A 180,409-nucleotide genomic window follows, 5' to 3' on the forward strand; every position below is an offset into this window, starting at 1 on the left:
AATCGGGTTCCATCTTGAATATCAGTAACGACGAACCAAAACCCGTTTTGGATATTCTACACAGCCTATTTCAACAAAGCTCAAGTCACCAAGGAAGCAATACCAGCGTCAACATAAAAGGGCTTCCGTATTCATGGCTTTTACCTATTTTAACCGCTAATGAGTGGATAAGAACAAAGTTGCCTAGTAGACCAGAGCCAAAAATAACGCGTTATTCTGCTGGGTTATTCCACTACCACCAAACCTTGGATATTAGCCGAGCGAAAGAATTGCTTGGCTACAAACCACAGGTATCAATAGAAGAAGGGATTCAGCGTTATGTCATCTGGTCTAAAAATCAAACTGTTTGAAGGTGGGCACTGCGTTCACCCAGGTTTTGTAGTTAAGCCCGGTAGTGGCATAAAACCCAGAGCCTTTCCTGCTGCGGTTGCCGCTATCCATCACCCTACGCAGGGCTACATGCTCTTTGATACGGGTTACCACGAGGCGTTTTTTCAACGAACTCGCCCATTCCCAGAACGTTTTTACGCGTGGACGACACCTTGTCATTTTCATCACGGTGACGGTATTTTAGAGCAACTACACAAGGAAGGCATAAGTAAGACTGACATCAAGCATGTGGTGTTGTCGCATTTTCATGCCGACCACATTGCTGCAATTTGCGAGTTCGACGACGCCGAGATTCATTGCCACCCCGATGGTTTAAACGCACTGACTCAGTCAAGCCGAGTGGGCGGTGTCCGTAAAGGCTATTTAAAAAAGCTTCTTCCTGACTCGGTAAGAAGTAACATTCGTACCCATTCAAACATCACCCAGCCAATAGGCGATGTATTACCTGAAGCAAACGAGATTGATCTTCAATGCCAAGATTTATTTGGCGATGGGTTGCTGTTCTTAGTTTATCTTCCAGGGCATGCTGCTGGGCAAGTAGGGTTATTGGCAAAACTCAGTAATAACTGGGTTTTCTTGTTGGCTGATGCTTGCTGGCTTATTGAGAGTTTGTCTGAGAACGTCAATCAACACTGGTTAGCCAATATGCTGTGTGACGATGTTGGCGCGTATAAACGAACACTGAACGAGCTCCGTAAGTGTTACCAACAACTAAATCACATAGTTGAATTTGTGCCTTCACATTGCTCCAACACTATTGACCGATTAAAAGAAAAAGGGTGGATGTCATGATCACCCTATTGAATCATTTTATCAAAGCGCGCTATTCACGCTTTCATTCTCGCGAGCAAGTAAATGCGTGGCAACAGCAGCAAATTCAGACGCACTTAGACTGGGTATGTGAGCATTCCCCATTATACCGTGGGCTTAAAGGGCTCCCATTGGAAGCGTTTCCCATTATCAATAAATCCTTCATGATGGAGAATCTTTCACGAATCAATACGCGAGGGTTGGATGGTGAGGAATTGATGGAGCGAGCGCTCACTTGTGAATCGACACGCCAATTTAGTGAATCTCGTGTTGGAGATGTAACGGTTGGCCTGTCTTCTGGCACTTCAGGGCAACGCGGGCTCTTTCTTGCTGACAGCAAAGAAAGACAAATGTGGGCAGGCAATATCCTTGGCAAGCTGTTACCCAATGTTTGGCAAAAACACCGAGTCGCCTTAGCGCTGCGAGCAAATAGCCCACTTTATACCACCGTTAACCGGGGACCTATCCAGTTCTTTTTTGCAGACCTGATGAAGCCCACTCACAAGTGGATAAAAGCATTGGATGATTTCCAGCCCACATTGCTCATTGGAAGTGCACAAGCCTTGCAGCTTTGTGCCGAATTCAGCGGCAGTTTTGGATCCCCAGCCATCTCACCTCAACGCATTATTTCAGGCGCAGAGGTGTTAACCCCAGCTGATAAATATTTCATTCAAGAGAGATTCAAAGGTGAGCTTCATGAAGTGTATCAGTGCACAGAAGGGTTTCTGGCTTGCACCGATAACCATGAACAAATGCGCTGGAACCAAGACATTGTTCATATCGAAAAGCATTGGCTCAACCAAGAAAGAACCCACTATAGCCCTATCATTACCGATTTTAGGCGACGAACTCAGCCTGTTATTCGCTACCAACTGGACGATATTATTGAAGCAAAAGATGATGATGGCGTATTCGAGCCTATTGGATCGATAGCAGGGCGGTGCGGGGATAAACTTTTGCTTACTCGAAACCAATTTCCGGCACATGTCCTGCCAGATCTTATCTATCGGGCCATCACATTAACCATCGCAGATCGGGTCGACTACCGAATTGTTCAAACCGATCTCAATGAGTTAACAGTCGAAGCACTGCCTCAATGGCATCACAAAATAAAAGCGGCATTAATGGGTCTATTTAAATCACTGCAGTTAGATGACGTAACCATTGAATTTGGTCACGCACCAGAGTGGACCCCTTCTAACAAGCAAAGACGTGTGATCAATCTGTATGCAAAATAATCCAATGCGTTTTCTTGTAACAGGGGCACGTGCACCTGTCGCCTTTGAGTGGGCTCAAACGTTACTCAAACAAGGGCATCAAGTTTACCTTACGGATTGCACACGATTTCCGCTAGCTCGATACACCAAAGGCGTATCCGGTTACATTAAAACCCCCGCTCCAAAAACCGATTTTAGTGGGTATCGCGCGGCTATTTTGGAAGCCATTGACCACTTTGATATTCAAGTGGTGATCCCAACTTGTGAAGAAGTGTTTTACTTGGCCAAATTCATCAATGAGCGACCAAATGTGAATGGCTTTATGCCTCCGCCCGACTTACTTTATGCACTGCACAACAAGAAAGACGTTTTGGGTTTGCTGGAAAACCTGCCTAGTGTAAAGCTCCCTACTACCCAATTGATCACCGACAAAAAGCAAATCGATATCGATTCCAATTCAATTCTTAAACCGATTTATTCGCGCTTTGGAACAGACATCATCCGTGATATTAGCATTGAAGCGATCTCTTCGATTGAGGTATCCAAGCAATATCCTTGGGTACAGCAGCAAAAACTGTCGGGAGCACCTCTATGTCTTTACGCGGTTTTTGAGCATGGAAAACTTATCGAACATCAATGTTACTTACCCAAATATTGCTTAAATCATTCCGCTGCGACCTATTTCGAGCCCACGGAAGATGCCATAGTTTCTCGGTTTATCGAAACGTTTGGCATCCAGCACAACTACCATGGACAAGTCTCGTTTGATTTCATGGAACATAACGGTGATATCTATGCGATTGAGTGCAACCCGAGAGCAACCAGCGGTTTACACCTTATTGGGGATCTTCTTTTGTGGAACAAAGATGAATTCACCTCAAAGAGAACATCAGCGTTGAATTGCCCAAAAGTGAGTGCAAAACATTTAGGTGGGGTAATGTTGATTTGTGATGGGTTGAAATCATTGTTCAACAAAAAAAGCTGGAGTGATTTTCTAAACACCCCCTCAGCCATTCCTGTTTCTCAAGTGCCCATCACTGTGTATGGCACAGCACTTGGATTCATGGAGCTTCTCTACAACGCAAAAAAGCAGGATCTAAGCCTATCAGCAGCGACAACCTTCGACATAGAGTGGAATGGCGAATCTGAATGAATAGCTCGAATGACTGGCACAGAAAGTTCTCAAACCTGCTCCCCAATGAAGCGCCAATAGACAAGTGTTGGGCTGAGTTCGCACGTTTAGAAATAGACGGCGTTGTCATTCCGAGCACAGTTAGCCAACCTATAGCGAATAACTGCTATGCGGTCTCTCCTTTGTCGCTTATTTCTGGTTATGCGGAAGATGAGCTTCCAAAAGTAAAAAACGCGTTTGCTCAAATACTATGTCGGTTCATGATCAAAGCCGTAGTTACCCCCTTAAAGCTTGCCAAGTTAGATGACGTTCAAACGCTAAACAACCAGTGCTTATCGACCAATATGTACAGTTCATCTTGGCGCACCATATCGCTTCAAAAAATTCGCGATGCTGCGTTAAAGCTTGCGCCGAGACAAGCCCTTTTACTGCGATCACTCAATCCATTTCAACATCTCAGTATTATTGAGAATGCAATGAACGACGGTTGGGTACCAATCGCCACTAGGCAAGTTTATTTGCACTGCGATTGGGATAATTTCAAACTTACACCCGACATAAAAAGAGACAAAAAGTTACTTATAGAGGCTGGTTGGGAATTTAGAGCACTTGAATCTAAGCAAGAATGTGAACGGGCTAAAACCCTTTATGATGCCTTATATTTAGATAAGTACAGCGAGCACAATATCCAATTTACTGCCCAATATCTGTACCGAATGAGTCAAGAAGATCTCATTCAGCTACGCGGGCTTTTTTACCAAGGAAGAATAGTTGCAGCGCTTGGGATGGTTATTATTGATGGAGACATGACCTGCCCTATTTTTGGGTACGACACATCGCTTTCCCCTAAATTAGCCTTGTATCGCCGTTTGTCCATTTTCACCATAGAATACGCCAAGGCACATGGCCTCAACTTCAATATGAGTTCTGGCGCCCCGCGCTTCAAAACACATAGAGGTGCAAAGCCAGAAATTGAATACAGCTACGTCTACACTAAACACCTAACATGGTTTCAACGCTGTATTTGGCGATTGCTATCCGTTTTAACGCAAACCTTCTACAAACCTCTGTTACAAAAATATCGCTTGTAGCTGACGTAACCGGCATTAAAAAGACAACGCCATTTATCCAACTTGTGAGTTAACCCCCTATTCACTTTTAACCCTTCCGATTTATATTGGTGAATGCACTAAATTCGTCAGTTCAGTTGTGCATTGATCTCTTTATAGGAGTCACCATGTTCAAACCAGCCACACCCATCGTGCTCACTATCGCCGGTTCAGACAGCAGTGGTGGTGCCGGAATTCAAGCCGACATCAAAACCATCTCGGTAACTGGGAGCTACGCATGTTCCGTTGTTACGGCGCTGACAGCGCAAAATACGCACGGTGTTTCTAGTGTGCATTCTGTACCTGCTGAATTTGTTGCGCAGCAGTTAGATGCTGTTTTTTCCGACCTAAACGTCGTTGCGGTAAAAGTAGGCATGCTCAGTAACAAAGACATCATTTATGCCGTTGCTGACCAACTTAGAGCGTACAAACCTAAATTTCTTGTCGTCGATCCTGTTATGGTCGCCACCAGCGGCGACACATTATTGGAAAGCAAAGCGGTTGATGCACTAAAGAAAGAACTGTTTCCATTAGCTACCTTGATTACACCAAACCTTCCAGAAGCCGTGTTTCTAACGAAGACTGAATTCCCTTCAAATGAAGACGAAATGTTGGCCTTAGCCGATGCTTTAAAACTCTCTGGCGCACGTAATACGCTATTGAAAGGAGGCCACTTAAAAGAAGATGAAAGCAGCACAGATCTATTGATAACCCCCGAAAGAGTATTTCGATACAGCGCAAAACGTCATTCAACTAGCAATACGCACGGCACAGGCTGCACATTATCCTCGGCCATCGCATCTTATCTAGCACAAGGGCATGCCTTGGAAAGAGCCGTTAGTATGGCAAAACATTACATTACAAAAGCCATCGCTCATTCCGATGAATTAGAAGTAGGCACGGGCTCAGGACCTGTTCATCACTTCTATACTGATTAAGTTGATATGTGAAGATCTTGCATTGAAAATACTGAGCAAAAAAAGCCCGCTAGGACAGCGGGCAATTACGGACTTAGAAAAGGTTACGGGTAATTAGAAACCGTAAGAGGCACCAAATACGAATGCGTTGTTAGCATTATCGCCTTGGTTGCGGAACTCAAAGTAAGGTTGTACACCTTTACGAGTCCATGTCGCACGAAGCTCGTGATCCATTGAGTTGTCTGAACCTTCTGCAGAGTTAACCACGTATACGTTGTTGTAAGACAATGCAACATCTTCATTCAACGTGTAACCAATACGGTTGTCGAAACGTGTTTGATTGTCGCCATCTTTTACTGAGTGGTAACGAGTACGGTTGCTCAAAGAAAGACCGTTATCGAAGTTGTAGCCAATTTTAACTAATGGACGGTACTGAACCGTTTCACCATTGTTGAGCAAGTGATGGTAACCCGCAGCAACCCAAAGGTTATCGTTGATGCTAAACATTTGCTCTGCACCAAGTGTGATGTAAGGTGTTGGAGCAGCATCACCCGTTAACTTACCTACTGGGATACCATCGTACTCAACCAAAAGCGTGGTACCAGAATCGAACGTGTGACCTGCTTCTAGAGTAGAAGTCGCTTTTGAACCATGGATATCATCGCTGTGGAATTGAGCGTTACCCGTTACGTAAGAAGAATCTGCGAAAGCGCTGGTAGACATGACCGCTGCTAGAGCCGAAAGAGTGAATACTTTTTTCATTTTAATTACCTATCTTTGTTAATCTGCACTGAATCCGTTTTGGTCGAAGAATACGCAATCCAGTTGAATTCTTTTTAGTGCCTCCCTGGCTCGATTCAAATCATTACAGATATTTTTCGGAGCGCAAAACAAAACCAATTAAATAGTGATCACCATCAAAATCAAAGGTTATAAAAACCTAAAAAACATTATTATTCAGCATGTTAAACACTAAAAATAAAAAGTTATCAAGCTCATTTATAACATGCATTTTGTATCACATCACATTCCATGCGGCATAGTAGTGATCAACACTGACCTTGATCACATAAGCAGTAGGAGTGCATCAACAGAATCAGGTATTTTTAGGTAATAAAGAAGATCCAGATCACACAAAATAACTCACTAATGGAAGCGAAAATTTAAGTTACGTAGAGAAAAAGAATGGAAAGCAACACAGGTGAATTGGTATTTTTACTACTTTTTAAAATTTGGTTCTATGAACAAGCTTAAGGATAAAGCTTCGTTGTCGCCTATTGATCTCTATCTACTGTAGATTCACTTGATTGACTCAGCTTAATTAAACGTTCATCACTAAACTTCAAACACCTGAGGCAAATAGAAGATTCCATTCAACTAAATAAAAAACACCGTTCGTTTAACAAGTTCATTAGCAGAATATACCTACCGAAATTAAGCTTACTCGCGTCTAAAAATACACAAGTTACAAAACATAAGAGTGACTGAGGAAAACTATGAAAAAGATTGCGATTTCTATCCTGCTATCGGCGGTTTCAGCGACAGCGTTCGCGGAAGGCAGCTTTTATTTTGGCGCCGATGTGGTTAACAGCAACTACAACAACATTTCTAGCTTCAAAGCGAAAAGTAAAGGCATGGGTTTCGCTGTGCAAGGTGGATATGAAGCTCGTACTAGCGACCTGTTCGCATTGGGTGCAGAGGTTGAGTACTTTAAGCAAGGTGGAGTGGAATACAATGCAAACTTCTCTGGGATTAAAGCATCCTCTGAGATTAATGTTTCAGCAATCAACTTCAACCTTAAGCCAAAGCTATACCTAGGTAACCTCTATCTGGCAACACCAGTGGGTGCAGCGTATGTAAGTGCAAATGGTACCGTAGAAGCATCGACAAAAATTCTAGGCAAAACCTATAAAGTGTCGCAAAAGCCATTTACTGATGGCTTTGGTCTTACCTTCGGAGCAGAAATTGGTTACGACATCATGGAGCAGTTTACGATTAAAGCTGGTGCTAAAAAAGTTGTTGCTGAATCCACTTCTCTGTATGCGGGTATCGGCTACAAATTCTAAGTAATCCCTAATTTAGTGACAGCGCTTCTGTCATTTCTCTCCCCATTGGAATACGATATCCGGTGGGGTTTTACTATGGGGTACAACAAAACTTCATAAGATACATACTCATAGTAAAGACGAGCATTTATCGAAACATGCCATACCCCACTTTCTGTATATATCGATAATCAACGTCAGGAACTTTCTATGTCTTTGTCTTCTGCCTTGCGTATTGCATTGGCTTTGCTTCTTGTTTTCCCGTTAACTTCAATAGCTCAAGAGCCGCTTTACTGGAAAGCACAAAAAGGCGAGCAAACTCTTTTAATACTGGGTTCTATCCATGTTGGCGATAAAAGTATGTATCCGCTGCCTAAGATGGTGAATCGCTTTTTGAGTGACAGTAAAGCTTTGATTGTTGAAATTGATTTAAGCCACCCGCCAGAATCACTCAGTTTCCCGACGTCTGAACTTTCGACCAGCGACATTCTGAGCAAAGAACAATCGTCAAAACTCACTGCTATCGCCAAAGAACTTGGCTTACCCGATTCTCGATTGCAGAATTCCCCACCTTGGCTGGCCGCTTTAACCCTTCAAATGGCTAATTTCCAACGCTTAGGTTATGCCGCAAATGATGGCGTTGATCATGTTCTGACCAACCAAGCGTTAGAATACAATGTTCCTGTTAAAGCATTAGAAACAGCAAATCAGCAACTTGGTTTTCTCAATGCACTCCCTAATAACGGATCACAGTTGCTCGTAGAAACATTACTGCATTGGGATAAGTATAACGACGAATTCCATTGTCAAATCTCAGCTTGGAAATCGGGGGATAAAAGTAAGCTCCTTCAACTGCTCGAAGAAGGGGATTTTGAAGAAGAGGCACTGGAAACCTTGCTGTATCAACGCAACCGAAACTGGGTAGAGAGATTTAATAATCCAGAATGGTTACAAGCGACAGGTAATTATACGGTGGTGGTGGGTACGTTACATTTACTTGGGAAACACAATGTACTTGAGCTCCTTGAGCAGAAAGGGTGGAAAGTGCATCAGCTTTCCGATTCATCAAAGGTAAAGTGCTAGAGAAACGGAATAAACCTATTAGAAATCAATGATAAAACGTTTAGCGCATAAACAAACAAAGGAAGACAGTGTCTTCCTTTGTTGTATCAGAATCTGAATCGTTAACCCTAACTCATTCTAAATTCAGGTTAACTTAGCCCAGAGTTTTTCCACTCGGTTTTCTGACTTTAAATGGACGGCTTTTACCACCAGCGTTGGATTCTGGTCTTCGGTTCTTCTGACCATGGTTGCCGCTATTACTGCCACCTTTATTATTCCCGCTCTGACTACCAGTACCGTCGTTATTCCTAGCAGTGTTTCCTTCTCCACCTTTACTTGGTCGGCGATTAAAATCGGTACCTTTGCCTTTAAAGGTCTTGAACTTTTTAGGCTCTGCTTGTTCTTTTTGGCGATGATCGAACAACTTCGCATCCGTCGCTTTCTCAATCTTTTTACCGCTACTGTCTGCGCGAGATGCTTCTTCTGTTCCAACCGATGATTCACACAAACGATGAATGTCTGCTACTTCTTCGTCGGTTAAGTAACGCCACTTACCATTAGGGATGCCATCAAGCGAAATGTTCATAATTCGAACACGGCGCAGTTTAAATACTTCAAAGCCCAACGCTTCACACATACGTCGAATTTGGCGGTTAAGCCCTTGAGTTAGAACAATTCTAAAGGAGAATTTTGTTTCCTTAGAGATTTTGCAAGGAAGCGTAACTGTATCTAAAATTTCGACGCCACTGCCCATTTTGTCGAGAAACTCTTGAGTGATCGGTTTATCCACTCGTACAACGTATTCTTTCTCGTGGGAATTTCCTGCACGTAAGATCTTATTAACAATATCGCCATCGTTGGTCAGGAAGATCAGTCCATCGGAAGGTTTGTCTAAACGACCAATTGGGAATATGCGTTTTCTATGACCAACAAAGTCAACAATGTTGCCTTCAACGTGACGTTCTGTTGTGCAGGTGATCCCCGTGGGTTTGTTAAGCGCAATGTAGATTGGCTTTTCTTTTTGCCTTAAAGGATTTCCGTCGATCAGCACGTCGTCTGTTGGCAATACCTTCACACCCATTTCAGGCAGTTCACCATTAATGGTCACTCTACCCTGCTCGATTAATTTGTCGGCTTCACGGCGCGAGCAATACCCAGTTTCACTAATGAATTTGTTTAGCCTTTTGGCTTCAGATGTCTGAGACATATAGATATTTTCTCTTTTGTTAACGTTTCACAACGGATGACAATCGGTGTGAACCAGCGGGATTTCCGCCTTAAAAATTAGCTCATTCGTTTCTGATGACGCTCTCGATTTTCGAGCTTTTTTTCTGCACTTTTTTTCAACATGACATACACCGCACCTGTTCCGCCATGGAATCGTTGCGCGCTATGAAAACACATTACTTCTTGGATTTGGGATAACCAACTCACCACATAGCTTTTCATCAATGCCGGAGGATTAGATCGCTCACCTTTACCATGAACAATCACAAGTGTTCTAATATCCAATCGCTGACACTGTTTAAGAAACTTAACCACTTCATCTCGCGCATCTTTCAGCGATTTCTTGTGCAAGTCTAGTCGCGCTTGAATCGGGTATTTCCCAAGCCTTAACTTTCGATAAACTCCATCCTGAACACCCGGTTTTTGGTATTCGACCATGTCATCTGGCTTTAGCATAGGCGCATGATCTAAAGACAAATATTCGGGGTCATCCTCTGATAGAGACATCGCAGCTTCACGCTTTGCAAGTTGCGCATCGGTCACTTGGTGTTTTTTCTCGTGAATGGCCGTGTCGTTTTTGATAGGAGTGACATCACTCATCATTTGCTGAAAGAGATCCAGCTCATCATCTTGAGACATAAGTTCATCTCGAATGCATCATCAACAGATGAACGGATTATATACTCAAGTGATGGGAATATGGAGTGTTAGAAAAAGAAAAACCGAAGAAAGCAGTCCACTCCCTTCGGTGCAATTTAGTTAATTGCTAAGCGATCTAGTGAGGAGATTTGTCATTCAATACTTTATAGACGAAGTAGGTGCCGAAAAACAGCATCAGTCCAATTGCGCCGAATATAACTATCATTGAAGACAGCCCTATAGCATTACCAAATAGGAGATCTAGCCAAAAGTCCATATTTCCTCCGTCAGTGCTGAAAGACAAGGTTAACGTTAATACTCGATGGATTACTCAGTACTGATCTAGATCAACAGTAATACCGACGTGACGATTTTGTTTCTTTTGGTGTGTTTTTAATCACACTTAACTTATAATCGCTCACCATCTAACCACACAGTCAATAAGTTAAAATTTATTGATAAAAGTGCTTGCGTCTGTCGTCAGAAACCGTATTATACGCATCCGTCTTGAGGCAAAGCCTTGAGATATAAAGAATCGGTGAATAGCGCAGCTTGGTAGCGCATCTGGTTTGGGACCAGAGGGTCGGGGGTTCGAATCCCTCTTCACCGACCACATTTTAAAACCTCGTCTTCGGACGAGGTTTTTTCGTTTTAGCGACCTATATATCTGCGTCACATGTGGGTCGAGGTCTGGAAGCCCAGCCGCGTCGAATCCTCTTTCACCAAACACATTTTAAAGCGTCGTCTTCGAACGAGGTTTATCTTTTGGGTGATCTATTTATCTGCGTCGAACACCGAAAGAATCGTGTTTACATGCAAAGGTCGACGAATTGAGCGCGTGTTAGTTTGGCTAGATCTTCAGGCGTGAGCTCTATTTCCAACCCACGCTTTCCTGCACTCACGCACATCAGCTCTAAAGCGAGTGCAGAGGAATGAATAAAGGTTGGTAGTGCCTTCTTTTGTCCGATTGGGCTAATGCCTCCCACAATGTAACCAGTAGTCTTCTGAGCAATGCTTGGATCCGCCATATCCGCTTTTTTACTCTTCGCCGCTTTGGCTGCGAGTTTTAGATTCAATTTACTTGCAACAGGTATAACGGCAACCGCCAAGTTTTTATCTTGTCCATCGAGGCTAAACAATAACGTTTTGAAAACACACTCCGGGTTCTGCCCCAAAGCCTCAACGGCTTCAAGCCCATAGTTCTGGTTACTTGGGTCGTGTTTGTACTGATGGACCTTATGAGGGACGTTTTTCTTTTTCGCTAAGTTGATGGCTGGTGTCATACGTTCGATTTCCATAAAAAAGGCGAAGCATTCGCTTCGCCTTTATCAAATCGTAATTTCCACTATGGGTCAATTACTTGTATACCATTTCGCCTTTTGGCTCATACGCATTCACGTTGATTGGGCTGTTGCTTTCTAGGTAGTCCTTCAGAACTTCCGCATCAACAAAACCTGTGTTTACGTGGCCAGGGTGACCAGACAGCTTAGGATAGCCGTCGCCGCCTGCTGCGTTGTAGCTAGGAACGGTAAAGCGGTAAGTTTTCGCTTTGTCTAGAGCTTTCCCACCCACTTTTACATTGCTTACTTTGCCGTTAGCAACGGTCATAGAAATGCCAGCGAACTGTGCATAAGCACCAGAATCAACAGGCTTAGTTGCTACAACGTTTAGGTAATCCAATACTTCAGCACCAGACATGTCGGTGTAAGTTAGAATGTTGGCAAATGGCTGAACAGTAAGTACGTCTTTGTACGTGACCTCACCTTGCTCAATTGAATCACGAACACCACCAGAGTTCATTACCGCAAAGTCCGCTTTAGCACGCTGCATGTGTGCTGTCGCAATCAAACGACCAAGGTTAGTCTGATTGAAGCGTACAACGTTACGGTCACCTTCCAGCTTGCCGTTGGTTTCTGCAATCTTAACGTTTAGTTCTGCCTGACCTTTTTCTTGGTATGGCTTAAGGAATGCGAGTACTGCAGGATCTTGTGCGATTTCATCTTCAATTAGGACACGCTTCTTCTTGCCGTCAACTTTGATTTTCTTCTTCAAGTTAACAGGAATCAAATCGTAGCTGACCATTTGAAGTTCACCATTTGTGAATTCAAAATCAGCGCGACCTACGTATTTACCCCACTCGTGAGCTTGAACAATCCATGTGCCGTTTTGCTGATCTGGCTTACATTCGTCAGAAGGTTTGAACTTCTTCTTCGCAACGTTTGGACCTTCCATACAAACAGGCTCTTGAGAGTGACCACCTACGATCATGTCCAAAGAACCTTCATCTAAGTAACGAGCCAACGCAACATCACCAGGAGCGTTAATGCCACGCTTACCGTCTTCATAGTGACCCATGTGTGTAACCGCGAAGATAAGATCAGGCTTTTCAGACTTCTCTAGTTCAGCAATTAGCTTTTTCGCTTCTACTTTTGGATCACGGAAATCTAGGCTGCTGATGAACTCAGGGTTACCAATTTTCGCCGTATCTTCTGTCGTTAGACCGATAACCGCAATCTTGATGCCTTGCTTCTCAAAAATATGATAAGCCTGATATTTACGCTCGCCCGTTACTTTGTCGTAAATATTGGCAGAAAGCATAGGGAACCCGCCCCATTTGATCTGCTTTTCTAATACATCAAGTGAATTATCGAATTCGTGGTTACCCAATGCCATTGCATCGTAACCAAGCATTTTCATGCCTTTGAAATCTGGTTCAGCATCTTGAAGGTCAGATTCAGGAACACCAGTGTTGATGTCACCGCCAGAAAGTAGCAGTACGCTTCCACCTTCAGCGCGAATCTCAGTGCGCAGCTCGTCGATCAGCGTCTTACGAGCAGCCATACCGTACTCACCGTATTTGTTCTGCCAAAAACGACCGTGATGGTCATTGGTATGCAAAACTGTAAGCTTGTACGTTGTATCTTCTTCCCAAGCTGGTGCTGTCGCACAACCAGTTAGAGTCGCAAGTAACGCTGCACCTATCGCAGCTTTCAAACTTAGGCGTTCCTTCATTATTACAACCTTAATCTAATTTAGTAGGGTTCCACCGGCATCAGAATCTGATGCAAAATCAAGCAATATTACTGCAAGATCTTCTAAAAACATGAACAAGTTTAAATTAACCTAAGTAAACCACCACATTCATTTCATGTTTATGACGATTCGATCACCTTAATTGAAATTCAAAAGTGTAACAAAGCACCGTGCTTACACGTCATTACTTATCAAGATCACAAGCAAACGATTACCTGTGAGATAATCAATTAGCGTGTATATATATCCTTTCTAGTCTTGTATTCACAAGGCAATCAGGTTACTTTCCGCACGAAATACTATAAATACACCTCATATTCCTACTAGGCAGTTATGATTACTTCAGCAAAAAATTTATCCCTTAAAGTTAAAATTACGCTATCCGTACTGGTTTGCATTGCAATAATCACCTCCATTTTAACGTGGCGTGCTTCATCTATTCTTTTTGAGCAAACTCGCCATGGTGTTTATAGCCGTGCGATTAGCTTATCGAATACCGCTGTCGAATCTCTGGAGTATTGGTTGGTGTCTCACAAGGATGTAGTAGATGCCGCCGCTACCGTTAATTCGCTAGAAGAAGCCATTGTGGCATTACCTCAGGCGAAAAAAGCAGGCAGATTCGATGAAGTATTTTTCGCGCAAATGAACGGCGACGTTTATCTTGCTGGCACATCCACCCCCTACCCTGAGTTTGATGCTCGTGGTCGCGACTGGTTTAAGCAAGCTTCTAACCAACGTAAAACCGTAGTATCGAAACCGTATGTTGGTGCTCAACAAGGCCATACCATGTTAACGATATCGACCCCGGTGTACGCTAACGGCCAAATGATTGGTATCTTAGGTGCGGACCTTAAGCTGAGGTCGATTCAAAAAAACCTCAACAGCTACCAAGTGGGCGACAATGCGTTCGCTATGATGCTTAACAAAGAGGGAACAATCTTATCTCACCCTCAAGAGTCGTTACTGATGACGCCTTTTAACCGCTACGCTCCAAAGCTCTCTAACACTGCGATTCGTTCTGCATCGGATGAGAATCGAATTGAGATATCGATTCGCGGCGGTAAAGAGAAGCTTCTTTACTTTGCTTCAGTGCCGAACAGTGATTGGATTTTTGCATTGGAAATGGACCGTGCAACGGAAGAAGCCAACCACGACGCTCTTCTTAAACAATTGATTTTTACTGGTATCATAGTCGCGTTGATCGTGCTTTTCGTTATCTGGTGGATGGTCTCATTCCAGTTGAAAGGGCTTACTCAAGTCAGTAAAGCACTGGAAGAAATATCGGAAGGTGATGGCGACCTAACGCAACGAATTACCATTCAATCGAATGACGAAGTTGGCCAGCTTGCTGCGAACTTCAATCGATTTACAGAAAAAATGCATTTGCTCGTATCGAACATTCACAACTACTCCACTCAGTTATCGAGCCAAGCTGATATCACTTCTCGACACGCCGATGAGAATGCCCACCGCATTGACCACCAGCAACAAGAAATCAATATGGTAGCGACGGCAGTAACCGAGATGTCGAGCGCCACACAAGAAATTGCCAGCAATGCAGAAAACACAGCTAGAGAAGGGGCTGCAACTGTTGAGATCTCTAATCAAGGTGAACGAGAGGTACTCAACAGCCAAGAATCGATTCTTTCTCTTGCTTCAGACATCAGCGATGCGACTTCTGTTATCCAAGAGCTTGAAATGCATGCGCAGGAAATTAGTGGCATTTTGTCGACGATTCAGGAAATCGCAGAGCAAACGAACCTATTGGCATTGAATGCTGCTATCGAAGCAGCGCGTGCTGGTGAACAAGGCCGCGGTTTTGCGGTAGTTGCAGACGAAGTTCGAGTGTTAAGCCAGCGAACTCACGATGCGACCGGCGAAATCAACCGCAACATTGATACGCTTCAAAGTACGACGCAGCGTGCAGTATCCTCTATGCAAACCAGCCAGAATAATGCAGAGAAAGCCGTCACTGATGCTCGTATTGCATCGGAAAGCCTTCAACGTATTACTCAATCCGCCAATATGATCAACGACATGGCAAGCCAAATTGCGGCAGCAGCAGAAGAGCAATCTTTGGTGACTGAAGAAATTACTCGTAACACCAACGAAGTAAAAGACGTTTCTCAGGCTCTTGCTGAGCAAGCGCAAGATGCAAGTGCACAAGCTTCAGAACTGAACAGTATTTCTGGTGAACTCTACCAAGAAGTGTCTCGATTCAAGCTTTAGATCTGTAAAAGCACAAGGACAGTAAATACAAAAACGGGCGTTGAAAGCCCGTTTTTTTTATGTTTCATCGTTTGAGGATTACTGCGCTGTTACTTTCTCCCAAAGCATGCCATGTACAAACAAGGTACAACAAACAAAACAACAGGAAGGGAAAACAGTAAACCATACCCCAATGTTAACGACATTGGTCCCATATAAACGTCTGTTCCGCCGAGCCCGTATGCAAGCGGGATAAGACCAGCAACCGTCGTAATTGATGTAAGCAATATCGGTCTTAGTCGGCTACTCGCGCCTTCAAGTACCGCGTCTTGACTTGAATACCCTTGGTTACGCAGCACGTTGATCTGATTTATCAGAACTAAGGTGTTGTTCACTACAACCCCCATCATTCCCAATGCCCCTATTAACGCAAAAAGCGAGATATCTTGAAAATGAACCAGCAACGCCATAAGAGACGCAACCAATGCAAACGGTATAACCGACATAACTAACAATGGTTGGAGCATCGAACCAAACATGATAACCAAGACAAAATAAATGCCTAAGAGCGCCGCTGGAAACGCAATCAAGATCCCATCAAAAGTTTCACCGGTAGATTCCGCTTCTCCTCCAATATCTAACTTTATTGATGCCCCAACTTTTTCCGACAACGCTTCAGAAATACTGGAGGAAATCGCATCAGGCGTTAAGTTTTCGTCGATGATTTGTGCCGTAACCACGACTTGCCTGTCGCCATTATAATGAAGGATCTCTCTTGGCGCTTGTACCTGAACAACACTGGCTAAACGGCTTAATGGCACTTGTTCACCAGCCGAAGTATAAATTTTTGTTGTGCTGAGTTTTTCCAGATTTCGATACTCTTTCACCAAAATCACTCGAAGGTTTACTTCCTCATCGCCTAACCAAGTCGATGTGACTTGCTCACCATCAAAAGCAATTCGTAACGCCCTCGCCAAATCAGCGACTGTTAGATTGTATCTTGCTAGCCACTCGTGTTGAGGTACTATCTTTAATTGGATGTCTTTCAAACCTTCACTGTTTACGACACTTCCCAATCCTTGATGCTGATCCATCCAACCTTGGACCAGCTTAACTGCGCGATCTCTTTCTTCATGGTTATTACCTATGATTCGAATTTCAACAGGCTCCCCGGGAGGCGGTCCGCCCGCATCAACTTTGAATTTAACAAATCTCAGACGGCTGTCGTTGGAAACGGCAAGTTGAAGCGCATCACTGATTTCATTCGCGGTTCTCTCTCTGTTTTCAAAGTCAGTCAAATTAATCTGACCTGAGCTCACAGGTGATCCAAAGGTAAGTTGATAGCTTTTCAGTTCCGTTGCAGGCAAGTTTTGAATGGCTTTCTCTAGCGCTAGATGACTTTCACGCACCTTATCGCTAGGCGTTCCTGGGGCAACTTCTGTATAGACCTCAATGTATTTTGCGGCTTGAGAAGGAAAGAAATCCAACTTCATCGTTGTCACCAAGAAACTCCCGCCAGCTAACGCAATCAGCGCTAAACCTAGGACCACTTTTTTATGAGAAAGGCTATATATCAACGCTTGTTGGTACTTAGATATAACCGCATTAAATGTGTCTTTCTCGTTTTTGTTGAAATCATTTTTATCTAAAGCAGACGACAAATGTGCAGGCAAAGTAAAGGTACACTCAGCCAATGAAAATATAAGCGCAGTTATGACTGTAATAGGGATAACAACAACCGCTTTACCCAGAGTCCCCGGAATAAAGAACATGGGGATAAAAACCAGTGCCGTTGTGGTTAAACTCGCAATAATGGGCTTAATGACTTTCTGAGTGCCCGATACAGCGGCTTTAAACCCACTTTTTCCTTTCTGCTTTTCGCTGTATATGCTCTCAGCAACAATGACTGAATCGTCGACTATGATACCAATCACCAACAACATTGCAGCTAACGTAATGCTGTCTAAATTCATACCAAATGCAGGCAACATGATAACAACCCCAAGTACGCAAAATGGTATGGAAACAGACACCCAAAATGCTACCTGACGCCTTAACAACAGGCTTAGTACTATAAGCACCAGCACCAGTCCGATGCCACCATTAACAGATACGATAGAAAACTTAGTGGCCATATCGTCAGCCAAGTTTAGCGCGACTGGGAACTGAAACGCTCCATCAGTTCGGATTTGTTCTTTCTCTAAATGTGATAAGACATTGGATATCGTCGAACGGATATCGGCATGCGCACTCTTGGTTACGGCAAACAAAATACCTTCTTGACCATTGATCACGCTGGTTTGCGTGCTTCTTTCAAAATCATCTTTAACGTTGGCGACATCTTTTACTCGAACAATCTCGCCAGCGGGTAATGTAGCCACAATAGTCTGCTCCAACTCCTGTACAGATTGAATTTGCGTAAGCGTTACGATGCGCTGCTCACTGTTCCAAGACTCCACGACCCCACCAGACCGAGATAAATTCCGATTTTTCACCGCGGCAATCACTTGTTCAAAGCTCAGTTTGTACCTGTCGGCTCTTATCGGATCTATCTCAATCCAAAATTCACGTTCTCTAAAGCTGGTCATACTAATGGAGCCAATACCCGGAAGCGTACGAAGATGTTTTTCTAAACTTCTGACATAAGGCTGTAACTCGTGATATGGCCTATCTGTTACTACGCCGAATCGAAGTACTTCAAAAGAGGAAGTGCTGTCTTGCTCCACCAGAGGCGGATTGGAAATGTCTTTAGGCAACCCGCTGGTGCGATCCACCGCTTGTTGGATATCGTTCACAACCTTACTCAAATCCTTACCACTGTCATCGAGTTCTAGAGTGATAAGCGATGTCCCTTCAACGGATGAAGAAGTAAATTTTCGAACGCCTTGCACCGTTCTCAACTCTTTCTCGATTCGATTAGTGATGTTCAACTCAACATCTTGTGCAGACGCCCCTGGGTAGTGTGTTGTTATACTTACCTCAGCAAAAGCTACATCAGGTAACTCCTGAAGCTTAACAATACTGGCGGAGCCAATACCCACCAACAAAACCATAATGGTTAACACTCTCGCGACCATTGGTCGAGAAGCAAAATAGCTAATAATAGAATTCATGACTGACCTTATTATTCTGGTTTCTTGAATAATTCTGAAGACTCAAGGCGCTCAGTAGAGCCATACACTGTCATACCTGGCTTATAGACATGTGCGGTGTTCTTGATCGTCACAAAAACGGGATAAGTCTGAGTATTCTCATCTGGCTGCACACCAATGCGCGTAATCTGAGCATTGATTTTTTGATTCACCGCCCTTTCAGTCCAAAGTGTTATAGGCATACCGACAGAGAGCGATTGCAGGTCGTATTGGCTTGCAAAAAATCGTACGTTTATCTGATCAATGTTGACGATTTGGTACAGCAACTCACCTCTTTCGACCCATGCACCTTTATTGACCTTACGCTGAGTAATAATCCCTCGTATTTCAGATTGGACCTGCGTTTCGTTGAGGTTTCTCTTTGCTTCATCAAGGTTTAAATTTGCCAAATCTAGGCTTGCCTTAGAGGCATCAAAATCGGCTTTGGCAACATCTAATTCATTTTGAGATAAACTGTTCTTTCGTTTCAGCGCGCGGTATCGCTCATATAATGACTGCTTAATGGTTAAATCCGATTTCGCCAATTCAAGGTTTGCCATTTGTTGACGCACCGCCAATTCGTAGTCGAATGTTTGGATAGCAGCGAGTTTCATTCCTTTGGATACCGCCTCCCCGACATCCCCTTCAACTTGATCTAGAACACCACTGACTTCAGCCACAACATTGATAGGCTCAATAACCTGTGCCTGTCCTAAAAGTTGAACCGCTTGAGTATAAAAAGGGAGTGCCCCTAAAAGAGCGATAACAGAAAATGATCTATGAATATTCATAACGTGCCTCTTCGAGTTAATAACATTAGTTTGCAGATAGTCATGTCGAAGTTTTGTGAAAATGGAGGCGGATAATTCGACAAAAATTCGACAAAAATTCGACAGCAAGCTGCTAAACTAAATGCCTTGAAAAGAGGGTGAGACAGTATGTTGAAAAGCAAGAAATTATTGGTAGTTGAAGACAACATTGAACTGCAAGGCATACTGGCAGATTTTCTTGAAATGAAAGGCGCTGAGGTTGATTTCGCTAGCGATGGAGAAGAAGGTCTTGCGCTTATTCACCAATACGATTTCGATGCGGTAATTTTGGATGTAATGATGCCTAAGAAAGATGGCATTCAAGTGATGAATCAGCTGCGACGTAATGGTAAGACATTACCCGTGTTAATGCTTACCGCCTTAAATAGCAAAGAAGATTTATTGCGTGGTTATCAAAGTGGCGTAGACGATTTTATTACCAAGCCTTTTGATTTTGATGAACTCGAAGTCAGGCTAAGTGCTTTAATAAAACGTTATCGTGGTGACGTTGCCAAAAGTAGATTGGAATATGGAGACATCGTCATTGAGCAGTCTTCTCATCAAGCTTACCGTGCAGGAACCCTGCTCTCTCTCACTCCCGTTATGTACCAAATTTTGGTCAAACTCGTCAAAGCCGCCCCAGATATAGTCACACGTGAAAGCCTAATCCATGAGATTTGGGGGGAAGATATTCCCGACAACGACGTACTCAGAAGCCACCTATACCTTCTAAGGAACATCGTGGATAAGCCGTTTGAACACCCAATACTCATTACCGTGCCTAAAATTGGTCTTCGGTTAGAAAAGTAGAGACTAGAGAATGAAAAGCCGTTCAATCAACGATGTAAAACGGGACTTACTGCGATTTTATAGCTTGATAGCATTCAGTTTAGCTGCGCTAATTTATCTTTCGTTTGCCCTGTACCTAGTCATCAACGAAGATCGAAATACCGCGATCCACCTTCAATCGTTCAAAAATATTGCGATAGAGCGTTACCTGAATTCAGGCTTACCTTATGAGAAAGTTAGCCCATTTATTACCGCGTATTACGATGCAGATGCGCTTCCAGACAACGTTAAAAAACTGAGCCCTTTCCCTATCAATGAAGTCAGCAATAAGCGTAACTTCTTTAATGAAGGCTATTTTGTTTTCTATACAAGATTTCTTGATATCAATGGCAAAGATACTGCTTTGTATCTGACCATTGATGCCAGCGCAAAAGATTTTGGTGATGAGTCCTGGGATTTCATCATTTTGATTTCAATGGCATTTACCGGCTGCCTTATCTTAGTGCTTCGATTCTCACTGAAACGGGTATTCAGTATGATCATGAACCCGATATCCCAACTAAGCACGCAACTGACATTAGAAGGCAGTCATAAATTTCAAGTCGAAGACGATACCATTGTTGAACTGCAACACTTAACAGAAAAGCTTAACCAGTTTTCTGACATGAAAGAAAGAATAGCCAAGCAAGAGATGATGTTTGCGAAGTACGCCAGCCATGAACTTAAAACCCCCATTGCCATCATCCTTGGTGCTGCCAATTTACAAGGCATGAAACAAGAACCAAATTTTCATGAGAAGCAGCGAGTACGCATTGTCAGTGCCGCAAAAAAAATGCAAGCAACGGTGGAAGTACTGCTCAATATCGTCAAGCAAGAAAATGTAGGTAACGTAGCTCAACTCTATTCAATTCAATTAGATGCCATTGATATTGTCAGTTACCAACGGGCTCACCCTGACATTCAATTTGATCTGGATTTAGACCCAAATACGCAAACTAACCTTCCCCCTACAGTGCTATCGATGATTTTGAAAAACCTGCTGGACAATTCCATCAGGCACACAGGTGAAGGCAAGATTGATGTTTTAATTCAAGCTGAGACAATTCGAGTCCGAGATACAGGCAGTGGATTAGAAGGTAAAACCATATCAGAACATGGCTTAGGGCTTTTGATTGTGCGTCGCCTTTGTGAAAGCTATCAGTGGTCATTTTCTATTGCCAACCATCCACAAGGCGGCTGTGTTGCGGAATTGAAGCGGCACACTGAATAACTTAAGTCATAAAAAAACGGGCTCTACAAGCCCGTTTTTTACTTCAAGTAGCTAGTACTACTATGCTGATATTTATCTGAAACCAGCCAGCCTAGTTAATCTCAATAGGTTCGAAGCTTTTAATCAAATCATCCAAAGATTTCATCTGAGCTAGGAAAGGTTCCAACTTATCAAGAGGCAACGCAGATGGACCATCACACAGTGCTTTATCTGGATTAGGGTGCGCTTCAATAAACAAACCTGCAATGCCCGTCGCTAGACCCGCTTTCGCAAGTTCAACAGTCTGCTCACGGCGTCCACCAGATGCAGCACCCGATGGGTCACGCATTTGTAGCGCGTGGGTCACATCAAAGATGATAGGGCTACCATTAGAAGCCTTTTTCATCACGCCAAAACCAAGCATGTCTACCACAAGGTTATCGTAACCGTGGCAAGCACCACGCTCACATAAAATGATTTGTTCGTTGCCACATTCCGCGAACTTATCAACGATGTTCCCCACCTGAGCTGGGCTCATAAATTGAGGTTTTTTCACGTTAATAACAGCACCCGTCTTGGCCATCGCTTCAACCAAATCGGTTTGACGAGCCAAGAAAGCAGGAAGTTGGATAACATCCACGACGTCAGAAACGGGTTGTGCCTGCGCTTCTGTGTGGATATCAGTAATAATTTTGACGCCAAAAGTCTCTTTCAACTCTTGGAAAATTTTTAATCCTTCCTCCATACCAGGACCACGGTATGAATTGATTGAGGAGCGGTTTGCTTTATCAAAAGACGCTTTGAATACATAAGGGATACCCAGCTTCTCTGTCACCTTTACGTAATGTTCACAGATCTGCATAGCAAGATCGCGTGATTCAAGGACATTCATGCCCGCAAAAAGTGTAAATGGCTTGTCGTTAGCGACATCCAGTTCGCCAATTTTGACGGTTTTCTGTTCCATATGAAGGTCTCGCCTAATGAATAGTAATTTGAGTTTCGCTCATGGTACTCACCTGAGCTTTAAGGAGTTCTGCACCAGGATCGTCAGGGCATTGATCAATAAAAAATTGATAATCCGTTGCTGCAATTTGGTGGCAATCGAGTTGCTGATATATAAACCCACGATCGCGGATTTCATAAGGGTCATCAGGAACAAACGTCAATGCTAAATCCGTGCAATTCAGCGCTAAAGTGTATCGCTCTTCACGCAACATCGCAGATTTAATTAACGCTAGCCAACGCCCAATAACAGTCGGATTGTCCGCTGAAGCCAAATGCTCTGGCTTCAATTTAGCCAATGGTCCATCATGACCAATTAGCCATGCACGCAGTGTTTGCGCACTAACGTATTCCCCATTGAATGGGTTGATGTATACCGCTGTTTCATCAGGCCACATCACCTTGACAAGAAACTGAGTTGGAAAGGTCACCCCTTCTACAGGAAAGCCCAACTTTTGGCCAAAGTAGAGCAAAAGCGAACCCAAGCTAACAGGGATACCTTTGCGTCGCTCAAGCACTTTGTCCATAAAAGCGTTTTCACTTGCAAAATAAGCTTCACTGTCGCCTTCAAATTGCCACTGACAATAAAAAAGACGCAAGAAAGCCTCAAACCTTGCTTGCTCATTCACTTCGTGGCTCAATTCTAGCTCGGCTTCTTTTAACAGACGCTCAAGCTCTGCATTCGCCCAATGTACATTCGTATCAGGATCAATCGCCTCATTTAGCGCTAAAGCCCCTTCAACCAATGTCATGTCGTCTAAGTCTTCGTCGAACAGATCAAACATGATTTAACCTAAAAATACCGGTACTTTCGTAACAGCAAGTTTCCCTGCCATAGCCAACCATCCTAGCGCACCAAAAAAGGCAAACGCTCTTAACAATTGGTTCTTACCTAATTTTAATGCAAAAAATCCAAGGGCAATGTAAGCCAGCACACAAGTTATCTTTTCAGTTAACCAAAGCCCTGCTGGTGTAAACGGTACAAAGCCCGTGATTGCAACCAATCCCACACCAGACAACAGCAAAAGTGTGTCGTTAATGTGAGGTGATATTTTGAGAAATTTATTTTCTAATACTGGCGATTTAGCCACCATCAATGCATACCGAAGAACAAACAGTAATACACTGATTGCAATCGTAAGCATGTGGAAATGTTTTAGCGCTATATACATAATAATTATCTTTTTTATATGTACTCAGTACATTGCTCATCAATAAGGACGATATCGCCCTTTATCAAGATCGAAAGCAACCCAATGTAACTCTGTCGTTTCCGGTGTAATCTTGTTCTGTCACTACATCGACATACCCTAGTGACGTTAAAACATCTCGTACTAGCAAGCCTTGCTCAAAGCCGTGCTCCATTAAAAGCCAACCGTCTTCAGAAAGATAAGAACGTGCGTTATCAGCTATGTAGCTCAGATCCGCCATTCCTTTCTCTTCTGCAACAAGCGCACTCATCGGCTCAAATCGAACATCACCTTTCTCAAGGTGTGGGTCGCAAGCGTCAATATAGGGTGGATTACTTACGATACAAGCAAATTTCGTTCCCTCAGTAATAGGGGAAAACCAACTTCCTTGTAAAAATGAAGCATTTCGGATAGTTAAACGCGTTGCGTTCTCTGTCGCCAGTTTTTGGGCTTCAACACGAATGTCGACTCCCGTGACCTGTATCGAGGGCAATTCACTGGCTATCGCCAATGCAATGGCACCCGTCCCGGTCCCCAAATCAAGCACTTCTCCCGTGACACCAGACATCTTATCCAACGCCAGTTCAACGAGGCGCTCAGTGTCGGGGCGAGGGATCAATGTTGATGGCGACACCTTTAACGGCAACGACCAGAATTCTCTTTCGCCTACAATGTAGGCGACGGGTTCTCCGGTCAAACGTCTTTCTAATAAAGAGAGAAACATTGTGTCCTGTTCGCTCGTCAATGCTCGCTCGGGCCAAGTCAGTAGGTAGCTTCTCGGTTTATCCAGTGCGTGGCAAAGCAATACAGCCGCGTCCAGCGACGGCGAATCGCTGCCGCTGGCTATCAATTGTTCTGTTGCCGCTTTTAAAGTGACTTCAATACTTGCAGGCATACCTTGCTCACTGGTCATTAGCGTTCAACATGCTGTTAGTTTTGATCTGCTAATGCCGCTAGTTGATCAGCTTGATGCTCTTGAATCACAGGATCAACCAAGCTTTGTAGGTCGCCTTCCATCACCTCGTTCAAACGGTACACCGTTAGATTGATACGATGATCAGAAACACGACCTTGAGGGTAATTGTAGGTACGAATTCGGTCACTTCTGTCGCCAGAACCTAATAGGTTGCGTCGAGTTGTTGACACTTCTTCCGCTCGCTTAGCTTCTTCAGCTTGGGTAATTCGCGCAGCCAGAACCGACATCGCTTTCGCTTTGTTCTTGTGCTGTGAACGCTCATCTTGACACTCAACCACCGTACCCGTAGGCAAGTGAGTAATTCGGATGGCTGAGTCAGTGGTGTTAACGTGCTGACCACCCGCGCCCGACGCTCGGAAGGTGTCGATTTTCAGATCCGATGCTTTGATTTCTGGAATTTCCGCTTCTGGGATCTCCGCCATAATGGCAACAGTACAAGCTGAAGTGTGTACGCGACCTTGAGATTCTGTTTCTGGTACGCGCTGAACACGGTGACCACCAGATTCAAATTTCAATACGCCATAAACCCCTTCACCGACCACTTTCGCGATCATCTCTTTGTAACCGCCGTGTTCCGATTCATTGGAGTTCACAACTTCAACTCGCCAACCACGTTTCTCGGCATATTTGCTGTACATGCGGAACAAATCACCCGCAAAAATTCCTGCTTCATCGCCACCTGCACCCGCTCGGATTTCTAGGAAGCAGTTACGGTCATCATTAGGATCTTTAGGCAGTAAAAGAATCTGAAGCTCATCCGCTAGGTTTTCAATGGACGCTTTTGCTTCTTTGATTTCTTCTTGAGCCATTTCACGCATTTCGGCATCGTCTTCTTTCGCCATCTCTTCTGCAGCTTCAAGATCCTCTTGCGCTTGCTGATAAGATTGGAAGCATTTCGTGACTTCTTCCAACTGAGAGTATTCTTTCGAAAGGGCGCGGAACTTGTTTTGGTCGCCAATGATGTCTGGATCGCCAAGCAAATGCTGGACTTCTTCATAACGCTCTACCAGCGTTTGAAGCTTGGTCAAAATAGAAGGTTTCATAATGTTCTTAAAATCAGTTTAGGAGTCTTCGAGTCCGAGACTCTGGCGTATAACAGTTAATTTGGCGGGTTCACCCTGCTCTGCTGCACTTTGCAGCGCACGCGTGGGAGCGTGAATCAACTTGTTGGTTAACTTATTGCTAAGCTCGATAAGAATTTTTTCCGGATCACCGCCCGAAGACAGCGATTGCAAACTTCTAGAAAGCAGCTCTTCACGGATACCATTCGCAGATTCGCGGTAGTCTCTAATACTATCTACCGCTTGCAGAGAACGAAGCCAAGTCATAAACCCAGCACTTTCTTCTGCCACAATGGCTTCCGCTTGTATGGCTTCGACTTTTCTTTGCTCTATATTCTTATCAACAATAGATTGAAGATCATCCACTGTATATAAATAGGCATCGTCCAGTTCAGAAACTTGTGCTTCTACATCTCTAGGCACCGCAATATCAACAATTAATATCGGTTGATGTCTACGGGCTTTTAAAGCCGTTTCTACCATTCCTTTCCCTATGATCGGCAACGGACTTGCTGTGGAACTGATAACAATATCAGCTTTTGGCAAATGTTCAGGTATTTCCGGCAAACTAATCACTGACGCACCAAAATCTTCCGCCAGTGTTTGTGCTCTTTCACGAGTACGGTTCGCGACAATCATTTTTTTACAACCATGACCATCAAGGTGTTTGGCAACCAACTCTATGGTTTCACCTGCACCGACCAACAATACTGTTGTCTCTTCAATCGATTCAAAAATGTGTTTCGCTAGTGTGCATGCAGCGTAAGCTACAGACACTGCATTACCACCAATCTCGGTTTCAGTTCGAACACGCTTAGCAACAGAAAACGCTTTCTGAAAAAGCTTCTCCATTGTAGCGTCAACGGCCTTACTATCACGAGCATCCGAAAACGACTGCTTAACCTGACCTAAAATTTGGGGCTCACCCAATACCAAGGAATCTAACCCACAAGCCACTCTCATCAAGTGTTTGATGGCAGATTGTTCTTCATGGATATACAGGCTGGGCATTAAATCGGTTGAATGAATACCGTGAAAATCAGTTAACCAATCGATTATCTGACCTTTTCCTGCATTTTTGACGTCACAATATATTTCTGTGCGATTGCAGGTTGAAAGGATCACTCCACCGTTAATACTTGAATTATTGGCAATATCAGATAGTGCTTGGGTCAGCTTGTCTGGAGAAAATGCGATTTTTTCTCGCAATTCGACCGACGCCGTATTGTGATTGATACCAATGACAAGCAAAGACATGTAGTGAGAGATCTCTGTCCGAAAATACTGTAAGAGCTTGAATTTTACTTTATGGAAGCACCTATTTAAAGGGGGGATTTAAACACGATGTCATTTAAGTGATATAGTGAGCGCCGAATTAGCGTTATGTGGAGCAAAGATTGACTATTCTACTCATTTCACCTACCACCCAGTTTATTCGTGCCTTGAGAAGCTCTTCTGCATTATTTGTCGCTTCAGTAGCACTTTTACTTTCTGCCTGTACCACTCTTCCAGAGGCGCCCAATCAACCTGTCGACTGGGTTTCACATCAAAAACAACTGGAATCACTCCAGGAATACGCCCTGACAGGAAAAATGGCTTACATCAGTGAAAGTAAGCGCCAGAGCTTGAGTTTCTACTGGAAAAAAACTCATAACTCAGAAGAACTTCGTCTAACTACCTTGCTTGGTCAGACCGCGTTATTGCTTAACATTGATGAAAATGGTGCAACCGTCGTCACCCATGAAGGGGATACCTATCAGCACGTTAGTGGCAATATTCTGATTAAGCGTCTTACCGGTCTCAGTATCCCGATTGATCAGTTAAGTGAATGGATAAAAGGTTTACCTATCGATGCTGACTACTACCAACTTAACGAAGAGAATACGTTAAGTGACTTAACAAAGCAGATAGATGGTCAGGCTTGGGAATTAAACTTTAATAAATACACCCAACAAAATGAATTCGTATTACCGTCGAGCCTGACGTTAGTACAGGACAAAACAAAGTTAAAAATTGCCGTTTCAAAATGGATAGTCTCTCAATGATTCCAACCCATACCACTTGGCCTTCGCCAGCAAAACTCAACCTATTTTTGTACATAACAGGTCAAAGAGCCAATGGCTACCACGAGCTCCAAACGCTATTCCAGTTCATCGATTACGGCGACGAACTGGGTATAAAAGCCAATACAACTGGTAACGTGACGCTGTCGCCAGAAATCAAAGGGGTTGCCCTAGAAGATAACTTAATTTGGAAGGCCGCCCGAGCACTGCAACAAAAAACCGGATGCCGTTTAGGTGCACACATTGAGTTAGAAAAGATTCTTCCAATGGGTGGGGGAATAGGCGGTGGCTCTTCAAACGCCGCGACAACGTTAGTTGCGTTGAATTATTTGTGGCAAACCAAGCTGTCCGACAATGAGCTGGCGGAAATAGGCTTAGCTTTGGGTGCCGATGTACCTGTTTTTGTTCGAGGTCACGCCGCGTTTGCTGAAGGTGTTGGTGAAGAAATTTACCCGGCAGAGCCGGAAGAAAAAGTCTATCTCGTTGTTCGCCCTAATGTCAGCATCGCGACAGCCGACATTTTTTCTCATTCTCAATTGACAAGAAACACACCAAAACGAGATCTGGCAACACTTCTTGACACTGAGTACGAAAACGATTGCGAAAAAATCGTCCGAATACTCTATCCTGAGGTTGATAAGCAACTTTCATGGCTGCTACAATACGCGCCGTCAAGATTGACGGGTACTGGATCTTGCATTTTTGGCGAATTTTCGAGCAAAAGTGAAGCAAATTCAGTGCTCTCTCAGCTTTCAGATGATGTACATGCATTTGTAGCTGCAGGCGTAAATCTTTCGCCTCTAAAAGAAAGATTGGCCGAGTACGAATCGGCCGACTCACAATCTATCTAAAAACTGGACGCAACCCCGAGGTTTCTACCGTGCCTGATATGAAGCTATTTGCTGGTAACGCTACACCTGAACTAGCCCAACGTATTGCTGATCGTCTATACATCTCCCTAGGTGACGCTACTGTTTCCCGTTTCTCTGACGGCGAAGTCGCTGTTCAAATCAACGAGAACGTGCGTGGTAGTGATGTATTCATCATCCAATCTACTTGTGCACCAACCAACGACAACCTAATGGAGTTGGTGGTAATGATTGATGCAATGCGCCGTGCTTCAGCTGGCCGTATTACAGCAGTAATCCCTTACTTCGGATACGCTCGTCAAGATCGTCGTGTACGTTCAGCTCGTGTGCCAATCACTGCTAAAGTGGTTGCCGATTTCCTTTCTAACGTTGGTGTTGACCGCGTTCTTACTATCGACCTTCACGCAGAACAAATTCAGGGCTTCTTCGATGTTCCTGTAGATAATATCTTCGGTACTCCAGTACTGCTTGAAGATATGCGTGCTCGTGGTCTAGAAGATCCGGTTGTTGTATCTCCTGACCTTGGCGGTGTTGTACGTGCTCGTGCGACTGCAAAGGCTCTCGACGATACTGATATCGCTATCGTAGACAAGCGTCGCCCACGTGCTAACGTTTCAGAAGTGATGAACCTTATTGGTGATGTTGAAGGTCGCGATTGCGTGATCGTTGATGACATGATCGATACAGGTGGCACGCTTTGTAAAGCAGCAGAAGCACTTAAACAACGTGGCGCAAAGCGTGTATTCGCTTACGCGACTCACGCTGTGTTCTCTGGTAACGCTGCTGAAAACATTGCTAACTCGGTACTTGACCAAGTCATTATCACTGACTCAATCGAGCTACCTCAAGAGATGGCAGCAACAGGCAAAGTAACTCAGCTTACTCTGTCTAGCATGTTGGCTGAAGCGATTCGTCGTATCAGCAATGAAGAGTCTATCTCTGCAATGTTCAACTAAGACTTAAGTTCAAAGCCCAACTAAGATTTAGGCTGGGCTAAGAATTACCCTAATTTAAAAGGTGCCTCGCAATACGGGGTATTTTTTTATCCGTAGAATGCCCGTAGACATCCTGTCGATTAATAAGTTTGAAGTGTGCTATCATATCGCGCTTTTTGATTACGCAGAGAGACCATAACCTTGAGTCAGACCATTAAACTTCTGGTTGGATTGGCAAATCCTGGACCAGAATACGCAAGAACCCGCCACAATGCAGGGGCTTGGGCAGTTGAAGAGTTAGCGAGGGTTCATAATGTAACCTTAAAAAATGAAGCTAAATTTTTCGGGTTAACGGGTCGTATCATGGTCGATGGTCAGGATTTGCGTTTACTGATTCCAACCACCTATATGAATCTGTCTGGCAAGGCGGTTGCAGCACTTGCAAAGTTCTATCAGATTACCCCAGAAGAAATAATGGTGGCACATGATGAACTCGACATGCCTCCAGGTATAGCCAAATTCAAAAAAGGCGGTGGTCATGGTGGGCATAACGGTCTAAAAGACATCATCAGTAAACATGGCAATAACAAAGATTTCTATCGCCTTAGGATTGGCATTGGTCATCCAGGGCATAAAGACAAAGTGGCGGGCTATGTATTGGGCAAAGCACCAGCCAAAGAGCAAGAATGCATTGATGCTGCAGTAGATGAATCTGTACGCAGCCTCGACATCTTGTTAAAAGACGGACTTACGAAAGCGCAAAACCGCTTACACACGTTCAAAGCTGAATAAGGTTACTATCATGGGTTTTAAATGTGGCATCGTTGGTTTGCCAAATGTTGGTAAATCAACTCTGTTTAACGCACTGACTAAAGCAGGCATCGAGGCAGCAAACTTTCCTTTCTGTACTATCGAGCCAAACACAGGCGTAGTACCTGTTCCAGATTTGCGTTTAGACGCATTAGCGAAAATTGTTAATCCGAAAAAAATCTTGCCAACAACAATGGAATTTGTCGACATCGCAGGTTTGGTTGCGGGCGCATCCAAAGGTGAAGGGCTCGGTAACAAATTCCTTGCAAACATTCGTGAAACAGACGCGATTGGTCATGTTGTTCGTTGTTTCGAGAACGAAAACATTGTTCACGTCGCGGGTAAAGTTTCTCCAATTGAAGATATCGAAGTCATCAATCTAGAGCTTGCATTGGCTGATTTGGATTCTTGTGAGCGCGCTATTCACCGCAATACTAAGAAAGCCAAAGGCGGCGACAAAGACGCGAAGTTTGAACTGACTGTTCTTGAAAAACTGCTTCCTGTTCTAACAGAAGGTGGAATGGCTCGTACGGTTGATCTTGCAAAAGAAGAACTGGCAGCCGTAGGCTACTTGAACTTCCTAACACTTAAGCCAACCATGTACATTGCCAATGTGAATGAAGATGGCTTTGAAAACAACCCGTACCTAGATGCAGTACGTGAGTATGCCGAGAATGAAAACAACGTTGTTGTCGCTGTTTGTGCATCTATCGAATCAGAACTGTCTGAACTAGACGATGAAGACCGCGAAGAATTCCTTGCCGATATGGGCATTGAAGAACCAGGTTTGAACCGTGTAATTCGTTCTGGCTACGAGTTGTTAACGCTGCAAACTTACTTCACCGCAGGTGTAAAAGAAGTGCGTGCATGGACAATTCCAGTTGGTGCAACAGCCCCTCAGTCTGCTGGTAAAATCCACACTGATTTTGAGAAAGGTTTTATCCGTGCAGAAGTCGTTGGATATGATGATTTCATCCAATTCAACGGAGAAAGCGGTGCAAAAGAAGCCGGTAAATGGCGTCTAGAAGGTAAAGACTACATTGTGAAAGATGGTGACGTCGTTCACTTCCGCTTCAACGTTTAAACATTACTCTTCACGTTTTCACTTAAAACCGTTCAAAAAGCCAACAAATTTGTTGGCTTTTTTTATTTAACGATACTCATAATTCCGATTTGAATGCCACTCTAGGCTATGTCCGTGTTGCAATCACAACACTTTTAGATCAGAAACACGTCTCTTTGCTTAAAAAAAGGGCGAACAATTCTAAAATCGCAATTTATTAAAAAAAACTGTTGACGGTTTTGGGTCATATCCGCATAATGCGCTCCGTTCTCGACAATAAGGCGACTTATAAAAGAGATCGAAAGTTTGAAAATGGCTACGTAGCTCAGTTGGTTAGAGCACATCACTCATAATGATGGGGTCACAGGTTCGAATCCCGTCGTAGCCACCATTTCCTAAGCGCTTTTTTGAAAGCTTTTAGGAAATAATGCGGAAGTGGCGGAATTGGTAGACGCACCAGATTTAGGTTCTGGCGCCGCAAGGTGTGAGAGTTCAAGTCTCTCCTTCCGCACCATTATTTAGAGTGTGATAACACACTCGCTGTTGGGCTATCGCCAAGCGGTAAGGCAGCGGCTTTTGATGCCGCCATTCCCTGGTTCGAATCCAGGTAGCCCAGCCATATTGTTTTCTAGCGAAAAGTTTTTACATTTTCGGTAGAACTAGAGTAGAGATTGTATTATATTGTTTCGCTCTAAAAAGATGGCTACGTAGCTCAGTTGGTTAGAGCACATCACTCATAATGATGGGGTCACAGGTTCGAATCCCGTCGTAGCCACCATACAATTGTTATTGGCTTTTACCAATTAGCAAATAACAAGATAGAAATTTGAGACGCGGAAGTGGCGGAATTGGTAGACGCACCAGATTTAGGTTCTGGCGCCGCAAGGTGTGAGAGTTCAAGTCTCTCCTTCCGCACCATGAATTGTTCTCTTTAGAAATAAAGAGCGTGAGATTGACACGCTAAACAATCAGTTGGGCTATCGCCAAGCGGTAAGGCAGCGGCTTTTGATGCCGCCATTCCCTGGTTCGAATCCAGGTAGCCCAGCCATTATTCAACGTTATTGAGACTTTACCAATTGTCTTGATAACTACAGATTAAGTTGCGGAAGTGGCGGAATTGGTAGACGCACCAGATTTAGGTTCTGGCGCCGCAAGGTGTGAGAGTTCAAGTCTCTCCTTCCGCACCATTATTTAGAGTGTGATTATACACGCTCGCTGTTGGGCTATCGCCAAGCGGTAAGGCAGCGGCTTTTGATGCCGCCATTCCCTGGTTCGAATCCAGGTAGCCCAGCCATTACAACGTCTGATTGACTCACCAATTGTCAGTCGAGACTACAAATTTGTTGCGGAAGTGGCGGAATTGGTAGACGCACCAGATTTAGGTTCTGGCGCCGCAAGGTGTGAGAGTTCAAGTCTCTCCTTCCGCACCATTATTTAGAGTGTGATCATACACACTCGCTGTTGGGCTATCGCCAAGCGGTAAGGCAGCGGCTTTTGATGCCGCCATTCCCTGGTTCGAATCCAGGTAGCCCAGCCATTACAACGTCTGATTGACTCACCAATTGTCAGTCGAGACTACAAATTTGTTGCGGAAGTGGCGGAATTGGTAGACGCACCAGATTTAGGTTCTGGCGCCGCAAGGTGTGAGAGTTCAAGTCTCTCCTTCCGCACCATTTTTCATAAAGTGGCTACGTAGCTCAGTTGGTTAGAGCACATCACTCATAATGATGGGGTCACAGGTTCGAATCCCGTCGTAGCCACCATTTACAACGTCTGAATGATTCACCAATCATCATTCAAGACTACAGATTTGTTGCGGAAGTGGCGGAATTGGTAGACGCACCAGATTTAGGTTCTGGCGCCGCAAGGTGTGAGAGTTCAAGTCTCTCCTTCCGCACCATTATTTAGAAACCCACCTTTTGGTGGGTTTTCTATTTTCTGCATGATCATTTCTGATTCACGTCATCAAATCTTTGTTCTGATTCTCATTCTTTCTCTATGAATTCCGCTTTCAGTTGCGTTTTGTCCCCAATCATACTGATCATGGCTTGCATAAATTAAAGCAGCGAAGGCAACTCAGAATGGCAAATCATCAAAAGATTCTTATCGGTAGCTACACACAATCCATTGGAGCCATGACGGGGGAAGGAAAAGGTATTTCCTCTGTCCACATGAATTTAGAAACAGGCGCTTTCGACAAACTTGCGCTGATATCTGATGAGCAAAATCCCGCTTATTTGACCTCTCAGGATGGGCGAGTTTTCGCAATTAATGAGTTTGCCAATGGAAAAGGGGCTGGCTTGTCAGTGCACAATATAAAAAACCACCAGCTGAGCCTACTCGATAGTAATCCGGTTGATGGTGATTACCCTTGCCACGTTGCAGTAAACTCAGATCAAACATTGGCGGTGACGTCTAATTATGGCACTGGCGATTTCAGTGTATTCTCGCTCAGCAGTGATCGGCTAGAACACATACACACCATCCAACATGCTGGGAATGGTCCAAATACAGATAGGCAGGAAGGACCTCACGCTCACTTTGCATGTTTTTTAAAACAAACCAATGAATTAGTCACGGTAGACCTCGGTACCGACCGAGTGAGCTTTTATCCTATATCCAATACCCTCATCAACGAATCTGAAGTTCAGCACGTTCAAACACCACCAGGTAGTGGTCCTCGCCACTTGGTTTTCTCACAAGATGAGCTCAAAGCTTATGTGCTTTGCGAGTTGTCTGAAGAAGTTTTGGTTCTTAAAAAGAATGAAAACGACATTTGGGAAATAGCATCAACCATTTCCCCATTTGTAAAACACAATGAAGGTGGTGCTGCTGCAGCGATCCGTTTATCTCCCGATGAAAAGTTTGTCTATGTTTCAGGCAGACAGCAATCTTCTATCGCCTGTTTAAAGGTGGAAGTCTCCGGTGATTTGACCGTTGTTCAAACCATATCATCAGGTGGGTTAAACCCTCGGGATTTTAACCTGATGCCAAACGGAAAATGGTTAGTTGTCGCGAATCAAGATACGAATAATTTGGTGTCTTATCGCCGCAATGAAGAAAGCGGGGAATTACAAGAAACGGGGTACAGCATCTCCACTGGTAACCCCGTATGTGTGCAGTTCTTTTAGCCTACGTTTAAGCGTGTGAACATTGCGCTATAAACCGAGCGCATAGCGCAGAACTTGTTGCTTAATAGGACCGGAGTGCTCTGCGAGTTTCAATGCCGCGTTTCGTGCAAATGCGATGGGAGGGAATGTGTCTTTAAAGACTTTGTAAAATACATCCATCCCAGTTTGCATTAGGAGGTTGTCGCGCTTACGAATCGATTGGTATTGCTCCAAAGCTTGTTTCGTCAAACCCAGCGAATCACTTTGTTCTAACAGCGCTTTTACATCTTTGAATCCCAAATTAACGCCCTGCCCCGCTAAAGGATTAATAGTGTGGGCAGCATCTCCTACTAACACACAGCCTTTTTGATGATAGCACTGTGCATGACGTCTCGTGAGCGGAAAAGCACCGGCTTGCTCTACCGTTATTTTGCCGAGTTCAGCTGGGAATTCATCCATAATAGTCGTTGCCAGCTGAGTATGATTCATCGCCAGTAGAGAACGTATTTTTTGTGGTGAGTCATACCAAACAACCGAGCCCTGATGCCCCGGTAGAGGCAAGAATGAACGAGGTCCAGACGGGGTAAATTGCTGCCAAGTAATATCTTGCTGAGGCTTATCTGTTGCCACATTAACCAACATGCAATGCTGGCGGTAGTCCCAAGCGGTAACACCTATCTGAGCAATGTCTCTCACCTTCGAATTCGCTCCATCAGCTCCAATCACCCATGTCGCTTGATATTCTTCCCCGCTAGCCAAACGAAGCAGCCTAGAATCCAAATTATCTTCTATCGCCTCTAACGTATCTGGATACTTTAACGTTATGTTACTTAGCCTAGCCATCACATCCCATAACCCCAACTGCACCATGCGGTTCTCTACAATGAAGCCCAGTTGCTCTAGGTTGAGTTCGTCGGAGTGAAATCGTGTGCGGCATTCAGGCATATCCCACGTTTCAAGACGTTTGTATGGGCATACACGAGTGCTTTCGATAGCATTCCAAGCACCAAGTTCTTCGAGAAAGTTCACTGAGGATTGAGAAATTGCAGATACGCGCAAATCCATTGGCTGGTTAGAGTCGTAAGCTTCAGGCTGATGATGCTCAACAACCAACACTTCTTTCCCTTGTTTGGCAAACCCCACCGCCACAGCAGCACCAACCATTCCCCCACCAATCACGGCAATATCAAACTTTTTCATACCTTTCCCAAATAGCCACTTTGTGCCAGAAGCGCTTAGTTTACTGCTCTATTGGACAAGCCGTCCACGATAAGAACAAGTATCAGGTCACTCTTTAAGATCAATAAAGAACACAAATGATCATTTGTGATAATTTTGTAATTTATAGGTGAATAATTTGATCATTTGGATTGATTTATACAGATAATGGTGAATATTGTTAATCCAGTGGATCACTCATTATGAACCAAAGGCTCCGTGAACAAGCCATATTGAACGTGCTAGAGAACCGTAGAAACGTCTCTATTGCGCAGCTTGCTCAGGAGTTTCCACAAGTAGCCAACGTCACTATTCGAAGAGACGTCGCACGGCTGGCAAAAAGTGGAAAACTGGAACGCTCTCATGGCGCTGTTCATGCCGTTAAAAACGTAACGCCTCCTCCATTACCCCAAGAAAATATCGGGCTTGATGAAGTCGATGCGCTGATCCTTCCTCCTATCCATGAACCATGGGGCGATTTACTCAAGCAACGTGCATTAGCAAACGGGCTTCCTGTCTTGTCTGAATCGGCTCCCGATTCGCAGTGCACTTATATTGGTCCGGATAATTTAGAAGCCGGTTATCAACTAGGAAAATTTGCCGCTAGTCAGCTCAATCGTGATGAGGTGAAGTGCGCAAATGTTCTACTCATTAACCATGCACAACTCTCTAACGCACAACAAAGAACAAAAGGGTTTTTACGGGGTTTTAACCAATTTTACTTAGGTGAACTCCAGATGCTATCGATTGATGGGTTTGGGCATTACAGAACCGCACTGCGACAAATACAAGATGCGCTCACAACGCATCCGGATATCAATGTTTTGTTCGGCGTGAATGACCACTCGATTCTTGCAGGGTTAGAAGCTACAAAAGGTCGGCATGACATTTACGCCTATTCGATCGGATTAGAAGGCGATGATTTACTGGACGAACTCACTTACGGCAACCGACTTCACGCATGTGTCGCTTTATATCCAGAATTGGTTGGCTACATGGCGGCACACACGGTTGCCAAGTTGGTTAGCGGCGTTGTTCCCCAGCCAGTATTGACCCCTTTTGATATTTTGACAGGGCAAGATGTGCATACTCGGTTTACTCGGCAAAATGATCACTGGGTTTTAAAACAAAACCTATCCGAGTTAGCAGGTCGTGAGTTTCCTGTAGACAAAAACCGCTTAACCTCAGCAAGAATCATGTTTGTGCCGCATTTTATCGATCACAACTGGTACCGAAAGCTGGCGAAAAGCTTGGAATCAGAATGCCAATATTTAGGGCTACAATGTGAGATCCAACCGCCTGAAATCCAATTTCACAAAGAAGTAAATCATGCGCGAGAACGCATTGCCCAAATGGCAGTGAAGGTACTCAAGCGTGAAAGCAAAATATTCATTAATCACGGCGTTTTCGCCATGCCTTTGGCTTCCGCATTGATTGAGGCAGCTGGCAAACACACCATTGTGACTAACTCTCTGGATGCCTTTGAATTTTTCCAACAATACAAACACGATTTTCGAATCATCTTAACAGGTGGAGAGCTTTTGTCTGGTCAGCGCGCACTGACAGGCTCAGCTTGCTTTTCAACGTTAGAACAAATTCGAGTCGACAAAACCTTTCTTTCCGTGGATGGCATTTCATCCAAATTTGGCATCAGTATGAACGACGAAGCATGCTCAGTCGTAGCCAAAACCGCCATTGCCCGCTCGCATCAAACGCTGGTTTTAGGCGAAGCCAGCCAGATGGGCGCGGAAGAAAATTACCTGATTGCTCCATTGCATGACATTACTGATGTCATGACAGATTTAGGCACCATTCCCGCACAGCGGCTAGAGCTGTCGGCAAATGGTATACGCGTTCACCTTGCCGAAGACTATTTGAAGTCTGAAGACAAGACACAAGCAGTGATGCACCAAAATAAACAAGGAGATAGTTTATGAAGCGTCTCAGTACATGTTTGCGCCATTTATGCGCCTCTATCAGCTTAGTGCTGATGGTGTCTGCACCCACAGTTCAAGCAGAAGACATAACCATCCGCTTTTGGGATAACCAACAGACTGAATCTGGTTTGAGTGACTACCAAAAAGCGTCTGTTGCTCTATTTGAAAAAGAAAACCCAGGGATCAAAGTGGATGTGACAACCGTGCCCTACCCTGAATATCAACAAAGGCTTCTGACAGCAGTAAGAAGCGGTAATGCCCCCGACATTTCAACGGTCGACCAGATCTGGCTAGCAGCTTTTGCAGAAGCGGGAGCGATTATACCACTCGATAAGAAAATGAATGCGGCTTCAATGAATGCAGGACAATTCTTTCCCGGCGCTTGGTCTTCAGTTCGATACAAAGACAAAACTTGGGGTGTCCCGTTCAATGTAGACGTGTGGCAATTCAGTTACGTCAACAACGCTTTATTCAAAAAGGCAGGTATCAAGTATGACTCAATCGTCACTTGGAGTGGGCTAAAATCCGCTGCAAAAGCACTAACAGACACTTCCAAAGGACAATATGGCGTTGGTTTGTTTGGTCATAAAGGCGAAGACACCGTCGTGGTCGTCAACTCCTTTATCTTCTCCAATGGCGGTCAAGTCTTAGATAGCAGTGGGCAATGTAAGTTAAACGAAAAACCGGCGGTTGAAGCTTTAGCGTATCTTCAAGATCTCGCGCAATACGCTCCTAAAGGCATTCTAAATGCTTCCAGTGGAGACATGCGAGAGCTGTTCCTTAATGGTTCATTAGCCATTGAATTTTGGCCCGCTTTAGAACAACCCACATTGAAGAAATCCAGCATTGATTGGGACTTTGTAAACGGTCACGCCCCTGCTGGTAAAACCCCCGTTGGTACTTACGGCGGCTGGAATTTAGTCGTGTACAAAGGTTCCAAACACCAAGAAGCGGCGTGGAAATTTGCCCAATTCCTCACAAGACAAGACATCAATGGAAAAGTCGTCGACCTTCTTCCAGCAAACGTCAACGCAGCGCAAAAGTTTGTTGATGCTAATCGCCACAAGCCAGATGCAATCATTGAGCACTTGAATAACGCATCACCTCGACCACTGTCTTCGCGGTATTTGGAAATTGCCGATATTCAAATGGCAATGATTCAAGATCTCTTTGATGGCACGGATGCACAAAAAGCAGCGGACTCGGCTTGCATCAAGATCAATCAGTTGTAATTGGAAGTGCTGGTAGCCACATCAGGCTATCAGCGCGAACTAAGCATGGGTGTGGCAATGAAGTACCGAAATAATTTTGGATTTCCTCTAATAATGATCGCGCCTGCCGTCGCGCTTATCGGATTGTTGATGTATTACCCAATGTTTGGCACGTTCATCGAAAGTTTATACGCCACATCATTCATCAACCCCGAGCCAGAATTTGTGGGATTTAAGCTATACAGCAAATTGTTATCACAGGAGCAGTTCTGGCAAATCATTCAAAACTCTGTTGCATGGACGTTTGGTGTGATCATTTTGCAAAACCTGTTTGGTTTTTTAACGGCACTTTTATTGAATGAGAAAATACCCGGACAAGGGTTAATGCGCTCTCTAGTACTGCTTCCTTGGGTGCTACCGGGAATAGTGGCAGCCATAGTATGGCGCTTCATGTATGACCCTCAATTAGGGCTCATCAATTCTATGTTCCTGTCTGGCTCTTTGATTGACGAAGCCATTGCATGGTTGGCCACTCCCGACACCGCTATGTTTGCAGTTGTGATAGCCGCCGTTTGGAAAGGCTTTCCATTTTCAACAGTTGTGTATCTCGCGGCATTACAAAGTGTCGATAAAGAGCAAATAGAGGCAGCCATCGTGGATGGGGCTGGACCATTTCGTCGCCTGATAGAAATCATCATTCCAGCCGTTCGGCACGTGGTGGCGATCAACTTACTGCTTACTGCCATTCTAACCTTCAACTACTTCGACATGGTTTGGGTACTTACCCGTGGTGGTCCTAAAGACAGCACTCATATTTTCCCCACAAAGATCTTTGAGCTGGGTTTCGGACAGTTTCGATTCGGAGAAGCGGCAACTTACGGCGTGATGTCGATTCTTATCTTAGTGGTTTTACTCTCGGTTTACTTCTGGTTACAAAAAAGGGAGAGTCGATGAGCCCTAATATGAAAATCAAGCTCAACATGAAGCAGTTAGCGCTACTGACAGGTCAATTACTGCTGGCGTTGATCATTTTGCTGCCAATTTTTTGGATGGTGTCAGTTTCTCTAAAACCGTCCACCGAAGCTTTCGCCATTCCGGCAAAGCTGTGGCCGGACAGCCCAACCTTTGAAAACTACAGTAACGCCTTCCGCCCTGAATTTAGGCAGTATTTCTTCAACAGCGTCGTCGTTTCTTTAAGCACTTTGGTGATTTCCACTAGCCTCGCTTTAATGGCTGCTTATGCCTTTACACGATTTCAGATAAAAATCATGGCGATTTTCCTTGGCTTAATTCTGGTGTCACAAATGTTTCCTTCCAGTGCCATCATCATTCCCATATACAAAATGATGGACGACGCCGGTTTACTCAATACCAAGCTGTCTCTCATTATTGCTTACATCACCATAACCCTTCCTGTCGCAACTTGGATGCTGAAAGGGTTTATGGAAAATATCCCCGCTGTGCTCGACGAAGCAGCAGCGATGGATGGCGCCAAGCCAATGCGGATTTTTTTCGAAATTGTGCTGCCGCTCTGCCGCCCGGGTGTCATCGCCACCAGCGTGTACATTTTAATTGTCACATGGCAGGAGTTCCTATTTGCTCTGTCGTTTACTACCACTCAAGAGATGCGAACGTTGCCTGTCGGGATGAATGACTTCATTGGTCAGTATGGCATTCGATACGGCGAACTCATGGCGAGCTCCGTCATGATCTCTTTGCCTATTGTGGTGGTCTTTTTCTTCCTACAAAAACACTTTGTTGCAGGTCTCACTGCTGGCTCTGTAAAAGGATGATTCCATGAAACATGATCACTTTACCTTTATCCAACTGACCTACCCAACCAAACACGTTGCGCTGATCACCTTTAACCGACCGGAAAAGCTCAACGCACTCTCTGAAGACATGCAAAACGAGTTGATTCTGGCTCTAGACAATGTCAATCAAGACGACGATGTTCGAGTTGTAATGTTTACCGGTAGCGGCGACAAAGCCTTTGTCGCGGGGGCAGACATTAATGAGTACCGCGGTTTGCAAATCAAAAAGTTCAACGATTATCAGCTCCAAGGAAGAAAAGCATTCGAAACTATAGAGCAGTTGCCCAAACCGACCATAGCACTGGTTAACGGCTATGCGATGGGCGGCGGATTCGAGATAGCCCTAGCCTGCGATTTGATGATAGTAGCGAGCAACGCCCAGATGGGGTTACCCGAAGGTTTATTGGGATTGTGCCCCGGAGGTGGAGGCACGCAACGGCTATTAAGAGCGGTAGGAAAAGCCGTCACTCTTGATGTCCTCCTATCGGCTAAACGAATTAAAGCTGATGAAGCGTTGCGTCTTGGTCTCGCATCTCATATTTGCTCTCAAGACAATCTCATGCCTGAAGGGTTGAAAAAAGCCAGTTACTTGCTGAAAGTCAGCCCTACGGCTCAAGCCGCGATGAAAAAGCTGGTTCGAAATGGGTTCGATACGCCGCTGGAATCAGGGTTAAGTTGGGAACAAGCCGAACTTTTACAACTCTATTGTTCCGCTGATGGTCAAGAAGGGGTCTCCGCCTTTTTAGATAAACGAACAGCTTCTTTTGATATGAGCTCTGAAATCATCGCCTCTACAGGAGCTAACAATGAATAAAAACGAGCACATTAGGGGAAATCAGCTGGTGAACCAAGTTGCCGTGGTGACAGGCGGAGCAGAAGGTATTGGATTAGCGTGCGTTGAAGTTTTAGCGACGCATGGCGCAACGGTCATTATTGCCGATATCAATCAGACCCAAGGAGAAGAGATAGCCAATCAGCTTAAATTGGATGGGTTGGATGTCCACTATTATTTTACCGATGTTTCCTCCCCTGATTCGGTAAACCAGTTGTTCCAGTGGGTACACCAACAAAATTGGCTGGTCAGTATCATGATCAACAACGCTGCGGTGGCGTTATCCGGTGACGCTGTTGAGATATCAGAAGAACGGTGGAATCAGGTAATAAACACCAACTTATCTGGTGTATGGCGTGGCATAAAACATTCCGTACCGGACATGAAAAAGCTGGGGAAAGGAGCGATAGTCAATATCAGTTCAGCGCAGGCCTTTGCTGGGTTTCACGGCTGGAGCGCTTATGCTGCCGCAAAGGGGGGAATTAACGCTCTCACTCGCCAGAGCGCTATTGAGTTTGCACCCGATGGCATCCGAGTCAACGCTGTCGCGCCCGGCACCATAATGACCCCAATGAACGAGAAGATTTTTGATGAAGTCGATAACCCAGAAGAACTTCGCCAACGGTGGAATGACAACCACCCCATAGGTCGATTTGGTCAGCCAAACGAAGTGGCGCAGGCGGTGCTCTTTCTCGCCACAGAACAGTCGAGCTTCATCACTGGGCAAATACTCATCACCGATGGCGGTATGCTGGTGAAAGGAGATTAAAATGGCAGTGTCACTTCGCAATGGAAATGTGGAATGCGAATTCAAGACCAAAGGTGGGCACTTAGATCACATTCGATTCACCGATGGTAATGATCAGTTTTCGCCAATGCATCGCGCGCCTTGGGTCGATGAATACCACCCAGATTACCCTGTTATTTTGCAGCAATTGTCGGGGGATTTCTTCTGTGCGCCATTCGGAGAAAGTGACATAGAACCCGCCCCACCTCATGGATGGAGCAGCAACGGAAACTGGCTGGTATTAGAGAGTGAAGAAAATCAGCTGGTTGCAGAATTAGATCGCCATATTTATGGAGCAAAACTCACCAAAACAATCACATTACAAAGTGGCTCACCCTTTATCTATCACCTGCATGAATTCTCTGGAGGTAATGGGGCGATTCCGATCAGCTACCATGCGATGCTCAAATGCCAATCTCAAGTTCGGTTATCCTTTTCGCATAAAGCGTTTGGTTACACCATTAATGAAGCATTAGAGCCAGACCCGACACGTGGGCGCTCGCTTCTTGCCTACCCTCAACAGTTCACAACTATCCAATCAGTCAGGCTTGCAAACGGACACCACGCGGATCTTTCTGTTTACCCATGGAACGAACACCATGAAGATATACTTCACCTCGTTTCTCCTACGCAACAAGAATGGGGCTGGACTGCCGCCCTGTGCAAAGAAGAAGGCTGGGTCTACCTTGCCATAAAACCTGAAAAGGTATTGCCACTCACAACGCTTTGGCAAAGCCATGGCGGTCGAGACTACGCCCCATTTAATGGTTCACACACGCATGTGCTTGGGCTGGAAGAAGGTTGCGCGTATTCCCATTTAGGCCATAAAGCATCAACTTCCTGTAACCCAATCAATCAACAAGGGTATCCCACCGCCTTAGACCTGAATACCAATGGAAAAACGCAAGTGGGGTATGCCTTTGCTGTATTTCATGCGCAGCCAAATTGGCAAAACATTCAACATGTGGAGGTTGAACGGCACAGCATCCGCGTGACGGGAGACGATGGCACACATCGTGATATTGCCTTTGACTCCTCTCTTCTCAATTTCTCTGCTTCGAGTAATGTATAAGGACGGTTTATGGCCTCTGTTGAACTCAAACAACTCTCCAAATCTTGGTCGACAGTGACCAGCGTTGATAACTTAAACTTGAATATTCGAGACCGAGAATTTCTGGTGTTGCTAGGCCCCTCTGGCTGTGGAAAAAGTACCACTATGAGAATGATTGCCGGCTTAGAAAAACCCTCACAAGGCGATATCTTGATCGATGGAAAGCGTGTGAACGAATTGCCCCCAAATGAGCGAGATTTGGCGATGGTGTTTCAGAGCTATGCGCTTTATCCGCATAAGACCGTGCGCAACAACATCGACTTTCCGCTGAAAGTGCAAGGGCTAAGTAAGTCCCGACGCAATGAAATGATCGACGAGGTCGCGAAACGTGTTGAGCTCGACAGCTTACTTGATCGTAAACCAGCGCAGTTGTCCGGTGGACAAAGGCAGCGCGTCGCCTTAGCCCGTGCCATTGTAAGACAACCCAAGTTATTTCTTCTCGATGAACCCCTATCAAACTTAGACGCCAAGCTACGATCCAGCATGCGCGCGGAGTTGAAGAAACTGCAACATGAATTGGCAGTTACCACCATTTACGTCACCCATGATCAGGTCGAAGCGATGACCCTTGCTGATCGTATCGTAGTGATCAATCAAGGAAAAATTCAGCAAGTCGGCACACCGGAAGAAATCTACGACAAACCTCAAAACACCTTCGTCGCGACGTTTCTAGGCAATCCGCCTATGAATATCATCCCCTGCGACCACATCAATCTTTGCCGTTCACTCGCCGTGCCCGAGGGAGCGGTCACACTTGGAATACGACCGGAAAATATCCAGCTGGTAAACGATCCCAACGCCATCATCCAAGCCACTGTGACCTTAACGGAGCTATTAGGTGACAGCTACTTGTATACCTTATCGCTAAAAAACAGGGTATTGATGGTGAAAACATCGCGGCAAATGCAAGTTAATACTGGCGAAACCATTGGTTTAGGGTTTTCCTCCGAGCACACTCACTGGTTTGATAGTGCTGGAGAGCGCATAGAACCCATATCTATGCGGTTACAATAAGCAGAGGTTGTAATGAATTTGAAAGGGCTAACGTGGGATCACCCAAGAGGCTACCAAGCGCTACAAACCAGCTTAAAGTGGGAACATTGCCCCATAGAGAAATGGGATGTTCAGCCTTTATCTGGATTTGAGGAAACACCGCTTCATGAACTCGCCAGTCATTATGACTTACTCGTTATAGACCATCCTCATTTAGGGCAAGCTATTGCCTCCGATTGTTTACAACCCCTTGACGCGCTTCTTTCGCCCATGTGGCTGGAAGAGTTGAAAAACCATTGTATTGGTCAAGCCGCTCACAGTTATTGGCTCGACAACCACTGCTGGGCACTGCCTTTGGATGCGTCTTCTCAAATCATGGCGTATCGCTCAGAGCAAAGAGACACCGCTCTAGCCATTAATGGTTGGCTCGACCTTTTACGAACTCGATGTCGCTTTCAGCTTTGTTTAGCGGGTCCTCACTCCACATTGCAGCTTTTGGCTCTTTCTTTTGCAGTAGGCTCAAGCGGTCCTAATAACCATCAATTTATGAGCACTCATGATGGCGTTGAAGCCGTCGATTTAATGAAATCTTTATTCTTAGCGAGTGTTGCACCGTCCACCTTTCTTAACCCTATTGAGATATTAGATACGCTGAATGACTCAAGTAAGTTTGACCTGTGCCCGTTTGTCTATGGGTACGTTAACTACAGTCAAGCACCCTCAAGGATTGAAGTATGTGCCCCACCAAGCAACATATCAATATTAGGTGGAACAGGCATAGCCATTACGAAAAAATGCCATGTCACCAATGAGTTACTGCTTTATCTTAAAAAACTGCTCAGTTCTGATGTTCAGAACACCTTCATTCCTGAATACAACGGGCAGCCGAGTTTCAAATCTGCATGGAAAAACACCGATGTAAATCAACGTGTGAATCATTTTTATCACCACGCATATCCCACCGTAGATAACGCTTATTTACGCCCTAGAAATGCAGGTTACATAGATTTTCAAGATGCAGCCGCACAGCTCATTCGAGAGGGGCTCACCAACCGAACCTCCTCAAAACAACTGGTGAAAGAAATAAATCTTTTGTATTCAAGAACAAGGAGAAATGAGCATGGAACACGCTCTAAGTGATGTCACAATATTGGATTTTTCACAGCTTCTACAAGGACCTTTTGCTACTCAGTTGCTAGGCGACATGGGGGCCAATGTCATCAAGGTGGAAAGACCCGGTGCTGGGGACCTATTCCGTTCTCTCACCTTTAAAAATCAGTGGGTCGGCGGAAAAGAGAGCCCCAACTTCCTTGCGTGGAACCGAAACAAGCGCTCCATTGCTGCCAACCTGAAATCAGAAGAAGCCAAAGCCATTCTCTATCGCTTGGTCGAAAGCGCTGATATCGTCATCGAAAATTTTCGACCTGGCGTCATGGATAGACTGGGTTATGGTTACGACGACCTCAAAGCTATCAACCCAAGAATCATTTACTGCTCTGGAACGGGCTACGGAGAATCGGGACCCTACGTTTCTCGCCCCGGTCAAGATATGTTGGTTCAAGGGCTAACAGGATTAATGGCCGCGACAGGGCAAGCCGACCACCCACCGACACCTGCGGGTTCTGGCTTTTCAGATCAAGTGGGTGCGATGAATATTGTCTACTCTGTCCTTTCTGCACTTTATTGGCGAGAGCGCTCGGGCAAGGGGCAAAAGATCGTCGTGAACTTACTGGCTGGTATGCTTGCACATCAGGGTCAAGAAATGCTGATGGCGATGAATTTCAATCAGGATTTCCAACGACCAAACTCCGGTATTGGTCATCCCGGGATGGATGCGCCCTTTGGTACTTATCCGAGCTCTGATGGCTGGGTCACCATTGCCATGAGCCCATTTAAGACTCTGGTAAAAGTACTTGGGGATGAAAGCCTTTTGCAATTTGACGACCCCGCTATTTTGTTTGATGAACGAGATATGGTTTGGAATGAAATCGCCAAACGAACACAAGCCTTTGATACAAAAACTTTAATGCAAATGATGCTCGAAGAAGATCTTTGGTGTGGTGAAGTTAAAACGCACTTAGAAGCTGCTGCTGATCCACAAGTTGAGCACCTTGGGTTAATCCAAAACTACGAACACCCACTCGCTGGGAATGTGAAATGTGTCGGACCTGCTGTCACCATGTCTGAAACACCGCCAAATATTCACAGACCGGCTCCGTTGGTGGGTCAGCACACTCGCGAAGTTTTGCTGGAATTTGGCTTTACCGATGAAGAAATATCCGCCGCGATAGATTCTGGGCAAATAGCTTAAAGCTCAAGTGCTAAACGATCTCTGGTCAGTTGGTTTTTAAAGCAGTACAATACGCCGCTCACTACAACAGTAGTGGCTATAATTTGAACAAATACGAACAAAATGACGAGCGTGAGTGCAATGAGTAAGAAACTGCTAATTAAAACTTGGGGCTGCCAGATGAACGAATATGATTCGTCAAAAATGGCCGACCTGCTTAATGCCGCCAACGGATACGAGCTAACAGAGGAACCTGAAGAAGCAGACGTTCTATTACTTAACACCTGTTCAATCCGAGAAAAAGCGCAAGAGAAAGTCTTTCACCAGCTTGGTCGCTGGAAAACACTGAAAGACAAAAAACCTGGCGTAGTTATCGGTGTTGGTGGCTGTGTCGCCACGCAAGAAGGCGACCATATTCGACAACGTGCCCCGTTTGTTGACGTGATTTTTGGTCCACAAACCCTTCACCGTCTACCGGAGATGATCAAATCGTCTCACGACAATTCAGCGCCTGTTATGGATATCTCTTTCCCAGAAATAGAGAAATTCGATAACTTACCTGAGCCTCGAGCAGAGGGAGCAACCGCTTTTGTTTCAATTATGGAAGGGTGCTCTAAATACTGTACTTTTTGTGTAGTACCGTATACCCGTGGCGAAGAAGTCAGCCGCCCAATGGACGATGTGTTATTTGAAATCGCCCAGTTAGCCGAGCAAGGAGTGCGTGAAGTTAACTTGCTAGGTCAAAACGTAAATGCCTACCGCGGTGCGACGTTTGATGATGACATCTGTAGCTTCGCAGAATTATTGCGCCTTGTTGCGTCTATCGATGGGATTGACCGCATTCGATTTACGACTAGCCACCCGCTTGAATTTACTGACGACATCATTGCCGTGTATGAAGATACGCCAGAGTTGGTGAGCTTCCTTCACCTGCCTGTACAAAGTGGTTCCGATCGCATTTTGACGATGATGAAGCGTCCGCATACCGCTATCGAGTACAAATCCATTATTCGTAAGCTGAGAAAAGCGCGTCCAGAAATTCAAATCAGCTCCGATTTTATCGTGGCGTTTCCTGGAGAATCGGATAAAGATTTCCAAGACACAATGAAGCTGATTAAGCAGGTCGACTTCGACATGAGCTTTAGCTTCATATACTCAGCTCGACCGGGAACACCAGCGGCAGACTATCCGTGTGACGTAAGCGAGCAAACTAAAAAAGAACGCCTTTACGAATTGCAACAACAAATCAATACTCAAGCAATGCGATACTCCCGTTTGATGATGGGCACTGAACAGCGTATTCTTGTTGAAGGTGTATCCAAGAAAAACATGATGGAACTTCGTGGCCGTACGGAGAACAACCGAGTGGTTAACTTCGAAGGCCCTGCAGAACTCATCGGTCAGTTTGTCGACGTCAACATCGTTGATGTATTCGCGAATTCACTTCGCGGCGAACTGATACGAACTGAAAAAGAAATGAACCTTCGCGTGGTGACCTCTCCATCGGCAATGATGGAAAAAACCCGCAAGGAAGATGAGCTAGGTGTAGCAACCTTTACACCATAAGCTTACAGATTAAATAACCATGTAGAGCCCGGTCGAAGTCGGGCTTTATTGTCATGGTTTAATGTGAGGCAGCATTGAGTAATAAAATCGTCACTCTAGAAATCGATCTAGAACCTTCAGACAACCGTCGCTTGTCCAGCCTTTGTGGTCCTTTCGACGACAATATCAAACATTTAGAACGCCGACTTGGTGTAGAAATAAACCATCGTAGCAACTTCTTTTCCGTTGTGGGTAAACCCCATACCGCCTCGGCTGCGCTGGATATCATCAAATCTTTGTACGTCGAAACCGCTCCGGTTAAAGGCCAAGTTACCGACATCGAACCTGAATTGATTCACCTTGCCATCAAAGAGTCGGGCGTATTGGAGCAATCCACAGAATCCGCTATCGAGCATGGTAAAGAAGTCTTTATCAAAACCAAAAAAGGCGTGATCAAGCCGCGTACACCCAACCAAGGGCAGTACTTGGTTAATATGGTGACTCACGACATCAGCTTTGGCATCGGGCCTGCAGGTACAGGTAAAACCTATCTGGCCGTTGCAGCGGCTGTTGATGCTTTGGAGCGACAAGAGATTCGACGAATCCTTCTTACTCGCCCTGCAGTAGAAGCTGGTGAAAAGTTAGGCTTTTTGCCCGGTGATTTGAGCCAAAAAGTCGACCCTTACTTACGCCCTCTATACGATGCTTTGTTTGAAATGCTTGGTTTTGAACGCGTTGAAAAACTCATAGAGCGTAACGTTATTGAAGTCGCCCCACTTGCCTATATGCGTGGTCGCACACTCAATGATGCCTTTATCATTCTCGATGAAAGCCAAAACACGACTGTTGAGCAGATGAAAATGTTCCTGACACGTATCGGCTTTAACTCACGAGCGGTGATTACCGGTGACGTAACCCAAATTGATTTGCCTCGTGGTGCAAAGTCTGGTCTTCGTCATGCTATCGAAGTATTAAGTGAAGTCGATGAAATAAGCTTCAACTTCTTCCTGTCTGATGATGTAGTGCGACACCCAGTTGTTGCTCGTATTGTTAACGCATATGAGAAGTGGGAAGCCAAAGATCAAAAAGAACGAAAAGAATACGAAAAGCGCAAGCGTGAAGAGCGGGAAGCAAAACTACTTGAAACCCAAAGCGCCGAGCTTTTGCCACAATCGATTAGCGCAGCACAATCGGTAAGCAAATAATGACCATCGAACTTGATCTTCAACTCGCGGTCGAAAATGAAGGTGGACTTCCTTCTCAAGAAGACTTTCAAATGTGGCTAGATAAGACCATCCCTCTTTTCCAGCCTCAAGCCGAGGTGACCATTCGCATTGTGGATGTCGAAGAAAGCCAACAGCTTAACCACGAATACCGAGGCAAAGATAAACCTACAAACGTACTTTCATTTCCATTTGAAGTCCCTCCGGGTATCGAGATGGATTTGCTTGGCGACTTGATAATATGCCGACAAGTGGTTGAACTGGAAGCAAAAGAACAAAATAAAAACGCCACCTCGCACTGGGCGCATATGGTTGTACATGGTAGCTTGCATCTGTTAGGTTATGATCATATCGAAGACGAGGAAGCGGAAGAAATGGAAGCACTCGAAACCGAAATTATGCAATCTATGGGCTTCGAAGACCCATATTTAGCAGAAAAGCAGTAGCCTTCAAACTGAACGACGAATAAGGCTGCTTTAAGTGTGCTATCACACATCTGATAGCGTTAACGATTGAGAAATCATGAACGAAGACAATTCGACCTCTTCTACGGAAGGGAAGAAAGAAAAAACTGAAGGTCCGAGTAGAAAGTCCTTCTTTGAACGCCTTGGTCAGCTATTTCAAGGTGAACCGAAAGATCGTCAGGAGCTAGTTGATGTCATTCGGGACTCTGAAATAAACGAACTGATTGACCATGACACACGAGATATGCTCGAAGGTGTTATGGAAATCGCCGAAACGCGAGTAAGGGACATCATGCTCCCACGTTCGCAAATGGTCACTGTCGAGCGCACTCATGTACTCGATGATTTAGTCGCTCTGATCACTGATGCACAGCACTCCCGCTACCCAGTTATCAGTGAAGACAAAGACCATGTGGAAGGTATTCTGTTAGCGAAGGACTTATTAAAATACTTAGGTTCTGACAGTGCTCCATTCGATATAGAGCAGGTAATACGCCCTGCTGTCGTCGTTCCAGAAAGTAAACGCGTCGATCGACTGCTAAAAGAGTTCCGAGAGGAACGTTATCACATGGCAATTGTCGTAGATGAGTTCGGTGGGGTTTCTGGGCTGGTAACCATTGAAGATATCTTGGAAGAGATCGTTGGCGAAATCGAAGATGAATTCGATGACGAAGAAGAAACCGATATCAAAAAATTGAGTAAACACACCTACGCCGTTAAAGCTTTGACCACCATCGAAGACTTTAATGAAACGTTCGGCACCACCTTCAGCGATGAAGAAGTGGATACGGTCGGCGGCATGGTGATGACCAGCTTCGGACACCTACCTACACGCGGAGAAGTGGTCGAAATTGAGCATTATTTGTTTAAGGTTACCGCTGCAGACAACCGCCGTGTTGTTCAACTTCAGGTTACTGTCCCTGATGAGGAGCCTCTTCCTGCTGAAGAGGATTTAAGTAGCTAACCTGAGTTTAGGTTAACCAAGTAGCCAAATGCTACAACGATAATAAGACGAAGATGATAACAATACTAAATCATCGCCTCGTGCGGCCGCTTGCGGCCGCTTTTGTTGGGGCACTGACTACGCTTGCTTTTGCACCTTACCAACTCTGGCCCGTGGCTATTCTCAGCCCGATCCTACTTCTTCTGCTTTTAGAAAAACAAACGACCAAACAAGCGTTAGCTATCGGATTTAGCTGGGGAGTTGGGCAGTTTGCCATAGGCATTAGCTGGGTTCACATCAGTATCGATACATTTGGTGGGTTACCCAAATTCGCCAGTTTAGCGTTGATGTTTTTGCTGGTCAGTTATCTCTCGATTTACCCTGCTCTCTTTGCTGCCGTACTCAACCGGTGGTTTCCAAACGCTAACCTCGCCCGCTTTTTACTCGCGGCTCCATCTCTATGGCTCATTAATGAATGGCTAAGAGGTTGGGTTATGACTGGTTTTCCGTGGCTATGGCTTGGGTACAGCCAAGTAGACTCCCCACTCAGTGTCTTTGCCCCTATAGGTGGTGTAGACAGCATAAGCTATATAATTTGGCTAATAGCAGGAGCTATCACTCTCGCGCTCACACAGAAGCATTGGCATTTCTTAGCCCTTCCAGTCGGAATCTTTGCGCTTGCAGGTGCTCTTAACCTGGTTCATTGGGTGGAAGAAGACAAAGACAACACGACTAAGTTCGCGTTGATACAAGGGAACATTTCTCAGGAACTCAAATGGCTACCCAGTCAGCGCTGGCCCACCATTATGAAATACATGGATCTGACTCGTGAAAACTGGGATGCAGATGTCGTCATTTGGCCTGAAGCCGCTATACCCGCATTTGAAAATGAATTGCCTTCTTTCCTTAGCAATTTAGACAGTGCAGGGCGCTTAAACCAAAGTGGCATCATCACGGGTATCGTAACCTCAACCAGCCGAGAAAATTTCTATAATAGCGTGATAGCTATTGGGCAGAATGAGCAAGAACAATACAACCCTAAATCTCAGCCAAAATACCACAAACATCACCTACTTCCTTTTGGTGAGTTTGTACCTTTTGGTGACATTCTTCGCCCTATTGCGCCATTTTTTAATTTACCAATGTCGTCATTCAGCCGAGGTAATTTCGTACAGGAAAACATCGAAGCCAATGGTCGTCACTTCGCGCCGGCGCTCTGTTATGAGATCATTTTCAACGAACAAGTTCGCCAGAACATCACGGAAGAGACCGACTACATACTCACTCTTTCAAACGACGCCTGGTTTGGTGATTCTATTGGACCTCACCAACATATGGAAATCGCTCAGATGCGAGCACTCGAACTAGGCCGACCTGTCGTCAGGGCGACTAACAACGGCGTAACAGCGATTACCGACTACAAAGGCAAGATCATTCACCAAGTGCCGCAATTTAAAACACAAGTGTTAACGGCGGAAGTGAGTTCAGCAACCGGCATGACTCCGTATAGGATATTGGGCATTTGGCCACTGTATTTAATAGTGTTGCTTTCTTTGTCAATATCACATCTTTATGTGAAGCGAGCCGAAAAATCCATGTAATCTCTTGATGATAAATTTATTTTTAGGATTATGAGCAGACAAAAAAGTAAAACAGGATTTTATAGTGAATAAACTCACTTCTTGTGCAGCCCTAGTATCGTCCATTTTATTAGTTTCAGGCTGTCAAACAACAAAGCTCGCAGATCCAGTTGGCAATGGCGCAGCATTGGTTCCCGTTATTGTCTACATGAGTAATACAGTCAAGTATCCATGTCATGCCATCTCATTTGCATTTGGCGACGACAGCAAACGCTTCTATACCAATTTGGAGGAACTAAAAGAGTTAGAAGACGAAGATTACTCTCAATACGGTGGTTATGGTTTACTTACTGATATCCCCCCTGGTGACTACTCCATCAAAGAAGCTCGATGTCATATGCAGCCTGGGTACTTAATTAACGGTACTTCGACTTATATGGCGTTTCCAATTACATTAGATGTCACGATTACTCCAAATACTGTTCAATTGGTAAATGGGGGAATATTGGGACACGGGGCTACTGATACAACATCGAGATTTGACGTCAAGTGGTATGATTGGGGAGATGAAGGCGGTCAGTTTGCTCTAAACATGTTCCTACAACAAGCGGACCTTCCAGACGGCTGGACAATAGCGAAATAAAACAGCCAATTTTATGGCTTCAACGCTTGTCGTGTGAAGCCTGTATTACCGCACTTCTTACAAGGTGGAATTAATGTGGCGTGATTAAAATACGATTTATCACCGCATTCATCGCAAACAAGATACCCAAGCCCGATCACTTCACCTGTTTGATATAACCCTCTGTGGTCCAAATCTAAAAACAACTCTTGCCACTCCACTTTGGTTCTATCGGTAATGTCTAACAGCCCCTCCCAAACGGAATCGGCAATTAATCGGTAAAAAGGGCTTTCGGGGAAGGTTTCTCTACTTTGTTGATAATTTTGAGCAAATTCACTGAGATCCGAACGGACATAAGCGGTGACAAGAGAAAGTTCATCTTTAGTCATATCGCTAGCAGCAGCAACGACCTGAGACGATGTTTCCAAGACACGTTCCAACTCCTCAGGGCTATGTTTTAACGTATCAGTAACCTCTTCTAGGAACGCTTCATAACGGGCTTTACGCTCAGGCATAAACAACCTCCGTGCATTGACTATTGTTGACTGTCTTTCCTTTATGTATTCTATGCTGATCTATCACCGTCTGATCTAACCGATCTCACAAATTCCAAGATAACCGGATATCATCGATGCAAGAGCAATATAACCCGCAAGATATTGAACAGAAAGTTCAAAAGCACTGGGACGACAACAAAACGTTTGTTGTGAGCGAAGACCCGAATAAAGAAAAGTTTTACTGTCTCTCCATGTTCCCATACCCAAGTGGTCGTCTCCACATGGGTCACGTGCGTAACTACACCATCGGTGATGTGGTTTCTCGTTTTCAGCGCCTCCAAGGTAAAAACGTTATGCAACCAATCGGTTGGGATGCGTTTGGACTACCTGCTGAAAACGCTGCGGTTAAGAACAACACGGCTCCGGCTCCGTGGACATACGAAAACATCGAGTACATGAAAAACCAGCTTAAGCTATTGGGCTTTGGCTACGATTGGAATCGTGAATTCGCAACATGTACTCCTGAATACTACCGTTGGGAACAAGAGTTCTTCACTAAGCTTTACGAAAAAGGGCTGGTTTACAAAAAGACCTCTTCTGTTAACTGGTGCCCTAACGACCAAACCGTACTTGCCAACGAGCAGGTTGAAGATGGCTGTTGCTGGCGTTGCGACACACCTGTTGAGCAAAAAGAAATTCCTCAGTGGTTCATTAAGATCACTGAATACGCACAAGAGCTTCTCGACGACCTAGATAATTTAGACGGTTGGCCTGAAATGGTGAAGACCATGCAGCGTAACTGGATTGGTCGCTCTGAAGGCGTTGAGCTACGCTTCTCGCTCAAAGACAACGAAGATTTGGAAGTATACACAACACGTCCAGATACGTTGATGGGTGTGACATACGTTGGCATTGCCGCTGGTCACCCTCTTGCCGCGAAAGCAGCAGAGAGCAACGCTGAACTCGCGGCATTCATCGAAGAATGTAAAAACAACAAAGTTGCCGAAGCTGAAATGGCAACGATGGAAAAGAAAGGCATGGCGACAGGTCTCACCGCCATCCACCCATTAAACGGTCGTGAAGTGCCCATTTACGTCGCTAACTTCGTATTAATGGATTACGGTACAGGCGCCGTCATGGCGGTTCCAGCTCACGACCAACGTGATTATGAGTTCGCAACAAAATACGGTTTGGATATTGTTCCAGTCATTAAGCCCGCTGATGGCAGTGAACTCGACATCTCTGAAGAAGCCTACACAGAGAAAGGCGTGCTGTTCGATTCAGGTGAATTTGACGGTCTCGAATTCCAAGCAGCATTCGATGCAATCGCTGCGAAGCTAGAATCGGAAGGCAAAGGCAACAAAACCGTTAATTTCCGTTTGCGTGACTGGGGTGTATCTCGTCAACGTTACTGGGGAGCACCAATCCCGATGGTCACCACTGAAGACGGTGAAGTTCACCCAGTACCCGCTGACCAACTGCCCGTGATCCTTCCAGAAGATGTGGTCATGGACGGCGTTACTAGCCCAATCAAAGCAGATAAAGAGTGGGCAAAAACCACGTTTAACGGCGAACCCGCTCTACGCGAGACAGATACATTCGATACGTTCATGGAATCTTCTTGGTACTACGCACGTTACTGTTCTCCACAAGCTGACGATATCCTCGATCCAGAAAAAGCAAACTACTGGTTGCCTGTGGATCAATACGTCGGTGGTATTGAGCATGCGTGTATGCACCTTCTTTACTCTCGCTTCTTCCACAAGTTGCTTCGTGATGCTGGTTATGTCACATCAGATGAACCATTCAAGAAGCTTCTTTGTCAGGGTATGGTACTAGCGGATGCGTTCTACCATACGAATGAGAAAGGCACGAAAGAATGGATTGCGCCGACGGAAGTGAAAGTTGAGCGTGACGGTAAAGGTCGAATCGACTCTGCAACCGATAGCCAAGGTCGTAACGTTGAGCACTCAGGCATGATCAAGATGTCTAAGTCTAAGAACAACGGTATCGACCCACAAGAAATGGTGGATAAATACGGCGCGGACACCGTTCGCTTGTTCATGATGTTCGCCTCTCCAGCCGACATGACTCTCGAATGGCAAGAGTCTGGTGTTGAAGGTGCAAACCGCTTCTTGAAGCGTGTTTGGAAGCTAGTAAACGAGCATACATCAAAAGGCGCTGCTGAAGCCGTTGATGTAAGTGCGTTCAACGCCGATCAAAAAGCACTTCGCCGTGATGTACATAAAGCGATTCAAAAAGTGACTGATGACGTATCTCGTCGCCAGACATTCAACACTGCAATCGCTGCAATCATGGAACTGATGAACAAGCTTGCGAAGGCCCCACAAGAGTCCGCGCAAGATCGTGCTATTCTGGATGAAGCGTTGAAAGCAGTCGTTACAATGCTATACCCAATCACTCCACACATCAGCTATGAAATGTGGGAAGCGCTAGGGGAATCTGACGTTGATAGTGCGACTTGGCCGACTTTCGATGAAAAAGCACTGGTTGAAGACGAGAAACTTATCGTTGTTCAAGTTAACGGTAAACTGCGTGCAAAAATGACGGTCGCAGCTGACGCGTCGAAAGAGCAAGTGGAAGAGCTGGGTTTGAACGATGAGAACGTTACTAAGTTCACAGAAGGAAAAACGATCCGTAAAGTCATTTACGTACCGGGTAAACTTCTGAACATTGTGGCAAACTGATTGTCATAAAACCCAACCCATAAAAATACGTAAACAGGGTGAATCATCACCCTGTTTGTTTTTATCGGCGTATTTTGATGAGTACATTGTGCGCATACGCAAACAGTGTTGTCATCAAAGTTAATCCGAATACTAGGAAACGATTTGTGAAGCGTGTTTCTTTTTCTCGCACCTTGCGTGCCTCTATTGTTCTTGTCTTGACAACGGTGTTGTCTGCTTGTGGTTTTCATTTCCGAGATACGTACTTTCTTCCAGAAGAACTTTCTGAAATATCATTTACCAGCTTCGATTCTTATGGCTCATTAACGCGGTACGTCCGTGCTGAGTTGGATTTGAATGGCGTAGATGCCGTTGCCCCAAGAGAAGACATCCCAAACCTGCATTTAACCAGTGAATCGAATGGTGAACGCACTCTCTCTTTGTATCAGAACAGCCGTGCAGCAGAATATGAACTTACTTACGCGGCTTCGTACCGAGTAACAGTTCCAGGTGTTGGTAGCCAATCATTTACAACAACAGTCAACCGCAGTTTCTTGGATAACCCATTAACAGCCCTCGCTAAATCGACTGAAAAAGAAATGATCATTGATGAAATGCGTAAACAAGCCGCGAGGCAAATCCTTCGTCAAATGGCGCGATTAAAAGCGCAGCTTGATAAAAGCCAAAACGACATCAATAGCGAAAACCAAGAAGAAAGTGTGACGTTAGATCTCGGAGTGACCCAGACAACGACTACAGAAAAAGTCTCGGCTGAGAACCAGTAATGCGTATTTTTGCTGACAAACTTGCCGATCACTTACCTCGTTCTCAGCATGGTATTTTTTTGGTCTTTGGCAATGAACCATTATTATTGCAAGAAAGCCGAGAAGCGATACAGCGACACGCGCATAGCCTAGGATTTGAAGAGCGCCACCGTTTTGCGGTCGATGCTCAACTCGATTGGAACTTGGTGTACGACTGTTGTCAGGCATTGAGCCTATTCTCAGCTCGTCAGATCATTGAATTAGAAATTCCTGAAACAGGTGTAAATGCAGCAACAGGGAAAGAGCTTATTGGCTTAGCTGATAGGCTTCACCCTGATATTATGCTGGTACTCATTGGGCACAAGCTGACCAAGCAACAAGAAAATGCTAAATGGTTTAAAGCACTTTCTGCCAATGGTTGTGTTGTGACCTGTTTAACTCCGGACACCCAACGACTACCTCAATTTGTGCAACAACGCTGTCGTAAACTGAACCTTGTCCCTGATAACCAAGCAATACAAATGTTGGCACAGTGGCACGAAGGCAACCTCTTGGCCCTTTCACAAAGTTTGGAAAAGTTAGCACTTCTCTATCCTGATGGTCAGTTAACGTTGCTGAGAGTCGAAGAAGCATTAAGTCGGCATAATCACTTTACCCCATTCCAATGGAGTGATGCATTGCTTGCCGGTCAGAGTAAGCGAGCGCAAAGGATATTAAGGCAACTTGAAGCCGAAGGTACTGAAGCCATCATTTTACTTCGTACTCTTCAGAAAGAATTGCTACTGATATTGGAAATGCATAAAGAATCCGCCTCTCTACCATTGGGGAAAGTCTTCGATGCCCGTAGAATTTGGCAAACTAAGCGTCCAATGTATTCCGCTGCACTGCAAAGGCTAGCGCCAACTGATATTCAAAAATTGTTATCGTTGACAGCTCAAGCCGAAATAAATGCAAAAACGCGCTATGACCGCCCAGTTTGGCTACTTCTGGCTCAAATTTCACTTCAATTTTGTGAGCCAAAGGCTACATTCAATATAGCGCTTTAACAGCTCAATACCCTGGTTCCACAACACCAAGAACTATTTCATTCAGATGCGAGCATCTTGGAATAACTTGAGTATAATAACGGTTAAATTTTTTTTAAGGTAAAAGACATTGCAAGTACAAGATCTACGTGATTTTTTAGCGGATAAAGCAGACGATATGAAAGCAGAAGACATCGTGACCATTGATGTTCAAGGCAAATCCAGTGTTACAGACTTTATGGTTATCTGCACAGGAAACTCTAAGCGTCACGTAGCCTCGATAGCCGATCACGTTGCCAGTGAAGCGAAAAAAGCTGGGCTAGAACCGCTAGGTGTAGACGGCGAACAAGAAGGCGAATGGGTCGTTGTCGATATGGGCTCTACCATGGTTCACGTAATGCAAGAAGACCAGCGAGAGCTGTACCAGCTTGAGAAACTCTGGAGCTAATCGTTGAAGATTCAACTTATTGCCGTTGGCACGAAAATGCCAAAGTGGGTGGAAGAAGGGTTTAAAGAATATAAACGCAGATTCCCCCACGACATGCCTTTGGAATTGATTGAAATCCCAGCAGGTAAGCGTGGAAAAAATGCTGATATTGCAAGAATTCTGCAAAAAGAAGGCGAAGCGATGTTGGCGGCAGTGCCAAAAGGTAATCGAATTGTTACTCTGGATATTCCGGGTAAGCGCTGGGATACAGAGCAACTTGCAGGACAATTGGAAGCTTGGAAACTTGATGCACGAGATGTATCAATTCTAATCGGTGGCCCTGAAGGTTTGGCACCAGCTTGCAAAGCGGCAGCCGAACAAAGCTGGTCTTTGTCACCTCTTACACTGCCTCATCCATTGGTTCGAGTTGTTATGGCAGAAAGCCTATACCGAGCTTGGAGCATTACCGCTAACCACCCCTATCATCGAGAATAACGCTAGATGAGACGTCAGCGCACCCAAATCCGAGATTACACCGCCGAGTCCGCCCTATTCTCGCGACGCGCCTTAGTCGCCTTTATGGGCATTGTGGCGCTTATGGGTGTGCTTCTCGTCAACTTATACAACATTCAAGTCAACCAGTTTCAAGACTACAAAACCCGCTCTAATGACAACCGTATAAAAGTGGTGCCTATCGCCCCTAACCGCGGATTGATCTACGATCGCAATGGTATTCTACTCGCTGAAAACCGCCCCATCTTTAGCCTTGAACTTACGCCTGAAAAAATCAAAGACATTGATGAAACCATTATTCAGTTACGTACTTTTCTTGAGATCTCTGACGAGCGTGTTACTCGCTTCCACAAAGAACGTAAGCGTACCAGGCGCTTTAAATCCGTCCCACTGTTAAACCAGTTAACGGAAGAACAAGTCGCTCTATTTTCTGTGAATCAGCATCGCTTCCCCGGTGTAGAAGTGAACGCTACGCTAAAACGCTATTATCCGTACGGAAAGGTACTGACTCATGTATTGGGCTATGTATCTCGAATTAATGACCGAGATTTACAACGCTTAGAGCGCGAAGATAAAGTCGCCAATTATCAAGCAACCCGAGATATTGGTAAGCTTGGTATTGAACGTTTTTATGAAGATTTACTTCACGGTACAGCTGGTTATCAAGAAGTTGAAGTGAACAACCGTGGTCGTATTATTCGCACTTTAAAATACGTGCCACCTGTTCCTGGGCAAGATATCGTCCTCAACCTAGACATTAAATTACAACAGTATTTATATGGTTTGCTGGATGGTCGAAGAGGTTCGGCAATTTTGCTCGACCCAACCGATAACGGGGTTTTAGCGATGCTTTCTAGCCCAAGCTACGATCCAAATTCTTTCGTACATGGGATTTCCGGCAAAGACTATCGCGCCTTGTTAGAAGACAAAGACAGACCTTTAGTTAACCGCGCAACCCTTGGAATCTATCCGCCAGCATCTACGGTGAAGCCATTTATCGCAGTGGCAGCACTTCAAGAAAAAGTCATTACGACAAAAACCACACGTAATGATCCAGGGTACTGGCGTATTCCTAACTCGAAAACTCGACCATTTCGAGACTGGTTACGTTGGGGACACGGTCGTGTCGACATACTGAAATCTATCGAGGAGTCAGTTGATACCTTTTATTATCAAATTGCCTACGACATGGGGATTGATCGCATCTCCACTTGGATGATGTTGTTTGGATTTGGTGACTTTACGGGTATCGATATTCATGAAGAAAGTAAAGCCAACATGCCAACCCGAGAATGGAAAATGGCGCGTCATCGCCAACCTTGGTACCAAGGTGATACGATCCCTGTAGGCATCGGACAAGGCTACTGGACAGCAACCCCAATGCAAATAGCAAAAGCCACTTCCGTATTGGTGAACAAAGGTGAAGTCATCGCTCCTCACCTGCTTAGAGCAACCATTGATAAAACTCAAGAACCTCATGTCACTACGGCCGCACCTATTGAATCCTACCCGCCCGTTGAAGGCGTATCTCAACGCTATTGGACTGTTGCCTTAGAAGGAATGCGCTTAGCAAACCACGGTAAAAAAGGAACGGCCCGACGAGCTTTCGCGAAAGCAGAATACATGACGGGAGGTAAATCGGGCACTGCGCAGGTGTTTGGGCTCAAAGAGGACGAAGAATACAACGCCGACGAACTGGCTGAACACTTGAGAGACCACGCTTTGTACACAGGATTTGCTCCATTTGATAATCCAGAAGTAATAGTAACGGTTGTATTAGAAAACGCAGGGGGCGGCTCTTCAAACGGTGCGCCTGTTGCGCGAGAGATCTTCGACCACGTTTTAATTGACAGCAAAGATGGGAATAAATAATGCGGTTTGACCCTTCTACCGGAAGAAATCGTTCCTTTTTCGATAAACTCCATATCGACTTGCCCATGTTACTTGGGTTATTGCTGCTTATGTGCTTTGGGTTGGTGGTTATGTACAGTGCCAGTGGACAAAGCCTCGCGATGATGGACAGACAAGCCATGAGAATGGGGCTGTCTCTTGTCGTGATGTTGTTGCTCGCACAGATCCCACCACGCACTTATGAAACCGCCGCACCATTGCTGTTTTTTGTTGGGATATTACTTTTGTTAGGGGTTTTATTTTTCGGTGAAGCATCCAAGGGAGCCCAGCGATGGTTAAACCTTGGTTTTGTGCGTTTCCAACCTTCTGAGCTATTGAAACTCGCCGTACCACTCATGGTGGCGAGGTACATTGGTAAGCGTTCACTCCCCCCTACATTTAAAACACTGATCGCCTCACTATTGATGGTTTTCATTCCAACAATACTCATTGCCAAGCAACCCGACTTAGGGACCTCTATCCTCATCGCTGCGTCAGGGATTTTTGTTATTTTCCTTGCAGGAATAAGCTGGAAGATCATCACGGCTGCTGCCGTTGCACTCGGTGCGTTCATCCCAATTCTTTGGTTCTTCTTGATGAGAGAGTATCAAAAGGTTCGCGTAAGAACCTTGTTTGATCCTGAATCTGATCCATTGGGCGCAGGCTATCACATCATTCAAAGTAAAATTGCCATTGGTTCTGGCGGTTTATCCGGAAAAGGCTGGTTGCAAGGCACTCAGTCGCAACTTGAATTCTTACCAGAGCGTCATACTGACTTCATCTTTGCCGTCGTTGCCGAAGAATGGGGCATGATTGGTGTGGTCGCATTACTTTGCATCTACCTGTTTATTATTGGTCGTGGCCTGTTTTTAGCCAGTAAAGCGCAAACCGCTTTTGGTCGAATGATGGCGGGCAGTGTTGTTCTCAGCTTTTTTGTTTACGTTTTTGTAAACATAGGTATGGTGAGTGGCATTCTTCCCGTTGTTGGCGTACCACTGCCTTTAATTAGCTATGGAGGTACATCCATGGTAACGCTAATGGCCGGGTTTGGCATTCTGATGTCGATTCACACTCACCGTAAAATGCTCTCTAAGGCGAACTGATGGCTTTTAGAATTTATTCACTTATCGTGATTTTAATACTGGCTTTAACTGGCTGTACAAGCCCAGACAAAGGCAGGTACACCATAGATGATGATGTCGCCCCTGAAGTGCCTCTTTCTGTTGAACATATTGAAGATGCTCATCCGGTTTATGAACCCATCAGCTTAGGCGGTAACAAAGACTACAGCTTACTGGGTGGCTCATACAAAATTGTTAAAGAGCCAGAAGGATTTATTCAAGAAGGTAAAGCATCTTGGTATGGTAAAAAGTTTCATGGTCACCTAACGTCTAACGGTGAAATATACGACATGTACTCTATGTCGGCAGCGCATAAAACTTTACCTCTTCCTAGTTACGTCAAGGTACTGAACAAAGACAACGGAAAAACGGCAATTGTCCGCATTAACGACCGAGGTCCATTTCATGAAGGGCGTATTATTGATTTAAGCTACGCAGCGGCATACAAATTGGGCGTCGTTCAGACGGGTACTGCAAATGTAAAAATTGAGTACATATCTGTAAGCCGTGAAAACACATCGCTCGTTGCGCAGAAGAAATTGCCAAGGTTTGTTATTCAAGTTGCCGCATCAAAAGATGAAGACAAAGCCCGAACTTTAGCGAAATCTTTGGGTCAAAGCCTATCAGTACGCAGTTATACAGAAGGGTCAAAAAAGATACATCGTATTTTTTTAGGTCCATTTAATGACCAAGAATTAACGCAAAAAACGTTAGCTCAAGTACACTCACAAGGCTATCCCACCGCGTTCATTAAACAAGTGAAACAGAATCCTTAGGGACAAACGGGTTAATTTGTGCAACAGTAAGCTTCTGACTTATCAGAATGATTCTGCTAAGATACGAACGTTCAGCATTAAACATTCAGACTAACAACTAATACCAATGAAAAAATCTGTGAAATCTATTAAATCTTTGTTTGCCACTTCAGCAATCGTGTCAGCAACTTTCGCTTCTCCAGCATTCTCGGCTCCTATTGTTGTCCCAGATGCACCTGAAATCGCCGCTAAAGGTTTCGTGCTCATGGACTATCATTCCGGTAAAGTTCTGGCAGAAAAAGAGGCGAACACGCGTTTGTCCCCTGCAAGTCTTACCAAGATGATGACCAGCTATGTCATTGGTCAAGAGCTTGAACGCGGTAATATCTCGCTGTCTGACAAAGTAGTCATTAGCAAGAATGCGTGGGCGAAAAACTTCCCTGATTCTTCAAAAATGTTCATTGAGGTAGGCACTACGGTAACTGTTGATGACCTAAACCGAGGCATCATCATTCAATCAGGTAACGACGCCTGTGTCGCCATGGCAGAGCATGTGGCAGGGTCTGAAGACGCGTTTGTAGACCTTATGAATGCGTGGGCGAAGTCGATTGGTATGGAGAATACCAACTTTGCCAATGTACATGGTTTGGATAACCCAGACCTTTTCTCAACGCCTTACGATATGGCGCTGCTTGGTCAGGCTCTTATTCGTGATGTGCCAGATGAATACCGCATCTACGCCGAAAAGCAATTTACTTACAATGGTATAACCCAATACAACCGTAACGGTTTGCTTTGGGATAAAAGCATGAACGTTGACGGCATCAAAACTGGGCACACAAGTAAAGCTGGCTACAGTTTGGTGAGTTCTGCAACTGAAGGCAAAATGCGCTTAGTCGCTGTTGTAATGGGAGCAAAAAATGCTAACGCTCGTAAGGCGGAAAGCAAGAAACTGCTCAACTACGGATTCCGCTTTTTTGAAACGGTTTCCCCACACAAATCAGGGGAAACTTTCGTTAGCGAAAAAATCTGGATGGGTGACAAAGATTCAGTTGCTCTAGGTGTTGCCGAAGATACCTACGTTACCCTTCCTCGTGGTCAGGCGAAAAACATGACCGCCAACTTCGTATTAGAAAAAGAACTTCAGGCCCCGATTCGCAAAGGCGACGTGGTTGGACGTTTGTTCTATCAAGTTGAAGACGACGACATCGCTGAATACCCACTTCTAGCGCTAGAAGATGTAGAAGAAGGCAGCCTATTTAGCCGCTTAATTGATTACATTGTCTTGCTGTTCAAAAGCTGGTTTAGCTAAATCTAGCGCATCTAATACTTAATTATTGAAAGCCGCGTTAGCGGCTTTTTTGCATCATAATGTGAGGGTACACTGATGTAACTTGAGATCCGTTACATTTGGCAGTACTATTTCGCACCGCAATATCGAATACTAAATCGGAGTTCTCGCAATGTTGAATATCAACTCAGACGCAAAACTAAAAGACCTGCTTGAGTTCCCTTGTCAGTTTACTTACAAGGTAATGGGCTATGCAAAACCAGAACTGCCAGAGCTTGTGTTAGAAGTCATTCAACGTCACGCTCCTGGCGACTACAGCCCTACCGTTAAGCCAAGTGGAAAAGGGACATACAACTCCGTCTCTATTACCATCACAGCGACTTCTATCGAGCAAGTAGAGTCACTCTACAAAGAGTTAGGCGATATCGACATCGTACGTATGGTACTTTAGCCTCTAACTATTTAGCTCGAATTGAAACAGCGACTTATTAGTCGCTGTTTTTCTAGGGTTTATTGCCCTATCCATAGTACCAACTCTCTAATTTCCAGCATGGAATTCTAGCTTAGATGTAAAATCCATGTCGCTTATGTGTAGTTAGATTGGTTAAAGAAGTTTATAATCCGTTTACTTTTATCGTTCTTATTTCAAAGGATCTTTTAGTTTGCTTGAAGTCAAAGACCAGTTAGTCGTTAAAAAGCTAGGTCGACAAGATTACCTACCCGTTTGGCAAGCCATGCATGACTTTACTGATACTCGTGATGAAGAAACGGGCGACCAAGTTTGGCTTGTAGAACACAACCCAGTTTTTACTCAAGGTCAAGCAGGCAAAACAGAGCATCTAATTGATACTGGCGATATCCCAGTGGTACAGAGCGATCGTGGTGGTCAAGTTACCTACCATGGTCCTGGTCAGGTTGTGGCTTATTTCCTATTAAACCTGCGCCGGCGCTCATTGGGAGTAAGAGACTTAGTCACTCATATCGAAAATCTGGTTATTAATACACTGAAGCAATATGATATAGAGTCCGAAGCAAAACCAAATGCTCCGGGCGTTTATGTGAGTGATAAAAAGATTTGTTCGCTGGGGCTACGCATTCGAAAAGGTTGTTCTTTTCACGGACTCGCCTTAAATGTAAATATGGATCTCTCGCCATTTCTGCGTATTAACCCATGTGGCTATCAGGGAATGGAAATGGTCCAAATCAGCGATTTTAACAGTGATACTGAAGTGAGCAGCGTTGAAACAACGCTGATTGAAGAGCTTGTTGCACTGCTGGGCTACAAGCAAGTCGAAATTATTACAGAAAGCAAATCATCATGAGCAAACCTATCCAGATGGAAAAAGGCGTTAAATACCGCGACGCTGACAAAATGGCACTGATTCCAGTTAAGAACATGCCAATTGAACAGAAAGAAGTGTTACGCAAACCTGATTGGATGAAAATCAAGTTACCTTCTGATAGCAAACGTATCCAAGAAATCAAATCCGCTATGCGTAAGAATAATCTTCACTCTGTATGTGAAGAAGCCTCTTGCCCTAACTTAGCGGAATGCTTTAACCACGGTACGGCTACATTTATGATTTTAGGTGCTATCTGCACCCGTCGCTGTCCTTTCTGTGATGTTGCCCATGGTCGTCCAATCACACCGGACAGCAACGAGCCGCAGCATCTTGCTCAAACCATTAAAGACATGAAGCTCAAGTATGTCGTTATTACTTCTGTTGACCGAGATGATTTACGCGACGGTGGGGCACAGCACTTTGCCGACTGTAACCGTGAAATTCGTGCCATGAACCCAAGCATCCGTATTGAAACATTGGTTCCTGATTTCCGTGGTCGTATGGATACAGCGTTGGAGCTGTTAAAAGATAACCCGCCAGATGTGTTCAACCATAACCTAGAAACAGCACCTCGCCTCTACCGTAAGGTTAGACCAGGTGCGAACTACAAGTGGTCACTTGATTTGCTTCGCAAGTTTAAAGAACAACACCCGGATGTTCCAACCAAGTCTGGTGTGATGATGGGCTTAGGCGAAACAAAAGAAGAAATTGTAGAAGTTCTGAAAGATTTACGTGCTCACGGTGTAACAATGCTAACGCTTGGTCAGTACTTAGCACCAAGTCGTCACCACTTAGCGGTTGAACGCTATGTGCCACCTTCAGAGTTTGATGAGCTAAAAGAGATCGCGCTAGAACTGGGGTTCACTCACGCAGCATGTGGTCCATTTGTACGTTCTTCTTACCATGCTGATCTTCAAGCTAAAGGGGTTGAGATTAAGTAGAACTAACTCTTAACCTTCTATTACTATTAAGTTTTTTATAATTCGCCCCGATTTCGAGAAATCGGGGCGTTTTTTATACCGGAATTTTACTCACATCTGGCTTTACGCTAAGATGCTTAAATATTTTTACTTTAAAATCTGTTGTATAGCAGCTAAGCGATTAAATGGCGACGAGCCCAAACACTTCAGCTTGTTATTCAGCATAAAATTAACATCAACCAGTTGGAAACTTCAGATGAAATTATTTGCAGTAGCAGGTCTAATGGCTTTGACGCTGGTAGGTTGTAGCTCTACACCTACCCAACAAGATAACTACATGGACGCATCGTTCGAGCTTTGTAATACCGAAGTAAAAGTATACTCCGTCAGCGATGATGGTCGTGTTCGCATTGTATGTGCAGATGGCTCCAAGTTTGCACTTCGCTCTGAAGTGACACTAGAGACAATGCGCAACATTAACGCGGACTACTGCAGCGGCGAAGGATTGTCTAAATTTAACGAAAGCCAGCGTTACTACCAGTTCCGTTGTAAGTCTGGTGAAACCATCAGCATCAACAAGTAATCATTCACTTGTTTCAGTTATAAAAAAACGACAGCACTGGCTGTCGTTTTTTATGTCTCTATTTTACGTTGTTAGCTTGTTAGATCATCAAAGAACTTCTTAACACCATTAAAGAAGCCTTCTGACTTAGGGCTATGCTTATTCGCCGCATCTCCGCCACACGTTTCTTCGAAATCACGCAGCAGTTCTTTTTGACGGGAACTCAATTTAACAGGTGTTTCAACAACCAATTTCACGATTAAATCGCCAACACCGCCACCGCGAACACCTTTCACACCTTTGCCACGCATACGGAACATACGACCCGTTTGTGTTTCTTCTGGCACTTTCAGGTTTACACGACCGTCAAGAGTTGGAACTTCAACTTCACCACCCAGCGCAGCCATTGCAAAGCTTACCGGTACTTCACAGTACAAGTTGTTTCCGTCACGCTCGAAGATATTGTGTTCACGAACATGTACTTGCACATACAAATCGCCAGCAGGTGCGCCCATTTCTCCAGCTTCACCTTCACCAGAAAGACGAATGCGATCGCCCGTATCTACGCCAGCAGGGATCTTAACATTCAGTGTTTTCGTTTTCTGCTTACGCCCCTGACCATGACAAGAATTACATGGGTCTTTAATGATTTTGCCTTTACCGTGACAGGTAGGACATGTTTGCTGAACAGCAAAGAAGCCTTGGCGCATTTGAACTTGACCATGACCATGACATGTTCCACATGTTTGGGCGCCAGAACCTTTCTTAGCACCACTGCCATCACAGACATCACACTCAACTAGAGTGGGAACTTCAATTTCTTTTTCAACACCGCGAACAGCCTCTTCTAGAGAAAGCTCCATGTTGTAGCGAAGGTCTGCACCGCGTTGGGCACGTGACTGACCACCGCCGCCACGGCGACCGCCGCCAAAGATGTCGCCAAAAACGTCACCAAAGATATCGCCAAAGTCAGCACTGCCTCCACCGAAGCCACCGCCGCCTCCCATTCCACCTTGTTCAAAGGCTGCGTGACCGTATTGGTCATACGCGGCTTTCTTCTGTGGGTTTAAAAGAATTTCGTACGCTTCTTTTACTTCTTTAAACTTTTCCGCAGCCGATTCGTCACCCTGATTACGGTCTGGGTGAAATTTCATAGCAAGGCGCTTATACGCCTTTTTTACATCGCGCTCTGATGCATCACGGCCAACGCCTAATACTTCGTAAAAATCACGTTTTGACATGTTCTTCGTCACCAATTATTTACTGCAAACGGATGGTTCCGCTTGGTGGTTTGTATCAATCTAGATAAGGAGACTGATCCTAAGGTTATGAGAAAAGCATATGTATGAATAGCAACACTAGCCAGTGTGCTAAGCACCTTACTATCACAAACTCTTTATCTGGATTGATTCCTTATTTACAAACTTGCGGGCGTAAGAGATAACTCGAACGCCCGCAGCATAGAAGATTTAGACGCTATATCACCCGAAACATTGATATTTCGAGTGATAATAGCTTAGAGATTATTTCTTCTCGTCTTTCACTTCTTCAAACTCAGCATCAACAACGTCGTCGTCTTGCTTAGGTTGTTCGCCAGCTTCCGCGCCCGCAGCTTGTTCAGCTTGAGCTTTCTGCTGTGCGATTTCCATTAGCTTTTGAGATGCCGCCATTAGCGCTTGAACTTTCGCGTCGATAGCTTCTTTATCTTCGCCTTTCTTCGCTTCTTCTAGCTCAGTAATTGCTGCTTCGATCTTCTCTTTGTCTTCAGCAGGAAGCGCATCACCCGCTTCTTCAACTTGCTTCTGAGTTCCGTGGATCATTTGGTCAGCTTGGTTACGAGCAGAGGCCAATTCTTCGAACTTCTTGTCCGCTTCTTTGTTTGCTTCTGCTTCTTGTACCATTTTCTCGATTTCGTCGTCGCTTAGACCACCAGATGCCTGGATTGTGATCTTTTGCTCTTTACCTGTCGACTTGTCTTTCGCAGATACGTGCAAGATACCGTCCGCATCAAGGTCGAAAGTTACTTCGATTTGAGGCATACCACGAGGTGCAGGCTGAATACCTTCTAGGTTAAATTGACCTAGAGATTTGTTATGCATCGCTTGCTTACGCTCACCCTGAAGAACGTGGATAGTTACCGCGTTTTGGTTGTCTTCAGCTGTAGAGAATACTTGGTTTGCTTTCGTCGGTACTGTTGTGTTTTTCTCAACTAGAGCTGTCATTACGCCGCCCATAGTTTCGATACCTAGAGAAAGAGGCGTTACATCTAGAAGTAGTACGTCTTTCACTTCACCAGCAAGTACACCACCTTGAACTGCAGCACCCATTGCTACTGCTTCATCAGGGTTCACGTCTTTACGAGCTTCTTTACCGAAGAACTCAGCAACTTTTGACTGAACCATAGGCATACGCGTTTGACCACCAACAAGAATTACGTCTGTAATTTCGCTTACTGATAGATCAGAATCTGCTAGAGCAACTTTTAGTGGCTCAAGAGAACGTTGAACAAGGTCTTCAACTAGCGCTTCTAGTTTCGCACGAGTCACTTTAACGTTCATGTGCTTAGGACCAGTTGCATCAGCGGTAACGTAAGGTAGGTTCACGTCAGTTTGCTGTGCAGAAGACAGTTCAATTTTCGCTTTTTCTGCTGCTTCTTTAACACGCTGCATTGCTAGAGGATCAACTTTAAGGTCGATGCCTTGCTCTTTCTTAAACTCGTCTACTAAGTAGTTGATTAGACGGTTATCGAAATCTTCACCACCAAGGTGCGTGTCACCGTTAGTTGCTAGTACTTCGAAAGTTTGCTCGCCATCAACGTTGTCGATTTCGATGATAGAGATATCGAACGTACCACCACCAAGGTCGTATACCGCAATTGTGCGATCGCCTTCTTGCTTGTCTAGGCCGTAGGCTAGCGCAGCAGCTGTTGGTTCGTTGATAATACGCTTAACATCAAGACCAGCGATACGACCGGCATCTTTAGTTGCTTGACGCTGAGCATCGTTGAAGTATGCAGGAACAGTCACTACAGCGCCTGTTACTTCTTCACCTAGGAAGTCTTCTGCCGTTTTCTTCATTTTCTTTAGAACTTCAGCAGAAACCTGAGGAGCAGCCATTTTCTGACCTTTCGCTTCTACCCACGCATCGCCGTTGTCAGCCTTAACAATTTTGTAAGGCATGATTTCGATGTCGCGTTGAACTTCATCATCTTCGAAACGACGACCGATCAAACGCTTGATTGCAAATAGCGTGTTTTCCGGGTTTGTAACTGCTTGACGTTTCGCAGGTTGACCTACCAGCGTTTCACCGTCTGTATAAGCAATAACAGATGCAGTTGTGCGCTCACCCTCAGCGTTCTCGATTACGCGTGGTGCATCGCCGTCCAACACAGCAACACAAGAGTTAGTAGTACCTAAGTCAATACCAATGATTTTACCCATCAGGCTATCTCCGATTAAATCAATTATCTTTTTGCTATATCCCCATAAGTGGGGATGAGGAATGGGGATTCAACCCCTACTCACAAAATATGTGTGCAAACTACTTTGCTTTGTCTATGCCCAATAGATAAGGGCATGGAATACCTTTTCAAGGGGATTCATTAAAAAAAGTAACGTTTTTTTTCTTTTTTCTCTGAACCCTTGTCGTTACAACAAAAAACGGAGCCAAAAGGCTCCGCTTATATAAGCCAATTTTCGTCGTAATTAGCTCACTTGAACAGGTTCTGATTTCTCTTCAACGCCTATTTCGTTTTCAGATTTAGCTACGATGGTGTTCACCGCAGTATCACCTACTACGTTTGAAGACGTACAGAACATATCATTGATACGGTCTACTGCTGCAATAATAGCCAAACCTTCAGGTGGAAGACCCAATTGGTGCAGCAATACACCAACCATAACCACACCGCCACCAGGAACACCACCTGCACCGATAGATAGAAGCAGAATCGTTAGACCAAGAGTAAAGATATCAGCAGAGTTGATTGGCTGACCAAACGCATTGGCGACAAAGATTGTCGCAAGGGCAATGTAGATGGATACGCCAGACATGTTCATTGTCGCACCAAGTGGCACACCAAAACCTGCAACAGATCGAGAGACGTTTAACTTCTCGGTAAGTGTACGCATGGTAACAGGGATAGTTGCGTTAGAACTTGCTGTCGAAAGTGAGAACAGAACTTGCTCACGCGTTGCACGCATAAACTGCTTTGGAGAAATACCTGTTGCCAACCCTACGACGGTTGGATAGAAGAAGAAAATCCAGAACACCAACATAGCGACAACAAGGGCGACATATCCAGCCACTGACGCCAGTGTATTTCCATCTAAAGTAGCGCCTAGTTGAATCATCAACGCGAATACACCGTATGGTGCAAGGCTCATGACCAAACCCACCAACTTCATCATGATCTCGTTGGCCATTTTGAAGGTGCGAATTGCAGGACCACCACGTGAATCCAGAGCCTGAATAGCAAGACCTGTTAGGATTGCCATAAAGATGATTTGTAGCATGTCACCATTTGCAAACGCCTGTACAGGGTTGCTTGGCACGATGTTCACAACCAGAGAGAAGATGTCTGGTGTTTCTGTTGTCGTTAGTTTCACGGCTTCAGAAACCGTACCAGCCAAATTAGCGTCAGCACCCGGCTGAACAATCATTCCGATAGTCAGTGCCGCAGTAATCGCAATGATGGTATTGAAAATGTACAAGGCAAAAGTTTTACCACCAAGACGTCCAAAAGAAGTAATGTCTTTTAACTCAACAATACCGCAGACGATCGACACATAGACCAGTGGCACAACCAAAAGCTTGATAAGTGATACGAACATTCCACCAGCGCCCTCAGCCGCTCCCAAAACATAAGTATCCATAATGGTGATGCCATTGAATAAGTACTGAATGGCGGTACCTATCATTAGGCCGGCAAATAGACCTATAAAAATTTTTGTTGAAAGCGATTTATTCATCGTTTCACTCCAGTTGTTTATGCTTGCATATAGTATTTTGATAGTTATTTACTGCACTAATAAATGCAGAGGGCAGGAATAATACACACTGAATTCACAAATAAAAGGCACTATTAACAAAAATATCACAATGAACTTCACAAAATTTAATCTGATATTTTCCTTAAAAACCGAAACAAAAAACTAAACACAAATTAGGTCAGTAGGTTAACCCTATTCTCGCTCAAGAAACAAACAACCTATTTTTTGATGAAAATAAAGTCATTTAACCTTACAATGGAAGGGTCTTTTGCATCTTTTCAGGATGAAATACCGAATCATAACTAAAGCCAATCAGAATAATTCACAGCAGAATATAAAGTTCGAAAAGATAGATAACTGGTGAGAGTTAAGTTGTTCAAGCATGCTTTGATTTCAAAAAAAAAGCGCAGCCTAATGGCTGCGCTTTTCTATTTATATGCCTATCGATTAGAAACACACTATGGATATATCTCTGAAAACCAATAGAACGAATTAAAAGATACTATGCGTAAACAGGAAGACGCTTACAAATCTCAAGTACCTTCGCTTTAGTCGCTTCAATTACAGCTTCATCACCCATGTTGTCTAAGATGTCACACATCCAGCCAGCTAGGTTTTTCGCGTCTTCTTCAGTAAAGCCACGACGAGTAATTGAAGGCGTACCTACACGAACACCAGATGTCACGAACGGGCTACGTGGATCGTTTGGTACTGAGTTTTTATTTACTGTAATGTTTGCCGCGCCAAGTGCTGCATCGGCATCTTTACCCGTGATGTCTTTGTTGATGAGATCAACTAGGAACAAATGGTTTTCTGTTGAACCCGAAACGATGTCGTAACCACGCTCTAGGAATTCTGCCACCATTGCTTTTGCATTCGCAACAACGCGTGCTTGGTACTCTTTGAACTCTGGCTCTAGTGCTTCTTTGAACGCTACAGCTTTACCCGCGATAACGTGCATTAGAGGACCGCCTTGACCGCCAGGGAATACTGCTGAGTTCAGCTTCTTGTAGAAATCTTCACCTTCATTAGAAAGGATAAGACCGCCACGTGGACCAGCCAATGTTTTGTGCGTTGTTGTAGTAACAACGTGAGCGTGTGGCACTGGGTTAGGATAAACACCCGCGGCAATTAGACCAGCAACGTGAGCCATATCAACAAAGAAGTAAGCACCTACTTTGTCTGCGATTTCACGCATGCGCGCCCAATCACAAACTTGGGAATAAGCAGAGAAGCCACCGATGATCATTTTCGGTTTGTGCTCTACTGCCAATGCTTCCATTTCGTCGTAGTTTATCTGGCCAGCTTCATCGATACCGTAAGGGATAACGTTGTAGTGTTTACCTGAGAAGTTAACTGGAGAACCGTGAGTTAGGTGACCACCGTGCGCCAGGCTCATACCTAGAACCGTATCACCCGGGTTAAGAAGCGCCATGTACACAGCACTGTTTGCTTGAGAACCTGAGTGAGGCTGTACATTTGCGTAATCCGCACCAAATAGTTCACATGCGCGATCAATAGCCAATGCTTCAACTTTGTCTACGAACTCACAACCACCGTAGTAACGCTTGCCTGGGTAGCCTTCAGCGTACTTGTTTGTTAGCTGAGAACCTTGCGCTTCCATTACACGTGGGCTGGTGTAGTTTTCTGAAGCGATAAGCTCGATGTGCTCTTCCTGGCGAAGAGTCTCTTCTTGGATTGCTGTAAATAGGTCCGCATCGTAATCAGCGATGTTCATATCACGCTTAAGCATCTGTATCTCCTGACTCAGATTTACTGAAAGTTTCAAAAAAACCACACAACGACCAAAAGCAAACGTTTTCGTCACCGTATTTGATGGGGTGCATTCTACATAATTTGATCTGCGTCATAAAGTGACTTTTGCAACTTTCTTTATGTAGATATTTCATGTTCCGTTTGAGTGTTCATCATAGTGGTGGTCTATATCGTTTCCCTAAACTATATCACTGTCAACTTAAAGGTTTACACTCTGTAAAGTCAAAGATACATAAGTTAGAGGTAGAATTACCATTCAAGCTATCGAAAGTAGCAGTTTTTCACTAGTATTCCGCTCAATTTCGGTAAGTTAACATGTAATTTGATGGAAAAACACACAAGAAAAGAAGATTGGATCGCAATACTGACAGGCACATTTTTAGTCGCGCAGGGCGTATTCTTCTTACAGAATGCAACTTTACTGACGGGTGGAACCACAGGGTTAGCGCTTTTAATTAGCCAATTTGTGCCTTTTAGTTTCGGCGTTCTCTATTTCGCATCAAATATCCCATTCTATATTTTAGGCTGGAAACGCTTTGGCAAAAGATTCGCGCTGACCAGTTTAATTTCTGGTGCGCTTGTTTCTATATTCGCAGATAACCTGCACTGGCTGATTCAGATTGATAGCATTAACCCACTTTACTGCGCGATATCGGGCGGATTATTGATGGGACTAGGCATGCTGATCTTATTCCGACATCACACCAGCCTTGGTGGCTTTAATGTGCTTTGCTTGATTATTCAAGATAAGACTGGGTTCTCAGTTGGCAAAAGCCAGATGATCATTGATTGTGCGATTCTAATTGCTTCATTCTTTTTCGTTTCGCTTGAAGTCATCGGCTTGTCTATTTTAGGGGCAATCGCGCTGAACTTAGTATTGGCGATGAACCATAAACCAACACGATACAGTGTAAGTAAGCGCTCAGTTCAACACTAATACAAAAAACAACGTCAGCAACAAAAAAACCGGGCAATCCAATTGCCCGGCTTTTTTATGCATTTATTTTAGCGCTAAATACTCTCAATAATAAAAACACGGCTTTCATAGGGTTCAAGAGATTGATTCGTACTCTGAACCAAACTCAACTGCTCAACGGTTTTATAGTTTCCAAGAACACCATTTGCTTGCGTCATGTCGTAATGGCTCGGCAGAGTGATTTCGACCCGTTCTTCGTAGAAGTTATTAATACAAATCAACGTCTGAGAACCGTTGCTACGAGCGTAGGCAAAAACAGACGGATGATCCGGCATTAAATCTTGATAGTCTCCATCCGTTATCACGGGGAGTTCTTGGCGTAGATGAATGAGTGACTGATAAAAATAGAAGACTGAGCCTTTATCTTCGAACGCTGCCATTGCATTCACATCACGGTAATTTCTTGCAACATCAATCCATGGTGTCCCTTGGGTAAACCCTGCATTTTCAGAATCATCCCACTGCATAGGCGTTCTTGAGTTATCACGTGACTTGCTCGCTAAAATACGAAGCATGTCGTCGGAACTCCCCCCCTTCTGATTCACCATGATGTCATACATATTCGTGCTTTCAACATCTCGGTATTGGTCTATTGAATCAAAATGAGGGTTTGTCATACCGATTTCTTCACCTTGATAGATATATGGTGTGCCTTGCATGAAGTGTACGGAAGCGGCGAGCATTTTGGCTGACTCGACTCGGTATTGATCATCATTACCCAACCGACTCACGATGCGGGGTTGATCGTGATTACACCAAAATAGAGCGCCCCACCCCTTTCCGTTTAGGCCTTGCTGCCAGTGGTTAAAGATGGATTTCAATTGTAGAAAATCAAACGGAGCAAGCCCCCACTTCTCACCGTTCGGATAATCCACTTTAAGATGATGAAAGTTAAACACCATGGATAGTTCTTTACCATCCATCGAAGAATATTTCTGGCAATGCTCTAGCGTAGTTGAAGACATTTCCCCTACGGTGACGCTGCCATATTTTTGAAATAGCGTCTGGCTGATTTCTTGTAGATATTCATGTACGCGAGGTCCGTCAGTGTAAAATCGACGGCCATCCCCCACATCATCAGATGGGAAATCTTGCTGTTTAGAAATAAGATTAATGACATCCAAACGGAACCCATCAACGCCTTTTTCTGCCCAATACTCTATTACCGCTTTGACTTCTTCACGAACTTGCGGGTTTTCCCAATTCAGATCAGCCTGCTCTTTAGCAAATAAGTGCAGGTAATATTGGTTAGTGGAGTCATCAAGCTCCCACGCTGAACCACCAAATTTAGATTCCCAGTTATTAGGGACATCACCATTGAGTGGGTCTCGCCAAATATAGTAGTCGCGGTATGGGCTATTCTTATCACCCAAAGCTGATTGGAACCAAGCATGCTCTGTCGACGTATGGTTAACGACGATATCCATGATTATACGAATCCCTTGGCTATGTGCCGCGGCAATCAATTCATCAAAATCCGCCATAGTGCCGAAATCAGGGTTAATGGCAAAGTAATCCGAAATGTCATAACCATTGTCGACCATCGGAGAACAGTAAACAGGGGTTAACCAGATAGCGTCAATGCCCAGAGCTTTCAAATACTCTAACTTTGAAATGATCCCCTGAATGTCTCCAGTGCCAGAACTTCCGCTGTCACAAAAACTTTTTGGATAGATTTGGTAAATAGACGCTTTGCGCCACCAGTCGTTATGAATAGTCATTGTTTCGTTCTCAGAGTAAAGCGCAGGCAGCCAACAAGGGGGAAGAGAGCAGGCTGCCTGCTGTATGTTATGCGGCTGCTGTTTCTAAATTGCCTTTATGTTGAGCGCGCTTATAGAAGAAGAGAGTCAACATCGCAGGTACAAAAATCGCAACTAGCATGGCGATGCTGAATATAGTCCAGTATTGAGGCTGTATAGAGAGAATACCTGGCAGACCACCGACACCAATGCCGTTTGCCATCACACCCGCACTACCACATATTGCCGCCGCAATAGCGGAACCGCCCATGGCACTTAGCATTGGGAATTTGTATTTGAGGTTGATACCGTACATCGCAGGCTCCGTTACACCAAGATAGGCGGAAATGGCAGCAGGAACAGAGATATCTCGCTCACCTTCTTTACGGCTGATAATGATGATACCGACGACGGCAGAAGCCTGTGCAATATTAGACAATGCGATTAGTGGCCAAATTGGCGTACCACCCAACTCTTGCATTAACTGTAAATCAACAGCATTGGTTGTGTGGTGAACACCGGTGATCACTAACGGTGCGTAAAGGAATCCAAACACGGTGGCACCAATAATGGCAAAGTCACCCGTCATTGCCGCTTTAGCAGCAAACGCAACACCATCGCCCAGTAAACGCCCGAAAGGACCGATCAACGAGTGAGCAAGGATCACAGACAACAAAATAGACACAAATGGCACCACAACAAGGTACAGGTATCCCGGTACAATTCGCTTGAGGTTTGTCTCTATAAACGCCAGCGCTACACCCGCCAGCATTGCAGGTATTACTTGTGCCTGATAGCCCACTTTTTCAATCACAAACAATCCAAAGTCCCATACTTCGGGCACTTCTTTACCGATTAAATAAGCGTTCATAAGTTGAGGTGAAACCAACGTTACACCTAGTGTAATACCCAGTATTGGTGTACCACCCAGCTTCTTCACCGTAGCCCAACATACACCGACGGGTAGGAAGAAGAAAATCGCTTCACCAATTAGCCATAGAAACGAATGGACGGTCGCCCAAAACTGACTGATTTGCGTCAGTGTTTGACCATCAAACATCTTGATATCGCCTATAACGTTGCGAAAACCAAGAATCAAACCACCCGTAATGATCGCCGGTAGAAGGGGAACAAAAATTTCGGCTAGGTGGGAGATGCTGCGCTCTAAGATATTCATGTTCTGACGAGCAGCTAGCTTGGACTCGTCTTTGCTAGCGCTGCTTTTCCCTGACAGTTCAAGTAAAAGCTTATAGACGTCGTCCACTTCATTGCCAATCACGACTTGAAATTGACCAGCATTTGTAAAACAACCGCGAACGATAGAAATGCTCTCTAGCCCTTTCACATCCGCTGCATCGGTATCATTTAGTACAAAGCGCAATCGAGTTAGACAATGGCTTACACTCGCAATGTTATCGCTTCCCCCTACAAGTTCGAGGATTTTGGCGACATCTTTCTTCGCTACCTTACTCATAACTGTTCACCCTATTTGAATTCACGTTCTATTTTATTTTTTTGGGATCGTTCCCAATTGTTATTATTCATATTGACATCACTAATAATAAATCAAAATGGGAACAGTCCCATTAATTGAACATGATCACATTAAAAATGTAGTGATAAATAGAAAAAGAAGTACTGAATTTTTATTCTTATTAAATTACAACGAGTTGAAAAATTGTACGCTAACTGGGAAGAGAAGGGGTTAGAGTGACGTGAGTCACCTCCGATTGATTCTGCAGTTGGTCGACCAGCAGGTTAGCGGCTTTTCTTCCAGCTTCCGCATACCCTGGGTCAATACTCTGTGTGTTTGGGAACAAAAACGAAAGTAAAGCGTTCCCACCAACACCAAATACAGTTACGTCGGTTTTACCGAGCTCTTGAAGCCTTTTATTGACGCCTAATGCAATTGAATCACTGGCGCACACAATGGCATCGGTTTTTGTACCCAATACCTTATCGACTAAGTGATAGCCGCTTTCATGACTCAGTGCACCCGTCGTGTAATTAGGCGTTAACGCATGGCTTTCACACCACCGAATGTAAGCTTGCGTGCGCAATCGTCCCGTTGTCACATCCGTATCATCCACACCAATAAAGGCAATGTGTGTTTTGTTCTGTTGGCTAAGTTGATTCAAGGCCATCTCGATGACGGATTGATTGTTGTAATTCACGGAAGATATTTCAGAAGAATCCGACGCAATGACTACCGCTCTATGCCCCCAAGATTCCAGTTCGTACATATCGCAATCTGAAAAACCAAACACAATTACACCATCAACATTTCGACGCTTTAAAACAGCGAGGTGCTCATTGGTCTTTTCGCAGTCGAATTGGCTTTCCATGATCACGACATCGTACCCAGCGGCATACAACGTTTTTAAAAGCGGGCTGACGACAAGGTTCTCTGAGGGAGAATCCAAACGAGAAATAATCACTCCGATGACTTTCTGACTGCCTCCTCTCATTGATTGAGCGGACTTAGACGGAACATAACCAGATTCAGAAATGATTTGCTCTACCTTTTTACGGGTATCTGGTTTTACTTTTGGATCGTTCGTTAAAACACGAGAAACCGTCGATTTACCGACCCCTGCTAATCGAGCGATATCCAAAATAGTGAGCTTCTTACTCATAGGATTTCAAATTTACTTGTCGTAGTGATAAAGGAATATTGCCGAAGTTTGGCATCGAATTGCAATATTCCCTCATAGAAAGAGTGAGATAAATACTTAAAACAAGGTATTTTTAGACGATAGCGATGTCTTTTTAGGCGTAATTTGATTGCACATTTGCATCGGAACATTAGGCAAAGACAGACTGGCTTGGGTCCCTTTCATCCAGAAAACATACCCCATACGACGATTCTCAAATTTCTCACCAGAAGCACTCGGCACGCGTTCCATGAGAAAGCGCTCATTGTTTATTTCCAATTGCAGCTCATACTCATTAATGGGGTGTGTCCATATTTCTAAGTCTTCGCCACATATATATGCGTTATTAACCGAAGTACTTGAACTGGAACTGCAGCCAGTGACCACCAACCCCGTGCTCACCAACAGTGCACTCACTCTTATAAATATTTTCAACATGGAACGGGCTAGCTCTTAAGGTAGGCAGGGACATCTTTGATGCTGTCTAAAACTACTGACGCCAAAGACTCTCCTTTCTCGGTAACAGGTTTCCCAGTGCGGACAAGAACTCGTGTTCCAACACCTGCCGATTGAGCGGCCATCATATCTTCCGCTTTGTCACCCACCATAACGGAGTTTTCCATGTCTATTTTTAAGAAATCACGGGCAGAAATAAACATACCAGGCTTGGGTTTTCGGCATTCACAATCTTGCTTGTAATCCCCGATACCATGTTCAGAGTGATGCGGACAATAATAAAAGCCATCAAAATCAACACCATTGTCAACGAAATTCCAATCCATCCACTGAGTAAGAGAAAGAAAGCGATCTTCGCTAAACATCCCGCGCGCTATTCCAGATTGATTCGTAACAAGTACCAGTAGATACCCCATGTCTTGAAGTTGCTTTGTTGCTTCAAATACACCGTCTATGTATTCAAAACTATGTTCATCATGCACGTAACCGTGGTCTACGTTGATCACACCATCACGGTCAAGAAAAACGGCAGGTTTAGCCAAAATCGAATCCTCAATGCACTCTTAATCAGAACAAATTATTACATGCTTTATAGCACTTCGCACTATGCAATTACTTTTTAGCCTCGATGGGGGAATAAGCGGCAAAAATGCTCGCGAGCGTATGCATATCCTTGCTTTAAGCAAAAATCACTCGTTATTTGCAAAGCTATATAGACGTCTAGACGTAAAAATATCTATTGACTTAAAAAACAGAAAGCCATAGCATCGACTGAAAATTTAGAGCAAGTTCAAAATATTATTCTGTTCACTCTATTCGCTTTTCAGTTTATTCCGCACGGTTGTTTATATGATTGAAATTAATCAAGTAAATAAGGTTTTCTATCAAGGCAGCAAGGAGATCAACGCCTTAATAGACATCAACCTATCTATTCCCCAAGGCGCAATCTTTGGCGTCATTGGATCTTCCGGTGCAGGGAAAAGCACACTGATTCGTTGCGTTAACATGTTAGAAGCACCAACGTCTGGCGAAGTTATCGTAGATGGTGTCGACTTAACAAAGCTTTCTAAGTCTGAGCTTGGAAAAGCGCGTCGAAATATCGGAATGATATTTCAGCACTTTAATCTACTATCTTCCCGTACGGTATTTGAAAATGTCGCTCTTCCTCTAGAACTTGCGAGCGCAGACAAATCAAAAATCGAAAGTAAAGTCACCGAACTTTTGGCACTGGTTGGGCTAAGCGACAAACGTGACACCTATCCAGCGAACCTAAGCGGTGGACAAAAGCAGCGTGTTGCGATTGCTCGTGCATTGGCATCGGACCCAAAAGTTTTATTGTGTGATGAAGCGACCAGCGCACTGGACCCAGCGACAACTCAGTCGATTCTTGAGCTACTGAAAAAAATCAACCGACAGCTCAATATCACCATTCTGCTGATTACGCATGAAATGGATGTGGTTAAAAGCATCTGTCATGAAGTTGCCATTATTGGTGATGGAAAACTGGTTGAGAAAGGCACCGTTGGCGAAATATTTGCTCACCCTAAAACTGAATTAGCACACAATTTCATTCGCTCCACTTTGGATCTTTCCATTCCTGAAGATTACCAAGTTCGGTTGAAGTCAGAACGTGTCGAAGGTAGCTACCCGTTGGTTCGCTTAGAGTTTACGGGCGCGAGCACCGACGCACCACTGATGACGCAAATCGCTCGAAACTACGGTATTGATGTGAGCATTTTAAGCTCCGACTTGGATTACGCTGGCGGCGTGAAATTCGGAATGATGGTCGCGGAGCTCTTTGGCGACGAAGAAAGCAAAAAAGCAGCGCTCGATTTTATCCGCGAACACAAAGTAAAAGTAGAGGTACTTGGTTATGTCCTTTAAGTCAGTAACAGAGTGGCTAAGCCTAAATGGCGATCTTTTGCTGGGTGCAACGTGGGAAACCCTATACATGGTCGCGGTTGCGGGCATCGTTGGGTTCGCAGTGGGTATCCCATTAGGTGTTATTTTACACACCACTAAGAAAGGTGGCCTACTGGAAAATATCGCTTTAAATAATGTTCTAGGTGCGATTGTGAACATCGGTCGCTCTGTACCATTTTTGGTTCTGATGGTTGCCATTATCCCTGTCACCAAATTACTTGTTGGTACATTTATCGGCACCACGGCAGCAATTGTACCGTTAACCATTGGTGCTATCCCATTTGTTGCTCGCCTGATTGAAGGTGCACTACTCGAAGTACCAAGTGGGCTTGTTGAAGCCGCGCAATCTATGGGAGCAACACCAACCCAAATTATTACAAAGGTACTGCTTCCAGAAGCTCTACCTACCATCGTGAACTCCGTAACCATCACCATGGTTACATTAGTGAGCTATTCGGCAATGGCTGGCACCGTGGGCGGCGGCGGTTTAGGGGATGTCGCGATTCGTTACGGCTTCCACCGATACGATGTTGTGATTATGGCCGTAACCGTCGTGATGCTTATCGTACTGGTACAAATCATTCAATCAATCGGTGACGCGCTGGTACGCCGCGTTGACCACAGATAACTCAACTTTTAACTTTATTAGTTAATAAATAAAGAATTTTTGGATTTAGAATTAAGGAGAATACAATGAAATATAACCTTAAAAGCCTTTTGGCAATCGCAGCAGCCGCGTCTGCATTAGTACTGACAGGCTGTGGCGAGAAAGAAGTCGACACAAGCAAAATCAAAGTTGGCGTAATGGCAGGTGCAGAAGCACAAGTTGCTGAAGTGGCTGCAAAAGTAGCGAAAGAGAAATACAACCTAGATGTAGAGTTAGTGACGTTTACCGATTACGTAACACCAAACGCAGCTCTCGATGACCAGTCTATCGACATCAATGCATTCCAGCACAAGCCATACCTTGATCAGCAAGTAACGGATCGTGGTTACAAACTGACTATCGCTGGTAACACGTTTGTTTACCCTATCGCAGGTTACTCTAAGCAAGTGACGTCGGTTGATCAGATTCAAGAAGGCGCTCGTATTGCAGTTCCTAATGACCCAACAAACCTTGGTCGCTCTCTACTTCTTCTAGAGCAACAAGGTCTTCTTACTCTACGTGAAGGTGTTGGTCTACTAGCAACTGTACGCGATATCGTTGCTAACCCGAAAAACATCACTATCGTTGAACTGGATGCCGCTCAACTTCCACGCTCTTTGGACGACGTAGCGCTGTCTATCATCAACACGACTTACGCTAGCAGCATCGACCTAACGCCTGAGAAAGACGGTGTATTCGTTGAAGACAAAGACTCTCCATACGTAAACCTGATTGTTGCGCGCGAAGAAAACCTAGCTGCAGAAAACGTACAAAACTTTGTTAAGGCATACCAAACAGACGAAGTTTACAACGCGGCAATGGACATCTTCAAAGGCGGTGTAGTGAAAGGCTGGTAATTATACCGTTTCACACATTTCTTTAGATTTATCTCGTTCATTAAAAAGGCTAACTTCGGTTAGCCTTTTTTATTTTCTGATTTTCAAAATATCCAGTTCTTAACTTTAGACACTTTCAGACCATAAGAGAGCCGGACTATAAGAGACATCAGATCATCAAAGGCATCACCACCTCGGCGGTATCAACCACTGACTCCGCGTATTCTGGGTATTGTTCCAGCAAGGTGTTAACCAAAACATCAACCAACAATAACGCCCCTACTTTAGAAGCAAAGGCTCCCCCCGTTAGCGGCCCTTCTGGTCTTGCTGCAATAAGCGATTCTGTCGATATCGATGACAGCGCACTGTGCGTAATGTTGGTAAGAGAAATAACGGGAGTATCGCGTTGATGTGCTTGCCTAACCGCATGAACAACTTCTTTGGTTGATCCTGAACTCGAAATCGCAAACCAGAGATCGCCTTTAGTGCTTCGAACGGCGTTCATTGCCGCTAAATGCGTATCTTCGAACATGGTGACTTTCTTGCCGATTCGCAATAATCTGAATGCCAAGTAACGCCCCACAATGCTTGATGCCCCAACCCCAACGCAACTGATGTATTGAGATTCATGAACCAGATTACACACTCTTTTCAGCGCTTTTCGGTCAATAATTTGGGCGGTATCTTGCAAGCTTGCCACTGCGCTTTGGGCTGAGATATGGCAAATATCACCTTCCATCTCGACCTGTTTTTCTCGAGGATTCTGGCTAAGGTCCACCGCCAACGCCATCCTAAAGTCTGAATAGCCTTTGTAACCCATATCACGACAAAGCCTCACCACTGTCGCTTCACTGGTTTGAGAATTGCGCGCTAAGTCTGTGATGGTTTGAAACTGGACATCATGAGCATTATCCAAGACATAATCCGCCACTAAACGTAGTTTCTTACTCAATGGTTCAGTGTTCGCTCGAAGACGAACGAGTAAATTTTTGGGTAGGCTCACAATGCTCTCTTTTTCGTTGGTGACGGCGTGGACAAAGGTATCAGACTCATCTCGTCAAATACAGTAATAGCAAGTCTATACTCGAACAACCTCAATACGAACGCGCCAAACATTCCATAACTCGCGTTTTATGTGATTTCGATAGAGGCAAAAATGGTTCTCGACACTGACCATAATCGATCCCTAACTCTCCCATGGCAAACTTGACGCTCTGATATAACCCTGCCTCTAACAGCACTTCAGTAACCCGATTGACTTGATGCTGTAAATCCATGGCTTTTTCCGTGTCTCCTTGCTTCATCGCTTCAAAAATCGCCACATACTTCGCGGCCATCAAATTATACGTCGTTCCTATGCCACCACTTGCTCCCATTTGTAGACCATTAACCAACATAGAGTCTTCACCATGAAAGATAAGGCTATTCGGCTGAAGTTGCCTTAGCCTTTCGATGAAAAACATATCGTGCGTGGTGTGCTTTATGCCAATCACGTTATCCATGGCAGATAAATTCAAAAGCGTCTGATGGGTAAATGTTACACCTGTGGTTCCCGGTATGTTGTACAGCAATAACGGGACATCTGTGTAATCGAGAATAGACTGATAGTAATAGGTCACTTCTTGGGGCGTGAAGCCGTAATAAAAAGGCGGTGTTGCAGAGATCACTTGATACCCTTCATTTTGCGCGGTATCGATCAGTAAACGTACATCGGTTAACGCAATTGCCCCAACATGAGCAATCAGCGACACTCGATTATTGACAATATGTGCTACCGTTTTTAATACTCTTTGTCGTTCTAAAATACTCATCATAAAACACTCAGAAGAGCTGCCACCAATGTAAAAACCGTGTACCCCCTGCGAGATATGATGCTCAACCATGCCTTCAAGCTTGTCGTATTCCAACTCCCCTATTGGACTAAAGGGTGTCATGAGTGGAATAAAGATGCCTTCATTACGTTTGTCCTTCGTCATCTGTTCGCCCTCATTCATACCGCATCCAAAAAGCCAGCATGGCGTAGCTTGAATAGCACATCCTGCTTCTGTGCTTCCGTTAGCGCTCTGATCGGCGAGCGCGGGTTCCCAACATCAATCCCGTGCAGTTGCATGGCAACTTTTCCTGCCGCTACGCCCCCGTATTCCACCAGAACACGAATAACCGCAATCACAGCATCCATTAACCGAGCCACCTCTTTGTGATCGCCTTTGTGGAAAGCCTCAATGATCTTCAGGTATAACGGCGCCGCATAGTTGTAGGTGCTGCCGACCGCTCCGACCGCTCCGACAGCCAACCCCGCCGGTAAAAATTCATCGACGCCAAAAGGCACATCAAACTTCCCATCCGCAACGCGAATGCATCGCTGGTAGTCATAGAGATCAGAATGATTGAATTTTGCACCGGATAGATTGGGGATTCGCTTGTTTCCTTCAATGAGAAACTGCTCTAAGTCGACATTCACGCCGGACATTCCCGAGTGGTAATAATAAAACCCTTTTGACGGCGCAGCGCTCGCCACTTGAGCGCAGTAATCAACCAATTCATCAACGTTGGCTGGCTTGAAAAAACACGGGCCAATTGCAGAAGTGGCGAGCACATCTAACGTGTCGGCATGACGAGTTAGATCTAATGTATCGACGATACTCAGCGCACCGGTGTGAACAATAATATCCAATTTGCCGCGGCAAGCCTCAACCCAGCGCTCAGCAATTAGCTTGCGTTCTTCGACTGAACAATGAACCCCTTCTCCTGTTGTGCCGCAGATATATGCCCCAGACACACCCTGCTCTATCAGCAGTTCAGCAATTTGATCGATAACCTCTAGGTTCACCTGATTGTTTAGGTCGAAAGGTGTATGGGGTGCAGCAATCAACCCTGTTAATTTTTTCATTTTGAATGTGTCCTAATTATTGTCCGTAGTTGAGAAACAGTTCTGGAAGGAACAGAGTGATTTGAGGAAAGACCGCCACGAGAATCAGCACAATAAAGAGCGGTACCAGCAAGGGAATAACCCCTCGGGTTAAGGTGTGGAATGGGATATCACCCACTCGAGATACAACATAAAGCGCCATTCCCATTGGGGGCGTTAATATCCCTATCATCAAATTGAGGATCGCCATTACGCCAAAATGAACGGGATCAATTCCTACCGCACTGGCCACAGGCACCAAAAACGGAACCAGCAACAGAAGAAGGGCTAACGATTCAATAAACGTACCGAGGAAAAGCAGGAGCAGATTAATCAGAAGCAGTAGAACCAAAGGATTTTCGCTGATGGTAAGGAAATATTCAGCCAGCATTTGAGGCAATTGCTCCCGCGCCACAATCCAACCAAATACCGTTACCCCCATCACCATCAAGGCAACCACCGCCGTTGTGTTTATGGTGTCTTTTAGTACATCAATAAACCCACTAATGGTGAGCTGCTTGTAGACAACCGTACCCAAAAAAAGAGCGTATAAAGACGAAACAACAGCTGCTTCTGTTGGCGTGAACTTACCGGAAAAAATGCCCCCAATGATGATCACTGGCGTAAGCAAAGACAAAAATGCTTCTTTGAATGAGGTGAGCTGAGCTTTGCGCGAGGCTTTAGGTAACGTCATGTAACCGCGCTTTTTACAGATAAAGTAGCTCATCACCATCAGCGCGATACAACACAGAAGACCTGGAATGGCACCCGCCAAAAACAGCGCACCAATTGACGTGTTAGAGACGACACCGTAAATCACCAATGGAATCGAAGGAGGAACTAAAGGACCAATAATGCACGAAGCCGCCGTTAACCCACCAGCAAAGTCATCATCATACTTGGCGTCTCGCATTGACTTTATCTCGAGCTGACCAAGCCCTCCGGCATCCGCAAGCGCAGAACCCGACATGCCTGAGAACAACAAACTCGCCATAATATTCACATGCCCAAGGCTACCCGTCACATGCCCGACCATGGATTTTGCAAAGTTAAAAATGCGTTCGGTAATGCCTGCACTGTTCATTAAATGCCCTGTTAGAACAAAAAAAGGCACCGCTAAAAGTGTGAAATTGTTAATGCCACCCAGCATTTGCTGCGCCGCAAAATTGATACCTGGGCTACTGGTGACAACCAGAAAAACCAAAGCAACAAAAATGAGTGAAAAACCCACTGGCATCCCTGCAAATAACAGCGCTAACCAGCCAAAAATTGAAGTTGCCATGCTATCCCCTTATTTGCTTTCAGCGTTTACTGAACGTTGAGTGTGGCGAAAATCAGTCACTAGACCGACCATCTTTTGCAGTTGGCGAACGACCATAAACAGTCCCCCTAAAGGCAAGCTGTAATTCATCCATTTGCTTGAGATCTCCAGCGTGATCAATTCAAAAAACGCCGTTCGCTGAACGTGTTGATAACCAAGGTAGATAATGGCAAAAATGGAAAGGAGTACTGCCAACTCAAGAGAAAGCACCAAAATCAGGCGGACCTTCTCGGGCAGTTTGTCTGAAAAGAACGTAATGTTAACGTGAGTGCTGCTTTTAATGGCGATAGCGCAACCAATCAGCGCCATGTACATAAACAGCACTCTCGCCAGTTCTTCGCTCCACAAAGAAGGATCATCTAATAACCAACGCGTCCCGATTTGCCAAGTGAGCACAACCAGTAAAACGAGCATCAGTGGTACCGTGATGATTTCTTCAATATTTCTTGTGATCTTTTGTAGCATTTGAGGCTCCATGGCTGGCAGATACGACGTGCCAGCCAGACTGTCTAAAAACACTTACATCGCAGCAAGTTGCTTCACAATAGGTTGACCTACTTTCTCTTCAAACTCGGCGTACAAAGGTTGCATCGCCTCGCGGAACGGTGAAAGCTCTGGGTAAGTCACGTTCACACCTTTTGATTCAAAGAAAGAAACCAATTCAGACTCTTGCTTTTTCACGGAAGCGGTATGCGCTTCTCCTGCTTTAGCAACGGCATCCGAAACGATTTTTTGCTGATCGCTAGACAGCTTCTGCCACGTATTTTCAGAAATGATGACCATTTGGTCGTTCACGATATGGTTGGTGAGGGCTAAATTTTCTTGTACCTCATAAAACTTCATCGTCTTGATGGTTGGTAACGGGTTTTCTTGCCCGTCTACTGCGTTGGTTTGCAACGCAAGGTACACTTCGGAAAACGCCATTGGTGTAGGTGAAGCTCCAGACAACTTAGCGTAATTCAAGTTTGGCTTGGCATTCGGCACACGCAGCTTTAACCCTTTGAAATCGCTGATTGATTTTAATGGTCGATTAGAGGTTGTTTGTCGAGTGCCGTTGTACCATGTATCCAGCGCTCGCCATTGGAACTTCGTCAGCATTTCTTGTCGAATTCCCTGACCAAACTCCGAATCAAACATACGACGAAGGTGCTCATAATCTTTAGCTACGTACGGGAGTGTTACTGCTTCCGCTCTTGGTATCCAAAGCCCCATGCGGCCAAATTCTGCATAGGTGATGTCAAGATCACCGAGTGACAATTGCTGTAACATCGCGCGGTCGTCGCCAAGTTGTGCACTCGGGTACAACGTAATCTTCAATTCGCCTTTACTCATTTCTTCGACTGTATCGGCTAAAAACTTGGCCGATGTGTATTCAACAGACCCAACAGATGCCTGCATTCCCATTTTCAATGTAGTCGCCGCTTGGGCTGATAGAGCACATCCAAGTGCCAGCATTGCCAATGTCAATTTATTGATGGCTTTCATCGCTTTTCCCTTTTGTTTGTGCCGCTGCATTTTCATGCTCACGACATTTTGAAAAAAATCTCTTTTTTAGTTGAAAAAAATATTCACCAAGAATTATTATAACAATGAAGATTATTTTCAAAGTGTCATTTATCAAAATGTGAGAGCGAGCAAAATTTCACCAAGTCTGCTCGTTTTTAATCAAGCTGAATGAATAAGCAACAAGTCACGTTTGAATATCGCTTCTAAGTTCCAGAGCGGCTTTTAACTTGATTTCATGGCAAATTTTATTGAGGTTATTGTGAAGAACATTGAAAAAGGCAATCGCATTCGAGCGTTACTGCAAGGGCAAACCGTCGTCTCTATACAACCTGTGGTGGGAAGCCCTATGGACAATCCCCACATCATTTCCACTATGGCTTTGTCTGTACAACAAGCAGGAGCTAAAGCGCTTCGCATCGAAGGGATAGAGAACGTTACCGCCGTATCCGAGGTTGTGAGTATTCCTATAATTGGAATAGTGAAAAGAGATTTAACGGATAGCCAAGTGCGTATTACACCATTTTTGTCAGACGTAGAATCATTAGCGAAAGCAGGCGCTACCGTCATTGCATTCGATGCGACAAACCGACCTCGCCCCGAAAGCCGAGAAAAGATCTTCGAAGCCATAAAAAATACCGGCTGTGTTGCCATGGCAGATTGCTCTTGCTTTGATGATGGTCTTTGGGCACACAACCACCATGTTGATATCGTAGGAACCACCTTATCGGGATACGTAGAAGGAGAAGTGCCTAATGAGCCAGATTTGCAACTCGTCAAACAGTTTTCGAAAGCGGGATTCTTTACGATGGCAGAAGGGCGCTATAACACTCCGGAGCTCGCAGCAAAGGCTATAGAACATGGCGCTGTCGCCGTAACGGTGGGGTCAGCTTTAACCCGGTTAGAGGTCGTGACGGGCTGGTTTAATTCCGCCACTCAAGCAGTAGGAGCACAATCATGAAAGTACTGGCCATCGATATTGGAGGAACAAAGATAGCGCTCGGATTGGTCGACCTTTCTACGTCATGCCTGATTGAACGGACACAGATTCCAACGCCAGAAGCACAATCAGCAGAACAGTTTGCCCAACATATTCTTCAGCACTGTCAGGGTTGGCTTCCTCAAGTAAATAAAATAGGCATTTCAACAACGGGGTGGGTAAGCCATGCGGGGATAACCTCAATCAATCCAGATACCCTCTCCTTCCCTGCTCCATTTCCCTTGCATCGCGCCCTTGAGGCTTTGTGTAACAAGCCCGTATCCATGCTTAACGATGCTCAGGCAGCAGCATGGTACGAGTACTTACAGTTAGATACTCCCATTAAGAATATTGCTTACGTGACCGTTTCAACAGGGGTGGGCGGAGGCTTGGTCTTGAATGGTAAGCTCCATAAAGGTGCCAACAACTTTGCAGGACACATTGGTCACACCGTGGTCGATATCAATGGTGAACCATGCGGGTGTGGTCAAACTGGGTGTGTCGAAGCCATCGCCTCTGGAAAAGCGATTCAGCGCCAAGTCAAAAAAAGCATTCAGCCAGAGCTGGGGAAAGACGTCAGTAACGTTGAACTCTTTAAAATCGCACCGCGGAACCCACATGCGCAGGCCATCATCGATAAAAGTGCAAAAGCGATTGCAACACTTTGTCTTAACCTAAAAGCCAGCTTAGATCTGGATGCCATTGTAATTGGAGGCGGTATTGGGCTCGCGAGTGGTTATCTCGCTGCAGTCGCAAAATATGTTCAACAATCCCCTCCTCCATTTCACGTTTCCCTTTATAGCGCCAAGGGTGATTACGATGCTTGTTTACTGGGCGCTGCGTTTCAATTTATGGAGTAAGGATACTTTATGACTCTACAAGCCATTTCAGCAAAAAGGATTTTTGATGGTGAGCGCTTCCATTTGAACTCAGCTATCCTTTGGCAAGATAATGAAATATTGGGTGTTATCCCCCAAGAATCCATTCCAAAAGATGCTCAAATCCATGACTATCACAATTGTACACTCGCCCCAGGTTTTGTAGATATACAAGTCAATGGTGGGGGTGGTGTCATGTTCAACCAAGATACCGATATAGAAGGCATACAAACTATTTGCCGTGCACACCGAAAACACGGTACAGCCTACCTCCTCCCTACTTTGATCAGTGATAGCAAGGAGAAAATGGAACACGCTCTTATTGCAGCCGAAGCCGCGATTCGCGACAAAATTGCAGGCGTTCTGGGTGTTCACTTAGAAGGACCTTGGCTCAACCCAGAAAAAAAAGGCGCACACGACGACAAACACTTTTACGCTCCTTCGATCTCGGAACTTGAAGCCATGCCTTGGCTCAGCTCTGGTGCTACCTTGGTTACGCTCGCCCCTGAGATGGTGACCACTGAAGTATTAAGTTGGCTCTCTGAAAAGAAAGTTATCGTTTCTTGTGGTCATAGCAATGCTATTCAAGCCCAGCTACATAGTGAAAAAATTCGCTACGTAAATGGATTTACGCATTTGTACAACGCCATGTCTCCATTGGAAGGCAGAGAGCCTGGTGTTGTTGGAACGGCACTTCTTAATGACAACACCTGGTGCTCCATAATTACAGACGGTATTCATGTTTCAGAAAACAGCACACTATTAGCTCACCGTAGTAAACCAGCCGGAAAACTCTTCATCGTTACCGATGCCATGGCAACAGTAGGCAGCCAAAAGGACACCTTTGTTCTAAATGATGAAACAGTACGAGTCGTCGATGGAAAACTGGTGAATGCTCAAGGCAGTTTAGCGGGCGCACACATTGGTATGGATCAGTCGGTCGCCAATGTCATCCAATGGGGAGTTCCGGAAGAAGAAGCACTAAAAATGGCATCGACATACCCAGCCAAAGCGATGCAGCAAGATACACTTGGATATCTTGCAAAAGGGTTTCGTGCAGCCATCACTATTTTGGATGATGAGTATGCGAGCCAAGGGGTCGTCGTGGACGGAAAACTGTATCCGCAGTAAACCTTGTACTCCATTACTCCCCATCTTTTCCGAAAACTCTCAAAGGCGCGAATATTGTACTTTTCGCGCCTTTTATATTCGAAATCACGCCATATCGCTACTTAGTGATTACCTTCTTTATAAAAAAGCGATACTATTCTCCTGCGTTGAAACACAAAGACGCATCCCCAAGTAATCTCCAGATTCGACTATCTGTGAGGATACTAGGGTGTAACAACATTATTCTCAGGGCGGGGCGAAATTCCCCACCGGCGGTATACCAGACATTCTGGTGAGCCCGCGAGCGCTTGCAGTCGCTTGGTTGCAAGGTCAGCAGATCTGGTGAAAACCCAGAGCCGACGGTCATAGTCCGGATGGGAGAGGATGATAAAAACACAGTGAAACCACTTCCTATTGGAGCTGGTGAATACTCTGTGGGTTTTACTTTGGCTTGCATTTAGAACATGGGTAGCTTTTTGCCTACCATGATCCACAAGCCCCCTTCATATATGCCCTGATTCTGGTAAATTTTTTACGGAGTACTACCATGAATCAGAACCAAACTTCATTGCTAGAACAATTTGGCACACCCATTGAGCGTGTAGAAAACGCCCTTGAAGCATTGCGACAAGGACGCGGCATTCTGTTGCTTGATGACGAAGATCGTGAAAACGAAGGCGATCTCATCTATTCAACCGATCATTTAACAAATGAACAAATGGCGCTCATGATTCGCGAATGCAGCGGAATCGTTTGTTTGTGTGTGTCAGATGAACATGCCAATCAATTAGAGCTGCCTCCGATGGTGGAAGCTAACGACAGCAAAAACCAAACAGCCTTTACGGTTTCTATCGAAGCAAAAGAAGGCGTAACCACTGGCGTCTCTGCTGCCGACCGTGTCACCACCATAAAAACCGCCGCTCGTTTAGATGCAAAAGCCAGCGATCTCGCAAGACCTGGGCATGTTTTTCCATTACGTGCACGTCAAGGTGGGGTTATGACTCGTCGCGGTCATACAGAAGGTACGATCGATCTGATGCAAATGGCGGGGCTTTCCCCTTTTGGAATTTTGTGTGAAGTCGCAAACCCTGATGGTTCAATGGCAAAAACACCTGAAATCGTGGCGTTTGGTAAATTGCACAATATGCCTGTTCTGACTATTGAAGATATGGTCAGCTATCGCATTATGATGGAAGAAAAATCCGCATAAGAGATTTTTTATAAAAACCACAATCACAAAAGCTTTAGTTATAAAGCCCACAGTCACAAGAACTGTAGTCATAAACCTATGATCTTAAAAAAGGAGCCGAGGCTCCTTTTTCATTTGATCGATGATTAATTTAACCTTCAGCCGATTGCTGCGTTTTCATCTCATTCAGCTGTTTTTCAAGCTCAATAATACGTAATTCTGCTTCCAGCTCTGCCGCCCTTCTTTCTGCGTCAGAACGTGTGTCTTGCGATACACCGTCTGCCATTACTTGGTTGCGATCAGCACTGCGTGAATCTTCTAAATCTTTCATTGAACCACTCACACCACCCGCAACGCCACCCGCAATCGCTCCTTTTGCCGCTAACTCAGGCGATCCAAGAAGTAAACCCGCCGTTGCACCAAGTAGCGCACCGCCAACGGTACCGCGATTACGTGCTGCATTTTCATCGTCGGCACTAAATTCTGGTGACGCACATCCTGTAAGACCAACCAATGTTATTCCGATCAACACAGTTTTTAACGCTTTGATAGATTTCAGTGATGTTTTCATAGGTAATGCTCTGTAATAACTAAGTCTGGAGCCATCATACCTTCACGTTATATTTATGATCTAATACAAGGTTCTTATTTTGTTTATAAGCAATAGTTATCATCTCAATTGTTTACAAATTGAACAAGATCACAAATTAAGCGATTGAAGAAAATTACAAATCAATCACTAATTATTTGATTTTATTTATCTAAATGTAAATCCCCTCGTTTCTCGTCTTATCCATGTTTCTTTTTTGTTAATTTTAATCTTGTCAATTACTGGTCTAGTGGTAATGTTTCCGTACCAGTAGACCAAGAATCATACAGAACATAACCGTAAGGAAACTTTATGCCTAGCTCTTTACCCACTGTTGCTATTTCTTTAGGCGATCCCTCTGGCATTGGTGCTGAACTGATTGCCAAATTATTCAGCCAAAGTGGTGTTACATCACAAGCCAATATCGTACTCATTGGCGATCAATGGCTTTGGGATCATGGACAAGAGATCGCTCAAACCGATATAGAGCTAAAAACAATTAAGTCTCTATCGGACGCGCGTCAGTACAGTGGATCGGGTGAGATTCTTTTCGTTCCGGTGCATTCCGTCAGTCAACAGGAAGTGAAGATAGGGTTTGCAAGTGCCGCAGGAGGTAGTTCGGTATTAAACATATTAGATCAGTGCCTAGAAGCGGTGGTCGCCCACCATATTGATGCCATCTGTTTTGCGCCTCTGAATAAACAAGCGATGATTCTCTCTGGAATGCCTTTTGAGGATGAACTCCACTACTTTGCTGACAAGCTAGGTGTCGATTCCTTTTTCTGCGAATTTAATACGCTTGGCAATCTGTGGACTTCAAGAATCTCATCTCATGTGCCACTGAAAGATGTGGTCAGCATCCTGAGTGAAGAACGAATCATTGAAGCCAGTAAGCTCATCTATAAGGCATTAAAAGCCGCAGATATTGAATCCCCCAGAGTCGCGGTTGCAGCACTTAACCCACATGCTGGTGATGGTGGTGTTTGCGGTAAAGAAGAAATCGACATCATTGAGCCGGCCGTAAACAAACTCAACAGCTTAGGTTACCCCGTTTTAGGTCCTTACCCTGCCGACACCATTTTTCTCAAAGCTCGAGACGGCGATCTCGATGCCATTGTCACTATGTATCACGACCAAGGGCAGATCGCCATTAAGCTTCTCGGGTTTGAAAAGGGCGTAACGGTTCAAGGAGGTTTACCTGTCCCGATTACCACCCCAGCTCATGGCACTGCTTATGACATTGCAGGAACTAACCAAGCCAATGTGAGCGCCACAATTCAAGCCTTCAATATTGCTTGCCGTATGGGCACCAACTATCGCAAACAAGCTCAATAACAGGAGACGTTTCAATGAAAATAACCAAAGTTCAAGCCCGTGTATTTGAGTGGAATGGACACACCGTAGAGCCCCAAAACAACTTTTGCTCCAATGCAATGGGTGAGTTATGGGATCGCGGCGATTCGATGGGGACATTCCGCTTTCACGGTTGGACTGTCGTTGAAGTGTTTACCGACGACGGATTGGTGGGTATTGGAAACGTTGCGTTAGCACCAAGAATTGCCAAGCAAATCATCGACCAATATTTAGCGCCACTCGTGATAGGGCAAGACCCATTTGATTATGAATATCTCTGGCAAAGAATGTATCGCTCGACACTGGCATGGGGACGTAAAGGCATTGGCATGGCGGCGATTTCAGCCATTGATATCGCGCTTTGGGATTTGATGGGAAAAGCCACAAACAAGCCTGTATTCAAACTGCTTGGTGGGCGCACAAAAGAAACGATCCCTTGTTATGCCTCTAAGCTTTATCGCACGGATCTGGATGAAATGCAGCGCGAAGCGCAATCCTATCTAGACCAAGGATTTTCAGCCATGAAAATGCGATTTGGTTATGGTCCTAAGGATGGACCACAGGGCGTAAGAAAAAACCTCGACAGTGTAGCGGCAATTAGAGAAGTCATCGGTGAAGACATAGACTTAATGCTGGAATGCTACATGGGTTGGAACTTGGAATACGCCAAGCGTATTTTACCTAAATTGGAACAGTACCAGCCACGTTGGCTAGAAGAACCGGTAATCGCCGACGATATTGATGGCTATGCTGAACTCAATCAACTCACCAGTATTCCTATCTCCGGTGGCGAGCACGAATTTACCAGTTACGGCTTTCGTCAATTACTCGAAAAACGCGCGGTGTCAGTCATTCAATACGATACCAACCGAGTGGGTGGCATCACCGCGGCTCATAAAATCAACGCAATAGCCGAGTCTTTTGGTGTTCCAGTGATCCCTCATGCTGGGCAAATGCATAACTACCACCTCACGATGTCGACCCTTGCCTCTCCAATGTCGGAGTATTTCCCCGTCCATGACGTAGAGATAGGCAACGAGTTGTTTTACTACATCTTTGAAGGGGACCCGTCACCCGTTAATGGCCATATCGATCTTGATGAAAGCACACCGGGGTTAGGGCTGAGTATCAGCGAAAAACACCTCAAACAATTCAACGTGATTGAGTGAGGACGCCATGAGAATCATACAGTTTGTACAAAATAGCCAGCTCAAAGTGGCACTCGTCGAATCCTACGATCAGGTTCGTGTGTTAAATGCCTCTGGCGGCACCTACCAACTAGCGATGGAAGCGATTGATACTGAGAAATCTTTAGCTCAGGTTATCGGTGAAAAGTACACCAACGAAAGACTGGATTACCAAACCATCATTGATAACCAAATGCTGCTTCCTCCGATTACCCACGATGATCCTTCTCGTTGGTTAGTCACAGGAACAGGGTTAACCCATCTCGGCAGTGCAGATGCCAGAGCGGAAATGCACGCCAAACTCGCGGGTGACGAAGAGCTCTCAGATTCAATGAAAATGTTTCAACTGGGCGTAGAAGGCGGAAAACCAAACATTGGTGAAGTTGGTGCGCAGCCGGAATGGTTTTATAAAGGCGACGGTCAATGTGTCGTTGCCCCTGAACAACCTATCACTATGCCGAATTTTGCTGAAGATGGCGGTGAAGAGCCTGAGCTCACGGCGTTATATGTCATAGGCAGCGATGGCACCCCCTATCGCGTGGGTTTTGCTATTGGTAACGAGTTTTCTGACCACGTAACCGAGCACTTCAATTATTTATGGCTGGCGCATTCCAAATTGCGTTCGTGCAGTTATGGACCAGAGCTTCTGATAGGCGACTTACCTGAGCACTTAGAAGGCACGAGCGCTATTCAACGTGAAGACAAATTACTGTGGAGTAAGTCCTTCTTAACGGGCGAAGCCAACATGGCACATACCATCAGTAACTTAGAGCACCATCACTTCAAATATGACCAATTCAGGCGTCCTGGAGATTTGCACGTGCACTACATGGGCACAGCCACACTCAGTTTTGCGGATAAGGTGAAAACACAAGTAGGCGATCGATTTGACATAACGATCCCCGCCTTTGGTCGCTCCTTGCGAAATACGTTGGTTCAAGCGTCTCCAGAATCGGTTCAAGTTAAAGCGCTATAGGAATAAAAATCATGATATTGACGGGTAAAATGACCATTGGGAGTAAAAAGATCATGGGTGACCAAAAAGTCATTCATGGCATCAACCCAAACACGAACGAAGTGTTAGATCCGCCTTATTTAGGCGCGAATGAAACCCAACTGTCTCAAGCGTGTGAACTCGCAAAACATGCATTTGCTATTTATCGAAAAACCAGTGCCGAGCGTAAAGCGGATTTTCTTCAAACCATTGGTGAAGAAGTCATGGCGCTGGAACACAGTTTGATTGAACGCGCAATGAAAGAAACGGGGCTACCTCAAGCAAGAATTGAAGGGGAAAGAGGAAGAACAGTCGGCCAATTAAATTTGTTTGCTGACAACCTCAGAAAGGGGCTCACTTTCGTACCGAAATTTGACTCCGCTATCCCAGACCGAGCCCCGCTGCCTCGCTCAGATATGCGATTGACGTATTTACCATTGGGTCCTGTCGCGGTATTTGGTGCCAGCAATTTCCCGCTCGCATTTTCGGTGGTAGGTGGCGATACAGCCTCTGCGTTAGCGGCAGGCTGTCCAGTGATAGTCAAAGCGCATTCGGCTCATCCCGGTACATCCGAGTTGGTCGCCAGTGCAGTGACTCGCGCAGCCAAACGCTGTGATATGCCTGAAGGTGTGTTCTCTATGCTATTCGGATCCGGTCATTTAATTGGTCAGGGATTAGTATCTCACCCAGCCATCAAAGCCGTGGGATTTACTGGCTCGAGAACAGGGGGAATGGCGTTAATGGCTACGGCTCAACAGCGCCCAGAGCCGATTCCCGTGTACGCTGAAATGAGCAGCATTAACCCTGTAATTATGATGCCAAGTGCACTTCAAAATAGTAGCGATACACTCGCTCAAGGCTTTTGCGCCTCTTTGCAAATGGGCGCTGGTCAGTTTTGTACCAACCCTGGTTTAGTCCTTGCGATTGATGGCCCTGAACTGGATCAATTTATCGCCAAAAGTGCTGAAATCATCAATAACGCCATCAGCCAAACCATGCTGACTTCTGGAATTCACGCAGCGTATCAAAACGGGGTGGGAACGCTGGTTGAAAACGCAACCATCACTATGGTGAGTGAAGGAGATGTGTCGGGTAATCACAATCAATGCGTTCCTTACTTATTCAGTACGCGTGCAGAAGCCTTTCTTCAGCAAGAACAAGCACGAGACGAAGTCTTTGGCAGCAGTTCATTGGTTGTTCGCTGCAAAAGCCTTGATCAACTCCTTGCGGTCATTGATGCACTTGAAGGTCAGCTAACTGGCACCATTCACACGGGTTCCAACGATTCAAACCAAGACCTTCAAGAGGTATTGGATCATCTAGAGCTCAAAGTGGGTCGAGTACTTTTCAATGGATTTCCAACGGGGGTTGAAGTCTCTCATGCCATGGTGCATGGCGGTCCTTTCCCCGCAACTTCAGATTCAAGAAGCACGTCGGTGGGTTCCAACGCTATTGAGCGATTCCTTCGTCCTGTTTGCTATCAAAATGTGCCGGAGCCTTTGCTGCCTGAGCCCATTAATGGAGATTGCGCTGGATTAGCGCTAGTCGACGGGCATTACCAAAGCAATTGAATGGAATATCGATAAGTTAACTGGAATACCAATAAGTTAACTGGAACGTCGTTAAATAAACATGGCTCGATGAGGGAATATCATGGCAGCGAATGTATTTGCGTTTGAAAAGCAGCTAAAAAATCAAACTAAGAAAGACATCCTTGCAAGCAAGTTACTGGAAATGATTTTTTCCGGCTTGCTAAGAGATGGGGATACGCTGCCGAGCGAGCGAGAGCTGTGTGCCATGTTTGGTGTAAGCCGAGAAACCGTTAGGGGCGCAATAGGGATGATCGCCGCTTATGGACTTATTAGTGTTTCACACGGTGCAAAAAGCCGAGTCAATCGTAATGATGAGTTGTTAAAGCGTTGCATCGAGCTTCTTCCTCAGCTCTCTAATCTCACCATCAACAATTACGACATTGAAGCCGTTTTTCAAAGCAGAAAAGTGGTCGAAGCCGCTATTGCACACGGCGTTGCTATTCACATTGACCAACAAGGCTTGAGTGAACTCAAGGCATTATTAGAGCAACAAGAATCGCTTTTTGAAAAGCCAGCTCATTTCCAGATATCGGATCAACGCTTTCACAAGCTGATTTCTGACTACAGCGACAACGCGATTCTGGCAGGCTATGCCGACGAACTCTACGCCTATGGGCTTAACTTTCGACGCAGTGTTTTGGAACAAGAGGGTGCCATTCAAAAAAGTTTCATTGAGCACTACGAAATATACAAAGCACTGGAACAAGGCAATCCAAAATTAGCAGAAAAAACCATGCTGGATCACCTCAACAGCGTGTACTACACCACGATCTCTGCCATGAGGAATTAGCCAATTAATCAAATAACCATACACGTGCAAACCACAGATTGGTGGGCATGAATTTAGGACACCAACGGTCATTGACGACCATTGAAATTAACGGAGAAACGCAGAAATGAACATCACGACCATGCGCAAAATGTTAATTAGTACCACTGTAGCATCACTGGCATTTGCCGCTCCACACACCTTAGCGAAAGAGCTGATATTTGCCATTGGTGCCGCACAGGGATCGTTACAGTACAAAACCGCGGAAAAGTTTGCGAACAATGCAAATAGCGCGTTGAAATCTGCTGGTTCCGACTATTCGATAAGCCTTTTTGGTGATGGACAGTTGGGCAAAGATAAGGAATTGATGCAAAAGCTAAAGCTTGGAACGGTTCATCTTAGCCAACCCTCTTCCATCATGGCGAAAGTCACACCACAATTTGCTCTCTTTGATATGCCGTTTTTGGTGAAAGACCGAGCGCACCTAGCAAAAATTGAATCTGAAGTTTTCTGGCCAAGCATAGCACCAACAGCCGATAAGAAAGGCTACAAGGTACTCAGCATGTGGGAAAACGGGTTCCGCCATATCACAAACAACGTCAAACCCATCAATACACCTGCTGATTTGAAAGGCATTAAATTGCGAACGCCGAATAGCACGTGGCGTGTGAGTATGTTCCGTAACTGGGGAGGTAATCCAACACCGATGTCTTTCTCTGAAGTGTTTGTTGCGTTGCAAACAGGCGTCATCGATGGACAGGAAAACCCGCTCACCAATATCTATGCGGCGAAGTTCAATGAAGTGCAGAAATACTTGTCTCTAACCAATCACGTTTACAGCCCTTCCTACCTTGTTGCTGGCAAACGAACTTGGGACAAAATTCCTGCTGATGTTCAAACGATCATCAAAGATTCTGCCAACGCAATCAAACCTTGGATGTATGAATTGTCAGACAGCCAAGAACAAGAACTGCTAGGGAAATTAAAAGAAGGCGGAATGCAGGTGAACAAAGCCAGCTATCAAGATTTTGTCGATGCCAGTAAGCCAATTTACGAACAGTTTGCTAAGAAAGTAGATGGCGGTAAAGACATGCTGGATAAAGTGTTGTCACTCGCGAACTAACCAACACTGGATATCAATGAGGGCTTTCATGCCCTCTCTCAGGAGGAATCATGATTGCAAGATTGGCATATAGATTAGAGAAAGTACTCGAAGGAATGTCTGTATTTCTCGTGCTGTCGATGACGTTTGTAATTGTGTTTGGCGTCATTATGCGTAAAACCGGTTCGTCTCTAATCTGGTATGACGAAGTCGCCTCTTTGCTGCTGGTATGGATAACCTATTACGGTGCCGCGACCGCAGCAATCAAACGAAGTCACTTAGGGTTTAGTGGCTTGTTATACAGTGCAAAAGGCGCGCTTCAATCCGCCCTGTTTTGGGTATCCGAAGTCATCGTGATTGGGTTCTTTGCCCTCGTTGCTTTTTATGGCTGGACGGTACTTGAGTATTTTGAAGGTGAGACTCTAATCAGCCTACCTTGGGTTCCTGTCCCGTTCGTGCAGTCCGTTATCCCTATTGGCGCCATTTTGTTTATTTTTGCTGAGCTTCTTTCTATTCCACAAGCATTACAAGACATGCGTGAAGGTCGAGATCACGACCGTGCCGAGCTCGAAGAGTACGCAGAGGAATGTGGCATCGATACAGAAGATCTGTTCCCCAGCGGTGAGAAAACACATGCACACAAAAAGATGGAGGCTAAATCATGATCTACCTGCTGTTATTTGGTGGTTTAATTGCATTGGTAATGATCAATGTGCCTATCGCCGTTTCCATTGGCGTGGTTGCCATTAGTGGTATGTTGCTTACCTCTGGTTCTGACGCCATGCTCAATGTGCCACTTACCTTGTATGAAGGTGCGACCAAATTCCCACTACTTGCCATTCCTTTGTTCGTTCTGGCAGGCGAGTTGATGAATACCTCAAGTATCTCTCGTCGTTTGATTGATCTTGTGTCCGCCATGATTGGCTTTGTGCGTGGTGGCTTAGCGATGGTCAATATTGGGGTTTCCATGTTCTTTGCTGAGATATCAGGATCGGCGGTGGCGGATGTTGCTGCGACCGGAAGCGTGTTGATGCCAGCAATGAAAAAGCGCGGCTACAAACCAACTTTTGTTGCCGCCATCACTTCGTCGTCCGCCTCTTTAGCCATCATCATTCCTCCCTCTATTTCGATGATCCTATACGGCGCTATTGCGGATACCTCCATCGTAAAGTTGTTCTTAGCCGGTGTTGTACCCGGTGTACTTGGCGGAGCATTAATGATGGCGCTCTCGTATTACTTTGCTATCCGCTACAACCTTCCGCGTGAAGATGCGTTTAGCTGGAAAAACCTAAAGCAGAAGTTTAAAGAAGCGATTTGGGCTTTGTTTCTTCCCGTCATTATCTTAGGAGGTATTTTTGGTGGTGTGGTTACCGCTACCGAAGGTGCAGGGCTTGCCGTTATCGCAGCGCTTGTCATCGGTTTTATCATCTATCGTGAGCTAACCCTAACCCACTTATACAAATGTATGATTCGAGCAAGCGTTCAAACGGCAGCAGTCATGCTCTTGGTGGCGACGTCGGCTTTACTTGGCTTGTTTTTAACTGAAGTTCGACTTCCTCAAGAAATGGCGCAAGCGATTCTGGATTTCACAGAAAGCAAGATCGTGGTGCTCATGCTACTGAACATCTTGTTCTTTATTTTAGGTATGTTTTTGCATGGTGCCGCGGCCATAATTTTAGTCGTCCCGATGGTTTTACCTTTGGTGCTTCAGTTTGGCATAGACCCTATTCACTTCGGGCTGATTGTGACCCTTAACCTCGCTATAGGGCAACAAACCCCACCTGTCGCCAGTGTACTCGCGACCGCTTGTTCCATAGCTAAAGTGGATATTTGGTCCACAACCCGTGCAAACTTGCCCTTTATTGGTGTGTTGATTGCACTTCTTCTCCTTGTGACTTACGTACCATTTATCACACTCGGTTTGGTCGATTTGGTGTATGGAAAGTAACCCCGTTTAGGGAAGTAGAAAGATGAGCCTCCACAATACGACTGACAAGCCTTCCCTCTATCAGCCAAGGCTGAACAAGGGCATGTCAGCCATTTGATTCACATAACGTGTCTGTAAAGTTCCACGCCGGCACGTTGCTTATGTGAATCCGTCCTTCTGCTTCCCGTTTTTCTTACGCTTGCTCTTAAACCGTACCATCCCCATAATTGTGAAAGAATTGTACACAATGGTATTTCCTTATGACTCGCTCAGCTTTTGCCTTCGAGCAAACCCTGAAAAACAAAACCAAAAAAGACATTCTGGCGGAAAAGATTCTGGAAATGATCGTAACGGGCTTATTACGCGATGGGGATGAGTTACCTAGCGAGCGAGAACTCAGCAGTATGTTTGGGGTGAGCAGAGAAACCGTACGTGGCGCGTTAGGCATTATTCAAGCGTATGGCATGATCCATGTTTCGCATGGTTCCAAAACACGCGTTAATCGAGATGAGCAATTGCTCAAACGCAATGACTGGTTACCGGAGTCTTCCAGCTTACAAATCAACAACCATTCTGTAGATACTGTTTTTGAAAGCCGAAAAGTGATCGAAGCAGCCATCGCTCGTCAAGCTGCGAAAAACATTACTCAATCGCAACTCAACGAGTTAAAAGCGTTGCTGAAACAGCAATCCAAAATGTTCTCAGATCCTGTCCGGTTTCAACTGTCCGATCACCAGTTTCATTTGAGCATTGCTGAAATTGCAGCAAACCCAATTTTCATCAATTATTCTGACGAACTCTATTCCTTTGGTTTGAAATTTCGACGCCAAGTCATGAGTAAAAAAGGTTCCATAGAACAAAGCTATTTAGAGCACATGGCTATTTACGAGGCGTTGAGCCAACACGACGCAGATGCCGCTGAACAAGCCATGCTCAATCACCTCACCAGCGTACATCAAACAACCGTTGAAGAAATGGAAGACGCTTGAATTCGAGAAATCATTTCAGTCGTTTGTTTAGACAGCTTTTCGGATATGCCTTCATCAAACTTTCCTTCTTGCAGTGACAAGTCCAACGATAACGCCATATCCTGTAACTCTGTCGCCCCTATCGCCCCTGCCGTTCCCGCAAAATCATGATAAATACGTTGGAGGTCGCGTGTGTTGTCAGGCGAAACTTCTGATACATCGTGCAAAAATGACGTGGCCATATCGAAGAAAATCGTCAGCCTATTTTTCACTTTTAGATCGCAATGAGCGCATTGATTCAATAAAAATGACATATCAATGCCTTCAATCAACAGTGTCGGTTCTTCAGATGGCCAACGTATCTCGCCCTTGGTGTTGCGTTTTTTGTCGCCAGAAATATCAAGGCAATAAGGAGAGAGTAGCTCCAGTAACTGATCGGCCAGAATCGGTTTTGCAATGCAATCATCGAACACCTCAACACGATAAGACGCTGCTCCAGGGCTGGCACTGGTGCAAATGATGGTTAAATCCGATAACTTCGGGTTCTTTCGAATTTCCATTGCGCATTCAATGCCGTCTACTTCTGGCATGTGCAGGTCTAGCAACAACACGTGATAATGAAATTTCGACAACGCATCCAGCGCTTGCTGGCCATTTTCAACCACATCAACATCCGCGCCAAACATGGCCAGCATGTCGCTGATGAATTCCTGATTTAATTTGTTGTCGTCAGCCACCAGCACCTTTAGCCCACTGAGTGCGTAATCTGTGTCGGAGAGAATGCTTTGCTCATCCACCTCTTTCCCATTCATTTTCCCCACAAGTTGAAGAACATCCGACACGCGAATAGGTTTGCTCAATCGGCAGACATTGCCCTCTACCTCATCCACTTCGTCGATGTTACAAAGCATCGCAACTGGAATTTCAGAAAGGTCGGTGGTTTGAAGAATATCGATGAAAGTTTCTCCAGATATGCCTTCCAATGCTTGGTCCACAAGAATAAGGTCGTAATTACACGTCATCTCTAACGCTTGTGAAGCCGACACCAGATCGCACTCCATGCCTAACCACTTTAACGTAAGCTCAGTGTTTTCTCCGAACAAGGTATTTTCACAGACCAACAAAACATGTGCAGATTCGGATGGTCGTTCGGGTGTGTTAATTAATGGGAAAGACAATTCAAAAGAAAAGAGAGAACCTCGCCCCACTTGACTAAAGCATTCTATTTGCCCGCCCATCAGATGGACGATTTTTTGGCTAATCGATAAGCCAAGCCCCGTGCCTTTGTGGTGTTCGTCCAACTGTGAGTATGGTTTGAAAAGGCGTTCGCGAGATTGCTGGGATATCCCTTGCCCAGAATCTGAGATATTAAAGGCTAGTACCACTTCATGACCGGCTTTCCGCACAACCGATATTCCCACTCCAACGTAACCGTGGTCCGTGTGTTTAATCGCGTTGTTGGTCAGGTTGATAATGACTTGTTCTAACCGAACACTGTCACCCATTAAATGAGCAGGAACATCAGGTGCGACTTGAATGTGCATTTGTACTTGCTTTCCTGCCAAAGCGGGAGTGGATACGGAAGTGACGTGATCAACCACGTCGACCAAACTGAAAGGCTCACATTTCAAGCTCAGTTTTTTCTGTTCAAGCTTAGAAAAATCGAGGCTATCGTTTATGATTTTCACCAAATTTGATGACGCCTGCTCAATTTTCTCTAAATAGTCTTGCGTACTCAGCTGCCCTTTTCCCTGCTTGGCCAAATACACAAACCCCAGAACCGCATTCATCGGCGTCCGGAGTTCATGACTAATGATCGCTAACGTATTGGCTTTATCTTGAGCAATTTGTCTTTCAATGGACATTCGGGTTTCCGCATCCTGCTTATCTTGCTTCAGCAATTTAATGCGGTTTGCCAACGCTACCGAGAATAAGCAAACCTCAACGACGCCCCCTAAATGCATCAGATAATTGGTGAGAACACTGTCGTGTATTAGCCCAATATTCGCCATAGAATTCATGCTGACTCCGACAAACAGGAGTGACCACGCCACCAAATATAGCCCAGAACCTTCAATTCTTTTGTAGAGCGCTGCAACCCCTACCAGCATGCCGATAACACCAGAACCAATGGCAACAGCAAAGCTTAATTGCCCCACGGTAGAGTAAGACACGATATAGGTCATCACTATCAGCAAGACAGAAACCGCCTTAGTGAGCTCTACAATGATGTTCACCCACGGCATATTCTTGCGAATTTGCAGTAATTCTTGGCTGAACAGCAACGTACAAAACGTGAGTAGTCCTGTTGTTATAGGTATCGAACGGCTTGCCCAATCTGGTGCGTTTGGCCACAAATAGTGAAAAGCCAAACCATCCCAACATGCCGCACTTAATGCGGCACTCATAACAAAGAATAAGTAGTAGGCGTATACCTTGTCTCGCAGACGAAAAAATACAAAAGCGTTGTATACAGCGATTAAAAGCAACCCACCATAAAAGAGCCCCAGGAAGAAGTTTTCCTGCCCCAAAGTCTGAGCAAATTCGATGTCAGTGTGGTACTCCAGTGGAATCTGAAGAATACTTTCGCTCTGTATTCTTAGATAAAAAACCGTAGGTTCATTGGAGGAAAAGTCAACGCGAAACGTATTATGCCTGTCGTGGAAGGGGCGAACATCAAACGCATAACGATCCCCAGACTGCTGGTGCACAAGGCGCGTACCGTCTATCACTTGGTAAAAATCTAGGTAGTCCAACGGCGTGTAAGAAACCGTCAAGATACAACAATCTTCTTGCGGTTTCATGAAGATCACTTTTAACCAAAAAGCCGATTTGCTGTAGCCAAAGTTATTCACTTCATTTGTAGAGATAGCTTCCCAATCCGATTGATCCAAAGCCAATACATCATTAATTCTCATGTTCGCACTTACATCTTCAAATTTGCTCATACTGGCAATCGGGATAGACGTTTTCTTTACATGAGCTGAGCTTTCAAAACTCAACATTGAGCTGAGAATGAATAGAATGGCTACAAAGCTATATTTCATAAATGAGACATTAAAGTGCGACATGGAACATTACAATTGATAGTTTTTAAATTGAGCGAAATATTATAAACTATTTCAATATTTGATGGGTTGTTTCATTTTTTTAGCTGATACTCGTTGTAAATAATTAACAAACAATTTCCAAAACTGCATACCAATCTAGGGTCAGATTAGCTCTCATGCCTCATCGTCGTATTTTAGTAGTTGAAGATCACGCTCCTACACGTGAATCACTCGTAAAAGCATTACAGTCTCAAGGTTATGATGTCCTCATCAACATTACTGGTGAAGGCGTCTTTCAGCAGGTTGCTAACAGCCACCCCCCGATAGACCTAGTGCTTTGTGATGTCGTGCTGCCTCATGCTGATGGCACCGAGATTGCACATTGCCTTTCTAAAGAAAAATTATGTAAAGTCATATTGGTATCCAGCCGAAAATCCGATGAAGATCGTATCAAGGGGCTGGCTCGTGGTGCTGATGATTATGTTGTGAAGCCACTGAATATGGTAGAAGTGTTACTTAGAATTCAAGCCGTGTTACGCCGCAATGACGTACCCTCGCATGAACACGATCAAGAATCTATCTACATTCATGTCTACCCTGGTATTCGCCTGCATAAAGAAAATAAGTTACTCCTTCATAAAGACGGGACCGAGTTTCGCTTAACCGATGCGGAAAATGAAGCGCTGCTCTTCCTTATTGGTAACGCCGGAAAGGTATGCACCCGCCCTCAATTAGTGAAGATAACAAAAAGCCAGAATTGGTCGCCTACCGACCGATCTATTGACATGCTAATCAGCCGCTTACGAAAGAAGCTCGAAGCGAATAGCTCACATGCCGAGTTGCTGGTGACGATTCGTGGCAAAGGTTACATGCTTGCTACTCAGTAATAGTAATACTGTCACTTTTTGAACAATACAATTTCGGTTCTGAGCTTGGTTATTTCCACATTATTGGGGTTATCGACATAGCGTTCGATTCCCATTGGCTTTCGAGTTACTTTTACTTTGTTGTGTCTGGCTGCCATCATGGCCATAGACCATGCGTTGCCAAGAAATTGGTATGCACCAGTGTGTTCAACTACATACGTTTCACTTGCTTTTAGGTAACCACAAATAAACGGTTCAGGGACATTCACAGGCTCGGATATCGGATAACATGTGCGAAAATCAAAGTGCATGGTTGCCATATCCATCCTGTCATACAAGGCAAACATTTCCCCTGATGACTCAATATTTTGTTCCGCTAAAAATTCATCCAGTTTAACAATATCCCCTTGCATGGTCGGTCCCATGTCTTGAATGCCTGCACCATTCTCTAGTGCAATATAATGGGTTGCTGGCAACATGCTATTTCCAACCAATGTTAACTCCGAATGCACTTCTCCCGTTTCAACCAAGCTTTTGAGCATGAGCAAACCACGGTCATAATCCATCCCGATCATCGACTTGAACATGCCTTTAAGAAAAAACAAAAACCACGGGACGCGGCTTTCCATTACCCAGCTCAACCGAGTTCCCGAAGCGGTAGGCTCCGCCTTGAATTTAACGATAGCAGTGGACTTAAACGGGCGTAAAAATGTTAGCGACATGTCCAACTGAGTATCCGATTTGCTCGTTAGCACCATACTTCCCGCTCCGACCAAATTTCCGCTCCACTCATATCCTGACTGAATATTTCCTAGATCACCGTTGTAGGTCAAAGTGCAATTTCTTTCCATAATTAACCACGGAGACCAATCTGGCCAATTTTTAAAATTGCTAATAAATTCAGTTATAAATTCTGGTGTCTTTTCAATTTCAATGTCTCGGCATACTTGATAACTCAGCATGTTCACCTCGCGTCCTTTCTAGCCTTTATTTATATTGGACAATTCACAGTCGCACTTCAACGCCATTTCTTACCATCTACAGGTTTGTGTTAAACCTAATACCCCTATACTCAAGCTACCTCAAGGTGCAGGGCTCAGAGCTCTATCTTCTGTTTCGGTTCAATTCTCTCAATTCATAAAGAACTAACGCAGTCGAATGATGAGCCCTTTCCAAGTTCTTTGACTATGAAGTGGGACAGAAGATAAGCTCCCAAGGGCGAGTTTGCTTGACTTCCATGCTGCGTTACCGATTCTTGATTTAGAATAACTAGATCTTCAAATCGATGCCTTGCCTGAAATCCAAGCAACTCTCGCTGAGCCTAGCACTTTGAAGTAGCTTGAGCATAAATCACAAGCTTAAGAGAATAATCAATTAGCTTGATATCTCCGCTCCTTCTACTAGTTTTTTAATATATGGGTCAAAAAAGTTTCCAATTATTCATTGGCGCACACAAAAATACAGATAAGCCGGTGATGAAAAAGGTACGTTGGTTATAGGTATAGGTAGGCATGAAACATAAACAAATCGTCGTCATTGACGACTCGCAAGCTATTCTAATGGTCATGAAAACCATGTTGCTCGAGCTCGGCTATACCAACGTGGTAGCCTCTTCTAACCCTAAAAAAGCTCTGGAATCCATTCGTAACCAACCTCATAAATACAGTGCGGTTTTTACCGATCTCAACATGCCTGAAATTGATGGTATGGAGGTCATTAAGCAGTTAGGCGCAATGCAGTTTGAAGGCGGGGTCTGTATTATCTCCGATATGGAAAGGCGAATCATAGAACTAGCCGCAGACATCGCTAGGCAACATCAAGTTTGCTTACTTGGGAATATTTCCAAACCCATCGATCTAAATAGCCTGAAAAGAGCACTCGATAAACTCAAGCAGATGGAAGAGCGTAACTTTGTACATTACGAGAAAATGTCAAAAGAAGAGCTCATTGAGTGCATCAAAAAACGCTACATTACCCCCTATTACCAACCCAAAGTCGGTGTGCAATCTCATAAGGTTAACGGTGTAGAGGTACTTGCTAGGATTTGTAAGCCTGGTATACCTGAAGCGATTCTTCCTGGTCAGTTTATTCCTACCGCAATGCGTTACGAATTGCTTAATGACATTACTCAGCAGATATTAGAAAAATCTCTCGATGATCTACCGACGCTTTGCAAAGAGTTTGGTCAAGAATTAAAAGTTAGCGTCAACCTTTCACCCAGCCAATTGGTTGACCCGACATATCCTGATGTCTTGAATGAAATTGTCACATCTAAGGGAGTCAATAAATCACAAGTTATCTTAGAAATCACCGAAGAATTTGCCTTAAAAAGTACTGAACAATTGGAGTCCTTAAATCGATTTCGTATCCGTGGCTTTGGGTTGTCACTGGATGACTTTGGGACTGGGTTTACCAACCTACAGCAGCTTCGTAGCCTGCCGTTTACCGAGGTAAAAATTGACCGTAGCTTAATCACAGACATTCACTGCGATCAATTTAACCAAGTTGTCGTGAATTCTCTCGCCGACATATCTTCAAGGTTGAATGTCACGCTGATTGCTGAAGGCATGGAGACAATTGAAGACTTAAGCTACCTCGAAAGTAATTACAAAAGAATGCACATTCAAGGCTTTTTAATTTGTACTCCAAGACCCATCGATAATTTATTTCGCTGGTACCATAGCTGGATAAAAGCCCCAAATTAATGGGTTACAAAAACAATACCTAGGGAGTGTGAAATACGTTAGATCGCATTCCTCTCATATCGCATCCATCTTCCATATAAGCAGGCGTAAATACTTCAAAACCTTGCTTTTGATAATAGGGAACAAGATACGACTGAGCTGAGATAAATACTGGTGCCGAAAATTCATGACGCTGCATCGCCGCTATGGAAACTCTAAGCAATTCGTCACCAAGACCTCTCCCACGATATGCTGAATGCACAACAACTCGCCCTATCGCGGTATCGCTTTTATTCTCACCTAAGTAAGGCTTAACTTCTTCAGGGTACCCCATACCTTGTGGTAACAATCGTGAATATGCCACAACCTCATCACCATCGAACCCAAGAACATGCATAACACCTTCTGCACAATCTTTCCCATCCAAGTCGGAATAGGGCGCATTTTGTTCAACAACAAAAATGTCCACTCTAAGCTTAAGCAATTGATAAAGTTCAATTTGTGTCAATTGTTCGAATGTACAAATTTTCCAGCGCATAGCTCCTCCTTTAAAAACAGAGGAAATATAAGCCCTACTACGCTTTGGAGCATTAACAAAGGTTAATTAGGGTCTGTTGATCTTTCGAGATGATTTTTGCAGCAATTTGTGGGTGATTTATACAAGGCAGAGCTTATTCGGTGTAGTCGCTCTACATCAATGAGCGATAACGCAGTAGAAATAAGCCACAAATGCTGCCCAAAGGGTTCGACTAGGCGTCCCCGTTCTATGCCTTTTACTCATTGTTGCAAGGTATTTGCTTAGAATGCCTAGGCTACATACCTTGCGCCGCGATTAAAAGGCATAGAATTCGAACAAAATTTAACCACGAAAGATCAACAGACCCTAGAGATAACAAACACATGTTGGCATTGCTAACGAGTCATTTTCTTAACGAAAACAACAACAAACAAAGCCATAGTAAAACTCCCCAAGAAGGCTTCAAAAGCAGCAATAAACCGCGCCAACCCAATAGGCGATATATCTCCATACCCGAGTGTAGTGAAGGTAACAACGCTAAAATAAAGTGCATTCAGGAACTCTAAAAAGACCGCCATAGAACCATGCATATCGGGGTAAATAGGATTGGATGCCGTTGTTCCAAGAAAAAAGTAGGCAAGTGCACACATCATGATCAAACACACTGAGAACATCACCACTCGGATTGGCGATTCTCCGTATCCACAGAACAAATCAACACCTTTTGAGATGATGCGTTTGGAACTAAAGCGAGGCATTTGATAACGCCTAAAAACCATCTCCTTTTTAAAAAAATGACCGGCAATTTCAAAAAGCCCTTCTTTCTCACACTGCTTTCGAATGCAACGGGCGACTTCTTCAGCCTCTTGGCATAGTTCAACGGATTTTTTTGTTTCTCCTTGTCGAATGGCGTCCATTGCTTTTCTTTCTTGTTGGAGCTCTTCCCCCCATTCAACGTTCTCCAGACGAGCTCTACTCAAGTCCGCACCAAGCAGATTGCAATTTTCAAGATGGGCACAATGCAGGTTTGACCCAGCCAACGTGCTTTTCATTAAAGACGAACCTCTTAGATCGAGACCAAAGAAATGCGCGTTACGCAAATCGGCTCGATAGAAATCCGCATCACGGCACTTGTACCCTTCTCTGCTTCCTCTATTCACGAGGTTAATGTCTTCAAGTTTGGCTCGAGAAAGCTGGAACCCGTCCAGTGGCTTTCCATCTTTTGCCCATTGTTCTACTTTGGCTTTTACATCATCGTTACTCTTATCCACTTTAGGATCATGCCAATAGCACAATCCCGATTCACCAGCTGATTCATTGCACTGCCAACCATCGGGATTGCAATATTTACATGTTTTGTTTGCTGTCATAAACACTCGCCCTAAAAAGCTCAAAAAAGGCATCAAGCCAATGGCGCCAGATGCAAAATACTTTTTAAGTGTAGGTTGGGATTAAAGCAGTCACAAAACGAGACGTTGATATTTATTCGTTTCCTACTTCTTGTCTTAACCAGTGAACAAATTTATCGATATTCTCACTCTTTTGATGCTGAATAAAAAAATACCCGGCTTCAACAGGTGTTGCCAAAAATGGGCTACATAGCCTTTGTGTTTTTATGTCTTCTTCCAGCAAAGATAACCTTCCCATCGCAACACCAACCCCCGCCTCTGCCGCCGCCATGGCCATATCCGCTCGGTTAAAGAAATGCCCTTTTAACTCACTGGGAAAAATATTATTGAGCTTCATCCACATCTGCCATTCCACATCCTTTGAAGCGTGTCGCCAAGGCATTCCATCGTGCAGCAAAAGGACTTTCTCCCATACGCTGGGATCGTTTTTCCAATCGTGCTGCGCCATCACGGAAGGCGACATGACAGGAAGAAGAGATTCTTTAAAAAGCAAACTGGCGCGAGAATCCCGGTATGGAACCACACCGTAATCAATCACCAAATCAAAATCACCACTGTACGCATCTACTATTGCAGCTTCGGCGTAGCTCTGGATTTGGATATCAGGATAAAGGCTATAGAAATTCTGCAACCTAGGTATCAACCACTTATAGGCAAACGATGGGGTGAGCTTAAGGCGAATTTCTTGTTCAGTGTTCGCAGCACTACGTATACCTTCGATGGCATTATGTATAACCGTTAGCCCTTGCTGGGTCGACTCAAACAGAATCCTACCGTTTTCATTAAGCTGAACACCACGAGAATGTCTTTCAAATAAAGGGAAGCCAAGTTGTTTCTCAAGCAGTGATATTTGCTGACTGATTGCCCCCGTTGTTTTGTGAAGAATACGAGAGGCGCCTGTAAAACTGCCTACCCGCGCAGCGACTTCGAATGTCGATAGGTGGCTAACAATGCTGCTTTTCACAATTTCCATTCTCTCACTCAATCTTTGTGTTTAATTTTTCTAAAGGCTAGATGCAATTTTTATCGATTGTTAAACATTTGTAAACACCAGACACTACAAACAGATTAGCGCTATCGAAATAGACGAATTAAAACGGACAAGTAAAAAATGAAAGCCTTAGTGATTGGAAGTGGTGTTATTGGTTTAACCAGCGCGTGGTATTTAAGACAAGCAGGATTTGATGTCGATGTTATCGATAGGCAAGAATGCAGTGCATTGGAGACCAGCTTTGCCAATGCCGGGCAACTTTCTTATGGCTACTCTGCTCCATGGGCCGCGCCTGGAGTTCCATTAAAAGCCATGAAATGGCTATCTCAAACACATGCGCCACTTAAAATATCTCCACCGTTAGATTCAAACATGATGGGGTGGAGCCTAAAAATGCTGGCAAATTGCACTGAGGAAAAATACCAACAAAACAAATCGAGAATGCTTCGATTGGCGAATTACAGCAAATTGAGCATGGCTGAATTACGGCGATCTCTCAAACTAGAATTTGAAGGAAAAGAGCTCGGTACATTGCAGATATTTCGCAGTGCAGCACAAATAGACGCTGTCGGAAAAGACATGTATCTATTAGAAAAAAGTGGTATTCAACATCATCTACTTAATGTCGAACAATGTATTGAAAAAGAACCAGGGTTAGCAGCAGTAAAGCATAAACTCACAGGGGGGCTGTATCTGCCCAATGATGAAACTGGCGACTGCTTTTTATTTTGCCAGCAGTTGGAACAGCACTGTAAGAATGCTGGCGTTCAATTTCACTACAATCAAGAAGTGAAAGCGATTCAGCATAACCAAAAAGTGATCACCGGAATCACAACCACTCAACAAGAATTTCAAGCCGATAAATATATCGTAGCCATGGGCAGTCACTCTGCGCAATGGCTCAAACCTTTAGGGGTAAATTTACCGGTTTACCCTGTTAAGGGGTATTCCTTAACGGTTCCAGTAGAAAACATAGAGTGCGCACCAAACTCAACCATCATGGATGAAACCTATAAAGTTGCCATTACTCGATTTAAGAACCGGATTCGAGTGGCAGGCACCGCGGAACTGGCTGGATTCAACCAAACCCTTCCGGGCAAGCGCACTCAAACAATCAATAAGGTGCTCACAGACCTTTTCCCCAAGGCAAGCAGATTGTCGGATGCCGAATACTGGACTGGGCTACGCCCTATGACTCCAGACGGAACACCGATCATCGGGCAAACACCATTATCGAATATGTACACCAATACTGGTCACGGCACACTGGGGTGGACACTCGCTTGCGGATCCGGGCGATTATTGGCCGATATTGTTGCCAATCAAACACCGGATATTGAGCACGAGGACTTATCCTACTCTCGCTATACACGTAAATAGCTAAAAAATACGTAACGACATCCCAAAATGTAGCGCTTAGCTGATTTCGCTATTCAAGGCATCAGACGACCTCATCAACAGGGGTAATGAAATTTAATTCCAAATAAGTGATTTTTTACAGAATGAAAAGTACAACCAAATGAAAAGATATACAGAATCATAGTCGATATCTTTATTCTTTTTGAAAAATAATAATTATACAAACCATCATTTCGCACAATTTATAGCCACTATATTGCAAAATATTAGCGATACGTGCTCTAACTCACGATAGCAGCAACAGTTAGATAAAAATATTAACAACTCAGTCACATTCAAGATTAATATATCGTTCGATTTTCACACAAACACAACATCAATATAGGGAAAGAGTCATGCAGTCACTCGTCGACTTTCTTAATGGAATAATATGGAGCCCAGTACTTATTTACTTATGTCTGGGCGCTGGCTTGTTCTATTCCATTACTACTCGCTTTGTTCAGGTTCGTCATTTTTCAGAAATGTGGCGTTTGCTTTTATCAGGCAAAAGCTCCTCTAAAGGCATATCTTCATTTCAGGCTCTCGCGGTTTCGCTTTCAGGACGCGTAGGTACGGGTAACATTGCTGGTGTCGCTGCGGCAATCGGATTCGGTGGTCCTGGTGCGGTATTCTGGATGTGGGTAGTGGCTTTCTTAGGCGCTGCAACAGCCTACGCTGAATCCACATTAGCGCAAATTTACAAAGAAGAAGATGAAGGTCAGTTCCGTGGTGGTCCTGCTTATTACATTGAAAAAGCGATGGGTCAAAAATGGTATGCATGGATTTTTGCTATAGCCACTATCTTCGCGTGTGGTGTTCTTCTTCCGGGCGTTCAATCAAACAGTATCGGTAATGCCGTTGAAGCCGCATTTGGCACGGGCATGATGATAGATACAGGTCTAGGTACTTACAGTTTTGCTAAAATCTTTACTGGCACCTTTATTTCCATCATTTTGGCTTTCATCATTTTTGGTGGTGTTAAGCGTATTGCTAACTTCACGCAATTCGTTGTGCCTTTCATGGCTTTAGCCTACATCGTCATTGCGTTTGTCATTATCCTTCTTAATATTGGTGAAGTTCCACGTATCTTCTCAATGATTGTTGGTGATGCCTTCACTCCAATGGCAGGCTTTGGTGCAGCCATCGGTTGGGGCGTTAAACGTGGTGTTTACTCCAACGAAGCAGGTCAAGGTACTGGTCCTCACGCTGCTGCTGCTGCAAGCGTCGACCACCCTGCGCAACAAGGGTTAGTTCAGTCTTTCTCAATCTACATTGATACGCTACTCGTTTGTTCCGCTACAGCATTTATGATTCTTATCACTGGCGCTTATAACGTACATGGTGGTGCTGAAGGACAATTCCTAATTCAAAATCTACCTGCAACAATCGGTGCTAATGGCCCAGTCTTCACCCAAATGGCGATAGAAAGTACGTTGCCGGGGGTTGGGAAACTGTTCATTGCATTTGCTTTGTTCTTCTTCTCATTCACCACTATTTTGGCTTACTACTACATTGCTGAAACCAACATCGCTTACATTCGACGTACGTTCAAATTGAGTGGAATGATGTTTGCGCTAAAACTGGTCATTCTGTCTGCGGTATTCTACGGAACAGTAAAAACAGCAAATCTGGCTTGGGCAATGGGTGACGTGGGCGTAGGCTTAATGGCTTGGCTCAATATTGTGGGTATTCTGATCATCTTCTTTATGGCAAAGCCTGCACTTAAAGCCTTAAAAGATTATGAACAACAGCAGAAAGAAGGCGTAACCGAATATACGTTTAACCCAATAAAGCTTGGTATTAAAGGAGCAACTTACTGGGAAGAAAAATACAAACGTAAAACCGGTAAATCACCGTCAGCCGAAGAGTCGGCAGATGGCGTAGAACAACCTTCGGTGTAAGCGTTCGTTTTATTCTGACAATACCCAATAGGTAAACAACATAAGGGATAGCGCTTGCTATCCCTTTTTTATTACCAATCCGACTTTCGTAACTTTGCGACCATTTTTAAGCAGCAATTTGTTCGGTATTGATTTTTGGTGAAGGCTTTTTCTCACCAATTGGCAAAATGGTTCTGCCATATTCGTTGTTGAGTACCTGAGCCATCGCAAAATAGATGGCACTCGCTCCGCAGAATATCCCCTCAAAACCAGCAATCGTGCCGATAAACTCACTTCCAGTGAAATCTCGAATTGCCAGTAACGCAAAAAGAATGGTTAGCGAACCAAACACTACTTGCTTTGCGATTGGGTAACACAGTGAACCGATAAACATAAACGCCGTAAAGGTTCCCCATAACGTGAGATACCAACCCATAAAGTGATCAGGACTTTTTGGTAGCCCAAGATAAGGTAGAACGATACAACCGACTAACGTTAACCAAAACAAGCCATAGGATGTAAACGCAGTAGTACCAAACGTATCCCCGCGCTTAAAGCACATCATGCCGACAATCACCTGGCTTAACCCACCATAGAAAATCCCCATAGCTAGAATCATAGAATCAATTGGGAAAAAACCTGCATTGTGGATATTCAGCAAAATAGTGGTCATTCCAAATCCCATTAATCCCAAGGGGGCAGGGTTGGCTAGCTTAGTCGACATATCTCATAACCTTCAAATTTATTAATAAAAAATACAGGAAAATTTTATAAGGTTTTGAAGCTTATTGTGACAATAGCTTGTGCAAACTAAGTTTGTGCCAATGATCAGATAAAACTTGGAGAGTTAGAAGCTTGGTGAGCAGAGGTATGGGTGAATAAAGGTTTGCGTGAGCAGAGATTTGAATGAATAAAAGCTAAAAAAAATGCCAGCGCAAAGGCTGGCATTGATATCTAGTGAGAGGAAATTATTCCCACTCAATTGTCGCTGGTGGCTTACCAGAAATATCGTAAACCACACGGGAGATGCCATCGACTTCGTTGATGATACGGTTAGAAACCTTACCAAGGAAATCGTATGGTAGATGCGCCCAGTGAGCGGTCATGAAGTCGATGGTTTCTACTGCACGCAGTGAAACAACCCAATCGTACTTACGACCATCGCCCATTACACCAACAGAACGTACTGGTAAGAATACCGTAAACGCCTGAGAAACTTTATGGTACAAATCGGCAGCATGCAGTTCTTCAATAAAGATAGCGTCAGCGCGGCGTAGCAAGTCACAATATTCTTTCTTGATTTCACCAAGAACGCGAACACCTAAACCCGGACCTGGGAATGGGTGGCGGTAAAGCATGTTGTATGGAAGACCCAGTTCAAGACCAATCTTGCGAACTTCATCTTTGAATAGTTCACGCAATGGCTCAACTAAGCCCATCTCCATATCATCCGGTAATCCGCCAACATTGTGGTGAGATTTGATAACGTGTGCTTTACCCGTTTTAGATGCAGCAGACTCGATAACATCTGGGTAGATAGTCCCCTGAGCAAGCCACTTCGCATTTTTCAGTTTCTTAGATTCTTCATCGAAAATATCTACAAACACGTGACCGATGATCTTACGCTTCGCTTCTGGATCAGCTTCGCCTTCCAGCGCATTTAAGAAACGGTCTTCAGCATTCACATGGATGATGTTAAGACCAAACTTGTTGCCGAACATATCCATAACTTGCTCAGCTTCGTTCAAACGCAATAAACCGTTATCAACGAATACACAAGTCAACTTGTCGCCAATTGCGCGGTGAGCAAGCATTGCCACAACCGAAGAGTCAACACCACCCGACAGACCTAGGATAACTTCATCGTCACCTACTTGCTCTTTAATTCGAGCAACGGCATCTTCAATAATGGATTCAGACGTCCATAAACGCTCACAGCCACATACGTTCAACACGAAATTTTCAAGCATTGCCATGCCGTTTTTCGTGTGCGTTACTTCTGGGTGGAACTGAACACCGTAATACTTCTTCTCTTCGTTTGCCATTGCCGCGTATGGGCAAGTGTCAGTTTGAGCGATCTTAGTGAAATCTGCTGGGATTTCTACAACCTTGTCACCGTGGCTCATCCATACATCTTGAGTTTCTTCAAGAGAGGCAAATAAAGCAGAATCGCCTGTTACTTGAACGGCTGCATAGCCAAATTCACGCTCATCGGAACCTGCAACTTTACCGCCTAACTGCTCTGCCATGGTTTGCATGCCGTAGCAAATACCAAAAACTGGTACGCCAGAGTCGAATACGTATTGCGGAGCACGCGGAGAGTTGTTTTCCGTTACGCTTTCAGGGCCACCAGAAAGAATAATGCCATCTGGGTTGAAATCGCGAATATCCGCTTCTTCAACATCCCAGCTCCATAGCTCACAATAAACACCAATTTCACGGATGCGTCGAGCAACAAGCTGAGTGTATTGAGAACCAAAATCGAGGATCAAAATACGTTGGTCATGAATGTTCTTAGTCATTTTCGTCTCTTAAGATCAAATAGGTTAAGCGATGAAGATGCGCATTAGAACGCATCTTCAAGGTTAATTCTTTAGGGGTAATTACTGGCCAGTACGGTAGTTAGGCGCTTCTTTCGTCATCTGCACATCGTGGACGTGAGATTCTTTCATACCAGCACCAGAAATACGTACGAATTCAGCTTTAGTGCGCATATCGTTGATTGTTGCGCTGCCAGTTAGGCCCATGCTTGAACGCAAACCGCCCATTTGCTGATGAACAATTTCTTTCAAGCGACCTTTATAAGCGATGCGACCTTCGATGCCTTCAGGAACAAGCTTGTCGGCAGCGTTATCAGATTGGAAATAGCGGTCAGAAGAACCTTTAGACATCGCGCCAAGAGAACCCATACCACGGTATGACTTGTATGCACGACCTTGGTAAAGCTCGACTTCGCCAGGTGCCTCTTCAGTGCCTGCGAACATAGAACCAACCATGACACACGAAGCACCCGCTGCAATGGCTTTACAGATATCGCCAGAGTAACGAATACCGCCATCAGCAATAACAGGAATGCCGTACTCTGCCGCTGCGTCTGCTGCGTCCGAAATAGCAGTGATCTGTGGTACACCAACACCTGTAACAATACGAGTTGTACAGATTGAACCAGGACCGATACCCACTTTAACTGCACTAACGCCTGCTTCGATTAAGGCTTTCGCACCCGTTGCCGTTGCAACGTTACCGCCAATGATATCGAGGTCAGGGAACGCAGCGCGAGTTTCGCGGATACGGTTCAATACCCCTTCAGAGTGACCGTGAGACGAATCGATAAGTAAAATGTCTACACCTGCATCAACAAGTGCTTTCACGCGCTCTTCATTACCTGCACCAGCGCCTACTGCGGCACCAACACGTAAACGACCTTGTGCATCTTTACATGCGTTAGGCTTACGTTCTGCTTTGTGGAAATCTTTTGCGGTGATCATGCCTTTTAGCTGGAACTCTTCGTTCACTACCAAGACTTTCTCTACACGGTGCTCTTGCATCAGCTTTTGTACTTCTTCACGAGAAGCACCTTCTTTTACTGTTGCTAGACGTGCTTTTGGTGTCATGACATCTTCAACTTTCTTGGTCAGGTCAGTAACAAAACGTACATCGCGACCAGTGATGATGCCCACTAATTCATTGTTATCTGCAACAACAGGGTAACCAGCAAAACCGTTTTCTTCAGTTAACGCTTTTACATCTTCAATCGTTGCTGTTGGCTCAACAGTCACAGGAGCAGTAACCACACCTGCTTCGAAGATCTTAACAAGATGCACTTGATGAGCTTGTTGCTCAATCGACATGTTTTTGTGGATAAAGCCAATACCACCTTCTTGCGCCAGCGCAATGGCTAGGCGAGCTTCCGTTACGGTATCCATAGATGCAGAGATCATTGGAATATTCAAAGTGATGTTTTTAGTCAGCTGAGTGCGAAGATCAGCAGTGTTCGGAAGAACAGTGGAGTGTGCCGGGACGAGTAAAACGTCGTCAAAAGTTAAAGCTTCTTTTGCGATTCGTAGCATTTGCAATATCTCACAACAAGGTGTTAATAGGAATAAACCCAAGCTTTATCGTTTCGCATAATAAAGTGATTTGGATTTGATATTGCAGACGGATTATACGCACAGGGCAATCGCTTGACCACACATTTTTTTATTTTTTATTTGCAATCACCCCCTTGATATGTATTATATTGCCGCTAATTTCCATATTCACGCCTTAGAGATTAGTTGTGTCTTCTCTGACCAATAATAATATTTTCACTGTATCTCGCTTAAACTCTGAAGTCCGTCTTCTGCTCGAAAATGAAATGGGCATTGTATGGCTCGTGGGTGAAATTTCTAATTTCTCTGCCCCCGTTTCTGGTCACTGGTACTTCACATTAAAAGACTCCCGTGCCCAAGTGAAATGTGCGATGTTTCGAGGCAACAACCGCCGAGTAACATTCAAACCACAAAATGGAAATCAAGTTTTAGTTAAAGCCCGCTTGTCTATCTATGAACCAAGGGGTGACTACCAACTTATCATTGAAAATATGCAGCCCGAAGGCGACGGACGACTTCAGCAAGAGTTTGATGAGCTGAAAATGAAACTTGCCGCTGAAGGTCTGTTTGCTCAAAGTTCAAAGCAACCTTTACCTGAAAACCCAACTCGTGTTGGTGTTATCACATCCAAGACGGGTGCAGCTCTGCACGATATTCTAGATGTATTAAAACGCCGAGATCCTACACTGCCTATCGTTATCTACCCTTCTATCGTTCAAGGAGATACTGCTGCTATCTCAATTGCTCAAGCGATTGGTAGAGCGAACGAACGCAAAGAGTGTGACGTTCTTATTGTTGGACGGGGCGGAGGTTCGTTAGAAGATTTATGGTGTTTTAACAATGAAATCTTGGCACGTACAATTGCCGCAAGCCAGATCCCTATTGTTTCTGCTGTAGGGCATGAGGTAGATATCACCATTGCTGATTTTGTGGCAGACATGAGAGCACCAACACCTTCAGCAGCAGCAGAGTTAGTCAGTCGAGACAATAATCACAAAGTATTGTCACTGAAACAAAAGCGACAACACTTACGTCAGGCAATGTTGCAGTATCTTACCGACCACAAATCTTCGCTCAATATGCTGGAAAGAAAGTTGGAAAGAAAGCACCCAAGCTACCAACTTCAACAGCAAAGCCAGAGACTGGATGAATTAGAACAGCGGTTGCGCGTTGCAATGAACCAAAGGTTATCGGGTAATAGCCGAACAATGGTGAATTTGGATCACCGTCTCGCATTGCACAATCCTCAGCGAAAACTCAATCAGCTTCAGAGCCAGCTTTCTAGCAGTAAAGCAAAACTCTTCGATGCCATGGATAGGCAGTTGTTACTGTCTCGACATCAATTGGCTCTAGCCGCCGAGAAACTGGACACCGTAAGCCCACTAGCCACATTAAAACGTGGTTATAGTATTACACAGCTAGAGAATGGCGATGTAGTCACTGATGCTAACAAAATTAAAACGGGTGACGTACTTATCACCCGCCTTGCTGATGGGAATATTCGCTCAACCGTTTCTGACTAGTGCGAGTGCACTTCTAACTACTCGTAATTTCTGAACACTAACAAGGTTAGACCTTCAGTTTTCGTTTACTTACGACTTAGGTTTTCGTTTACATACAGCTTAGTTTTCTTAAACAAAGAAGCTTTTAAGCCACATTCGATTGTTTTTTATAGATAAAAGTAGCTCGAGACTTGGATTTCAGTTCATTGCAGCTTGGGCAAAAATAACTCGCGGATCCGCATGCTTGAAGCTTTTCTAGAGATTGTTCGCAGTCTGGGCAGAACGCAAGCTTCTGATAATCTTCGGAGCAGAAATCGCAGTGATATAACCCACCATTCCATCTCAACTCGCTGTCACAGTGTTTGCATACATTATCATTCATATCTTTACCCTCTTTACCACGAAGTACATCCTGATAATGAAGTCATAACTTAATGAGTGCTTTGATCTGTATCAGATGTTAATCCGAACAGGGCTTTGGGAACATTTGATCTTTCACGATTAAATTTTATTTGAGATATATACGTTCTAATCACATTGTAAGGTACGTATTCATGTTATTTTTCAATCATCAAACCGCGATAAGGTGGCGTCAAGTTACGAATGCAGATCTTTTCCGATCTTCCGCACTAGGACATCTGATCAGCGATCAGCATCAAAAAGAACATTTATATAACCACACCCCGAAAGCATAAGTTACATATGCTGTATTTGAATTTTAAATAGATTTAAAAACTAAAAAGAAAACCAAAAACAACACTTTTCAGAATTTAATATTCGATCAAAATTCAATTGTCATTCGAATGTAAGTGAACATTACAACGTTTGAAATTACAGATAACACATTGTTTTTAAATGAATATATCTTACTGGGTATCTATTTATTGGCAGATCCATCAGATAAAAATACTGTAATTGCCTTCGAATACAAAAAAGCGCCTTTCGGCGCTTTTTAGTTATTTGTTTCGATTTTTCATCATCGACATAAGTCGTTTGCGTTTTCGCTCTTGCGACAACGTAAGTTTATTGGACTTACCTTCAAATGGGTTGTCACTGCTCTGGAATTGAATTCGGATAGGTGTACCCATAATTTCCAAAGAACGACGGTAGTAGTTCATTAAGTAACGCTTATAGGAGTCTGGCAATTCATGTACTTGGTTGCCGTGAACAACAATGATTGGAGGGTTGTATCCACCAGCGTGCGCGTATTTCAATTTCACTCGGCGACCACGCACCATTGGTGGTTGGTGATCATCTTGCGCCATTTTCATGATTCGAGTTAGAACAGATGTACCAACACGAGTCGTTGCAGATTTATACGCTTCTTGAACCGATTCAAACAAGTGCCCTACACCAGTACCGTGCAACGCTGAGATAAAGTGAATTCGTGCAAAATCGACAAAACCTAGGCGGCGATCAAGCTCTTTCTTCACATGCTCTTTTACATCAGTATCTAGACCATCCCACTTATTCACCGCAATCACAATGGAGCGACCAGAATTCAGCGCAAAACCTAATAGACTTAAATCTTGATCAGATATGTTTTCTCGAGCATCAATAACTAGCAACACTACGTTAGCGTCTTCGACAGCTTTCAAAGTCTTAACAACTGAAAACTTTTCTACCGTCTCATTGATACGTGTACGGCGACGTACACCTGCTGTATCAATCAGGACATATTCACGTTCATCACGCTGCATTGGAATATAAATAGAGTCGCGAGTAGTGCCTGGGGCATCAAATACTACGACTCGCTCTTCACCAAGAATACGGTTTGTAAGCGTCGATTTCCCTACATTAGGACGACCAATAATAGCCAGCTTGATTGGTTGATCTTGTAAGCGTTTGAATTCAGCTTCCGCTTCTTCTTCGGTGTAATCCAGTTTTTCTTCTGGGTCTTCAAAGTCCGTGAGGTCTTCTAACTCACCTTCAGCATTTGCAATGAGTTCTTCTGCAAATGGATTAAGTGCGCGGTCAATCAACGCTGCTACACCGCGACCATGAGATGCCGCAATTTGATACATGTTTTCGACACCAAGCTTCCAGAAATCGGCGCTCGCTGCATCGGCATCAATACCGTCTACTTTGTTCACCACCAGCATAGCTGGCTTCTCTATTTTCCTAAGGTGCATCGCAATGGCTTCATCCGCTGGTGTTAAACCAGCACGACCATCAACCATAAAGAGAACGACATCAGCTTCATCAATCGCTGCCAGCGACTGCTGTGCCATCTTTGTTTCTACGCCCTCTTCCGTTCCATCAATACCACCAGTATCGATGACGATGAAATCATGTTCACCCAGTTTTGCCTGACCGTATTTACGATCCCGAGTTAATCCAGGGAAGTCGGCCACTAACGCATCACGCGTTCTAGTCAGACGGTTAAAAAGCGTCGACTTACCAACATTAGGACGCCCTACAAGAGCAACTACAGGAATCATATGTACCTCTACAATCTCATTTCTTAATGTAGCTATAGGTAAATCATTATTACTAAAGCTTAGACTTACCTATAACCACACTTGTTTAATTATCAATAAAACGGCTCTTGACTGAGAACAGCCAAGAGCCGATTGTGAATTATATCACGTTATTTACTGGATCTGCAGTTTCTTTACAGCACCAGAACGTGTTACTACAACGTAACCTTCGTCAACAACAATAGGTCCTACAGCAAAGCCACTGTCGTCTATAAGTTGCTGAGCCACAAACTTGCCAGAGTCCTTCTCCAGCCAATGTAGATAGCCTTCAGTATCGCCAACGACTAACTTACCGTCGATAATTGAAGGAGCCGTTAATAAACGGTGCTCTAACTGTTTGTTGCTCCAGATTTCTGTACCACTACGCGCATCAACCGCGACGAGATGATCTTTATCTGTAACTAAGTAGAGGTTACTGCCATCCGTCACCATATCGGTTGCAGATGAATAAGTACGCTTCCAAGATGGCGCCCCAGAACGTAAGTCAATCGCCACAAGCTGACCGTTTACACCGACAATGTATAACGTGCTACCAATAATGATAGGCGACGCATCGGCATCGACTAGGCGATCAATTTCAGTGGAACCTTTAGGCGTCCCCACTGGCTGTTGCCAAATTAGTTGCCCACGAGCCACTATCGCGGCCGCAATTCGACCATTCGCTGTCCCCCAGAACACACCACCAGAAATGGTGACAGGAGAACTGTCTCCACGAAGCGTTAAGCTGGGAACTTCTGAACTCACTGTCCACTCTTGAGAGCCGTCTTCTTGGTTTAGGGCAACCAATATGCCGCGAGAGGTATGGACCATCACAAGGTTAGCGTCGGTAGCAGGTGCTGCAAGTACCTCACCCTCTACTGAAGAACGCCAAAGTAGCTCACCGTTTTCTGCAGAAAGCGCTATCAATTCGCCATTTTCGCTACCGATAAACAACTTACCAAACGCCGCAGCAATTCCACCCGAAAGGCGAGCCGTGTTTTCTGACTCAACAGTGGTAGACCAGTTTGCTTTACCCGTATTAGGATCCAGCGCTTTTACTTGTCCATCTCGACTGGCAACAAATACGTTGTCGTACGCATAGACAGGTTTCAGTTTGGAAAAATAATGCCCAACACCATCACCAACCGAAGTAGACCAGTTACTTGCTGGTGTAAATTGGCTTTCAACAATAGGCAAAGGTGCCATTACGATGGTATCTTCTTCGCCCGCGCATCCAGCTAAGCCGGCTACAGCCAAGGCGCACATCACAGCTCGGTTGAGCATTTTCTTCATTCGATACAACCCTTACTTCGCCAGATCGTCCAGCTTCATTTGCAGAGCTTGGCTCGCATCTGACTGCTGTTGTGCTTCTGAGTAGGCAGCATACGCACCTTCAGAGTTACCCTGACGAAGCAAGATGTCGCCTTTAAGCTCAGCAACACGACCAGCCCAACCCGCTTCTTTAATCGAATCAAGCTGAGTAAGCGCTTCATCGTACTTTTCTTGCTCTGCAAGCACGCGAGAAGTACGTACTGTTAACAAAGAAACGATAGCCGTATCTTTTGTGTTTGCTTTAGCCCAGTTTAACTGCTCTAGAGCCTTATCCAGCTCTCCCGCTTCAACAAATGCTTTTGCTAGTTGCAGCGCAGCTAATACTGAATATTGAGATTCTTTATTCGCTTCGATAAACGCCAGTGCATCAGATGATGACTCTGCACCAGAGTTCTGTATTTGAGTCAGTACTTTATCGTACGCTTGAGAAGCTGCACCTTGCGCTTCTGCTTGCGAGTCCTGATAAAAACGCCAGCCAAAGATACCGCCTAAGCCAACCACCGCACCTACGATGACCGCTTTACCATTCTCTTTCCACCATTCTTTAATGGCTTCTACCTGTTGTTCTTCAGTATCGTAGAGTTCCATTACGATCTAGTCTCTTGTTTGAAAAAATTAAAATTCAGAACTGCTTTAAGCTCACTTAATGTAAGTTCGTATTGTTGCTCTGAATTTGATGATGCTACCTTGTCTTTCAGGGATACATATTTAGATAATTTGTATTCCTTTTTGTTCAGATACTCAATTAATTCAAAGCGCAACTGCTTGCTTAATATTTTGACAACGACAGTCCCATTCTTGATTTCATGCTCACCTGTGATCAGAGCAACGACCGCACCGACTTTGTCAGCACGCTTAAATTGTTTCTTGAAGTTACCGCCACCGAAGTGCGTCATCACGCGTAATCCCGGCAATGATTCTCGAAGTTGTTCCGCCAGCTTCATGCTCGCCATTTGCGTGCCTTCACCTGCGCTTACCATGTACACATCGACTGTGCGACGCGTGTCAGCTAGGTCCAGTTCTTCTAACATAAGAACTAAGCGCTCTAGCCCCATAGCAAAACCTACTGCTGGGGTAGACTTACCACCCAACTGCTCGACAAGCCCATCATAACGACCGCCACCACACACTGTGCCTTGAGCACCTAAGCTTTCAGTAATCCATTCAAAAACGGTACGGTTGTAATAATCCAGACCACGCACAAGACGCTGGTTCACTTGATATTCGATACCAGCAGCGTCAAGAAGTTCACACAATCCAGCAAAATGTGCTTTAGATTCTTCGTCAAGGTAATCGGACAACTGAGGAGCATCAACTAGAATCGCTTGAATATCTGCATTTTTGGTATCCAGAACACGTAGCGGGTTCGTATGCATACGACGTTTACAGTCTTCATCGAGAATATCGACGTGCTGCTCAAGGAATTCAATCAATGCCGTGCGATAGTTAGCACGAGCTTCTAATGAACCAATTGAGTTTAACTCTAGACGCACATGTTTTTCGATACCGAGTTCTCGCCACAGACGAGCTGTAAGCATGATCAGTTCAGCGTCGACATCGGGACCATTCAAACCGAATACTTCCACACCACACTGGTGGAATTGACGATAACGACCTTTTTGAGGACGCTCGTGACGGAACATTGGTCCCATGTACCATAGACGTTGCTCTTGATTATACAGCAAACCATTTTCAATACCTGAACGAACGCAACCAGCCGTCCCTTCTGGGCGCAAAGTCAGGCTATCGCCATTGCGGTCTTCAAAGGTGTACATCTCTTTTTCAACAACGTCGGTCACTTCACCGATGGCACGGCTAAATAGATGAGTCATCTCAACGATCGGCATGCGAACTTCACTGTATCCGTACGCACTGATTACATGTTTAACCGCGCTCTCCACTTTTTGCCAAAGAGGAGATTGTGTAGGGAGGCAGTCATTCATGCCTCTGATTGCTTGTATCGTTTTTGCCACAGTTATTACCGTCGAGATTATTGTTTATCGATTAAATTGATGTCGATGCGATTGCTTTCATCAAGCACCGACGCTTTTGCACGAATTTTGGCTTCGAGCTTGCTAACCAAATCTTCATTATCAAAGCGCTCTTTTTGACGTTTACCGTCTTCATAAAAAGCGCTTTTCTTGTGACTTCCAGCTAACCCTAAATGAGAAACTTCTGCTTCACCTGGACCATTTACTACACAGCCAATGATAGAAACATCCATCGGCGTAATAATGTCTTCTAAACGTTCTTCCAAAGCATTAACAGTATTGATCACATCGAACTCTTGACGAGAACAGCTTGGACAAGCGATAAAATTAATACCACGGGAACGAATTCGAAGGGACTTTAGAATATCGAAACCAACTTTAATTTCTTCTACAGGATCAGCTGCCAAAGAGATTCGAAGCGTATCTCCGATGCCTTCATTCAGCAGCATGCCAAGGCCCACTGCGGATTTAACCGATCCAGCACGCGCGCCGCCTGCTTCGGTGATACCGAGGTGAAGAGGTTGGTCAATCTCTTTCGCCAGAAGACGATAAGAGTCAACAGCTAAAAAGACATCAGATGCTTTTACACTGACTTTAAATTGGTCGAAATTCAAACGATCGAGGTAATCAACATGGCGCATTGCTGATTCTACCAGCGCTTCAGGTGTAGGTTCACCGTACTTCACTTGCAGATCTTTTTCCAAAGAACCGCCATTAACACCGATTCGAATTGGGATATTTTTATCACGAGCACAATCGACAACCGATTTTACTCGTGCTTCATTACCAATATTCCCGGGGTTTATTCTTAAACAGTCAACACCGTACTCCGCTACTTTCAAAGCGATTCGATAGTCGAAGTGAATATCGGCAACCAAAGGAACATTGACTTGCTGCTTTATCAGTTTAAAGGCTTCTGCTGCTTCCATAGTAGGAACAGAAACGCGAACAATATCAGCGCCAACGGTTTCCAGTGACTTAATTTGAGCCACTGTTGCTTCAACATCCGTTGTTCTGGTGTTGGTCATGGACTGTACCGCGATAGGGGCACCGTCACCGATCGGCACATCACCCACATATATGCGGGTCGATGCACGACGTTTAATAGGGGATTCGTGTTGCATAATGGCTTTTAGACTTACTCAGCTTCTAGGGTAATTTGAATCTTGCTACTTTGCCTGCAGTATACCCAGAAAGGTCTACAGCTTCACCAGCAAATGTCATTGAAACACCTTCAGGTGCACCTAATATTACGCTGTATGGAGCCTTGCCACTTAAAGAAAGTTGGTGACCCGCTTTTTTTACACCCGTAGCAAGTACTTTACCTTCTGCGTCTTTTACCTGAATCCAGCAATCAGCCGAAAACGACATTGAAACTGGGTTAGCAGATGCTGAAGAATCTGAAAGAGCGACGTTAGTACTCTCAGGCGACTCAGCATTAGAATTAGATGACTCGTTTGATAAAGAAGACGACACGTCACTTGTTGCTGTGTCAGTAACTGAGCTATCAGTGTCTGAAGATTCGGTATTTGAAGAGTTGTTAACTTCTTCGTTGGCAGATGTCGTGTCTTCTGTTGAAACAGCTGCATTGGCAGTTGGCTCAACCTCTTCATTCTGTTGAACGGGTTGAACTGAAGCGACATTGAGCTCTCTTTGGGCTTCAAGTACCGCCAAATCAGCTTCTGATTCTTGAGAAAGGGAGTCTGATGAAGAAGTCAGCTCTGAAACTGATAGTGTGTCTAGGCTCTGATTTTGCCACCACCACACAGAAGAAATACCAACCAACACCGCCAGTACACCCCATGTAATTAACATGATTCGACTGTCGTGTTTTTCTCGATTGGTTTTTCTGGAAAAGCTCTGCATGGACTGTTCTTTATGGTTCACCTTTTCTTCCAAAAGAGGCAAAACATCGTCATCGCTCAGCCCAACAGCCTTGGCGTAAGATCGCAAATAGCCACGGGTAAAAGTGGCTACTTGATCTGACTTGAAGTTGTTATCTTCAATGTTTTGTATCACCGCCAAGCGGAGACGAAGACGGTCAGCAATGTCTTTTTGCGTTAACCCCAGCTTCTCTCGCTGTTGGCGCAGTACATCACCAGGAAGTGGCAATGTAGAAATAGTCATATTTTCTGCAGTTTGTTCAATACTCATTCGCTACGTACTTCTGATATTGAATCGAGTCTGGGTATTTGTCTTTTAATACGCTCGCGTACTTATTTGCAAGAGTGTTATTGCCTGCTTGTTTTTCTAATTCAATTAGCAAACCCAAACTCGAAGCTTTATACCCATATCTATTATGAAATTTTAAAAGTCTAACCCTAGCTTCCCGATACTTTGCTTTTTGAATTTCTATTTGTGTTAGCTGAAGTATAGAAACAACACGGTTTGGGTCATGATCCAAGGAACGGGCAAAATAATACTCAGCTCTATCCTGTTCGCCGCTTTTAAGCGCACACATTGCCGCATTTTGATAGCTGGCTGCAATCAGGTAGTAATATGGCTGTTCAATAGCACGGTTAAAGAATGCATCGGCTTCATCGTATCGACCGATTTTACAAAGAAACGTACCGTAGTTATTGAGTACATCACCGTTCTTAGGCGACTCCCTAAGTGCCTTTTTATAGGCTTGCTCTGCCTGATCGGTCTCGCCAACTTCTTGATAAAAGTGAGCCATTGCGATCAGTGAACGATAATAATCTGGTGCGTAGCTTACTGCGGTTTCAAGATTTTCTCTTGCCCGAATCATATCTTTGGACTCAAGATAACTTAAACCTAAGCTTATACGCGCTTCTGCCGCCTTTATCTTATCAAACTGATTATTAGCGGATTGTTCAGTAACTGTAACACAACCTACTAACAAACTAACCAGAAATATGTTCGCAATTCTCACTAACATCACACTCCCTTACTATCTGGGGAGTCTTTCTGGTCAATTATCAACTCAGATTGACTTCACCTCGATTGGTTCCCCGTGCTGTTTAAGTTTTGTCCGTTTTGTTCGATCGATCACATCTCCAACTAGCTGACCACAAGCTGCATCAATGTCATCACCACGAGTTTTACGAACAGTTACCGTGTAATCGTATTTCATCAACGTCTTCATAAAACGGTCAATGCGTGAGTTACTCGGCTTGCGGTATGGTGAACCAGGATAAGGGTTAAAAGGAATCAAATTTATCTTCGACGGAGTATCTTTTAACAATTCTGCGAGTTGTCTTGCATGTTCCATATCATCATTCACATGATCAAGCAGAACATACTCAATCGTAACTTTGCCACGGTTGGCATTAGAGGAGGCAATATAGCGCCTAACGGAATTGAGGAAGTCCTCGATGTCCCAGCGATCATTAATAGGCATGATCTCACTTCGAAGTTCATCATTTGGTGCGTGTAAAGAAATGGCCAGTGCAACATCGATGTTCCCTGTCATTTGATCGAGGCCAGAAACCACCCCTGAAGTTGAAACCGTCACGCGTCGCTTTGATAAACCAAAACCTAAGTCATCAAGCATGATCTCCAAAGACGGGATCAAGTTTTTCATGTTCAGCAAAGGCTCGCCCATTCCCATCATCACGACATTGGTAATCGGGCGACGACCGGTTTCTTTCTGCAAGCCAATTTCTCGTGCTGCACGCCAAACTTGGCCAATGATTTCCGACACTTTTAAGTTGCGGTTGAATCCTTGCTGAGCGGTAGAGCAAAATTTGCACTCAAGAGCACAACCTACTTGGGAGGACACGCAAAGTGTCGCTCTATCTGCATCAGGGATGTATACCGTTTCGACATCTTGATCACCAACACGCATTGCCCATTTGATGGTTCCATCAGAGGAGTGCTGAGCCTCAGAAACATAAGGAGCACGAATTTCTGAAACACGCATGAGCTTCTCTCGAAGCTTCTTATTGAGATTGGTCATGTTCTCAAAATCGTCGACACCAAAATGGTAGATCCACTTCATGACCTGATCAGCACGAAATGCTTTCTCACCTAATTCATCGGCGAAGTATTTTCGTAGCCCTTTACGGTCAAAATCCAGTAGATTTACTTTTTCGGTGCTCATGTTGTCTCTCGCAGGTGTAACTGTATTTAAGGGCGCGAATTGTACAGCCTTTACCCAGTGACAACAAGGGGTCGAAAGTAAGGTTATTTATAAAGGATTAATTTCAAATTGATTAATTTTTAAACAGAATAAAAATAACGAGTATGAGATGTTATATTGCGCGGGAACGGGAAAGGATTTTAGAAGCATTGCACCTATGAATAGGCATAAGTGCAATGATGAATTCACACTCTAGAAAAGATTAATCTTCTCGAGGGCAAATTTCAGACGCAGGGAAGAAAAACTCAATTTCTCGCGCTGCTGATTCAGGGCTATCACTTCCGTGAACGGAGTTGTAACGCATGCTTACCGCGTAATCAGCACGAATAGTTCCACATGCTGCTTCTTCAGGGTTCGTTTTACCCATTAACTCACGGTATCGAGCAATTGCATTTTCACCTTCAAGCACTTGAACCATAATCGGTCCAGATGTCATGAACTCTTTCAAACCTTCAAAGAAAGGCTTGCCTTCATGCTCAGCATAAAATCCACTTGCTTGGTCATCCGATAGATGAACCATTTTAGCAGCGATAATTCTTAAACCTGCTTTTTCAAATCGATGGTAGATTTCACCTACAAGATTTCTTTTTACAGCATCGGGCTTAATGATGGAAAACGTTCTTTCTAGAGCCATAGGATGTCCTTCGTTCTTTCGTTATAGTATCCGAGGGTTACAATTGATTTGCTTCCCTCGAATTTTTTAAGTTGAATTCAGTTTATTTCGCTTGTTCTGTCAAAATTCGAGCGAGTGTGCGTACACCCATACCCGTTGCGCCAGCCGACCATTTGTCACTCGCACTCTTACGATACGTGCCAGCACAGTCGAAATGCAACCAACCTTTCTTGTAGTCATTCACAAAATACGACAAAAAGGCTGCTGCAGTGCTCGCGCCTGGAGAGTAATGACCACTACTGATGTTTGACAAATCAGCAAAGTTTGAAGGCAACATTGAACGGTGAAAATCCGCCAGTGGCAGAGGCCATAGCCCCTCACGCTCTTCAGCAGCATAGCCTACAGCCTTAGATGACAGTTGCTGGTCAAATGACAACAGTGCATGGTAATCGTTACCCAAAGCATTCTTTGCTGCGCCAGTTAGAGTCGCGCAGTCGATTATCAGTTCTGGGTTTTGCTCGCTCGCGTACAGAAGACCATCCGCAAGAACCAAACGCCCTTCGGCATCAGTATTCATGATTTCGACAGTTTTGCCGTTTTTATAGGTGATGATGTCACCCAGCTTGAAAGCTCGACCTGAAATCATGTTCTCAGCACAACAAAGGATTAATTTCACACGCTTGTTAAGACCGCGAAGGATAGCCAAACCAAGACCACCTGTAATCGTACCTGCCCCCCCCATGTCAGCTTTCATGGCATCCATGAATCCAGAAGGCTTAATGCTGTAGCCGCCCGAATCAAAGGTAATACCCTTACCGACTAAACAAGCAAAAACAGGTGCATTTTCATCACCCGTTGGGTTGAAGTCCAATTGAAGCATTGCCGATGTACGTTCAGAACCACGACCAACCGCGTAAATGCCTTCCCAACCTTCTGTTAGCAAGTCTTTGTCTTTGACGATTCGGTAAGTCACGTGCTCTGGCGCTAGAGATTTAATAAACTCACCAGCCATAGTCGCAAGTTGACGAGGGGCAACTTCTTCAGCACTTTTGTTGATGATATCTCGAACCCAATTTCCTGCCTTGATGCGAGAATCTAATTCGTGTTGAGCACTCTCTTCAAGATCAACCCACTCAACGGAATTGGTATTTTTAGGTCCACGGTAGCCTTGATAGAACGCCCAAATGCTCTCTATATCCCAACCTTCGCCCTGCAAAAATACGGATTTGATTCCTTGACCATCCAGCTTGCGCCCTGCGCGCTGAATCACATCGACTAACTCACCATCGGTGTGGTGAATGGTTGTACCTTGTTCTGTAAAAGATAAAATTGCGTTTTCGCCCCATTGAGGGAGTGCCGCTTGTGAGGAAATGAATACCGGCATTTGTGTAGACATGATTTCTCCTTGTCTTGTCATCGTAATCTTCGCTGATTTCTATTACGACTTTGTTTCTTTTTACGAGTTGAGGAATGTTAGCATTATGTTCGTAGAAAATGTCATTTGCATAAAAAAAACGGGCTAGATAGCCCGCTTTTTTCAGTAAATAATGTCAAGTCAAGTAAACAACCCAACATATAACACAAGTTCTTAGATGACTTAGAGATCTGTGTGGACCTAACTAAATACATCTTCGGTTGAATCAATCCGCTTCATCCATCCAGCAGAGGATAATCGCTTCTAGAATTTTTTCATTTGATCGGCTTGGATCATCTTCAAACTCTTCTAACTCACAAATCCAGCGATGCAAATCCGTAAAACGCACAGTTTTAGGATCGGTGTCAGGAAACAGATCGCATAACTCAATTGCGATATCTCTCGAGTCTGTCCATTTTAAGCTCATTTCACTTCCTTATTAATGATCTTCAGCTGCATGATTCAGCGTGTACTTCGGAATTTCAACGACCAAGTCTTCGTCGGTGATCACCGCTTGGCAACCTAAGCGAGACTCAGGCTCTAAACCCCATGCTTTATCTAGCATGTCATCTTCAAGCTCTTCGCTCTCATCTAATGAATCGAACCCTTCGCGTACAACGATATGACAAGTAGTACAGGCACAGGATTTTTCACAAGCATGCTCGATTCCGATGCCATTTTTCAACGCAACATCAAGAACAGTCTGACCAGTTTGTCCTTCTAATACCGCGCCTTCTGGGCAAAGGTCTTCATGGGGTAAAACAATAATCTTTGGCATTTTAAATTCTCAAACTTATAACTGTTATATGTCATCAACTGATTGACCAGATAACGCTGATCGAATCGATTTGTCCATGCGACGAGACGCAAAATCTTGACTGGCTTTGTCCGTCTCTTTGATGCCTTGCTCAATCGCATCGGCATTGTCTTGGTTACGTAAAGCAATCAGAGCTTCTATCGATTTCAGCAACACCTGCCTTTCTTCCTCAGAAAGCAACTCATCACCATCAATTTGCAATGCTGAAACAAGACCTTCGATAACACGATCTGCTTCAACCCTTTGCTCAGCAAGTGCTCTAGCGTGCATGTCTACTTTTGCGTAGGTCATGGAGTCTTTCAGCATGTTAGCGACTTCATCATCACTCAAGCCATACGATGGCTTCACTTGGATTTCAGCCTGTACGCCAGTGCTCTTTTCCATGGCTGTTACTGACAGCAAACCATCCGCATCAACCTGATAAGTCACACGTATGTGCGCCGCACCAGCCGCCATTGGTGGTATACCTTTTAGTGAGAATTTGGCTAATGAGCGACAATCGTCAATCATTTCACGCTCACCTTGCGCAACATGAACGAGCATGCCCGTCTGCCCGTCTTTAAACGTAGTAAATTCTTGAGCTTTAGCGACTGGAATTGTGGTGTTTCTTGGGATGATTTTTTCAACCAAGCCACCCATGGTTTCAATCCCCAATGATAAAGGGATCACGTCAAGCAGTAGCATCTCGGAATCAGGCTTATTACCCGCTAATATATCCGCTTGAATGGCAGCGCCAATAGCAACAACCTCATCCGGATTGATGCTCGTGAGCGGTGTTTGTCCAAAGAATTCACCAACCATGTCACGAACATGTAGCGTGCGCGTTGAACCACCAACCATCACAACTTCTTGTATTTCATCTGTTGAAACCCCTGCATCTTTTAGCGCACGGCGGCAAGAAAGCAGTGTTTTCTTAACAAGTGGTTGAATGAGTTCATTGAACCTTTCACGAGACAACGAACCAGACCAAGATCCAAATACTACGTCTGTAGATTCAGAGTTTGATAGCTCGATTTTCGCTTGAGTTGCAACGTCCAGTAATACACGTTGCTGTTCATTGGAAAGCGTACCTAAAGTATTTGACTGCTCTTTAATGTAGTCCGCCACTATGTGGTCAAAATCATCACCACCTAGGGCAGAATCGCCACCAGTGGCAAGGACTTCAAAAACACCTTTGGATAAGCGAAGAATGGAAATATCAAACGTTCCTCCACCCAAATCGTAAACGGCGATCACACCTTCCTGAGTGGAATCGAGCCCATAAGCGATGGCTGCTGCTGTTGGCTCGTTCAACAATCGAAGAACATTCAACCCCGCAAGTGTTGCGGCATCTTTCGTACCTGCGCGCTGCGCATCGTCAAAATATGCAGGAACCGTAATCACTACGCCGGTCAACTCTCCACCGAGCGCTTCTTCCACACGTTTACCCAATGTTTGCAAAATTTCAGAAGAAACCTGGATTGGATTAACGTTGCCTTTTGATGTCTCAATTAATGGCAGACCATTTTCACTTTCAATAAAAGTATAAGGAAGAGAAGGGTAGCGTGTTTGAATATCACCTAAAGAACGACCAATAAGCCGTTTAGCGGAAATAATCGTTTGCTTGGGATCGGACTGAGCGTGCTCACGCGCTTTTTCTCCGACTAATGTAGTTTCAGAACCATAATAGACAACCGATGGCAAAATGCTTTCATTCTGCTCATCGACTAGTGGTTTTGCTGTTCCGCTAAGAACAGATGCCACCAGTGAGTTCGTCGTCCCCAAGTCAATGCCAGCCGCCAAACGATGCTCGTGTGGTGCTGAACTTTGACCCGGTTCTGCAATTTGAAGTAATGCCATTGAATGTCCTTTATTATCCGAGCAGTTTGTCTTCTAACTGCTCTATTTCATTTTGTAATTTGGCAATAAATTTTAGCTTACGAATACCATTCGCAGCGTTTTCCAGTGTGTTATCAGTTAATGCCTGAACCATCTCGCTCAAAAGCGATTGATACAGTTTACTGACCTTTTTCTCAAAATCGAATAATTCAGACTCAGGATCTGATGATGACTCAATATCCTCTAACGCTTCCCTTAGCTCCATCTGTTCCATTAAAAACATAGGATCTTGCATCGTGTTTTGCTCATTCCGAATGTCTACCCCTTTAAGGGAAAGAAGGTATTCAGCACGAGAAATCGGTTGTTTTAGTACTTGGAAAGCATCATTGATTTGCGCCGCTTTTTGCACGGCAAGAAGGCGATCTCGCTCGGATGCAGTAGCGAATTTATCTGGATGGAATTGGCGTTGAAGCTCTCTGAACTGAGTGGATAACGCAGCAACATCGAGATCAAACTGGCGAGAAATGCCAAACAATTCAAAATGATCCATTTTCTGACTCTCAGTGAAATCTGGGCAAAAAATAAAGATAAGTGGAAAGCACAAAACGCAGCGTTCACTGCGTTTTAAATCGATGTATTTGTTGAGCTTATTTATCAGACATTAAAGCTTTCGCCACAACCACACTCGCCTTTGACGTTGGGATTGTTAAACTGAAAACCTTCATTCAAGCCTTCTTTTACGAAGTCCAACTCAGTCCCGTCTAGGTAAACTAAGCTTTTAGGATCAATGATTATTTTCACATTGTCCTGCTCAAAGATTTCATCTTCTTCATTAAGAACATCAACAAATTCGAGAACATAAGCCATTCCGGAGCAACCTGTGGTTTTCACCCCAAGTCTTAAACCGATGCCTTTGCCTCGATTATCTAGAAATGATCTGACACGGCTTGTCGCCGCTTCTGTCATGGTAATGGCCATACTGCAACCTGCTAATCTTTAGTGAAATTAAAATGGAAGAAGCGCAAACTCCTTCCATTTACAATTATGACTCGTGTTTCTTTTTATAATCAGAAACAGCAGCTTTAATTGCATCCTCAGCAAGGATAGAACAGTGAACTTTTACCGGTGGTAATTCAAGTTCTTCGGCAATTTCTGCATTTTTGATAGCCGCTGCTTCGTCAATACTCTTACCTTTCACCCACTCGGTGATTAGAGAGCTAGAAGCAATGGCACTACCGCAGCCATAAGTTTTAAATTTCGCGTCTTCAATGATGCCTTCAGAAGACACTTTGATTTGCAGTTTCATAACGTCGCCACATGCTGGCGCGCCAACCATGCCACTACCAATGGATGGGTCTTCTTTATCGAATGAACCAACGTTGCGTGGGTTTTCGTAATGGTCTATAACTTTTTCGCTGTATGCCATAATTTTTTACCTCGAATCCTCTATATCCTTGAGATTAGTGGTGAGCCCATTCAACTGTGCTCAAATCTACACCTTCTTTATACATATCCCATAGAGGAGACATGTCGCGCAGTTTATCCACTGCAACACGAATCTTTTCAACGGCGTAATCAATGTCTTCTTCTGTCGTTAAACGACCAAAAGAAAAACGGATGGAGCTATGCGCTAGCTCGTCATCCAACCCTAGAGCACGTAGAACATACGAAGGCTCAAGGCTTGCTGATGTACATGCAGAGCCAGAAGAAACAGCTAGGTCTTTCAGTGCCATAAGCAGAGATTCACCCTCTACAAATGCAAAACTGATATTGAGATTGTGAGGAACGCGTTGCTCTAGATCACCATTGATCGTCAATGCTTCCATTCCCTCAAGACCTTTCAACATACGATCACGCAATGACTTTGCATGGTCGAAATCTTTTTGCATTTCTTCTTTTGCAATACGGAAGGCTTCACCCATACCAACAATTTGGTGAGTCGCCAAAGTACCAGAACGGAAACCACGCTCGTGACCGCCACCATGAATTTGCGCTTCTAGGCGAATACGTGGTTTGCGACGAACGTACAATGCACCAATACCTTTAGGACCGTATGCTTTATGCGCAGACATAGAAATAAGATCGACTTTCATTTCCTGAACATCTAGTGGCACTTTGCCAGCAGACTGTGCAGCATCAACATGAAAGATAATCTTGCGCTCACGGCAAAGTTCGCCGATAGCAGAAATGTCCTGAATGACACCGATTTCGTTGTTAACATGCATGATAGATACTAAAACAGTATCCTCTCGCATTGCTGCTTGAAGTTTATTCAGATCAATAATGCCATTGGATTCTGGCTCAATGTATGTCACTTCATAACCTTCACGCTCTAGCTGGCGGCACGGATCAAGAACCGCTTTATGTTCGGTTTTACACGTAATAACGTGCTTGCCTTTTTTGCCGTAAAAGTGCGCCGCACCTTTAATTGCTAGGTTGTCAGATTCTGTTGCGCCCGAGGTGAAAATAATTTCTCTTGGGTCAGCGTTTAATAGTTCAGCGATTTGCTCACGAGCAGTGTCTACTGCTTCTTCTGCCTGCCAGCCATAACGATGAGAACGAGATGCAGGGTTACCAAACGTCCCATCCATCGTCATGTACTGAACCATTTTTTCAGCAACGCGCGCATCAACCGGGCATGTTGCTGAGTAATCAAAATAAATGGGCAGTTTCATTTGTTACTCCAATGTAATATTGTCCGCTTAAGCGGTTATATAGACGCTATCTATGAGCGTACATTTACACCGATGGGAGCGGTGCTTGTATTTTTTTGTCCAAACCCATGATTGATCACCAAGTCGATATCCTGACGATCAGATATTTCTAATACTTCATTGTCCAACATCAACTCACCGAGAGTGATATTGTTTAAGAACTCACTAATTCTAGCACTCAGGTCGCGCCAAAGTGTGTGAGTTAGGCAGCGGGAGCCACCTTGGCAATCTGCTTTGCCATTACATTTAGTTGCATCGACAGATTCATCTACGGCAGCAATCACCATACCGACAGCAATATCATTCGCATCAGTACCAAGGCGGTAGCCACCACCAGGTCCGCGTACACTTGCAACTAATCCAGCTTTACGTAACTTAGAAAACAATTGTTCTAAGTAAGATAAAGAAATCCCCTGACGCTCTGAAATATCAGCCAGCGGCACTGGGCTTTCTTGTGAATGCAGAGCAACATCTAACATTGCTGTTACTGCATACCGTCCTTTAGATGTAAGTCTCATATCACACCGTATCCACAGTAAGTTTGTGGATAGAATTTTTCCATACCCGACTAAATTGGTCAAGTATTTATTTGACTGTTTTAGTCAGGTATTTAACCACACACTATTAATGGTTACTTTTCATTCGGAAGATTCTTTTGTACGGACGTTAAAATCCCCCTAAGAATATTGATTTCTTGGGCTTCAGGGCGTGCTCTAGAAAATAAACGTCGTAATTTATTCATCACCTGACCTGGGTTTCTATCATCTAGAAACTGGGTTTGAGTGATGACTTTTTCAAGGTGCTCATAGAACATTTCAAGCTCTTTGTGCCTAGGATAATCGCTTTCTTGCGGTGCTGGGTGTTCACTTGCGACGTCATTGAGGTGGGCTACTCGCACCTCATATGCCAAGGTCTGAACGGCCATCGCAAGATTCAAAGAACTGTATTCTGGGTTAGCGGGGATACAAACATGAAAATGGCAGCGTTGTAATTCGTCATTGGTTAATCCCGTTCTTTCTCGCCCAAACACAAGGGCAACAGGGTGGTTTTTACCTTCCAAAGCGAATAGCTCTCCGCACTCTCGGGGCTCTAACATTGGCCATTCTAATGTTCTAGAACGTGCACTAGAACCAACAACAAGACCACAGTCTTCAACGGCTTCTTCTAGCGTATTCACTACTTTCGCATTGAGAGCAATTTCACTGGCACCGGCTGCTAACGCTACAGATTGAGAGTCGACTTCACATTGAGGATCAACCAAGACCATGTTGGACAACCCCATCACTTTCATTGCACGCGCTGCGCTACCAATATTTCCTGAGTGTGACGTACCAACGAGGACAACTTTTACTTGGTCTAACATAGTGTAATTTACCGACTATTTAAAAACCGCGAAATAGTATCACAACACTTTAAAAAAGGTTATCCCTCTCCCTCAGACAGCAGTAGTTTCCTTCACATTGCTGAAAAGTGACAGCCAAGTTAATCGTTCAAAACAAGTTTTAAGCTCAAAAAATAACCACTTCCTTTTTACCGATACTCTGATATACTCCCCGCCGCTTTATCGTTCTTTAACATCCGTTGGGAAAAACTGTATGCATCCAATGCTTAACATTGCTATTCGCGCTGCGCGAAAAGCAGGCAATCATATTGCTAAATCACTAGAAAACGCTGACAAAATTGAATCTACTCAAAAAGGCAGCAATGACTTTGTTACTAACGTAGACAAAGAAGCAGAAGCTCTGATCATCGATACCATTAAAGCCTCTTACCCAGAGCACTGTATCGTTGCTGAAGAAAACGGTCTTATCGAAGGTAAAGATAAGGACGTACAATGGATCATCGACCCACTGGATGGCACGACAAACTTCTTAAAAGGTCTTCCTCACTTCTCTGTATCCATTGCTGTTCGAATGAAGGGCAAAACAGAAGTAGCTTGTGTATATGACCCAATGCAAAATGAGCTTTTCACTGCTCAGCGCGGCTCTGGCGCTCAACTTAACAATGCTCGTATTCGAGTAACACCACTTAAAGATCTTCAAGGTACTGTTTTAGCGACAGGCTTCCCGTTCAAGCAAAAGCAGCACTCAGAATCTTACATGAAGATTGTTTCTGGTCTGTTCACTGAATGTGCCGATTTCCGACGCACAGGCAGCGCAGCACTTGATTTGTGTTACCTAGCGGCAGGTCGTGTAGACGGTTTCTTTGAGCTAGGCTTAAAACCTTGGGATATGGCTGCTGGTGAACTTATTGCTCGTGAAGCAGGTGCTATCCTAACTGACTTTGCAGGCGGCACAAACTACATGCAATCTGGTAACATTGTCGGTTCTAGCCCACGCGGTGTAAAAGCAATTCTAAAACACATCCGCGAAAACGGTAACGAAGCTATCCTGAAGTAATTCTTCACTGTCACAAGCTGAATTTCTAAAACACCCAGTAACTAAACGCTCTCAAGCAGCAAAGTTACTGGGTGTTTTTTATTGTCACTTGCAAAGTGTCTAGGGTCTGTTGACCTTTCGAGATGATTTTTGCAGCAATTTGTGGGTGATTTATACAAGGCAACGCTCATTCGGTGTAGTTGCTCTACATCAATGAGCGATAACGCAGTAGAAATAAGCCACAAATGCTGCCCGAAGGGTTCGACTAGGCGTCCCCGCTCTATACCTTTTACTCTTTGTTGCAAGGTATTTACTTAGAATGTTAAACGACACACCTTGCGCCGCGATTAAAAGGCATAGAACTCGAACAAAATTTAACCACGAAAGGTCAACAGACCCTAACCTACTATCAGCCCACAACTCCAGAATACAAAAAAGCCACCTGAGTTAGGTGGCTTTAAGATAAGACTTAGTTGTCTGTAGACTAAGGTAACTCTTCGAGTTCTTCGCCTTCTTTCTCGATCTGAGGAGGCATAAGGTGCTCGCGCGTAATACCAAGCTTAAGTGCTAATGCAGAAGCTACGTAAATAGAAGAATACGTACCCACTGTAATACCAAGAAGTAGCGCAGTCGCGAAACCATGAATCATCGCTCCACCTTGGGTAAACAACGCGATAACCACAAACAAAGTAGTACCGGATGTAATCAAGGTACGGCTTAGGGTTTGGGTTACAGAACTATTCATTACCTCGGCAGATTCACCTTTACGCATCTTACGGAAGTTTTCTCGGATACGGTCAAATACAACGATGGTATCGTTGAGTGAGTACCCGACAACCGTTAGCAAGGCGGCTACGATGGTTAAATCCACCTCGATTTGCAGTAAAGAGAACACCCCTAAAGTGATGATAACGTCATGCGCCAATGCCAATACGGCACCCGCCGCTAAACGCCACTCAAAGCGAATCGATACATAAATCAAAATACAGATAAGTGCTGTCAGAATCGCCAGACCACCTGCTTCTGTTAGCTCATCGCCCACGTTAGGACCAACAAACTCAATACGACGCATTTCTAGGTTTTCGCCAGTGCCCTCTTTTATTGCATCAAGAATTTGATTACCAAGAGTTTCACCTTTTACTCCATCACGTGGACGAAGACGAACCATTACATCGCGAGATGAACCGAAATTCTGAACGGTCGCGTCACCAAAGCCTTTCGCTTCAAGTGCCGCACGTACATCTTCCAAGTTTGCTGGTTGCTCAAAACCGACTTCAATCAGCGTACCACCAGTGAAGTCCAGCCCCCAGTTCAACCCCTTACCAACGAGTGTGCCGATTGCACCCACGATAAGTAAGACAGAAAGAACAAAGGCACCTTTCGACCAACGCATGAAGTCGATCATTTTGTCTGTTTTCAATATCTGAAACATGATAATTCCTTAGATCGACAACTTGTTGATGCGCTTACCGCCATAAAGCAGGTTCACGACACAACGTGTACCAATAATGGCAGTAAACATGGAGGTCAAAATACCGATAGACAGTGTGACAGCGAAGCCTTTAATCGCACCCGTACCTACTGCAAATAGAATGATTGCAGTGATCAGAGTGGTGATGTTGGCATCGGCAATGGTACTGAATGCATTCGCATAACCTTGATGAATCGCTTGCTGAGGGTTTCGACCATCACGAAGCTCCTCTCGGATACGCTCAAAGATAAGGACATTCGCATCTACGGCCATACCAACGGTTAGTACGATACCTGCAATACCTGGAAGCGTCATTGTCGCACCCGGAATCATCGACATCACACCAATAATCAAGATGATGTTAGCGATTAGCGCTAGGTTGGCAAAAATACCAAACTTACGGTAGTAAACCAGACAGAACAACATCACAGCAACCAAACCAAAGATACACGCTTGAATACCCATATCGATGTTTTGCTGTCCCATAGAAGGACCGATTGTACGCTCTTCAACAATGGAGATTGGCGCGATCAGTGCACCAGCACGAAGTAGCAACGCAAGGTTGTGAGCTTCTGCGGCAGAATCAATACCAGTAATTCGGAAGCTTCGACCAAGTGCCGTTTGAATGGTCGCTTGGTTAATGACTTCTTCATGCTTGTTGAGAATCACTTTGCCTTCAGGTGTACGGCGACCACTGTCTTTGTATTCAGCAAACACGGTAGCCATCAACTTGCCAACATTCTTCTTAGAGAAGCTGGACATCTTACTGCCACCTTCACTGTCTAAGTTAATGTTAACTTGCGGACGACCGTATTCATCGGCACTCGAACTTGCATCAGTGATGCTTGAGCCGCCAAGAATAATGCGCTTTTTCAGAACAACAGGGCGACCATCACGATCAAACTTGATTTCACTGCCTGCAGGAGCACGACCACGCGCCGCCGCTGCCAAGTCAGCTTTATCATCCACTTCACGGAATTCAAGTGTAGCGGTTGCACCTAAGATTTCTTTCGCACGAGCTGTATCTTGAACACCAGGAAGCTCAACAACGATTCGGCTAGCACCTTGACGTTGAACTAATGGTTCAGCAACACCAAGCTCGTTCACACGATTACGCAAAATAGTAATATTTTGCTCAACCGCATAGTTACGAATTTCTTGTAAGCGCTGCTCAGTGAATGTCGCTCTAAGAGAGAAACGGCTGCTTGTGCTGTTGTCGACAAAAATCATGTCTTGATGCGTTCTTTCAAGCAAGCTTTCAGCTTGTTCAAGCTGCTCTGCGTCTCTTAAAACAATTTCAACGGCATCTTTACCTGACTTGCGAATAGCGCGATAACGAATACGTTGCTCACGTAATTCACTACGAAACGCTTCTTCTTGCTGACCAACAAGCTTTTCCATCGCAGCGTCCATGTCTACTTCCATAAGGAAGTGAACACCACCACGAAGATCAAGACCCAGCTTCATCGGCGTAGCGCCAATGGCATCTAGCCATTCTGGTGTAGCAGGTGCGAGGTTAAGAGCAACAATGGCTTCTTTTCCTAATGCTGTATTGATAGCATCACGCGCACTGATTTGAGTATCGGTATCTAAAAAGCGAACAAGAATGGAGCCATTTTCTAGTGCGATGGACTTTTTAGGGAGGTTTTCTTTTTCAAGAACTTCGGTAACAGCATCCAGCGTTGACATATCTACTGAGGCACCACGTGCCCCAGTAACTTGAATAGCCGGATCTTCACCATAAATATTCGGAAGTGCATACAATGCGCTGACAAGGATGAGTAACATCACCATCAGGTACTTCCACAAAGGATAACGGTTTAACACAGCGAGGATCCTTTAGCTGTTTTACAGAGATTTCAGTGTACCCTTTGGCAGCACTGCAGTAACAAAGTCTTTCTTAATAGTCACTTCGTTGTTGTCGTTCAATGCAATCGCAATGTAGTCGTTGTCTTCAGAGATTTTTGCAATCTTACCAACTAGACCACCATTGGTTAGCACTTCATCACCTTTCTGCATTCCTGCCATTAGGTTTTTGTGCTCTTTTGAACGCTTAGCTTGTGGGCGGTAAATCATGAAGTAAAAAATAACCGCAAACATACCCAACATGATGATCATTTCAAAACCACCACCTTGTGGAGCACCTTCACCCGCGGCGTGTGCAACAGAAATCAAACTCATTGAGAAACATCCTCTATATTATTTTATTTAGTAGTCAATAAATTGGGACGTATTGCCCGACTTTCAAGAGCCGAGCAATAACGCACAACTATTTATTCAACGGTGGCACTTCGCGGTTGCGACGTGCGTAAAAATCTTCAACAAATTGGTCGAAGCGATCTTCATCGATGGCAGTACGGATACTTTCCATAACACGTTGGTAATAACGTAGGTTGTGAATAGTATTCAATCTAGAACCAAGGATTTCATTACAACGGTCTAGATGATGCAAATACGCCTTTGAATAGTTTTGGCAAGTGTAACAGTCACACTCAGGATCCAAAGGGGTTGTATCGGTTTTATGTGTCGCATTGCGGATCTTGATCACACCACCAGTCACAAACAAGTGTCCGTTGCGTGCATTTCGTGTAGGCATCACACAATCGAACATGTCGATACCACGGCGTACGCCTTCCACTAAGTCCTCTGGTTTACCAACACCCATAAGGTATCTAGGCTTATCTTCAGGCAACTGAGGACAGGTATGCTCAAGCACTCTATGCATGTCTTCTTTCGGTTCACCAACCGCTAATCCACCAACAGCATATCCATCAAAACCTATGTCTGTGAGGCCTTTAACCGACACGTCTCGCAAATCTTCATAGACGCCACCTTGAACAATACCAAACAAAGAGTTTTGGTTATCTAACTTGTCAAAGTGGTCACGGCTGCGTTGTGCCCAACGAAGTGACATTTCCATGGATTTTTTAGCTTCGTCGTGCGTCGCAGGGTATGGCGTACATTCGTCGAAAATCATGACAACATCAGAACCAAGATCTTTCTGAATTTCCATCGACTTTTCGGCGTCCATGAATATTCTGTCACCGTTTACAGGGTTGCGAAAATGCACGCCCTCTTCGGTAATTTTTCTGATATCACCAAGGCTGAATACTTGAAAACCGCCTGAATCCGTAAGAATAGGACCGTGCCAATTCATGAAATCGTGCAAATCGCCATGCATTTTCATCACTTCTTGTCCTGGGCGTAGCCACAGGTGGAACGTATTGCCTAACAGAATTTCAGCGCCTGTCCCCTTCACTTCTTCAGGAGTCATCCCTTTTACGGTACCGTAAGTACCTACAGGCATAAATGCAGGGGTTTGAACGATTCCACGTTCAAAAGTAAGCTGCCCACGGCGAGCATTACCATTTGTCTTTTTTAATTCGTATGTAAGTTTCACGAAGCCTCCAATACGCCAGAGAAACAATCTGACTATTTACGTACTTTGCGCCAACCAGCTTTAGCTCATCGCGCTCCTTCACACTCTGTTTAAGAGGTGTGACAGGATTATCCTTTCCTAAAACCCCTAAGTGACCCCGTGATGCTAGATTCGGTATTGTGACATCACTTTGAGGTAAGCTTCACTGGCTCCTTGAGTGAAACAAACGGGAGTATATCGAAATACGCCCGTTGATTGTCTGATTAGCCCCGCTTTTTGGTGATAAACATGGCATCACCATAACTAAAGAAGCGGTACTGTTCTTGAACAGCATGTTCGTATGCTCTCATCACATTATCGTAACCCGCAAATGCGCTGACTAACATGATGAGTGTTGATTCAGGTAGATGGAAATTGGTAATCAAGCAATCAACCAATTGATATTCGTAACCTGGATAGATAAAGATTTCGGTGTCACCAAAAAATGGGTCAAACTCAACACCTTTCTTTTTTGCTTCTTGAGCCGCGCTCTCTAATGAACGTACCGACGTCGTACCAACAGCAATAACCCGACCTCCGCGTTTTTTAGTTGCTGCGATTGCGTCAACCACATCTTGAGGAACTTCGACATATTCCGCATGCATGTGGTGATCGTTGATATTATCAACCCGCACTGGCTGAAAAGTACCTGCACCTACATGCAAAGTAACGTAAGCAAATTCGACACCTTTACTCTTTATTTGTTCCAACAGCGCTTCATCAAAATGTAAGCCTGCCGTAGGCGCCGCTACCGCTCCTGGCTTTTCGTTATATACCGTTTGATAGCGTTCTTTGTCGGTGTCTTCATCAGGGCGATCAATATAAGGCGGAAGTGGCATGTGCCCAATATCGTTAAGAATATCTAAGACGTTCTTGTCTGACTTAAATTTAATCTCAAATAGCGCATCGTGGCGTGCAACCATTTCGGCAAGATATTCATCATTTTCACCGAGGAAAAGCTCTGTTCCCGGCTTAGGTGGCTTAGAGCAGCGAACATGAGCCAAGATAGTATGCTCATCTAACACTCGCTCAACTAACGCTTCTAACTTGCCACCAGAAGCTTTGCGACCAAACATACGAGCTGGAATAACGCGTGTGTTATTGAATACCAGAAGATCGCCAGGTTGTACCTGTTCTAGAACATCTTTGAAGGTACCATCGATTAACGCTCCGCTGTCGCCTTCAAGTTGAAGTAGTCTGCTAGCAGTACGTTCAGGTTGTGGGTAACGAGCGATCAGCTCATCAGGAAGCTCAAAATGAAAATCGGATACTTGCATTGCTATTGGTCTTTATAAAAATGACTGAGAATTACGCAGGGGAAGTAGTATAGGCGTCACATAGTCAATAGCAAGTATTGATGATGGCTTTATTGTAAACGGGCGTATCGACTTGGTTGTTGAAAATATTCCGAACACTTGAGCATTGTAATAATAAAGAGCACCATTCCTGGAAACAGTGCTCTTCAATACCTATTTTCGCCTTAGCCAACCCAACATTCCTAACATAAATAGGAAATATAAACTTGGAGATGAGGCACCGTCAGGTGCAACGAAATTACAATTAGCCGTAGATATACTGTTGTTACACTGAGCGTCTTTTTTTGCTTGCTCTTCCGCTTCAATCACTATGTTCGGCTTAGTGACAGCGCTACTAGGCAGTTTTGTTGAGCTAACATAACCATAAATCCAAGAGTAATAGGTACTGACTTTTGAATAGAAGGCGGGCTTGGTTAATGAACCACAGGTGGGCGAAACTAAAGGACCACCACTCACAATCCCAACTTGAACATCAGTAGCGTCTGCGGCTTTTGCCATCAACGGACCACCACTATCACCTTTACAAGTATCATTGCCGTATACGGTTCCTGCCGCCTCATCGAGTACATATTTTTCAGTCGGTAATGTACAAATTTTAGATTGATTAGCCCCCGACTCTAGAAGAACGGGTAGCCCTTCAATGGAATTTAATCGAACAAAGCAATCAGCAGTCGGGTAGAAAGCAAGTTGAGTAGTAAGCAATTCGTCTGTTTTCTTGGTGGCCGCTGGATCAGTAAATCCCCAGCCAAACGCATCTAAATTACTTGGTCTGTTGTTATTACCGTTACTGCCCGTATCTGTCTGGGCTTCATACCATTCGGTATTGAGTCGATTTTCGATCTCCGACATAACACTCGGAGAAGCAAGTGTTACTGGTGTCACGTCAGTTACGGGAAGTTGTAAGCGAATCAAAGCCACATCGTTATCTAGAGCCAGACGCTCCACAATTGATGAACCATCGGTTTTTACAATGATTTTGGCTCTATCGCTATAGCTTGGGTGCACGACAACATGGCTTGCCATGTAGAAATCACGAGTGGCCGCATTTTTAAGGGATTTAGAGCGCGTGGTTATGGTTAAATTACTTGGATGAGTAACCTTGTAAAGCCCATTATCCAATGGAAAGACAACACAGTGTGCTGCAGTAAGCACCCAATGCGGAGATAAAAGTGTCCCCCCACAAAATGGAAACTCAGCCATATCACTTGAACGAATTGCAACTCGGTTTCCAGAAGTAAGATCAGTAACCGCTTTTCCTTTTACAATCGCTGATGCATTGGTACTACAAAGCCCAATCGCAATTGCCATACCCGCCAGTATTTTCTTCATAATCTTGCCTTGAGATATCAAACTTCGAACAGTGTGAAAGAATCAAAAAGCACAAAGAACCGACAACCTAGACTTATGCGAGATAGCACATATAAATATTTGTTTCTGAAACGAAATCCTTTCATGAAAAAACAATTCGACTCGCAAAACAGATAAAAATGCCCTCACACTATGAGGGCTTAAGAAAACTAAGGCACGCTTGGCTATTTGAGCCATTCAATCATATCTTTGAGCACTCGTTGAGTCGCGACTATCCCTACTTCGCCGCCAACATCACAAAGACCGTTACCACATGTATCGAAGTGATGTCCGGCATTTTCAAGCAGATGAAGTTCACTGCCATTGGTACATTGCGTCACACTTCTTTGGTTAACAAAATCAATCTGAGATTTTTGTGCTGGTCCATTCTCGATATCGCCACTTAACGCATTACATAAGCGTAATGCCTGGCTGACCGAAACTATTTCATCACTCATCCCGTGAGTAATAAACATAGCTGGAGCATGGGTGGGGCTTTGTTCTACAGATTGAAGTAAGCTGTTTTTCTGGATGATCGCTTCATCGCCAGTAAGTTCGTTCCAGTGACTTTTTCCTGTTAACGTCGTTATCATCCAACCTATATAGTTACAGTCCAATGTATTAGCTTGGGCTGTTTCACAGCGAGATAAATATTCATTGTTTTGTACTTCTTTTAATTGGTGAGCAAAATCAGGTACAGGGAACATCGGAGCGATTTTATCAATAACGCCAGGGAACTGTTGAGATAACCACACCGACATATGACCACCAGCCGATTGCCCCATAACACGAACCGATTTTCGGCTATCCGTAAATTTAGCATTGTTGCTCTGCACCCATTGGAAAGCATCTTTCACGTCTTGCTTGCTATCTTCGATAGTAACGTTGTTACACTCAGGTCCCGCATCACCAAGCTGACCAGCAAGCCGATAGAAAGGCATGTATACGACAAACCCAGCGTTTGTGAAGTGGGCTATTTGTGTTTCTGCACTGCGTCCAGTATCCAACCTTTGCAACCAGCCGCCGCCATGGATCATCATTAACGGTGTACCACTTGTTAAATCTGCATTTCTGTAAACTCGCATTTCTAAGTGACAAGCACCCGCATCAGAATAGGTTGTTTTATAAGTATTTCGTTGGACCAAAGGCAACTCAGAAATATCATGCTCTAACGTCGAGATGGGTAATGCAGCATGGTGACCTGGCATCCATGCATCTTGAACATAATTTAAATCTTCGCTATTACCGTAGTTTTCTCCACGATAATCGAAATCACGCAAGCAATATTCCAAGCCCGATTCCTGCTTGAACTCTAAACTCTTCAAGCACTGGTTATCAGAGTAATACCAATCTCTACCTGCGGTTGAAGGGTCAACAGCATGGCATTGACCATGGCGTTGATACAAATTAGGTAAAAATTCATTTCCTTTGCGGCTGGATAGAGCACGCAAGCAATAGGTCGCATGTTCTTTCAAGGAGTCTAATTCAGGATTTTCGTTTGGCTGCTTCAAAAGTTCTTTCAAGCGAGTATCATGATGTTTGAAATAGCCCATACTGGCTTCCATAGGAGAGCCTGGCTCACTCGGTTGATTGGTTAAATAGAGGTTCAACAAAATATCTGGTAGTGCTGGAGTAGCGTAAGCAGGCAAGCTGCTAGAAGCGCATAATGCTGCAAGCGTAAGTACCTTTTTCATAATCATCCTTTTGGTATTTGGGGCACACTGACAAATTGAATCCCATTTGCTTTGTCAGTTATTTAAGCCATCTACCCAAATCGATATAAATTGTTGAGCTCGCAAGGAGTGAGCGATTTGGGCAATTGACCGACCACTCGAAGTGTGAAGTATCTCGAATAACCCTTAGAACTATTGATACAAATTTATGCGACCAGCTGCATGGAATTAATTTCGCTTATTGATATTTTCATCCAAAGAATTCATCCCCCTAATTCCTCTCAAATACTTTTCGTGGATTAAGCCAAAATAGCGATTTACGTCCCAGTTAATATGCAGATAACTACCTATATTGAAAGTAGGATGACAATAAGCAGGAGGTCGAGATGATCAAGATTGAAGATATGATGACTCGCAGCCCTCATACTCTTTTGCGGTCTCATTCACTACAAGACGCCAAGAACCTTATGGCCGAGCATGACATTCGTCATGTCCCTATCATTGACACCGATTCAAAACTTCTTGGTGTTATTTCTCAACGAGATGTATTAGCAACTCAAGAATCGGTGCTCACCAAAGAGACGCAAGCCGGCTCTTTCACTCTCGCCACGCCAATAGACAAAGTAATGGTTTCAAAAGTCATTGCTGTGTCACCAAAGGCAGGGCTAAGAGAAAGCGCGATATATATGCAAAAGCATAAAATTGGATGCCTGCCTGTTGTTGAGCATGGTAAGTTGGTTGGCATTATTACGGATACAGATTTTGTAGGTATCGCCATTAACCTACTTGAAATAGAAGAAGATACGGAACCCGAAAAGGCTGATCTTTGATTTCATTTTCAACACAAACCAAGGTCCGAGGTTGGGTCTGTTGTTGAATTGAAAGCGTATAAGCGCGCTGCCTTTTAAAAGAAGTGCGCGCCCTTTCGTCTTAGTATTAAGATGGACCACTAAATTCGCGATCACTGTTCTACATTAATATTTCACTAGTGTTATATTAAATTAATGATTTAAAGGTTCGAGATACAATGCTATCAAATACTGAATTAATGCTGCTTCATCTCCTCCATCAAGATGGGAACATGTCTGGCTACGACATTAATCGCTTGGTTGAACAACGGGGTTTTCGTGAATGGGCTGAGATTGGCATGACATCTATTTACGTCAGCCTAAACAAACTCGCCAAAAAAGAACTCGTTAGAGCAGAGCTGGATATAGCAAAGAAAGGAAAAGGTCCTACACCTAAGAAATATTTTTTGCTTCCTGCGGGAACAAGCCACCTTAAACAAGAAGTAGAAAATGGGATTCAGGCACTCCGGTTAAAAGATTCTCGCTTTCGCCTATGTATTTCAGCTCTTTCGATTCTTAACCGGGAAGAACAAAAGGTGCTGTTTAAAGAAAGGGTTATCGCGCTCAAAAATCGAAAGCATGAACTAGAACACACGACATATATAGCTCAAGGGGGAGAAGGGCTCCCCCAAAACGTGCGCTGGCTGTTCCAATATTCATTCGACGCCCTTCAAATGGAAGTCAACTTTGCAAATAGCGTACTGAAGGATTTATCAGCGGATAGTTAAAGGATCGATCATGACTCACGTAATTCAACCTTTTGATATTTTCAACGGTGTACACTGCGAAACAAACACCACTGGGTGCTTACTCAAAAAAGCGGGTATTGAACTTTCTGAACCCATGCTTTTTGGCTTAGGCGAGGGGCTAGGGTTTGTTTATTGGAATATGAAAGGCATGGGATTCCCTTTCATCGGTGGGCGACTAAAGCCAGGAGAAATTACCCGTAACCTCGCAAAAAACTTACCGTTAGAGGTTGAATTCAAAGAGACAAGCTCCGTCAAAAAGGCGTGGAGTAACGTAAAAGAAGCCATAGACAATGGTATCGCCGTTGGACTGCAATTGGACTGTTACCACCTTGAATATTTTGGTGCGAAAGTACATTTTGCTGGGCACTTTGCTGCAATGTACGGCTATGACGATGAATTTGCTTATTTGGTAGATACCTCCCCTTCACATGGACTAGTCAAATCTAAGCTAAACAATCTTGCTATGGCTAGAAATGAAAAAGGGCCTATGGCAGCCAAAAATTTGATGTACACCATTCAACCTCCCAAAAAACCGTTTGATTTGAATCACGCCCTAAAAACGTCCATCAAAAACAATGCACGTCAGCACATAAACCCACCCATCAAGAATCTTGGCTACAAAGGGATTTTAAAAACCAGCCAAGAACTAAAGTCATGGTTCAAACAGAGTAAGAACCTAGAATATGAATTCACAACCACAGCGATGATTATGGAAAAAGCGGGAACAGGCGGTGCCCTATTCCGTAATATGTATCGAGACTTTTTGGAAGAAGCTTATTCAAGCTTGGGGGCACCAGAGCTCAACCAAGCAAAGAAGATATTCGAAGGGGTTGCGAAAGATTGGACTCAAGTTGCCCAATGTATTCATGAAGCAGGGGAGAACTTCGATGAAGTACGCTTACTAGAAGCTTGTACACTTCTAGAAAGCTTATCAGAAAAAGAATTCAACGCGATGAGTCTACTGGCTGACCAAAAATAAACAAAACTATATACCCAAGTGGCCTCTAAGAATATGTGCAGTAAACAAACCTTGCTGCACGTTCAATCACAAGAGCTCTGAAACCAAATCGGCTAATTTATGGAAGCTTTCAAGCCGTGAGGAGCTCGGTCGCCAAACTAAACCGATATCTCGATATGCATGCTGACCTGGCGGTTCAATCACTACCAAGTTTTGGTTTTCCAGCAACCCATGCTCTATCGCCATTTGAGGAATAAAAGTCGTACCAAGTCCATTTGCCACCATTTGAACTAGCGTATGAAGGCTAGTTGCCGTAAATGGGTTAATTTTTTCTTTTTTAGTTAACTTACAAGCGGAAACAGCGTGTTCGGTTAAGCAGTGCTCATTCTCTAAAAGAAAAACAAACTCATCGGGCAAGTCGTCGTAGCGAATCGGTACTCGAATCGTGCTGGCATGATTTGCACTAATCACCATCCTAAAAGGATCCTGCCCAACAATTTTGCTGTCCATACCGCCAATGTCGACAGGCAAAGCCAAGATCAGTATATCTAACTCACCATGACGAAGTGCAGCTAACAAATTTGTGGTGGTATCTTCTCTTAGTAATAAATTGAGGTTTGGAAAACGCTGATTCACCTCTTGAACCAAGTCGCTCAGTAGAAATGGAGCGATCGTTGGAATACACCCTACCCTAAGCTGCCCTTGCATTGACTCCCCTTGGCATAGGCTTCCTAGTTCAACAAGATCTTGCCCTTTAGCTAGCAGCTCTCGCCCTTGCTGTACAACCTTGTCTCCGACTGGGGTAAAGACTAAGGGGCTCTTCTTGTCTTTTTTCTCGTACAAAGGGCACCCTATCAATTCTTCTAGATTTTGGATGCCTTTGCTCAGTGTTGATTGGCTAACAAAACACTTCTCTGCCGCATCACCGAAATGGCGCGTTTCAAATAGAGTAATGAGGTAATGTAGCTGCTTTAAACTTGGCCACTTATTCATATGATATTTTTACAAATTTGTGAGACTTCTATGAACTGATTACAGAATAAGCTCATCGCTTTTTTCGATTAACTTAATCTATTAATTTCGCTTTTTTCTATCCTACTTTATGTACTATAGTTTGTCTCGTTGAAACAGGAAGCCAATTCACAATGGTTGGCAATAACTCTATTTTAGGAGCAAAAAAATGGTACTAGTAGGTCGTCAAGCCCCTGACTTTACTGCTGCAGCAGTTCTAGGCAACGGTGAGATCGTTGATAACTTCAACTTTGCAGAATTCACTAAAGGTAAGAAAGCGGTAATTTTCTTCTACCCTCTAGACTTCACATTCGTTTGTCCTTCTGAGCTAATCGCTTTTGATAACCGTCTGGAAGATTTCCAAGCGAAAGGCGTTGAAGTAATCGGTGTTTCTATCGATTCTCAGTTCTCTCACAACGCATGGCGTAACACTGCTATCGAAGATGGCGGTATCGGTCAAGTAAAATACCCTCTAGTTGCTGACGTTAAGCACGAGATCTGCAAAGCATACGACGTTGAGCACCCAGAAGCTGGCGTTGCTTTCCGTGGTTCATTCCTAATCGATGCTGACGGTCTTGTACGTCACCAAGTAGTTAACGATCTTCCACTAGGTCGTAACATCGACGAAATGCTACGCATGGTAGACGCACTAAACTTCCACGAGAAGAATGGTGAAGTTTGTCCTGCACAATGGGAAGAAGGTAAATCAGGTATGGACGCATCTCCAAAAGGTGTTGCAGCATTCCTATCTGAGCACGCTGACGACCTAAGCAAATAATCACCACTTAACTCTCACCAAGCTCAACAGTGAGTGTGGCTGAATTAGATAGCAAATAGCACGCAGCCAAGATTAAGTCGTAGTTAGCCTTAGAAAGCCCGAAGATAATTCTTCGGGCTTTTCTTTTTTACTTACATGAGTATTACCTCACATACTGAAATAGTTAACTTGTCTATTCTGAATAGACTATTTCTGACGTGGAAAGCCAAACAGTCAATGAGCTATCAACTTGAAGTGTGTGTCGACAACCTAGAATCCTTACTTAATGCCATCGAAGGTGGAGCGACCCGAATAGAGCTATGCTCGTCACTCTCTTTAGGTGGGCTAACTCCCAGCCTAGGCTTAATGAAGCAAGCCTCTCGTCTATCCAGCATTCCTATCTATGCCATGATCCGCCCAAGACAGGGGGATTTTCTCTTCGACGAAAATGATGTCGAGTCCATGGTTGAAGACATCGAAGCGGTAAAAGAAGCCGGGTTAGATGGCATTGTGATCGGTGCATTAACTCCCGATGGACACGTTGATAAAAATATCTGTAAACAACTCATTACAGCCGCAGATCGAATGGGCGTAACCTTTCACAGAGCGATTGATCAATGCTGTGATGTTATTCAAGCGCTTGAGGATATTCAGGAATTGGGGTGTGAGCGCATATTAACATCAGGTCAGGCAAGCAATGCACTTTCAGGTGTCAGCACGATCAAGCTAATGAAAGAACACATTGGAGATTCAATAAGTATCATGGTCGGTGCTGGCGTAACACCTTCAAACGTAAAACAGATTGTTGCAGAAACAGGGGTCACTGAAGTTCACCTTTCCGGTAAAACGACTCGTTCAAGCCACATGCTTTATGTGTCTGAACAAGCAAAAATGGGCAGTACCGATATCGACGATTTTTCAATTCCAGTGACAGACACCGATACTATTCGCTCTGTCGCTCAGCAACTGAAGTAACTCTGAACTTCCGAAAACTCACTTCTCTGGTAATATTGCCCCTTAAGACGTTTTCGGAAAGTTATACTGCTCATGGCAAAGGATTTGTTTGCAACACTGGATTTAAACCTCTTGAGGACTTTTTTAGTTCTTTCTCAAGAACTGAACATGCGTAGAGCTTCAGAGCGCCTATTCGTTTCTCAGCCTGCTATCAGCCAAGCTTTACAAAGACTTAGAAACCATTTTGGCGATGAGTTATTCGTAAAAAGCCGAAATGGTATGAAAGCCACAAGCTTTGCAGAAGAGTTGGCTGATAGAATCGTTCCGCACCTTGATGGGCTCGCCAGTGCTCTCAATCATTCCAACGAATTTAACCCTGCTGAGATTACGCATACCATAAAGGTCGCTATTTCTTCTCAAGTGATGTTTTCTGTTGCTGGAAAGCTATTTAGAAAGCTCAATGAAGAAGCTCCTAATGCAAAGCTAGAGATTGTCAATTGGACTAAATCCACCTCTCAAGACATAGAGAAAGGTGAAATAGCATTTGGTATAAACTACGCGGATATCCGAACATCGAAAGCAGTACAAAGTCGACACTTAGCCGATACAAGAGGGGTTTTATTGGTTAGGGAAGATCACCCTATCCAAACGGATGTCGTTACCCCTAAAGAAGCCGTCCAATATCCTATCGCTTCATTAATCATTCCAGAGATTAGTGAGCAAGAAGCACTCTCCACACACGTACTAAAAGAGTTGGGATTGAAAGCAGAGATAGGCTTTCGAAGTGAATTCCCTTTTGCACTGATTGATGTTGTCAGAAACAGCGACATGATATTCCCGTCACTGTCTATATTTCCTGTAGAAGAATACCCATACCTTCGCCGAGTCGAAATCGACATTCAGGATGAATACAAATATGGCTACCCTCTCTATACCTATTTCCACTTAAAAAACCGCAATAGCCCGTTGATAGATTGGCTGCATTTATCCCTTAAAGAATTATTAATTGAGAGATAAATGAAGACTGATAATAAGCAATGATTATAGCCAAGATAACAATATCTGTTTAGAAACCAATCAAATAACTCCTTAATATTCAGCTCATAGGAAAGACAACGGCAAAAGAAAAAGCCGATTAAGCAGGATGCTGATTACTTTTCACATGAATTTTAAGAGAGTTACATTATGAAAAAGACGGTATTAGCACTTTCAGTTTTACTTCTTCCCGCAACAGTTATGGCAAATGCTGATCGCCCAATTAAAGTGGACCCTGACTTCGGCGTGCCTGCTGCACCTGTTCAACCTCCAATTGTGACGCCTGAGCATCCAATTCAACCAGATTTTGGTAATACACCAGATTGGGGACACGTTGATCCAGACTACGGTGTCCCAGTAGCTCCTGTTCAGCCACCAATTGCAACACCAGAGCATCCAATTGAGGAAATTGACCCTGAATTCGGAGTTCCAGCTAACCCCGTACAACCACCTATGGAAAATACTCCAGATTGGGGGATTGATGCACCGGATTATGGCTCAACACCTGACTGGGGCGTACCTGCAACTGGCGTGGGCGACCTAGAGATTGCTTTCGATAAACTAGCACAAGAAATGAATGAAAGATTTGATGAGCAGTCCGAGCAGATTCACGGTATCCGAGCAGGATTACACGCGGTCACGAACGCACGTCCATTTGTGACGACTGGTGAGTTCGCTATGGGTGCTGGTGTTGGATTTTCGGGAAGCAAAGAAGCGTTAGCTTTAGGTGGTGCCTACGGGGTATCGGATAGAGTAAGCGTATCGGGGACTTTCCACTATGAATCTTCTGGAAAGTACTCTTCATCTGAAGTCGCTGGCGGTGTTGGCGTTCAATTCAAGTTTAAATAACGAGACCAACGGAGCCTGATTTGAAGGGAGATCAGGCTTTTATTTTAGAACTTAACCTTTCTAATTTTTCAAATTAACCTTTCTGTGATTAATTTGCATGTTTTGAGTCATTTACCTTTGGTAGCTCTCGCCTCTGCCCTTCCAGAGGTTCTTTTTATTTATACTCAAGCTACCTCTGCTTTTAATAACATTGCGATACGGCAAGACATTACTTGATGATATCGTCGATATCCTGCTCGCTAAGATGGCGAACGTCTTTGCCTTTTACAAAGTAGATAATGTACTCACAAATGTTCTGGCAACGGTCGCCTATTCGTTCAATCGCCCTTGCCGACCACATAACCTGCAACACAGCGGGTATACAACGTGGATCTTCCATCATATAAGTCATTAACTGACGGATAACCGCTTCATACTCTGCATCCAGCTTATCATCTTGCTTGTATACTTCTGCGGCTGCGTCTACATCCATCCGAGCGAAAGCGTCCAACACTTGGTGTAACATGTTGATAGCCTGACGGCTCAAAGGCTCAAGCGAGACTTGCCAAGTTCGAACTTTTACCGATTCAGACTCTATAGCAACACGTGCAATTCGCGTGGCGACATCTCCGATTCGCTCCAAGTCAGTGATCGTTTTGATGATCGCCATTATCAGCCGAAGATCTTTCGCCGTCGGCTGGCGTTTGGCAATAATACGCGTACAAGCCTCATCAATCGCCACTTCCATCGAGTTGACTTTATGATCGTCTTTGACCACTTTCTTTGCGAGTTCTATGTCTTGTTTGTGCAAAGCTTGCATGGCAAACGTGAGTTGCTGTTCTACAAGACCTCCCATGGTTAAAACATGGGTACGAATAGACTCAAGCTCCACATTAAACTGACCAGAGATATGGCGACCAAACTGCATAAACTGTAGAACCCCTTGTACGTGTATTAAATAAGTGTACTCATTGGTAACGCTTCCAACAAATTACCCATAGCGACCTGTAATGTAATCTTCGGTTTGCTTTTTCTTTGGCGAAGTGAAAATCGAGTCTGTATCCCCATATTCGACTAACTTACCTTGATGGATAAACGCAGTATGATCACTCACTCTCGCCGCTTGTTGCATGTTATGAGTCACAATGACAACGGTATATTTGGTTTTCAGCTCGTTAATGAGCTCTTCTATCGTAAGTGTAGAGATAGGGTCGAGTGCGGAGGTAGGCTCATCTAGCAGCAACACCTCAGGTTCAATGGCAATGGCTCTTGCTATCACCAACCTTTGTTGTTGTCCTCCGGATAAACCAAACGCATTTTCATGCAGTCTATCTTTTACTTCTTCCCACAAGGCAGCAGCCGTTAGCGCTTGTTCCGCAGCGTCATCCAGCGCTCTACTATTGCTTATCCCTTGTAATCTCAACCCATAGACAACATTTTCATAAATGGATTTTGGAAACGGATTAGGTCTTTGAAACACCATACCTACACGGCGGCGTAACGTAGGTACATCAACTTGAGGGTGATACACATTTTTACCGTGTAATTTCACTTTGCCGCTAACCACACACCCTTCAACCAAGTCATTCATACGGTTAATACAGCGTAATAATGTCGACTTACCGCAACCAGATGGTCCTATAAACGCGGTTACCTGCCCTTTGGGGATATTCATTGTAACGTCATGCAAAGCTTGCTGAGTACCTTGATAGAACAAATTCAGAGACTCGATCGAAATGGCAATCTGCTCAGGAGTCAGATTGTTTACGTCTATGAGGTTCTCATAACCAAAAGTCGAGTTAATTGAAAACATGGTTAGTCTTGTCCTAAGGTGCGATATTTTTCGCGTAAGTTGTTGCGAATACTAATGGCGGTCAGGTTAAGCCCAACAATCACCGTCACGAGCAAAAATGATGTGGCATAAACCAATGGTCTTGCCGCTTCAATATTGGGCGACTGAAAACCCACATCATAAATATGAAATCCGAGATGCATGAATTTTCGATCTAAATGGATAAACGGAAAATCACCATCGATTGGCAAACTAGGCGCAAGCTTAACTACCCCGACCAACATCAAAGGCGCAACCTCACCTGCAGCCCGCGCAACCGCAAGTATCAGCCCGGTCATAATGGCTGGGCTCGCCATCGGTAAAACGATGCGCCATAACGTTTCAAATTGAGTTGCCCCTAAAGCCAGAGAGCCTTGCCTAACAGAACCTGGAATTCGGGCTAACCCTTCTTCAGTCGCAACGATCACTACGGGAAGCGTAAGCAGAGCCAATGTTAAGGCAGACCACAATAAGCCTGGCGTTCCAAACGTCGGAGAAGGCAAGTTATCTGAGTAAAAGAGGCTATCAATTGAGCCGCCAATACTGTAGACAAAAAAGCCGAGCCCGAAGACTCCGTAAACAATAGAGGGCACCCCCGCTAAGTTTATCACGGCAATTCGAATGGTTCTGGTCAGCGCATTGTTTTTGGCGTATTCGTTCAAATAGATAGCGGCGATAACACCAAGTGGCATCACGACAATAGACATCACCATCACTAAGAATACCGTACCAAAAATAGCAGGGAACACGCCGCCTTCTGAATTACCTTCGCGTGGGTCATCGCTCAAAAACTTTTTAACTTGTTTCAACCAATGCAAAAATTTTTCAGAAATCGACATGTCGTTGGGGTACCAGATATCTAAAATACTGGTAAGAGAAACAAACACTCTCTCACCATTCATATCTTCAACGATAAGCGCTTCATCGATATGAAGTTGCCTTAATTCGGTTAAACGACTTTCTATTTGAAACAGGTAATTCTCGACACTCTCTTTTCGCTTAGTTAACTCATTGAGTTTTTCTTCATCCAGAGTACCGTTCAACTCATGCTTTTTCTGCTCTAAACGTATATTCCCAAGCAAGGCATTGTAATGTTTGAGTTGAGAGTGCGTGATGGAAGCAATGTGTTCACGCGCTTGTTCTACGCTTTCAATCCCTTGCTCTAGGAATACGTCAATGGATACGTCTTGTGTGGCAACATTGCTTCGAAAACCAACTGGCTTGCCATAAAAATCTCCTTGTTGGGTCCTTTCTATTACTGCCCACGAACTTGGTGTTGTCGGTTCACTTAATTCAAAATCGAATACAGTGATAAAATCGAGCTGGTTTCTATCTCGGTTAGCAATTTTGATACTCAATCTATCGACACTCTCTGCCGTAATATCTAGATCAGGTGTATTGATAGGTTGCTGGTTCAATCGTTCAATCGGCACTGTTTTGCGTTGATACAGTTGACCGACAACTTTACTGCCGTTTGGAGATTGCCATTCATACAGAGGCGCAGGCCAGAAGTAACTGAGCCCTTTCCAACCAATCAAAAGCAACACCGCCAATACAGATATCAAGCTAACACTTACTGCGCCAGCCGTTAACCATATCCAAGGTGCACCCGATTTAAACCAATTCGACACAAAAACTCTCACTTAACATACGCCATCAAAGTGCGCGATATTTGTCTCTCAAGCGCTGCCTTACCCACTCAGCCAAGGAGTTAACAAAAAAGGTGAATACAAACAGAATCAAGGCAGCGAGAAACAGCAAACGATAATGGGAGCTACCCACATCAGATTCTGGCATTTCAATCGCAATGGTGGCAGACAAGCTGCGCATTCCTTCAAAAATATTCCAGTCCATGATCGGTGTATTGCCTGTCGCCATCAAAACAATCATGGTTTCCCCCACCGCTCGGCCAAGCCCCATCATCACAGCCGAAAATATACCAGGGCTAGCGGTGAGTAATACAACGTATATCAAGGTTTGCCACTTAGTCGCACCTAGCGCTAATGAGCCATCAGATAAATGTTTAGGCACGGAGAAAATCGCATCCTCTGCGATAGTAAATATCGTTGGAATCACCGCAAACCCCATCGCTAAGCCAACAACAAGCGCGTTTCTTTGGTCATAGTCGATCCCAATATCAGCCAAATAAACCCGCACATCGCCACCAAACAGAAAGAGCTCAACTTCATGACTAAATGAAATAATGCCAAACGTCACCAACAACAATGCTGGTACAAGAATCAAACCATGCAATCCATTCGGAACTTCGGACAACCACTTCGATGGCAGAAGGTGCCACAGCCACCCAATGATAATGGTCGATAAAGGCAATAAGATGACCAGCGCCAAAGTTGAAGGCAAATGCGTCTCGACAACGGGAGCCAACCACAGCCCAGCCAAAAAGCCGATAATAACCGTTGGCAAAGCCTCCATAATCTCGATGGCTGGTTTTACCACTTTTCTCATAGGGGTAGACATAAAGTAAGCGGTGTAAACTGCACCTAACACGGCGATAGGTACAGCGAAAATCATGGCAAAAAACGCCGCTTTCAACGTCCCAAAAGCAATCGGCACTAGGCTAAATTTTGCTTCAAAGTCATCACTTCCCGAAGTGGATTGCCAGACAAATTGTGGCTCTGGATAACCTTCGTACCAAACTGATTGCCACAGTGCGGAAAGTGAAATTTCAGGATATTCGTTATCAACCGAATAAACATCGATACGGCTGTGACCCACCACCAGCAAGCTATCTTCATTGCTTGATACCGCTGCAATTTGTACATCTTCTTGCAATAGCGGTGCAGAGAACGTTTTTTCTTCGCTAGTGGTATAAAAACTTTCTATTCGACCTTTATTATCAAAGGCATAAAAACCTTTGCGGTAAAATTCTGGCAATAGCAGTTCCGCATTACCGGACAACTCAAAATCTCGGATAAAGGTCAGGGTCCGGATTCGCTCTTTTAATACATCAAACCATTGAGCGACGGTATTATCCGTATATTGAATGAGTACCGATTGCGCCCCTGCGAGTAGCGACATGGATAACGCACGTTTATCCCCGCCTTGTGTTACATCCACAACTTCTCGCACGGAGAAGCCTTGCTCTTGCCCCCACGCCATTACCATCATTTCTTGCGGTGTTAATATGAATAGCTGCTGCCCGTCCGGTGTCATCTTAATATCGATGATATTTTCAACCGTTCCGAAAGAGGTCGATTGGGAAGATTCTCCATCATTTTCTCGCCAGCTGAATAGCTGATTGCTTTCATTCAATATGGCAAAGGTGGCATTTTCATCATCAATAGCAAACGTAAAATGAGAAACTACTTGTGATTGACTAACAATGCCCTCAGGTATCTCATAATTTGCAGTATCCACTCTCGGCGTAATGACTCGACCTTGGTCGTTGAACTGCACAGAGAAGCTCGGTTTTACGGCACTAACACCCTCATTTCCAGAAACGAATGCATGCCAACCCAAGCTTGCGGGCATACCTGAGTATGAAAGTGCGTTTGTAGAAATGGATTGAGACTGCACAATACGACCATCAGTGAGGTCAATAAACGCAAGGTCCCCAGATTCCATAAGGAAATAACCTAGCTGACCGTAATCATCTACGCCGGCGGCAATAGGCTTATTTGAGTGAGACGTTGAGGTGTTAGAAAATTGGGCAGGTACGCTAGAAACACGCTCAATGTTCGCTGAAGAAAAGACGGGCAGCACCATGAGCAACAAATAGAAAAATATCAATAGCAATGCAATTAATACACTGATGCCACCAGCTTTCACTACGTACCTCATAAACCGGTCTTTTATCAACCGCTTACGATCGCGTTCTTTTAATGAAAATTCTGTGTGGAGCATCTCTTATGGTCTACCTTTTTATAGTCACTGTCATAATATGTCGATTGGATGACAAAAATATTACAGACTTCCGATAAATCCTTGAAATTTGCGTACTCCTGCCTAATGCAATTGTATGCTGAAATAAAAACGTCACAAAAACAATCTAATTTCATTGAGTGAATTCTCAACAAACCTCTCAGTCTGGAATCATTTATGAGCGCGGAAAAGTTGTATGTAGAAAAGGAACTTAGTTGGCTTTCATTCAATGAGCGAGTGCTGCAGGAAGCAGCAGACAAATCCGTCCCCCTCATAGAGCGAGTGCGTTTTCTCGGGATATTCTCCAATAACCTAGACGAGTTCTATAAAGTAAGATTTGCCGATGTAAAACGCCGTATTCTCATCAATCAAGAGCGGGGAGGAAATGACAATTCCAAACGCTTACTCAGCAAGATGCAATCTAAAGCACTAAAACTCAACCAAGATTTTGACGAGCTCTACAACGAACTGATTCTAGAAATGGCGAGACACCGAATATTTCTCGTCAATGAAACTCAGTTAAATGAACATCAGGAAAAGTGGGTTAGAAAATACTTCCAGAAAGAAGTTCTTCCACATATAACGCCACTTCTCATGACGGATGAGATCGATGTACTTCAATTCCTAAAAGACGAATACTCATACTTAAGTGTAGAAATGCTTAGCAATGATGCTCCTTTGTACTCCTTGGTGGAGATTCCTACCGAGAATCTGCCTCGCTTTATCATGGTGCCAGAACAAAAAGGAAAGAGACGCAAAACCATTATTTTGCTCGATAACATTATTCGGTTTTGTTTAGACGACATTTTCCGAGGCTTCTTTGAGTACGAAGAACTAAAATGCTACGCAATGAAAATGACACGAGATGCCGAATACGATTTAAGCCATGAGCTCGAGCATAGCTTGTTGGAACAAATGTCTGAAGGCTTGAGTCAGCGCCTAACCGCCATGCCTGTTCGTTTTATTTATCAACGAGATATGCCGGAGCAAATGCTCACGTTTTTATGCCAAAAACTGCAAATGTCCAATTTCGACAGCCTCATTCCCGGTGGTCGATATCATAACTTCAAAGATTTTATTGGCTTCCCAAACGTGGGGCGAGATTACTTAGAGAACAAAACGTTGCAGCCCATTCGCTCAACAGATTTCGACCGATATACAAATGCATTTGAAGCGCTGCGTGCGCAAGATATTTTGCTCTACTACCCTTACCATACTTTCGACCATATCAATGAGTTTGTAAGGCAAGCTTCGTTCGATCCAAAAGTACTGGCAATCAAGATCAATATCTATCGAGTGGCAAAAAATTCTCGGTTGCTCAACTCTTTGATTGACGCGGTACACAATGGTAAGCAAGTCACTGTAGTTATTGAGCTGCAAGCCAGATTTGATGAAGAAGCCAATATCGAGTGGTCTCGTGTATTAACTGAAGCAGGAGTGCAGGTTATTTTTGGTGCTCCGGGGCTAAAAATTCACTCCAAGTTGTTACTGATCAGCCGCAGAGAAGGGGAAAATATTACACGATACGCCCATATAGGGACTGGCAATTTCCACGAAAAAACAGCTCGGATTTACACTGACTTTTCTTTGCTCACATCCAAAAAAGAAATTACCAATGAAGTACGCAATGTATTTGGTTACATAGAAAACCCATACCGTCCGGTGAAGTTTAATGAACTGATCGTCTCGCCACGTAATTCAAGACAAACGCTGTATCAACTTATCGATAATGAAATTGCACAAGCTAAAACAGGAAATTCTGCAAGCATAACCCTAAAAGTCAACAACTTGGAGGATAAAGGGCTCGTCAACAGGCTGTACAGTGCAAACAATGCTGGCGTGAAAATTCGGATGGTGATCCGGGGTATGTGCGCATTGGTCCCAGGGATTGAAGGTGTCAGCGAAAATATTCAAATAATCAGTATTGTCGACCGATTCTTAGAGCACCCCCGCGTTTTAATCACTGAAAATGGTGGAGATCCTCTCGTGTACATTTCTTCTGCTGATTGGATGACGAGAAATATTGATCACAGAATTGAAGTTGCCGTCCCTATACGTGACCCAAAACTCAAGCGCAGGATCATTGATATCATCAATATACATTTTACCGATACCGTAAAGGCTCGTCGTATTGATAAAGAAATGAGTAATACATATGTACCACGCGGAAATAAAAGAAAAGTTCGTTCACAAATTGCTATTTATGACTATTTGAAGCACATTGAAAAACAGGAAAAGAAAAAAATGGCATCATCAATAAGTCATGACAAACATTGAATCGAGAGAGATTGCGGCTATCGACTTGGGCTCAAATAGCTTCCATATGGTCGTTGCAAAAGTCGTCGAACAAGATCTTCAAATCGTAAGTCGTCATAAACAACGAGTCCGGTTGGCTTCTGGCTTGGATGATTTAAACAATATCGACAATGCCGCAATACAGCGTGGATTAGATTGCTTAACGATATTTGCAGAACGCTTGCAGGGCTTTGCTCCTGAAAATGTACGTATTGCTGCAACCCATACGCTCAGGCAAGCCAATAACGCTCATATCTTTATTCAACGAGCCGCTAGTATTTTACCTTTTCCCATAGAAATCATATCCGGTCTCGAAGAAGGTCGACTAATCTACACCGGTGTAGCCCACACTCAACCAGAATCCGAAACTAAGTTGGTGATCGATATTGGTGGAGGCAGTACCGAAATGATCATTGGTACTGGTTTTGAACCCACTATGATCAATAGTAAGCGCATGGGTTGTGTCAGTTTTACCGACAAGTATTTTACGAACGGTAAACTCAACCGAAAAAACTTCACTAAGGCTGAAATTGCTGTTGAGCAACGTTTAGAGTCCCTTGCTAATAAGTACATAAAGCATGGCTGGGATGTCGCCATAGGTTCATCAGGAACCACAAAAGCGGTACGCGAAGTCCTCATCAATATGGGGTACGAAGACGGCATCATTACCCTTAAAAGGCTTCAACATTTGATTGATGAACTGCTGCAGTTTGACTCTATCGATGATATTTCTTTACCGGGACTCGCAGAAGAAAGGCAACCCGTGTTTGCTGCGGGTGTAGTGATCCTAGAAGGCATATTTAAAGCCCTCTCGATTGAGAAACTGCATTTTTCTCCGGGTGCATTACGTGAAGGTTTACTCTACGAAATGGAAGAGCGATTTGAGCGAAGTGACATTCGTATGCGGACAACGGAAAACCTCGCAAGAAAGCATTTAGTCGATTTAGAACATGCCGATAAGGTTCGTAAACAAGCCTATGGTTTTCTTAAACAATTAGCCCCTCAAATAGGCATCAAAAAATCCAGTGAATTGTTTGATTTGCTTGGATGGAGTGCTTTATTGCATGAAGTTGGACTGAGTATCAGCTACCAGGGTTTTCATCGCCATTCTGAGTACATTCTAAGAAACACGAATATGCCAGGGTTTAATCAGGAGCAGCAACTTGTATTGGCCACACTAGCACGCTTTCAACGCAAGGCTCTAAAGCTGCACGATCTCCCCGAATTTGCCTTATTTAAAACAAAGCATATCCTTCCTTTAATCCGTATTATGCGCCTTGCGGTGTTGATTAACGGGCAAAGGAATGACTCACCGACACCTAACATTCAAATCGAGCTAGAAGAACATACGTGGCGCTTGAAGTGTGCCGATGAAAACTGGCTAGAAGACAACAAGCTTCTGGAAGCCGATTTAGCCCTTGAAAGAGAAATCTGGAAGACTGCTGACTGGGTTCTAGAATACTAAAGGCATCGTCCTGTTTAGGCTTATATACGCTAAAACCTAGAATACTAAAAGTCTAATTCGCTACAAGTTAAACGCGTTAAAGCCCGACTTTTTCAAGCTCTGCTTGCGCCATTTTATATGAAATTGGCACGTAGCCATCCTTCGATACAAGAGCCTGTCCCTGCTCAGAAAATATGTACCGAACAAACTCCGCTTCTAGATCGCCTAATGGCTTTGTGGGATGTTTATTTACATAAACGTATAGGAAGCGTGAAAGTGGGTAATCACCAGAAAGAATATTACCTCGACTAGCCTCTATAAAATCATCACCTTGATTAGCAATAGGCAAAAGTCGCACACCCGATACCAAGTAGCCAACCCCAGAATAACCAATAGAATTAATGGATGAAGCAACGGATTGAACGACAGAAGCGCTTCCTGGCTGCTCGTTTACATTTCGCTTGAAATCCCCACCACACAGTGCATTTTTCTTGAAGTAGCCGTACGTACCCGATACTGAGTTACGACCAAACAATTGCAAACGCCTTTTCGCCCACTCTTGCTTGATCCCCAATTGTTGCCAGTTTTGAATGGGTTCTTTTGCTCCACAACGCAATGTTGACGAGAAAATGCTGTCGATCTGGGTAAAGTTAAGCCCCTGTATGGCGTTATCACGGTGCACAAAAATTCCAATGGCGTCTATAGCCACTCTTAAAGCTGTTGGCTTGTAACCGTGTTGACGCTCAAATGCTTCAACCTCGCGCGCGCGCATTGGTCGGCTCATTGGTCCAAATTGAGCGGTTTCTTCTACTAAAGCAGGAGTTGCTGTCGATGAGCCTGACGCTTGGACTTGCACATTTATATTGGGATAAATATCGTTAAATTCTTCTACCCAAGATGTCATCATGCTTGCTAACGTATCGGAACCAACAGACGATAAGTTCCCTGATATCCCATTCACTTTTTGGTAGGGCTCCAAAGCCTCTTCAGCATGGATAATCTGAGGTAAAAATAGTGTAGTGAATAGAAGGACGAAACTTCTCATCGGAATGACTCTACCGACAACTTCTTAGGAAGTACAAAAGAGAAACAGCTCCCTTTTCCAACTTCACTTTGAATATCGAGATGTGAATCATGGTGACTAAGCGCATGCTTCACAATAGCCAATCCTAGCCCACTTCCTCCCGTCTCTCTCGAGCGATCCTTATCGATTCGATAAAAACGCTCTGTCAGACGATGAATGTGTTGAGGCTCAATACCCTCCCCTGTATCTGAAACTTTTAACTCAGGTCCATCTGGGGTATCTCGCCATTGGACAGCAACTTCTGCGCCTGGAGGCGTGTACTTCACCGCATTGTAGACCAAGTTGGAGATGGCGCTGCGAAGCTGATCTTCGTCCCCCAACACTCTCAGCTTTGGATCCACATTAAATTTAAGTACGTGCTGGTTATCACCACTCAATGTGGATGCCTCTTTTTCTAGCACCTCCAGCATTGCGGGGACATTGACCACTTCATCCAATTCATGCATTGGTGCTGCTTCAATTTTAGAGAGCGTGAGAAGTTGGTTTACCAAACTGTTCATGCGGTTAAGCTGCTCCGTCATCACCCCATGAGCTTTGCCCCACATAGGACCAACTAGCATTTCAGGATCTTGAGTCATCTCTAAATAGCCTTGAAGTACTGTCATCGGGGTGCGTAATTCATGAGAGACATTTGCAAAGAAATTGCGTCGCATACCTTCCAACTGTTTCACCTGAGAAACATCACGCACGACCATTAAGTGTTCACCTTCGGTATAAGGCACGATACGAAGTTCAAGAATACGTTCCACGTTTAAAGGTGAACGCATTTCCAAAGGCTCAGAAAAGTCCTGCTTATTTAAGTACTTGATAAAATCGGGAGTGCGAATGAGATTAGAAATAGGCTGACCTGAATCGTCTGGCCATCGAAACCCCAATAGATGCTGAGCAAGCTTGTTGCACCATACGATATTTCCTTCCCCTCGAAATACCACTACTGCATCGGGAAGGGATTCTGCGCCATTGCGAAAACGACGAATAAGGTTCGTCAGCTCTTTACGCTTCTTTCTTTGTCTTTGCTGAATGCGGTAAATCCCATTAAATAGAGATTCCCACATTCCTGTTCCAGCAGGAGGGGTTAAGCGCTTGTCGTCCCAAAGCCATGTAGATAGGCGAACTTGGTTATGTAACTGCCACCCAAGCTGAATAGCCGTAGCTGCAAGAAGCAACCACGGCATGTGTCCAAATATCCAACCTACTACAACCCAGGGTAGGTAAAAAAAAGCCAGCGACCAAACTAGCTTTTTCCAAGTTAACCTTTCTACCATTCGCTCTCCGCTTTGTTCTTAAGCTCGTGTAGAGAAGCGGTAGCCTGCGCCACGCACAGTTTGAACCAGCTTATCATGACCAGCACCTTCAAGTGCTTTTCGAAGACGTCGAATGTGTACATCTACTGTACGATCTTCGACATAAACGTTGGTACCCCAAACATTGTTAAGCAATTGCTCACGGCTATATACACGCTCTTGGTGAGTCATGAAGAAATGCAGCATTTTAAATTCAGTCGGCCCCATATCCAGAGCTTCTTCATTGGCCGTCACTCGGTGAGATACAGGGTCGAGTTTTAACCCTTGAACGTCAATGATGTCTTCTAATGCGGTAGGTGTCACACGACGAATAACAGCTTTGAGTCGAGCTATCAGTTCTTTAGGTGAGAATGGTTTGGTGATGTAATCATCCGCTCCCACCTCAAGCCCACGAACTTTGTCTTCTTCCTCACCGCGTGCTGTCAGCATGACGACAGGAATATTTTTTGTCAGTTCTTCGCGCTTTAAATGCTTAATAAAATTAATGCCAGAGCCACCTGGTAGCATCCAATCCAACAAAATCAGGTCTGGGTATGGTTCACATAGTTTGCTGATGGCAGTATCGTAATCTTCCGCTTCAACAGCTTGGTAACCTTTTTGTTCAAGCACAAAACACAGCATCTCTCTGATCGGTGCTTCATCTTCAACCACCAGAATCCTTCTAGACATAATTGAATTACCTTTAAATTTAATCAACGTCATGCATTATCATGATTAATTATGACACTTTTGTGACCCTTGAAAACAAATTTTCATATAACTTTCATTATGATTTTTCCTCGGTCTAATAAGACAACTGAGAAAAAATCCCCTATCATCAGTTCCCTAAATAGAAAGAGATGAGATCAGATATGTGGTTTAAAAACTGCCTAGTATATCGCTTCAATCGTGGTATCGAATTTAACGCCGACAAACTGGAAGAACAGCTGCAAGAATTCCGTTTCACGCCTTGTGGTAGCCAAGATAAACAAAAGTTTGGCTGGACGACTGCAATGGGTAGACATGGAGACATGATGACTCATGTTTCTGATAACCAAATTCTTATCTGCGCCAAGAAAGAAGAAAAAATGCTTCCTGCGTCCGTGATTAAAGAATCTCTAAACGCAAAAGTAGAGGCGATGGAATCAGAAGAAGGTCGCCCACTGAAGAAAAAAGAAAAAGACACGCTAAAAGAAGACATCATTATTGATTTACTACCGCGTGCGTTCAGTAAAAGCAATGTTACCTATGTCCTTATCTTACCGAAAGAAGGCTTCATTCTGGTTGATGCCAGCAGCTACAAAAAAGCAGAAGACGTATTGGCGCTTTTACGTAAAACCATAGGTAGCCTACCTGTTGTTCCAGCCATTCCAGAACAAGCGGTTGAATCGACAATGACTGATTGGGTGAAATCATCCAATGCGGCATCAGGCTTTACTATTTTGGATGAGGCAGAATTGAAATCTGTTTTAGAAGATGGTGGTGTTATCCGCTGCAAAAAACAGGAGCTTTCTGCTGATGAGATCTTATCCCACATTGAAGCAGACAAACTTGTTACCAAACTCGCGCTAAACTGGGAAGACCGAATTGAATTTGTTCTCGCAGAAGACAGTAGTATTAAGCGCTTAAAGTTCAGTGATGAGCTAAAAGATCAAAATGAAGACATTCCTCGAGACGATCAAGCCGCAAGATTCGATGCCGACTTCTCCCTGATGTGCGGCGAATTCAGCACCTTTCTCCCTTCGCTATTCGAAGCGCTGGGTGGATTGCCGCATAGCGAGTGATATTCTAATAAGAAGGTACTAGCAAGTACCTTCTTAAATTTAGACGCCCGATATTATGATTGATATCATAAATCTATAATATTTTAGGGATTTAGAGACACTAAGAGTTTACAGTCAATCATCTATTTTATATTCAATATCGCATCATGAAATTAAACGGTTCACTATTCCCTTTCATTACATCCATCCTTCTACTGGGCTGTAATACTGGTTCTGATACACCTGTAAGTACGCTCCAAGAACCTGCTAAAACTTCATATCGAATATCAAAAGAAATTCTTTACTTTGACGATGATGAGATTTACGACGTTAGCTACACCACAACGTACAATGATGATGGCTACATAATCAAAGAGTATGGATTCAAAAATCCTCAAAGCAAGTCAAACCAAATAAGCTCTCTAAATGGCCACGCCTCTATGACTATGCGATATGAGTATGACTCTACTAATCGCATTATCGAGGTAGAGAAACTATATGAAGGTAAATCTGAATATATTGAAAAGTATCAATACGAGAATGGACAGTTAGTACGAGTAGATCTCTATTATACTAACAGTGATTCAGATAAATATTTTTTACTCCAATATGAAGATAACCAGCTAAAAGAGGTGAGAAGTTTCAAATCCAACACAAACCAAGTCGATTCTGAAGAGTTCAGACAATATCGGAATGATGGGCGTCTCACGTTGCTTACAAATGATTTCGGTGAACAGACAGTAGAATGGGACAATAACTCTAGGGTGTCCTCCATCAACTATACGCCGCGTTCAAATAGCCAAGGTTCAAACAGAAAACGTAGTTTTTCTTACACCAATGGAACATTGAGTAAAATAGAAAACAGCTCGGATGGTAAGATAATAAGTAACAGGCAATATATCCTTTCCAGTCTGACTAATAAGTACTCTACCATTAAGTTTTTCGTTGGTGATAAAGAAAATACTCGTGTTGAGCTAGAGTTAGAGGATGGAAAATGTTTTCAATCTTTGCCGCCAATTGGTCCCTTTAGCCTTTCCGTAACTAGACAAGGTAATTTGAAAAGTATCAACCATTCTCCGTGTCATTTCTAAATGCTGTTATAAGAGTAAGTGGTAAAGATAGAAAGCGCTCTAAAACACTGCTGTTCATAATAACCCTTATATATTTACTGGTAAGAAGCTTCGAGAAAGCGTAAAATTTGCGCCCTCCGATGCTACTGGGTGGCATCGGTCTGACTTGAAATCAGAAATAGAGAAGAAGCAATGTTCAAACCAGAATTACTGTCGCCGGCGGGAAGCCTTAAAAATATGCGCTACGCATTTGCCTATGGCGCCGATGCGGTCTACGCAGGTCAACCTCGCTATAGCCTTCGCGTTCGCAATAACGAATTCAATCATGAAAACCTAAAAATAGGTATCGATGAAGCTCATGCTCAAGGTAAAAAGCTTTATGTGGTTTGTAATATTCAACCGCATAACTCAAAGCTAAAAACCTTTATCCGCGATCTCAAACCTGTTGTAGAAATGGGTCCAGATGCGCTGATTATGTCTGATCCAGGTCTTATCATGATGGTTCGTGAAGCGTTTCCAGATATGCCAATCCACCTTTCCGTTCAAGCAAATGCTGTTAACTGGGCAACGGTTAAGTTTTGGGCTGCCAATGGTATTGAACGCGTGATCGTATCCCGTGAGTTGTCGTTAGAAGAGATTGAAGAGATTCGTGAACATTGCCCGGAAACAGAATTAGAAGTATTCGTGCATGGTGCATTATGTATGGCATATTCTGGTCGCTGCCTTCTCTCTGGGTACATGAATAAACGTGACCCAAACCAAGGCACGTGCACAAATGCATGCCGCTGGGAATACAATGTAGAAAAAGGCAAAGAAGACGAATCTGGCCAGATAGTAGAGAAATTCGACCCTGCTGAAACTCAATCCATAGAAGTCAAAGACGAGCGACCAGACAACACACTAGGACTTGGTAAACCGACCGATGAAGTCGTTTTACTATCTGAGAGCCACCGTCCAGAAGAAAAAATGGCTGCGTTTGAAGATGAGCATGGTACTTACATCATGAACTCGAAAGATCTTCGGGCCATTCAGCATGTTGAACGCCTCACGAAAATGGGGGTTCACTCTCTTAAAATTGAAGGGCGTACCAAATCATTTTACTACTGTGCTCGTACAGCGCAGGTGTATCGTAAAGCCATCGATGATGCCGTTGCAGGCAAGCCATTCGATGAGTCTTTGATGGGGACATTAGAAAGCCTCGCGCACCGAGGTTACACCGAAGGTTTCCTTCGCCGTCATACTCATGATGCTTACCAAAACTACGATTATGGCTACTCTATATCCGATTCACAGCAGTTTGTAGGTGAATTTACGGGTAAGAGACGTGGCGATCTTGCTGAAGTTGAGGTGAAAAATAAGTTTCTAGTAGGTGATAGCCTTGAACTTATGACGCCAAATGGCAATGTGGTATTTACGCTTGAAGTGATGGAAAATAGAAAATCTCAGCCAGTAGATGATGCAAAAGGCAACGGTCACTTTGTATTTATCCCTGTGCCTGAAGATATGGATCTTAGTTATGGTCTACTTATGCGTAACCTCAACCCAGGGCAGGATACACGTAACGCTACAGGTAAGTAAGAAATGGCACTGCTGATTAAAGACAGCTGCATCAATTGCGACATGTGCGATCCCGAGTGCCCAAATGGGGCAATTACAATGGGAGACAGCATTTACGAAATTGACCCGAATTTATGCACCGAGTGCAAAGGTCATTATGAGAAGCCGACTTGTCAGTCGGTATGTCCAATAACAAAATGTATCATCACGGATCCCAATAATATTGAGACTGATGAACAGCTGTTAGAAAAGTTTGTCATTATTCAAGGCCTAGCATAAAAAGTCCTGGGAATTCCCAGGACTTTTTCAATTCGTTCGAGCATTAATAATGCTTACCATTGTCATAGTATTGAGTCGCAGTCAGTGCTGTAAATATTACAGCGACGTCCACTTCCTTCCCTACAACCTTACGGACTTCATCTGTTAATACCATAGCCACTTTATCTTGAATGTCCTGGCCTCGGTCAAACCACAATACCTCCACAAATGGGTAGGCTGGGTCGACATTTCCACTGTGGAAAAACGTGGTATAGATGTACTCAAATGTGAAGTCTTCTTTTGGGCAATCCATTAAAGGCTGAAGATCTTCTATCAGTGTTTCTGATAAAGATTGGACTGTTTGAGGCTCTACAGCCCTAAAACGTAGATGTGGCATGAAATGCTTCCTTTTGTAATTTGAGCGAAAGCATATCACGCTTGGTAAAGTTTGTTAGGAAGAAACCTTATTACTTAGGTAGCTTACCCACCCCTTAGCGGCGCTGGATGGAACCTTTTCATCCAGCCTTTTAGCTTCAGCTAACGCATCTTGATATCGATTCAGTTTGTACAGCAGCCGTATCTTTGCCATCGAGAAATCATTTCGATTTGCGTAGGGTTTAGCTTTATCAATTATTCCCAACGCTTGTTTGTAGCGAGACTGTTGGATCAAAAGTTGTGCAAGGCGCCAATGGTATTTGGGATTCATACTGGCTACTCGTTGCCATCCATTGATAGCTTTATTCCATTCTTTCGCTATTTGCCAATAATTTGCCTGTAGCTTCAAATGTTTTTCGCTTTGGGATTTAGGGTACTCGTTAAACATCTCTTTAAGTATACGTGCAGCTTTCTCTGGCATTCTATGTTGCCCATAAAGCTGTGCCAAAACAACGTACTCGCTTTGCGTTAGTCGTATTCCTTGAAGTTTACTTAACGCATAACTTTCCAAAGCACTGCGTTGTTTTCCTTGCTGAAGTTGGGTAGAAATAAGTTGCTGCCACCACGACTTTTGATTGGGTTCGAATCGAATTATCCTACCAACGGTTTTTTCAGCATCTTTCCATTTTTCTAGCTGAAGTTCAGATACAACTCGAATTTTAAGTGCTTGTAGCGTTTCCTTAGTATCACGAGGTTGATAGCGTTTTATACGGCTTAATGACGACTTCCAATTTTGCTGCTGATAATAAGCCATGGACATACGAAGCTGAATATCATTTTTATCTTTAGCTAATTGATTTTTCTCGCTACTGTCAGAAGTAGGATAATCATTTTTTAAAAGTGTTAGGTAATTTCTATTAGCATCATTAAATTTCTGCTCGGAGAACTGTATGTCGGCGAGCATTTGCCTTGTTTTCCATTGTTCTTTAGGTTGTAGTGCTTTTACATCAACGGACTTATTCAGCGCTACGATGGCCTTGCTTGCCTTTTCAGACTGCCAGTAATAAACACCTAAAATTCTATTAGCGAATGCTTTGTCATAATCAGACTTCAAACCCATGTTTTCCATCAGAGAGATGGCTTCATCTAGCTTATCTTCCTGCTGTAACTGACTGGCTTTATGAAGTTTTTTACCCGCGTAGCTAGATAACTTGTTCGCGTGAACATTCATGTTCGTAACAATTAGCAAAACACCTAACAGTATTGAAAAAATTCGCTTCATAGTTATTTGCTCATTTTAAATTCTATCTTCACTCTTTGGTTCAACTGCTTAACCGCTTTGCCACCCTCAAGTTTTGGCTGATACTTCCATCGCTTAAGTGCATTCATAGCTTCACGAACAAAAATTTTGTTTGGATGAACTTCTAATAAATTAATATCTTCTGGACGCCCCTGTTCATCAATTGTGAAGCTCAATATGACATACCCTTCCATACGACGTTTTTGAGCTCTAGGCGGGTATCTAGGTTCGACACGATAGAGAGGTAAAGCTTGTTGGTCTTGACCAATCCCATCGAGAGAAGGCATAGAAATCGCTACGCCTATGTTAGCCAAAGCCAATTTAGGTGCCGACAACATTTGAGGCATCTGGGTTTGAGTTACATTAGGCGTTGAAGTTGGCAATGGTTTCGGTTGATCCGGCAACTTTGGTGGATCAGGTAATTGCCTCTGTCGGCGCTGAACATTTGCTTCAGGTTCTTGCATTACTAAATCAAACATTACCGCTGGTTTCGATTCTTCGAGCTTCCCTTTTTGGCTACTTACCATCCAAGCCATAAAATAGAATAACGAAGAAGCAATAACAAACGCTAACGGTAAGGCAAGTAACAATCTTTTCATGAAACATACTTACCTTTTGTCTTCGGTAGCCAGCGCGATCTTATCGACACCAGCCCCCTTCGCAGCATCCATCACCTCAACAACTGTGCCATTGTATGAATGCTTATCTGCCTGAATAACTAAGCTGGCATCTGGCTTATCAAGTAGAACGGTTTCCAAAACAGCTTGAACTCGTTCAACGTCCACTCTTCGCTTATCGATGTAGACATCATTAGAAGCCGTAATAGCGATAAATATCCCAGCGTCTTTCTGGCTACTTGCGTGAGCCGCTTGCGGGCGATTAACTTCAACACCAGACTCTTTCACAAACGAACTAGTCACGATGAAAAATATAAGCATGATAAATACGATATCCAGCATGGAAGTCAAATCGACCGTTGCATCTTCCTTTGCTTTTGTTGGACGAACTAACCTCATTCGCCACTCCTTAATTGTTGTTCGAGTTTCAGTGCTTTTTTATTTGCCATTTTTACAAGCCTTGAGTGGGCAAACATACCCGCTAATGCTGCGACCATACCAGCCATAGTTGGAAGGGTAGCCATCGATATACCAGATGCCATCAATTTTGGTTCGCTACTACCAGCCAGTGCCATTAAATCAAAGACAGCTATCATTCCTGTTACTGTGCCAAGTAATCCCAACATAGGACATAAACTAACAAGAGCCTTGATAAAATCTAAATGCTGATTCAGCTGCAAATTGGCTTTCTGCATCACGCCATTTTTTTGCGCTAATGCATACCACGACTGATGGTCTTCACGCTTTTGCCATGCTTCGATCCAGCTTCTCTTTTGCTTCCCAAAACTAAAGCTAAAGAAAATAATACGTTCAACAATCAATAACCAGCATAAAAAAACCACACCAGCCAACCACCAGAGTACTTGTCCACCTTTCGCCATAAACTCAGCCAATGTATTGACTTCTGTTTGCTGGTAAACCAGTGCTAAGTTTTCGATCATTTTAAGCAGCCTCAGCCATTTGCTCAGACTCTGCTCGTTGAGCGACTATACTCACGCCTTGCTTTTCGAGAGTACCTTTGATTGCTTCAGCTCTGCTTGAAAGGAAATTATGAGCAAGTAGTAGAGGCATCGCAGCAACAAGCCCCATCACAGTGGTAACCAGTGCCATAGAAATCCCGCCAGCCATCACTTTCGGATCACTATTGCCAAACTGCGTTATCACTTGGAATGTTTCAATCATGCCCGTTACGGTACCGAGTAAACCTAGCATTGGAGCTAGTGCGGCCATCAACTTAAGCATTGAAAGCCCTTTCTCTAGCCCATGCTGCTCATCAAGTATTCTTTCGAGTAATCGAAGCTCTATAGCATCGATTGATTGCTGTTTGTCGTTATCGAATGCCTGAAGAATTCTCCCCATAGGGTTGTTTCCTGGCTGTTCTGGTTTTTTAAGCTGTTGAGAAATCCGAGCTTGAGTTATCAGTAAAACAGTTCCTCTGAACAAGGCAATTAATAAACCAGAAGCCAAAAGCGCGATGATTATCTTACCTACCACCCCACCTTGCTCAATTCGTTGTTTCAAATTTGGTTGGTTTGCATATTGTTCAAGCAACAAACCACGAGTGGGATCTAAAAGAATATCGGCACCAGCAATAACATCTGAACTCGTTGAAGCATCTTTAGGAAGCGCTTGATACGCCGTTGAAAACTTGTTTTTTGAATCCCATTTCAAGTAACCTAGCTCTGAAATCAAAGCCATATCACCTAACCTAATAGCGGCTTGATCTGAATGCGTACCGTCTCCGTTGACAAAAGGAACAGTTACTTTACTTAACTGTCCACTCGCTTGAATTTTAAATGATGCTGATAACCAAAAATCTTCCAGCATTTTTAACGAAGGCAGTGCATCTGTACTGATCACTCTTTCCACGAGAATCAACTGTTCGTCGGCATCTGTAATAAGTGAATTTTGGTAGTCTTGTTTTACTTCTTTAGCAGACTGTCTTACAACACCAAATAATTCACCTAAGCTACCTGTTTCAATTTGCAGCTGTTTTTCTTTTTCTGACAGCAGTTGTTCATTGACGCTAAACTGCTCACTAAGTTGAGTATTTTCTTTTTCTAGTTCGGCTAACGCTTTTTCTAATTGCGCTTTTTTGTTCGCTAATTCTATTTTTTGCTCTTTTGTTAACTGAACACGCGTTGCATTGTGTGCACGTTCCGCTTGGTAAACCTTATTCGCACTATTGTCGATTTGGGAAAGACTTTGTTCAGCGAATGAAGAGAAAGTAACAATGGCTGCAATAAAACCTAATGTATTCAAAACATATTTCATATTACAGTCCCTTCTCTATAGAACTAATTGAAAGAGGTAATGTAACTACTGAAGGAGCCTGCTGTTTTGCAGCCATAGCAAAAGCTTTGTTTACTTCCAACCCTTTGTCTTTAGATAGCTCATGCCAAGTTTTGCTTTCTTGGCGCCATACCCAAAATTGCTTATGATCTAGACTTCTCGCAACAAGACTTACTCGACCGAAATACAATTGCTCAACTTGACGAGTGTTGCCTTCGAATTGAATTTCAGCTGGATACGCTCCTAGTTTGGTCCCATAATCTATTTCTATTTGGTAGGCTTCAAGAATTCTTCTGTACTTCTCTGCTTCAGCTATATCAGCTCGCCCCATCAAGAGTCTAATATCTTCCAATCGCTTCTGACGTGTTACTTTTCGCAAAGGAACATCCTGACTAATAATGGAATCTAACCCATCAATCATTCGATACATGAGAGGAACAATACCTTGGCGAGTATCTTCAATATCATTTAGCTGTTGTTCCAAGCTAACTAATTCTGAAGTTTGACTAGAGACCAATTTAGTCAAATGATCTCTATAAAGAGTTAGGTTATCTATTTGAGTTTCTAATTGCTCTATCTCGGATTGAAGAGTAAATGACGCCTCAACGTTAGCATCTACGTTCGATTGAGCTTTTTGAATAACCTTATTGGTTTTCTTTTCAATTGCTCTGGCTTTATCCAAGTCATCAGCATACAAAGCATTAGGTATTCCCATAGCTGCTACTATCACAACTAGAGTTTTTGCCCTTTTAGAAACTATCTCTTTCATTAGTAATTCTCAGGCGAATCCGTATCGCCAAGCACATGTGGTATGAATGAACAACGTTTTGAAACTTAAGGTGCTACCTAATAAGGTCGCCTAGTTTCAAAATCGATGTATAGCAATTAAGGCGAATATTAAATCAAAGATGGGAATAATTTTCATTAACTTTCTTATCTTTTACATTTGATAAGATTCTAAATGTAAATTATCAAGATTCTTAACATTTTTAGTTCAAGTGGATTACGACTTAACAGCATAATCGTCTAATGGACAAGAAACCTTTAGTGGATGGGTTTAACTCGATTGGTAATTCAGATAAATAAAGCAGTAGACAAAAAAAACTCTGCTATCGAACCATGTTTATGTATATAGCAAAGAGAACAAAGTAGGTATGCGAGAAGGCTGATTGGATCGAACAGTACCTTAGCTAGCAGTTTCCAAAATTGAGAAATCAATAGATACAAAAAAGCCTCGTCTTTCGACGAGGCTTTCAAATATGGCAGGGGTGGAGAGATTCGAACTCCCAACACGCGGATTTGGAATCCGCTGCTCTGCCAATTGGAGCTACACCCCTGTAGTTCGTATTTTATGAGTCGACACTCAAATAAATGGCGGAGTGGACGGGAC

The 180,409-nt window shown here is 44.2% G+C and carries 164 protein-coding genes, 15 tRNA genes and 1 riboswitch (1 of these 180 only partly in view); of the genes, 96 read left to right on the forward strand and 83 right to left on the reverse strand.

From position 1 onward, the window contains the following. The 6 genes from CW749_RS03765 to thiD all read left to right on the forward strand — a co-directional run. A protein-coding gene (locus CW749_RS03765; protein WP_101110715.1) for an NAD(P)-dependent oxidoreductase crosses the window boundary here: on the forward strand, nt 1–350 show its final stretch. 661 nt of this gene lie to the left of the window's left edge; only the last 350 of its 1,011 coding nucleotides appear in the window; its start codon lies off the left edge, out of view; the stop codon is at nt 348–350. Next, the gene (locus tag CW749_RS03770) at nt 319–1,182 is read left to right on the forward strand and encodes an MBL fold metallo-hydrolase (protein ID WP_101110716.1); all 864 of its coding nucleotides are present in this window, start codon (nt 319–321) and stop codon (nt 1,180–1,182) included. The genes CW749_RS03765 and CW749_RS03770 overlap by 32 nt, the downstream gene beginning before the upstream one ends. After that, nucleotides 1,179–2,438: a F390 synthetase-related protein gene (locus CW749_RS03775; RefSeq protein WP_101110717.1), complete on the forward strand. Its 1,260-nt coding sequence runs from the start codon at nt 1,179–1,181 to the stop codon at nt 2,436–2,438. The genes CW749_RS03770 and CW749_RS03775 overlap by 4 nt, the downstream gene beginning before the upstream one ends. Continuing rightward, entirely contained in the window at nt 2,428–3,570 is a 1,143-nt protein-coding gene (locus tag CW749_RS03780) for a carboxylate--amine ligase (protein WP_101110718.1), read from the forward strand. Before CW749_RS03775 ends, CW749_RS03780 begins: the two co-directional genes overlap by 11 nt. Further along, nucleotides 3,567–4,640, forward strand: coding sequence for a GNAT family N-acetyltransferase (locus CW749_RS03785; RefSeq protein ID WP_101110719.1), 1,074 nt, complete (start codon nt 3,567–3,569; stop codon nt 4,638–4,640). Before CW749_RS03780 ends, CW749_RS03785 begins: the two co-directional genes overlap by 4 nt. Nucleotides 4,641–4,786: 146 nt before the next feature. Then, entirely contained in the window at nt 4,787–5,596 is an 810-nt protein-coding gene (thiD, locus tag CW749_RS03790; protein WP_101110720.1) for a bifunctional hydroxymethylpyrimidine kinase/phosphomethylpyrimidine kinase, read from the forward strand. Between the two features lie 93 nt (nt 5,597–5,689). Here thiD and CW749_RS03795 read toward each other — a convergent pair whose 3' ends face one another. Next, entirely contained in the window at nt 5,690–6,337 is a 648-nt protein-coding gene (locus tag CW749_RS03795; protein ID WP_101110721.1) for an oligogalacturonate-specific porin KdgM family protein, read from the reverse strand. Nucleotides 6,338–7,071: 734 nt separating this feature from the next. Here CW749_RS03795 and CW749_RS03800 point away from each other — a divergent pair. Beyond that, nucleotides 7,072–7,641, forward strand: a complete 570-nt coding sequence (locus CW749_RS03800) for an outer membrane beta-barrel protein (protein ID WP_101110722.1) — start codon at nt 7,072–7,074, stop codon at nt 7,639–7,641. A 189-nt stretch (nt 7,642–7,830) separates the two neighbouring features. Beyond that, on the forward strand, nt 7,831–8,703 hold the full coding sequence (locus tag CW749_RS03805) for a TraB/GumN family protein (RefSeq protein ID WP_101110723.1): 873 nt from the start codon (nt 7,831–7,833) through the stop codon (nt 8,701–8,703). Between the two features lie 133 nt (nt 8,704–8,836). Here the strand turns inward: CW749_RS03805 and rluF are convergent, their stop codons facing one another. The 3 genes from rluF to CW749_RS03820 all read right to left on the reverse strand — a co-directional run bounded on the left by rluF (nt 8,837) and on the right by CW749_RS03820 (nt 10,825). Then, a complete protein-coding gene (rluF, locus tag CW749_RS03810) occupies nt 8,837–9,889 on the reverse strand; it encodes a 23S rRNA pseudouridine(2604) synthase RluF (RefSeq protein ID WP_101110724.1) in 1,053 nt (350 codons plus the stop codon). A 77-nt stretch (nt 9,890–9,966) separates the two neighbouring features. Continuing rightward, on the reverse strand, nt 9,967–10,548 hold the full coding sequence (gene smrA / locus CW749_RS03815) for a DNA endonuclease SmrA (RefSeq protein WP_101110725.1): 582 nt from the start codon (nt 10,546–10,548) through the stop codon (nt 9,967–9,969). A 136-nt stretch (nt 10,549–10,684) separates the two neighbouring features. Further along, entirely contained in the window at nt 10,685–10,825 is a 141-nt protein-coding gene (locus CW749_RS03820) for a DUF3149 domain-containing protein (RefSeq protein ID WP_101110726.1), read from the reverse strand. A 259-nt stretch (nt 10,826–11,084) separates the two neighbouring features. On the opposite strand from CW749_RS03820, the gene CW749_RS03825 reads away from it, so the two are divergent. Beyond that, nucleotides 11,085–11,161 (forward strand) — tRNA-Pro (locus CW749_RS03825). A gap of 196 nt (nt 11,162–11,357) precedes the next feature. On the opposite strand, the gene ybaK is transcribed toward CW749_RS03825, so the two are convergent. Continuing rightward, on the reverse strand, nt 11,358–11,831 hold the full coding sequence (gene ybaK / locus CW749_RS03830; protein ID WP_101110874.1) for a Cys-tRNA(Pro) deacylase: 474 nt from the start codon (nt 11,829–11,831) through the stop codon (nt 11,358–11,360). A 73-nt stretch (nt 11,832–11,904) separates the two neighbouring features. Next, nucleotides 11,905–13,560: a bifunctional UDP-sugar hydrolase/5'-nucleotidase UshA gene (gene ushA, locus CW749_RS03835; protein WP_101110727.1), complete on the reverse strand. Its 1,656-nt coding sequence runs from the start codon at nt 13,558–13,560 to the stop codon at nt 11,905–11,907. 354 nt (nt 13,561–13,914) lie between these two features. Here ushA and CW749_RS03840 point away from each other — a divergent pair, with 354 nt between their 5' ends. Then, on the forward strand, nt 13,915–15,810 hold the full coding sequence (locus CW749_RS03840; protein ID WP_101110728.1) for a methyl-accepting chemotaxis protein: 1,896 nt from the start codon (nt 13,915–13,917) through the stop codon (nt 15,808–15,810). 89 nt (nt 15,811–15,899) lie between these two features. Here CW749_RS03840 and CW749_RS03845 read toward each other — a convergent pair whose 3' ends face one another. Both CW749_RS03845 and CW749_RS03850 read right to left on the reverse strand, forming a co-directional pair. After that, nucleotides 15,900–18,902, reverse strand: coding sequence for an efflux RND transporter permease subunit (locus CW749_RS03845; protein WP_101110729.1), 3,003 nt, complete (start codon nt 18,900–18,902; stop codon nt 15,900–15,902). A gap of 11 nt (nt 18,903–18,913) precedes the next feature. Further along, a complete protein-coding gene (locus CW749_RS03850; RefSeq protein WP_101110730.1) occupies nt 18,914–19,711 on the reverse strand; it encodes an efflux RND transporter periplasmic adaptor subunit in 798 nt (265 codons plus the stop codon). Nucleotides 19,712–19,858: 147 nt separating this feature from the next. Between CW749_RS03850 and CW749_RS03855 the strand changes: the two genes are divergently transcribed. Together CW749_RS03855 and CW749_RS03860 are read left to right on the forward strand one after the other, a co-directional pair. Further along, nucleotides 19,859–20,539: a response regulator transcription factor gene (locus tag CW749_RS03855; RefSeq protein WP_101110731.1), complete on the forward strand. Its 681-nt coding sequence runs from the start codon at nt 19,859–19,861 to the stop codon at nt 20,537–20,539. A 10-nt stretch (nt 20,540–20,549) separates the two neighbouring features. After that, nucleotides 20,550–21,788, forward strand: coding sequence for a HAMP domain-containing sensor histidine kinase (locus CW749_RS03860; RefSeq protein WP_101110732.1), 1,239 nt, complete (start codon nt 20,550–20,552; stop codon nt 21,786–21,788). 91 nt (nt 21,789–21,879) lie between these two features. Here CW749_RS03860 and kdsA read toward each other — a convergent pair whose 3' ends face one another. From kdsA to hemA, 6 genes are all read right to left on the reverse strand, one after another. Then, a complete protein-coding gene (kdsA, locus tag CW749_RS03865; protein ID WP_101110733.1) occupies nt 21,880–22,731 on the reverse strand; it encodes a 3-deoxy-8-phosphooctulonate synthase in 852 nt (283 codons plus the stop codon). A 13-nt stretch (nt 22,732–22,744) separates the two neighbouring features. Next, nucleotides 22,745–23,554 carry a SirB1 family protein gene (locus tag CW749_RS03870; protein WP_101110734.1) on the reverse strand — a complete coding sequence of 270 codons (810 nt, stop codon included), beginning with the start codon at nt 23,552–23,554 and terminating at the stop codon, nt 22,745–22,747. Between the two features lie 3 nt (nt 23,555–23,557). Next, nucleotides 23,558–23,941 carry a SirB2 family protein gene (locus CW749_RS03875; RefSeq protein ID WP_101110735.1) on the reverse strand — a complete coding sequence of 128 codons (384 nt, stop codon included), beginning with the start codon at nt 23,939–23,941 and terminating at the stop codon, nt 23,558–23,560. 64 nt (nt 23,942–24,005) lie between these two features. Beyond that, complete coding sequence (gene prmC, locus CW749_RS03880; protein ID WP_101110875.1) at nt 24,006–24,854, reverse strand: peptide chain release factor N(5)-glutamine methyltransferase; 849 nt, start codon at nt 24,852–24,854, stop codon at nt 24,006–24,008. Between the two features lie 35 nt (nt 24,855–24,889). Next, nucleotides 24,890–25,978 (reverse strand): peptide chain release factor 1, encoded by a 1,089-nt coding sequence (gene prfA / locus CW749_RS03885; RefSeq protein WP_101110736.1) that lies wholly within the window; start codon nt 25,976–25,978, stop codon nt 24,890–24,892. An 18-nt stretch (nt 25,979–25,996) separates the two neighbouring features. Beyond that, nucleotides 25,997–27,253: a glutamyl-tRNA reductase gene (gene hemA, locus CW749_RS03890; RefSeq protein ID WP_101110737.1), complete on the reverse strand. Its 1,257-nt coding sequence runs from the start codon at nt 27,251–27,253 to the stop codon at nt 25,997–25,999. A 140-nt stretch (nt 27,254–27,393) separates the two neighbouring features. Here hemA and lolB point away from each other — a divergent pair, with 140 nt between their 5' ends. The 19 genes from lolB (at nt 27,394) to CW749_RS03985 (ending at nt 34,867) form a co-directional block, all read left to right on the forward strand. Beyond that, entirely contained in the window at nt 27,394–28,041 is a 648-nt protein-coding gene (lolB, locus tag CW749_RS03895; protein WP_180958318.1) for a lipoprotein insertase outer membrane protein LolB, read from the forward strand. Beyond that, nucleotides 28,023–28,910, forward strand: coding sequence for a 4-(cytidine 5'-diphospho)-2-C-methyl-D-erythritol kinase (gene ispE / locus CW749_RS03900; protein ID WP_101110739.1), 888 nt, complete (start codon nt 28,023–28,025; stop codon nt 28,908–28,910). Before lolB ends, ispE begins: the two co-directional genes overlap by 19 nt. Nucleotides 28,911–28,939: 29 nt before the next feature. Further along, the gene (locus CW749_RS03905; RefSeq protein ID WP_004401505.1) at nt 28,940–29,884 is read left to right on the forward strand and encodes a ribose-phosphate pyrophosphokinase; all 945 of its coding nucleotides are present in this window, start codon (nt 28,940–28,942) and stop codon (nt 29,882–29,884) included. 180 nt (nt 29,885–30,064) lie between these two features. After that, nucleotides 30,065–30,655 (forward strand): aminoacyl-tRNA hydrolase, encoded by a 591-nt coding sequence (pth, locus tag CW749_RS03910; protein ID WP_101110740.1) that lies wholly within the window; start codon nt 30,065–30,067, stop codon nt 30,653–30,655. Nucleotides 30,656–30,665: 10 nt separating this feature from the next. Then, entirely contained in the window at nt 30,666–31,757 is a 1,092-nt protein-coding gene (ychF, locus tag CW749_RS03915; RefSeq protein WP_101110741.1) for a redox-regulated ATPase YchF, read from the forward strand. A 293-nt stretch (nt 31,758–32,050) separates the two neighbouring features. Beyond that, nucleotides 32,051–32,127 (forward strand) — tRNA-Met (locus CW749_RS03920). 38 nt (nt 32,128–32,165) lie between these two features. After that, nucleotides 32,166–32,250: transfer RNA gene (locus CW749_RS03925), tRNA-Leu, on the forward strand. A gap of 30 nt (nt 32,251–32,280) precedes the next feature. Beyond that, a tRNA-Gln gene (locus CW749_RS03930) sits at nt 32,281–32,355 on the forward strand. An 82-nt stretch (nt 32,356–32,437) separates the two neighbouring features. Then, nucleotides 32,438–32,514, forward strand: a tRNA-Met gene (locus CW749_RS03935). A 55-nt stretch (nt 32,515–32,569) separates the two neighbouring features. After that, nucleotides 32,570–32,654, forward strand: a tRNA-Leu gene (locus CW749_RS03940). A gap of 55 nt (nt 32,655–32,709) precedes the next feature. Further along, nucleotides 32,710–32,784 (forward strand) — tRNA-Gln (locus tag CW749_RS03945). 54 nt (nt 32,785–32,838) lie between these two features. Next, nucleotides 32,839–32,923 (forward strand) — tRNA-Leu (locus CW749_RS03950). A gap of 32 nt (nt 32,924–32,955) precedes the next feature. Further along, nucleotides 32,956–33,030, forward strand: a tRNA-Gln gene (locus tag CW749_RS03955). A gap of 51 nt (nt 33,031–33,081) precedes the next feature. After that, nucleotides 33,082–33,166, forward strand: a tRNA-Leu gene (locus CW749_RS03960). 32 nt (nt 33,167–33,198) lie between these two features. Beyond that, nucleotides 33,199–33,273 (forward strand) — tRNA-Gln (locus tag CW749_RS03965). A gap of 51 nt (nt 33,274–33,324) precedes the next feature. Next, a tRNA-Leu gene (locus CW749_RS03970) sits at nt 33,325–33,409 on the forward strand. Between the two features lie 13 nt (nt 33,410–33,422). Beyond that, nucleotides 33,423–33,499, forward strand: a tRNA-Met gene (locus tag CW749_RS03975). 52 nt (nt 33,500–33,551) lie between these two features. Further along, nucleotides 33,552–33,636, forward strand: a tRNA-Leu gene (locus CW749_RS03980). A gap of 181 nt (nt 33,637–33,817) precedes the next feature. Then, entirely contained in the window at nt 33,818–34,867 is a 1,050-nt protein-coding gene (locus tag CW749_RS03985) for a lactonase family protein (RefSeq protein WP_101110742.1), read from the forward strand. 27 nt (nt 34,868–34,894) lie between these two features. Here CW749_RS03985 and CW749_RS03990 read toward each other — a convergent pair whose 3' ends face one another. Then, nucleotides 34,895–36,046 carry a 2-octaprenyl-3-methyl-6-methoxy-1,4-benzoquinol hydroxylase gene (locus CW749_RS03990; protein ID WP_101110743.1) on the reverse strand — a complete coding sequence of 384 codons (1,152 nt, stop codon included), beginning with the start codon at nt 36,044–36,046 and terminating at the stop codon, nt 34,895–34,897. Between the two features lie 221 nt (nt 36,047–36,267). On the opposite strand from CW749_RS03990, the gene CW749_RS03995 reads away from it, so the two are divergent. From CW749_RS03995 to CW749_RS04070, 16 genes are all read left to right on the forward strand, one after another. Then, complete coding sequence (locus CW749_RS03995; RefSeq protein ID WP_101110744.1) at nt 36,268–38,001, forward strand: substrate-binding domain-containing protein; 1,734 nt, start codon at nt 36,268–36,270, stop codon at nt 37,999–38,001. Next, entirely contained in the window at nt 37,998–39,233 is a 1,236-nt protein-coding gene (locus CW749_RS04000) for a sugar ABC transporter substrate-binding protein (RefSeq protein WP_101110745.1), read from the forward strand. Before CW749_RS03995 ends, CW749_RS04000 begins: the two co-directional genes overlap by 4 nt. 6 nt (nt 39,234–39,239) lie before the next feature. Continuing rightward, nucleotides 39,240–40,166 carry a sugar ABC transporter permease gene (locus CW749_RS04005; RefSeq protein WP_237322334.1) on the forward strand — a complete coding sequence of 309 codons (927 nt, stop codon included), beginning with the start codon at nt 39,240–39,242 and terminating at the stop codon, nt 40,164–40,166. Beyond that, nucleotides 40,163–41,005 (forward strand): carbohydrate ABC transporter permease, encoded by an 843-nt coding sequence (locus tag CW749_RS04010; protein ID WP_237322330.1) that lies wholly within the window; start codon nt 40,163–40,165, stop codon nt 41,003–41,005. Before CW749_RS04005 ends, CW749_RS04010 begins: the two co-directional genes overlap by 4 nt. A gap of 4 nt (nt 41,006–41,009) precedes the next feature. Next, nucleotides 41,010–41,840: an enoyl-CoA hydratase/isomerase family protein gene (locus tag CW749_RS04015; RefSeq protein ID WP_101110746.1), complete on the forward strand. Its 831-nt coding sequence runs from the start codon at nt 41,010–41,012 to the stop codon at nt 41,838–41,840. Further along, the gene (locus CW749_RS04020; protein WP_101110747.1) at nt 41,833–42,627 is read left to right on the forward strand and encodes an SDR family NAD(P)-dependent oxidoreductase; all 795 of its coding nucleotides are present in this window, start codon (nt 41,833–41,835) and stop codon (nt 42,625–42,627) included. Before CW749_RS04015 ends, CW749_RS04020 begins: the two co-directional genes overlap by 8 nt. A gap of 1 nt (nt 42,628) precedes the next feature. Further along, on the forward strand, nt 42,629–43,717 hold the full coding sequence (locus CW749_RS04025) for a hypothetical protein (protein WP_101110748.1): 1,089 nt from the start codon (nt 42,629–42,631) through the stop codon (nt 43,715–43,717). Between the two features lie 9 nt (nt 43,718–43,726). Continuing rightward, on the forward strand, nt 43,727–44,770 hold the full coding sequence (locus CW749_RS04030; protein WP_101110749.1) for an ABC transporter ATP-binding protein: 1,044 nt from the start codon (nt 43,727–43,729) through the stop codon (nt 44,768–44,770). Between the two features lie 12 nt (nt 44,771–44,782). After that, nucleotides 44,783–45,889: a hypothetical protein gene (locus CW749_RS04035; protein ID WP_101110750.1), complete on the forward strand. Its 1,107-nt coding sequence runs from the start codon at nt 44,783–44,785 to the stop codon at nt 45,887–45,889. Beyond that, a complete protein-coding gene (locus CW749_RS04040; protein ID WP_101110751.1) occupies nt 45,870–47,060 on the forward strand; it encodes a CoA transferase in 1,191 nt (396 codons plus the stop codon). The genes CW749_RS04035 and CW749_RS04040 overlap by 20 nt, the downstream gene beginning before the upstream one ends. A 120-nt stretch (nt 47,061–47,180) precedes the next feature. After that, the gene (gene miaB / locus CW749_RS04045) at nt 47,181–48,605 is read left to right on the forward strand and encodes a tRNA (N6-isopentenyl adenosine(37)-C2)-methylthiotransferase MiaB (protein ID WP_101110878.1); all 1,425 of its coding nucleotides are present in this window, start codon (nt 47,181–47,183) and stop codon (nt 48,603–48,605) included. Nucleotides 48,606–48,679: 74 nt separating this feature from the next. Continuing rightward, complete coding sequence (locus CW749_RS04050; RefSeq protein ID WP_101110752.1) at nt 48,680–49,789, forward strand: PhoH family protein; 1,110 nt, start codon at nt 48,680–48,682, stop codon at nt 49,787–49,789. Next, a complete protein-coding gene (gene ybeY / locus CW749_RS04055; RefSeq protein WP_101110753.1) occupies nt 49,789–50,253 on the forward strand; it encodes an rRNA maturation RNase YbeY in 465 nt (154 codons plus the stop codon). Before CW749_RS04050 ends, ybeY begins: the two co-directional genes overlap by 1 nt. A 76-nt stretch (nt 50,254–50,329) precedes the next feature. After that, a complete protein-coding gene (corC, locus tag CW749_RS04060; RefSeq protein ID WP_101110754.1) occupies nt 50,330–51,235 on the forward strand; it encodes a CNNM family magnesium/cobalt transport protein CorC in 906 nt (301 codons plus the stop codon). 53 nt (nt 51,236–51,288) lie between these two features. Beyond that, nucleotides 51,289–52,815 carry an apolipoprotein N-acyltransferase gene (gene lnt / locus CW749_RS04065; RefSeq protein ID WP_101110755.1) on the forward strand — a complete coding sequence of 509 codons (1,527 nt, stop codon included), beginning with the start codon at nt 51,289–51,291 and terminating at the stop codon, nt 52,813–52,815. Between the two features lie 64 nt (nt 52,816–52,879). Further along, complete coding sequence (locus CW749_RS04070; protein ID WP_101110756.1) at nt 52,880–53,437, forward strand: hypothetical protein; 558 nt, start codon at nt 52,880–52,882, stop codon at nt 53,435–53,437. 11 nt (nt 53,438–53,448) lie between these two features. Here CW749_RS04070 and CW749_RS04075 read toward each other — a convergent pair whose 3' ends face one another. Continuing rightward, on the reverse strand, nt 53,449–53,931 hold the full coding sequence (locus CW749_RS04075; protein ID WP_101110757.1) for a zinc ribbon-containing protein: 483 nt from the start codon (nt 53,929–53,931) through the stop codon (nt 53,449–53,451). Between the two features lie 116 nt (nt 53,932–54,047). Here CW749_RS04075 and leuS point away from each other — a divergent pair, with 116 nt between their 5' ends. The 13 genes from leuS (at nt 54,048) to CW749_RS04140 (ending at nt 67,232) form a co-directional block, all read left to right on the forward strand. Next, nucleotides 54,048–56,621, forward strand: coding sequence for a leucine--tRNA ligase (leuS, locus tag CW749_RS04080; RefSeq protein WP_101110758.1), 2,574 nt, complete (start codon nt 54,048–54,050; stop codon nt 56,619–56,621). A gap of 146 nt (nt 56,622–56,767) precedes the next feature. After that, the gene (lptE, locus tag CW749_RS04085) at nt 56,768–57,385 is read left to right on the forward strand and encodes an LPS assembly lipoprotein LptE (RefSeq protein ID WP_237322332.1); all 618 of its coding nucleotides are present in this window, start codon (nt 56,768–56,770) and stop codon (nt 57,383–57,385) included. Further along, complete coding sequence (gene holA, locus CW749_RS04090; RefSeq protein WP_101110760.1) at nt 57,385–58,410, forward strand: DNA polymerase III subunit delta; 1,026 nt, start codon at nt 57,385–57,387, stop codon at nt 58,408–58,410. The genes lptE and holA overlap by 1 nt, the downstream gene beginning before the upstream one ends. A gap of 109 nt (nt 58,411–58,519) precedes the next feature. Further along, nucleotides 58,520–58,837, forward strand: a complete 318-nt coding sequence (gene rsfS / locus CW749_RS04095; protein WP_101110761.1) for a ribosome silencing factor — start codon at nt 58,520–58,522, stop codon at nt 58,835–58,837. Nucleotides 58,838–58,840: 3 nt separating this feature from the next. Beyond that, nucleotides 58,841–59,311: a 23S rRNA (pseudouridine(1915)-N(3))-methyltransferase RlmH gene (gene rlmH, locus CW749_RS04100; RefSeq protein ID WP_101110762.1), complete on the forward strand. Its 471-nt coding sequence runs from the start codon at nt 58,841–58,843 to the stop codon at nt 59,309–59,311. A 6-nt stretch (nt 59,312–59,317) separates the two neighbouring features. After that, complete coding sequence (gene mrdA, locus CW749_RS04105; protein ID WP_101110763.1) at nt 59,318–61,201, forward strand: penicillin-binding protein 2; 1,884 nt, start codon at nt 59,318–59,320, stop codon at nt 61,199–61,201. Beyond that, a complete protein-coding gene (gene rodA / locus CW749_RS04110) occupies nt 61,201–62,322 on the forward strand; it encodes a rod shape-determining protein RodA (protein WP_101110764.1) in 1,122 nt (373 codons plus the stop codon). The genes mrdA and rodA overlap by 1 nt, the downstream gene beginning before the upstream one ends. Then, the gene (locus tag CW749_RS04115; protein WP_101110765.1) at nt 62,322–63,116 is read left to right on the forward strand and encodes a septal ring lytic transglycosylase RlpA family protein; all 795 of its coding nucleotides are present in this window, start codon (nt 62,322–62,324) and stop codon (nt 63,114–63,116) included. The genes rodA and CW749_RS04115 overlap by 1 nt, the downstream gene beginning before the upstream one ends. A gap of 106 nt (nt 63,117–63,222) precedes the next feature. After that, entirely contained in the window at nt 63,223–64,407 is a 1,185-nt protein-coding gene (locus tag CW749_RS04120) for a serine hydrolase (protein WP_101110766.1), read from the forward strand. Between the two features lie 151 nt (nt 64,408–64,558). Further along, complete coding sequence (ybeD, locus tag CW749_RS04125) at nt 64,559–64,837, forward strand: DUF493 family protein YbeD (protein ID WP_101110767.1); 279 nt, start codon at nt 64,559–64,561, stop codon at nt 64,835–64,837. 211 nt (nt 64,838–65,048) lie between these two features. Beyond that, complete coding sequence (gene lipB, locus CW749_RS04130; RefSeq protein WP_101110768.1) at nt 65,049–65,708, forward strand: lipoyl(octanoyl) transferase LipB; 660 nt, start codon at nt 65,049–65,051, stop codon at nt 65,706–65,708. After that, nucleotides 65,705–66,670: a lipoyl synthase gene (gene lipA, locus CW749_RS04135; RefSeq protein WP_101110769.1), complete on the forward strand. Its 966-nt coding sequence runs from the start codon at nt 65,705–65,707 to the stop codon at nt 66,668–66,670. The genes lipB and lipA overlap by 4 nt, the downstream gene beginning before the upstream one ends. A gap of 235 nt (nt 66,671–66,905) precedes the next feature. Continuing rightward, nucleotides 66,906–67,232, forward strand: coding sequence for a hypothetical protein (locus tag CW749_RS04140; RefSeq protein WP_101110770.1), 327 nt, complete (start codon nt 66,906–66,908; stop codon nt 67,230–67,232). Between the two features lie 71 nt (nt 67,233–67,303). Here the strand turns inward: CW749_RS04140 and dnaJ are convergent, their stop codons facing one another. The 4 genes from dnaJ to glyA all read right to left on the reverse strand — a co-directional run bounded on the left by dnaJ (nt 67,304) and on the right by glyA (nt 73,955). Continuing rightward, nucleotides 67,304–68,452: a molecular chaperone DnaJ gene (gene dnaJ, locus CW749_RS04145; protein ID WP_101110771.1), complete on the reverse strand. Its 1,149-nt coding sequence runs from the start codon at nt 68,450–68,452 to the stop codon at nt 67,304–67,306. Nucleotides 68,453–68,734: 282 nt separating this feature from the next. Next, nucleotides 68,735–70,651 carry a molecular chaperone DnaK gene (gene dnaK, locus CW749_RS04150; RefSeq protein ID WP_101110772.1) on the reverse strand — a complete coding sequence of 639 codons (1,917 nt, stop codon included), beginning with the start codon at nt 70,649–70,651 and terminating at the stop codon, nt 68,735–68,737. A 264-nt stretch (nt 70,652–70,915) separates the two neighbouring features. Continuing rightward, nucleotides 70,916–72,181, reverse strand: a complete 1,266-nt coding sequence (locus tag CW749_RS04155) for a dicarboxylate/amino acid:cation symporter (protein ID WP_101110773.1) — start codon at nt 72,179–72,181, stop codon at nt 70,916–70,918. Between the two features lie 523 nt (nt 72,182–72,704). Next, nucleotides 72,705–73,955: a serine hydroxymethyltransferase gene (gene glyA / locus CW749_RS04160; RefSeq protein WP_101110774.1), complete on the reverse strand. Its 1,251-nt coding sequence runs from the start codon at nt 73,953–73,955 to the stop codon at nt 72,705–72,707. Nucleotides 73,956–74,303: 348 nt separating this feature from the next. Between glyA and CW749_RS04165 the strand changes: the two genes are divergently transcribed. Beyond that, on the forward strand, nt 74,304–74,915 hold the full coding sequence (locus tag CW749_RS04165) for a YitT family protein (RefSeq protein ID WP_101110775.1): 612 nt from the start codon (nt 74,304–74,306) through the stop codon (nt 74,913–74,915). A gap of 74 nt (nt 74,916–74,989) precedes the next feature. On the opposite strand, the gene treC is transcribed toward CW749_RS04165, so the two are convergent. The 5 genes from treC to gmhB form a co-directional block, all read right to left on the reverse strand. Next, nucleotides 74,990–76,675 (reverse strand): alpha,alpha-phosphotrehalase, encoded by a 1,686-nt coding sequence (gene treC, locus CW749_RS04170; protein ID WP_101110776.1) that lies wholly within the window; start codon nt 76,673–76,675, stop codon nt 74,990–74,992. Between the two features lie 67 nt (nt 76,676–76,742). Next, nucleotides 76,743–78,167 carry a PTS trehalose transporter subunit IIBC gene (gene treB / locus CW749_RS04175; RefSeq protein ID WP_101110777.1) on the reverse strand — a complete coding sequence of 475 codons (1,425 nt, stop codon included), beginning with the start codon at nt 78,165–78,167 and terminating at the stop codon, nt 76,743–76,745. 211 nt (nt 78,168–78,378) lie between these two features. After that, nucleotides 78,379–79,329: a trehalose operon repressor TreR gene (gene treR, locus CW749_RS04180; RefSeq protein WP_101110778.1), complete on the reverse strand. Its 951-nt coding sequence runs from the start codon at nt 79,327–79,329 to the stop codon at nt 78,379–78,381. A gap of 96 nt (nt 79,330–79,425) precedes the next feature. Further along, nucleotides 79,426–79,785 (reverse strand): MliC family protein, encoded by a 360-nt coding sequence (locus CW749_RS04185; RefSeq protein WP_101110779.1) that lies wholly within the window; start codon nt 79,783–79,785, stop codon nt 79,426–79,428. Between the two features lie 8 nt (nt 79,786–79,793). Continuing rightward, complete coding sequence (gene gmhB / locus CW749_RS04190; RefSeq protein WP_101110780.1) at nt 79,794–80,345, reverse strand: D-glycero-beta-D-manno-heptose 1,7-bisphosphate 7-phosphatase; 552 nt, start codon at nt 80,343–80,345, stop codon at nt 79,794–79,796. A gap of 307 nt (nt 80,346–80,652) precedes the next feature. Here gmhB and metN point away from each other — a divergent pair, with 307 nt between their 5' ends. The 3 genes from metN to metQ all read left to right on the forward strand — a co-directional run bounded on the left by metN (nt 80,653) and on the right by metQ (nt 83,229). Then, a complete protein-coding gene (gene metN, locus CW749_RS04195; protein WP_101110781.1) occupies nt 80,653–81,687 on the forward strand; it encodes a methionine ABC transporter ATP-binding protein MetN in 1,035 nt (344 codons plus the stop codon). Continuing rightward, nucleotides 81,677–82,354 carry a methionine ABC transporter permease gene (locus CW749_RS04200; RefSeq protein ID WP_101110782.1) on the forward strand — a complete coding sequence of 226 codons (678 nt, stop codon included), beginning with the start codon at nt 81,677–81,679 and terminating at the stop codon, nt 82,352–82,354. The genes metN and CW749_RS04200 overlap by 11 nt, the downstream gene beginning before the upstream one ends. Nucleotides 82,355–82,419: 65 nt before the next feature. Further along, entirely contained in the window at nt 82,420–83,229 is an 810-nt protein-coding gene (metQ, locus tag CW749_RS04205; RefSeq protein ID WP_101110783.1) for a methionine ABC transporter substrate-binding lipoprotein MetQ, read from the forward strand. A 148-nt stretch (nt 83,230–83,377) separates the two neighbouring features. On the opposite strand, the gene CW749_RS04210 is transcribed toward metQ, so the two are convergent. The 6 genes from CW749_RS04210 to CW749_RS04235 all read right to left on the reverse strand — a co-directional run bounded on the left by CW749_RS04210 (nt 83,378) and on the right by CW749_RS04235 (nt 88,922). Further along, complete coding sequence (locus CW749_RS04210; protein WP_101110784.1) at nt 83,378–84,211, reverse strand: MurR/RpiR family transcriptional regulator; 834 nt, start codon at nt 84,209–84,211, stop codon at nt 83,378–83,380. A gap of 91 nt (nt 84,212–84,302) precedes the next feature. After that, nucleotides 84,303–85,184 (reverse strand): N-acetylneuraminate lyase, encoded by an 882-nt coding sequence (locus CW749_RS04215; RefSeq protein WP_101110879.1) that lies wholly within the window; start codon nt 85,182–85,184, stop codon nt 84,303–84,305. 14 nt (nt 85,185–85,198) lie between these two features. Further along, on the reverse strand, nt 85,199–86,098 hold the full coding sequence (locus CW749_RS04220; protein WP_101110785.1) for a dihydrodipicolinate synthase family protein: 900 nt from the start codon (nt 86,096–86,098) through the stop codon (nt 85,199–85,201). A 16-nt stretch (nt 86,099–86,114) separates the two neighbouring features. Then, nucleotides 86,115–87,398, reverse strand: a complete 1,284-nt coding sequence (locus CW749_RS04225; RefSeq protein WP_101110786.1) for a TRAP transporter large permease — start codon at nt 87,396–87,398, stop codon at nt 86,115–86,117. Nucleotides 87,399–87,407: 9 nt separating this feature from the next. Beyond that, a complete protein-coding gene (locus CW749_RS04230; RefSeq protein ID WP_101110787.1) occupies nt 87,408–87,902 on the reverse strand; it encodes a TRAP transporter small permease in 495 nt (164 codons plus the stop codon). A 54-nt stretch (nt 87,903–87,956) separates the two neighbouring features. Next, nucleotides 87,957–88,922 carry a sialic acid TRAP transporter substrate-binding protein SiaP gene (locus tag CW749_RS04235; RefSeq protein WP_101110788.1) on the reverse strand — a complete coding sequence of 322 codons (966 nt, stop codon included), beginning with the start codon at nt 88,920–88,922 and terminating at the stop codon, nt 87,957–87,959. Nucleotides 88,923–89,178: 256 nt separating this feature from the next. Here CW749_RS04235 and CW749_RS04240 point away from each other — a divergent pair, with 256 nt between their 5' ends. From CW749_RS04240 to ribB, 4 genes are all read left to right on the forward strand, one after another. Next, complete coding sequence (locus CW749_RS04240; protein ID WP_101110789.1) at nt 89,179–89,901, forward strand: N-acetylmannosamine-6-phosphate 2-epimerase; 723 nt, start codon at nt 89,179–89,181, stop codon at nt 89,899–89,901. After that, nucleotides 89,898–90,779: an N-acetylmannosamine kinase gene (locus tag CW749_RS04245; protein WP_101110790.1), complete on the forward strand. Its 882-nt coding sequence runs from the start codon at nt 89,898–89,900 to the stop codon at nt 90,777–90,779. The genes CW749_RS04240 and CW749_RS04245 overlap by 4 nt, the downstream gene beginning before the upstream one ends. A gap of 9 nt (nt 90,780–90,788) precedes the next feature. Next, on the forward strand, nt 90,789–91,928 hold the full coding sequence (gene nagA / locus CW749_RS04250; RefSeq protein WP_101110791.1) for an N-acetylglucosamine-6-phosphate deacetylase: 1,140 nt from the start codon (nt 90,789–90,791) through the stop codon (nt 91,926–91,928). Nucleotides 91,929–92,145: 217 nt separating this feature from the next. After that, nucleotides 92,146–92,297: riboswitch (FMN riboswitch) on the forward strand. A 157-nt stretch (nt 92,298–92,454) separates the two neighbouring features. Beyond that, entirely contained in the window at nt 92,455–93,117 is a 663-nt protein-coding gene (gene ribB, locus CW749_RS04255; RefSeq protein WP_101110792.1) for a 3,4-dihydroxy-2-butanone-4-phosphate synthase, read from the forward strand. Between the two features lie 130 nt (nt 93,118–93,247). Here the strand turns inward: ribB and CW749_RS04260 are convergent, their stop codons facing one another. Continuing rightward, nucleotides 93,248–93,667, reverse strand: coding sequence for a glycine zipper family protein (locus CW749_RS04260; RefSeq protein WP_101110793.1), 420 nt, complete (start codon nt 93,665–93,667; stop codon nt 93,248–93,250). Nucleotides 93,668–93,997: 330 nt separating this feature from the next. Between CW749_RS04260 and CW749_RS04265 the strand changes: the two genes are divergently transcribed. From CW749_RS04265 to CW749_RS04305, 9 genes are all read left to right on the forward strand, one after another. Continuing rightward, a complete protein-coding gene (locus tag CW749_RS04265) occupies nt 93,998–95,020 on the forward strand; it encodes a 4-hydroxythreonine-4-phosphate dehydrogenase PdxA (RefSeq protein WP_101110794.1) in 1,023 nt (340 codons plus the stop codon). A 14-nt stretch (nt 95,021–95,034) separates the two neighbouring features. After that, entirely contained in the window at nt 95,035–96,207 is a 1,173-nt protein-coding gene (locus CW749_RS04270; protein ID WP_101110795.1) for an L-rhamnonate dehydratase, read from the forward strand. Between the two features lie 7 nt (nt 96,208–96,214). Beyond that, nucleotides 96,215–97,201, forward strand: a complete 987-nt coding sequence (araD1, locus tag CW749_RS04275) for an AraD1 family protein (protein ID WP_101110796.1) — start codon at nt 96,215–96,217, stop codon at nt 97,199–97,201. An 11-nt stretch (nt 97,202–97,212) separates the two neighbouring features. Next, entirely contained in the window at nt 97,213–98,790 is a 1,578-nt protein-coding gene (locus CW749_RS04280; protein ID WP_101110797.1) for an aldehyde dehydrogenase (NADP(+)), read from the forward strand. A gap of 82 nt (nt 98,791–98,872) precedes the next feature. Then, nucleotides 98,873–99,601 (forward strand): FCD domain-containing protein, encoded by a 729-nt coding sequence (locus tag CW749_RS04285; protein ID WP_101110798.1) that lies wholly within the window; start codon nt 98,873–98,875, stop codon nt 99,599–99,601. Nucleotides 99,602–99,707: 106 nt separating this feature from the next. Further along, on the forward strand, nt 99,708–100,703 hold the full coding sequence (locus CW749_RS04290) for a TRAP transporter substrate-binding protein (RefSeq protein WP_101110799.1): 996 nt from the start codon (nt 99,708–99,710) through the stop codon (nt 100,701–100,703). 50 nt (nt 100,704–100,753) lie between these two features. After that, a complete protein-coding gene (locus CW749_RS04295; RefSeq protein WP_101110800.1) occupies nt 100,754–101,347 on the forward strand; it encodes a TRAP transporter small permease in 594 nt (197 codons plus the stop codon). Next, nucleotides 101,344–102,630 carry a TRAP transporter large permease gene (locus CW749_RS04300; RefSeq protein WP_101110801.1) on the forward strand — a complete coding sequence of 429 codons (1,287 nt, stop codon included), beginning with the start codon at nt 101,344–101,346 and terminating at the stop codon, nt 102,628–102,630. The genes CW749_RS04295 and CW749_RS04300 overlap by 4 nt, the downstream gene beginning before the upstream one ends. A gap of 239 nt (nt 102,631–102,869) precedes the next feature. Further along, nucleotides 102,870–103,598, forward strand: a complete 729-nt coding sequence (locus CW749_RS04305) for a FadR/GntR family transcriptional regulator (protein WP_101110802.1) — start codon at nt 102,870–102,872, stop codon at nt 103,596–103,598. On the opposite strand, the gene CW749_RS04310 is transcribed toward CW749_RS04305, so the two are convergent. Then, nucleotides 103,565–106,624, reverse strand: coding sequence for a 7TM diverse intracellular signaling domain-containing protein (locus tag CW749_RS04310; protein ID WP_180958319.1), 3,060 nt, complete (start codon nt 106,622–106,624; stop codon nt 103,565–103,567). The genes CW749_RS04305 and CW749_RS04310 overlap by 34 nt on opposite strands. Before the next feature lie 179 nt (nt 106,625–106,803). On the opposite strand from CW749_RS04310, the gene CW749_RS04315 reads away from it, so the two are divergent. Then, a complete protein-coding gene (locus tag CW749_RS04315; protein WP_101110804.1) occupies nt 106,804–107,514 on the forward strand; it encodes a response regulator transcription factor in 711 nt (236 codons plus the stop codon). Nucleotides 107,515–107,525: 11 nt separating this feature from the next. Here the strand turns inward: CW749_RS04315 and CW749_RS04320 are convergent, their stop codons facing one another. Beyond that, entirely contained in the window at nt 107,526–108,455 is a 930-nt protein-coding gene (locus tag CW749_RS04320; RefSeq protein ID WP_101110880.1) for an SRPBCC family protein, read from the reverse strand. 549 nt (nt 108,456–109,004) lie between these two features. Between CW749_RS04320 and CW749_RS04325 the strand changes: the two genes are divergently transcribed. After that, complete coding sequence (locus tag CW749_RS04325; protein WP_101110805.1) at nt 109,005–110,198, forward strand: EAL domain-containing response regulator; 1,194 nt, start codon at nt 109,005–109,007, stop codon at nt 110,196–110,198. Between the two features lie 19 nt (nt 110,199–110,217). Here the strand turns inward: CW749_RS04325 and CW749_RS04330 are convergent, their stop codons facing one another. The 3 genes from CW749_RS04330 to CW749_RS04345 all read right to left on the reverse strand — a co-directional run bounded on the left by CW749_RS04330 (nt 110,218) and on the right by CW749_RS04345 (nt 113,076). After that, nucleotides 110,218–110,715 (reverse strand): GNAT family N-acetyltransferase, encoded by a 498-nt coding sequence (locus CW749_RS04330; RefSeq protein WP_101110806.1) that lies wholly within the window; start codon nt 110,713–110,715, stop codon nt 110,218–110,220. A gap of 374 nt (nt 110,716–111,089) precedes the next feature. Then, entirely contained in the window at nt 111,090–112,064 is a 975-nt protein-coding gene (locus tag CW749_RS04340) for an ion channel (protein WP_101110807.1), read from the reverse strand. A gap of 112 nt (nt 112,065–112,176) precedes the next feature. Then, a complete protein-coding gene (locus CW749_RS04345; RefSeq protein ID WP_101110808.1) occupies nt 112,177–113,076 on the reverse strand; it encodes a LysR family transcriptional regulator in 900 nt (299 codons plus the stop codon). A 138-nt stretch (nt 113,077–113,214) separates the two neighbouring features. Between CW749_RS04345 and CW749_RS04350 the strand changes: the two genes are divergently transcribed. Both CW749_RS04350 and CW749_RS04355 read left to right on the forward strand, forming a co-directional pair. Further along, on the forward strand, nt 113,215–114,474 hold the full coding sequence (locus CW749_RS04350; RefSeq protein ID WP_101110809.1) for a D-amino acid dehydrogenase: 1,260 nt from the start codon (nt 113,215–113,217) through the stop codon (nt 114,472–114,474). Between the two features lie 374 nt (nt 114,475–114,848). After that, nucleotides 114,849–116,393, forward strand: a complete 1,545-nt coding sequence (locus CW749_RS04355) for an alanine/glycine:cation symporter family protein (protein WP_101110810.1) — start codon at nt 114,849–114,851, stop codon at nt 116,391–116,393. A gap of 106 nt (nt 116,394–116,499) precedes the next feature. Here the strand turns inward: CW749_RS04355 and CW749_RS04360 are convergent, their stop codons facing one another. From CW749_RS04360 to guaB, 3 genes are all read right to left on the reverse strand, one after another. Next, nucleotides 116,500–117,096 (reverse strand): GPR1/FUN34/YaaH family transporter, encoded by a 597-nt coding sequence (locus CW749_RS04360; RefSeq protein ID WP_101110811.1) that lies wholly within the window; start codon nt 117,094–117,096, stop codon nt 116,500–116,502. 244 nt (nt 117,097–117,340) lie between these two features. Further along, nucleotides 117,341–118,894 (reverse strand): glutamine-hydrolyzing GMP synthase, encoded by a 1,554-nt coding sequence (gene guaA, locus CW749_RS04365; protein WP_101110812.1) that lies wholly within the window; start codon nt 118,892–118,894, stop codon nt 117,341–117,343. An 81-nt stretch (nt 118,895–118,975) separates the two neighbouring features. Beyond that, complete coding sequence (guaB, locus tag CW749_RS04370; RefSeq protein ID WP_101110813.1) at nt 118,976–120,442, reverse strand: IMP dehydrogenase; 1,467 nt, start codon at nt 120,440–120,442, stop codon at nt 118,976–118,978. Between the two features lie 209 nt (nt 120,443–120,651). Here guaB and xseA point away from each other — a divergent pair, with 209 nt between their 5' ends. Further along, nucleotides 120,652–121,986, forward strand: a complete 1,335-nt coding sequence (xseA, locus tag CW749_RS04375; RefSeq protein WP_101110814.1) for an exodeoxyribonuclease VII large subunit — start codon at nt 120,652–120,654, stop codon at nt 121,984–121,986. Nucleotides 121,987–122,110: 124 nt separating this feature from the next. Here the strand turns inward: xseA and CW749_RS04380 are convergent, their stop codons facing one another. From CW749_RS04380 to trmJ, 20 genes are all read right to left on the reverse strand, one after another. Beyond that, a complete protein-coding gene (locus CW749_RS04380; RefSeq protein WP_101110815.1) occupies nt 122,111–122,347 on the reverse strand; it encodes a zinc ribbon domain-containing protein in 237 nt (78 codons plus the stop codon). 574 nt (nt 122,348–122,921) lie between these two features. Beyond that, nucleotides 122,922–124,406 carry a ribosome biogenesis GTPase Der gene (gene der / locus CW749_RS04385; protein ID WP_101110816.1) on the reverse strand — a complete coding sequence of 495 codons (1,485 nt, stop codon included), beginning with the start codon at nt 124,404–124,406 and terminating at the stop codon, nt 122,922–122,924. Between the two features lie 153 nt (nt 124,407–124,559). Next, nucleotides 124,560–125,717, reverse strand: a complete 1,158-nt coding sequence (gene bamB, locus CW749_RS04390) for an outer membrane protein assembly factor BamB (protein WP_101110817.1) — start codon at nt 125,715–125,717, stop codon at nt 124,560–124,562. A 12-nt stretch (nt 125,718–125,729) separates the two neighbouring features. Next, nucleotides 125,730–126,344, reverse strand: coding sequence for a YfgM family protein (locus CW749_RS04395; RefSeq protein WP_101110818.1), 615 nt, complete (start codon nt 126,342–126,344; stop codon nt 125,730–125,732). Then, nucleotides 126,344–127,729 (reverse strand): histidine--tRNA ligase, encoded by a 1,386-nt coding sequence (gene hisS / locus CW749_RS04400; RefSeq protein WP_101110819.1) that lies wholly within the window; start codon nt 127,727–127,729, stop codon nt 126,344–126,346. Before hisS ends, CW749_RS04395 begins: the two co-directional genes overlap by 1 nt. A 17-nt stretch (nt 127,730–127,746) precedes the next feature. Further along, complete coding sequence (ispG, locus tag CW749_RS04405) at nt 127,747–128,871, reverse strand: flavodoxin-dependent (E)-4-hydroxy-3-methylbut-2-enyl-diphosphate synthase (protein ID WP_101110820.1); 1,125 nt, start codon at nt 128,869–128,871, stop codon at nt 127,747–127,749. Nucleotides 128,872–128,896: 25 nt separating this feature from the next. Further along, nucleotides 128,897–129,901, reverse strand: coding sequence for a cytoskeleton protein RodZ (gene rodZ / locus CW749_RS04410; RefSeq protein WP_101110821.1), 1,005 nt, complete (start codon nt 129,899–129,901; stop codon nt 128,897–128,899). Further along, nucleotides 129,891–130,646 carry a type IV pilus biogenesis/stability protein PilW gene (gene pilW / locus CW749_RS04415; protein WP_101110822.1) on the reverse strand — a complete coding sequence of 252 codons (756 nt, stop codon included), beginning with the start codon at nt 130,644–130,646 and terminating at the stop codon, nt 129,891–129,893. The genes rodZ and pilW overlap by 11 nt, the downstream gene beginning before the upstream one ends. 45 nt (nt 130,647–130,691) lie before the next feature. After that, nucleotides 130,692–131,810 carry a bifunctional tRNA (adenosine(37)-C2)-methyltransferase TrmG/ribosomal RNA large subunit methyltransferase RlmN gene (locus CW749_RS04420; RefSeq protein ID WP_101110823.1) on the reverse strand — a complete coding sequence of 373 codons (1,119 nt, stop codon included), beginning with the start codon at nt 131,808–131,810 and terminating at the stop codon, nt 130,692–130,694. Nucleotides 131,811–132,051: 241 nt separating this feature from the next. Next, nucleotides 132,052–132,483, reverse strand: coding sequence for a nucleoside-diphosphate kinase (ndk, locus tag CW749_RS04425; RefSeq protein WP_101110824.1), 432 nt, complete (start codon nt 132,481–132,483; stop codon nt 132,052–132,054). Between the two features lie 82 nt (nt 132,484–132,565). Then, complete coding sequence (gene pepB / locus CW749_RS04430; RefSeq protein ID WP_101110825.1) at nt 132,566–133,858, reverse strand: aminopeptidase PepB; 1,293 nt, start codon at nt 133,856–133,858, stop codon at nt 132,566–132,568. 244 nt (nt 133,859–134,102) lie between these two features. After that, a complete protein-coding gene (gene iscX, locus CW749_RS04435) occupies nt 134,103–134,303 on the reverse strand; it encodes a Fe-S cluster assembly protein IscX (RefSeq protein ID WP_101110826.1) in 201 nt (66 codons plus the stop codon). Nucleotides 134,304–134,315: 12 nt separating this feature from the next. Then, entirely contained in the window at nt 134,316–134,654 is a 339-nt protein-coding gene (fdx, locus tag CW749_RS04440; RefSeq protein ID WP_101110827.1) for an ISC system 2Fe-2S type ferredoxin, read from the reverse strand. Nucleotides 134,655–134,678: 24 nt separating this feature from the next. Then, entirely contained in the window at nt 134,679–136,532 is a 1,854-nt protein-coding gene (gene hscA / locus CW749_RS04445) for a Fe-S protein assembly chaperone HscA (protein ID WP_101110828.1), read from the reverse strand. Between the two features lie 13 nt (nt 136,533–136,545). Beyond that, a complete protein-coding gene (gene hscB, locus CW749_RS04450; RefSeq protein WP_101110829.1) occupies nt 136,546–137,061 on the reverse strand; it encodes a co-chaperone HscB in 516 nt (171 codons plus the stop codon). 104 nt (nt 137,062–137,165) lie between these two features. Next, nucleotides 137,166–137,489, reverse strand: coding sequence for an iron-sulfur cluster assembly protein IscA (iscA, locus tag CW749_RS04455; RefSeq protein ID WP_101110830.1), 324 nt, complete (start codon nt 137,487–137,489; stop codon nt 137,166–137,168). Between the two features lie 64 nt (nt 137,490–137,553). Beyond that, a complete protein-coding gene (gene iscU / locus CW749_RS04460) occupies nt 137,554–137,937 on the reverse strand; it encodes a Fe-S cluster assembly scaffold IscU (RefSeq protein WP_101110831.1) in 384 nt (127 codons plus the stop codon). A 34-nt stretch (nt 137,938–137,971) separates the two neighbouring features. Next, nucleotides 137,972–139,186 carry an IscS subfamily cysteine desulfurase gene (locus CW749_RS04465; protein ID WP_101110832.1) on the reverse strand — a complete coding sequence of 405 codons (1,215 nt, stop codon included), beginning with the start codon at nt 139,184–139,186 and terminating at the stop codon, nt 137,972–137,974. A 50-nt stretch (nt 139,187–139,236) separates the two neighbouring features. Then, the gene (gene iscR, locus CW749_RS04470) at nt 139,237–139,743 is read right to left on the reverse strand and encodes a Fe-S cluster assembly transcriptional regulator IscR (protein ID WP_101110833.1); all 507 of its coding nucleotides are present in this window, start codon (nt 139,741–139,743) and stop codon (nt 139,237–139,239) included. 113 nt (nt 139,744–139,856) lie between these two features. Further along, nucleotides 139,857–140,588, reverse strand: coding sequence for a tRNA (cytosine(32)/uridine(32)-2'-O)-methyltransferase TrmJ (gene trmJ / locus CW749_RS04475; RefSeq protein WP_101110834.1), 732 nt, complete (start codon nt 140,586–140,588; stop codon nt 139,857–139,859). A 232-nt stretch (nt 140,589–140,820) separates the two neighbouring features. Here trmJ and suhB point away from each other — a divergent pair, with 232 nt between their 5' ends. Further along, complete coding sequence (gene suhB, locus CW749_RS04480) at nt 140,821–141,624, forward strand: inositol-1-monophosphatase (protein ID WP_101110835.1); 804 nt, start codon at nt 140,821–140,823, stop codon at nt 141,622–141,624. Between the two features lie 463 nt (nt 141,625–142,087). Here the strand turns inward: suhB and secF are convergent, their stop codons facing one another. From secF to CW749_RS04520, 7 genes are all read right to left on the reverse strand, one after another. Continuing rightward, nucleotides 142,088–143,035 (reverse strand): protein translocase subunit SecF, encoded by a 948-nt coding sequence (gene secF, locus CW749_RS04490; protein WP_101110836.1) that lies wholly within the window; start codon nt 143,033–143,035, stop codon nt 142,088–142,090. A gap of 9 nt (nt 143,036–143,044) precedes the next feature. After that, nucleotides 143,045–144,901, reverse strand: a complete 1,857-nt coding sequence (gene secD, locus CW749_RS04495) for a protein translocase subunit SecD (RefSeq protein ID WP_101110837.1) — start codon at nt 144,899–144,901, stop codon at nt 143,045–143,047. Nucleotides 144,902–144,922: 21 nt separating this feature from the next. Further along, the gene (gene yajC / locus CW749_RS04500) at nt 144,923–145,255 is read right to left on the reverse strand and encodes a preprotein translocase subunit YajC (RefSeq protein ID WP_101110838.1); all 333 of its coding nucleotides are present in this window, start codon (nt 145,253–145,255) and stop codon (nt 144,923–144,925) included. 88 nt (nt 145,256–145,343) lie between these two features. After that, nucleotides 145,344–146,474 (reverse strand): tRNA guanosine(34) transglycosylase Tgt, encoded by a 1,131-nt coding sequence (gene tgt, locus CW749_RS04505; RefSeq protein WP_101110839.1) that lies wholly within the window; start codon nt 146,472–146,474, stop codon nt 145,344–145,346. Between the two features lie 242 nt (nt 146,475–146,716). Then, nucleotides 146,717–147,769: a tRNA preQ1(34) S-adenosylmethionine ribosyltransferase-isomerase QueA gene (gene queA / locus CW749_RS04510; protein ID WP_101110840.1), complete on the reverse strand. Its 1,053-nt coding sequence runs from the start codon at nt 147,767–147,769 to the stop codon at nt 146,717–146,719. A gap of 192 nt (nt 147,770–147,961) precedes the next feature. Then, nucleotides 147,962–149,137, reverse strand: a complete 1,176-nt coding sequence (locus tag CW749_RS04515) for a serine protease (protein WP_101110841.1) — start codon at nt 149,135–149,137, stop codon at nt 147,962–147,964. 203 nt (nt 149,138–149,340) lie between these two features. Further along, entirely contained in the window at nt 149,341–150,849 is a 1,509-nt protein-coding gene (locus tag CW749_RS04520) for an alpha/beta hydrolase (protein ID WP_180958320.1), read from the reverse strand. A 365-nt stretch (nt 150,850–151,214) separates the two neighbouring features. On the opposite strand from CW749_RS04520, the gene CW749_RS04525 reads away from it, so the two are divergent. The 3 genes from CW749_RS04525 to CW749_RS04535 all read left to right on the forward strand — a co-directional run bounded on the left by CW749_RS04525 (nt 151,215) and on the right by CW749_RS04535 (nt 153,404). Further along, complete coding sequence (locus CW749_RS04525) at nt 151,215–151,658, forward strand: CBS domain-containing protein (protein ID WP_101110843.1); 444 nt, start codon at nt 151,215–151,217, stop codon at nt 151,656–151,658. A gap of 197 nt (nt 151,659–151,855) precedes the next feature. Next, nucleotides 151,856–152,404, forward strand: a complete 549-nt coding sequence (locus CW749_RS04530; protein ID WP_101110844.1) for a PadR family transcriptional regulator — start codon at nt 151,856–151,858, stop codon at nt 152,402–152,404. Nucleotides 152,405–152,414: 10 nt separating this feature from the next. Further along, complete coding sequence (locus CW749_RS04535; RefSeq protein ID WP_101110845.1) at nt 152,415–153,404, forward strand: BtrH N-terminal domain-containing protein; 990 nt, start codon at nt 152,415–152,417, stop codon at nt 153,402–153,404. Between the two features lie 66 nt (nt 153,405–153,470). Here CW749_RS04535 and CW749_RS04540 read toward each other — a convergent pair whose 3' ends face one another. After that, the gene (locus CW749_RS04540) at nt 153,471–154,376 is read right to left on the reverse strand and encodes a hydrogen peroxide-inducible genes activator (protein WP_101110846.1); all 906 of its coding nucleotides are present in this window, start codon (nt 154,374–154,376) and stop codon (nt 153,471–153,473) included. Nucleotides 154,377–154,563: 187 nt separating this feature from the next. Here CW749_RS04540 and CW749_RS04545 point away from each other — a divergent pair, with 187 nt between their 5' ends. The 4 genes from CW749_RS04545 (at nt 154,564) to CW749_RS04560 (ending at nt 157,989) form a co-directional block, all read left to right on the forward strand. Beyond that, nucleotides 154,564–155,172, forward strand: a complete 609-nt coding sequence (locus CW749_RS04545; protein WP_101110847.1) for a peroxiredoxin C — start codon at nt 154,564–154,566, stop codon at nt 155,170–155,172. Between the two features lie 216 nt (nt 155,173–155,388). Then, nucleotides 155,389–156,126, forward strand: a complete 738-nt coding sequence (locus CW749_RS04550; RefSeq protein WP_101110848.1) for a copper homeostasis protein CutC — start codon at nt 155,389–155,391, stop codon at nt 156,124–156,126. Nucleotides 156,127–156,198: 72 nt separating this feature from the next. Beyond that, the gene (locus CW749_RS04555) at nt 156,199–157,122 is read left to right on the forward strand and encodes a LysR family transcriptional regulator (RefSeq protein ID WP_101110849.1); all 924 of its coding nucleotides are present in this window, start codon (nt 156,199–156,201) and stop codon (nt 157,120–157,122) included. A gap of 168 nt (nt 157,123–157,290) precedes the next feature. Beyond that, entirely contained in the window at nt 157,291–157,989 is a 699-nt protein-coding gene (locus CW749_RS04560; RefSeq protein WP_101110850.1) for a YadA C-terminal domain-containing protein, read from the forward strand. Between the two features lie 208 nt (nt 157,990–158,197). Here CW749_RS04560 and phoU read toward each other — a convergent pair whose 3' ends face one another. The 4 genes from phoU to CW749_RS04580 all read right to left on the reverse strand — a co-directional run bounded on the left by phoU (nt 158,198) and on the right by CW749_RS04580 (nt 163,663). Then, a complete protein-coding gene (phoU, locus tag CW749_RS04565; protein ID WP_101110851.1) occupies nt 158,198–158,896 on the reverse strand; it encodes a phosphate signaling complex protein PhoU in 699 nt (232 codons plus the stop codon). A 63-nt stretch (nt 158,897–158,959) separates the two neighbouring features. Beyond that, nucleotides 158,960–159,781 (reverse strand): phosphate ABC transporter ATP-binding protein PstB, encoded by an 822-nt coding sequence (gene pstB / locus CW749_RS04570; RefSeq protein ID WP_101110852.1) that lies wholly within the window; start codon nt 159,779–159,781, stop codon nt 158,960–158,962. Nucleotides 159,782–159,783: 2 nt separating this feature from the next. After that, a complete protein-coding gene (pstA, locus tag CW749_RS04575; protein ID WP_101110853.1) occupies nt 159,784–161,430 on the reverse strand; it encodes a phosphate ABC transporter permease PstA in 1,647 nt (548 codons plus the stop codon). Between the two features lie 25 nt (nt 161,431–161,455). After that, the gene (locus CW749_RS04580) at nt 161,456–163,663 is read right to left on the reverse strand and encodes an ABC transporter permease subunit (protein ID WP_101110854.1); all 2,208 of its coding nucleotides are present in this window, start codon (nt 163,661–163,663) and stop codon (nt 161,456–161,458) included. Between the two features lie 195 nt (nt 163,664–163,858). Here CW749_RS04580 and ppk1 point away from each other — a divergent pair, with 195 nt between their 5' ends. Together ppk1 and ppx are read left to right on the forward strand one after the other, a co-directional pair. Then, nucleotides 163,859–165,958, forward strand: coding sequence for a polyphosphate kinase 1 (gene ppk1, locus CW749_RS04585; RefSeq protein WP_101110855.1), 2,100 nt, complete (start codon nt 163,859–163,861; stop codon nt 165,956–165,958). After that, nucleotides 165,945–167,441 carry an exopolyphosphatase gene (gene ppx / locus CW749_RS04590; protein WP_101110856.1) on the forward strand — a complete coding sequence of 499 codons (1,497 nt, stop codon included), beginning with the start codon at nt 165,945–165,947 and terminating at the stop codon, nt 167,439–167,441. The genes ppk1 and ppx overlap by 14 nt, the downstream gene beginning before the upstream one ends. Before the next feature lie 76 nt (nt 167,442–167,517). Here the strand turns inward: ppx and CW749_RS04595 are convergent, their stop codons facing one another. Genes CW749_RS04595 through phoB form a run of 3 tightly spaced genes read right to left on the reverse strand, consistent with a single transcriptional unit; the run spans nt 167,518 to nt 170,477 of the window. After that, a complete protein-coding gene (locus tag CW749_RS04595) occupies nt 167,518–168,465 on the reverse strand; it encodes a phosphate ABC transporter substrate-binding protein PstS family protein (RefSeq protein WP_101110857.1) in 948 nt (315 codons plus the stop codon). Continuing rightward, a complete protein-coding gene (gene phoR, locus CW749_RS04600; protein WP_101110858.1) occupies nt 168,462–169,769 on the reverse strand; it encodes a phosphate regulon sensor histidine kinase PhoR in 1,308 nt (435 codons plus the stop codon). Before phoR ends, CW749_RS04595 begins: the two co-directional genes overlap by 4 nt. 18 nt (nt 169,770–169,787) lie before the next feature. Then, nucleotides 169,788–170,477, reverse strand: a complete 690-nt coding sequence (gene phoB, locus CW749_RS04605) for a phosphate regulon transcriptional regulator PhoB (protein ID WP_101110881.1) — start codon at nt 170,475–170,477, stop codon at nt 169,788–169,790. 182 nt (nt 170,478–170,659) lie between these two features. Between phoB and rdgC the strand changes: the two genes are divergently transcribed. The 4 genes from rdgC (at nt 170,660) to CW749_RS04625 (ending at nt 174,456) form a co-directional block, all read left to right on the forward strand. Continuing rightward, on the forward strand, nt 170,660–171,571 hold the full coding sequence (gene rdgC, locus CW749_RS04610) for a recombination-associated protein RdgC (RefSeq protein WP_101110882.1): 912 nt from the start codon (nt 170,660–170,662) through the stop codon (nt 171,569–171,571). Nucleotides 171,572–171,717: 146 nt separating this feature from the next. Further along, on the forward strand, nt 171,718–172,641 hold the full coding sequence (locus CW749_RS04615) for a hypothetical protein (protein WP_101110859.1): 924 nt from the start codon (nt 171,718–171,720) through the stop codon (nt 172,639–172,641). Nucleotides 172,642–172,812: 171 nt separating this feature from the next. Beyond that, nucleotides 172,813–174,198 (forward strand): tRNA 5-hydroxyuridine modification protein YegQ, encoded by a 1,386-nt coding sequence (gene yegQ, locus CW749_RS04620; protein ID WP_101110860.1) that lies wholly within the window; start codon nt 172,813–172,815, stop codon nt 174,196–174,198. A gap of 3 nt (nt 174,199–174,201) precedes the next feature. Next, nucleotides 174,202–174,456: a YfhL family 4Fe-4S dicluster ferredoxin gene (locus tag CW749_RS04625; protein WP_101110861.1), complete on the forward strand. Its 255-nt coding sequence runs from the start codon at nt 174,202–174,204 to the stop codon at nt 174,454–174,456. Nucleotides 174,457–174,499: 43 nt separating this feature from the next. Here CW749_RS04625 and CW749_RS04630 read toward each other — a convergent pair whose 3' ends face one another. From CW749_RS04630 to CW749_RS04665, 8 genes are all read right to left on the reverse strand, one after another. Further along, nucleotides 174,500–174,832: a DUF1904 domain-containing protein gene (locus CW749_RS04630; RefSeq protein ID WP_101110862.1), complete on the reverse strand. Its 333-nt coding sequence runs from the start codon at nt 174,830–174,832 to the stop codon at nt 174,500–174,502. Between the two features lie 54 nt (nt 174,833–174,886). Further along, on the reverse strand, nt 174,887–176,092 hold the full coding sequence (locus CW749_RS04635) for a hypothetical protein (protein WP_101110863.1): 1,206 nt from the start codon (nt 176,090–176,092) through the stop codon (nt 174,887–174,889). A gap of 2 nt (nt 176,093–176,094) precedes the next feature. Next, nucleotides 176,095–176,709, reverse strand: coding sequence for an energy transducer TonB (locus CW749_RS04640; protein ID WP_101110864.1), 615 nt, complete (start codon nt 176,707–176,709; stop codon nt 176,095–176,097). A gap of 9 nt (nt 176,710–176,718) precedes the next feature. Continuing rightward, nucleotides 176,719–177,126 (reverse strand): biopolymer transporter ExbD, encoded by a 408-nt coding sequence (locus CW749_RS04645; RefSeq protein WP_101110865.1) that lies wholly within the window; start codon nt 177,124–177,126, stop codon nt 176,719–176,721. Continuing rightward, entirely contained in the window at nt 177,123–177,668 is a 546-nt protein-coding gene (locus CW749_RS04650; protein WP_101110866.1) for a MotA/TolQ/ExbB proton channel family protein, read from the reverse strand. Before CW749_RS04650 ends, CW749_RS04645 begins: the two co-directional genes overlap by 4 nt. A 1-nt stretch (nt 177,669) precedes the next feature. After that, nucleotides 177,670–179,001: a MotA/TolQ/ExbB proton channel family protein gene (locus CW749_RS04655; RefSeq protein ID WP_101110867.1), complete on the reverse strand. Its 1,332-nt coding sequence runs from the start codon at nt 178,999–179,001 to the stop codon at nt 177,670–177,672. 1 nt (nt 179,002) lies between these two features. Further along, nucleotides 179,003–179,788, reverse strand: coding sequence for a DUF3450 domain-containing protein (locus CW749_RS04660; RefSeq protein ID WP_101110868.1), 786 nt, complete (start codon nt 179,786–179,788; stop codon nt 179,003–179,005). 491 nt (nt 179,789–180,279) lie between these two features. Continuing rightward, nucleotides 180,280–180,356 (reverse strand) — tRNA-Trp (locus CW749_RS04665). Between the last annotated feature and the right edge of the window lie 53 nt (nt 180,357–180,409).

The sequence above is a fragment of the Vibrio sp. vnigr-6D03 genome, from assembly GCF_002835515.1.
GTDB classification, from domain to species: Bacteria; Pseudomonadota; Gammaproteobacteria; order Enterobacterales; family Vibrionaceae; genus Vibrio; species Vibrio penaeicida.

What these genes read in the sequence shown, in the direction of transcription:
- CW749_RS03770 (WP_101110716.1), top strand. Translation starts at nt 319, where the DNA reads ATGTCATCTGGTCTAAAAATCAAACTGTTTGAAGGTGGGCACTGCGTT.
- CW749_RS03775 (WP_101110717.1), top strand. Translation starts at nt 1,179, where the DNA reads ATGATCACCCTATTGAATCATTTTATCAAAGCGCGCTATTCACGCTTT.
- CW749_RS03780 (WP_101110718.1), top strand. Translation starts at nt 2,428, where the DNA reads ATGCAAAATAATCCAATGCGTTTTCTTGTAACAGGGGCACGTGCACCT.
- CW749_RS03785 (WP_101110719.1), top strand. Translation starts at nt 3,567, where the DNA reads ATGAATAGCTCGAATGACTGGCACAGAAAGTTCTCAAACCTGCTCCCC.
- thiD (WP_101110720.1), top strand. Translation starts at nt 4,787, where the DNA reads ATGTTCAAACCAGCCACACCCATCGTGCTCACTATCGCCGGTTCAGAC.
- CW749_RS03795 (WP_101110721.1), bottom strand. Translation starts at nt 6,337, where the DNA reads ATGAAAAAAGTATTCACTCTTTCGGCTCTAGCAGCGGTCATGTCTACC.
- CW749_RS03800 (WP_101110722.1), top strand. Translation starts at nt 7,072, where the DNA reads ATGAAAAAGATTGCGATTTCTATCCTGCTATCGGCGGTTTCAGCGACA.
- CW749_RS03805 (WP_101110723.1), top strand. Translation starts at nt 7,831, where the DNA reads ATGTCTTTGTCTTCTGCCTTGCGTATTGCATTGGCTTTGCTTCTTGTT.
- rluF (WP_101110724.1), bottom strand. Translation starts at nt 9,889, where the DNA reads ATGTCTCAGACATCTGAAGCCAAAAGGCTAAACAAATTCATTAGTGAA.
- smrA (WP_101110725.1), bottom strand. Translation starts at nt 10,548, where the DNA reads ATGTCTCAAGATGATGAGCTGGATCTCTTTCAGCAAATGATGAGTGAT.
- CW749_RS03820 (WP_101110726.1), bottom strand. Translation starts at nt 10,825, where the DNA reads ATGGACTTTTGGCTAGATCTCCTATTTGGTAATGCTATAGGGCTGTCT.
- ybaK (WP_101110874.1), bottom strand. Translation starts at nt 11,831, where the DNA reads ATGACACCAGCCATCAACTTAGCGAAAAAGAAAAACGTCCCTCATAAG.
- ushA (WP_101110727.1), bottom strand. Translation starts at nt 13,560, where the DNA reads ATGAAGGAACGCCTAAGTTTGAAAGCTGCGATAGGTGCAGCGTTACTT.
- CW749_RS03840 (WP_101110728.1), top strand. Translation starts at nt 13,915, where the DNA reads ATGATTACTTCAGCAAAAAATTTATCCCTTAAAGTTAAAATTACGCTA.
- CW749_RS03845 (WP_101110729.1), bottom strand. Translation starts at nt 18,902, where the DNA reads ATGAATTCTATTATTAGCTATTTTGCTTCTCGACCAATGGTCGCGAGA.
- CW749_RS03850 (WP_101110730.1), bottom strand. Translation starts at nt 19,711, where the DNA reads ATGAATATTCATAGATCATTTTCTGTTATCGCTCTTTTAGGGGCACTC.
- CW749_RS03855 (WP_101110731.1), top strand. Translation starts at nt 19,859, where the DNA reads ATGTTGAAAAGCAAGAAATTATTGGTAGTTGAAGACAACATTGAACTG.
- CW749_RS03860 (WP_101110732.1), top strand. Translation starts at nt 20,550, where the DNA reads ATGAAAAGCCGTTCAATCAACGATGTAAAACGGGACTTACTGCGATTT.
- kdsA (WP_101110733.1), bottom strand. Translation starts at nt 22,731, where the DNA reads ATGGAACAGAAAACCGTCAAAATTGGCGAACTGGATGTCGCTAACGAC.
- CW749_RS03870 (WP_101110734.1), bottom strand. Translation starts at nt 23,554, where the DNA reads ATGTTTGATCTGTTCGACGAAGACTTAGACGACATGACATTGGTTGAA.
- CW749_RS03875 (WP_101110735.1), bottom strand. Translation starts at nt 23,941, where the DNA reads ATGTATATAGCGCTAAAACATTTCCACATGCTTACGATTGCAATCAGT.
- prmC (WP_101110875.1), bottom strand. Translation starts at nt 24,854, where the DNA reads ATGCCTGCAAGTATTGAAGTCACTTTAAAAGCGGCAACAGAACAATTG.
- prfA (WP_101110736.1), bottom strand. Translation starts at nt 25,978, where the DNA reads ATGAAACCTTCTATTTTGACCAAGCTTCAAACGCTGGTAGAGCGTTAT.
- hemA (WP_101110737.1), bottom strand. Translation starts at nt 27,253, where the DNA reads ATGTCTTTGCTTGTCATTGGTATCAATCACAATACGGCGTCGGTCGAA.
- ispE (WP_101110739.1), top strand. Translation starts at nt 28,023, where the DNA reads ATGGATAGTCTCTCAATGATTCCAACCCATACCACTTGGCCTTCGCCA.
- ychF (WP_101110741.1), top strand. Translation starts at nt 30,666, where the DNA reads ATGGGTTTTAAATGTGGCATCGTTGGTTTGCCAAATGTTGGTAAATCA.
- CW749_RS03985 (WP_101110742.1), top strand. Translation starts at nt 33,818, where the DNA reads ATGGCAAATCATCAAAAGATTCTTATCGGTAGCTACACACAATCCATT.
- CW749_RS03990 (WP_101110743.1), bottom strand. Translation starts at nt 36,046, where the DNA reads ATGAAAAAGTTTGATATTGCCGTGATTGGTGGGGGAATGGTTGGTGCT.
- CW749_RS03995 (WP_101110744.1), top strand. Translation starts at nt 36,268, where the DNA reads ATGAACCAAAGGCTCCGTGAACAAGCCATATTGAACGTGCTAGAGAAC.
- CW749_RS04000 (WP_101110745.1), top strand. Translation starts at nt 37,998, where the DNA reads ATGAAGCGTCTCAGTACATGTTTGCGCCATTTATGCGCCTCTATCAGC.
- CW749_RS04010 (WP_237322330.1), top strand. Translation starts at nt 40,163, where the DNA reads ATGAGCCCTAATATGAAAATCAAGCTCAACATGAAGCAGTTAGCGCTA.
- CW749_RS04015 (WP_101110746.1), top strand. Translation starts at nt 41,010, where the DNA reads ATGAAACATGATCACTTTACCTTTATCCAACTGACCTACCCAACCAAA.
- CW749_RS04020 (WP_101110747.1), top strand. Translation starts at nt 41,833, where the DNA reads ATGAATAAAAACGAGCACATTAGGGGAAATCAGCTGGTGAACCAAGTT.
- CW749_RS04025 (WP_101110748.1), top strand. Translation starts at nt 42,629, where the DNA reads ATGGCAGTGTCACTTCGCAATGGAAATGTGGAATGCGAATTCAAGACC.
- CW749_RS04030 (WP_101110749.1), top strand. Translation starts at nt 43,727, where the DNA reads ATGGCCTCTGTTGAACTCAAACAACTCTCCAAATCTTGGTCGACAGTG.
- CW749_RS04035 (WP_101110750.1), top strand. Translation starts at nt 44,783, where the DNA reads ATGAATTTGAAAGGGCTAACGTGGGATCACCCAAGAGGCTACCAAGCG.
- CW749_RS04040 (WP_101110751.1), top strand. Translation starts at nt 45,870, where the DNA reads ATGGAACACGCTCTAAGTGATGTCACAATATTGGATTTTTCACAGCTT.
- miaB (WP_101110878.1), top strand. Translation starts at nt 47,181, where the DNA reads ATGAGTAAGAAACTGCTAATTAAAACTTGGGGCTGCCAGATGAACGAA.
- ybeY (WP_101110753.1), top strand. Translation starts at nt 49,789, where the DNA reads ATGACCATCGAACTTGATCTTCAACTCGCGGTCGAAAATGAAGGTGGA.
- corC (WP_101110754.1), top strand. Translation starts at nt 50,330, where the DNA reads ATGAACGAAGACAATTCGACCTCTTCTACGGAAGGGAAGAAAGAAAAA.
- lnt (WP_101110755.1), top strand. Translation starts at nt 51,289, where the DNA reads ATGATAACAATACTAAATCATCGCCTCGTGCGGCCGCTTGCGGCCGCT.
- CW749_RS04075 (WP_101110757.1), bottom strand. Translation starts at nt 53,931, where the DNA reads ATGCCTGAGCGTAAAGCCCGTTATGAAGCGTTCCTAGAAGAGGTTACT.
- leuS (WP_101110758.1), top strand. Translation starts at nt 54,048, where the DNA reads ATGCAAGAGCAATATAACCCGCAAGATATTGAACAGAAAGTTCAAAAG.
- holA (WP_101110760.1), top strand. Translation starts at nt 57,385, where the DNA reads ATGCGTATTTTTGCTGACAAACTTGCCGATCACTTACCTCGTTCTCAG.
- mrdA (WP_101110763.1), top strand. Translation starts at nt 59,318, where the DNA reads ATGAGACGTCAGCGCACCCAAATCCGAGATTACACCGCCGAGTCCGCC.
- rodA (WP_101110764.1), top strand. Translation starts at nt 61,201, where the DNA reads ATGCGGTTTGACCCTTCTACCGGAAGAAATCGTTCCTTTTTCGATAAA.
- CW749_RS04115 (WP_101110765.1), top strand. Translation starts at nt 62,322, where the DNA reads ATGGCTTTTAGAATTTATTCACTTATCGTGATTTTAATACTGGCTTTA.
- CW749_RS04120 (WP_101110766.1), top strand. Translation starts at nt 63,223, where the DNA reads ATGAAAAAATCTGTGAAATCTATTAAATCTTTGTTTGCCACTTCAGCA.
- ybeD (WP_101110767.1), top strand. Translation starts at nt 64,559, where the DNA reads ATGTTGAATATCAACTCAGACGCAAAACTAAAAGACCTGCTTGAGTTC.
- lipA (WP_101110769.1), top strand. Translation starts at nt 65,705, where the DNA reads ATGAGCAAACCTATCCAGATGGAAAAAGGCGTTAAATACCGCGACGCT.
- CW749_RS04140 (WP_101110770.1), top strand. Translation starts at nt 66,906, where the DNA reads ATGAAATTATTTGCAGTAGCAGGTCTAATGGCTTTGACGCTGGTAGGT.
- dnaJ (WP_101110771.1), bottom strand. Translation starts at nt 68,452, where the DNA reads ATGTCAAAACGTGATTTTTACGAAGTATTAGGCGTTGGCCGTGATGCA.
- dnaK (WP_101110772.1), bottom strand. Translation starts at nt 70,651, where the DNA reads ATGGGTAAAATCATTGGTATTGACTTAGGTACTACTAACTCTTGTGTT.
- CW749_RS04155 (WP_101110773.1), bottom strand. Translation starts at nt 72,181, where the DNA reads ATGAATAAATCGCTTTCAACAAAAATTTTTATAGGTCTATTTGCCGGC.
- glyA (WP_101110774.1), bottom strand. Translation starts at nt 73,955, where the DNA reads ATGCTTAAGCGTGATATGAACATCGCTGATTACGATGCGGACCTATTT.
- CW749_RS04165 (WP_101110775.1), top strand. Translation starts at nt 74,304, where the DNA reads ATGGAAAAACACACAAGAAAAGAAGATTGGATCGCAATACTGACAGGC.
- treC (WP_101110776.1), bottom strand. Translation starts at nt 76,675, where the DNA reads ATGACTATTCATAACGACTGGTGGCGCAAAGCGTCTATTTACCAAATC.
- treB (WP_101110777.1), bottom strand. Translation starts at nt 78,167, where the DNA reads ATGAGTAAGGTAGCGAAGAAAGATGTCGCCAAAATCCTCGAACTTGTA.
- treR (WP_101110778.1), bottom strand. Translation starts at nt 79,329, where the DNA reads ATGAGTAAGAAGCTCACTATTTTGGATATCGCTCGATTAGCAGGGGTC.
- CW749_RS04185 (WP_101110779.1), bottom strand. Translation starts at nt 79,785, where the DNA reads ATGTTGAAAATATTTATAAGAGTGAGTGCACTGTTGGTGAGCACGGGG.
- metN (WP_101110781.1), top strand. Translation starts at nt 80,653, where the DNA reads ATGATTGAAATTAATCAAGTAAATAAGGTTTTCTATCAAGGCAGCAAG.
- CW749_RS04200 (WP_101110782.1), top strand. Translation starts at nt 81,677, where the DNA reads ATGTCCTTTAAGTCAGTAACAGAGTGGCTAAGCCTAAATGGCGATCTT.
- metQ (WP_101110783.1), top strand. Translation starts at nt 82,420, where the DNA reads ATGAAATATAACCTTAAAAGCCTTTTGGCAATCGCAGCAGCCGCGTCT.
- CW749_RS04215 (WP_101110879.1), bottom strand. Translation starts at nt 85,184, where the DNA reads ATGACGAAGGACAAACGTAATGAAGGCATCTTTATTCCACTCATGACA.
- CW749_RS04220 (WP_101110785.1), bottom strand. Translation starts at nt 86,098, where the DNA reads ATGAAAAAATTAACAGGGTTGATTGCTGCACCCCATACACCTTTCGAC.
- CW749_RS04225 (WP_101110786.1), bottom strand. Translation starts at nt 87,398, where the DNA reads ATGGCAACTTCAATTTTTGGCTGGTTAGCGCTGTTATTTGCAGGGATG.
- CW749_RS04230 (WP_101110787.1), bottom strand. Translation starts at nt 87,902, where the DNA reads ATGCTACAAAAGATCACAAGAAATATTGAAGAAATCATCACGGTACCA.
- CW749_RS04235 (WP_101110788.1), bottom strand. Translation starts at nt 88,922, where the DNA reads ATGAAAGCCATCAATAAATTGACATTGGCAATGCTGGCACTTGGATGT.
- CW749_RS04240 (WP_101110789.1), top strand. Translation starts at nt 89,179, where the DNA reads ATGGCAAATTTTATTGAGGTTATTGTGAAGAACATTGAAAAAGGCAAT.
- CW749_RS04245 (WP_101110790.1), top strand. Translation starts at nt 89,898, where the DNA reads ATGAAAGTACTGGCCATCGATATTGGAGGAACAAAGATAGCGCTCGGA.
- nagA (WP_101110791.1), top strand. Translation starts at nt 90,789, where the DNA reads ATGACTCTACAAGCCATTTCAGCAAAAAGGATTTTTGATGGTGAGCGC.
- ribB (WP_101110792.1), top strand. Translation starts at nt 92,455, where the DNA reads ATGAATCAGAACCAAACTTCATTGCTAGAACAATTTGGCACACCCATT.
- CW749_RS04260 (WP_101110793.1), bottom strand. Translation starts at nt 93,667, where the DNA reads ATGAAAACATCACTGAAATCTATCAAAGCGTTAAAAACTGTGTTGATC.
- CW749_RS04265 (WP_101110794.1), top strand. Translation starts at nt 93,998, where the DNA reads ATGCCTAGCTCTTTACCCACTGTTGCTATTTCTTTAGGCGATCCCTCT.
- CW749_RS04270 (WP_101110795.1), top strand. Translation starts at nt 95,035, where the DNA reads ATGAAAATAACCAAAGTTCAAGCCCGTGTATTTGAGTGGAATGGACAC.
- araD1 (WP_101110796.1), top strand. Translation starts at nt 96,215, where the DNA reads ATGAGAATCATACAGTTTGTACAAAATAGCCAGCTCAAAGTGGCACTC.
- CW749_RS04280 (WP_101110797.1), top strand. Translation starts at nt 97,213, where the DNA reads ATGATATTGACGGGTAAAATGACCATTGGGAGTAAAAAGATCATGGGT.
- CW749_RS04285 (WP_101110798.1), top strand. Translation starts at nt 98,873, where the DNA reads ATGGCAGCGAATGTATTTGCGTTTGAAAAGCAGCTAAAAAATCAAACT.
- CW749_RS04290 (WP_101110799.1), top strand. Translation starts at nt 99,708, where the DNA reads ATGAACATCACGACCATGCGCAAAATGTTAATTAGTACCACTGTAGCA.
- CW749_RS04295 (WP_101110800.1), top strand. Translation starts at nt 100,754, where the DNA reads ATGATTGCAAGATTGGCATATAGATTAGAGAAAGTACTCGAAGGAATG.
- CW749_RS04300 (WP_101110801.1), top strand. Translation starts at nt 101,344, where the DNA reads ATGATCTACCTGCTGTTATTTGGTGGTTTAATTGCATTGGTAATGATC.
- CW749_RS04305 (WP_101110802.1), top strand. Translation starts at nt 102,870, where the DNA reads ATGACTCGCTCAGCTTTTGCCTTCGAGCAAACCCTGAAAAACAAAACC.
- CW749_RS04310 (WP_180958319.1), bottom strand. Translation starts at nt 106,624, where the DNA reads ATGAAATATAGCTTTGTAGCCATTCTATTCATTCTCAGCTCAATGTTG.
- CW749_RS04315 (WP_101110804.1), top strand. Translation starts at nt 106,804, where the DNA reads ATGCCTCATCGTCGTATTTTAGTAGTTGAAGATCACGCTCCTACACGT.
- CW749_RS04320 (WP_101110880.1), bottom strand. Translation starts at nt 108,455, where the DNA reads ATGCTGAGTTATCAAGTATGCCGAGACATTGAAATTGAAAAGACACCA.
- CW749_RS04325 (WP_101110805.1), top strand. Translation starts at nt 109,005, where the DNA reads ATGAAACATAAACAAATCGTCGTCATTGACGACTCGCAAGCTATTCTA.
- CW749_RS04330 (WP_101110806.1), bottom strand. Translation starts at nt 110,715, where the DNA reads ATGCGCTGGAAAATTTGTACATTCGAACAATTGACACAAATTGAACTT.
- CW749_RS04340 (WP_101110807.1), bottom strand. Translation starts at nt 112,064, where the DNA reads ATGACAGCAAACAAAACATGTAAATATTGCAATCCCGATGGTTGGCAG.
- CW749_RS04345 (WP_101110808.1), bottom strand. Translation starts at nt 113,076, where the DNA reads ATGGAAATTGTGAAAAGCAGCATTGTTAGCCACCTATCGACATTCGAA.
- CW749_RS04350 (WP_101110809.1), top strand. Translation starts at nt 113,215, where the DNA reads ATGAAAGCCTTAGTGATTGGAAGTGGTGTTATTGGTTTAACCAGCGCG.
- CW749_RS04355 (WP_101110810.1), top strand. Translation starts at nt 114,849, where the DNA reads ATGCAGTCACTCGTCGACTTTCTTAATGGAATAATATGGAGCCCAGTA.
- CW749_RS04360 (WP_101110811.1), bottom strand. Translation starts at nt 117,096, where the DNA reads ATGTCGACTAAGCTAGCCAACCCTGCCCCCTTGGGATTAATGGGATTT.
- guaA (WP_101110812.1), bottom strand. Translation starts at nt 118,894, where the DNA reads ATGACTAAGAACATTCATGACCAACGTATTTTGATCCTCGATTTTGGT.
- guaB (WP_101110813.1), bottom strand. Translation starts at nt 120,442, where the DNA reads ATGCTACGAATCGCAAAAGAAGCTTTAACTTTTGACGACGTTTTACTC.
- CW749_RS04380 (WP_101110815.1), bottom strand. Translation starts at nt 122,347, where the DNA reads ATGAATGATAATGTATGCAAACACTGTGACAGCGAGTTGAGATGGAAT.
- der (WP_101110816.1), bottom strand. Translation starts at nt 124,406, where the DNA reads ATGATTCCTGTAGTTGCTCTTGTAGGGCGTCCTAATGTTGGTAAGTCG.
- bamB (WP_101110817.1), bottom strand. Translation starts at nt 125,717, where the DNA reads ATGAAGAAAATGCTCAACCGAGCTGTGATGTGCGCCTTGGCTGTAGCC.
- CW749_RS04395 (WP_101110818.1), bottom strand. Translation starts at nt 126,344, where the DNA reads ATGGAACTCTACGATACTGAAGAACAACAGGTAGAAGCCATTAAAGAA.
- ispG (WP_101110820.1), bottom strand. Translation starts at nt 128,871, where the DNA reads ATGCAACACGAATCCCCTATTAAACGTCGTGCATCGACCCGCATATAT.
- rodZ (WP_101110821.1), bottom strand. Translation starts at nt 129,901, where the DNA reads ATGAGTATTGAACAAACTGCAGAAAATATGACTATTTCTACATTGCCA.
- pilW (WP_101110822.1), bottom strand. Translation starts at nt 130,646, where the DNA reads ATGTTAGTGAGAATTGCGAACATATTTCTGGTTAGTTTGTTAGTAGGT.
- CW749_RS04420 (WP_101110823.1), bottom strand. Translation starts at nt 131,810, where the DNA reads ATGAGCACCGAAAAAGTAAATCTACTGGATTTTGACCGTAAAGGGCTA.
- ndk (WP_101110824.1), bottom strand. Translation starts at nt 132,483, where the DNA reads ATGGCTCTAGAAAGAACGTTTTCCATCATTAAGCCCGATGCTGTAAAA.
- pepB (WP_101110825.1), bottom strand. Translation starts at nt 133,858, where the DNA reads ATGTCTACACAAATGCCGGTATTCATTTCCTCACAAGCGGCACTCCCT.
- iscX (WP_101110826.1), bottom strand. Translation starts at nt 134,303, where the DNA reads ATGAGCTTAAAATGGACAGACTCGAGAGATATCGCAATTGAGTTATGC.
- fdx (WP_101110827.1), bottom strand. Translation starts at nt 134,654, where the DNA reads ATGCCAAAGATTATTGTTTTACCCCATGAAGACCTTTGCCCAGAAGGC.
- hscA (WP_101110828.1), bottom strand. Translation starts at nt 136,532, where the DNA reads ATGGCATTACTTCAAATTGCAGAACCGGGTCAAAGTTCAGCACCACAC.
- hscB (WP_101110829.1), bottom strand. Translation starts at nt 137,061, where the DNA reads ATGGATCATTTTGAATTGTTTGGCATTTCTCGCCAGTTTGATCTCGAT.
- iscA (WP_101110830.1), bottom strand. Translation starts at nt 137,489, where the DNA reads ATGGCCATTACCATGACAGAAGCGGCGACAAGCCGTGTCAGATCATTT.
- iscU (WP_101110831.1), bottom strand. Translation starts at nt 137,937, where the DNA reads ATGGCATACAGCGAAAAAGTTATAGACCATTACGAAAACCCACGCAAC.
- CW749_RS04465 (WP_101110832.1), bottom strand. Translation starts at nt 139,186, where the DNA reads ATGAAACTGCCCATTTATTTTGATTACTCAGCAACATGCCCGGTTGAT.
- iscR (WP_101110833.1), bottom strand. Translation starts at nt 139,743, where the DNA reads ATGAGACTTACATCTAAAGGACGGTATGCAGTAACAGCAATGTTAGAT.
- trmJ (WP_101110834.1), bottom strand. Translation starts at nt 140,588, where the DNA reads ATGTTAGACCAAGTAAAAGTTGTCCTCGTTGGTACGTCACACTCAGGA.
- suhB (WP_101110835.1), top strand. Translation starts at nt 140,821, where the DNA reads ATGCATCCAATGCTTAACATTGCTATTCGCGCTGCGCGAAAAGCAGGC.
- secF (WP_101110836.1), bottom strand. Translation starts at nt 143,035, where the DNA reads ATGTTTCAGATATTGAAAACAGACAAAATGATCGACTTCATGCGTTGG.
- yajC (WP_101110838.1), bottom strand. Translation starts at nt 145,255, where the DNA reads ATGAGTTTGATTTCTGTTGCACACGCCGCGGGTGAAGGTGCTCCACAA.
- queA (WP_101110840.1), bottom strand. Translation starts at nt 147,769, where the DNA reads ATGCAAGTATCCGATTTTCATTTTGAGCTTCCTGATGAGCTGATCGCT.
- CW749_RS04515 (WP_101110841.1), bottom strand. Translation starts at nt 149,137, where the DNA reads ATGAAGAAAATACTGGCGGGTATGGCAATTGCGATTGGGCTTTGTAGT.
- CW749_RS04520 (WP_180958320.1), bottom strand. Translation starts at nt 150,849, where the DNA reads ATGAAAAAGGTACTTACGCTTGCAGCATTATGCGCTTCTAGCAGCTTG.
- CW749_RS04525 (WP_101110843.1), top strand. Translation starts at nt 151,215, where the DNA reads ATGATCAAGATTGAAGATATGATGACTCGCAGCCCTCATACTCTTTTG.
- CW749_RS04530 (WP_101110844.1), top strand. Translation starts at nt 151,856, where the DNA reads ATGCTATCAAATACTGAATTAATGCTGCTTCATCTCCTCCATCAAGAT.
- CW749_RS04535 (WP_101110845.1), top strand. Translation starts at nt 152,415, where the DNA reads ATGACTCACGTAATTCAACCTTTTGATATTTTCAACGGTGTACACTGC.
- CW749_RS04540 (WP_101110846.1), bottom strand. Translation starts at nt 154,376, where the DNA reads ATGAATAAGTGGCCAAGTTTAAAGCAGCTACATTACCTCATTACTCTA.
- CW749_RS04545 (WP_101110847.1), top strand. Translation starts at nt 154,564, where the DNA reads ATGGTACTAGTAGGTCGTCAAGCCCCTGACTTTACTGCTGCAGCAGTT.
- CW749_RS04550 (WP_101110848.1), top strand. Translation starts at nt 155,389, where the DNA reads ATGAGCTATCAACTTGAAGTGTGTGTCGACAACCTAGAATCCTTACTT.
- CW749_RS04555 (WP_101110849.1), top strand. Translation starts at nt 156,199, where the DNA reads ATGGCAAAGGATTTGTTTGCAACACTGGATTTAAACCTCTTGAGGACT.
- CW749_RS04560 (WP_101110850.1), top strand. Translation starts at nt 157,291, where the DNA reads ATGAAAAAGACGGTATTAGCACTTTCAGTTTTACTTCTTCCCGCAACA.
- phoU (WP_101110851.1), bottom strand. Translation starts at nt 158,896, where the DNA reads ATGCAGTTTGGTCGCCATATCTCTGGTCAGTTTAATGTGGAGCTTGAG.
- pstB (WP_101110852.1), bottom strand. Translation starts at nt 159,781, where the DNA reads ATGTTTTCAATTAACTCGACTTTTGGTTATGAGAACCTCATAGACGTA.
- CW749_RS04580 (WP_101110854.1), bottom strand. Translation starts at nt 163,663, where the DNA reads ATGCTCCACACAGAATTTTCATTAAAAGAACGCGATCGTAAGCGGTTG.
- ppk1 (WP_101110855.1), top strand. Translation starts at nt 163,859, where the DNA reads ATGAGCGCGGAAAAGTTGTATGTAGAAAAGGAACTTAGTTGGCTTTCA.
- ppx (WP_101110856.1), top strand. Translation starts at nt 165,945, where the DNA reads ATGACAAACATTGAATCGAGAGAGATTGCGGCTATCGACTTGGGCTCA.
- CW749_RS04595 (WP_101110857.1), bottom strand. Translation starts at nt 168,465, where the DNA reads ATGAGAAGTTTCGTCCTTCTATTCACTACACTATTTTTACCTCAGATT.
- phoR (WP_101110858.1), bottom strand. Translation starts at nt 169,769, where the DNA reads ATGGTAGAAAGGTTAACTTGGAAAAAGCTAGTTTGGTCGCTGGCTTTT.
- phoB (WP_101110881.1), bottom strand. Translation starts at nt 170,477, where the DNA reads ATGTCTAGAAGGATTCTGGTGGTTGAAGATGAAGCACCGATCAGAGAG.
- rdgC (WP_101110882.1), top strand. Translation starts at nt 170,660, where the DNA reads ATGTGGTTTAAAAACTGCCTAGTATATCGCTTCAATCGTGGTATCGAA.
- CW749_RS04615 (WP_101110859.1), top strand. Translation starts at nt 171,718, where the DNA reads ATGAAATTAAACGGTTCACTATTCCCTTTCATTACATCCATCCTTCTA.
- yegQ (WP_101110860.1), top strand. Translation starts at nt 172,813, where the DNA reads ATGTTCAAACCAGAATTACTGTCGCCGGCGGGAAGCCTTAAAAATATG.
- CW749_RS04625 (WP_101110861.1), top strand. Translation starts at nt 174,202, where the DNA reads ATGGCACTGCTGATTAAAGACAGCTGCATCAATTGCGACATGTGCGAT.
- CW749_RS04630 (WP_101110862.1), bottom strand. Translation starts at nt 174,832, where the DNA reads ATGCCACATCTACGTTTTAGGGCTGTAGAGCCTCAAACAGTCCAATCT.
- CW749_RS04635 (WP_101110863.1), bottom strand. Translation starts at nt 176,092, where the DNA reads ATGAAGCGAATTTTTTCAATACTGTTAGGTGTTTTGCTAATTGTTACG.
- CW749_RS04640 (WP_101110864.1), bottom strand. Translation starts at nt 176,709, where the DNA reads ATGAAAAGATTGTTACTTGCCTTACCGTTAGCGTTTGTTATTGCTTCT.
- CW749_RS04645 (WP_101110865.1), bottom strand. Translation starts at nt 177,126, where the DNA reads ATGAGGTTAGTTCGTCCAACAAAAGCAAAGGAAGATGCAACGGTCGAT.
- CW749_RS04650 (WP_101110866.1), bottom strand. Translation starts at nt 177,668, where the DNA reads ATGATCGAAAACTTAGCACTGGTTTACCAGCAAACAGAAGTCAATACA.
- CW749_RS04655 (WP_101110867.1), bottom strand. Translation starts at nt 179,001, where the DNA reads ATGAAATATGTTTTGAATACATTAGGTTTTATTGCAGCCATTGTTACT.
- CW749_RS04660 (WP_101110868.1), bottom strand. Translation starts at nt 179,788, where the DNA reads ATGAAAGAGATAGTTTCTAAAAGGGCAAAAACTCTAGTTGTGATAGTA.